Below are 196,018 nucleotides of genomic sequence, written 5' to 3' on the forward strand. Positions count from 1 at the left end.
AAGAACTCGTCTTCGCCATCCGCGAGATGGGCATCGCCGTCCTCGTCATCGAGCACGACATGCGCTTCATCTTCAACCTCTGCGACCGCGTCGCCGTCCTCGTCCAAGGCGAAAAACTCGTCGAAGGCACCAGCGAAACCGTGCAACAGGACGACCGCGTCATCGCCGCATACCTCGGCGAACCCTTCGAGGAGAACAACTCATGACCGCACTCCTTGAGGTCGAGGACCTCCGCGTCGCCTACGGCAAGATCGAAGCCGTCAAAGGCATCTCCTTCAAGGTCGACGCCGGCGAAGTCGTCACCCTCATCGGCACCAACGGCGCGGGCAAAACCACCACTCTGCGCACCATCTCCGGCCTCCTCAAGCCGGTCGGCGGCTCCATCAAATTCAACGGCAAGGCCCTCCGCAAATACCGCGCCGACCAGATCGTCGCACTCGGCCTCGCCCACTCCCCCGAAGGCCGCCACATCTTCCCCCGCATGACCATCGAGAACAATCTCCGCCTCGGCGCCTACCTCCGCTCCGACAAAGCAGGCATCGAAAAAGACATCAACCGCGCATACGAACTCTTCCCCATCCTCGGCGAACGCAAGAAACAAGCCGCCGGCACCCTCTCCGGCGGCGAACAGCAGATGCTCGCCATGGGCCGCGCCCTGATGTCCCAGCCCAAACTCCTCATGCTCGACGAACCCTCCATGGGCCTCTCACCGATCATGATGCAGAAGATCATGGCCACCATTGCCGAGCTGAAGTCCCAGGGCACGACGATCCTCCTCGTCGAACAGAACGCCCAGGCGGCACTCTCCCTCGCCGACCACGGACACGTCATGGAAGTGGGCAGGGTCGTCCTCTCCGGCACCGGCAACGACCTGCTGCACGACGAGTCCGTACGAAAGGCGTACCTCGGCGAGGACTGAGCCGCACGCCACGCCTGTACGCGAGGAGGCCCGCACCCCGGATCGGGGTGCGGGCCTCCTCGTACGTACAGGAGCGGGCACTCAGCCCTTCGACGCCTTCTTCTCCTCGGCGTCCTCGATGACCGCCTCCGCGACCTGCTGCATCGACAGCCTGCGGTCCATCGACGTCTTCTGGATCCACCGGAACGCGGCGGGCTCCGTCAGGCCGTACTCGGTCTGCAGGATCGACTTCGCCCGGTCCACCAGCTTGCGCGTCTCCAGACGCTGCGAGAGGTCCGCGACCTCCTTCTCCAACGTCTTCAGCTCCGTGAAGCGCGAGACCGCCATCTCGATCGCCGGGACGACGTCCGTCTTGCTGAACGGCTTCACGAGGTACGCCATCGCGCCGGCGTCACGGGCACGCTCGACGAGGTCGCGCTGCGAGAACGCGGTGAGCATGAGCACCGGGGCGATGGACTCCTCGGCGATCTTCTCCGCCGCGGAGATGCCGTCGAGGACAGGCATCTTCACGTCCAGGATCACCAGGTCCGGCTTGTGCTCGCGGGCCAGCTCGACGGCCGTCTGCCCGTCACCGGCCTCACCCACGACGCTGTAGCCCTCTTCCTCGAGCATCTCTTTGAGGTCGAGCCGGATCAGGGCCTCGTCCTCGGCGATGACGACGCGGGTCGTCAGCGGAGGCACGTGCGACTTGTCGTCGTCGGACGCGTCGGTGGGCTGGGGCGACTCGGGGGCGGTCACGGGGGCTCCTCGTTCATGGCAGGTGCGCTGCCCCTGCAGCCTACCTAGCTGCGTCGCCGCCCGGTGACCCGGTACACTTCCGGCAGCGCCTGGCCGGGTTGGTGGAACGGTATACACGGAGGTCTCAAACACCTCTGCCTGAGAGGGCTTGCGGGTTCGAATCCCGCACCCGGCACCGCCGTGAAGCGGAGGTCCACATTCGCGTGGATCTCCGCTTTTTGCTACGCGCAGCCACGGCTCGTTGCGCAAAGTGGCCGTATGAACTTTCACGGCACAGAAGTGCGACAGAAGGCACTCACTCTCCTGCGGGGCGGAGCGAAGAACGTCGAGGTCGCGCGTCGGCTAGAGGTTCCGCTCGGCACCATCAGCTACTGGAAGCACCAGGATCGCGCTAAGCGCGGCGAGCCCGTTACCGTTCGACCGTCGCTGCTCTGCCCCCGGTGCGACTGTCGCCCTCTCGAATTAGCCACGTATTCCTACCTGCTCGGCATCTACCTGGGGGACGGCCATATCAGTCACTACGCCAAGCACAGAGTGCCAAGCCTCATGATCACCATGGACGACTCCTGGCCCGGCCTACAGGATCAGGTGGAGGCCGCACTCAGGGCGGTCTTTCCGCACAACGCCACGTGCCGTGTGCGCACCAAGGGCGCCCACAACATCAAGGTCTACTTCAAGCACCTGCCCTGCCTCTTCCCCCAGCACGGCCCCGGCAGAAAGCACGAGCGGAAGATCGTCCTCGAACCCTGGCAGCAGGAGATCGTCGACGCCCACCCGTGGGAGTTCGTCCGCGGGCTCATCCACTCCGACGGCTGCCGCATCACCAACTGGACGACCCGCCTCGTCGGCGGAGAGCGCAAGCGCTACGAATATCCCCGGTACTTCTTCACCAACAAGTCCGACGACATCAGGGACCTCTTCACCCGCACCCTCGACGCCCTCGGCATCGGCTGGACGCACTGCACCCGGCACGGGAACCCGTTCAACATCTCCGTCGCCCGCAAGGCCGACGTGGCCCTGATGGACGTCCACGTCGGCCCGAAACATTGAGTATCCGGTCCGCTACTTCGGGCTGTCGTCCTCGCCGATGTGGTGGATGCGGACGAGGTTGGTGGAGCCGGGGACGCCGGGCGGGGAGCCGGCGGTGATGACGACCGTGTCGCCCCGCTCGCAGTGGCCGCTCTTGAGCAGCAGCTCGTCGACCTGCTCGACCATCGCATCGGTGGAGTCGACGTGCGGTCCGAGGAGGGTCTCGACGCCCCACGTGAGGTTGAGCTGGGAGCGGGTCGCCTTGTCGGGGGTGAAGGCGAGGAGCGGGATGGGTGAGCGGTAGCGGGAGAGGCGGCGGACCGTGTCGCCGGACTGGGTGAAGGCGACGAGGAATTTGGCGCCGAGGAAGTCGCCCATTTCGGCGGCGGCGCGGGCGACGGCGCCGCCTTGGGTGCGGGGTTTGTTGCGTTCGGTGAGCGGGGGCAGGCCCTTCGCGAGGATGTCCTCCTCCGCCGCTTCGACGATGCGGCCCATCGTCTTGACGGTTTCGATGGGGTATTTGCCGACGCTGGTCTCGCCGGAGAGCATGACGGCGTCGGTGCCGTCGATGACGGCGTTGGCGACGTCGGAGGCCTCGGCCCTGGTGGGGCGGGAGTTGTCGATCATCGAGTCGAGCATCTGGGTGGCGACGATGACCGGTTTGGCGTTGCGTTTGGCGAGTTTGATGGCGCGCTTCTGGACGATCGGGACCTGTTCGAGGGGCATTTCGACGCCGAGGTCGCCGCGGGCGACCATGATGCCGTCGAATGCGGCGACGATGTCCTCGATGTTGTCGACGGCCTGGGGTTTTTCGATCTTGGCGATGACGGGGAGTCGTCGGCCTTCTTCGTCCATGATGCGGTGGACGTCTTCGATGTCGCGTCCGCTGCGTACGAAGGAGAGGGCGATGACGTCGAATCCTGAACGCAGGGCCCAGCGGAGGTCGGCCTCGTCCTTGTCGGAGAGGGCGGGGACGGAGACGGCGACGCCGGGGAGGTTGAGGCCCTTGTGGTCGGAGACCATGCCGCCTTCGATGACGGTGGTGGCGACGCGGGGTCCTTGGACGCCGGTGACCTCGAGGGTCACTTTGCCGTCGTCGACGAGGATGCGTTCGCCGGTGGTGACGTCGTCGGCGAGGCCGCTGTAGGTGGTGCCGCAGTGGCGGCGGTCGCCCTCTATGCCGTGTTCGACGGAGATGGTGAAGTCGTCGCCGCGTTCGAGGAGTACGGGTCCTTCGCTGAAGCGGCCGAGGCGGATCTTCGGGCCTTGAAGGTCGGCGAGGATGCCGACGCTGCGGCCGGTCTCCTCGGAGGCCTTTCGCACGCGCTGGTAGCGCTCCTCGTGCTCGGCGTAGGTGCCGTGGCTGAGGTTGAAGCGGGCGACGTCCATTCCGGCTTCGACCAGTGCCTTGATCTGGTCGTACGAGTCGGTGGCGGGTCCCAGGGTGCAGACGATTTTTGCTCGGCGCATGGTTCGAGCGTAGGCCTTACCGGCGGGTAGAGAATTGGTCGGTGGTGACTACTCAACAACCTTTGCGTAAAGGGCTATTGACAAGTGTTGAATTGTGCGGGGAGCCGCTCCGATGAGCGGCTCCCCGGTGTCACCAGCGGGCGATGTCGTCGAGGTGGGTGTCGAGTTCGGCGAGGCCGGGGTGGTCGAGGAGCCGTTCCAGGGTGCGGTGCCGCTGTTCGGTGAGGTAGGCCGCGGTGACTTCGTGTGGTGTCACGCCGAGGGTGCGGGCGAGGGCGTGTTTCTGCTCGTGGGTCAGGCCCGTGTCGAGTGCGACGGCCGCGATGACGACGATGCGGATGTGCGTCTCGATGTCGTCGGTGTCGTGTCCGGCCAGGCGGTACTGGTGGAGGAGCCAGCGGGCGAACCGTCCTCTGTGGTGGGGGTCAGCCATGCTGCTGGAGCCAGCGGGCGGCGAGGCCGGCGAGTCCGGCGCCGAGGCCGTAGCAGGTGCCGCGCAGCAGGTGTGCGGCGGCGTCGCGACGGTGCGTTCTGGCCGGTGGGCGGCTGTTGGTGCGGGTGGGCTTCGGTTTACGCTGCGGCATGGGTGGCCCTTCTGGGGGTGTGCCTGTCGAGGAGCCTGTCGGCGGTCGGTGGCCTAGGAACCGGATGACCGCCGGTCAGGCTCTTTGTTGTGGGTGGGGGGTCAGTGCTGTTGGGCGCAGTGCTGGAGGCGGTCGGCGATTTCTCGTTCGGGGCGGCAGACGAGTACGGCTTCGGTGTCGTCGCGGGCGGCGAGGCGTTCGACTTCGGCGGTGATGCCGGGTTCGCGGGTGCCGTGGGGTGGGTGGGTCGTGAGGGTGTCGTCGGGGTCGTCGTGGCAGTGCTGGAGCTGGTCGAGCCAGTGGGTGGCCTCGGGGTTCTCGCCGCGTCCGAGGTGGTGGAGGTAGAGGCAGTGGGCGGCGGTGCGGTGTCCGGCGCCGGCGGCGAGTTGCCACCAGAATTGGGCGCTTTCGGGGTGGTCGGCGAGGTGGAGCATGCAGGCGAAGACGTGTGCGCCGTCCACGTCGAGGTCTTTGAGTGGTGTGCGGTTGCCGTCGGGTCCGTCCTCGCCGATTTCCTGGGCGAGTCGTTCGATGTGGATGGCTGCGCCGCGCTGGTCGAGTGTTCCGCGTACGACTGCGGAGAGCTGGCGGCGGACTCGTGCGACGGGGGGTACTTCTTTGGTGTGGGGTACGTAGCCGGCGTCTTCGGCGAGGCGGCGGAGTCCGGCCGCTACGTCGAACGGGCGTCGCCGGGTGCGTAGTTCTGTTCCGACTTGTGCCAGTAGTGTCTCCATTTTGGTCATTCCCGGTCCCCCTGGGTCTTGATGTATGAGGCCACGGCGGGCTCCAGCCGTTCCTTCGCCTTGCGGCAGTGGTGGTCGACGGTGCTGGGTGTGACGCCCATGTAGCCGCTGATTCTCTTGGTGTCGTACTGCAGGATGTAGCGCAGGACGATGACGTCGAATTGGCGTGGCGGCAGTTTGCATATGGCCCGGAAGAGGCCGATGTCGCTGGGCAGCAGCGCGAGGCGCTTGCGGAAGGCGTGCAGGGTCTGTGACATGACGGCCCGTCGGAGGATCGCCCACATCTGTTGTTGCAGGTCGGTCTCTTCGATCAGTGCGTCCCAGTGCCGCAGGATTTCCAGGAACGCGCGGTGCACTGCTTCTTCGGCCGGGCCGTTGGCGCCGAGTCGCAGCAACGCGTAGGAGTGAAACGCTTCCTGGTTGGCCAGGTAGAGCGTTTCGAATTCCAGCGGCAGTGGCAGCACGGACTCGGCCACCGGGCTGCTGCCGTCCTCCGCGTGGACATCTTCGGTCATGAGTCCTCTTCATGGAGGGCTTGATGCGAAGGGCGATCGTCAAGGTGCGTCCCGTCGCCCACTGGTGAGGGCTACTCAATCGGGTGAAGTGGGCGAACACGCATGCGCTCTGTGCCGAAAATTACTCAGTGATCATTGAACGCTGCACAACGTCACGGCATACCCGCGGGTAACGGAGTGTGACCATGGGGTTCGCGGAGACCCCTGGTGCGAGGTCTACGCCAATATCGGGCGCCGAGTGACCCAACTCACATCCGCCGCACGCCACTCGGGCCGCCGCTCACGACTCGTACGAGTGAAATAACCCCGAAAACGGCTCAGCCCGGCACGTCCATGCGCTGTGTGCCGATGACCGACAGGAGCCGCAGCGCCTCCTCGGAGGGCGAGCCGGGCGCGGCGGTGTAGATGACGACGCGCTGGTCCCGGTCGGTGATCTCCAGGACGTCGCACCGGGTGGTGACGGGACCGACGAGGGGATGCTCGAAGGTCTTGCACAGGGTGGGCCGGTCGGTCACGTCATGGGCTTCCCACAGCCGGGCGAACTCCTCGCTCCCCGCGAGGAGTTCGCGGACCAGGCCGTTCACCTCCGGGTCGTCGGGGTAGCGGGCCGCGGCGGCGCGCAGGTGGTGGGCCGAGGTGCGGGCGAACTCGTCGGCGTCCGAGACGCTGTACAGGCGCCGGCCGTGCCGGTGGGGGGCGAGGAAGGTGCGGCGGATGAGGTTGCGGTCCTGCCGGGGCAGGGCGGAGAAGTCCTCCATGAGGGCGGCGGCGAGATCGTTCCAGGCGATGACCTCGTAGGTCGCGGACAGGACGATGGCCGCGGCGTCCGGGAGTCTGCGCAGCAGGTCGACGATGCTGGGGCGCACCTCGCGGGAGGGTCCGGGCGGTGGTCCCGGGGGGAGGCCGGCGAGGCGGTGGAGGTGGTCGCGTTCGGCGTCCGACAGGCGCAGGGCGCGGGCGAGCTGGGCGAGGACCTCGCGGGAGGGGTGGGGGGCGCGGGCCTGTTCCAGGCGTGCGTAGTACTCGGGTGAGATGAAGGCGAGCTGTGCCACTTCCTCGCGGCGCAGGCCGGGGGTGCGGCGGCGCGTGCCCGCGGGGAGTCCCACGTCGGCGGGGGTGATGCGGGCGCGTCTGCTGCGCAGGAAGTCGGCCAGGTCTCGTCGTACTCGTCGGTCCACGCATCCAGTGTGTACCGGGTGCCGGGGTGCTCAGCCAGGTACTGGTGGTGCCTGGTTGGGCGGGGGCGGTGGGCGCAGGCTCGTCGGCATGAACGACACATCGATCACGTCCACGGCGACCTCGGGCCTGCTGGCCGGCAAGGTCGCCTTCATCACCGGTGCGGGTCGCGGCATCGGGGCCGCGGCGGCGCGGCTGTTCGCGGAGGAGGGGGCCCGTGTGCTGCTCGCGGCCCGTACGGAGGTTCAGCTGAAGGCGGTGGCAGAGGAGATCAGGGCGGCGGGTGGTACGGCTGAGCATGTGGTGTGCGATCTGGCCGATCCGGTGAGCGTGCGGGCCGCTGTGGGCCGGTGCGTGGAGCTCTTCGGCCGACTGGACGCGGCCTTCAACAATGGTGCGACGGGGCAGCCGCCGGGTCCGCTGGATCAGCTGTCGGAGGCCGATTTCGACCATGTCTACGCGGTCAATGTGAAGGGTCCCTGGCTCGCGATCGGTGCCGAGGTGGCCGCCATGCGGGCGACGGCGGGTCGTGGGGCGATCGTCAACACGTCCAGTGTCGGCGCCCTGATGGCCAATCCGGAGCTGCCGGCGTACGGCGCGGCGAAGCGTGCGTTGAACAGCCTGACGGCGTCGGCCGCCGCCACGTATGGCGCGGAGGGCATTCGTGTGAACGCGGTCGCGCCCGGCACGACGCTCACCGAGTTGCTGCTGGAGTGGGAGGAGCGCTCGCCCGGCACGATCGAGCAGCTCAATGCCCGTACGCCGTTGGGCCGTGCCGCCGAGCCGCGGGAGATCGCGCAGGTGGCCGCGTGGCTGCTGAGCGACCGCGCGTCGTATGTGACGGGGGTGGTGCTGCCGGTCGACGGGGGCATGGTGGCGTGAGCGGCGTCAGGTCAGCCGCGGTGGTGCCATGGTGAAGCGGGCGTTGACCTGGGCGTAGACGTGCTGGCGCTGTGGTTCGAGGTCGAGGGGGGCGGCGTTCTCCTGGTGGTCGGGGGCGCCGCCGTAGGCGATGGAGCTCATGGCTCCGGCGGGGCTTCCGTAGCCGTAGGCGGGGGTGGGGTTGTCGGCGCCGATGTCGGCGAGTTCGACGAGGGCGGCGAGGTGGGTGCCGAGGGCCTCGGCGTATTCGCGGGCGCGTTGCACGGCTTCGCGGACGGCGTGCCGGCGGGCCTGGCGGTGGGTGGGCGAGTCGGGGCGCAGCGCCCACCAGGGGCCTTCGACGCGGGTGAGGTCGAGGTCGGCGAGGCGGGTGGTGAGTTCGCCGAGGGCGGTGAAGTCGGTGAGTTCGGCGGTGGTGTGGACGCGGCCGTGGTAGGCGCGGATGCGTTCGGCGCGGCCGTGGCGGGTGAGTTCGGGGCTGATGGAGAAGGCGCCGGTCTCCACTTTCTCGACGGCTTCGCCGTAGGTTCTGACGAGGTCGAGGACGGTGGCGTTGCGTCGGGTGAGGTCGGCGAGGGCGTCGCGGCGGTCGGTGCCGCGGGCGCTGACGGTGATGCCGATGCGGGCGATCTCGGGGTCGACTTCGAGGTGTGCTTCGCCGCGGACGGCGAGGCGGGGGGCGTCGGGGGTGCCGTAGGGGGTGGGGCTGGTGTCCATGCGGTCACTCTCGCACCGTGTGGGGCGCACCGGACAGTCACCGGATCGAAACCTGGGGGGTCTGTTGCGGGCCGGGTGCCCGGGGACAGAATCTACGCGCGTTACATCGGTCGACTGAGGAGTACGGAAATGCCGCTGAACCGCCGGAAGTTCCTGGGTACGTCTGCCGCCACGGGTGTGGGGGTGGCGGCGGCCGGCGCGGCCGTGGCGCCGGCCGCGGTGGCGGGTGGGTCCAAGGGGGGCGGGCGGCGCCACAAGCGGTACGCGTTCACCGTGCTGGGCACGACGGACCTGCACGGCAACGTCTTCAACTGGGACTACTTCACGGACAAGGAGTTCGACGACAAGGACCACAACGACGTGGGCCTGGCGAAGATCTCCACGCTCGTGGAGGAGGTGCGCGCGGAGAAGGGCCGCCGCAACACCTTGCTGATCGACGCGGGGGACACGATCCAGGGCACCCAGCTGTCGTACTACTACGCCAAGGTCGACCCGATCACCGCCGAGCGGGGTCCCGTGCACCCGATGGCGCAGGCGATGAACGCGATCGGGTACGACGCGGCGGCGCTCGGCAACCACGAGTTCAACTACGGCATTCCGGTGCTGCGCAAGTTCGAGGAGCAGTGCGACTTCCCGCTGCTCGGCGCGAACGCGCTGGACGCGAGGACGGCGAAGCCCGCTTTCCCGCCGTACTTCATGAAGCGGCTGCGCACCCCGCACGGCAGGGACGTGAAGGTGGCGGTGCTGGGTCTGACCAACCCGGGCATCGCGATCTGGGACAAGGCGAACGTGCAGGGGAAGATGACGTTCCCGGGTCTGGAGGAGCAGGCGGCGAAGTGGGTGCCGAGGCTGCGGTCGATGGGCGCGGACGTGGTGATCGTGTCGGCGCACTCGGGTTCCAGCGGCACGTCGTCCTACGGTGACCAGCTGCCGTACGTGGAGAACGCGGCCGCGCTCGTCGCCGAGCAGGTGCCGGGGATCGACGCGATCCTGGTCGGGCACGCGCACACGGAGATCCCCGAGTACTTCGTGGAGAACAAGGCGACCGGGAAGAAGGTCGTGCTGTCCGAGCCGCTGAAGTGGGGGCAGCGCCTCACGCTGTTCGACTTCGAGCTGGTGTGGGCGAAGGGGTGCTGGACGGTGGAGAAGGTGGGTGCGAAGGTCCTCAACTCCAATACGGCGGCCGAGGACCGGAAGATCACGCGGCTCCTCGCCGACGAGCACCGGAAGGTCGTCGCGTACGTCAACCAGGTGATCGGCAGGTCGACGGCGGCGATGAGCACGGCCGAGGGCCCGTACAAGGACGTCCCCATCATCGATCTGATCAGCCTGGTGCAGACGGAGACGGTGGCGCAGGCGCTGAAGGGCGGCGCGTACGGGGCGCTGCCGGTGCTCTCGCAGGCCTCCTGTTTCTCGCGCACGGCGCGGATCCCCGCGGGCGATGTGACGATCAAGGACGCGGCGGGGCTGTACCCGTTCGAGAACACGCTGGAAGCGCGGCTGCTCACGGGTGCCCAGCTCAAGGATTACCTGGAGTTCTCGGCGCGGTACTACGTCCGTACGCCGGCCGGTGGCCCGGTCGATCCCGCGAAGCTCACGAACGCCGAGAACATCCCGGACTACAACTACGACGCGGTGCGGGGCGTGACGTACGAGGTGGACATCGCGGCGCCCGTGGGGTCGCGGATCGTCGGGCTGTCCTTCGAGGGCAAGGCGATCGATCCGAAGGCCGAGTTCGTGCTCGCGGTGAACAACTACCGGGCCAGTGGTGGCGGGAACTTCCCGCACATCGCGGGCGCCAAGCAGCTGTGGGCCAATTCGGAGGAGATCCGGAACACGATCATCGGCTGGGTGAAGGCGAAGGGGACGGTCGACCCGGGCCAGTTCGCGTCGGTGGACTGGAAGCTGACCCGGGACGGCACGCCGGTCTTCTAGGCCTTCTGCGCTGTTACGCCTTCTGGAGCCGCAGGGTGGCCAGGTCGACGGCGTCGGCGAGCGCCCGGGCGCCGGCGTCGTTGACGTGCAGGCCGTCGCCGCTGTCGTAGTCGTCGTGGATCCGGTCGGGGTCGGCCGGGTCCGCGACGGCGGCGGCGAAGTCGGCGTAGGCGTCGAAGGGACTGCTCGCGCCGCGGATCCACTCGTTGACCTCGCGGGCGACGGCGACGCCCTCGGGGGTGGAGTAGCCCTCGAAGACGGTGTCCTTGTAGGGGCCGACGGTGGTGGCGATGGCGGTCAGGCCGGCCTCGTGGAGGCGGTCGGCGAGTGCGGTGAAGCCCGCGATGAGGTCGGCGGCGGTGGGGATGGGCGCCGGGTCGGGGTAGGCCTCCTGGCCGGGGATGCCGAGGTCGTTGAGGCCGAAGTGGACCAGGACGTGGGTGACGCCGGGCACGTCGAGGACGTCGCGCCGCAGGCGGGCCAGGGCGTGTTCGCCGATCTCGTCGGTGAGCAGCCGGTTGGCGGACAGGCCCTGGTTGACCACCCAGCCGCCGCTGCCGGCCTCGCGCAGCCGCTCGTTGAGGAGGTCGGGGAAGCGCTGGTCGGTGTCGGGGGTGGTGCCGGTGCCCTCGAACCAGGAGTCTCCGAAGGCTACGGCGATGGCGGTGCCCGCGGGGGCGAGGACGTCGGCGCCGGTGATGAAGTGGCGGGTGACGAGTTCTTCGAGGCCTTCGGTGCCGTCGAGGGTGGGGGCGGCCAGGGCGTTGCCGGGGACGGCGTAGCCGGTGCGCAGCGGTACGGCGGAGTAGGTGGAGAGGCCGGTGTCCTCGGGGAGCCAGAGGCTGAGGGCGAGTTCGTCGCCGGCGGCCACGGTCTGTTCGACGGGGTCGCTCACGGCCTCTTCGCCGACGGGGAGGGTGAATTCCTCGGCGCCGCCGAAGCGGAGCGGTGTGTCGCTGCCCGCGTCGATGCCGCTTCCTTCGGTGCGTCTGGCGAGGCGGGCGCCTCCGATGTGGAGGGGTTCCTTGCCGTAGCGGTTGCTGAGGCGGACGCGGACGGCGCTGCCGCCGCCGTCGAGGCGGATGATCTGGCGGAGCGTCTGGCCGGCGAAGCCGCGGAGTTCGAAGAGTTCGATGCTCTCGTGAGGGCTGACGACGGCGGAGCGGAAGGCTGCGGTCCAGGAGGCCGTGGAGTCTGTGGTCATGATCGGCTCAACTGCGCGATGCGGGCCGGTATTTCGATTCCCGTCGAATTTCTTGCGGGAATATTCGGCGGCGCCGGGGCGCTTGGGGGCGGACAATTCCGCCATGGATGAGGCACTTGAGGGGGCGCTCGGCCCCGTGTTGCGTGATCTGGCGGCGACGTGCCCGGTGCGGGCGACGGTCCGCGACGAGCCCGATTTCATGGGGCTGGGTGAGGACGTGACCATGGTGTACGCCGATGACGGCTCGGGCCGCGGGGTGAGTGTCGCGGAGCGGCACAGTGCGGCCGAGCGGGTGGCGGAGGTCGCGGACCAGGTGCAGGAATGGGCGGTCGAGGAGTTGTGCGCGCGGTCGCGGCCCGCCGTGTGGCCGGAGTGTCCCGAGCACCCCGACGCGCATCCGCTGGCGGCCGGGGTGGTGCGGGGTGTCGCCGTGTGGTCGTGCCCGCGGACGCGCGCGGTGGTGGCGCCCGTCGGGGAGCTGGTGGCGGGGGACGTCAGCTCTTGAGGCGTACGAGGTTCCCGCGCTGTTCGCCGATGCGGCCCGCGGTGCCCGGGTGCCGTTCGGGGGTCTGGAGGCCGAAGCTGGTGAACGCGGTGCGCTCGGGCAGCGGGTAAGGGGTCTCGCCGGTCAGGGAGTTGAGGATGGTGGCGCTGCGCCAGGCGGCGAGGCCGAGGTCGGGGGCGCCGACGCCGTGGGTGTGGCGTTCGGCGTTCTGGACGTAGACCGAGCCGGTGACGGACGGGTCGAGGACGAGGCGGTACTGCTCGTCGATGCGGGGGCGGGCGGAGGAGTCCTTGCGGATGTAGGGGTCGAGGCCGGCGAGGAGCTGGTCGAGGGGGCGTTCGCGGTAGCCGGTGGCGAGGACGACGGCGTCGGTGGTGAGCCGGGAGCGGGTGCCCTGTTGCAGGTGTTCGAGGTGGAGTTCGACGCGGGTGGTGGCGACGCGGCCCGCGGTGCGCACGCAGACGCCGGGGGTGAGGACGGCGTCGGGCCAGCCGCCGTGCAGGGTGCGCCGGTAGAGCTCGTCGTGGATGGCGGCGATGGTGTCGGCGTCGATGCCCTTGTGGAGCTGCCACTGGTGCGGGACGAGGCCGTCACGGACGGCTTCGGGCAGGGCGTGGAAGTAGCGGGCGTAGTCGGGGGTGAAGTGCTCCAGGCCCAGCTTGGAGTACTCCATGGGGGCGAAGGCCTCGGTGCGGGCGAGCCAGTGGATCTTCTCCCGTCCCGCGGGGCGGGAGCGCAGCAGGTCGAGGAAGACCTCCGCGCCGGACTGGCCCGAGCCGATGACGGTGATGTGGTCGGCGGAGAGCAGCAGGTCGCGGTGGTGGAGGTAGTCGGCGGAGTGGATGACGGGGACGGTGGGGGCCTCGGCGAGGGGTTTGAGGGGTTCGGGGACGTAGGGGGCGGTGCCGATGCCGAGGGCGATGTTGCGCGTGTAGGTGCGGCCCAGCGCCTCGGCCTCGCCGTCGGTGTCGAGCTGGGTGAAGTCGACTTCGAAGAGGGCGCGTTCGGGGTTCCAGCGGACGGCGTCGATCTGGTGGCCGAAGTGGAGTCCGGGGAGGTGCTCGCTGACCCAGCGGCAGTACGCGTCGTATTCGGCGCGCTGGATGTGGAAGCGCTCGGCGAAGTAGAAGGGGAAGAGCCGCTCGCGGGTCTTGAGGTAGCTGAGGAAGGACCAGGGGCTCACGGGGTCGGCGAGGGTGACCAGGTCGGCGAGGAACGGCACTTGGAGGGTGGCGCCGTCGATGAGGAGGCCGGGGTGCCAGTGGAAGGCGGGACGCTGCTCGTAGAAGGCGGTGTCGAGTCCGCCGAGGGGGTGGGCGAGGGCGGCGAGGGAGAGGTTGAACGGGCCGATGCCGATGCCGACCAGGTCGCGGGGGTCGTCGGGGGTGGTGAGCGGCCGGGGGCCGGGGTGGTCGGGTGTGCCGGTCATCGGGGGGTGGTTCCTTCCGGGTGGTCGGGGGGTGTGCGGTCCGCGCCGGGTTCCTCGACGAGCTTGAGGAGTGCGGCGAGGTCGCCGGGCCGGGTGTGGGGGTTGAGGAGGGTGGCCTTGAGCCAGCGGCGGCCGTCGAGGTCGGCGCGGCCGAGCACCGCGGCGCCCTCGGTGAGCAGCCGTCGTCGTACGCGGGCGACGTCCTCGTCGGTGGCGCCCGTGGGGCGGAAGAGGACGGTGCTGATGGCGGGTGTGTCGTAGAGCTCGAAGGCCGGGTGTGCGTCGATGAGGCCTGCGAACTCGCGGGTGCGGTCGCATACTTGGTCGACGAGGGCGCCGAGTCCGGTGCGGCCGAGCGCCTTGAGGGTGACGGCGATCTTGAGGACGTCGGGGCGGCGGGTGGTCCGCAGGGAACGGCCGAGGAGGTCGGGCAGGCCGGCGTCGGTGTCGTCGTCGGCGTTGAGGTAGTCGGCGCGGTGGCTGAGGGCGTCGAGGTCGTGGGGGTCGCGGACGGCGAGGAGGCCCGCGGCGGCGGGCTGCCAGCCGAGTTTGTGCAGGTCGAGGGCGACGGTGTGGGCGCGGTCGAGGCCGTGCAGCTGTCCTTTGCGGGTGGCGCTGAAGAGGAGCCCGCCTCCGTAGGCGGCGTCGATGTGCAGGCGGGCGCCGTGGGCGTCGCACAGGTCGGCGATCTCGTCGAGGGGGTCGATGAGGCCGGCGTCGGTGGTACCCGCGGTGGCGGCGACGAGGAACGTGCCCGGGGGGCCGCCGAGTTCGGTGAGGGCCTCGTCGAGCGCGGCGGGGTCGAGGAGGCCTGCGGGGGCGGGCACGGTGACGGGCTCGGGCAGTCCGAGGAGCCAGGCGGCGCGGGCCAGGGAGTGGTGGGCGTTGGCGCCGACGAGGAGGCGGACGGGGCCGTGGGCGGCGGGGTTCTCGCGGGCCAGGAGCAGGGCGAGCTGGTTGGCCTCGGTGCCGCCGGTGGTGACGAGTCCGTCGCCGCCGTCGTGGATCTCGGCGGTGAGGGCGCGGGTGACGAGCGCTTCGAGTGCGGTCGCCGCGGGTGCCTGGTCCCAGGAGTCCATGGAGGGGTTGAGGGCGGAGGCGGCGAGGTCGGCGGCGGCCGCGACGGCGAGCGGCGGGCAGTGCAGGTGGGCGGCGCACAGCGGGTCGGCGGGGTCGGCGGCGCCTTCGGCGAGGGTGTGGACGAGGGTGCGCAGGGCCGCCTCGGGTCCGGTGCCGCGCTCGGGCAGGACCGGTGCGGTGGCGGCGCGGACGCGGTCGGCGACGGTGCCGGGGCCGCCCGCGGGGAGGGGGCCGCCGCGCGCGGTCGCCCCGGTGTGCAGGGCGTCGAGGGTGGCGGCGAGCAACGGCCGCAGGGCATCGGGTCCTTGGGCGCCCCCGGCGAGGGGCGGCGGGGTGCTCATGGGGCGTGTCCTTCGGGTCCGCGCGTACAGGGGCACCAGCCTGTATGCCGCGGTGGGCGGTGCGCCCCGATACCGGGGGGACGGAACCCGAAAGTGGTACTGCCGTGCGGAGAAAACGTGTGGGAGCGGGGCGGGGTGCTAGGGCCCCGGCGTGCTCCGCCTCATGAGCCGAAGTCGGCCTTGTGGTGGGGTGCGCGTTCCTGGAACTGGAAGGTGCGGTCGGGCCGGGGGCGCAGGCACTTGGGCCTACGCCCCCGGCGCCGGTGTCAGCTCTTGGTGGCTCCCTCGCGTACGCGCAGCGCCCGTGCCAGGTCGTCGAGTTGGTCGACGAGCTTGCGGCGCAGGGCCGGGGTGGGGTCGGCGTCGCGCAGGCACCGTTCGCCGAGGTGGAGCGTCTCGGCGTCCACGAAGGGCAGGGGGAAGGCGTGGCGGCCCGCCGCTTCGGCCATGGCGGGGCCGCGGCGGGCGGCGAGGGCGACGGCGTCCTCGAAGTAGCGGGGGACGTACTCCCGCACCAGGTCGTCCTGGCCGGGCTGCCAGAAGCCCTGCGCGGTGGCGGTGAAGAGGTAGTTGGACAGGTCGTCCGTGGCGAACATGGCCTCCCACGCGGCCCGTTTGGCGTCGGCGTCGGGCAGGGCGGCGCGGCAGCGTGCGGCGCCCTCGCGGCCGGTGGCGCTCGGGTCGCGGGCGAGTTCGGCGGCGATGGTGGCCTCGTCGGCGGCGTCGAGTGCGGCGAGCCTGCCGAGGGCCCGCCAGCGCAGCTCGGGGTCGAGCTCGGGGCCGCCGGGCACGGTGCCCTCGCTCAGCCAGGCCTGGAGGGGTGCTGCCTGGGTGGCGACGTCGATGGCGCCGCGGACCGCGGTGAGGCGCAGGCCGGGGTGGGAGCCGTCCTCGGTGCGGCGGATCAGGTCGCGGCAGAGGTCGCCGAGGAGGGCGAGGGCGGCGGGGCGCTGTGCGGGGGCGGTGTAGCGGTCGGCGATGTGCGTGGTGGCGAAGGTGAGGACGCCCTGGACGAGGGCGAGGTCGGTCTCCGCGGGGAGGTGGGCGCGGGCGGCCTCCAGGTAGGCGGAGGGGGCGAGTTCGCCGTCGCGGACCATGTCGCGCAGGCTGTTCCACAGGACGGCGCGGGTGAGGGCGTCGGGGACGCCGGAGAGGGCGTGCAGGGCGGTTTCCCTGGACGTCTCGTCGAGGCGGATCTTGGCGTAGGTGAGGTCCTGGTCGTTGAGGACGAGGAGGGCGGGGCGGCCGCCGTCGCGGGCGATCTCGCCGGTGGCGGGGACGTCGGTCTCCAGGCGTTCGCGCAGGACGAGGGCGCCGCTGCCGGAGAGGTCGCGGTCGTAGACGCCGACGGCGATGCGGTGGGGGCGGCCGTCTTCCCGGCCCGGGCCGCCGTCGCGGTCGATGGCGAGGGTCCACCGGCGTCCGGTGTGGGTGACCTTCGAGGTGAGGGTGTCGACGCCGGTGGTGCGCAGCCATGCCTCGGCCCAGCCGTGCACGTCGCGGTCGGTGGCGTGGGCGAGGGAGTCGATGAAGTCGGCGAGGGTGGCGTTGGCGAACTTGTGCCGGGCGAAGTGGGTGTTGATGCCCGCGAGGAAATCCTTCTCGCCGAGCCAGGCGACGAGCTGGCGCAGTGCGCCGGCCCCCTTGGCGTAGGAGATGCCGTCGAAGTTGAGCATCGCGGAGGCGGTGTCGGGGACGGCGTCGGGGTCGGGGGCGACGGGGTGGGTGGAGGGCCGCTGGTCGGCGTCGTATCCCCAGGATTTGCGGGCGACGCCGAAGTCGGTCCAGGGGTCGGTGAAGCGGGTGGCCTCGGCGGTGGTCTGGAAGCCCATGTACTCGGCGAAGGACTCGTTGAGCCAGATGTCGTCCCACCAGGTGAGGGTGACGAGGTCGCCGAACCACATGTGGGCCATCTCGTGGGCGATGACCATGGCGCGGGTCTGCCGCTCGGTGTCGGTGACGGCGGAGCGGTAGATGAACTCGTCGCGGAAGGTGACGAGTCCGGGGTTCTCCATGGCGCCCGCGTTGAACTCGGGGACGAACGCCTGGTCGTAGGAGTCGAAGGGGTAGGGCTCGTCGAACTTCTCGTGGTAGCGGTCGTAGCAGGAGCGCGTGATGTCGAGGATCTCCTCGGCGTCGGCGTCCATGAAGGGGGCGAGGGAGCGCCGGCAGTGGATGCCGAAGGGCAGTCCGCGGTGTTCGGTGCGCACGGAGTGCCAGGGGCCGGCGGCGACGGCGATCAGATAGGTGGAGACGGGCGGGGTGGGCGCGGCCCGCCACGTCCCGTCGCCGGTGTGCTCGGTGATGCCGTTGGCGAGGACGGTCCACTCCTCGGGCGCGGTGACGGCCAGTTCGAAGACGGCCTTCAGGTCGGGCTGGTCGAAGGCGGCGAAGACGCGCTGGACGTCCTCCATGAAGAGCTGGGTGTACGCGTACGTCTCGCCGTCGGTGGGGTCGGTGAAGCGGTGCATGCCCTCGCCGGTGCGGGAGTAGCGCATCGTGGCGTCCACACGCAGCTCGTGTTCGCCCGCGGTGAGTGCGTCGAGCGCGAGCCGGTTGTCGATGAGGCCGGCCGGGTCGAGGGGCTGCCCGTCGAGGGTGACGGAGCGCAGTTCGGCGGGTTTGAGCTCGACGAAGGTGGCGCCCTCGGTACGGGCGCTGAACCGGATGACGGTACGGGAGCCGAAGGTGTCGCGGGCGGGATCGGCCGCCCCGCTCAGGTCGAGCTCGATCGAGTACCGGTGAACGTCGATGAGCCGGGCTCGGGTCTGCGCTTCGTCGCGCGTCAGTACGGGCATGGGGGCCATGCTGCCTGATGGGGCGGGGCCGGGTGTAGGGGCCCGGCCCGGGGGCGGGGCGGCCTCCCGGGGCGGCCGTCCCGCGGGGCTCGCGGGCCGGGTGGCGGTTCGGTGTCCTCGCCTGCCCGGAGGTGGTGGTCCGGGCGGCGGAGGCGGTCGGTGGGAGGGGGCCGGGGCGGGGGTCTCCCGTGCCTCTCCGGCCTTTCCCGCCCGTCGCGGATCAGGCTCCGTCGGCCGTGTCCCCGGCCCGGTCGCCGCCGGCGATCACTTCGTGGTGGCGGATGACCTCCGCGATGATGAAGGTGAGCAGTTTCTCGGCGAAGGCCGGGTCGAGCTTGGCGTTCTCGGCGAGTTCGCGCAGGCGGGCGATCTGGCGGGCCTCGCGGGAGGGGTCGGCGGGCGGCAGGTGGTGCTGGGCCTTGAGGTGGCCGACCTGCTGGGTGCACTTGAAGCGCTCGGCGAGCATGTGGACGACGGCGGCGTCGATGTTGTCGATGCTGTCGCGCAGCCGGGACAGCTCGGCGCGCACGGCCTCGTCGGTGCCGGTGGGGCCGGCGTCGGCGGCCGGGACGCTCGCGTCGCGGGCGTAGGGGGCGGCGGCCCCGTTCGCGCTGTTCTCGTCACTGGTGTGGCTGGTGGTCATGGGCCACGAGCCTACGTTGCCGGTCCGGGCCCGCCACCGGCGGAAGAGCGCAGGATCGGCGGGTGGTCGGGGTCGGGTATCTGGTGCGACCAGCCGCCCGGCACGGTCCTGCCCTGCTGGTCGCGGAAGCGTACGGGGGCCATGCCGACCCGGCGGGTGAAGAGGCGGGAGAAGTACGCGGGGTCGTCGTAGCCGACGCGGCGGGCGACGGCGGCGACGGGCAGCTCGGTGGCGGCGAGGAGCTCCTTGGCGCGGCCGAGGCGGATGCCGAGGAGGTAGTCCTTGGGGCTGCACCCCGCGCCGCGCCGCACGGCGGTGCGCAGTTCGGCGGGGGTCATGCCGTGGCGTGCCGCGTGCTCGGCGACGGAGAGCGGCCGGAAGGCGTCGCGGGCCAAGGCCTGGAGGACGGGGTCGCCGTCGGGGGCGATGTCGGCGCGGGCGCGGCGCAGCGCGACGAGGAGTTCGTGGACGGCGGCGCCGGTCTCGACCTCGAGGAGGGGGTTGCCGCGCCGGGCGGCGCGGGCGATGCGGGCGACGGTGGCGCGGGCGCCCGCCGCGTCGGAGAGGGGCACGACGGGCCGGGTCGGTTCGATGTAGCCGAGTTCGGTGTACGTGGCGGTGGCGGGGCCGGTGAAGTCGACGAAGCACTCGTCCCAGCCGGTCTCGGGGTCGGGCCCGTAGTGGTGGCGTACGCCGGGGGTGAGCCAGATCAGGGCGGGTGCCGTCACCGTGGTCCTGCGCCCGTCGGGGCCGAGGAACCAGCCGCCTCCCGAGCTGATGACGACGGCCACGTGGTGGTCGAGGGTGCGCGGGCCCACGGTCGGCAGGAGGCCGTGCTGCAGGCCGACGCCGAGGCAGACGAGGCCGAGCCGGTGGTGGGCCGGGCTGGGGGTGAAATACCGCATCCACGTGTGGTACATCCGCGTGCGTCCCTTCCGGTGCGGGTCGGGCCCCGGCCCGCTCGGTGCGTCGCCGGACACGCCCGGTTCCCTCGCTGCGTCCAACCGGACCCGATCTTTGTCCATGGACCCTGCCGCCCGCCAGGGGGAATCGTGGGCGGGCGGTAGGTGAGCGAGAGGATGCGATGAACGGGTTCAGGGTCGGCGAGGACGATTTCGAGCTGGATGGGCGGCCGGTGCGGCTGCTCTCCGGCGCGCTGCACTACTTCCGTGTGCACGAGGCGCAGTGGGGTCACCGGCTGGCGATGTTGCGGGCGATGGGCCTCAACTGCGTGGAGACGTACGTCCCGTGGAACCTGCACGAGCCGCGCCCTGGCACGTACCGCGACGTCGGGGCGGTCGGCCGTTTCCTGGACGCGGCGCGGGATGCGGGGCTGTGGGCGATCGTGCGGCCGGGCCCCTACATCTGCGCGGAGTGGGAGAACGGCGGACTGCCGCACTGGCTGACGGGGGCGGTGGGGGCCCGCGCGCGGACGCGTGATCCGGAGTACTTGGGCCATGTGGAACGGTGGTTCCGTCATCTGCTGCCGCAGATCGTCTCCCGCGAGTACGGCGGGGAGGGCGGTGGCGGGCCGGTGATCATGGTGCAGGTCGAGAACGAGTACGGCAGCTACGGCTCGGACCAGGTCTACCTGCGTCACCTCGCCGACCTGCTGCGCGACCAGGGCGTCACCGTCCCGCTGTTCACCTCGGACGGGCCCGAGGACCACATGCTGACCGGCGGCTCGATCCCCGGCGTCCTGGCGACGGCCAACTTCGGCTCGGGGGCCCGGGAGGGCTTCGCCGCCCTGCGCCGGCACCGGCCGAAGGGCCCGCTGATGTGCATGGAGTTCTGGTGCGGCTGGTTCGACCACTGGGGCGCGGACCATGTCGAGCGGGACGCCGGTGACGCGACGGCGGCGCTGCGCGAGATCCTGGAGTGCGGGGCGTCGGTGAACCTCTACATGGCGCACGGCGGCACCAGCTTCGCCGGGTGGGCCGGCGCCAACCGCGGCGGCGGCTCCCTGCACGACGGGGAGCTCCAGCCGGACGTCACGTCGTACGACTACGACGCGCCCATCGACGAGTTCGGCCACGCCACGCCCAAGTTCTGGGCCTTCCGCGAGGTCCTCGCGCGGTACGCGGCCACCCCGCCGCCCGAGCCGCCCCCGCCGCTCCCCGCCCTCGGCACCCCCGCGTCGGCGGCGCTCACGGAGTGGGTCGCCCCGGACACGGTCCTGGCCGCCCTGGGCACCCCGGAGTCGGAGCACGCGGTCCCGCCCACCTTCGAGGAGCTGGACGTGGACCGCGGCCTGGTGCGGTACGCCGTCACGGTGCCGGGCCCGCGCGAGCCGTACCCGCTGAGCGTCCGGGGGCTGCGGGACCTGGCCGTGGTGTACGTGGACGGCGAGCGCGCCGGTGTCCTGACGGAGGGCACCCCGACCCTGCCCGACCCGGTCGCCGGGCACGCGCGCGTGGAGCTGTGGGTGGAGTCGTTGGGCAGGGTGAACTACGGCCCCCGCACGGGCGAGCCGAAGGGCGTCACCGGCGGCATCCTCCACGAACGGCAGTACCTGCACGGGGTGCGGGCCCGCGGCCTGCGCCTGGACGCCTTCGACGACGCCGCGACGGTACGACAGCTCCCCGCGACTACCCCCGGCGACGGCCGCCCCGGCCTGTACCGGGGCACGATCGAGGTCACCTCCCCCGGCGACGCGACCCTCGAACTCCCGGGCTGGACAAGGGGCTTCGCATGGATCAACGGCTTCAACCTGGGCCGCTACTGGTCGACGGGCCCCCAGACTTCGCTGTACGTACCCGGCCCGGTGCTGCGGGAGGGGGCGAACGAGGTGTGGGTGCTCGAGGCGGAGGGGGCCGGGGGGCCGGTCGAGTTGGGGTGAGTCGCCGCCCGTGACGACGGAGCCCGTCCCTGGATTCTCAGGGACGGGCTCCGTCGTCACGGGGGCTCCTCAGACCTCCGTGACCTCGAACGTGTCGAGGACGAATTCCGCCTTGCCGTCGTCGCCCGTCTTGCGCAGGCCCACCCAGGCCTCACCTTCGTCGGGGGCCGTGAACTCGTGGGTGAGCGTGGTGGGTTGGGTGGCGGGTGGGAGGTTCTTGCGGTCGGTCTCTTGGGGGGTCGGGGTGTCGACCGCGGTGATCCAGGCGTACTGGCCGGCCTTCTCGTTCTCGTAGCGGAAGGAGACCCGGTAGCGCCTGCCCGGTGTGAAGCGGACGGTGTGCGGGACCGTGCGGTAGACGAGGCCGGGGTTCTCGCCGCGGGACTTCAGGGAGTTGGTGCCGTCGATGACGTCGTCGATCTCCTTGCCGTTCCAGCCCCGCTGGGTGAAGGGGGCGTGGCGCTGGGCGATGTGGGTGCGCGGGTCGGTGATGTCGCCCGCGTCGCCCTTGACGAAGGGGCCCCAGCCCTGCGGCACGTGCTCGAAGTCCTCGTGGACCAGGGTGCCCCGGGGGAGTTCGGCGGGGCGTGAGGTGGCGACGACGCGGACGTTGTCGAAGCGCACGCGCGCGTGGCCCGCCTCGGCGCGCAGCGTCAGCTCGGCCGTGCCGCCGCCCTCGGGGACGGTGAAGTACGTGAACATGCGTTGGAAGCGGGTGCCGTGTTTGCGGTCGGCGGCGACGTAGTTGCCGGCGGTGGAGGTCTCGGTGAAGTTGGTGGCGGTGATGCCGTCGGCGGTGCGCACCTCCAGGGACGCCTTGCGCCGCTCCCCCGGCCGCTCCCCCACCTCGACCTGCACGGAGGCGGCGTACGTCCCGGCCTTCAGGCGGGCGAGGCGCTGGCCGACGGATGCCGCGCCGCCCGCGCCGATGACCAGTTCGTGGTCGCCGAGGGCGCTGAGCCGCACCGCGGCGGGGCCGCTTACCTTCCAGCCCTTCAGGGAGCCGGAGTGGAAACCGGGGTCGTGCAGCGGGGTGCCCTGGCCCCACTTCGGGTCGGGCAGGGCGGCGGCGCGCTCGCGGTAGAGGACGTAGGGCTGCTTCGGTGCGGCGGTGAGGGTGACTTTTCCGCCCGCCACGGAGACGTACGACTCGAAGACCCGCCCCTGGTCGGTGAGCCGGTACAGCGCCACCCGGGAGCGGCGTGCCCACGCGCGCGGGAGCCGCCAGCTGGTGGTGCCGCCCGCCGGGTTGTAGTGGTACAGCTTGGCCGGGTCGTGCGCCGTGCGGGGCTCCCAGGGGAGCAGGTAGCGGCCGTCTTCGTAGACGACGCGTCCCTCGGTGGTGATGCGCCGCTTGCCGGAGGCGTCGGACACAGTCGTGCGCGTCTCGCCGAAGAAGGAGATCTCGTGCTCGTCCCACTTCTTGATGGGGTGGGCCTGGAGGTACTTGGCGGGCAGCGAGTGGGTCCAGATCAGGTCGTAGAAGGCGTGCCAGTCGGTCTTGCCGACCCAGCCCTCGAAGTTGCCCATGCGGGCGACGCCGAGGAGCGTGGGCCACTTGTCGGCGAAGACGTCCTTCTGGTGGTGGCGCACGAAGCGGATCAGCCGGGAGTTGATGCCGCGCGAGGTGTCGCCGCCGTAGTCGGTCTCGGTGGCCCAGTGCGACCAGAGCGAGGAGCGCTCGAACCCGTGGCCCCACTCGGACGTGATGGTCCAGCCCTGCTCGCGGAAGGCCCGCTGGAGACGGTCGGAGGTCCAGCCGGATTCCCGGAACACGTCGATGTAGAGGGCGTTCAGCCCGTCGTCGGTCTGGGCGCGCAGGTCGGCGAAGCGTTTGATGATGTCTCCGGAGACCAGGTCGCGGCGCTGGTCGATGCGGTAGCTCTGGTCGAGCCAGTCCCACTGTTCGTTGTTCTTGTCGACGAGCTTCTCGGAGAAGGCGTGGGCGACGGGGTAGGACTCGGTGGCGTTGACGTGCACGCTGAAGTCGCTGTTCCACTTCTTGCCCTCGCGGACCAGGGTGTTGAGGTCGGCGAGGCCGCCCGCGCGCGTGTTGTAGTTGTCCGCGTAGTCGGGGTGGGCCGAGTCGTGGCCCTCGGACTGGTAGCCCTTGAGGAGCGTGTACTGGCGCAGCCCGTCGGTCGCCAGGTGGATGCGCTTGACGTTGTCGAGGGTGGCGAGGAACGGATTGGTGGCCTGCGAGGCGAAGTTGAACGGGATGTGCGGGACGACCCGCAGATGCTGCTCGTCGGCGCCGCGCGGGTCGACCATGATGTCGCGGAAGGCGATCGCGGCGTCCTGCCAGTCCACCTTGCCGTCGCCGTTGCGGTCACCGGTGATCACGACGGTGGCGTACGGCAGGGGTTCGGTGGCGTGCACGGGCGCGGTCGCGGCGCGGTGCGTCCACTGTCCGGGCGTCAGGCGCACCTCTACGGGGCCGGCGTCCGCGGCTGGCCGCACCGTCTCGCGCCAGAGGCGGCCGTTCTCCCAGGTGGTGCCGTCCGCGCTGGTGGGCTTGTCATAGACGGTGTTCGTCTCGATCGCGCCGCCGAGTCCGTCGTGCGCGACGACGGCGTACGCGCACCCGACGGGCGGCTCGGCGGGGGTGTCCGCGGCCGGCCTGACGAGGGTGTCGCCGCTCTTGGCCTTGTCCAGCTGGATCCTGGCGGCGAGCAGGGCGGCGCCCGGCTGGTCGCTGCGCACGGAGAGCAGGGCGAGTCCGGGGACGCGCAGGGTGCCGACCCGCAGCGCGGCCGTGTCCGCGATCCTCGTGACGCGCCAGTGGACCTGCCGGCCCTCGACCGCGATCTCGACGTCGATGCGGGTGCCGCCGTCGAAGGTGAGGACGTACGCGATCCGGGTTCTGCCCGCCGTGGCGGTGACCTTCGGGGTGTGCTCGACCTCGTCGATCAGGACGGTGGTGACGGGGTCCGGCGTGCCGTGCAGCACGGCGCCGCTGTCGCGGTCCGTGTACGAGACGACGCTCGGGAAGCCGGTGGCGACGCGCACCTCCAGGTCGGCGGAGCGCAGGACGGTCTCGGCCGCCCGGCGTCCGCCGGGGCCGGGCGCGGCGAACGCGCTCCCGCCCGCTCCGAGGGCGACGCCCATCCCGGCGATCGCGCCCGTCGCGACCACGGCTCTGCGGCTCGGTCCGGACGTGTCTGACGGCAGCATGGGGCACCCCTCCATGGGACGGACGTGGGACGGACGTGGGACGGAATTCGTGCCGCTCACGATGCGCCGGGCGGGGTGAACGCGCCCATGGACAAAGAAGAAGCAGGTGTTGGACTAACCGTCGCCCCGGCCCCGAGCCCCGGCGTCCCGTGCCTCCGGTCCCCTCCCCCGCGCCCGGACGCGGAGTGGGGCGCCCGCCGAACGCGGGCGCCCCACCACGGACCGTCGGGCCCCGGAGTATCAGAGTCCAGGACTCAGAGCTCCGAAGCCGCCTTCTCTATGTCCGCCGCGAAGGTCGAGACCTCGGTGTAGACACCGGGGAACTTGGGCCGCGCGCAGCCGTTGCCCCAGCTGACGATGCCGACCTGGACGTACTCGCCGGCCTCGTCCTTGCGGAACATGGGGCCGCCGGAGTCGCCCTGGCAGGTGTCCGTGCCGCCCTCGGCGAGGTTGCCGGCGCACAGCTCCTCGCCCGGCGTGAGGTCATCGCCGTACGCGGCCTGGCAGTCCGCGTCACTGACGAACGGAACGGTCGCCTTGAGAAGGTGACGCTGCTGGGCACCGCCCTCCTTGTCGGCGCCCCACCCGGCGATGGTGAAGTCGCCCTCGTTGTACTTGGTGTCCTTGGCGATCTTCAGGGTGGGCTGGTCGATCGGCCCGGCGAGCTTGATGAGCGCCCAGTCCTTGCCCTTGCCGTTGTAGCCGGGGGCCTGGAGGACCTTGGTGGACTTCACGCTGACCGCGTCGGGGCTCTCCAGGTCCACGACGCCGCCGGTGGCGGTGATGCCGGTGTTCTCACCGGAGCCGTCCACGCAGTGGGCGGCGGTCAGGACGATGTCCTTGGCGTACAGGGCGCCGCCGCAGCCCATGGAGAGACGGACCATGAACGGGAATTCGCCCTGCACGGCCGGGGTGCCGCCGACGACGCGCTCGCCCGGCTTCGGGCCCGGGTGGGGGGCCGCCTGGGCGGCCACGGGCTGCAGGCTGACGGTCGCGAGCGCGATCGCGCCGAGGGTTGCGGCTCTCTTGACTCCACGCAGCGTGGTCTTCAACTGACTTCCCTTCGTGGGGGGGGTCGTGGGGGGTTGTGTGGGGGTGGGGGGGTTGTGGGGGGTGGGGGGTCGCACGCGTGGCGGGCCCCGGCCGTCCCCGCAGGATGCGCGTGGATGGCATGAGCCCGCCAAAGCGTTGTTGCGGATTATGGAGATCGGTGTCCGCTCAGGACAAGGGGCGATTTCCGGCCACGGCGTGTCGCACGGCCCCGCTCCGGTCGCCCCGATCCCCGTACAGTGGAGGCGGGTTGAAGTGCCCGGTGAGTGGCTTCAGGGGGTGCGGACGTGACGGTCGCCGGCGGTCCCGTGGTGCACGGATACCCCCACCTGGAGACCGTGCGGGCCGCGCTGACCGCGCTCTACAAACGCCTCTCGTACGACACCGTCCACACCTTCGAGACCAGCGTCGCCCCCGTCGACGTGGCCTTCGGCGACGAGGACGACCTCCACCTCGGCGTGCAGCGGCTGGCCCGCGAGATGGTGCGGCATCTGCGGCTGCCCGACGCCCGGATGATCGTCTGCTTCCGCGAGATGGAACACGCCGCGTCCGTCGAACTCGCCGCCGGGCCCGAGTACTTCATCGAGCTGAACGACCGCTTCCGCACGCACCGCAGGGACATCGGCGCGGCACTCGCCCACGAGGTCATGCACGTCTATCTGCACCGCCTCGACCTGTCGTTCCCCGGCACGCGCGACAACGAGATCCTCACCGACACCGCGACCACCTACCTGGGCGCGGGCTGGCTGCTGCTCGACGCCTACCGCGAGGACGGCGCCTCCTCGCAGAAGCTCGGCTACCTCACGCCGGAGGAGTTCGGATACGTCCTGGCCAAGCGGGCGCTGGCGTTCGGCGAGGCCCCGGAGACGTGGTTCACCAGCGCGCAGGCGTACACGGCGTACACGAAGGGACTCGCCCAGGCCCGCCGTGACGAACAGCAACCCCCGCTCACGGCGGCCGGCTGGGCGGGACGGCGGCGGTACGCGAAGGACCGCCGCTCCGCGCGTGAGCACGGCGGCGCGGTCGTGTCGGGCGGCGCCTACTCCTTCTCCCTCGACGCGGGCACGCTCCGGGTGGCGTTCCCCTGCCCCACCTGCCACCAGCGGATCAGGGTGCCGGTGCGGGGCCGGGTACGGGCGCGGTGCGCGCTGTGCCGGACGGTGCTGGAGTGCGACACGTAGCGGGGCGGAAGGGGTGGAGGGGGTGGGGTCCGGGCGGGCCGGTTACGAGGGGGTCGACCAGTGGCCGGGGCGGTCGAGCGAGTCGGACAGCTTGGTGTGCTCGTCGCCCCGCGCGGCGTTCACCTGGGACTGGGTGAGGAAGAGCGCGTCGGTGAGGTCGGCGCCGCGCAGGTCCGTGTCGCGGAAGTCCACGCCGATCAGGTCGGCGCCCCGCAGGTCGGCGTCGCGCAGATCCGCGCCGATGAGGTACGCGCCGCGCAGGTCGGCGCCGGTGAGGTCGGCGCCCTTGAGCCGCGCGCCGATGAGGTCGGCGCCCCGGCGGTTCTTCTTGCCACCACCCTTGGCGCCGCCTCTGCCCTTGGCGTTCTTCCCGCCCTTGCTTCCCTTCCCGCTCTTGTCGCTCTTGCCGCCCGCGTCCCGGTACTCGGCGCGTACGAGCTCGCTGGCGCGCAGGAGGAGCCGGTTGACGTCCTGGCGGTGTGCGGCGACGTCGGTCTCGACGATGGCCTGCGGGGTGCCCCGGGTCAGCCGTTCCGTCTCGGTGAGCGCCCGCTCCAGGTCGGCGGCGATCGGCCGGGTCTGCGGGAAGGCGAGCGCCTCGGTGACGTACCAGAGCAGTTCGTGGAGCTGCCGCATCACCGGGAACGCCTCGAACATCTGTCGTGCGCTCGCCGGGTCCTCGCGCCAGTCGCGGCCCTCGAAGGTGCCCTGGGAGATGTGCTGGCCCGCCCCGAAGCAGTCGTAGACGGTGCAGCCCCGGTACCCCTTGCCCCGCAGGTCGCGGTGGATGCCGCAGCGGAAGTCCGTCCGCAGGTTGGCGCAGGGCGTACCCGCGTCCTTGTCGACCGGGAAATCCGACGACTTGGCGAAGGTGAGGGCGACGCAGCACAGCCCGAAACAGCTGCCGCAGTCGGCGCGCAGCCCGGCGCGGTCGTCTTCGAGCAGGGGCAGGGCGACGGGTTCGCGCTCCGGAGTCATCGTGCGGGTTCCTCTGGGGGCCGGGTCGTGCGGGGGTACGTCACGTCATTCTTCCGCCCGCGGCCCCGGGAAGGGACCGCGGGCGGAAGAGTCGCTCCTGCTGGGGCGAGGGAGGGGGATGGGTCACGCCGCGGAGCGGCGGCCTCCCTGCGCCCCGCCGCCGGAGCGACCGCGACGGGAACGACCGCCACCGCCACCGGCGCCGGCGGAACCGCTCCTGGCCTGGCCACCCTGACCCTGGCCACCTTGGCCCTGGGCCTGACGGGGAACCCTGCGCTGACCCTGGCTCTGGCCCTGACCCTGACCGCTCTGACCGCCCTGAGCGGACCCGGCGGCTCCGCCGCCACGCGGGCGTCGGCGTCGCTGCGAACCGCTCCGCGAGGCGGGCTGCTGCTGCGGCTGTGGCGTCTCGATGACCACCGGCACACCCGAGGGCTCGCGCGCCCCGGTGATCCGCACCAGTTCCTCGTCGGAGGAGGAGACCCGTGCCGTGTTCGGGCTGATCTCCGCGTCGGACATGAGGCGCGTCATCTCACGCTTCTCGTCGGGGAGCACGAGGGTGACGACGCTGCCGGACTCCCCCGCCCGCGCGGTGCGGCCGCCGCGGTGGAGGTAGTCCTTGTGGTCGGTGGGCGGGTCGACGTTGACGACGAGGTCGAGGTCGTCGACGTGGATGCCGCGCGCCGCCACGTTCGTCGCGATCAGGGCGGTGACCTGGCCGGTCTTGAACTGGTCCAGCGTGCGGTTGCGCTGCGGCTGCGAGCGGCCGCCGTGCAGGCCGGAGGCGCGTACACCGTTGGCGAGCAGCCGCTTGGTGAAGCGGTCCACCGCGCGCTTGGTGTCCAGGAACATGATCACGCGGCCCTCGCGGGCGGCGATCCGCATGGCGACGGCCTTCTTGTCCGTCTCGTCGGCGACGTAGAGGACGTGGTGCTCCATCGTCGTGACCGCGCCCGCGGACGGGTCGACGGAGTGCACCACGGGGTCGGTGAGGAACATCCGGACGAGCCGGTCGATGTTCTTGTCCAGCGTCGCCGAGAACAGCATCGTCTGGCCGCCCTGCGCGACCTGCTTGAGCAGCGCCGTGACCTGCGGCATGAAGCCCATGTCGGCCATCTGGTCGGCCTCGTCGAGAACCGTCGTACGCACCTGTGACAGGTCGCAGTCGCCGCGCTCGATCAGGTCCTTGAGGCGGCCGGGGGTGGCCACGAGGACCTCGGCGCCGCGGCGCAGCGTCCCGGACTGGCGGGTGATCGACATGCCGCCGACGACCGTGGCCATGCGGAGGTTGACCGAGGTGGCGTACGGCGTGAGCGCGTCCGTCACCTGCTGGGCCAGCTCGCGCGTGGGCACCAGGACCATGGCGAGCGGCGACTTCGACTCGGCGCGCCGCCCGGCCGTACGGGCCAGGAGGGCGAGGCCGAAGGCGAGGGTCTTGCCGGAGCCGGTGCGCCCGCGGCCGAGGATGTCGCGGCCCGCGAGGGAGTTGGGGAGGGTCGCCGCCTGGATCGGGAAGGGCTCCGTGACGCCCTGGGCGGCCAGCGTCTTCAGGAGGGCCTCGGGCATGTCCAGGTCACCGAAGGCCTCGACGGCCGGCAGTGCGGGGGTGATGCTCTCGGGCAGTGCGAACTCGCCGCCCTGGACCGGCTTCGGCTTGCGGCCGCCGGACTTCTTCGCGGAATGCGAGGAATGCGCGGACCCCTTCGCCTGGCCGGTCGGCCTGCCCTTTCCGCCTGCGGCGGCGGGACGCTTGCGGGCGGGGCGCGCCGGACGTTCGGAGCGGTTCATTCAGTGGTGCCTTCCTGGTCGCTGGACTTCCGGACCTCTGAGCCGGTGCGGCTCTGGGCCCGGTCGGGCCCGATGACAGCGCAAGCCGAGGCCCGCACCTTCCGGTGCGGGCCTCGGCTGTGAGGTTCGCGCGCTGCGGCGATCAGGCAGGAACGATGTTCTCGGCCTGCAGGCCCTTCTGGCCCTGGGTGACCTCGAAGGAGACCTTCTGGCCCTCCACGAGCTCACGGAAGCCGGAGGACGCGATGTTCGAGTAGTGGGCGAAGACGTCGGGGCCGCCGCCGTCCTGCTCGATGAAGCCGAAGCCCTTTTCCGAGTTGAACCACTTAACGGTGCCGGTTGCCATGTCAATCTCCTCAACAGGGGCAGTGAATGGAGCATCACCGAATTGCGATACTCCAGCGCTGCAATGACCCCCATACCGGAGAGAACCGGAAAAACAATAATGCGCCCTCGGAGCATTCCCGTCAGGCGCACATAAAGTTCATGGGTACCAAAACTGCAACGCATAACCCTAACACGCTCGCGGGGCCCGTTGTTCCCGTGCCCCGCGAGCGAGCGCGCCGGGCTCACGCCGCAGGGTCCACCGCACGCCGCGGCAGCGCCGGGCACAGCAGCGCGCAGAGCCCGAAACCCGCCACCACCCACGGCATCGCCGCGCCGAGCGCCTCGGTCGGCCCGGCCGATGCATGCCCGAAGAAGACCGTGCCGATGACCGCGGCGCCGAGCGCCCCGCCGAACTGCTGGGCCGTGGAGAAGATCCCCGACGCCCCGCCCGCCAGCTCCGCGGGCACGGCCGACAGGACGATGTTCACCAGCGGTACGACGAGGAAGCCGAGCCCGGCACCGGCCACGACGAGCCCCGGCACCAGCGGCCAGGCCCCGGTGTGCCGTGCCGGGGACCCTTCGACCGCCGCCCAGACCCAGGTGAAGCCGCCCGCCATGAGGAGCGACCCGGCGGCGGGCACGAGCCGCCCGACCCGCACCGCGAGGGCGTCGGCGGCCGGAGCGGTCAGGAAGCCGCCGGCGGAGAAGGCCACGGTGAGGACTCCCGCCTGGAGCGGGGTGTAGCCCTCGCCGCCCTGCAGCCAGAGCGCGAAGACCAGGAAGAAGCCCTGCATGCCGACGGAGAACAGCAGCTGGACGGCGACGCCGACGGAGAACGCGGGGAGCCGGAAGGCGCGGGCGGGCAGCAGCGGCACGGTGGCCGTCGAGCGGCGCCGGCCCTCGACGACGCCGAGCCCCGCGAGACCGAGCACCCCGGCGGCCAGAGAGAGCCAGCCCCACAGCGGCCATCCGTTGGCGCGGCCCTGGACGAGGGGCAGGACGACGGCGACGAGGGAACCGGCGAGGACCAGGCTGCCGAGGACGTCGGGGCGCCCCGCGGAACGCTCACGGGTGGCCGGTACGAGGACGACCGCGGCCGCGAAGGTCACCACCGCCACCGGCAGGTTCACCAGGAACACGGAACGCCACCCCCAGCCGAAGAGGTCGGCGTCGGTCAGGACTCCGCCGAGCAGCAGACCGACGGCCGAGGCGAAACCGGCCACGGCCCCGTACATGCCGAAGGCCGCCCCGCGCTCCTTGCCGTGAAAGAGGGTGCGGAACGAGCCGAGCACCTGCGGCATGAGCAGCGCCGCCGCGACGCCCTGCACGGCGCGCGCCGCGACGAGCTGCCCGGGCGCCTGCGCGACCCCGCACGCCAGGCTCGCGACGCCGAACGCGGCGGTACCGGCGAGGAAGAGGGTCTTGCGGCCGTACCGGTCGCCGAGGTGGCCGGAGACGATCAGCGTCGCGGCGAAACCGAGGAGGTAGGCGGAGACGATCCACTGCAGATCGCTCTCGGAGGCGCCGAGTCCGCGGCCTATGGAGGGGATCGCGACGTTGACGATGGTCACGTCGAGCAGGTCCATGAGGGCGGCGACCATCATGACGGCGGCCGCGGGCCAGCGTCGGGGGTGGGGGGTGGGGGTGGCTGGTGCGGTGCGGGTGGCTGGCGCGGCGTGGGTGGTGGGTGTGGCTGGCGTGGTGGGTGTGGCTGGCGTGGTGGGTGTGGCTGGCGTGGTGGGTTCGGTGGCGGGTGAGTCGGCGCGGCTGGTCATGGACGCTCCAGGGCGGCTGGGAGTGCGGGTACGGGCACGCGGGCGCGGGTTCGGACGCCGCTCCCGATTTATTTCGTTCGGCCGAACGAAAGAGTCGCACCCCGCCCGCAGTGATCGCAAGCCTTTCGTTCGGCCGAACGAAAGAGCCCTCACCCCACCCCCAGCGACCCCAAGTCTTTCGTTCGGCCGAACGAAATGTGAGCTACGGTTACCCCATGAGCAGCACGCGCCCCCGGAAGCAGCACGGAGAGCCGGACGCCCGCGAGGAGTGGCGGCGCGCCGAAGCGATCGAGCGGCTCACCGCCGCCGGCCGCGAGAGCAGCGCGGTCACCGTGATGTTCCACTCGGCGGTCGCGGCCCGGCAGGGGCTCGGGGCGACCGAGACCAAGACCCTCGACCTGCTCCAGCGCGGCGGCCCGCTCACCGCCAAGGAGCTGGCCGAGCGCACCGCCCTCGCGCCCGCCTCGGTGACCGGCCTCGTCGACCGTCTGGAGGCCAAGGGCTTCGTCCGGCGGGTCAAGCACCCCACCGACAAGCGGCGCGTACTCATCGAGATCCGCGAGGAGCAACTCGCGGGCCTGGAGGACATCTTCGAGGACTGGGCCCGCGAAGTCGGCGAGCTCTACGAGGAGTTCACGACCCAGGAGCTGGAGACCGTCACACGCTTCTTGGAGGGCGCGGCCGAGCGCCAGCGGCGCGCCGCGGCACGCCTCTCGGAGTAGGTACGGCCACCCCGCCCGACCCCTCCCCCTCCACCTGTCGCCCCCACTCCCCTTCCCGCTCTACATAATTGACTATTCGTCAGCTTCTCGCGCACGCCCCTTCCTCGCTCGCCGGGGCCTCGCTACCTTCGACCCTCGACCAAACAATCGCTTGGTTGGGCCGAAGAGCGACCCTCCGGCACCGCACACCTGCCGAGCACCATGCCGATGGGAAGGCGGACCGATGCGCATCTCTCGTACCCGCACCAACGCCCGTACCAGCACCAGCACCCGTACTCACACCCGCACCCACACCACGACCGCAGCCCTCATCTCCGCGATCGTCCTGAGCACCCTGCCCGCCTGGACCACCCCCGCCGGAGCCGCCTCGCCCACCACACCCACCGCGTCCGCCCCCGCCCCACTCCGCCACGCGCACACACACGTCCACGCGCCCCGCCCCCTCGCGGACACCATCCACCACGTCCCGCTCCAGGGCGCGGTCAACGTACGGGACGTAGGGGGCTATCGGACGTACGACGGTGAGCGGGTCGCGTACGGGCGGGTCTTCCGTGCCGACGCCCTCAGCAAGCTCACGGACGCGGACCTCGCCACGGTCTCCCGGCTCGGGCTGCGGAAGGTCATCGACTTCCGGGTGCCCGCGGAGGTCCAGTACGACGGCGCGGACCGGCTGCCCGCCGGGGCCGCCGCGGTCTCCCGGCCGGTCACTGACAACGGGCTCTTCGCCCGGCTCCTCACCGCGATCGGTTCCAAGGATCCGGTCAAGCAGGAGGAGATGCTGGGCAACGGCAAGGCGGCCGCGTTCATGCGGGAGGTCTACCGCACCTTCGTCACGGACTCCACCGACCGCGCCCAGTTCGCGGCCACCCTGCGGGACATCGCCGACAGCCGCTCCCCGCTGCTCTACCACTGCACCTCCGGCAAGGACCGCACCGGCTGGACGACGTACCTGCTGCTGCGCCTGGTCGGCGTGCCGGGCGGCACCGCCGTCGACGACTACCTGGCGTCCAACACCTACCGGGCCGCGTACGACAAGCAGGTGCGCGACGCGCTCAAGCAGGGCGGGCTGATGCAGAACCCCGACCTGATCATCCCGCTCCAGGAGGTCCGCACCGACTACCTCGACACGGCGCTCGACGAGGCGACCGCACGGTACGGGAGTCTGCAGGGCTATCTGACCAAGGGGCTCGGGCTCGACGCGGGCACCATCCTCAAGCTGCGCGCACGCTTGGTGGACTAGCGCGAACGCCGCACCCCTCCCGGCTCACCGCTCCCGGCTCACCGCCCCTGGCCCACGATGCCGCCCGCCCGCGCCGCCGCGAGCCATGCCGGGAACTCCCCCACCAACCGGTCGTAGAGCTGTTCGTCCGACAGCGCCAGGGGGTCGTGACCGGCGTGGAAGAAGCCCGCGTTGTCGACCGGGCGCCGGGCGGGGACGGCGAGTTCGTCGAGCTTCCGCAGATAGTCGAACTGCTTGCTTCCCGGATCGCCGAAACCGATGAACTGCCAGAAGAGGGGCAGCTTCGCCGCCTTGCACAGATAGCGCTCGGCGGCGAGCTTGTTGATCGGGCCGCCGTCGGTCTGGAAGACGACGAGGGCGGGCGCGCGGGAGCCGCTGTCCAGGTAGTGGTCGATGACCGCGTCCATCGCCAGGTGGTAGCTGGTCCTGCCCATGTGGCCGAGCCCGGCCACGATCTCGTCGACGCGGCCGCGGTGGTTGCCGAGCGCGATGTCCGTCACCGCGTCGATGTCCGTGGAGAAGAAGACGGTGGGGACGACCCCGTCGTCGTCGAGGTGCGCGGAGAGCCCGAGCACCCGGTCGGCGAGGGCCTGGACGCTGCCGTCCTTGTAGTACGGCAGCATGGAACCGGAGTAGTCGACGACGAGGTAGACCGCCGCTCGCTCCCCCTCCAGGCCGTGTCTGCGCAGCGAGACCCCGGCGCTCTTGTAGAGGTCGACGAGTGCCGGCGCCGACTCCTCCATCTTGCGCAGACTGATCGCAGGCCCCATGCGCGGCTCCATGCGCGACTCCGTTCCTCCGGCGGACCGCCACGGTGCCGGTCCGTCAGCGGCCGAGGGTACGTGGTGTGCGCCGGCGCACCGGCGGCCCGCTCGGCGCACGAGGACCGGTCCGCCGCGGCGGGCGCCCCTGCGTGGCCGCGGTGGCCGCCGGCTTCGCGGACCAGGCCCACTTCGGCCGCTGGTTCCGGCGCGTCTACGGGGTCACGCCGGGCGTCTTTCGCGGCGCCTGAGCCCTTCTTTCTCCCGCATATGACTGCTAGACATATGCCGCTCGGCGGCCCCCGGGCCGCGGTGGACGATCGAGGCGTACTGGAGGCGTGCCATGGGCTCCCGGGAGTTCCCCCGCGGACTGACCGGCAGGACCGTCCTGATCACGGGCGCGGGCCGCGGCCAGGGGGCGGCGGAGGCACGGCTGTTCGCCGGGGCGGGGGCGCGGGTCGTGGTGACGGACGTGCGGGAGGACGAGGGCCGCGAGGTCGCCGCGTCCCTGGGTGACCAGGGGTTGTTCGTACGTCATGACGTCACCGACGCGGAGAGCTGGGCGTCGGCCGTGGCGGCCGCCGTCGGTGCCTTCGGCCGGCTGGACGCGCTGGTGAACAACGCGGCGCTGTGGCGTACGGCGTCCGTGGAGGACGAGACGTACGAGAACTTCGAGGCCCTGGTCCGGGTCAATCTGCTCGGCCCTTTCCTGGGCATCCAGGCGGTGCTGCCCGCGCTGAAGGAGGCGGGCGGCGGGTCGGTGGTGAACGTGTCGTCGACGGCGGGACTCGTCGGCATCCCTGGGCACGCGGCGTACGGGTCGACGAAGTTCGGGCTGCGGGGGCTTACCCGGTCGTCGGCGCTGGATCTGGCGAAGTACCGGGTGCGGGTCAACTCCGTGCATCCCGGGGCGATCGACACCCCGATGATCTCCGCGGCCTCCGCCGGGCGGGACTGGTCGCACCTGCCGCTCGGCAGGATGGGCCGCCCGGAGGAGGTCGGTGAGCTGGTGCTGTTCCTGGCGTCGGACGCGTCGTCGTACATCACGGGGTCGGAGTTCACCGTGGACGGCGGTTCGACGGCAGGGTGAGTGGCCGGCTCAGTGGCGGCCGGTCAGGAAGACCGAGCGGAGCTTGAGGCGCTCCGTGGCGGGGCGGCCGTGCGGGCGCAGGCTCCAGGAGTCGCCGGTGCAGTCCGGATCGGTGAACACCATGACCCACTCGTCGGTTCCGTTGTGCGGGGCGAACGCGGGCGCGGTTGCCTCCGGGTCGGCGACCTGGGGCAGGGGGTGGCAGCCGGGGCTGTGCGGGTGGTGGAGGGTGGCCGACCGGGTCCTGCCGTGGTCGTCGTACTTGTAGGAGAAGTTGCCGGTGGCGGCGGTCGCGGAAGAGGTCGGCAGGGTGACGACGAGGGCGAACGCGCCGAGGGCGGCGGCGAGTGTGTGGCGAACGGGCATGGTCTCTCTGTTTTCCTTCCGGCGCGGGACGTGGGTGGTCCGACGCGCGTGGGGGTGGCCGGACCCGCCCGGGAGTTGACGGGTCCGGCTGCGCCCTCCCCGGCCGGCGGCCGCCGCATGCGTGACGTCACCCCTGCGGGGGGTGCCGCAACGATCCTGCGTACGCCGGGTGGACCACCCCGGGGTGCCCGCCCCCGGGCCGTGCCCCCGCCTACTCCCCGGCCTGCTCCTGGAACGCGGGCAGGGCGAAGATCCGCGTCTTCGCGCCGTCGTCCATCAACTCGACCAGCGGCATCACCAGTTCCCACAGGTCCTGCTTGTCGACCTCGCGGGCGAGCGCGTCCAGGTCGGCGTCGGGCAGCGCCCCCGCGGCGTCGGCGACGACCTTGCGGGACTCCGGCGGCAGCGCCTGGACCAGCGGCAGGAACTCCGCCCACAGGGCCGTGGCCACGACCGCGCGCACGACCTGGCCGAGCACGTCGGCGCCGCGCAGCGAGGGCAGTTCGGCCACCGCGCGCCGCTCCTCGGGGCCGAGCAGGGCGACCAGGGGCAGCAGGGACTCCCACAGGTCCTGTTCGGCGACCGTCACGACCAGGGAGTCCAGGTGGTCCTGCGGCTGGGCGGCGGTGAGCGAGGCGATGCGGCCGCGCTGCTCCCCGGTGACCATGCCGGCGACGGCCAGCGCCTCGGGCCACAGTCCTTCGGCGGCCGCCGTGCCGATGACCGACGCGAGCCGCTCCGGGCCCATCAGGTCGATGAGGGGGCCGAGCCGCGCCGGCTCGTCGATCGCGAAACCCGTCCGCAGCACGGTGGCGTCGTCGACCTGCGGCAGGATCCGGCGCAGGGCGGGCTCGGGCAGCTGGCCGACGAAGCGGCCCATGGTGAGGTGGTCGCCGCGTTCGGCGAGCGCCACGGCGATGCGGACGACGAGGGCTTCGTCGAGGCGGTCGACGATGCCCTTGATGCGGCGCGGGTCGAGGTGGGCGCAGGACTGAGCGGTGAAGGAGACCGGCAGCTTCTCGATGATGTCGGCGGAGCGCGCCGGTTCGAGGCGTCCGGCGACGGCCGCGGCCAGGCGCGGTCCGAGGGCCTTCTGCGAGATGGCGGCGGCGACCCCGGCGGGCACCAGCTTGGTCGCGGACGCGATCCGGTCGAGCATCTCGGGGGCCCGGTCGAAGAGTGCCGCGACGCACTGGGTGCGGAAGCGGCGTACGTCCTCGACGGGCAGGGTCCGAAGGAAGGCGAGCGTGTCCGGTTCGACGTCGAGCAGGTGGGCGATCTTGAGGGTCTCGGCCCGTGCGCGCAGCGTGTCCATGCTGACTCCTCGCTCCTTCGGCTATCGGAAGAGAATCCGGCGCACGGGGCCGCGGGCCAGTGCGGGCACGAGTTTGAGCGCGTCTTCGGCGGCCTCGTTCAGTCCGGCGGCCCGGCTCGCGCGCTGGCGCTCCAGCGCGTCGGCGAGCACCGCAAGCTGTTCGGGCGTCAACCGGCCGAAGGACTCCGGTGGTTCGTCCCGGAGCTGGGCGCCGAGCCGTTCGCGCTGCTGCTGTGTTCCGGTGTCCATGTCGCCTCCCAGGGCGGACCCCCACGGCTGATACGGGTCCCGAGAGTGGCGCCGAATTGACTTTTAGTCAATAGAGCGGGATACGGAAGGCTCGCTACCGGTCATGCCCACGTAATCTTGGCCGCATGAAACGTGCCGGTCTCCTGCTCCTCGTCGCCGTCGCCCCCCTCGCCACCGTGGGCGCCTACCTGCTCGGCGGCGACCCGGAGAGCGGCCACGCCGCGGCCAAGAGGAAGGCTCCCGGCGTCGGCCGCCCGTACGACGAGGGCAAGTCGAAGGCCGAGCTGAAGGCCGATGACGAGCTGATCGCGGACCTGCCGCCCGGCCTCGCCGCGCCCGCAAAGAAGGAACTCGCGCAGCAGCTGGTGTCGAGCGCGGAGAACTCGACGCTGGACTGGCGCGGCCAGTACGGCTACATCGAGGACATCGGCGACGGGCACGGCTACACCGCGGGGATCATCGGCTTCTGCACCGGCACGCACGACCTGCTGCGGCTCGTCGAGCGGTATACGGAGGACCACCCCGACAACGGCCTCGCCCGCTATCTGCCCGCCCTGCGCGAGGTCGACGGCGGCGACTCGCACGAGGGCCTGGACCCGGGGTTCACCGGGGCGTGGCGGGCGGAGGCGGCGAAGCCGGCGTTCCGCAAGGCCCAGGACCGCGCGCGCGACCGCGTCTACTTCGACCCGGCGGTGCGCCTGGCCAAGCTCGACGGACTCGGCACGCTCGGCCAGTTCATCTACTACGACGCGATGGTCCTGCACGGCCCCGGCACCGGCCCCCGCGGCTTCTACGGCCTGCGCGAGGCGGCCCTGAGGGAGGCCGACACCCCCTCCGAGGGCGGCAAGGAGAAGGCGTACCTCGACATCTTCCTGGACATCCGCCGCAAGGCGATGAAGCGGGAGAAGGCCCACCAGGACACCTCGCGGGTGGACACCGCCCAGCGCCAGTTCCTCTACGACGGCAATCTGGCCCTGAAGACGCCGCTGACGTGGAAGGTGTACGGGGAGACGTTCAAGGTTCCGTAGCCCCGTACACCCTCCGCGCGCGCTCAGCCCTTCACGGCGCCCGCCGCCAGGCCCGAGCCGAGCTTGCGGTGCACGATCACGAAGAAGATCATCACCGGCACGGTGACCAGCGTGGAGCTGGCCATGACCGGGCCCCAGGCCGTGGAGTTCTCACCGAAGAACTGGTAGATGCCCACGGCCGCCGTGTACTTGTCGCTGCCCTTCATGAAGGTGTACGCGAAGACGAACTCGTTCCACGCCGTGATGAAGGCGAAGATCGAGGTCGCGACGAGCCCGGGCGCCACCAGCGGAAGCAGCACGGACCGGAACATCCGGAACCAGGACGCCCCGTCGATGTACGCGGCCTCCTCGACCTCCTTGGGGACGGTGGCGACGAAGCCGCGCAGCGTCCAGATGGCGAAGGGGAGTGAAAGCGCGATGTAGACGATGCTCAGCCCGAGCAGGGAGTTGAGCAGGTCGTAGTCGCGCATCTGGATGAAGAGCGGGATGACCAGCGCCTCCAGCGGCACCATCTGCACGATCAGGATCATGATCAGCACGGAGGTGCGGAAGCGGAACTTGAACCGCGCCACCGCGACGGCCGCGAAGAGCGAGAGCAGCGCCGCCGCCACGATCGTGGCGAGGCCGACGACCGCCGAGTTCAGCAGGTACGTGCCGAAGTTGCCCTTGTCGAAGACGAACTCGAAGTGTTCGAGACTGAGACCGCTCGGCAGCACGTCCGAGCCGCGCAGGGCGGCCTTCGGGTCGAGCGCCGTGGAGATCATCCAGTAGACCGGGAAGAGCGTGAAGACGAGGAGCCCGGCGACCGCGGCCGGCACTCCGACGCGCGAGGCGAGCGTGGTGCGGCGGGTCACAGGTCCTCCTCCCCCTGCCGGAACAGCGTGCGGATGTAGACGACGGTGATGATCAGGAGCAGCACGGTCAGCAGCACCGCGGCCGCGGCGCCCGTGCCGTAGTCGTTCTTGGCGAAGGCCTGGATGTAGGAGAAGACGCCGAGGTTGTAGACGTCCTCGTTGGAGCCGTCGCCGCCGGGTTGCAGATAGACCTGGGTGAAGACCTTGAAGTCCCAGATGGTGGAGAGGATGGTCACGACCAGGAAGACCGGCTTGATGGTCGGGACGGTGATGTTCCAGAACCGCTGCCAGGCATTGGCCCCGTCCAGCTCCCCCGCCTCGTACAGCTCCTTGGGGATCGTCATCAGTCCCGCGAGGACGGTGATGGCGACGAAGGGGAAGCCGTGGTGGACGACGTTGAGCGTGGCGATGGCGTAGAACGGGCCGCGCTCGGTGAACCAGTTGGTGGTCTCGGGGTCGATCAGGCCGATCGATCCGGCCAGCTGGCTTGCCATGCCGTCCTGGGGCTGGAAGAGCCAGATCCAGACGTAGGTGCCCGTGACCGCGGGCATCGCCCAGGCGGCGAGGATCGCGATCGAGCAGATCGTCCGCCAGGTGGGGCCGAGGCGGTTGAGCAGCAGCGCCACGAGGGTGCCGAGCGCGACGGTGAGGCCGACGCAGGCGGTGGCGAAGAAGACGGTGTTGGGCAGGACCGTCTTCCACAGCAGGGAGCTGGAGAGCAGATCGCTGTAGTGGTCGAAGCCGGTGAACGTCCCGACGCCGCCGCCGAACTTGACCTTGTAGTCCTGCAGGGAGAGCTTGCCGACCTGGATCAGCGGCCAGAGCAGCAGGCCCGCGAGGACCACGAGCGCGGGGGCGAGGAGGAGCCAGGGACGGGTGAGGGTGATGAGTCTCTTGCGGCGGCGGGCCGCCTCGGCCGCGACGTCCGGCTGCCGGGGAGCGCGGGGGGCCGGGATCTTCGGCCCCCCGCTGACGAGCGTGTCTTTCACGGTAAGTCCTTCACAGTGCGGAACTCGCCTGTTCCTACTCGTCCTTGGCGAAGATCGCGTCCATGTCCTTGGCCGCCTTGTCCGCGGCTTCCTTCACGGACGACTTGCCGGTGAGGATCGACTGGACCATGCCGGGGATGACCTTCGAGGCCTGGATCTCGCCGTACGCCTTGGTCTTGGGGACCGTCGCGCCGGCCTCGAGCATCTGCTTGGCGAACGGCTCGACCAGCGGGTCCTTCTTCGCCGCGATCTTCTTCAGCTCGGAGTTCTGGCCGGGGAAGTAGTTCGTCTGCTCTGCCCACTTGGCGGCGAACTCGCCGGTGGTCAGCATCTTGACGAACTCCCAGGCGAGTTCCTTCTTGTCCGTGTTGAACGTGGACAGGTAGGAGCCGCCGAGGAAGGACTTGCTCATGCCGCCGTTCTCGCCGGGGATCGGCACGGCGCCGAGCTTGCCCTTGAGGTCGGGGTTGTTGTCGACGATGGCCTTCGGGGTCCAGTTGCCGCCGATGGCCATGGCGATCTCACCCTTGTTCCAGGCGTCGCCGACCTCCTTCTCCGTCCAGGTGTTGACCTTGGCCGGGGAGACCTTGTCCTTGGTGGCGAGGCCCGTGTAGAACTCGATGCCCTTGATGGCCTCGGGCGAGTTGATGCCGGACTTCCACTTGCCGCCGGACTCGGTGGCGAGTTCACCGCCCGCGCCCCAGATGAAGGGGGTCGCGAACATCTCCGCGCCGCCCGCCACCGGGAAGGAGACCATCTTCGGCTCCTTCTCCTTCAGCGTCTTCGCGGTGGCCCGCAGCTCCTTCCAGGTGGTCGGGGGCTTCAGGCCGTGCTTCTCGAAGATGTCCTTGCGGTAGACGATGGAGCGCACGCCCGCGTACCAGGGCATGCCGTACTGCTTGCCGTCGAGCGTGCCCGCGTCCTTCAGGCCCTCGACGAGGTCGTCGTTGAGTCCGGACTTCTTCACCTCGTCGGTGACGTCGACGAGCGCGTCGGTCTCGGCGAACTGCGGCACCCAGGTGGTGCCGACCTCGGCCACGTCGGGCACCTGGTCCGCGCCGCCCTCGATGGCGGTCGTGAACTTCTTCTGGGCGCTGGCCCACTGCTGGTACTCGACCTTGATCTTGGCGCCGGTCTTCTTGGTGAAGGCCTTCTCGGCCTCCTCGAAGAACGGCCGGGCGTCGGGGTTGGTCCCCTCCATGATCCATACGGTGAGGGTCTTGCCCTTGCCGTCGGTGGCCTTGCCGCCTTCGTCGTCGTCATCGCCACCGCACGCCGTGGCGGTCAGTCCGAGACTCATGGCGATACAACCAGCGGCGATGACACGTCGATTCATGCCGGCCCCCTCCAGGTTCCGATTGGTGGGAGCGATTGTGGTCACACCTGGGCGAGGCGGTCTAGACCCATTGGTATAAGCGGCCGAACCGTAATGAGGGTTGCGGGTGACGCAACATACGCTCATAGCATTGCGCCCCATGCAACGCTTCCGTCGCATGGGGCGGCTGTTCCGGGTGGATCTGTCCCGACCTGCACGGATCGGGAACCCTCCCCCGCGGTTACGGCATGTCGATCGTGGAGCTCGAGGCCAGGACGGCCTGGTGGAGGTTGTGCACCCAGGGCGAGGTCTCCAGACCGAGGTCCCTTCGCAGGGCCCGGTGCAGCTGCTGCAGCACGTCGAGCGCCTGCACCCGCCGGCCCGACCGGTACAGGGCGAGGGTCAGCTTGGCGTGCAGGTGCTCGCGCGTGGGGTGCTCCACCGCCAAGGCGCTCAGCTCGCCGATGAGTTCGCGGTGCCGGCCCAGGCGCAGGTCGGCGTCGATGCGGTGTTCCTGCGCGGTGACCCGCTCCTCCTCCAGCTGGACGATGTGCGGGCGCAGCACCGGGCCGTGGCGGACGTCCGCGAGGGCGGGGCCGCGCCAGAGGTCCAGGGCCTCGGCCAGCAGCTCGGAGGCGCGGCGGTCGTCCGACTTCAGGAGCTCCTTGCCGGCCCGCGCGAGGGCGGTGAACCTCTCGGTGTCCACATCACCCGGACCGGTGACGAAGAGGTAGCCGCCGTCCCTGGTCTCCAGGATGTTCCGGGCGGCGGGCAGGCTGCCCACGCCGGGCACGCTCTTGAGGGCGTGCCGGAGCTGGAGTATGTGGGACTGGAGCGTGGCGCGGGCCGCGGCCGGCGGGTCCTCGCCCCAGAGCTCCGTCACACAGGTCTGAATGGGAACGACCCTGTTGGAATTGAGCAGAAGCAGGGCGAGCAATTGACGTTGTTTCGGTGCGGTTGGAGTGTAGGACTTACCCCCGTCGTTCATTTCCAGCGATCCGAGAACCTGGAACTGCATCGTCTGAACACCCCTTCGTCAGGCCCACCCCTCATCCCCTAGAGGTGGGACCGTTGCGCCCTGAATCTTGTCAGAGATCAGGTGTTCCGTCAGCAGAAATCCGACTGTGATCCAAGCAGTGGTGGGCCGACGAGGGAGCCCGCACTAATTCCCGACAGGACTTTCACATACGAGTTTCGTGAAACGCCCGCGATGAAAGACGAGCGGATCATTCCGTTCCGCTGCCTCTCCGTTCAGGGTCTCGGCGATGACGAGTTCGTGGTCGCCCGCCGGATGCACGGCCGAGACCCGGCAGTCCAGCCAGGCCAGGGCATCCCCGGGCACCGGGTGGCCGCCCGGGGTCCTGGCCCATTCCCGGCCGGAGAAGCGCTCGGTTCCCGGGGTGCTGAATGACCGGCACAGTTCCTCGTGCTGTTCCCCGAGTATGGATACCGCAAATGCTCTGGACCGCAGGACGGCGGTGAGGGTAGGGGATCCCGTGCGTACGCAGAGGGATATGAGCGGCGGTTCGAGCGAGACCGATGTGAAGGAATTGACGGCCATGCCCATGGGAACACCGCGCGGCGGCTGCAGCGTGAGCAGCACGACCCCCGTCGCGAACCGACCGAGTATGTCGCGGAAAGGATGCTTCTCCAACATCGGCCGCCCTTCCTAACGCTTCGGTGTGTTCGCGCCGAGTTCGGCGGCGAATCCCTCGCGCCAGCTCCCGTACGAGGGCTTCCAGTCGAGCTCGCGGGCGGCCAGGGCGTTGTCGGCGCCCTGGAGTTCGTTCATGAAGGCCACGCCGTACGGGCCGATCATCGGGCGCACCAGCCAGACGGGGACGCGCATCGGGGCCTTCGCGCCGACGACGCGGGCGAGTTCGGGGAGCCAGGTCGAGACGGGCGCGGGCTCGTCGTCCACGATGTTGTAGGTGGCGCCGCGCACCGTCTCCCCCTCCGCCTCCAGGGCCTTGAGGACGGCGGTGGCCGCGTCCCTGGCGTGGACGAAGGAGAAGACGGCGTTCCCCTGGCCGACCAGGGGGAGCATGCGCTTGCGGACCTGCTGGGTGAAGTTCCCGTCGTGGTCGAAGGCGGACCCCGGGCCGTACAGATGACCGAAACGCAGTACGGTGCCGCCCTCGCCGGCGGTGCGCTCCTCCAGCTCCTTGAGCGCCGCGACCACGGGACGGAACTGCTCGGGTCCGTCCGACCACAGCGGCGTCGTCTCGTCCCTGAGGCCGCCGCCGGGCGCGGGCCGGTAGCCGAAGGCGACGCTCTCGCCCACCAGCCGCCGGACGCCCGCCGCCTTGGCGGCCTCGACGAGGTTGCGGGTCCCGCGGGTGCGCAGGAGGTTGGTCGCGGCGAAGTCCCGGTCGAGACGGCGGGAGTCGACCTTCTTCGGGATCGCGGTGAGGAGGTTGACGACCGCCTCGGGCTCGGCCTGGGCGACCGCGGCGGACAGGGCCTTGGCGTCCAGCGCGTCGGCGCGTACCGCCCGCACGCCATCGCCCGAGGCGGCGGCGCGCTCGGGGTTGCGGGCGAGAGCGATCACCTCATGGCCCTTGTCCGCCAGCAGACCGGTCAGCTGCCGGCCGATGACACCAGTGGCCCCGGCGACCAGAACGCGCATGTCTCTCTCCTTGACTTCGATGGCGTGGAGCGCGGGGGAGCGTCACCGCACCCCGAGTGAATCTCCCCCGTACGGGCTGCCGGGCGGGCCCTTGTCGCGACCTTTCGACCCCACCCTCCGAACAGCCCCTCCGATTTGCTTCACAGTAGACAACTCCGGCCCCGGGCACGCAGGTTCGTGACCATGGTTTCAGCCATAGTCCACGCGGGCCCTAGTCAGACTCGAGGAGGCGTTCCCCGGCGGCCGCGAAGGACGGATCAAGGCCCCGACCGGGCGTGATGAGCCGTCAAAAACGGCTTCGGCTTGATCCTTGGGATTGGGCGGCCGGACCCGAACCCCCTGGTTACCAGTCACCGCACGGCCTCGGCGGGCCCGCCGGACCGGTGCGCGAATTGCTCAAGCGATCCTTCAGTGAACGCACAAGCAGTCTGCAGTCGCCCTGGATGTGCGTGGTGCAGCATCTGCACATCCCACGGAGACACGGAGCCCTGGAGGTCGTGTGTCAGCCAAAGACCAAGTGCTGCAGAGCGTGACCGGACACATCGAGGCGATCAGACCGACCCTGCAACGCGAAGCCATCACCCCTGCCGCCTCTCTCGCCGCCGATCTCGGCCTGGACTCCATGGATCTCGTGGAACTCGCCGCGCGCATCGCCGACGAACACCCCGGGTTCGACATGAACGCGTGGCTGTTCGAGGCGAGCGCCCCCGGCAAGGACTCCCTGGGCTCGCTCGTCGCGGCCCTGGCGAGCCAATCCGAGTCCCGACCCGATGCGAAGCAGGTGTGAGAGCCATGACCGCCGGACACGTCCGTTCGAGCGCTGTCGACATCGCACGCGAGCTCGCGCCGTCACTGGCCGACCGCGCCGCGGAGCACGACCGCGACAGCAGCTTCCCGCACGAGAACTTCGACAAGCTGGTCTCCAGCGGTTACACCGCGCTGACCGTTCCCAAGGAACACGGCGGCGGGGGCATCACGCTGGAGGAGCTGTGCCGCGCCCAGGAGATCCTGGCCGGTGCCTGTTCGTCGACCGCCTTCGCCGTGAACATGCACATCCACGGCCTCGCCATGATCGCCGCGATGGACCAGGAGGACCGGCACGCCTGGGCGTACCGGGCCGTGGTCGAGGACGGCGCCGTCATCGCCGGCGGCTTCAGCGAGCCGGGGATCGGCGGCAACTGGTGGCACCCCACCACCGCCGCCACGCCCGTCGAGGGCGGCTACCTGCTCAACGGCCGCAAGGGCTTCTTCACCGGTTTCCCCGCCGCGACGCTCCTCTTCGTCTCCGCGGCCGACAAGGACGACCGGGGCCGCCCCAAGCCCCTCGGTTTCCTCCTGCCGCGCCCCGAGAAGGGCGTGGAGGTCACCGCGGAGTGGGACGCGGCCGGCATGCGCGCCACCGGCAGCCACGCCCTCGAACTGAAGGACCTCTTCGCCGACAGCCGCTATCTGGTCGGTGACGCGGGCCAGTTGCCGCTGATGTTCATGCGCGGCGTGCACTGGGCGTGGTGCAGCTTCGCCTCCGTCTTCCTCGGCACCGCCCAGGCCGCGCTCGACTACGTCACCGCCGCCCAGCGGGAGCGCAAGCTCGCGGTGCTCGACCGCACCATCGCCCATCTGCCGGGCGTGCAGTTCCGCGTGGCGGACATGGCGACGAAGCTCGCCGCGGCCCGTGCGCACCTGTACTCGGCCGTCCGGGCCGACCACTCGGTGGACGTGGACCCGCTGGGCCACTACATCGAGATGAGCGTGATGAAGAACGCCGTCTGCAAGCTGGCCCACGAGGTCGTCACGCTGGCGCTCCAGGTGCAGGGCGGCTCGGCGCTGAGCTCGCGCAACCCGCTGCAGCGCATGTACCGCGACGTGGTGGCCGGGCTCCTGGTGCCGCCCAACGCGGACCTCACCGCGGAGTGGTCGGGCAAGCAGGCCCTCGGTGTGCCGGTCCTCGACGAACCCCGGTGGGGCGGGTGAGCCCGTCGGCGCGGCGCACCCCGGTACGGCCGGCCCTGCCTGCGTCGCTCGCCCGGCTGCGCAATCTGCTCACCTTCGACATCACGCGGATCTACGAGACGCTCGCCGCCGACCACGGCGACCGCCCGCTGCTCGTGCCGCCCACCCCGCTGGAGTATCCGGGGTTCGGCGTCAGCGAACTGACGGGCCGTCACCTTCGGGACCTGGGCCACAAGATGGCCAACGCGCTGCGGGCCGCCGGTGTCACCACCAACACCCGCGTGGTCATCGTCAAGCGGGACCACCCCGACTACCTGCTGTACCTCTACTCGGCGATCGCGGCGGGCGCCGTACCGGTCAGCGTCAGCGCCGGCACGGGCTGGGCGTACGCGAAGGCCGTGGCCGAGCGGGCCGGGGCGCGCTTCCTGCTCTCCGACACGGCGACGCTCGGGGCGTCCGGCGGTGCCGAGCACGTGGGCCGCATGCTGGAGGAGGGCACCACGGTGCTCGCCGTCGGCACGGACGACGGTGCCTGGTGGGCCGGGCGTGAGGGCGTCGTCGACTTCGTCGGCGCCGTCACCGCGGCCCCCGCCACGGCCCCGCCGCGGCGCCGGATCGGCAAGGACACGCCGGTGGCGCTGTTCCACACCTCGGGGACCACCGGGTCGCCGAAGCTGTGCATCTGGAGCCGCCGCAACACGTACCGCATCTGGAAGCCGATGATGCCGGTCCTGCCGGTGACCAGCGGTTCGCGGGCCATGCTCGGCGTGCCCTTCTCGCACCAGATCGCCTTCGCCCTCGGCACGGCCGTGCTGCTGTGCGGGACGCGGGTGAGCACGGCGTCGCTGTACGACCCCCGCGCAGCGCTGCGCAAGATCGAGGAGGAGCGCATCAGCTGCGTCATGGCCTTCCCGCACCTCTACATGCGGATGGCCGGCGAGGACCTGGACGCCTACGACCTCAGCTCCATGAAGGTGTGGGCCGTCGGCGCCGACAAGGCGCACGCCGCGCACATCGCCGCGCTGACCCGGCACGGTTCGCTGCGGCTGCCGGGCCGGCCGCGGGGCTCGGTCTTCCTCGACTCGTACGGCTCCACGGAGATCGGCGCGGGCGGGATCATGCAGGTCTGGCTCCCCGGTGACGTGCCCGAGCCGGGTGTCCAGGGCAAGCCGATGCCCACGCAGTTCGGTGTGCGCATCGTCGACGAGCGGTGGCAGCCGGTGCCGGCCGGCGCGCCGGGACGCATCCTGGTGCGCAGCTCGTCCCACTTCGACGGGTACTGGGACGACCACACCCGGTGGGCCGAGTCCCGTATCGACGGCTGGTGGTGGGGCGGCGACGTCGGCCGCATCGACGGCAAGGGCCGGCTGGTCTTCCTCGACCGGGAGGCGGACTCGGTCCACACCGAGGCGGGCGTCCTGCACACCCTCCCCGTCGAGGAGCGGCTTTTGGCCCACCCCCGCGCCATGGAGGCCGCGGTCTTCTCCGCCGCCACCGACCCGCGGACCGGGATCGGGCGGGCGGAGGCCTGGGTGGCCCCCAAGGGCGTCCTCACCGAGGCCGACCTGGCGGCCCTCGACGCGTCGGACCGGCTCGTCCTGGAGAAGGAACTGCTCGCCCTCGCGGGCGGCACGGGTGACGGACCGGCACTCTCCGCGGTCCGGGTGGTCGCCCTCGAACAGATCCCCATCGGCGTCACCGGCAAGGTCCTCAAGCGCCGGCTGCGCGAGCTCACGTCCACCGAGGACGGGCTCACGTCCACAGAGAAAGGGAACAGCACCGATGACTGAACAGTCGCGCGAGGCGGAGTGGGAGCGGCTGCGCACGGCCGCCCGGGAGCTGGCCGGCACCTTCGAGGAGCGCAGCCTCGCCAACTACGAGAGCGGCTCCTTCGTCGCCGACAACATCAAGGATCTGGTGGCGTCCGGCATCACGGCCATGAACGTCCCCGCCAAGCACGGCGGGTTCGAGGGCACGCTCGCCGAGAACGTGGAGATCCTCAGGACCATCGCCAAGGGGTGCGGCTCGACCGCGTTCACCCTCTCCATCCACGCGGTGCTCACCGGCTCGCTGCGCGGCGAGGTCGACTCCGACGTCAGCGCCCGGCTCAGCGCCGCGCTGCTCGACGGCGCCTTCGTGGTGGGCCCGTTCACCGACGAGAACTCCGGCAGCAACTGGGTGCTGCCCTCGACGACGGCCAAGCGCGACGGCGACGAGTTCCTCATCGACGGGATCAAGCACTTCTCGACCGGGTGCGAGGCCGCCACGCACATGGTGATCACCGCCGGGCTCGACGACGACCACCTGGAGCCGCCGTTCAACCTGGCCGCGTTCCTGGTGCCCACCGCCGACACCGACAAGATCAACGTCAAGTTCCCGTGGACGGGCTTCGCGATGCCGATGACGGGCTCGCACTCCCTCGCCATCGAAGGGGTGCGGGTGTCGCAGGACGACATGCTGCTGCCCGAGGGCCTCACGCCGCTGTACGTCATGTCGCGCCAGCAGTGGGGCAGTTACTGCTTCACCGCCGTCTTCCTCGGACTGGCCCAGCGGGCGTACGAGATCGCCGTGCAGACCACCGTCGGCCGCTCCAACAACGCGGTGGGCGACCTGGCGAAGCTGCCCGGCATCCAGTTCGCCGTCGCCAAGATGCGCTCCTCGCTCGCCACCATGGAGGCGCTCCTCCACGAGTACGCCACCGAGCACGTCGACCCGGGCGACGACCTGCCCGCGTTCGTCGCGGACACCTGTGTGCCGAAGTACTTCATCACCAACGAGGCGGAGCACGTCGTCGCCACCGCCTTCGAGGTCATCGGCGGCAGCGGCATCCGCAAGGGCGGCCGCATCGGGCAGATCTGGCGCGACATCAAGGCCGGCCCGCTGCTGCCGCTCACCAACGACCTGTGCCGCGAGTACATCGGCAAGACGGCCCTCGGCATCGACCCGCTCGCCACGCCGAGGTGGGTGTAAATGGGCGCCGTCACCTCCGCCCCGGTCATCGACAACGAGTACTACGACGAGGTCGGCGAGGCCTGGTGGGACAGTGAGGGACCGTTTCGGGCCCTGCACGAGATGAACCCCGTACGGCTCGGCCACTTCCACGAGACGCTGGGCCGCCACTACCCGGACCGGGCGCCGCGGGAGCTGCGCGTGCTCGACCTCGGCTGCGGCGGCGGGCTCCTCAGCGAGGGCCTCGCCCGCCGCGGGTACCGCGTGACGGGGGTCGACATCTCCGAGCCGTCCCTCGCGGTGGCCAGGGCCCACGCGAAGCGGCACGGCGTGGAGGTCGAATACCGCAGCGGCTCCGCGTACGCGCTGCCGTTCCCGGACGCCTCCTTCGACGCGGTGAGCGCCTCCGACATCTTCGAGCACCTCGACGACCTGGAGCAGGCGCTCACCGAGATCCACCGGGTGCTGCGCCCGGGCGGCACGGTGCTCTTCGACACCATCAACCGCACCGCGCGCAGCTACGTGGTCTCGATCCTGCTGGCGCAGCGCCTGCTGAAGGTGGTGCACCCGGGGACCCACGTCTGGCGGATGTTCATCCGGCCCGCGGCGCTGCGCCGGAAGTTCGAGGCCTGCGGGCTGCGGCCCGCCTCGCTGGCGGGCATGGTGCCGGCGCTGCCGGTGCCGGGCGTGCTGCTGTCGCTGCTGCGCGGCCGCGGGCTCGGCGGCTTCACCATCGGCACCGACCTGTCCAACAGCTACATCGGGCACGCCGTCAAGGCGGGCCCGCTCCACGAGAACCGCACCACAACGGGAGGACACTGATGGTCTGGATACGCGCAGCGAGCAAGCACGGCGACACGGTCCGCGCGGACCTCGGCCGGCTGCGGTCGTTCCTCGCCGACGTCGGCGCGTCGGGGCCGCTGATGCCGAGCGTCGTGAAGCTGGAGGACGAGGGCGAGGGCGTCTTCCGCTACGAGCTCGAGGAGTTCGACAACGGCGCCGTCAGTCTCGCCCCCCGCTACCAGGTCCGCTTCGACGCCTCCGACCCGGCCGAGATCACCTGGGAGCCGTACGGGGAGCACTCCTTCAAGTCCTGGGGCACCTTCCGCACCTCCGCCGGCGTGGACGGGGAGTCCCAGTTGGAGATCGAGACGCGCAGCGAGATCGACGTGCCCGTCGCGCCCGTCATGACCATCCTCGTGGAGCCGTTCGCCCAGTCCTCCATGGACGAGGTGACGGAAGGGTTCCTCGCCGCCCTGAAGCGGCACGCGGAATCCTGGAACGGGCCGGAGGCCGCGTGATGTCCGCCACCGCGGGCGCCCGGATCCTGAACCTGAGCACCGCCCACCCCGGTCTGCCGCTCGCTCAGGACGAGCTGTTCGAGACCTTCTACGCCGACTTCTACCGTGACGTGCCCAACGCCGAGGAAATCTTCAAGGCCACGCAGGTCCGCACCCGGCACATGGCGTGGGACCCCCGGGAGTACTTCGCCGGACCCACCGCGCCGAGCATGTCGGAGCGGATGCGCGGCTGGGAGGAGAACGTCCTGGCCCTCGGCGCCGAGACGGTCGGTTCGGTCCTCAAGGGCGTCGACACCGCCGACGTCGGCTCCTTCACCATGGCCAGCTGCACCGGCTACGCGGGGCCCACCCCGGAGATGCTCCTCGCCAAGGAGTTCGGCCTGCCGGCCAGCCTGCGGCGCACCTTCGTCGGTCACATGGGCTGCTACGCGGCGTTCAACGCCATCAAGGTGGGCCTGGACTCGGTGACGGCGCGCCCCGACGAGCTGGCCGTCGTGAGCTGCTGCGAGGTCTGCTCGCTGCACGTGCGGCCCGAGATGACGAAGGAACAGGTCGTGGTGCACGGCCTGTTCGCCGACGGCGCCGCCGCGATGCTGCTCGGCCCGGACGACGGCAAGGGCCCGGCGATCCTGCGCACCCACACGGAGACGCACTACGCGACCTCCGAGGCGATGACCTGGCGGGTGCAGGACGACGGCTTCCGCATGACGCTGTCGCCCTACGTCCCGGCGATCCTTTCGGGCGCCGTGGAGTCCTTCGTGGAGAACCTGCTGCGGCCCATGGGGCTGACCCGGCAGGACGTCAGGCACTGGGGCGTCCACCCCGGCGGCCCGAAGATCATCGAACTGGTCGGCGCGCGGCTCGGTCTCGGCGAGGCCCAGCTCGCGGCGTCCCGGCACATCCTGGCGAGTCGTGGCAACTGCTCGTCGTCGACCATCCTGCTCATCCTCGAACAGCTGCTGGGCGGGGAGCACGACCGCACGCCGCGGCCCGGCGAGTTCGGCGTCCTGATGGCGTTCGGCCCGGGTCTGACCATGGAGTCGGCCCTGGTGCGCTTCTGAGCGGCGCGGTACCGCCGATCGCCGTTCGCCCGAGCAGATCCCTCTTTACGGAGCCGTACTGATGACAACGCACGCATCCAGCACACCGGCGGGCCTCGAACCGACCCGCGACCTGCCCGCCCTGCACCATGCCATCAAGGACCACTACGACGGTCTGATCGAGCTGTACGAGGACCTGTGGGGCGAGCACATCCACCACGGGTACTGGGCCCAGGGCGAACCCGACCCGGGCCGGCACGTGGCGCAGGACCGCCTCGCCGACGAGCTGATCGCTCTCGCCGACATCCCCCGGGGCGCCCGGGTCCTGGACGCCGGGTGCGGCGTCGGGGCCTCGGCGATCCGGCTCGCCAAGAACCTCGACTGCCGCGTGGACGCCATCACGCTCAGCACCGAGCAGGTCCGCCGCGGCACCGAGAAGGCCGCGGAGGCCGGCGTCGGCGACCTGGTCACGCTGCGCTACATGGACGCCATGAAGACCGAGTACGAGGACGGCACGTTCGACGTCGTCTGGGCGCTCGAGAGCTGTGAACTCATGTACGACAAGAAGGAGTTCCTCCAGGAGTGCAAGCGGGTCCTCAAGCCCGGCGGGCGGCTCGTGGTCGCCACCTGGTGCGCCAGGGACGAGTCCCTGAACCCCGCCGAGGTCCGGCTCCTGCACCGCATCTACCGCGACTTCGCCGTCTCCCACGTCCTGCCGCTGCGCCGCTACGAGCAGCTCTGCGACGAGGTCGGTCTCACCGGCGTCACCTCGGCGGACTGGACGACGGAGGTCCGCGACACCTGGAAGCTGTCGACCGACATCGTCAAGCCCGTGGTCCGCGACCCCTCTTATGTGTGGAAGCTGGTGCGCGCCAAGGGCGTCGACGTCTTCCGCTTCCTCAACTCGGTGCCGCTGATGCGCCAGGCGTACGACCGCGGGGTCATGCGCTACGGCGTCTTCACCGCCACCCGCCCCGCCGATGACACCGTCGCGTCCCGGAAGGACCTGGCATGAGTGCCCCCGCCACCCCCACCGTGCAGGACCTGGTCGCCGATCTGCTCACCCAGTCCTGGGTCGTGGAGCTCTTCACCGAGCTGAGCGAGCGCCAGGCCGAGTCCAGCCGGCTGGTCGAGAAGCTCCGCGCCCGTGACGTCACCAACCACGCCTTCTGGCCCTTCCACGCGCCGCCGATGCCGGTCTCCATGCGCAGGGCCGAGGGCTCCAAGGTCACCGACGCGGACGGCAACACGTACATCGACACGCACCTGGGCTTCGGCGCCCAGGCGCTGCACGGCCACAACCCACCGTCGGTGGTGGAGTTCGTCCGCGACCGGATGGGCACCGGCACGGGCAACGGCTACTTCCAGGCGATCGAGCTCGAACTCATCGAGCTGCTCGGCTCGTTCATGCCGCACATCGAGAAGTACGCCTTCCTCAACTCCGGCACCGACGCCACCGCGGCGGCGATCCGGATGGCCCGGGCGCGCACCGGCAAGCGCATGGTGGCGAAGTTCGAGGGCTCCCTGCACGGCGTGCACGACCTCGCCGCGCACAACACGGCCTTCTGGTACCACGGCCACCCCACCAACCCGCTGCCCGAGGTGGGCCCGGACGGCGTGGGCCGCCAGTCCGCGCTCGCGGGCGTCCACGAGGCCGACCCGCGCGACCTGCTGGTGCTGCCGAACGACCTCGAGGCCGCCACGAAGCTGCTGCACCGCTACCGGGACGACCTGGCGTGCGTCCTCGGCGAGGCCGTCTCCTCCTCGTTCCCCTTCGAGGAGCACACCGTCCCGCTGATCAAGGGGACCGCGGAGGAGGCCCGCAGGCTCGGCATCCCATTCATCCTCGACGAGGTCCTCACGGGCTTCCGCTGCGGTCCCGGCGGCGCCGCCAAGGCGTACGGCATCGAGGCGGACCTGTACTGCTACGGCAAGGTCATCTCCGGTCTCGGTCTGCCGCTCTCCGCGGTGGGCGGCCGGGCCGACCTGCTCGAAACGGTGCAGTCGAGCGGCATGGCCCTCACGGACCTCGGCCGCAAGAGCAGCGTCCAGACCACGCACGCGGGCAACTACCTGTCGCTGTGCGCCTCGTACGCCTCGCTCAGCCTGCTGCGCGACAAGGGCGACGCCTACTACGACCGCACCCGCGCCAAGGTCGGTGTGATCCGCGACCGGCTCGCCGCGCTGCGCGATGAGCACGGGATCCCGCTGCGCCTGCTCGGCTTCGGCGACTTCATCGGCTCCTTCGCCTTCCTCGAGCAGGAGAGCTACCGGGACTACCGGGACTTCACGGCCGCGGTCAACCCGATCGGCCTGTTCCTGCTGACCCTGATGCTGCGCCGGCGGGGCATCTACACGCTCAGCCTGCCGATGCTGTTCACCGGCGACGCCCACAGCGACGAGGACATCGACGCCGTCTGCACGGCGGTCGTCGACAGCGCCCTGGAGCTGAAGGAGCACGACTTCCCCTTCGTCCTGCCGGGCTGACGGCCGCGCCCCGCGAACTGACGGACTCTCACCACGCGTACGCGCGGGGCGCCGGCGCCCCCGGTGCCGGTCACGCCCCGCGCGTACGCGCCGAGAACGGAGACACTGATGGCAAGTCCACCGCTGACCGAGCGGTCGGTGCACCCCGACCGAGCAGACTGGCAGCCGGGCGGCCCGCTCGCCCGGCTCGTCCCCGAGGACACCGTCGGCGCCGCGCTCGCCGGGCGCCGCGAGCGCGAGCCCGACGGCGTCGTCACCTACGTCCACGACCGCAACGGCGTGCTCACCCGGCTGACCGCGGCCGACCTGTGGGACCGGGCCTGCGCCGCCGCCGACGCCCTCCAGGAGCTGGGCGTCACCGCCGGGGACACGGTCGCGCTCTGCGCGGACACCGGCCCCGACCTGATCGCCGCCCTGTTCGGCTCCATGCTGACGGGGGCGGTGCCGTTCATCGTCGAGCCCCCGCTCAACGAGGCGCGCGGCGCCGTGTGGGGCGAGCGCTTCCGGCACATGACCGCGGTGGCCGCACCCCGCGCGCTGGTGTCCGGGCCCGAGACCTCGCCGACGGTGGAGAGCACCTGCGCCGACCTCGGTGTGCCGGTGCTCAAGCCGCCCTACGGCGATGCCGCGGCCGGCGCCGCGGACCGCCGGCCCGCCGCCGTGAGCGCCGACTCCCCCGCGTACCTGCAGTTCACCTCGGGGACCACGGGCGACGCCAAGGCCGTGGTGATCACCCACCGGCAGCTGTACGCCAACGTCTCCGCCATCGCGCGGCACGTGCCGTACCGGCAGAGCGACGTGATGGTCGGCTGGCTGCCCCTGCACCACGACATGGGCCTGGTCGGCACGGTCTTCTCGACCTTCCTGCACCAGATCCCCGTCGTCCTGATGCCGCCCCTCGCCTTCGCCTTCCGTCCGGAGCTGTGGCTCCAGGCGATCAGCCGGTTCCGGGGCACGCTCTCCCCGGCGCCGAACTTCGCCTTCCACCTGTGCGCGGCGCGCGCCAAGGACGAGGGCCTGGCCGGTCTCGACCTGAGCTCCTGGCGGGTGGCGTTCAACGGCGCGGAGGCCGTCAGCTCGGCCACGCTGGAGCTGTGGCAGCGGCGGATGGGCCCGCTCGGCTTCGCCGCCGAGGCCATGCAGCCCTGCTACGGCATGGCGGAGATCGGCATCGCCGTCACCCTGTCCGAGCCGGGTCAGCTCCCCCGCGTGCTGCACATCAGCCGCAGCGCGCTCGCCGAGACGGGCACCGTGGTGGCCGCGGAGCCCGGCGACCCGGACGCCCAGGAGGTGACCGCCGTGGGGCGGCCGCTGCCCGGCTACGGCGTACGGGTGGAGGACGCGGACGGCAACGAGCTGCCCGAGCGGCGCCAGGGCCGGCTGATCATCAGCGGTCCCTCGCTCACCGAGCGGTACCTGACCGCGGACGGCGCCGGCGACCCGTCGCTGCGCGAGGACGGCCTGGACATCGGCGACCTCGGCTTCTACGCCGACGGCGACCTCTTCGTGACCGGCCGCGTCAAGGACCTCATCATCATCGGCGGCCGGAACTACCTGCCGTACTCCCTGGAGGCCGCCGCCGCCGAGGTGCCGGGCATCCGCAGGGGCGGCGTGGCCGCGATCGGCGTGCCCCACCCGGAGAAGGGCACCGAGTCCCTCCTGCTGGTGGCGGAGAGCGCCGCGGCCCACGACCCGGACCGCAGCCGCGCCCTCGCCCTGGACGTCGAGCGCGCGGTGGCCGCGCGTACCGGGCTGCGGCCCGACCGGGTCCACCTGCTGCCGCGCGGCAGGCTGCCCAAGACGCCGAGCGGAAAGCTGCAGCGGGTGCGGATCACCGCGCTCGCGGCGGCCGGCCGGCTGGACCCGGTGTGAGCGCCCGGTCCGGCGCCGCCCACCGCGTCGTGGTGGTGGGCGGCGGCGCGGCCGGGCTCATGGCGGCGTGCGCCGCCGCCCGCGCCGGGTGGCAGGTCACCGTCCTGGAGTCGTCGCAGCACCCCGGCGGCCGGGCCCGCGGCCCGGCGCTCGGGGAGCACCCCGTCACCATGGGGCCGCGCGCCCTGTACAAGGGTCCCGCCTGGCGGATGCTGCGATCTCTCGGGGTGCGCCCGCGGGGCGTCACTCCGGCGATGGGTGAGGCGCTTGCGCTCCGGCAGGGCGACCTCGTCCCCGGATACGCCACCCCTCAGGGGCTGTTGACGACGCCGCTGCTTTCGGTGCGGGAGCGGCTCGCGGTGGTACGGCTGATGGGGCTGGCGCGCGCGACGCCCGCTCTGGCCCCGCTCACCGGTGAGCAGTGGCTGGAGCGGGCCCTGCCGACCGAGCGGGCGGCCGAGACCGTCTTCGCGCTGCTGCGGATGATGTCGTACTCCGGTTCGCCCGCTCTGCTGAGCGCGGACGCGCTTGCGGGCCGGGTGGCCGGGGCGCGCAGCGGCGTGCTCTACGTGGACGGCGGCTGGCAGTCGGTGGTCAACGCCCTGCTCCTGCTGGCCCGTCGGCTGGGGGTGCGGATCCGCACCGGCGTGCGCGCCGTCGCGGTGACGGCCTCGGACCGGGGCCCGCGGGTGCGCTCCGTCGAGGGCGGCGAGGAGAGCGAGGAGACGTGGGACGCCGCGTTCGTGGCGGGCCTGACCCCCTCGGGCACGGCCCGGCTGCTGGGCGCGGCGGAGCCCGCGACGGGCCCCGGCCTCTCCACGGCCTGCCTCGACGTGGTCCTCGACCAACTCCCCGTCCCCGGCGTCTCGTTGGTGTACGGCGTGGACACGCCCGTGTACCTGGGCGCGGAGCCGGCCGGGGCCCGGACCGCCCACCCGCAGGGTGCCGTCCTGCACCTGTCCCGCTTCGACGACGGCACGCCGCGCAGCGCCGCGGACAACCGCAAGGAGCTGGAGCAGCTGCTCGACGTGGCCCAGCCGGGGTGGCGGCGCCATCTGCTGGAGGAGCGCTTCATGCCGCGGATGCGGACCATGGGCGCGCTGCCCCAGCCGTCGACGGGCGGACTGCCGGGCAGACCCGGTCCTGTGACGTCGGTGCCGGGCGTCTTCGTCGCGGGCGACTGGGTCGGTGACGAGGGCATCCTGCTGGACGCCGTCGGGGCGAGCGTGCGGCGGGCGCTGGAGGACTGCCGGTCGTTTCTGCGCACGGGGGCATGAGATCCCGCCCGCTTCCGATCTTCGGCACCCCCGCGGTCGCAGCTTCTCCCAGAATCAGAGGCCACACCAACCTCACCGAATGAAGGGGCCGTTGGCATGTTTGCCGCAATCGCGGGGCTGCACCTCAGGCGCCGGCGCGTGGTGCTTCTGCTCGCGCTGGTCGTCGCCGCGCTGGCCGGGGCCTTCTCGTCCGACGTCACCTCACGGATGTCGAACTCGACGACCATCTACGAGGACGCCGCACGGCCGAGCGTGATCGCGCGCCACACCATCAGCGCGGCGACCGGCGCCGACCCCTCACAGGGGTACGTCATCGAGGTCCGCACCGAGCGGCGCCTCTCCCCCGGCGACCCGGCGCCCGCCGCCGTGGCGAAGGCCCGCGCGGTGCTGCGCGAGCGGCCCGAGACGGTGACCGTCGCCGACTACACGACCCGCGGTCCCGCCCTCATCTCCGACGACGGGCGCGGCACCCTCGTGGTGGCCGCCCTCAAGCCGCTGTCGGAGAAGCAGGCCAAGGACGGCACCGAGGCGGTCCAGGCGGCGATCGACCGTGAACCGGCGCTGCGCGACAGCGCGTTGCTCGGCGGTTCGACGGCCGCCCGCCACCAGGTCGGCGAGTTGTCGTTCTCGGATCTGGCGCGCGCCGAGCTGTTCGCGCTGCCCGTGATGCTTCTCGTCCTGGTGCTCGTCTTCCGGGGTGTGGTGGCAGCGCTGATGCCCCTGGTCGGCGCCGTGTTCACGCTGCTGCTCACCTTCGGCGGGCTCGCGGTGGCGATCCGGGGCATGACGGTGGCCTCCGGGGCGATGAACCTGGCCACCGCCCTCGGGCTCGGGCTCTCCATCGACTTCAGCCTGCTGATGGTGACGCGGTTCCGGGAGGAGCTCGCCCGCGGGCTCGACCCCGGCGCCGCGCTGCGGGTGTGTCTGGGCACCGCCGGGCGCACGGTCCTGTTCAGCGCGCTCACCGTCACGGCGGCGCTCGCGGCGCTGCTCGTCTTCCCGCAGCCCTATCTGCGGTCGATGGGGCTGGCCGGGATCCTCACCACGCTCTCGGCGGCGCTGTTCGCGCTGCTCGTGCTCCCCGGGCTGCTGCTCGCCCTGGGCGCCCGGATCAACGCGCTGCCGCTGCGCAGGTCCCGCGGCGAGGCCGAGGCGGAGGAGGCGTCGGTCCGGCGCTGGCGCCGTCGTACGCAGGCCATCGTGCGCCGGCCCGCCCTGTTCGGGCTCGGGGCGGTGGTGCTCCTGGTGGCGCTGGCCTGGCCGGCCCTCGGGGTGCGCTTCACCGGCGTCGACGGGACGTCGCTGCCGGATTCGGTCTCCTCGGGGCAGGTCGCCGCGTCGATGAAGGAGCACTACCCCCACGTGTCGGCCCAGCCCGTGGTGGCGCTCGCGGAGGCGGACCCGTCCCGCCGAGCCCAGGTCACGGCGTACGGCAAGCGGCTCGCGGAGGTGGACGGGGTGGCCTCGGTCGGCGCCCCGCGCCGGATCGACGCCGCGCACTGGCAGTGGGACATCACCGTCGAGGGCGCCCCGCTCGGCGAGCGGGCCCAGCAGGTCGTCGAGGACCTGGAGGCCGAGAAGGCCGCGTTCCCGGTCTCGTTCACCGGCGGCGCCGCCGACTTCCGCGACCAGCAGCGCAGCATCGGCGACCAGTTGCCGCTGGCACTGGCCCTGCTCGGCGGGACGACCTTCCTGCTGCTGTTCGCGTTCACGGGCTCGGTGGTGCTGCCGGTGAAGACGCTGCTGATGAACGTGTTGAGCACGGGCGCCGCCGTCGGGGTGCTCGTACTGCTCTTCCAGGGGCACGCCTTCGAGGGGGTGCTCGGTTTCACCTCGCAGGGCGCTCTGGAGTCCACCGGTCCCGTACTCCTCGCCGTGCTGGCCTTCGGCCTCTCCACCGACTACGGCGTCTTCCTGCTCGGCCGGGTCATGGAGGCGCGGGCGCAGGGCGGCACCGAGCGGGAGGCGGTCGTCACCGGGCTCTCCCGGTCGGGCCGGATCGTCACGTCGGCGGCGGTGCTGTTCTGCATCCCCGTCGCGGCGCTCGCGCTCTCCCGTGTCGTACTGATCAAGGAGCTCGGCCTGGGCACCGCGTTCGCGGTCTTCCTGGACGCGGCGCTGATCAGGACCGTGCTCGTGCCCTCGCTGATGGCGCTGATGGGTTCCTGGAACTGGTGGGCGCCCGGTCCGCTGCGGCGGCTCCACACGTCGCTGGGGCTCGACCGGCTGCACCGGGCGGAGCTGTCGCCGGACGGTGCCGCCGGGCCCGAGCCCGAGCCGGCGGGCGGACCGGCGGCCGCACGCGGCTGACGAGACATACCGGGGTCCGTGCGCGTGCACGGGCCCCGCACACGCCACGGCGCCCGCTCTCCGGTCGGGGACGAGCGGGCGCCACGGCGAGGCCGTACTCCGTTGTACGGAACGTGTGTCGGTCAGACCGTCAGGGCACGGTCCGTCGGGCGGATCGGGGCCGGAAGATCACTCGCACCGGTGAGGAAGCTGTCCACGCCGCGCGCCGCCGAGCGGCCCTCGGCGATGGCCCAGACGATGAGCGACTGGCCGCGCCCCGCGTCGCCGGCGACGAAGACGCCGGGGACGTTGGTCTGGAACTGCGCGTCCCGCGCGACGTTGCCGCGCTCGTCGAGCTCCAGGCCGAACTGGTCCACCAGGCCGTTCTCGCGGTCCGTGCCGGTGAAGCCCATGGCGAGGGTGACGAGCTGGGCGGGGATCTTCCGCTCGGTGCCCGGCTTCGGGGTCAGCTTGCCCTCGATGAACTCCACCTCGACGAGGTGCAGGAACTGGACGTTGCCGTCCTCGTCGCCCTCGAAGTGGGTGGTGTTGACGGCGTAGACGCGCTCGCCGCCCTCCTCGTGCGCGGAGGTGACCTTGTACAGCATGGGGAAGGTCGGCCACGGCTGGTGCGGCGCGCGGTCCTCGCCCGGCTTCGGCATGATCTCCAGCTGGGTCACGGAGGCCGCGCCCTGGCGGTGGGCGGTGCCCACGCAGTCCGCGCCGGTGTCGCCGCCGCCGATGACGACGACGTGCTTGCCCTCGGCGGAGACCGGCGCGGTGACGTAGTCGCCCTCCTGGACCTTGTTGGCCAGGGGCAGGTACTCCATCGCCTGGTAGATGCCCTTGAGTTCACGGCCGGGCACGGGCAGGTCGCGGGCGGTGGTGGCACCGGCGGCGATGACGACGGCGTCGTAACGCCTGCGCAGCTTCGCCGCGTCGATGTCGCGGCCGATCTCCACGCCGGTGCGGAACTTGGTGCCCTCCGCGCGCATCTGCTCGATGCGGCGGTTGATGTGCCGCTTCTCCATCTTGAACTCGGGGATGCCGTAGCGCAGCAGACCGCCGATGCGGTCGGCCCGCTCGTAGACGGCGACCGTGTGGCCGGCCCGGGTCAGCTGCTGGGCGGCGGCAAGACCGGCCGGACCCGAGCCGATGACCGCGACGGTCTTGCCGGAGAGCCGCTCCGGCGCCTGGGGCGCGACGTCGCCGCGGTCCCAGGCCTGATCGATGATGGAGACCTCGACGTTCTTGATGGTGACGGCCGGCTGGTTGATGCCGAGCACGCACGCCGACTCGCACGGGGCCGGGCAGAGCCGGCCGGTGAACTCCGGGAAGTTGTTGGTGGCGTGCAGCCGCTCCTGCGCGGCCGACCAGTCCTCGCGGTACGCGTAGTCGTTCCACTCCGGGATCAGGTTCCCCAGCGGACAGCCGTTGTGGCAGAAGGGGATGCCGCAGTCCATGCAGCGCGAGGCCTGCTTGGAGATGATCGGCAGGAGCGAACCGGGAACGTAGACCTCGTTCCAGTCGCGGACGCGCTCCTCGACCGGGCGGGTCCGCGCGACCTCACGGCCATGGTTCAGAAAGCCCTTGGGATCAGCCATTGGTCGCCGCCTCCATCATCTTCTCGGTGATCTCGGTCTCGGAGAGACCGGCTCGCTCGGCGGCGTCCTTGGCGGCGAGCACTGCCTTGTAGGTGCTTGGGATGATCCTGCTGAAGCGCTCCACCGCCGTGTCCCACTCGGCGAGCAGCTTCTCGGCGACGGTCGAGCCCGTCTCCTCCTGGTGGCGGCGCACGACGTCGTGCAGCCACTGCTTGTCGGTCTCGTCCAGGGGCTCGACGGCCGCGAGGTTGCCGGCGTTGACGTTGTCGCGGTCGAGGTCGATGACGTACGCGATGCCGCCGGACATGCCGGCCGCGAAGTTGCGGCCCGTCTCGCCGAGGACGACGGCGTGGCCGCCGGTCATGTACTCGCAGCCGTGGTCGCCCACGCCCTCGGAGACCACCGTGGCACCGGAGTTGCGGACGCAGAAGCGCTCGCCGGTGCGGCCCCGCAGGAACAGCTCGCCGCCGGTCGCACCGTACGCGATGGTGTTGCCCGCGATGGTCGAGTACTCGGCGAGGTGGTCGGCGCCGCGGTCCGGGCGGACGATGATGCGCCCGCCGGAGAGGCCCTTGCCGACGTAGTCGTTGGCGTCGCCCTCCAGGCGCAGCGTCACACCGCGCGGCACGAAGGCGCCGAAGGACTGGCCCGCAGAGCCGGTGAAGGTGATGTCGATGGTGTCGTCGGGCAGACCGGCGCCGCCGAACTTCTTCGTCACCTCGTGGCCGAGCATGGTGCCGACCGTGCGGTTGATGTTGCGGATGGCGACCTGCGCGCGGACCGGGTGCGCGTCGGTCGCGCTGTCGGCGGCGAGCGCGTCGGCGGCGAGCTTGATCAGCTCGTTGTCGAGCGCCTTCTCCAGGCCGTGGTCCTGGACCGTGATCTGGTGCCGGACGGCGCCCGCGGGCAGCGCGGGCACGTGGAACAGCGGCGCCAGGTCGAGGCCCTGTGCCTTCCAGTGGGTCACGGCCTTGTCGGTGTCGAGGAGTTCGGCGTGGCCGACGGCCTCCTCGATGGAGCGGAAGCCGAGCTCGGCGAGGAGCTCGCGGACCTCTTCGGCGATGAACTCGAAGAAGTTGACGATGTACTCGGCCTTGCCGGAGAACCGCTCGCGCAGCGCCGGGTTCTGCGTAGCGATGCCGACGGGGCAGGTGTCCAGGTGGCAGACGCGCATCATGACGCAGCCGGAGACGACGAGCGGCGCGGTGGCGAAACCGAACTCCTCTGCGCCGAGCAGCGCGGCGATGACGACGTCGCGGCCGGTCTTCAGCTGGCCGTCGGTCTGGACGACGATGCGGTCGCGCAGACCGTTGAGGAGCAGGGTCTGCTGGGTCTCGGCGAGGCCGAGCTCCCAGGGGCCGCCCGCGTGCTTCAGCGAGGTCAGCGGGGAGGCGCCGGTGCCGCCGTCGTGGCCGGAGATGAGGACGACGTCCGCGTGGGCCTTGGAGACGCCCGCGGCGACCGTGCCGACGCCGACCTCGGAGACCAGCTTGACGTGGATGCGCGCCTCGGGGTTGGCGTTCTTCAGGTCGTGGATGAGCTGGGCGAGGTCCTCGATGGAGTAGATGTCGTGGTGCGGCGGCGGCGAGATGAGGCCGACGCCGGGCGTCGAGTGACGCGTCTTGGCGACCCACGGGTAGACCTTGTGGCCGGGCAGCTGGCCGCCCTCGCCGGGCTTGGCGCCCTGCGCCATCTTGATCTGGATGTCGTCGGCGTTGACGAGGTACTCGCTGGTCACACCGAAGCGGCCGGAGGCGACCTGCTTGATGGAGGAGCGGCGCGCCGGGTCGTACAGGCGCTCCGGGTCCTCGCCGCCCTCACCGGTGTTGGACTTGCCGCCCAGCTGGTTCATGGCGATGGCGAGGGTCTCGTGCGCCTCCTTGGAGATGGAGCCGTACGACATGGCGCCGGTCGAGAACCGCTTGACGATCTCGGAGGCGGGCTCGACCTCGTCGACGGGGATCGAGGGGCGGTCCGACTTGAAGCCGAAGAGTCCGCGCAGCGTCATCAGGCGCTCGGACTGCTCGTTCACGCGGCCCGTGTACTGCTTGAAGATGTCGTAGCGGCGGTTGCGCGTGGAGTGCTGGAGGCGGAAGACCGTCTCGGGGTCGAACAGGTGCGGTTCGCCCTCGCGGCGCCACTGGTACTCGCCGCCGATGTCCAGGGCGCGGTGCGCGGAGGCGACGCCGGAGACCGGGTAGGCCTTGGCGTGCCGGGCGGCGACCTCCTGGGCGATGACGTCGAGTCCGGCGCCACCGATCTTCGTGGTCGTGCCGCTGAAGTACCGCTCCACGAAGGCCTCTTCGAGACCGACGGCCTCGAAGACCTGGGCGCCGCGGTAGGAGGCGACGGTGGAGATGCCCATCTTGGACATGACCTTCAGGACGCCCTTGCCGAGGGCGTGGATCAGGTTGCGGATGGCCTGCTCGGCCTCGATGCCGGGCAGGAAGGTGCCCGCGCGGACGAGGTCCTCGACGGACTCCATCGCCAGGTACGGGTTGACGGCCGCGGCGCCGTAGCCGATGAGGAGGGCCACGTGGTGGACCTCGCGCACGTCGCCCGCCTCGACGAGCAGACCCACCTGGGTGCGCTGCTTGGTGCGGATGAGGTGGTGGTGGACGGCGGAGGTGAGCAGCAGCGAGGGGATCGGCGCGTGCTCGGCGTCGGAGTGCCGGTCGGAGAGCACGATCAGGCGGGCGCCGGCCTCGATGGCGGCGTCGGCCTCGGCGCAGATCTCGTCGATACGGGCGGCGAGGGCGGTGCCGCCCTCGCCGACGCGGTAGAGGCCGGAGAGCGTCGCGGCCTTCATACCGGGCATGTCGCCATCGGCGTTGATGTGGATGAGCTTGGCAAGCTCGTCGTTGTCGATCACCGGGAAGGGCAGGGTGACGCTGCGACAGGAGGCGGCGGTCGGGTCGAGCAGGTTGCCCTGCGGGCCGAGCGAGCTGTGCAGCGAGGTGACGAGCTCTTCGCGGATGGCGTCCAGCGGCGGGTTGGTGACCTGCGCGAACAGCTGCGTGAAGTAGTCGAAGATCAGCCGCGGGCGCTCGGAGAGGGCCGCGATGGGGGTGTCCGTGCCCATGGAGCCGAGGGGCTCGCCGCCGGTCTTGGCCATCGGCGCGAGGATGATGCGCAGCTCTTCCTCGGTGTAGCCGAAGGTCTGCTGGCGGCGCGTGACGGAGGCGTGCGTGTGCACGATGTGCTCGCGCTCGGGCAGGTCGGACAGCTCGATCTCGCCGGCCTCCAGCCACTCCTGGTACGGCTTCTCGGCGGCGAGGCCGGCCTTGATCTCGTCGTCCTCGACGATGCGGTGCTCGGCGGTGTCGACGAGGAACATCTTGCCGGGCTGGAGGCGACCCTTGCGGACCACCTTGGCGGGGTCGATGTCGAGGACACCGACCTCGGAGCCGAGGACGACGAGGCCGTCGTCGGTGACCCAGTAGCGGCCGGGGCGCAGACCGTTGCGGTCGAGGACCGCGCCGACCTGGGTGCCGTCGGTGAAGGTGACGCAGGCCGGGCCGTCCCAGGGCTCCATCATCGTGGAGTGGTACTGGTAGAAGGCGCGCCGGGCCGGCTCCATGGAGGCGTGGTTCTCCCAGGCCTCCGGGATCATCATCAGGACGGAGTGCGGCAGCGAGCGGCCGCCGAGGTGCAGGAGCTCCAGGACCTCGTCGAAGGAGGCCGAGTCGGAGGCGTCGGGGGTGCAGATCGGGAAGATCCGGTCGAGCTTCTCCCCGCCGAAGAGGTCCGAGGCGAGCTGCGACTCGCGGGCGCGCATCCAGTTGCGGTTGCCCTTGACCGTGTTGATCTCGCCGTTGTGCGCGACGAAGCGGTAGGGGTGCGCGAGCGGCCAGCTCGGGAACGTGTTCGTCGAGAAGCGGGAGTGGACGAGCGCGACGGCCGTGGCGAAGCGGCGGTCGGAGAGGTCCGGGAAGAAGGGCTCCAGCTGGCCGGTGGTGAGCATGCCCTTGTAGACGATCGTGCGGGAGGAGAGCGAGGGGAAGTACGTCCCCGCCTCGCGCTCGGCGCGCTTGCGCAGCACGAAGGCCTTGCGGTCGAGCGCCAGGCCCTCGGTGTCGCCGTCGGCGACGAAGATCTGCCGGAAGACGGGCATGGTCGAGCGGGCGGTGGCACCCAGGAGCTCGGGGGCGACGGGCACGTCGCGCCAGCCGAGGACCGTCAGGCCCTCCTCGGAGGCGATCGTCTCGATCTGCGAGACGGCCCCGTCGGTCGTACCGGCGGTGTCCACCGGGAGGAAGGCGATGCCGACGGCGTAGGCACCGGCCGCGGGCAGCTCGAATCCGGCCACCTCACGCAGGAAGGCGTCGGGGACCTGGAGCAGGATGCCCGCACCGTCACCCGAGTCCGGCTCGGAGCCGGTGGCGCCGCGGTGCTCGAGGTTGCGCAGTACGGTCAGCGCCTGTTCGACCAGTTCATGGCTGGCCACACCGGTCAGGGTGGCCACGAATCCGACACCGCAGGCGTCGTGTTCGTTACGGGGGTCGTACATCCCCTGGGGGGCGGGGCGACCGTCCATGGGCGACCAGGCGTGGGTACGCATCGGCACTCCCGTCGTCGTCGAGGCAAGAACAAAGGCGAGGGACGACGTTGGCCCTGGCGAAATTTCGTGCAGGTTACATGATGGAGTGCTTCTCGAAAAGCGGATAGCTCATTCCACCATGTGGACACCGCTCGCTGAGGTGGGGAGCGGTTCGAAGGGGACCTTTGCGGACAGATCCATGGCCGTAGGCCCGAAGCGACACAGGCCTCATTGCCCGCAGCGCTTACGGCTCATGCCCAGTGGTCGGCGACTCGAAACCGCTGGGTTACGGCTACTTATGCAAGGTCCCGTATAGCCCTGCGACGGCTCATCCTACGGCCGTACCGAACAAGCTGCCCAGGGCGTACGTCACACCGGCCGCAGCGCCACCGAGCGCGAGCTGCCGCAGACCGCTGAACCACCAGGACCGCGCCGTCACCTTGGCCACCACCGCACCGCAGGCGAAGAGCCCGATGAGGGCTAGCAGCAGGGCGGGCCACAGCACGGTGGCGCCGAGCAGATACGGCAGTACGGGAAGGAGGGCGCCCAGCGCGAAGGAGCCGAAGGACGACACCGCGGCGACGGCCGGCGAGGGCAGGTCGCCCGGGTCGATGCCGAGCTCCTCGCGGGCGTGGATCTCCAGCGCCTGCTCCGGGTCCCTGGACAGCTGACGGGCGACCTCGCGGGCCAGCTCGGGCTCGACGCCGCGCGAGGCGTACAACTCGGCGAGCTCCCGCTCCTCGTCCGCGGGGTGCTTGCGCAATTCGCGGCGCTCGACGTCCAGTTCGGCCTCGACGAGCTCGCGCTGCGAGGCCACGGAGGTGTACTCGCCGGCCGCCATGGAGAAGGCGCCCGCGGCCAGCCCCGCGAGGCCGGTGATGACGATGGTCTGCTGCGAGACGGAGCCGCCGGCCACACCCGTCATCAGGGCGAGGTTCGAGACGAGGCCGTCCATCGCCCCGAAGACCGCCGGCCGCAGCCAGCCGCCGTTCACGTCGCGGTGGGTGTGGTTGTCCCGGTGCGCCTCGTGCAGAGTCGCTTCGGTCTCGATGATCGCCATGGTGAGCCCCCTCGTGTGTGTCGGACGACCTCGAAAGTACGCGCGAAAAAAATCTTCCGCCAGCAAGGAAGGCCGTACTTACCTGCGAAAACGCGCTCCGGGACCAACCCCTCCACGGCGAGGTCGAGCACGACACGAGGGGGCCACCGGATCCCGTGATCCGGTGGCCCCCTCGGCGTACGACCGACGTGTCAGCCCTTTTCGGCCGGCTTGGCCCCGCTCTTCGCCCCGTCGTCCGAAGCGGCCTCGGCATCGGCCTTCGCGCCAGGCTTCGCGTCGGACACAGGCGCGGACTTGGCCTCCTCGCCCTCATCGGCGGCGCCCGGCTCGACGATCTCCTCCCGGCCCGGACGCATCTGCGTGGACACCACGAGGTAGACGACCGCGAGGACGAACACCACGATGGCGGTCCACACGTTCAGCCGCAGGCCGAGCACGTGGTGCGCGTCGTCGACCCGCATGTACTCGATCCAGCCGCGCCCGGCGCAGTACGAGGCGACGTACAGCGCGAACGCCCGGCCGTGGCCGAGCTTGAAGCGGCGGTCGGCCCAGATGACCAGGAGCGCGACGCCGACGCACCACAGCGACTCGTACAGGAACGTGGGGTGGTACGTGCCGGGGACCCGGCCGTCCTCCGCCGACGTGATCTTCAGCGCCCAGGGCAGGTCGGTCGGCTTGCCGTACAGCTCCTGGTTGAACCAGTTCCCCCAGCGGCCGATGGCCTGGGCGAGGGCGATGCCGGGGGCCAGTGCGTCGGCCCAGGCCGGCAGCGGGATGCCGCGGCGGCGGCAGCCGATCCAGGCGCCGACCGCGCCGAGCGCGATCGCGCCCCAGATGCCGAGGCCGCCCTCCCAGATCTTGAAGGCGTCCACCCAGTCGCGGCCGTCGCTGAAGTACAGCTGGTAGTCCGTGATCACGTGGTAGAGGCGTCCGCCGACGAGGCCGAAGGGGACGGCCCACACGGCGATGTCTGCCACGGTGCCTGGCCGGCCCCCGCGAGCGATCCACCGCTTGTTGCCGAGCCAGACGGCTACGAAGACGCCGACGATGATGCAGAACGCGTAGCCGCGCAACGGGATGGGTCCGAGTTCAACCACACCGCGCGACGGACTGGGAATGAAGGCAAGGTCCATGACGCGTCCGACGCTACCGTGCCGGGCATCGGGTACGGCAACCGGTCCGGCTACGTATCCATAACAGGGGCCCATGACAGGAGGCCCATGACAGGGGGTCCGTGGCAGGGGGCCGTCCCGACGCTCCGGCGCGGAGGGTCAGCTCCTGTTCGCCTCTTCCACCATCTGCTTCAGCTTCTGGGGCGTCACGGGATTCTGCTGGTCGCCGAAGATGTCCTTGCCGTCGAGCCGCACCGTGGGCGTGCCCCGCAGCTTCGCGTCCTGGAACGCCTTGTTGGACTTCTCCACCCAGCTGTCGTGCGTGCCGTCCTCGACGCACTTCTTGAAGGAGTCGGTGACGAGGCCGTCGACCTGGCCGGCCAGCTCGATCAACTTGCCGTTCTTGCCGTAGGCGTCGTCGGTCTCGGCCGGCTGGTTCTTGTAGAGCACGTCGTGGAACGGCGGGAACTTGCCGGCGTCCTGGGCGCACCCCGCGGCGTTGGCGGCGCGCAGCGAGCCGCTGCCGCCGAGATTGCGGTCGATGAGGGTGGCAAGGTGGTACTCGACCTTGAGCTGCCCCTTCTCGGTGAGCTCGTGGATCGTGGAGCGGAAGCCGTCCTCGAACCCCTTGCAGGCCGGGCAGCGGAAGTCCTCCCAGACGGTGAGGGTCGACTTGGCGCCGGCCCTGCCCGCCGGGAGCGCAAGCCGGTCCTTGCCGGTCGCCCCCTTCGGGACGACCACCGGCCCCGCCGAGTCGCTCTTGTCGTCGCCGGAGCCCGCGGCGAGCAGCCCCACCACCGCGGCGAGGCCGAGGACCCCGACCACGGCGGCCCCGACGATCAGCGCCCGGCGCTGCTTGTCGCGGGCCCTCTGCCGCTCTCGCTCTTCCGCCAGCCGCTCGCGGGCCGATCGCTTTCCCTCACGGTTCTTCTCGCTCACACCCCGCCAACGAACCGGGGAGGCACGAGCATGCCTCCCCGGCCCGCAATCCACCCGTACGGGTTACGACCGGCCGCGTACGCCGTTCGCGAGATCACCGGCGAGGGCGCGGACGGCGGCCAGCCCCGCGACCTCGTCCGGCGCGTCGAGCATGCGCTGCACGAACGCGGAGCCGACGATCACGCCGTCGGCGAAGCCCGCGACCTCGGCGGCCTGGCGGGCGTTGGAGACGCCGAGGCCGACGCAGACCGGCAGCGCGGTGGTGGCCTTGGTGCGCCGCACCAGCTCCTGGGCCTGCTCGCCGACGGACTCGCGGGTGCCGGTGACGCCCATCAGCGACGCCGCGTAGACGAAGCCGGAGCCCGCCGCGGTGATGGTGGCGAGCCGCTCGTCCTTGCTGCTCGGCGCGACGACGAAGACCGTCGCGAGGCCGTGTTTCTCGGCGTGCTCCCGCCAGAGGGCGGACTCCTGGACGGGCAGGTCGGGCAGGATGCAGCCGGCGCCGCCCGCCTCGGCGAGCTCGGCGGTGAAGCGCTCCACGCCGTAGCGGTCGATGGGGTTCCAGTACGTCATGACGAGCACCGGCTTGCCGGTCGCCTCGAAGGCCTCGCGGACGGTGCGCATGACGTCACGGATCTTCAGGCCGCCGCGCAGCGCGATGTCGTCGGCGGTCTGGATGACCGGGCCGTCGAGGACCGGGTCGGAGTGCGGCAGGCCGACCTCGACCACATCGGCGCCGCCCTCGAAGACCGCCTTGACGGCCGCGATGCCGCCGTCGACGGTGGGGAAGCCCGCGGGCAGGTAGGCGATGAGGGCGGCGCGGCCCTCGGCCTTCGCGCCCGCCAGGGTGTCGTCCAACAGCCGGATGTTGCCGCTCACTTGGCGTCCCCCTCGATCTCCGCGGTGGCCGCCGCGTCCGCCTCGACGGCGGCGTCCGTGTCGTACAGGCCGAAGTAGCGGGCGGCCGTGTCCATGTCCTTGTCGCCGCGCCCGGAGAGGTTGACGACGATCAGGCCGTCCTTCCCGAGCTCCTTGCCGACCTCCAGCGCGCCGGCGAGTGCGTGGGCGCTCTCGATGGCCGGGATGATGCCCTCGGTGCGCGAGAGGAGGCGCAGGGCCTGCATGGCGGCGTCGTCGGTGACCGCGCGGTACTCGCCGCGGCCGCTGTCCTTGAGGTAGGCGTGCTCGGGGCCGATGCCGGGGTAGTCGAGTCCGGCCGAGATCGAGTAGGGCTCGGTGATCTGGCCCTCCTCGTCCTGGAGGACGTAACTGCGCGAGCCGTGCAGGATGCCGGGCTCGCCCGCGGTCAGGGTGGCCGCGTGCTCGCCGGTCTCCACGCCGTGTCCGGCGGGCTCGCAGCCGATGAGGCGTACGTCCGCGTCGGGGATGAAGGCGTGGAAGAGGCCGATGGCGTTGGAGCCGCCGCCGACGCAGGCGATGGCGGCGTCGGGCAGGCGTCCGGCGCGCTCCAGGATCTGCCGGCGGGCCTCGACACCGATGACGCGGTGGAAGTCGCGGACCATGGCGGGGAAGGGGTGCGGGCCCGCGACGGTGCCGAAGAGGTAGTGGGTGCGGTCGACGTTGGCGACCCAGTCGCGGAACGCCTCGTTGATGGCGTCCTTCAGGGTGCGGCTGCCGGACTTCACGGCGATGACCTCGGCGCCGAGCATCCGCATCCGGGCCACGTTCAGGGCCTGGCGCTGTGTGTCGATCTCGCCCATGTAGATGGTGCATTCGAGGCCGAAGAGCGCGCAGGCGGTGGCCGTGGCGACGCCGTGCTGGCCGGCGCCGGTCTCGGCGATGACGCGGGTCTTGCCCATGCGCTTGGTGAGCAGGGCCTGGCCGAGCACGTTGTTGATCTTGTGCGAGCCGGTGTGGTTCAGGTCCTCGCGCTTGAGGAACACCCGGGCGCCGCCCGCGTGTTCGGCGAAGCGGGGGACCTCGGTGAGGCTGCTGGGGCGGCCGGTGTAGTGGACCAGGAGGTCGTCGAGCTCGCGGGCGAACTCCGGGTCGTTCTTGGCCTTGTCGTACTCGACGGCGACCTCGTCCACGGCGGCGACCAGCGCCTCCGGGATGAACTTGCCGCCGAACGCACCGAAGTACCCTTCGGCGCTGGGGACTTGCCCCTCCGGGTCGGGGATGAAGTACTCGCTGGGCATGCGGGATCCTTGCCAGAGCTGACGATGAGGACGGGGGCTGGGCGCGCCCCTCAGGGGCGCGGGGAACTGCGCGACAAGCCCACGACGGGCCGCGGTCGCGACGAAACCCTGGCCGGCGACGGCGCGGGGTTCTTCAGTTCAGGCGCCGCCGGGCCATCGCATCCCGGGGATCTGGCCCGGCTCCGAACCGATGTGGTACCGCACCCGCCGGCCCCGCACGCGCCGCGCGGGCGCCCGGCAGCCGCGGGGGCGGCAGCCGGGTGCGAGGCGGGCGAAGGCGGTCATCGGGGAGGGTCAGCCCCGTCCGTGTCGCAGGGCGGGGTGCGCGCCCGCGGCGACCAGGTCGGAGACGGCGGCCTTCGGGTTGCCGCCGGTGACGAGGGACTCGCCGACGAGGACGGCGTCGGCGCCCGCGTTCGCGTACGCGATCAGGTCATGCGGGCCGCGCACACCCGACTCGGCGATCTTGACGACGCTGTCCGGCAGCTCGGGCGCGATGCGCTCGAAGACGGAGCGGTCGACCTTGAGGGTCTTCAGGTCGCGGGCGTTGACACCGACGACGCGGGCGCCCGCGTCCACGGCGCGCTCGGCCTCGTCCTCGTCGTGCACCTCGACGATCGGCGTGAGGCCGATCGACTCGGCGCGCTCGATGAGGGACTCCAGGGCGGGCTGGTCCAGGGCGGCCACGATGAGCAGCGCGAGGTCGGCGCCGTACGCCCTGGCCTCCCAGAGCTGGTACGAGGTGACGATGAAGTCCTTGCGGAGCACCGGGACGTCGACCTTGGCCCGGACGGCCTCCAGGTCGGCGAGGGAACCGCCGAAGCGGCGCTCCTCGGTGAGCACGGAGATGACGGCGGCGCCGCCCGCCTCGTAGTCGGCGGCGAGTCCCGCCGGGTCGGCGATGGCGGCGAGCGCGCCCTTGGAGGGGCTGGAGCGCTTCACCTCGCAGATGACCTTGACGCCGTCGCCGCGCAGGGCCGCGGCGCCGTCCTTGGCCGCGGGAGCCTTGGCCGCGCGCTCCTTGAGCTCGTCGAGGCTGACGCGCGCCTGCCGCTCCGCGAGGTCGGCACGGACTCCGTCGATGATCTCGTCGAGCACACTCACGCGAGCGGCCCCCTTCCCTGACGGTTGAGCTGACGTTCAAGCTGGTCACTGCGATGGTATCCGCAGGAGGGCGAAGCCCCCGCATCCGGTTGACGTGCGTCCCACGACCTGGACAGTCACCACCCCCGCGGCCTGCTGTTTCAGGGATGCAGCCATGACCCGAACGGCAGATTGCGTACGAGCGTGAAGAGCGTGACCAGGACGCCGAAGCCCCACAGCTGGACGGGCCCCAACTCGATCCGCATGGGCCGCCCGCGCGCCGCCCTGACCGCCCAGACGGTCCACACCACGGCGAAGAGGCCGTATCCGGCGACGGCGAGCGCGTTGGCGCCGAGGGCCGCCGCGAGGTCGCCGTGGACGAAGGCGTGGGCGCTGCGCAGGCCGCCGCAGCCGGGGCAGTAGATGCCGGTGAGGCGCAGCAGCGGGCAGGCCGGGTAGTGGCCCGGTTCGTTCGGGTCGACGGCACCGACGTAGGCGAAGGCGCCGATGACCGAGGCGAGCACGCCGGCCGGCACGAGCAGGCGGGTCAGGGCGGTGGGCGCGGCGCTCCCGGGTTCGGCACTCACGCGAGCATTGTGCCCCGGGCCCGGGCGCGTCGCCCGGCGGCCCGCCCCGGGGATGCGAAAGAGGCGGCCCCGGCACCTGCCGGACCGCCCCTGTCGTACGGCGAAGGTCAGCTCTCGGCTCGCGCGACCTGGCGCTGCGAACGCTTGACCTGGCCCAGGCCCGCGGCGCGCATGGCGCCGCCCACGAGGCCGCCGATGACGACGAGGGCCATGCCGGCCCAGAAGCCGGGCACGTTGGCCATCACCATGAAGGCGCCCGCGACGCAGAAACCGATGAAGGAGATGATGACACCGGTCCAGGCGGCCGGGGTGTGTCCGTGGCTGCTGCCCGCCATTGATTTGCTCCTCGTTGCTGTGTGCGCGGTGGTGGATGGAAGCCCACCGCGCGTCGGACGCTCGCTGTCATTGTCCCGTACCCGCGCGTATGCCGTGAGCTCGGGGTCCGGCTTGCGGGGCCGTGCCGCGGGGGGCGCGGGTCAGCTCCCGCGTGTCGGGTCCTCGCCGCGGTCGAGGGCCTTCCAGAGCTCCTCGGGGCGCTCGGGGTCGACGGGCCTGCGGGCCTTGCGGGGGGTCGGGGTGCCGTCGCGTTCGTAGCGTCCCGACATCGCGGGCCAGGTGCGGCCGTAGGTGAGGGCGAGCACGCCCGCGAGCAGGATCAGCGCGCCGGCCGCGGCGGCGGCGTAGGGCCAGCCGGTGTGGCTCAGGTCGCCGATGGTGGCGGCCTTGTCACCGGCGGCCGTGGCGGCCTTCTCGTCGAGGGCGCCGCTGTCGTCGGCGCCGAGCAGGGCGGCGGCGACGATGCCCGCGCCGCTGAGCGCGAGCAGCAGGGAGACCAGGACGCGACCGGTGCGGCGGACCGCGAAGACCGCGACGAGGGCGGCGAGACCCACTATGGCGAGGGCCGCGGGGACGCCGGTGACGTCGCTGCCCTTGGCGGTCAGCGGCAGTTCGCCGCCGGCCACCGACGCGGTGCCGTGGGCCCAGTCCTGGCGGGAGGCGAGCAGCGCGAGGGCGGCGCCGACGGCGCCGAGCAGCAGCGCGACGGCGATGCTGCGCCGGCTGCTGCGCTGGGCGCGGCTCTCGACGTCCTCGGTACGGGGCGGTGGTACGGCAGAAGTCACCTGTCCACTATCCCTCACGGGCCAAAGCGCCGTGCAGCCGGTTCGCCGTGTGGATGGCGCGCAGCACGGCCGCGGCCTTGTTCCGGCACTCGGTGTCCTCGGCCACGGGGTCGGAGTCGGCGACGACACCGGCGCCGGCCTGCACGTATGCCGTGCCCTCGCGGAGCAGGGCGGTGCGGATGGCGATGGCGGTGTCGGAGTCGCCCGCGAAGTCGAGGTAGCCGACGCAGCCGCCGTACAGGCCGCGCCGGGACGGTTCCAGCTCGTCGATGATCTGCATGGCGCGCGGCTTGGGGGCGCCGGAGAGGGTGCCGGCCGGGAAGCAGGCGGTGAGCACGTCGAAGGCGGTGCGGTCCGCGGCGACCTGTCCGGTGACCGTCGAGACGATGTGCATGACGTGGGAGTACTTCTCGATGGACATGAAGTCGACGACCTCGACGGAGCCGGGTTCGCAGACCCGGCCCAGGTCGTTGCGGCCCAGGTCGACGAGCATCAGGTGCTCGGCGCGCTCCTTGGGGTCGGCGAGCAGCTCGTCGGCGAGCGCCTGGTCCTCCTGCGGGGTGGCGCCGCGGTGCCGGGTCCCGGCGATGGGGTGCACCATGGCGCGCCCGTCCTCGACCTTGACGAGGGCCTCGGGCGAGGAGCCGACCACGTCGAATCCGTCGAAGCGGAACAGGTACATGTACGGGGACGGGTTGGTGGCCCGCAGCACGCGGTAGACGTCGAGGGCGCTCGCCGTGCAGGGCGTCTCGAAGCGCTGCGAGGGCACGACCTGGAAGGCCTCGCCGGCCCGGATGCGCTCCTTGATGTCCTCGACGGCGTCCTGGTACTGCACGCCGCCCCACAGGGCGGTGTACTCGGGCAGCTCGGAGGGCGGGAGGGCGGCCGGGGGCTGGGAGAGCGGCCTGGAGAGGTCGGCCTCCATGGCGTCGAGGCGGGCGACGGCGTCGGCGTAGGCCTCGTCGACGCCGGTGGCGAGGTCGTTGTGGTTGATCGCGTTGGCGATCAGCAGGACCGAGCCGTCCCAGTGGTCGAGGACGGCGAGGTCGCTGGTGAGGAGCATGGTCAGCTCGGGCAGGCGCAGGTCGTCGCGGTCGCCGGGGCCGATCTTCTCCAGACGGCGCACGATGTCGTAGCCGAGGTAGCCGACCATGCCGCCGGTGAAGGGCGGCAGCTGGTCGGCGCCGCGCACGTCGCGCGGGGTGTGCAGTATGCCGATGGTGGCGCGCAGGGCGGCGAGCGGGTCGCCCGAGGTGGGGACGCCGACCGGCGGGGTGCCCAGCCAGTGGGCCTCGCCGTCGCGGACGGTGAGGGCGGCGGCGCTGCGGACGCCCACGAAGGAGTAGCGGGACCACGACCGGCCGTTCTCCGCGGACTCCAGGAGGAAGGTGCCGGGGCGTTCCGCGGTGAGCTTGCGGTAGAGGCCCACGGGGGTGTCGCCGTCCGCGAGGAGCTTGCGGCTGACGGGGATGACGCGGCGGTCGGCCGCCAGCTTGCGGAAGGTCTCGAGGTCCATGGCAGCAGACCCTACTGACCGGGCGCGGGGGCGCCGGGCACGGGCAGCACGGGCAGCACGTCGGTGTCGAAGCAGGTGCGGGTGCCGGTGTGGCAGGCCGGGCCGATCTGGTCGACCTGGACGAGGACCGTGTCGGCGTCGCAGTCGAGCGCCACTTCCTTGACGTACTGGAAGTGGCCGGAGGTGTCGCCCTTGACCCAGTACTCCTGGCGGCTGCGGGACCAGTAGGTGCAGCGGCCCGTGGTGAGGGTGCGGTGCAGCGCCTCGTCGTCCATCCAGCCGAGCATGAGCACCTCACCGGTGTCGTACTGCTGGGCGATGGCGGGGACGAGGCCGTCGGCGGTGCGCTTGAGACGCGCGGCGATCTCCGGGGCGAGGTTGCTGCTGGGCGGCGGAACGCTGGTCATGGGCCCATTGTGCCGCCGATCCGCGGGTACTTGGCCGTCCGTCCACTGGGCGGACCGGTGGCGCGGTCGTAGGCTGGCTGACATGTCGACCCATGCGAAGCGTGAACGACTTCTCCTCGCCGACCTGTTGGAGGCGGAGGGCCCCGAGGCGCCGACTCTGTGCGAGGGCTGGAAGACCCGGGACCTGGCGGCGCACGTGGTGGTGCGCGAGCGCCGCGCGGACGCGGCGGGCGGCCTGTTGATCAAACAGCTCGCCGGACGTCTCGAACGGGTGCAGGACGAGTTCGCCGCCAAGCCCTACGAGGAACTGATCCAGCTGATCAGGACCGGGCCGCCGCGTTTCTCGCCCTTCTCCCTGAAGCAGATCGACGAGGCGTCGAACGCCGTCGAGTTCTACATCCACACCGAGGACGTGCGCCGCGCGCGGCCCGGCTGGACGCCGCGCGAGCTCGATCCGGTCTTCTCGGAGGCCCTCTGGTCCCGCCTGGAGCGCACGGCCCGCCTGCTGGGCCGCAAGGCGCCGGTGGGTCTGGTGCTGCGGCGCCCGGACGGCCAGACGGTGGTGGCGCACCGGGGCGCCCCGGTGGTGACGGTGACCGGTGAGCCGGCCGAGCTGCTGCTGTTCGCGTTCGGCCGGCAGGAGGTGGCCGACGTGGAGCTGGACGGCGACAAGAACGCGATCGCCGCGCTGCAGGAGACGAAGCGGCTGGGCCTGTGAGGTGCGCCCGCTCAGGGGCGCGGCAGTCGGGCGCGGCGCAGCGGGCGTGAGCTGAGGCCGAGGACGCCGCCGGCGGCGCTGAGCGCGGCGCAGACGACGTAGACCGGCTGGAGCCCCCAGGCGCCGATGGCCGCCCCCGCGACGGGGTAGGTCACCGGCGCCAGGCCCATGGTGAAGAACGTGAAGACGGAGGTGACCCGGCCCAGGTAGGCCGGGTCCGCCACCGTCTGGACCAGGGCCGCGATGACGGCGCCGCCGAGGCCGGTGAGCAGTCCCACGCACAGCCCGGCCACCGTCGCGGTCGCCACCGAGGGGGCGAAGGCGATGGCGCCGAGGGCGACCGAGCCGCAGATCACCGCGGAGGACAGAACGATCCCGGCACACGGCACGCGCCCTCGGCCGTGGCGGCGGAGAGTTTGTCTAGCGGACGGGGTGGCCCGCCTCCCGCAAGGCGCCCTTGACCTCGCCGATCCGGAGATCCCCGAAGTGGAAGACCGACGCCGCGAGCACCGCGTCCGCGCCCGCCGCGACGGCCGGCGGGAAGTGCTCGAGGCGGCCCGCGCCACCGGAGGCGATGACCGGGACGGTGACGTGCTTGCGGACGGCCTCGATCATCTCGATGTCGTAGCCGTCCTTCGTGCCGTCGGCGTCCATCGAGTTGAGCAGGATCTCCCCCGCGCCCAGCTCGGCGGCCCGGTGCGCCCACTCGACGGCGTCGATCCCGGCCGACCTGCGCCCGCCGTGGGTGGTCACCTCGAACGAGCCCGACGGGGTCCGCCGCGCGTCGACCGAGAGCACCAGCACCTGACGGCCGAACCGCTCCGCGATCTCGCGGATCAGCTCCGGGCGCGCGATGGCGGCGGTGTTCACGCCCACCTTGTCCGCGCCCGCCCGCAGCAGCTTGTCGACGTCCTCGGCGGTGCGCACGCCGCCGCCCACCGTGAGCGGGATGAAGACCTGCTCGGCGGTGCGGCGGACCACGTCGTACGTCGTCTCGCGGTCGCCGGAGGAGGCGGTGATGTCGAGGAAGGTCAGCTCGTCGGCGCCCTCGGCGTCGTAGACCTTGGCCATCTCGACGGGGTCGCCCGCGTCGCGCAGGTTCTGGAAGTTGACGCCCTTGACGACCCGGCCGTTGTCGACGTCCAGGCAGGGGATGACGCGTACCGCGAGGGTCATGCGGCACCTCCCCGGTACGCCTCGACCTCGACCTCGACGACCAGGCTCGGGTCGATGAAGCCGGAGACGATCAGCATCGACGCGGCCGGCCGCACGTCGTCGAAGAGCTCCTTGTGGGCGCGGCCCACCTCTTCGACGTCCCGCGCGTGGGTGAGGTACATGCGGGTGCGCACGACGTGCTCGCGGCCGAGGCCGAGCTTCTTCAGCGCGTCGAAGGCGATCCGGAAGGCGTTGACGGTCTGCTCGTACGGCGTGCCCGCGTCGATGACGCCGTTCACCACGGACGTGCAGCCCGAGACCAGGACCAGGCCGTTCGGCAGCTCGACGGCGCGGGAGTAGCCGATGGCCTCCTCCCACGGGCCGCCCGAGCCCACCCGGCGTACGGCGTCGCTCATGACGAGGCCACCGTCGCGAGAGCCTCTTCCAGCGTGAACGCCTCGGCGTACAGCGCCTTGCCGACGATCGCGCCCTCGACGCCGAGCGGGACGAGGCCGGAGAGGGCGCGCAGGTCGTCCAGCGACGAAACGCCGCCGGAGGCGACCACCGGGCGGTCCGTCGCCGCGCAGACGTTGCGCAGGAGCTCCAGGTTGGGGCCCTGCAGCGTGCCGTCCTTGGCGATGTCGGTGACCACGTACCGGGCGCAGCCCTCGGAGTCGAGGCGGGCCAGCGTCTCGTAGAGGTCGCCGCCGTCGCGGGTCCAGCCGCGGCCGCGCAGCGTCGTGCCGCGCACGTCGAGGCCGACCGCGATCTTGTCGCCGTACTCGGCGATGACCTTGGCGACCCACTCCGGGGTCTCCAGGGCGGCCGTGCCGAGGTTGACGCGGGTGCAGCCGGTGGCGAGGGCGGCGGCCAGCGAGGCGTCGTCGCGGATGCCGCCGGACAGCTCGACCTTGATGTCCATGGCGCCGGCGACCTCGGCGATCAGCTCGCGGTTGTCACCGGTGCCGAACGCGGCGTCCAGGTCGACCAGGTGCAGCCACTCGGCGCCCGACCGCTGCCAGGCGAGGGCGGCCTCCAGGGGGGAGCCGTAGGAGGTCTCCGAGCCGGACTCGCCGTGGACGAGGCGTACGGCCTGGCCGTCGCGGACGTCGACGGCGGGAAGGAGTTCGAGGGTGCTCACAGGGTTCCGATCCAGTTGGTGAGGAGCTGGGCGCCGGCGTCGCCGGACTTCTCGGGGTGGAACTGGGTGGCGCTCAGGGGCCCGTTCTCGACGGCCGCCACGAACGGCTCGCCGTGCGTGGACCAGTGCACGTACGGGGCGCGCATCGCGGGGTTGGCCACTTCGAGGGACCAGTCGTGCACGGCGTAGGAGTGCACGAAGTAGAAGCGGGCGTCGTCGTCCAGGCCCTTGAAGAGCGGCGACCCGGCGGAGGCCTGCACGGTGTTCCAGCCCATGTGCGGGACGATCTCGGCCTTCAGCGGCTCGACCGTGCCCGGCCACTCGTCCAGGCCCTCGGTCTCCACGCCGTGCTCGATGCCGCGGGCGAAGAGGATCTGCATGCCGACGCAGATGCCCATGACCGGGCGGCCGCCGGAGAGGCGGCGTCCGACGATCCAGTCGCCGCGCGCCTCCCGCAGGCCGCGCATGCAGGCGGCGAAGGCGCCGACGCCGGGCACGAGCAGGCCGTCGGCGTTCATGGCTGTGTCGTAGTCGCGGGTGATCTCGACGTCGGCCCCCGCGCGCGCGAGGGCGCGCTCGGCGGAGCGGACGTTGCCGAAGCCGTAGTCGAAGACGACGACCTTCTTCGGGGTGCTCATCTGTCGTACGCCTCCCGTCAGTTCCAGTAGTCGAGCCGCATGATGCCGGCGGCCAGGCACATCGCGGCACCGATGGAGAGCAGCGTGATCAGGCTCTTGGGCATGCCCTGCTTGACGAAGGAGATGATGCCGCCGATCAGGAAGAGCCCGACGACGATGAGGATGGTGTTGAGACCGGTCATGGCTTTACAGCGCGCCCTTCGTGGAGGGGAGGATCCCGGCGGCGCGCGGGTCCCGCTCGGACGCGTAACGCAGCGCGCGGGCCAGGGCCTTGAACTGGCACTCCACGATGTGGTGGGCGTTGCGGCCGTACGGCACGTGGACGTGCAGCGCGATCTGGGCCTGCGCGACGAAGGACTCCAGGATGTGCCGGGTCATCGTCGTGTCGTACTCGCCGATCATCGGCGCCATCTTCTCGGGCTCGGTGTGCACGAGGTAGGGGCGGCCGGAGAGGTCGACCGTCACCTGGGCGAGCGACTCGTCCAGCGGGACGGTGCAGTTGCCGAAGCGGTAGATGCCGACCTTGTCGCCGAGGGCCTGCTTGAAGGCGGCGCCCAGCGCGAGCGCGGTGTCCTCGATGGTGTGGTGCGAGTCGATGTGCAGGTCGCCCTCGGTCTTGACCGTGAGGTCGAAGAGGCCGTGGCGGCCGAGCTGGTCGAGCATGTGGTCGTAGAAGCCGACCCCGGTCGACACGTCGACCTTGCCGGTGCCGTCGAGGTCGATCTCGACGACGACCGACGTCTCCTTGGTGGTGCGTTCGACCCGTCCTACGCGGCTCATGCGCGTCGCTCCTTCTTCAGTTCGCGTACCGCATCGAGGAACGCGTCGTTTTCGTCGGGGGTTCCGGTGGACACGCGCAGCCATCCCGGCACGCCGTTGTCCCGCACGAGGACTCCCCGGTCGAGGATCCGCCGCCACACCTCGTGCGCGTCGGCGAACCGCCCGAACTGCACGAAGTTGGCGTCGGAGTCGGTCACCTCGTACCCGGCCGCGCGCAGCTCGGTGACGAGGCGGTCGCGCTCGGCCTTGAGCTGCTCCACGTACTTCAGGAGCGTGTCGGTGTGCTCCAGGGCGGCGAGCGCGGTGGCCTGCGTGACGGCCGACAGGTGGTACGGCAGGCGTACGAGCTGCACGGCGTCGACGACCGCCGGGTCGGCGGCGAGATAGCCGAGGCGCAGGCCGGCCGCGCCGAACGCCTTGGACATGGTGCGCGAGACGACGAGGTGCGGCCGCCCCTGAAGGAGCGGGAGCAGCGAGTCGCCGTGGCTGAACTCGACGTACGCCTCGTCCACCACCACGAGCGACGGCTTGGCGGCCTGCGCCGCCTCGTACAGCGCGCGGACCGCCCCGGCCGGGACGGCGTTGCCCGTGGGGTTGTTGGGGGTGGTGATGAAGACGACGTCGGGCCGGTGCTCGGCGATGGCCCGCGTGGCCGCCGCCACGTCGATGGTGAAGTCGTCGTGGCGCGGGCCGGAGATCCAGCCGGTGCCGGTGCCGCGGGCGATCAGGGCGTGCATCGAGTACGAGGGTTCGAAGCCGATCGCCGTGCGGCCGGGTCCGCCGAAGGTCTGCAGGAGCTGCTGGATCACTTCGTTGGAGCCGTTGGCCGCCCAGACGTTGGCCAGGGTGACCTGGTGGCCGCCGGTGCGGGTGAGGTAGGCCGCCAGCTCGGTGCGCAGCTCGACCGCGTCCCGGTCGGGGTAGCGGTTGAGGTCGCGGGCGGCCTCGCGCACCCGCTCGGCGATGCGCTCGACGAGCTCCTCGGGGAGCGGGTAGGGGTTCTCGTTGGTGTTCAGGCGTACGGGGACGTCGAGCTGGGGCGCGCCGTAGGGGGACTTGCCGCGCAGCTCGTCGCGGATGGGCAGGTCGTCGATGCGTACGGCGCTCACTGGTTCGGCACCTTCCAGCCGAACCGGGCCTTCAGCGCGGCACCGTGCGCGGGCAGGTCCTCGGCCTCGGCGAGGGTGACCACGTGGTGGGTGATCTCGGCGAGGGCGTCCCGGGTGTAGTCGACGATGTGGATGCCGCGCAGGAAGGACTGGACGGAGAGCCCCGAGGAGTGGCAGGCGCAGCCGCCGGTCGGCAGGACGTGGTTGGAGCCCGCCGCGTAGTCGCCGAGGGAGACGGGCGACCAGGGGCCGACGAACACGGCGCCCGCGTTGCGCACCCGCTCGGCCACCTCTGCGGCGTCGCGGGTCTGGATCTCCAGGTGCTCGGCGCCGTAGGCGTTGACCACGGCGAGGCCGTCCTCGACGGAGTCGACGAGGACGATCGCGGACTGCTCGCCGCGCAGGGCGGGCTCGATGCGCTCCTCGCGGTGCCTGGCGACGGCGACCTGGGCGGTCAGCTCCTTCTCGACCGCGGTGGCCAGCTCCGCGGAGTCGGTGACCAGGACGGAGGCGGCCAGCGGGTCGTGCTCGGCCTGGCTGATGAGGTCGGACGCCACGTGCGCGGGGTCGGCGGAGTCGTCGGCGAGGACGGCGATCTCGGTGGGGCCGGCCTCCGCGTCGATGCCGATCTTGCCGGTGAAGTAGCGCTTGGCGGCGGCCACCCAGATGTTGCCGGGGCCCGCCACCATGTTCGCCGGGGCGCAGGACTCGGTGCCGTGCGCGAACATTGCGACGGCGGTGGCGCCGCCGGCCGCGTACACCTCGTCCACGCCGAGGAGCGCGCAGGCGGCGAGGATCGTCGGGTGCGGCAGGCCCCCGAACTCCTTCTGGGCCGGGGAGGCGAGCGCGATGGACGGCACCCCGGCCTCCTGCGCCGGAACCGTGTCCATGATCACGGAGGAGGGGTAGACGGCCCGTCCGCCGGGGGCGTAGAGGCCCACGCGGTCGACCGCGACCCACTTCTCGGTGACGACGCCGCCCGGCGCGACCTCGGTGCGCTCGGTGGTGCGGCGCTGTGCCCGGTGCACGATCCGCGCGCGCCGGATGGACTCCTCAAGGGCGGCCCTGACCTGCGGGTCCAGCTCGTCGAGGGCGCGGGTGAGCGCCGCGGCGGGCACCCGGACCTGGTCCAGGCGTACGCCGTCGAACTTCTCCGCGTACTCGATCAGCGCCGCGTCGCCACGATGATGCACGTCCTCGCAGATGGGCCGCACCTTCTCCAGGGCGGCCGCGACGTCGAAGTCGGCACGGGGCAGCAGGGCGCGAAGGGCGGGCCCCGACGGAAATTCCGTGAGGGCGTCGCCGCGCAGATCGATTCGAGAGATCACATGGCCAATTCTCTCAGACCTTCTTTCGGCACCGGTCGCCCGTATCACTGGCTGATATGAACCCCGGAAGTCGGCGTTCACCACTAGCGTTCAGCCGGTCACGCAGCGGGCATGAAACAGGTGTGCGAGAGGCGTACGCGCAGATCGGAGGGCGACAGCAGTGGTCGACGACGCCGGTACCGGCGACCCGCCGGACGGGCTGACCGCCGCGGAGATCGGCATGTGGCAGGCCTTCCGCAACGGCAGCGTCTACGACCTGCGATCCGGCGATCCCGCCGTGGACGACCCGCACGGCGGCCACCCCTGGGGCCCCGAGCGCAGCGTGCGGGCGCGCATCGTGTGCTGGCTGCTGCTCGACGGACCGCCCGCGCTGGCCGGCCGGGTCTCCGCGCTGAAACTGGCGGGCGTGCAGATCACCGACGTACTCGATCTCGCGGGCGGCACCATCGGCCCGTACACCGAGATGAAGCACTGCCGGTTCGAGAAGGAGGTCCTGCTGCCCGAGGCGCGCTTCGCCACGCTGCGGCTCGTCGACTGCTCCATCCCGCGGATCGAGGCCGCCCGGCTGCACACCGAGGGCGACCTGCACCTGCCCCGCTGCCGGGTGCACAACGGCATCCGCCTCACCGACGCCCACATCGGCACCGACCTGCTGCTGAACCAGGCCGTGGTCTACCGCGACCGGCGCAGCCGCTCCATCACCGGCGACGGCCTCACCGTCGGCCAGGACCTGCAGGCCGAGCTGATGGAGTCGCACGGCGAGCTGAGCCTGCGCGGCGCGAAGATCGGCGTCTCGCTCAGCCTGCGCGGCAGCAAGCTCATCAACCAGTACGGGCGGCACGCCCTCAACGCCCCGCAGCTGACCGTCGAGCGCACCCTGTATCTGACCCCCGCCGCCGTCGGCAATCCGCCGCAGACCAGCGGCACGACGCCCGCCCGCGGCACCCGCGTGCAGCGCTTCGAGTGCGAGGGCGGCATCCGCCTGGACGACGGCCGCTTCGGCGACGCCATCGACCTCGCGCAGGCCCGCTTCACGCTCCAGAACGACCAGGAGCTCTCGCTGCGCCGCGTCCAGACGCCCGAGCTGCGCTTCCTCGGCGAGCCGCCGCTGCGCGGCAAGGTCGTGCTCTCCGGCGTCAAGGTGGTCAACCTCATCGACCGGGCGACGAGCTGGCCGGGCCCCGGCGGCCTCCAGATGGGCGGCTTCACCTACGAGAACCTCGTGCCCGTCGGCAGCTTCCCGCTCGCCCGGCGGCTGAGCTGGGTGGCGGCCGCGACCGCCGAATACAACCCCGAACCGTACGAGAAGCTCGCCGCCGTGCTGCGCGGCAGCGGCGAGGACGCCGACGCCCGCGAGGTCCTCCTCGCCAAGCAGCGCCGGCGCCGCGAGACGCTGCCGCTGGCGGCGAAGCTGTGGGGGTACGCCCAGGACTGGACCGTCGCCTACGGCTACCGGCCGGGGCGCGCGGCGGTCTGGATGGCGGTGCTCTGGGCGGTCAGCGCGGTGATCTTCTCGCGTGCCGACCCGCCGGCGATCAAGGCGGACGAGCACCCGGACTGGGACCCGGCCCTGTTCTCCCTCGACCTGCTGCTGCCCGTCATCAACCTCGGCCAGGACACCTACTGGCAGCTCAGCGGCGGCTGGCAGTGGTTCTCGACCGCCCTGATCCTGCTCGGCTGGGTCCTGGCCACGACGGTCGCGGCGGGCGCCACCCGGCTCCTGCGGCGGAGCTGAACGGCGGCCGTCGGCCGAACCGTTACGCAACGGCGGGCAACCTTCCCCCGCCGCGGACCGTCATCCCTGCGACCAACGAAAGAGCAACCACGACGGTGACCGGCGGGCCCGCGCGAGCGGCGCCGGTTGAGGCGCAAAGGAGGGCACGGTGCTGCGTGCCTTCATCCGTACCGCCCGCATGGTCCGGCACACCCCGCGGCTGGCCGCCGGGCTGCCGCCGGACGACGAGGTGCTCCTCGACGTGCCCGACGAACGGCTCGCCCCCGCACTGGTCGCCGCCGGACGCGGCGACTACGGCCCGGCGGCGAAGCTCCTCGCCACCACCCGCGAGGCCGCCGAGTGGGAGAACCGCGACCGCTACACCACGCGCCTCGCCGCGTTCGCCCGCTCCCGCCCCGAGTGGTTCGACGACTGGCTGAGCGCCTGCCCGCACGACGCCGATGCCCTGCTCGTCAAGGCCGAGCTCGCCGTCGTGCGCGGCTGGGAGTCGCCGGCCCGCGCCGAGCTGCTGCGCGAGGCTGGCCCGCTGCTCACCGCGGCCGCCGAGGCCGACCCGCGCGACCCGGTGCCCTGGCGGATCGCGCTCGACCACGCCCGCGGCACCCACGCCTCGCACACCGTCTTCGAACAGCTGTGGGGGGAGGCCGTGCGCCGCTCCTCGTACCACTACGGCTGCCACGCCTCCGCCCTGCAGTACCTGTCGGCCGCCTGGTACGGCTCGCACCGCGAGTGCTTCGACTTCGCCGAGCGCGCCGCGGCCGACGCGCTGCCCGGCTCGCTGATCCAGGTCCTCCCGGCCCGCGCCGCCTTCGCCTACCTCACCAGCCCCACCCACTCCACGGGGCTGCCGCGCGAGCGCCTGGACGCGGCGGCCGACCTCGCGATCGGGCTCTCCCAGGAGTACGGGGCCGGGGACCCCTGGCCCGCCGAGGTCCGCAACCTCCTCACGTACGTCCTGGTCCGCCTGGAGCGCTGGACGGACGCCCTGGAGCAGCTGCGCCTGATCGGGCCGTACGCGACCTCCTTCCCCTGGGACCGGATGGCCGACGATCCGCTCGGCCAGTTCCTGGAACTGCGCGACGGCGTACGCATCGAAGTGGCCTCGATGACGCCGCTGCGCACTCCGCGCGATCCCGACCGCTCCGGCGAGCATTAGGCTTGCCGGTCGTGACCACCCGGCTTCCGCTCTTTCCGCTCAACTCGGTGCTGTTTCCCGGCCTCGTACTGCCGCTGAACGTCTTCGAGGAGCGATATCGCGCCATGATGCGCGAGCTGCTCAAGACCCCAGAGGAGGAGCAGCGCCAGTTCGCCGTCGTCGCCATCCGCGACGGCCTCGAGGTGGCGCCCAGCGCCCCCGGCCTCCCCGACCCGACGGCGGTGCCCGAGCACGGGCCCACCGCGGGGTTCGGCGACGACCCGCTCAAGGCCTTCCACACCATGGGCTGTGTGGCGGACGCGGCGACCATCAGGGAGCGCGCCGACGGCGGCTTCGAGGTCCTCGCGACCGGCACCACCCGGGTCCGGATCCATGCGGTCGACACCTCCGGGCCCTTCCTCACCGCCGAGGTCGAGGAGGTGCCCGACGAGCCCGGCGACGGCGCGGGCACCCTGGCCGAGGGGGTGCTGCGCGCCTTCCGCTCGTACCAGAAGCGGCTGGCGGGGGCGCGGGAGCGCTCGCTGTCGACGGGGGCCGAGCTGCCCGACGACCCGTCCGTGGTGTCGTATCTGGTCGCCGCGGCGGCCGTCCTGGACACCGGCACCAAGCAGCGGCTCCTGGAGGCCCCGGACACCGCGTCGCGGCTGCGCGACGAGCTGACGCTGCTGCGCTCCGAGACCGCGATCATCCGCAACCTGCCCTCGCTGCCCGCGACGGAACTGACGCGCGGGACCACCAGCCTGAACTGACGGCCGAAACCGACGTAAGGCACGAGCACCTTGGCGAAGAAACAGAAGAAGCAGGCGGGAGGTACGCCCGCGACGGTCGCCCTCACCGCCGCCGGCACGTCCTTCACCGTCCACGCGTACGAGCACGACCCGTCCCACCCCTCGTACGGCGAGGAGGCCGCCGAGGCCATGGGCGTCTCCCCCGACCGGGTCTTCAAGACGCTGGTGGCCGACGTCGACGGCGAGCTGACCGTGGCCGTCGTCCCCGTCGCGGGCTCCCTCGACCTGAAGGCGCTGGCCGCCGCGGTCTCCGGCAAACGCGCCGTGATGGCCGACCCGGCCGCCGCCGAGCGCACCACGGGCTATGTGCGGGGCGGCATCTCCCCGCTCGGCCAGCGCAAGCGGCTGCGCACCGTCCTGGACGACTCGGCGTCGGCGCACGCCACGATCTGCGTCTCGGCGGGCCGCCGCGGCCTGGAGGTCGAGCTGGCGCCGGGCGATCTGGCGGAGCTCACCGGCGCGGTGCTCGCGCCGATCGGCCGCGCCTGAGGCGGGCGGCCCCGCCGGGGACGGCGGACGGCCACGTCGACGTGAAAGCGCCCTCGACACCGGTCCCGCCCGGGACTAGTACCGAGGGCATGTCGAAGAAGACGCGCATGCGCAAGTGGCGGGCGAAGAAGCGCAAGGCCAACCACGGCAGGCGTCCCGCTTAGGGGACGGCCTCAGAAACCCATTCCCTCGGGACGGCCGTCGCCACGGGGCCCCTCGTGGTGCTGTGCGGCATAGGGCGCCGGATACGGCTCCGGGTCCCGCGGACCGAACAGCGCGGTGAGGCCGAGGTGCACGGCGAGCGCGGCCACCGGCCAGGCGAGGAGCGTGCCCTTGGCCTTCAGTTCGAGCGGCGCGCTGAAGACGACGCCCTTGCCGACGGCCTTGGCGTGCGCCACCACGTCCGTGTCCGGGCCGAGAATGATGCCGACCCGCCACGCGAGGAGCGCGCCGAGCAGGCCGCCGAGGCCGAGCCCGACGACGATCGGGACGCCCCCGCGCCTGCGCAGCAGGAAGACGACGATGCCGCTGACGAGCCCGAAGGCGAGCGCCAGCAGGGTGAACGTGCCGTCCACGCCCATGGCCTGCTCACCCTCGGTGTCGTTGAGGTACACCGTGCCGCCGTCGGAGATGAGCGGCACCCGCGGCGCGAGCCCCACCCACAACCCGCCGAGCAGCAGGCCGCTGACGGCGACCACGACCAGGATGACCACGGAGTGCAGCACTTCGGTCTTCATGCCGGGACCGTCCTCCTCGTACCCTCGGGGAGCCGTCGCTCCCCACGGCTGCGCGGGTGCCTGCCAGGGGTCGTGCGGGGGTTGGTGGTGCGGCGGTTGGGAGGGTGTCAGCGGTGCGGTCACCCCCACATCGTGCCAGCACTCCCTGTGCGGCGCGTCATCGGACGGCTGCCCGGCGGAACGCCCAGGTGGCGACGGCGAGCGAGACCACGCCGACGCCGGCGCAGACCGCGAGGTCGAGGGCGACCACACCCCACTCCGGGTCCGGCCCGAACGTACGGGCGAAGGCCTCCACGCCGTACGTCGAGGGCAGCAGGTCGCGGGCCCACTGCAGCACCGCGGGCATCCGGTCGGCCGGCAGCACGCCGAGCAGCAGCGCCGCCGACATGCCCATCTGGCCGAGGAGGGTGGCCAGTTCGGGCCGGGGCGCGAGCAGCCCGAGGGCGGCGCCGAGCCCGGCCAGGGCGGCGCCGGCGAGCGGGATCACCGCGACGAGCACCCAAAGGTGGGTGAAGGGCAGCCCGAAGAGCCCGCAGCCGACGATCGCCGTGACGAAGGTGCCGGGCACCGTGAAGGAGGCGTACGCGGCCGCGGCACCCAGCACCACGGCGGCGGGCGGCACGGGCAGCGTGGCGTAGTGGTCGAGCCCTCCGTCGGAGCGGAGCTGCCCGAAGTACTGCGCGAGGAGGTTGAGCGCGACGAACGCGACGACGAGCACCGAGGAGCCGGCGACGACGGCCCGCGCCTCACCGCCCCCGTCGACGACACCGCGCATCAGGATCATGATCCCGACGGACTGGAAGGTCGCCACGAACAGCAGCGGTATCCGCGCGACCCGGGCCCGGGACAGCTGGGCCCGGTAGACGGCCGAGAGCGCGGGAAAGAGCCGCGCGGCCGGGCCGAGCGGCGCGGGGCCGTCCTCCTCCCGCTCCGCGCGGGCGCCGTCGGCCCGCACAGCGGCTTCCAAGGGAACCGCACTCACCGAACGCCCCTCCTGCTCCGATAGGTCTCTGCCGGCTCGCCGCCCGGCCCGGTCCGGCGGGGCGGGCACGTGGTGCCGCTCATGACTTCACCAGCCCCCGGCCGCTCCCGCCGAGCGCGAGGTAGACGTCCTCCAGGCTGGGCGTGGCCAGCGTGAAGTCGTCCAGCGCGGCGAAGGCGGCTCCGCCCGTGACGGCCGCCACCGCGGCCCGCGCCTCGTCGGGCGCCAGCCGCAGCGACCAGCGCCGTCCCGACTCCACGGCGCTGGAGGCGAGCGCGGCGACCTCGGGGACGTCCATCGGGGCCCGTTCCCGCCACACCAGCTCCACCCGTACCTCGTCGGCGACCTGCTCCTTGAGCCCGGCCGGGGTGTCGCAGGCGATGACCTTGCCCCGGTCGAGCACGGCGACCCGGTCGAGGACGGTCTCGGCCTCGATGACGTTGTGCGTGACCAGGACGACGGTCGCCCCGTGCTCGGCCCTGCGCCGGTCGATGGCCGCCCAGACGGCCCGCCGGGCCACCGGGTCCATGCCGGTGGTCGGCTCGTCCAGGACGAGCAGCTGCCGCTCGGCCACCAGCGCGGTGGCGAAGCAGGCGAGCCGCCGCTGCCCGCCGGACAGTTTCTTCAGCGGCCGCGTGGACAGCTCCGTGAGCCCGAGCTCCTGGAGGACCGCGTCCCGCTCGGCCCGGGCCCGCGGCACGTCGAGCCCGCGCAGCCGCCCGGTCGTCTCGACGGCGAGCGAGACGGTCAGTTCATCGAGAGCGGTGGACTCCTGCCCCAGGTACGCGAGGATGCGGGCGGCCCGCTCGGGGTGACGCACGATGTCGTGACCGAGGATCTCGACGCTCCCGCCGTCGGGCCGCATCAGGCCGGTCAGCTGGCGTACGAGGGTGGATTTGCCGGCGCCGTTGGGTCCGAGCAGGCCGAAGATCTCGCCGCGTCTGACCGTCAGGCTGATCCCGTCGGTGGCGCGCACCTCGGGGGTGGCGGGCCTGCCGCGCCGGGCGCGGGCGGCGGGATAGGTCTTGACCAGGTCGCGCACCGTGCAGACGGCGTCGCTGCCGTGTTCCTTGCGGAGTCCCTGTCGGGCTGCCGGTGCCGGGCGCGTACTCACGAAGGACGAGCCTACGGGGTCGGACGCCGCGTGTGGCGTCCGGGGCGCCCCGTACGTCCGGTGTCAGTCACCGGCGCGGTCGCCCGCGGGCGCGTGCTCGGCGGCCGTCCGTACGTCGATCTCCCGCCAGAAACCCGCCCTGATCGCATACCGGTCGTGCTCGTCGATCTGGTCGTCCTTGTGGGCGAGCAGGCCGAAACGGGCCGCGTAGCGCAGGAGCTCTCCGTCGATGCGGTGCGGGATGCGCGGGTACATCGTCGACAGCTTCTGGAGGTTGTGCTGTTCCGGCAGGCGCGCCATCCAGCGTCGCGCGAACACCTGTCCGACCTCGTAGGGGTCGCCGCCGACGGTGGTGATGTCCTCCTCGCGGTCGGCCCAGCGCTGCTCGGCCGTGGTCAGCTGGGCGAGGGTCGGCAGGGCGGCCGCCTCGGGCCCCTCGGCCGCGCCGCCGGGCCGCTCGACCCAGCCCTTGTCGGAGGACCAGCGCAGCGTGGCGTTGGTGGGGTGCTGCGCGGCCTGGGGGCCGGGGGCGCGCAGGGCCGCCAGGTCCTTGGGGGTGGGCACGCCCTTGGCGGTGGCGATGCGGTGCTCCCCGGCGTGCTCGGTGCCCTGCCGGCCGTTGGCCGCGGGCTCGGCGTGCCGTTCCGGGGACTCCGCCTCGGCGTGCTGGGCCGCGGCGGCGAGCGCGGACTCGGGCAGCGGCGCGGAGAGGATCGCGGCGATCTCGGGGCGCGGGGCGGCCGGCGGCGCGCAGATGCCGGTGAGCTCCCTGGGGCGGACGGCCTTGGTGATCCAGGCCCGGTCGAGCACGCGCCGCTCGTCGGCCTCGGCGACGAGGTCCTCGGACTGGTTGTAGTCCCCGTCGGCGGCCTGCACGGCCCACAGGTGGACGGCGACGCCGTGCTCCTTGGCGGCCATCATGCCGGGCAGCAGGTCGCCGTCGCCGGTGACGAGCACGACGTCGGAACAGGCGCGGTTGCGGGCCAGCTCGGTCAGCTCGGCGTGCATCGCGGCGTCCACGCCCTTCTGGGCCCACCGGCCGTCGCTGCGGGTCAGGGCGCCGAGGCGGACCGTCACGCGGGGCATGACGCGCAGCCGCCGGTGCTCGGGCTGCGGCACGCGGTCGGGGGCGCCGTCGAACCAGTAGATGCGCAGCAGGGGGCGCTCGGTGTCCGCCTCCGCGCGCTCGCGCAGCCCCTGGATCAGGGCGGCGTGATCGACGGTGATCCGGGACCTGGACGGTTCGCCCGCGAGGAGACTCGCGGCGGCACCCAGCAGATACCCGGCGTCCACCAGGACGATGCAGCGATCCACGCGGTCCACCCTCTTTCCCTGGAGGTTCCCTGGCGTGCCTGGAGGTTCCAGGACAGTGCTACGTGCCTGGAGTTTCCCGGACAGTGCCCGGAGGTCTCTGGACGTTCCCTCGAAGTCCCACGAAGACACCCTGTGAGGAGAACGAATCAGGGGTGCGGGTCCGCGTCGGGTTCCCTTCGAGTCTGCCCGACCGGGCGAAGGTTAACGGCCGGAACTCGATCTTCGGCGTGGCGCATCGGAGGATCGCCCGCCGACAGGCCTTATTACGCACGGTAATTCTCCGAAATGCGCACTGTGTCGCCATATGTGAATCTGGTCGCGTCTGGCCCCCAGGTCCCCCTCAGGAGGAAGATCACCATGGCCAAGAACAAAAACCGCAAGCAGGGCAGCCCGCAGGAGCGCGCCTCGCAGGCCGAGCAGGCGCAGGAGCAGGCCAAGTCGGCCGCGACGGAGGCCCAGACGGGCATGCAGTCGCAGGCTCAGGGCAGCCCGGCGGATGTTGCCCGTAAGCACCAGCGTCGCTTCGGCCACAACTGACGCGTATCCAGGCACACCTGAGGGGCGCACCCATGGCGGGTGCGCCCCTTGCGGCGCGCGTCGGACAGAGGCGGGTCAGCCGGCCAGGCAGGACGGGCCGAGCAGCACCTTCAGATCGCCGAAGAGGGCCGGGTCCGGCTTCACGCGGTGCCGGTCGAGCCGCAGCACGGTGGTCTTCTGCGCCCCCTGGAGCTTGATCCGCACCTCGCTGTTGCCCCGGTGGTGGCTGAGCACCTCGCCGAGCCGGTGGACCATCGGCGGGCTCACCTTGACGGTCGGGATGGTGATGATCACCGGGGCGTTGGTGCCCGCGTTCGACAGGTCGGGGACCTGGAGCTCCATGGCGACGAGCCGGGGCACGTCCTCGCGCTTGTCGAGGCGGCCCTTGACGAAGACCACGGCGTCCTCGACCAGTTGGGTCGAGACCAGCTGGTACGTCGCGGGGAAGAACATGCACTCGATCGAACCGGCGAGGTCCTCGACCGTGGCGATCGCCCAGGCGTTGCCCTGCTTGGTCATCTTGCGCTGGAGGCCGGAGATGATGCCGCCGATGGTGACGACCGAGCCGTCGGAGAAGTCACCGCCGGTGAGCTGGCCGATGCCCGCGTCCGCCTTGTCGGAGAGGACGTGCTCCAGGCCGAAGAGCGGGTGGTCGGAGACGTACAGACCGAGCATCTCCCGCTCCTGGGCGAGCAGATACGTCTTCTCCCACTCGTCGGTCGAGAACTCCACGTCGAGCCCGAAGCCCGGCTCGTCGCCCCCGGACTCGTCGCCCATCCCGCCGAAGAGGTCGAACTGTCCCTCGGCCTCCTTGCGCTTGACCGCCACCACGTTGTCGATCATCGGTTCGTACTGCGCGGTCAGGCCCTTGCGGGTGTGCCCCATCGTGTCGAAGGCGCCCGCCTTGATGAGCGATTCCGTGGTGCGCTTGTTGCAGGCGGTGGCCTCGACCTTGTCGAGATAGTCGGGGAAGGAGGTGAACTTCCCCTTGGCCTTGCGCGAGCGGATGATCGACTCCACCACGTTCGTGCCGACGTTGCGGACGGCCTCCAGGCCGAAGAGGATCACGTCGTCGCCCTGGGCGGCGAAGTTGTGGACGGACTCGTTCACGTTCGGCGGGAGGACCTTGATGCCCATGCGCCGGCACTCGTTGAGGTAGACGGCCGACTTGTCCTTGTCGTCCTTGACCGAGGTGAGCAGCGCGGCCATGTACTCGGCCGGGTAGTTCGCCTTCAGGTAGGCGGTCCAGTAGGTGACCAGGCCGTACGCGGAGGAGTGCGCCTTGTTGAAGGCGTAGCCGGCGAAGGGGACCAGGACGTCCCACAGGGCCTGGATCGCGGCGTCCGAGTAGCCGTTCTTCCGGGCGCCCGCCTGGAAGAGGACGAAGTTCTTCTCCAGCTCCTCGGGCTTCTTCTTGCCCATCACGCGGCGCAGGATGTCGGCTTCGCCGAGGGAGTAGCCCGCGACGATCTGGGCGGCCTTCTGCACCTGCTCCTGGTACACGATGAGGCCGTAGGTGAGGCCGAGCGTCTCCTTCAGGGGCTCTTCGAGCTCCGGGTGGATCGGCGTGATCTCCTGGCGGCCGTTCTTGCGCTCGGCGTAGTTCGTGTGCGAGTTCATGCCCATCGGGCCCGGCCGGTACAGGGCCGAGACGGCGGAAATGTCCTCGAAGTTGTCGGGCTGCATCTGGCGCAGCAGCGAGCGCATCGGACCGCCGTCGAACTGGAAGACGCCGAGCGTCTCACCGCGGCAGAGCAGTTCGAAGGTCTTCGGGTCGTCGAGCGGGAGCGAGAGCATCTCCAGGTCGACGCCCTTGTTGGCCCGCACCATCTTGACGGCGTCGTCCATGATGGTGAGGTTGCGCAGGCCCAGGAAGTCCATCTTGAGCAGGCCGAGCGACTCGCACTGGGGGTAGTCCCACTGCGTGATGGTCACGCCGTCGGTGTGCCGCGTCCAGAGCGGGGCGTGGTCCACGATCGGCTCGCTGGACATGATCACGCCGGCCGCGTGCACGCCCATCTGCCGGACCAGGCCCTCCACACCCTTGGCGGTGTCGATGACCTTCTTCACGTCCGGTTCGTTCTCGTACATCCCCCGGATCTCGCCCGCCTCGCTGTAGCGCGGGTGGCTGGGGTTGGTGATGCCGTCGAGGTCGATGCCCTTGCCCAGGACGTCGGCGGGCATGGCCTTGGTGAGGCGGTCGCCCATCGCGTACGGATATCCGAGCACGCGCGCGGAGTCCTTGATTGCGTTCTTCGCCTTGATCTTGCCGTACGTGCCGATCATGGCGACCTTGTCGGCGCCGTACTTCTCGGTCACGTACCTGATCACCTCGACGCGCCTGCGCTCGTCGAAGTCGATGTCGACATCGGGCATGGAGACGCGCTCGGGGTTGAGGAACCGCTCGAAGATCAGGCCGTGCGTGATCGGGTCGAGGTCGGTGATGCCCATGGCGTACGCGACGATCGAGCCGGCCGCGGAGCCTCGGCCGGGGCCGACCGCGATGCCGTTGTTCTTGGCCCACATGATGAAGTCGGCGACGACGAGGAAGTACCCCGGGAACCCCATCTGGATGATGATGTCCATCTCGTACTCGGCCTGCTTCTGCCGGTCCTCGGGGACACCGCCGGGATAGCGGCGCTCCATGCCGCGGCGGACCTCCTCCTGGAACCAGGTGACCTCGGTGAAGCCCTCCGGGATGTCGAACTTCGGCATCAGGTCGCGCTTCTCGAACATCCCCGTGGTGTCGATCTGCTCGGCGACCAGGAGCGTGTTGCGGCAGCCCTCCTGCCAGGCGTCCGAGGAGTCGATCGCGTACATCTCGTCCGTGGACTTCAGGTAGTAGCCGGTGCCGTCGAAGCGGAAGCGGTCCGGGTCCGAGAGGTTCTTGCCGGTCTGGATGCAGAGCAGGGCGTCGTGGGCGGTCGACTCGTGGGCGTACGTGTAGTGCGAGTCGTTGGTCACCAGGGGCGGGATGCCGAGCTTCTTGCCGATCTCCAGGAGGCCGTCACGGACCCGGCGCTCGATCTCGATGCCGTGGTCCATCAGCTCCAGGAAGTACCTGTCCTTGCCGAAGATCTCCTGGTACTCCGCCGCCGACTTCAGGGCCTCGTCGAACTGGCCGAGACGCAGCCGCGTCTGCAGCTCGCCCGAGGGGCAGCCGGTGGAGGCGATCAGCCCCTCCGACCACTGCGAGATGGTCTCCTTGTCCATCCGGGGCCACTTCTGCAGCCAGCCCTCGGCGTAGGCGTCCGAGGAGAGCTTGAAGAGGTTGTGCAGGCCCTTCTGGTTCGCCGCCCAGATCGTTTTGTGGGTGTAACCACCCGAACCCGAGACGTCGTCGCGCTTCTGGTGCGGCTGTCCCCACTGGATCTTCCGCTTGTTCCGCCGCGACTCCGGCGCCACATACGCCTCGATGCCGATGATCGGCGTCACGCCCGCCTTCTGCGCCGAGTGGAAGAAGTCGTACGCACCGTGGAGGTTGCCGTGGTCGGACATCGCGATGTGCGTCATGCCCATCTCATTGCACGCGGCGAACATGTCCTTGAGCCGCGCGGCACCGTCGAGCAGCGAGTACTGGGTGTGCACGTGCAGGTGCGTGAAGGGCGGCTTGGTCACGGTGGAAGGCCTCCGGAGAACGCTGGGCTACAGGCTGCGGACAGTCTGGGGGGACAGCGTGGAAGTCTAATCCGGGGCACTGACAGGCGGCGGGCACTCGGGAGTACGGTCGAGCGTTGAAGGGGCGGAACATCTGTCCCGTCGGGGCGGCGCATCCGTCCGCCCCATGTCACGCACCACCCCGCACCAGGAGGCACCCAGCGATGTCGGTCCCGCAGCCCAGCGCTGAGCAGCGCGGCGAGCAGATCCTCGCCGTCTTCGACACCGCGTTCGGCGAGCTGCTCGCCGCGGACCCCGCGGCGTTCCGGGTGAAGTTCCGGAAGATGGCCGCCTCCGCCTTCGCGTTCTACCGCGGCACGGCCTGCCTCTTCTACGCCGACCAGGAGCGCGAGCAGCACGGCGGTCCCTACCTGGACGACCGCACCGGCCGGGTCTGGATCCACGGCGACCTGCACGCGGAGAACTTCGGCACGTACATGGACGCCCAGGGCCGCCTGATCTTCAACGTGAACGACTTCGACGAGGCGTACGTCGGCCCCTTCACCTGGGACCTGAAGCGCTTCGCCGCCTCCGTCGCCCTGATCGGCTACACCAAGGCCCTCGGCGACGAGCAGATCACCGGCCTGGTCCGCACCTATGCCGCGGCGTACCGCGAGCGCATCCACGACCTGGCGACGGGCGCCAAGAGCGACGAGGTGCCGCCCTTCACGCTGGACACCGCGCAGGGCCCCCTCCTGGACGCGCTGCGCGACGCCCGCTCCCTGACCCGCTTCGGCCTCCTCGACTCGATGACGGAGATCCGTGACTTCGAGCGCCGCTTCGCGCCGGGCGGCGGCTCCATCGAGCTCGACGCCGCCACGCGGTACAAGGTGCTCGCCGCCTTCGACGGCTATCTGGAGACGCTGCCGGAGTCCTCGCTCACCCGCCCCGACTCCTACCGCGTGAAGGACGTCGTCGGCCGTCGCGGCATCGGCATCGGCTCCGCGGGCCTGCCCTCGTACAACATCCTCCTCGAGGGCAACAGCGACGCCCTGGAGAACGACGTCGTGATCTACCTCAAGCAGGCGCAGACCCCCGCGGTCTCGCGGCACATCACGGACCCCGCGGTCCGCGGCTACTTCCAGCACGAGGGCCACCGCACGGTCATCTCGCAGCGCGCCCTCCAGGCGCACGCCGACCCGTGGCTGGGCTGGACCGAGCTGAACGGCACCGGCCAGCTGGTCGCCGAGGTGTCGCCGTACGCGGTGGACCTGGACTGGTCGGACATCGACGACCTGGAGGAGATCACCTCGGTCGTCGCCGACCTGGGCCGCGCCACCGCCACGATGCACGCGGCGGCGGACGACGAGAGCGGCCACTCGGACCTGGTGCCGTTCTCCACCGAGCGCGCCATCGACGCCGCCATCGCGGCGGACGAGGACGGTTTCCCGGAGCTGCTCGTGGACTTCGCGCACAGCTACGGGGCACGCGCGCGTGCGGACCACCAGATCTTCGTCGACCTGTTCCGCAACGGCCGGATCCCCGGCCTGTAGCCGTCCCCGGGGGCCGGTGGGGGCCGGGAGGCTCCCGGCCCCTTGGGGTACCCCTCACAGGAACCCATGGCACACTCCTCGGCGATGGACATATCCGGGACCCAGCTCAGAGCCGTGCGCGCGGCCCTCTTCACGGCGCTCGTCGTGACGCTGTCCGCCGCGTCGCACGTGCTGCTGTCCCATGTCCCCCTGCCGCTGACGACCGTCGCGGGGATCGCCGCCGCCGTCTACGTCATCGCGTACGCGACGGCGGGGCGCGAGCGCGGCTACGGACGCATCGCCGCCCTGCTCATCCCCCTCGAACTGGCCGCGGACACCGTGTTCACCGCGGGCCAGCACGTCTGTTACGGCGAGGCCGGCGGCCCCGTCGCGGGCCCGCTGCGCTCCGTCGGCTTCGACGTGCTCTGCGGCGGGGCGCCGGTCGGGACCCCGCTGGCCCGCATGACCTCCGAGGGGCACGGCGCCGCCGCACTGCTCGCCGACGCGGACCCGGGCGCCGCCTGGCTGCTGCTCGCCGCGCACGTCGGCGTGGGCCTGCTCGCGGCGGCCTGGCTGCGGCGCGGCGAGCGGGCCCTGGCCCAGCTGCTGCGGGCGGTCGCCGCGGCCACCTTCCGGCCGCTGCTGATCGCGGTCGCCGCCGTCGCCACGTCCCGTACGCCGGTACGCCGCCCGCCGCGCCCCGAGCGCCGGGTCCGTACGGCGCGCACGCGGCTGCTCGTGCACTTCGTGGGGCGGCGTGGACCGCCGTGCTCGGCCGTCCTCGCCTGAGCACAGCACCCCCCGCAGACACGTACACGGAGAACGATCATGAGCAAGCGCAACAGCCAGGCCGCCAAGTCCGCCGCCCGCGAGCGGATCCGCGCCCAGCAGGAAGCCGAGCGCAAGCGGGAGAAGCGCAAGCGGGCCGTCATCGTCGGCGTCTCCATCGTCGGCGTCCTCGCGATAGCCGGCGGTGTCGGCTACGCCGTCATGCAGTCCAACAAGCCCGGCTACTGGGAAGAGGCCAAGGACCGCAAGCTGGTCAAGCCCGCCAACACCGAGGGCACGAACGGCACCACGGTCGTCCTCGGCAAGGAGTCCGCGAAGAAGACCCTCAAGGTCTACGAGGACCCGCGCTGCCCGGTCTGCGCGGCGTTCGAGCAGACGGTCGGCCCCACCGTCGAGAAGGACCTGAAGGACGGCAAGTACAAGATCCAGTTCATCGGCGCCACCTTCCTCGACCAGAACATCCCGGGCGAGGGCTCCAGGAACGCCCTCAGCGCGCTCGGCGCGGCCCTGAACGTCAGCGACGACGCCTTCCTCGAGTACAAGAAGGCGCTCTTCTCGGCGAAGATCCACCCCTCGGAGCAGGACGACAAGTTCAAGGAGGACTCCTACCTCCTCAAGGCCGCCGACCAGGTGCCCGAGCTGAAGAAGAACAAGTCCTTCCAGAAGGACGTCAAGTCCGGGACGTACGACCGGTGGGCCCTGGAGATGTCGAAGAAGTTCGACGACAACAAGGACGGCGTCGAGGGCACGCCCTCCTTCGTCATGGACGGCAAGCAGCTGACCGGTCCCGGCTCGAAGAACGCGCCCAGCACGGTCAAGGACTACAAGACCGCGATCGACGCGGCCCTCAAGGGCTGACCCGGACGGACCGGCCGCAAGCGGACGGACCGGCACACAACACCGCGCGCGGACAAGGCGCGTGACGAAAGAGCGGGCGAACTCATCGCGTTCGCCCGCTCTTTGCGATTACCCCTCAGTAAGGTGATCGCCCGTGACCAGTCGATCGAACGCAGAGATATCCGCCGACTCCCTGACGCCGCGCCGCCGTACCGTCGTCAAGGCCGCGGCCGCCACCGCCGCGCTCGCCCCCTTCGCCGCGGTGCCCGCGCACGCCGCCGCGGGCCCCGCCTTCCACCACGGCGTCGCCTCGGGGGACCCGCTGCCCGACGGCGTGCTGCTGTGGACCCGCGTGACGCCCACCCCCGACGCCGTGCCCGGCTCCGGCGCGGGGCCCGACACCGAGGTGACGTGGGAGGTGGCCGAGGACAAGGGGTTCACGCGGATCGTCGCCCGCGGCAGCACCACCGCGCGGGCTGCTTCCGACCACACGGTCAAGGCCGATGTAAGGGGCTTGCGCCAGGCGACCACGTATTACTTCCGCTTCTCGGTGGGAGACGGTTCCCCGGTCCACTCCCCCGTGGGCCGCACCCGCACCGCCCCCGCGCACGACGCGTCCGTGCCGGGCATCCGCTTCGGCGTGGTCTCCTGCGCCAACTGGGAGGCGGGCCACTTCTCCCCCTACCGCCATCTCGCCGCCCGCACCGAGCTCGACGCGGTCCTGCACCTCGGCGACTACATCTACGAGTACAAGAGCGGCGAATACCCCGCCGCCGAGTACGTCGTACGGCCGCACGAGCCGGCCCACGAGATCACCACGCTCGCCGACTACCGCGTCCGGCACGGCGTCCACAAGACCGACCCCGACGCGCAGGCGATGCACGCCGCGCATCCGGTCATCGCGATGTGGGACGACCACGAGTTCGCCGACAACGCCTGGGCCGGCGGCGCCGTGAACCACACGGCGCAGACCGAGGGACCCTGGGCCCGGCGCATGGCGGCGGCCAAACAGGCGTACTTCGAGTGGATGCCAGTGCGCCCCTCCACCGAAGGCACCGTCTACCGCCGGCTGCGCTACGGCAGACTCGCCGATCTGCACCTGCTCGACCTGCGCTCCTTCCGCTCGGAGCAGGCGGGCACCGGCAGCGGCGCGGTGGACGACCCGGACCGCACCATCACCGGCCGGGCCCAGCTCGACTGGCTGAAGTCCGGGCTCGCCTCATCGGACGCGGCCTGGAAGCTGGTCGGCACCTCGGTGATGATCTCGCCGGTCGCCTTCGGCTCCCTGCCGGCCCACCTCCTCAAGCCCCTCGCGAAACTGCTCGGGCTGCCCGAGGAGGGCCTGGCCATCAACACCGACCAGTGGGACGGCTACACGGACGACCGCAAGGAGCTCATCGCCCACCTGCGCGACCAGAAGATCTCCGACACCGTCTTCCTGACCGGTGACATCCACATGGCGTGGGCGAACGACGTGCCGGTGCGGGCCGCCACGTACCCGCTCTCCCCCTCCGCCGCCACCGAGTTCGTGGTCACCTCGGTGAGCTCCGACAACATCGACGACATGCTGCACGTCGCCCCGCACACGGTCTCCCTGGTGGCGGCGGCCGCCATCAAGGCCGCCAACCGCCACGTGAAGTGGCTGGACATGGACTCGCACGGCTACGGGGTCCTCGACGTCACCGCCGAGCGCTCGCAGATGGACTACTACGCCGTCTCCGACCGGCGGGACCCCGGGGCGAGGTCGTCCTGGGTCCGCTCGTACCGCACGCTCAGCGGCACGCAGAAGGTCGAACGGGTGCACGAGCCCGTGCGCTGACGGGCCCGGCCCCCGGCCGCCCGCCCAGAGTCCGCCTAGAGCGTCTCCAGGAAGCCGAGCGCCGTGCGCCAGGTCGCCTCGGCGGCCTCGGCGTCGTAGTCGTCGAGGTCCGGGTCGGTGTAGAGGTGCCCGGCGCCCGCGTAGCGGTACACCTCCACGTCGGCCCCGGCCCGGCCCATCCGCAGGTACCAGGCGCTCAGCCAGTCGTCGGACTCGAACGGGTCGGGCTCGGCGACGTGCAGCTGCACCGGCAGCTCGTCCACCGACGCGTTCTCCGCGATGTCGGAGGTGCCGTGCAGGAGCAGCAGGCCGCGCGCCCTGGCGTCACCGAGGGCGAGGGTCTGGGCCGTCGCGGCGCCGAGCGAGAACCCCGCGTACACCAGGCCCCGCTCCGAGTAGGGCGCGGCGGCGAGGATCGCCCGCTTCAGGAGCTCGTCCTTGCCGAGCTCCTCCTGGAAGGCCCTTCCCTGCTCGACGTCGTCGAAGACGCGTCCCTCGAAGAGGTCGGGGGTCCACACCTCGTGCCCCGCGGCGCGCAGGCGGTCCGCCGCCGCGTGCACCGCGGGCCGCAGCCCGTACGTCGAGTGGAAAAGCATGATGTTCATGGGGCCATCGTGCCATTTGGCCCGTCCCCTACCCTCGGAGGCATGGAGAACGTACTGCGCCCGTTGATCGTGATCGGCGGCTCGGTCGTGCTCACGCTGATCGTCGGCTGGCTGGCCGACATGCTGATGCGCCGGGCCGACGAGCAGCACCACGAGACCCCCCTGTGGGGCCTGCTGCGCCGCAGCCGTGTCCCCTTCCAGGTCGTCCTGTGCACCGCGCTGCTGAGAGGCTCCTACGACCAGGCGGAGCTCACCAAGGACAACTCGGCGCTGATCGGCCGCATCCTCACCCTCGTCCTCATCGGCTCCACCGCCTGGCTGGTGGTGCGGATCGCGGCGGCCATCGTGGAGTCGTCGTACGCCCGCTACGCCGCCATGCACCGGGACCCGGCCCGGGTCCGCAGGGTCCGCACCCAGGTGACCCTCATCCAGCGGGTGGTCACCGCCATCGTCGGCGTCGTGGCCGTCGCCGCGATGCTCCTGACCTTCCCCGCCATGCAGGCCGCGGGCGCCTCGCTGCTCGCCTCCGCCGGCATCCTGGGCATCGTCGCCGGTGTCGCCGCCCAGTCCACCCTCGGCAACCTCTTCGCCGGGCTGCAGATCGCCTTCGGCGACATGGTGCGGCTCGGGGACACCGTGGTGGTGGACGGCGAGTGGGGCACGGTCGACGAGATCACGCTGACCTTCCTGACCGTCCGCACCTGGGACGAGCGCCGGATCACCATGCCCGTGTCGTACTTCACGGCGAAGCCCTTCGAGAACTGGTCGCGCGGCGGCTCCGAGATGACCGGCACCGTCTTCTTCCAGCTGGACCACTCGGCGCCGATCGGGCTGATGCGCGAACGGCTCCACGACATCCTGCGCGACTGCGCGGCGTGGGACGGCAGGGACTGGGGTCTCGCCGTGACGGACACCACGACGAGCACCATCCAGGTCCGCGCCCTGGTCACCGCGAAGGACGCGGACGACATATGGACGGTGCGGGTCACGGTGCGCGAACAGATGATCGGCTGGCTCACCGATCACCATCCCTACGCGCTGCCGCGGGTCACCACCGTCTCCGCCGTCGAGCAGCTGCCCAACGGCCACCGCCCGCGCTACGAACCCTTCTCGCCGGACGTGCCGCGGACCGGCCGGGGGTGAGGGCGGCCGGCTCCCGGCTCACCGCAGGCTGCGGACGTCCAGGTGGTGCAGGACCCGGTCGACGACCTCGGGGTCGGCGCCGGCCTCGCTGCGCGCGGCGAGCACCTCGTGGCGGGCGGCCGACATCATCTCGCGCTGGATGCGCTGGACGGCCTTCAGCCGGTCGACGCGCTTGGCGTACCGGGCGCGCCGTTCGTCGTCGAGGAGGTCGGGGCTGATCCTGGCCCCGATGTCGAGCGCGCCGCGGTGCAGCCGCTCGGAGAGGTCGTCGGGGAGCTCCTCGACGTCCTCGATCTCCTTCAGGCGCCGCTTGGCGGCCTTGGCCGCGCGGAGCGCGAGCGTCCGTTCGAGCTCGCGCTCCGCGTCGGCGTCGGCCCGCACGTTGAGCCTGCGCACCAGCCACGGCAGGGTGAGCCCCTGCACGACGAGGGTCGCCATGATGACGCAGAACGCGACGAAGATGATCTCGTCGCGGGCGGGGAACGGCGACCCGTCGTCCGTCTTGAGCGGGATGGCGAGCGCCAGTGCGACGGAGGCCACCCCCCGCATGCCGGACCACCACATGACGACCGTCTCGCGCCAGGTGGTCGGGATCTCCTCGTCGACGTCGCGCCGCTTGTGCAGCCGCTTGGCCAGCCAGGTCGCGGGCAGCAGCCAGAGCAGCCGTACGCCGACCACGACGGCGACGATCGCGGCGCCCCAGCCGAACATCTGGCCCTGGTGGCCCTCGGTGATCCCGAAGACGTTGTGCAGTTCGAGGCCGATGAGTCCGAAGGCGATGCCGGTGACCAGGGTGTCGACGATCTGCCAGAAGGTCTGCCCGGTGATCCGGCCAAGGACGTCGTCGGCGTCGACGGCGTTCTCCGCGAGGTAGAGCGCGGTGGTGAGGACGGCGAGCACGCCGGAGCCGAGCAGCTCCTCGGCCAGCACGTAGCTGACGAAGGGCACGAGGAGCGTCAGCCCGGTCTGCAGGGTGGCGTCACCCAGCAGCCCCATGAGCTTGTTGGTGAGCCAGCCGAGCACCAGGCCGACGGCGACGGCGACCACGCCGGAGAGCACCAGCAGCCCCACGGCCGAGGGCAGCGAGAAGGTCCCGCTCACCGCCGCCGCGATCGCCACGTGGTAGAGCACGATCGCCGTGACGTCGTTGAAGAGCCCCTCGCCCTCCAGGATCGACACGAGCCTGCGCGGCAGCCCGAGGGAGCCGGCGACCGCGGTGGCGGCGACCGGGTCGGGCGGCGCGACCAGCGCCCCGAGCGCCACGGCCGCGGCGATCGGCAGTCCGGGCACTATGGCGGTGGCCACCGCGGCGACCGCGGCCGTCGTCACGAACACCAGCGCCACGGCGAGCAGGAAGATGGGCCGGATGTTGGCCGTGAACTGCCGCCAGGAGGTGCGCTGCACGGAGGCGTAGAGCAGCGGGGGCAGGACCAGCGGAAGGATGTAGTCGGGCGGGATCTCGACGTTGGGCACGAACGGCAGCAGGGCCATGCCGATCCCCACCAGGGTCATCAGGACCGGCGCGGGCAGCGCAAGGCGGTCCCCCAGGGGCACGGTGAGCACGGCACCGAGCAGCAAGATGAGCACCAGCGCCAGTTGATCCACGGTGTGCCCTCCGGCGGTCGAGACTTGAACAATTCAAGACCTCAACCCTGCCACGCATTCTTCGCCAACCGGGCCAATGCGCGCATAACTTCGCTGACGGCGAGGGGAACGCTACGCGTCCAGCGTCTTGCGCATCGCCCGGTGCGGGATTCCGGCGTCGGGGAATTCCGGGCCGTACGCCTCGTACCCGAGGCGCTCGTAGAAACCGAGGGCCCGCGTCTGGGCGTGCAGGTCCACGGCGGTCAGGCCACGCGCGCGTGCCGCGTCCTCGATGGCCCCGACGAGCGCGGCGCCCACGCCGAGCCCGCGGGCGGCCTTCGTCACCGCGAGGCGGCCGAGCGCGCCCACCGAGGCGTCGCCGCCGTTCTTCGCGGCGGCGGCCTGGCCGGTCAGGAGCCGGCCCGTGCCGAGCGGGACGCCGTCCTCGCGCACCGCGATGACGTGCACCGCCCGGTCGTCGTACGCGTCGAACTCCAGCTCTTCCGGCACTCCCTGCTCGGCCACGAACACGTCCTTGCGGACCGCGAAGCAGGCCTCCAGGTCGCCGGGGCCCTGTGCGGGCCGGACCTGCACTCCGGTCACGAGCTCTCCGCCCGCACCCGGTCGAGCGCCTGCTGGAGGTCGTCGGGGTACTGGCTCTCGAACTCCGCCCACCGGCCGTCGCCCGGGTGCTCGAAGCCGAGCCGGACCGCGTGCAGCCACTGCCGGGTGAGGCCGAGCCGCTTGGCGAGCGTGGGGTCCGCGCCGTACGTCAGGTCGCCTACGCAGGGGTGCCGGTGGGCCGACATGTGCACGCGGATCTGGTGCGTGCGGCCCGTCTCCAGCTTGATGTCGAGCAGGGAGGCGGCGCGGAAGGCCTCGATGAGGTCGTAATGCGTCACGGAGGGCTTGCCCTCTGCCGTGACCGCCCACTTGTAGTCGTGGTTCGGGTGGCGGCCGATCGGGGCGTCGATGGTGCCGCTCATCGGGTCGGGGTGGCCCTGCACCAGCGCGTTGTACCGCTTGTCGACCGTGCGCTCCTTGAACTGGCGCTTCAGCGAGGTGTACGCGCGCTCCGACTTGGCGACCACCATCAGGCCCGAGGTGCCGACGTCCAGGCGGTGCACGATGCCCTGGCGCTCGGCGGCGCCGGAGGTGGAGATGCGGTACCCGGCCGCCGCGAGGCCGCCGATCACCGTCGTGCCGGTCCAGCCGGGGCTCGGGTGCGCGGCCACGCCGACCGGCTTGACGATCACGACGATGTCGTCGTCGTCATGCACGATCTCCATGCCCTCGACGGGCTCGGCGACGATCTGCACCGGAGCGGGTGCCTGCGGCATCTCCACTTCCAGCCAGGCACCGCCGTGCACCCGCTCGGACTTGCCGACCACCGAGCCGTCGACCGCGACCTTCCCCGCCGCGGCGAGCTCGGCGGCCTTCGTACGGGAGAACCCGAACATGCGCGAGATGGCGGCGTCGACGCGCTCGCCCTCCAGGCCGTCCGGCACGGGCAGGGTTCGGATCTCGGGAATCGTGCTCACCCATTGAGTATGCAGGAGCCCACCGACACTCCCGCACCACGGCCCTCGGCGGGGTCGGTGACCTCAGTCCTTGTGGACGGTGCCATCCGGGTCGAGGCCGCGGAAGGAGAGCAGCACGATCAGGATGCCGCCGCAGACGATCGCCGAGTCCGCGAGGTTGAAGACCGCGAACCCCTTCGGGGCGATGAAGTCGACCACCGCGCCCTCGAAGACGCCGGGCGCGCGGAACAGGCGGTCGGTGAGGTTGCCGAGGGCGCCGCCGAGCAGCAGGCCGAGTGCGATCGCCCAGGGCAGGCTGTACAGCTTGCGGGCGAGGCGCGCGATCACCACGATGACCGCCGCGGCGATGCAGGTGAAGATGATGGTGAAGGCCTCGCCGAAGCCGAACGCGGCGCCCGCGTTCCGGATCGCCGACAGGCGCAGCCAGTCCCCGATCAGCTCGATCGGCTCGTGGTGCTCCAGCTTCGCCACCACGAGCATCTTGCTGACCAGGTCCAGCGCGTACGCGAAGGCGGCCACCACAAAGAGCACGGCGATCCTGCGCCTGCCCCTGGCCGGCTGCCCGTCCTGACCTGCCGCGTCACCGGGCCCGCCGGACGTGTCCGGCGCGGCGTCGCCGGGGGTGCCCGCCGCCGTCTCGTCGGAGTCCGGACCGGAGTGCTCCGGCTCGGCCCCGGCCGCCTCAGGGATGTCCGGCGTACCGATGATGCGCTCCGCCTCTGCCACGTGAGTCCCTCAACCTAGGTACCTGACTGGGGACGAGCGTACGGCACACACGTACGGTCCCCGGTGCCCAGGCCGCGCTCAGTAGCGCCGTTCCTCCTTCTGCTTGCACTCCACGCACAGCGTCGCGCGCGGGAAGGCCTGCATGCGCGCCTTGCCGATCGGGTTGCCGCAGTTCTCGCAGAGACCGTAGGTGCCCGCGTCGAGCCGCTCCAGCGCCCGCTCGGTCTGCACGAGCATCTCGCGCGCGTTGGCGGCCAGCGCCATCTCGTGTTCGCGCGTGATGTTCTTCGTGCCGGTGTCCGCGTCGTCGTCACCCGCCCCGTCACCGGAATCCCGCATCAGGCCGGCCAGCGCCTCCTCCGAGGAGGCGATCTCGCTGCTCAGCCGCAGGGCCTCGCTCTGCAGTTCCGTGCGGGCCTCGGCGACCTCCGCCGGGGTCCAGGGGTCCTCACCGGGCCGGACCGCGAGCTCGCCGGGCGCCGCCGCCCGGGCCTTGGGCACCGCTGTCGGCGCCTCGGCTGCTGTCGCCGTGCCCGGAGTCTTCTTCGCAACCACCGTCGTGGCTCCCGTCGTCTCCGCGGCCTCAGCCGCATCTTCGGCCGCGGACGCGGCCGTCTCCTTGACCGTGCTCTTCTTCTTGCCGGTGCTCTTCTTCGCCGTGCTCTTCCCGGCCGCGCGGGGGTGCGCGGCGTGGTCGTGCGCGGTGCTTTCGTGCGCGGTGCTTTGGTGTGCGTCGCTCTCGTCCGGGGTGCTCTCGTGCGCGGTGCTCTCGTGCGGGGTGCTCTTCTTGGCGGCCGCCTTCTTGGCCGCGGTCTTCTTGGCCGGGGTGGTCTTCTTGGCAGCGCTCTCAGAGGCCGTGCCGGCCCCGGAGTGCCCGGTGCCCGCCTCCTTGTCCGCCGCCCCGGCCGGGGCCTCTTCGGGGGTGCTCTTTTCGGCGGCCACCTTCTTGGCTGTCGTCTTCTTCGCCGCCGTCTTCTTGGCGGTGGTCTTCTTGGCCGCTGTCTTCGAAGGCGCGGTTTTCTTGGCCGCAGTCTTCTCGGCGGCGGTCTTCTTGGCGACCGCCTTCTTCGCCACGCTCTTCTTGGCCACCGCCTTTTCCGCGACCGCCTTCTTGGCGACCGCCTTCTTCGCCGCGGCGCCGGGAGCGCCCGGTTCCGCCTGGTCCGACGCCTTCCCGGCGGTCCGCCCGGTCCGCGCGGTCCCCGCCGCGTGCGCCGCCCCGGCCCCGTGGGTGCTCTTCTTGCCGCTCACATCCTTGGACGTCGCCGCGGCCGCGCCGGTGGATCTGCCGGACGCCGACTGCTGTACGGCGGTCTTTTTCGCCACCATGGCCGCGGCCCCTTCACATATTGTGATCTTGCTCGCGAATCGTGCTGGGACGATAAATCGACTCCAGGCCCGCGGCAACGGGGCACGCCGCCCGATCCGCCCGCCCCGCGGGTGCCGCGCGGCGAGTCTGCATGCGTTGTGCCCAACTCCCTGCCGGGTAATCCGCCGGCCGGCGCGCGCCCGCATCCGCTCGCCGGGCATGTCGCCATTCGGGTCACTCGCCCCGTGGATCCCCGCCGCCCCACGGATCCCGGAAAACCGGTCGGCCGCCCCTGTCCGGGCGCCGTACACTGGGCGGCAGCGAAAAGCGTGGATGGGGACGAGTAGCGGCGTACGCAGCCATGAGCGACCCGGGGACGGTGTGAGCCCGGGGGCGAGCGCGACGTGAAGATCACCCCGGAGCCGCCGGAAGAAAGCCGCCGCCCGCGGGCAGCGGCCGGTAGACCCGGTTTCGCGACCCCAATGAGGGGGCTCACCGGCACGGACCCCGTACCGGAGGGCCAAGGAGGGTGGTACCGCGGGAGCGCGCCGTACAGGCGCACACGGCTCTCGTCCCTCCGACGGAAGGCAGCACATCCGCCGGAGGACTCGTTGAATACGCCGCCGCAGTACCGTCAGGTGCCCGCCCAGGTCGACCTGCCCGCCCTCGAGCACGCCGTGCTCGACTTCTGGCGCGAGCAGAAGATCTTCGCCAAGAGCCTCGAACAGTCCGAGGGCCGCCCCGAGTGGGTGTTCTACGAGGGCCCGCCCACCGCCAACGGCATGCCGGGCGCCCACCACATCGAGGCGCGCGTCTTCAAGGACGTCTTCCCGCGCTTTCGGACCATGCGCGGCTACCACGTGGCCCGCAAGGCCGGCTGGGACTGCCACGGCCTGCCCGTGGAGCTCGCGGTCGAGAAGGAGCTCGGCTTCAACGGCAAGAAGGACATCGAGGCGTACGGCATCGCCGAGTTCAACGCCAAGTGCCGCGAGTCCGTGACCCGGCACACCGACGCCTTCGCCGACCTCACGACCCGCATGGGGTACTGGGTCGACCTCGACGACGCGTACCGCACGATGGACCCGGAGTACGTGGACTCGGTCTGGTGGTCCCTGAAGGAGATCTTCAACAAGGACCTGCTCGTCCAGGACCACCGCGTCGCCCCCTGGTGCCCCCGCTGCGGCACGGGCCTCTCCGACCACGAGCTGGCGCAGGGCTACGAGACGGTCGTCGACCCGTCCGTCTACGTCCGTTTCCCCCTCACCTCCGGTCCCCTCGCGGGCGAGGCCGCCCTCCTGGTCTGGACGACGACCCCCTGGACCCTCGTCTCCAACACCGCAGTCGCCGCGCACCCCGACGTCACCTACGTCGTCGCGACGAAGGGTCCCGAGGGCACGGAGAAGCTCGTCGTCGCCCAGCCGCTCGTCGAGAAGGCCCTCGGCGAGGGGTGGGAGACGACCGGCGAGACCTTCACCGGCGCCGAGATGGAGCACTGGAAGTACCAACGCCCCTTCGACCTCGTGGAGTTCCCGGCCGAGGCGCACTACGTCGTCAACGCCGATTACGTCACCACGGAGGACGGCACCGGCCTCGTCCACCAGTCCCCCGCCTTCGGTGAGGACGACCTCAAGGTCTGCCGCGCGTACGGCCTGCCGGTGGTGAACCCGGTCCGCCCCGACGGCACCTTCGAGGAGGACGTGTCGCTCGTGGGCGGCGTCTTCTTCAAGAAGGCCGACGAAACCCTCACCAAGGACCTGGAAGACCGCGGCCTGCTCTACAAGCACATCGCGTACGAGCACAGCTACCCGCACTGCTGGCGCTGCCACACCGCGCTCCTCTACTACGCGCAGCCGTCCTGGTACATCCGCACCACGGCCATCAAGGACCGCCTCCTCCAGGAGAACGAGAAGACCAACTGGTTCCCCGACTCGGTCAAGCACGGCCGCTTCGGCGACTGGCTGACCAACAACGTCGACTGGGCGCTCTCCCGCAACCGCTACTGGGGCACCCCGCTGCCCATCTGGCGCTGCGAGGAGGACCACCTCACCTGCGTCGGCTCGCGCGCCGAGCTCACCGACCTGACCGGCACCGACCAGTCCGGGCTGGACCCGCACCGCCCGTTCATCGACGAGATCACCTTCGCGTGCCCCCAGGAGGGCTGCGGCTCGACGGCCACGCGCGTGCCGGAGGTCATCGACGCCTGGTACGACTCGGGCTCGATGCCGTTCGCGCAGTGGGGCTACCCGTACAAGAACAAGGAGCTCTTCGAGAGCCGCTACCCCGCGCAGTTCATCTCGGAGGCCATCGACCAGACCCGCGGCTGGTTCTACACGCTGATGGCGGTGGGCACCCTCGTCTTCGACAAGTCGTCCTACGAGAACGTGGTCTGCCTCGGCCACATCCTCGCCGAGGACGGCCGCAAGATGTCCAAGCACCTGGGCAACATCCTCCAGCCCATCCCGCTCATGGACCAGCACGGCGCCGACGCGGTGCGCTGGTTCATGGCGGCCGGCGGCTCCCCGTGGGCGGCCCGCCGCGTGGGCCACGGCACCATCCAGGAGGTCGTCCGCAAGACCCTCCTCACGTACTGGAACACGGTCGCCTTCCAGGCGCTCTACGCCCGTACGTCGGCGTGGGCCCCCAGCGAGGCCGACCCGGCGCCCGCCGACCGCCCGATCCTGGACCGCTGGCTGCTCAGCGAGCTGCACGCGCTCACCGACCAGGTCACCCAGGCCCTGGAGAGCTACGACACCCAGCGCGCGGGCAAGCTCCTGTCCGTCTTCGTCGACAACCTCTCGAACTGGTACGTGCGCCGTTCCCGGCGCCGCTTCTGGCAGGGCGACAAGGCGGCCCTGCGCACTCTGCACGATGTCGTGGAGACCGTCACGCGCCTGATGGCCCCGCTGACGCCGTTCATCACGGAGCGTGTCTGGCAGGACCTGATCGTGCCCGTGACCCCGGACGCCCCGGAGTCGGTGCACCTCTCCTCCTGGCCGGAGGCGGACCTCTCCGCCATCGACCCGGAGCTCTCCCGGCAGATGGTCCTCGTCCGCCGTCTCGTGGAGCTCGGCCGCGCCACCCGCGCGGAGTCGGGCGTCAAGACCCGGCAGCCGCTGTCCCGTGCGCTCATCGCGGCGACCGGCTTCGAGGCGCTGGGCCCGGAGCTGCGCGCCCAGATCACCGAGGAGCTCAACGTCTCCTCGCTGGCGACGCTCTCCGAAGTCGGCGGCTCGCTGGTGGACACCACCGCCAAGGCCAACTTCCGGGCCCTCGGCAAGCGTTTCGGCAAGGGCGTCCAGGCGGTGGCCAAGGCCGTCGCCGATGCGGACGCCGCCGCGCTCTCCCTGGCCCTGCGCGAGGGCACGGCCTCGGTCGAGGTCGACGGCGAGAGCATCACGCTCGCCCCGGACGAGGTGATCATCACGGAGACCCCGCGCGAGGGCTGGTCGGTGGCGTCCGAGTCCGGCGCCACGGTCGCCCTGGACCTGGAGATCACCGAGGAGCTGCGCCGGGCCGGCCTGGCCCGTGACGCGATCCGCCTGATCCAGGAGGCCCGCAAGAACAGCGGCCTGGACGTCGCGGACCGGATCGCCCTGCGCTGGACCTCCCCGGACCCGGTGGTCGTCACCGCCCTGTCCGACCACGCCGAGCTGATCGCGGACGAGGTCCTCGCCACGGACTTCGCCGAGGGCGAGGCCGACGACACCTTCGGGGAGCCGTTCACGGACGAGTCCCTGAAGCTGGCGTTCCGCCTCCGCAAGGCGTAAGCGCTCACACAAAGGCCCGGCCCCACGGGGGCCGGGCCTTTCGCGTGCTCCGCGGCCCCACAGCGCGCAAAAAGGGCCGGGCCCCCGGATTTCTCCGGGGGCCCGGCCCTGAACGCTGCCGACGCCTAAGGCGTGGTCACGCCCGTCAGTTGTCGTCCTCGTCGATGAGGAAACCGCGCATCGGCGACGGAGCCTGCTGCATCGGCTGCTGGCCCTGCGGCCGCACCGGCGCCATCGGCTGGGTCATCGCGGGGGACATCTGCTGCTGGCCGCCGTAGGACGGGCCGCCGTTGGGCTGGCTGTTGCCGCCCATCGACTGGTTGCCGCCGTAGGACGGGGCACCCGCGCCGGCCGGAGCCATCGACGGCGCCGGGGACGGCGGCAGCGAGGCGGTAGCCGGAGTGCGCGGCGGGGCCAGCGAGTCGTCGGCCTGGGTCTCCAGCTGGCGCAGCTGCGACTCCAGGTAGGACTTCAGACGCGTGCGGTACTCGCGCTCGAAGCCGCGCAGGTCCTCGACCTTGCGCTCCAGCGTGGCGCGGGCGGACTCCAGGGAGCCCATCGCGACGCGGTGCTTCTCCTGCGCGTCCCGCTCCAGGGCGTCGGCCTTGGCACGGGCGTCACGCTCGAGGCCCTCGGCGCGCGAGCGGGCCTCGCCGACGATCTTGTTGGCCTCGGAACGGGCCTCCGCGATCGCCTGGTCGGCGGTCTGCTGCGCGAGGGAGAGCACCCGGGCGGCGCTGTCGCCACCGGGGCCCTGGCCGGGCTGCGGCATCTGCGGACCGTGTCCGCCCATGGGACCGCCCATCGGGCCGCCCATCGGACCCTGACCCATCGGGCCGGGACCCTGCGGACCACCCTGCGGGTGCCCCTGGCCGTGGCCGCTGGGGCCTGCGGGCAGCTGCGGCGCACCACCGGGCAGCTGCGGCGGGCCGCCCATGGGGCCGCCCATCTGCTGCTGCTGCGGCGGGACCGGCTGCGGACCCGATATTGCGGCGGGGACGGGGGCGCCGGGACCGCGCTGGTCCTGGGGCCCGTCGGGGCCCTTGCGCATGCCGCCCTGCTGCTGGTTCTGCGCGGCGGCACGGGTGGCCGCGGCGAGCTTGGCGCGCAGGTCCTCGTTCTCGCGGAGCAGGCGGGTCAGTTCGGCTTCGACCTCATCGAGGAAGGCATCGACCTCGTCCTCGTCATAGCCTTCTCGGAGGCGGACGGTCGTGAACTGCTTGTTCCGCACGTCCTCGGGGGTCAACGGCATCTCTTCACCTCAACGTAGTCGTCGGCATTCGGCAAGACCGTATCGTTCACAGCTGCCTCACGACGGAGATCAGGATGTAGACGATGATCATCAGTACGAAGAAGGACAGGTCGAGCGCCACGCCCCCGAGACGCAGCGGCGGAATGAACCGCCGCAGAAGCTTGAGCGGTGGATCAGTGACAGTGTAGGTGGCCTCCAGAACGACCACCATCGCCTTGCCGGGTTGCCATGAGCGGGCGAACTGGAAGACGTAGTCCATGACCAACCGGAAGATCAGCACGATGAGGAAACACATCAGCGCGATGTAGAGCACCTGCACGACCACGCCCATGTTCGCGGTTCCCTCTCCCCTGCTCACTCGTACTTCGTCGTTCCGGTACTGCGTCTAGAAGCAACTACTGCATCTACTGCGTCTCAGCTCTGGTTGAAGAACCCGCCCTCTGCGATGCGAGCCTTGTCCTCCGCCGTTACATCGACGTTAGCAGGCGACAACAGGAACACCTTCTGCGTCACTCGCTCAATGCTGCCATGCAGACCGAAGACCAGACCGGCGGCAAAGTCGACAAGTCGCTTCGCGTCGGTGTCGTCCATCTCGGTCAGATTCATGATCACCGGAGTGCCCTCGCGGAAGTGTTCCCCGATGGTACGGGCCTCGTTGTAGGTCCGGGGGTGCAATGTGGTGATGCGGTAGGGCTCCCGCTCGGACACGACCTTGGGCATGATCACCGGTGCGTTCTTCTCCAGGCTCTGGCGTTCAGGTGTGATGGATGCCACGGGGGCGATTCGTGCCGGACGTCCGGATTCCGCGACGGGTGGAGCGGAATGGGGGGCCGACTCGCGCTGGGCGGGCGGCTGCACCACTCGTACCGATTCGTCCCGTTGAGACTGGTGGGACTGGTGCGACTGATGCGACGGTTCGTGCCTTCTGCGGTCGCGCTCGGGTTCCGGCTCGGGTTCGAACTCGTCATCGGGGTCGAACCCCGGACCGTCGTACCCGTCGTCCTCCACGAGGCCGAGGTAGACCGCCATCTTGCGCATCGCGCCGGCCATGCTCTGAGTCCTCCGCTCTGTGGTGGATCGTGTCGCTGCCAATTGCCCGCGATCCACTGGGTCTCCCCGCCCAACAGCGAGAATGACCATATTTTCTGCTGTGGTCCGACTTCTTGGCGACGTTACCCGAGCCCGGGTCGGACTCCGAGTACCGCCGTACCGACGCGCACATGTGTCGCCCCGGCCGCAACGGCCTGCTCGAGGTCCGCACTCATCCCTGCCGACACCATGTTCGCAGCAGGATGAGCCGCGCGCAGGAGGGTTGAGAATTCCATCAACCGCTCGAACGCCGCCTGTTGCCTCCCCGCGTACGGACCGGTGAGCGGTGCGACGGTCATCAGACCGTCGAGCCGCAGCCCCGGCGCCCCGGCCACGAGGTCGGCCAACTCTTCGATTCCGCCGGGGCCGACGCCCCCGCGCTCCCCCCGGCCGTTCTCCCCGGCGTCGAGCGCGACCTGGATCAGGCAGCCGAGCTCACGCTCCGCGCGGACCGCGGCCGCCGAGAGGGCCGTGACGAGCCTGGCACGGTCCACGGACTGCACCAGATCGGCATAACCGACCACGGAACGTACCTTGTTGGTCTGCAACTGACCGACGAAGTGCCAGGTGAGGGGCAGGTCCGCGCACTCGGCCGCCTTCGGCGCCGCGTCCTGGTCACGGTTCTCCGCGACGTGCCGCACACCGAGTTCGGACAGGATCCGTACGTCGCTCGCGGGGTAGGTCTTCGTGACCACGATGAGGGTCACTTCCTCCCGCTTGCGCCCGGCCGCCGCGCACGCCGCGGCGATGCGCTCCTCGACCTGCGCCAGATTCTCCGCGAGTTGAGCCTTGCGTTCCGTCATGCCCTATCAGTCCAGCCAGACATAGCCCGCGAGACGACCGGTGGTGCGGTCGCGGCGGTACGAGAAGTGGTCAGCGGATTCCAGGGTGCACACCGGCGACTGCTCCCGGTCGCGCACCCCGAGCCGCTCGAGCTGGGCGTGCACACCGGCGCTCACGTCGACCGCGGGCGTGCCCCAGCTCGTTTCGGCGTACGCCGTCGGCTCCACGGCGGCGGCATCCGCGCGCATCGCCTCGGGCACTTCGTAGCACCGCCCGCAGACCGTGGGCCCGGTGCGGGCGATGATGCGGCCGGGGTCCGCGCCGAGTGCCACCATCGCCTCGACGGCGGCGGGGACGACGCCCGCCAGCATGCCGGGCCGGCCCGCGTGCGCGGCGGCCGCCACCCCGGCGACCGGGTCGGCGAGCAGGACCGGCGTGCAGTCGGCGGTGAGAACGGCGAGGGCGAGGCCCGCGCAGGCGGTCACCACCGCGTCGACGGCCGGGACGTCCGCGCCGGCGCCCCAGGGCCCGTCGACCACCGCGACGTCCCGCCCGTGCACCTGGTTCATCCAGACCACCCGGTCAGGGTCGACGCCGAGGAACTTGGCGGCCAGCGCGCGGTTGGTGCGCACGGCTTCGGGGTCGTCGCCGACCGCGCCACCGAGGTTGAGCTCTTCGTACGGAACGGCGCTCACCCCGCCCCACCTGTCGGTGAAGGCGAAGTGCGCGCCGCTCACGGTGCTGTGCTCGCTTATCACTTCAAGAAGTCCGGCACGTCCAGCTCTTCGGCCTGGCTGTCCTGGTAGGGACGGGCCGGCGGGACCTGCGGCGGGGCCGAGGGCGCGGAGGGCGCCTCGCTCGCCGGGGCCGGCTCGGCCGGCTCCGGGGTCGAGGGCTCGTCGCGCGAGGTGACGCTGCCGAGGCCGCCGAAGGACGGGCGGGACGATTCAGCGGGCCGGGTGGGCGCCGGGGACGGCGCCGCCGGCTCCTCGCGCTTGGCGGAGCCGGATGCCGAGCCGAGGACGGTGTCCCGCTTGGACGGTGGCTGCCCGCCGTCGAAGCCCGCCGCGATGACGGTGACCCGCACCTCGTCGCCGAGCGCGTCGTCGATGACCGCGCCGAAGATGATGTTGGCCTCGGGGTGCGCGGCCTCGCTGACCAGCTGGGCCGCTTCGTTGATCTCGAAGAGACCGAGGTCCGAGCCGCCGGAGATGGAGAGCAGCACGCCGCGGGCGCCGTCGATGGACGCCTCGAGGAGCGGCGAGGAGATCGCCATCTCGGCCGCGGCCACCGCGCGGTCGTCGCCGCGGGCCGAGCCGATGCCCATGAGCGCCGAACCGGCCTCGGACATGACCGACTTGACGTCGGCGAAGTCGAGGTTGATCAGGCCGGGCGTGGTGATGAGGTCGGTGATGCCCTGGACACCGGAGAGCAGGACCTGGTCCGCCGACTTGAAGGCGTCGAGGACGGAGACCTGGCGGTCCGAGATGGACAGGAGCCGGTCGTTGGGGATGACGATGAGGGTGTCGACCTCTTCGCGCAGCTCCGCGATGCCGTCCTCGGCCTGGTTGGCGCGGCGACGGCCCTCGAAGGTGAACGGCCGGGTGACCACACCGATGGTGAGGGCGCCGAGCGAGCGCGCGATGTTGGCGACGACGGGTGCGCCGCCGGTGCCGGTGCCACCGCCTTCGCCGGCGGTGACGAAGACCATGTCGGCCCCCTTGAGGACCTCCTCGATCTCCTCGCGGTGGTCCTCTGCGGCCTTGCGGCCGACGGCCGGGTTGGCGCCGGCGCCGAGTCCGCGCGTGAGTTCACGGCCGACGTCGAGCTTGACGTCGGCGTCGCTCATCAACAGGGCTTGCGCGTCGGTGTTGATGGCGATGAACTCGACGCCCTTGAGACCGACCTCGATCATCCGGTTGATGGCATTGACACCACCGCCGCCGACACCGATGACTTTGATGACTGCGAGGTAGTTCTGCGGTGCTGCCACGTCGAAGGCCTCTCGCCTCGAGTTACGTGTCGCCGTGTCGCATCGATGCGATGCGGCGACTGATGCCGATGGGACGGTCCGAACGCCGACCCGAACCCTAACGCTGAAGTTTAGGGTTACCAGTGTGTCTGTTCCCTGGACTCTTCCGAACAGGACACTAAGTCGACAAGTGGCGCACGTTCAACGAACACGCCGAACCTCCCGTTTTTCTTTTCACCCTATGTGATCAGCCGTAGCGCTGCCGAACCAGGGTGCTGGCCTGCGACGATATGCGTCAACTCCCTGATGACGCGGGGGCGGTGGGGACACTCACATCGAAGTGCCGTGCCTTGGGTGCCGCTTTCATCAGCGCGGTGAGTGTCCTGGCCTTTGTACGCCCTCGCTCGCCGCTGCCCCAGTCGACGGTCCGGGCGCCGCTCAACTCCAGCGAGATGGAGTCAAATGAGCGGACCTTGACGTTCCGGGTGGCGTGGGCCACCGCTTCGGGCAGGTCACCCGCGACCCGTACGGCCTCGCGCAGCAGCCGGTCGGTGCCGAACCGGCGCAGGCTCGCCGCCCCGCTCTCCCGGTCCGGGGCCAGTTCGAGCCGCGGCACGCCCTCGGGCGCGCGTCCGACCGTGGCGAATCGCACTCCCTTGGCGTCCACTTCGACGAACTTTCCGCCCTTTTCGATGAGGAGAACCGGCTTCCGCTCGGTCACTTCGAGTCCGATTCCGTGTGGCCAGGACCGGGTGACCTCAACCGAGTCGATGCGGGGCAGTTTTGAGCGCAGCCGGTCCTCGATGGCATCCGTGTCGACCGAAATCAGCGGGGTCCCGACGGGCGCGTCCGCCGCCTCGAGGACCTCTCGGGGCGTCAGGACCCGGGTGCCCGACGTCGTCACGCGCTCCAGGCGGAGCCACTGTGAGCCGTAGAACAGCCAGCCGCCGCCGGATCCGACCAGTACGACGAGCACCAAGATGACAATCAGGGTGCGCGAACGGGGGAATTTGAGGCGGCGGACGCGCTGCGGGCGGGGCGGGCCGGACTTCTTCTGCTGCCGTACGGCGGTGGTCGGTCCGGCCACGGTCCCCTGCCTTCTCACGCGTTGCGGCGTGACGCAATCGCCTCGTACACCATGCCGACGAGCAGCTCGTCGGCGTCCCTGCGGCCGAACTCCGAGGCGGCGCGGGACATCTCGTACAGCCGGTGCGGATCCGCCAGCACGGGCAGGACGTTGCCCTGGACCCACTCGGGCGTCAGTTCCGCGTCGTCGACAAGCAGTCCACCGCCCGCCTTGACCACCGGCTGGGCGTTGAGCCGCTGTTCGCCGTTGCCGATCGGCAGCGGGACGTAGGCGGCGGGCAGCCCGACGGCGGAGAGTTCGGCGACGGTCATCGCGCCCGCGCGGCAGAGCATCATGTCGGCCGCGGCGTACGCGAGGTCCATCCGGTCCACGTACGGTACCGGGATGTACGGGGGCATCCCCGGCATCTGCTGCACCTGCGGCAATTCGTTCTTCGGGCCGACCGCGTGCAGGATCTGGATGCCCGCGCGCTGGAGCACCGGAGCGATCTGCTGGACGACCTCGTTGAGCCGCCGGGCGCCCTGGGAGCCGCCGGAGACCAGCAGCGTCGGCAGGTTGGGGTCGAGGCCGAAGGCGGCGCGCGCCTCCGGGCGGACCCTGGCCCGGTCGAGCGTGGCGATGGTGTGCCGCAACGGGATGCCGATGTAGCGGGAGTTGCGCAGCTTGCTGTCGGGGGTGGCGACGGCCACCCCGTGGGCGTACCGCGAACCGATCTTGTTGGCGAGGCCGGGGCGCGCGTTGGCCTCGTGCACGACGATCGGCGTCCCCGTCCGCTTGGCCGCGAGGTAGCCCGGCAGGGCCACGTAGCCGCCGAAGCCGACCACGCAGTCCGCCTTGGTGCGCTCCAGGATCTGCTCGGCCGCCTTGATGGTGCCGCGCAGCCTGCCCGGAACGGTGATGAGCTCAGGGGTGGGCTTGCGCGGCAGGGGTACGGCCGGGATCAGCGCCAGTTCGTAGCCCCGCTCGGGTACGAGTCGGGTCTCGAGTCCACGCTCCGTGCCCAGGGCCGTGATGCCCACGGTCGGGTCCTGCCTCCGCAGGGCGTCCGCGAGGGCGAGCGCGGGCTCGATGTGGCCGGCGGTCCCCCCACCGGCGAGTACGACATGCACCGAAATTCACCGCTCTCCGGACGAACGCGCCTTGACGCGCCGTCTCATCGTGTTCCATCTCACCCGAGGTTGCCGCATGGCCAGGGCCGCCTTCGCCGCGGGGTCCGATCGCGCGAAGGCGATGAGCAGTCCGATGGCGAACATGGTCGGCAGCAGGGCCGAACCCCCGTAGGAGAACAGCGGGAGCGGGACACCGGCGATCGGCAGCAGACCGAGCACCGCACCGACATTGATCACGGCCTGGGCCGTGATCCAGGTGGTCACGCCTCCCGCGGCATACCTCACGAAGGGGTCCTCCGTGCGTCCGGCCACGCGGATACCCGCATAGCCTAGAGCCGCGAAGAGGGCGAGCACCGACAGTGTCCCTGCCAGGCCGAGTTCCTCCCCCGTGATGGCGAAGATGAAGTCGGTGTGCGGTTCGGGCAGTTGACCCCATTTTTCCACACTCGCGCCGAGACCGGAACCGAAGAATCCGCCGGAGGCGAGGGCGTAGATGCCGTGCACGGCCTGCCAGCACTGGTCTCCGGGGCCGGGGTCCGTGGCGCCGATGCAGGCGAGCCTGGCCATGCGGTTGGGGCTGGTCTTGATGAGAATCACACCGAGCACGGCCGCGATGCTCAGCACGCCGGCGAAGAGCCGGGTGGGGGCGCCCGCCAGCCACAGCAGTCCGAAGAGGATCGCCGTGAGAATGATCGCCGTGCCCATGTCGCCGCCGAGCATGATGAGTCCGAGCAGCATGAAGGCGACCGGCACGAGCGGCACCAGCATGTGTTTCCACTGGGTCAGCAGCCGTTTGTCGTGTTTACGTGCGAGCAGGTCGGCGCCCCACAGGACCAGCGCGAGCTTGCCGAACTCGCTGGGCTGGAGCTGGAAGGGGCCGCCCAGGTAGATCCAGTTCTGGTTGCCGTTGACGCTGCGCCCTATCCCCGGGATCTGCACGAGGACCATCAGGAAGACGGTGACCGCGAGGATCGGGTACGCGAGCGCCCGGTGCAGCTTGACGGGCATCCGCATGGCGATCAGGAGCAGGATGGTGCCGAGCACGGCCGCCACGAACTGCTTGCGGAAGAAGTACGAGGCGGGCAGGTTCAGCTGCAGCGCCTGGATCATCGAGGCCGAGTAGACCATCACCAGACCGAGCACCGTGATCAGCAGGCTGCTGCCGAAGATCAGGTAGTACGCGGTGAGCGGCCGGTCCCACGCCCTGCGGACCCGGTTGACCAGCCCCCGGGGGCCGCTCTCGCCCGCGGGGTGGGAGGCGCCTCTGGCGCGTACCGGAGCCGGTCGTTTGGCGACCCGCACGGATGACCTGGCCACGTTCCCCTCCCAAGGGTGTGCCCGGCGCCCCGCCGGGCGGTCGGCCCGGTCAGGCGCGCGTGGCGCCGAGTTCGCGGACGGCGTCCGCGAACGCTTCACCACGCTTGTTGTAGTTGGTGAACATGTCCATCGACGCACAGGCCGGAGCCATCAGCACGGTGTCCCCCGGCTGAGCCAGCTCCGCCGCCCGCCGTACCGCCTCGGACATCGCCCCAGTGTCGGTCCGGTCGAGGTCGACGACCGGGACCTCGGGCGCGTGTCGCGCGAGGGCTTCGCGGATCAGCGCGCGGTCGGCGCCGATGAGGACGGCGGCCCGCAGCCGCTTGGCCGCCTGGGTGACGAGCCCGTCGAAGGTGGCCCCCTTGGCGAGGCCGCCCGCGATCCAGACGATCGACTCGTACGAGGCCAACGAGGCCTCGGCCGCGTGGGTGTTGGTGGCCTTGGAGTCGTCGACGTAGGCGACGCCTTCGACGTCGGCGACGTGCTCGATGCGGTGGGCGTCCGGGCGGAAGGCGCGCAGCCCGTCACGGACGGCGGTGGCCTCGACGCCGAAGGCGCGGGCGAGGGCCGCCGCGGCCAGCGCGTTGGCGATGTTGTGCGGCGCGGGCGGCTGGACGTCGGAGATCTCGGCGAGCTCCTGGGCCTGCTTCTGGCGGTCCGGCACGAAGGCACGGTCGACCAGGATGCCGTCGACGACGCCGAGTTGCGAGGGCGCGGGCGCGTTCAGCGTGAAACCGATGGCGCGGCAGCCCTCTTCGACGTCGGCCTCGCGGACCAGGTCCTCGGTGGACGGCTTGTCGCGGGCGTCCGCGTTGTAGACGCAGGCGACCTGGTTCCCCTCGTAGACGCGGCCCTTGTCGGCGGCGTACGCCTCCATGGAGCCGTGCCAGTCGAGGTGGTCGGGCGCGAGGTTCAGGACGGCGGCGGAGTGGGCGCGCAGGGAGGGCGCCCAGTGCAGCTGGTACGAGGAGAGCTCGACGGCGAACACGTCGTACGCGTCGTCGCCTTCCAGGACGACGTCCACGATCGGGGTGCCGATGTTGCCGACCGCCGCCGTGCGCAGCCCCGCCGCCGTCAGGATCGAGGCGAGCATCCGCGTGGTCGTGGTCTTGCCGTTGGTGCCCGTGACGGCGAGCCAGGGGGCCGCGCCGGGGCCGCGCAGCCGCCAGGCGACCTCGACGTCGCCGATGACGTCCACGCCCGCCTCCGCGGCCGCCGCGAAGAGCGGCGAGGAGGGCTTCCAGCCCGGCGAGGTGACCACCAGGTCGGTGCCCGCGGGGAGCGTCTCGGCGTCGCCCAGACGTACGGAGACGCCCTCGGCCCGCAGGGCGGCGGCGCGCTCCTCGTGCGCCGCTCCCGAGCCGCCGTCCACGACGGTCACCGACGCGCCGAGGCCGGCCAGGGCGCGGGCGGCGCTGATGCCGCTCACGCCGAGACCGGCGACGGTGATGTTCTTGCCCTGCCAGTCGGACGCAGTGGTCACTTTTCGGCTGCCCATCCCGCGTAGAAGAGACCCAGGCCGACGATCACGCACATGCCCTGGATGATCCAGAAGCGGACCACCACAAGGACTTCGGACCACCCCTTGAGTTCGAAGTGGTGCTGGAGCGGCGCCATGCGGAAGACGCGCTTACCGGTCATCCGGAACGAGCCGACCTGGATGACGACCGACATGGTGATCAGGACGAAGAGGCCGCCGAGCAGCGCGAGGAGCAGCTCCGTGCGGGAGCAGATCGCGAGGCCCGCGAGCGCGCCGCCGAGGGCGAGCGAGCCGGTGTCGCCCATGAAGATCTTGGCGGGCGAGGTGTTCCACCACAGGAAGCCGAAGCAGGCGCCCATCAGGGCGGAGGCCACGACCGCGAGGTCGAGCGGGTCCCTGACCTCGAAGCAGGCCTGCGGGTTGGTCAGCGTCGTCGCGTTGGCGCAGGACTCCTGGTACTGCCAGACGCCGATGAAGGTGTAGGCGCCGAAGACCATCACGGAGGCGCCGGTGGCGAGGCCGTCAAGACCGTCGGTGAGGTTCACGCCGTTCGACATCGCGAGGATCATGAACAGCGCCCAGACCACGAACAGGACCGGGCCGATCGACCAGCCGAAGTCCGTGACGAACGACAGCTTGGTGGAGGCCGGGGTCTGGTTGCGGTTGTCCGGCCAGTTCAGCGCGAGCACGGCGAAGCCGATGCCGACGATCAGCTGGCCGGCCATCTTCGCCTTGGCGCGCAGACCGAGCGAGCGCTGCTTGACGATCTTGATGTAGTCGTCGAGGAAGCCGACGAGGCCCATGCCCGCCATCAGGAAGAGCACCAGGAGGCCGGAGAGCGTGGTCTCCGTACCGGTGATGATCTTCGTGAGGAAGTACGCGATGAGCGTCGCCAGGATGAAGGCGATACCACCCATGGTCGGCGTACCGCGCTTGCTGTGGTGCTCGCGCGGGCCGTCGTCCCGGATGAACTGGCCATAGCCCTTGCGGGCCAGGAGCTTGATCAGCAGCGGGGTGCCGACCAGGGTCAGGAAGAGCCCGATCACACCCGCGAAGAGGATCTGCCTCATCGGCCGGAGACCTGCCCCTCAGAAGACATCGCGGCGCCGTCGAGCAGCGCCGTGGCGACCTGCTCGAGACCGACCGACCTGGACGCCTTCACCAGCACGACGTCTCCCGGGCGCAGCTCGCTGCGCAGCAGGTCGATCGCCGCCTGTGCGTCGGACACGTGCACCGACTCCTCACCCCACGAACCCTCGTTGTATGCGCCCAGTTGGAGCCAGGACGCTTCCCTGCCCCCGACTGCCACGAGCTTGCTCACGTTGAGCCGGACGGCAAGGCGTCCGACCGCGTCGTGCTCGGCGAGACCGTCGTCCCCGAGCTCGGCCATCTGACCGAGCACCGCCCACGTACGACGTCCCTTGCCCATGGCCACGAGCGCGCGCAGCGCCGCTCGCATGGACTCGGGGTTCGCGTTGTAGGCGTCGTTGACGACCGTCACGCCGTCCGGGCGCTCGGTGACCTCCATCCGCCAGCGGGACAGCGTGCCCGCCTCGGAGAGCGCGAGGGCGATCTCGTCGACGGACATGCCCAGCTCATGGGCGACGGCGGCCGCGGCAAGCGCGTTCGACACGTGGTGCTCACCGTACAGCCGCAAGGTCACGTCGCTGCACCCGGAGGGTGTGTGCAGCGTAAAAGCGGGCTGTCCGTTCTCCGTGAGCCGGACATTCTCCGCGCGTACGTCGGCGTCCTCGGCCTCTCCGAAGAGGATCACGCGGGCCTTCGTACGGGAGGCCATCGCGCGGACCAGGGGGTCGTCGGCGTTGAGGACCGCGGCGCCGTCCTCGGGCAGCGACTCGACCAGCTCGCCCTTCGCTTGTGCGATCTGCTCGCGGCCGCCGAACTCGCCGATGTGGGCGGTGCCGACGTTCAGGACGAGGCCGATCTTGGGCGGGGTGAGCTCGGTGAGGTAGCGGATGTGGCCGATTTTGCGCGCCCCCATCTCCAGGACGAGGAAACGCGTCTCGTCCGTGGCGCTGAGCGCGGTGAGCGGCAGACCGATCTCGTTGTTCAGCGAGCCCGGCGTGAAGACCGTCGGTGCCTTGCGCCGCAGCACCTGCGCGAGCAGGTCCTTGGAGCTGGTCTTGCCGACGGAGCCGGTCAGCGCCACCAGTGTCGCGCCGAGCCGCCTCACGACGTGGCGCGCGAGGGCGCCGAGGGCCGCCTGGACGTCGTCGACGACGACGGCGGGCACGCCGACGGGCCGCGAGGCCAGTACGGCGACCGCGCCCGCGGCGACCACGTCGGCCGCGTAGTCGTGGCCGTCGACGCGCTCGCCGACGAAGGCGACGAAGAGGCTGCCGGGCTCCACCTCACGGGAGTCCCGGACGACGGGTCCGGTGACCTGGACGGCCGGATCCGGTATGTCGTACGTCTGCCCGCCGACGACGCTGGCGATCTCGGCGAGGGAGAGGGCGATCACAACTTCATCCCTGGGTTTGCTGGATAGCTTCGCGAAGCACCTGGCGGTCGTCGAAGGGACGCACCACCCCGGCGATGTCCTGTCCCTGCTCGTGTCCCTTGCCCGCGACGAGGACGGTGTCGCCCGGTCGCGCGCGCACGACGGCCGCGCGGATGGCGGCGGCCCGGTCCTCGAACACGGCGACGTCGCCGCGCTCGTGGGCCGGCACCTCGGCGGCGCCGGCGAGCATCGTGGCGAGGATCGCGAGGGGGTCCTCGCCACGGGGGTTGTCGGAGGTCAGTACGGCGGTGTCGGCGAGGCGGGCCGCGGCCGCGCCCATCGGCATCCGCTTGGTCTTGTCGCGGTCGCCGCCGCAGCCGAGCACGATGTGCAGCTTGCCCTCGGTGACCTTGCGCAGGGCGCGCAGGACCGATTCGACGGCGTCCGTCTTGTGCGCGTAGTCGACGACGGCGAGGTAGGGCTGGCCCGCGTCGACGCGCTCCAGGCGGCCCGGCACGCCGGGTACCGCGGCGACGCCGTCGGCGGCCTGCTGCGGGTCGATGCCGGCGACGGCCAGCGCGACGATGGCGGCGAGGGTGTTGGCGACGTTGAAGGGGCCGGCCAGCGGCGACCGCGCGGTGATCCGCTCGCCCTTGGGGCCGACCGCGACGAAGGTCGAGTCGAGCGGCCCGACCTCGACGTCCTCGGCACGCCAGTCGGCGTCGGGGTGGCCCTCGGCGGAGAAGGTGGTGACGGGCACCTCGGACTCGGTGATGAGCCGGCGCCCGTACTCGTCGTCGAAGTTGACCACTCCGACGCGCGAGCGGAGCTTGGTGAACAGCTGCGCCTTGGCCTGGAAGTAGTCCTCCATGCCGGAGTGGAACTCCATGTGCTCCGGGCTGAGGTTGTTGAAGACGGCGACGTCGAAGACGCAGCCGTCCACCCGCCCGAGCACCAGCGCGTGGCTGGAGACCTCCATGGCGACGGCCTCGACGCCGCGCTCGCGCATCACCGCGAACAGCGCCTGGAGGTCGGTGGCTTCGGGGGTGGTGCGCTCCGACTTGATGCGCTCGTCGCCGATGCGCATCTCGACCGTGCCGATGAGACCGGTCGAGCGGATGCCCTTGAGGCCGCCCTCGATCAGGTACGCGGTGGTGGTCTTGCCGGAGGTGCCGGTGATGCCGATCTGCAGCAGGTCGCGGCCCGGGTGGCCGTAGACGGTCGCGGCCAGCTCACCCATGCGGGCGCGCGGGCTGTCGACGACCAGGACCGGCAGGCCGGTCGCGGCGGCGCGTTCGGCGCCGGTCGGATCGGTGAGGATCGCCGCGGCGCCGAGGTCGGCGGCCTGCGCGACGAAGTCGGCGCCGTGCATCCGGGCGCCGGGCAGCGCGGCGTAGATGTCGCCGGGGCGCACCGCGCGGGAGTCGTGCGTGATGCCCGTGATCTCCGCGCTCCCGGCGCCTGTCGCGACCGCGACGCCCAGCTGGTCCGCGAGTTCCGTCAGTGAGGCCGCGGAGACCTGCACGGGCCGCGGCGGTCCCGGGTATGTCACGGGAGCGCCCTTCTGGGTGGTTTGGGACTGATCAGCGTGTGGCACGGCGGTGAGCGTACCGGGCGCACCCGGCTCAGGGCGAAGTGAGGGGCGTGGCGCGGGGCGGTTCCCCGGGTCCGGGGTGATCGTTGTCACGGGTGGTTCCTGGTCGGTCTCGGGGGTCGCCGGTCGGTCTCAGGGCTTGAAGGTCACCGGGAGGCGGGCCGGCTTGCTGCCGGTGGGCGGGACTTGGAGCGTCTTGAGGGCGAACTCCATGACTTCCTTGTAGATGGGTCCGCAGATCTGGCCGCCGAAGTAGCTGCCCCTGGTGGCATTCTGGATCGCGCAGTAGACCGTGACGCGGGGCTTGTCGGCGGGCGCGAAGCCGGCGAAGGACGAGGTGTAGCCCTTGTAGCGGCCGGTGGCCGGATCGACCCGGTTGGCCGTACCGGTCTTGCCGGCGACGCGGTAGCCGGGGATGCGGGCCTTGGCGCCGGTGCCCTCTTCGTCGTCGACGACGGATTCGAGCATCTGCGAGAGGGTCCTGGCGGTCTTGTCGCTGACCACCCGGGTCTTCTTGGGCCTCGGGGCGGGCGTGAAGCGGCCGTCCGGGCCCTTGGCGCCGCGCACCAGCGTGGGCTCGACGCGTACGCCGCCGTTGGCGATGGTCGAGTAGACCGAGGTCGCCTGCATGGCGTTGATCGAGAAGCCCTGGCCGAAGGGGATCGTGAACTGCTGCGAGGTGGACCACTTGGCGGCGGGCGCGAAGATGCCGGGGGTCTCGCCGGGGAAGCCGAGGCCGGTCTCCCTGCCGATGCCGAACTTGCGCAGATACGAGTAGAGGACCTGGTTGGTCTCCTTCTGCGTCTTGCCCAGCTCTCCGGTGGCGAGGATCGTGCCGATGTTGGAGGACTTGGCGAGCACGCCGTTGAGCGTCAGCTGCCAGGTCGGGTGGTCGATGTCGTCCTGGAAGAGCCGGTCGCCGCGGTGCAGCCGGTTGGGGACGGTCACGTGGGTGCCGGGCGTGGCCGCGTTCTCCTCCAGGACGGCGGCCATCGACATGACCTTGGCGGTGGAGCCCGGCTCGAAGGCGTCCTGGAGGGAGGCGTTGCCGAGCGCGGCGCCGTTGGCCTGCGAGAGGTCGTTCGGGTCGAAGCCGGGGGCGTTGGCCATCGCGAGGACCTCGCCGGTCCGGGTGTCCTGCACTATCACGTAACCGCGGTCCGCCTTGGACTTCCTGACCTGCTCGCTGATGGCGTTCTGCGCGGCCCACTGGATGTCGCGGTCGATGGTGAGCTCGATGTCGGAGCCGGGCACGGCGGGCGTCTCCGTGGAGCCCGCGGTGGGTACCCTGCGGCCGCCGGACTGGGCGTACTTGATCTTGCCGTCCTCGCCCGCGAGCTGCTTGTCGAGCTGCTGCTCCAGGCCGCCCGCGCCCTTGCCGTCGGCGTTGACCCAGCCCAGTATCCCGGCGGCCAGTTCGTCGTTCGGGTAGACCCGCTTGCTGCTCGGGTCGGCGAGGACGCCGGCCAGCACGTTCGGGGAGTCCGGGTCCAGGGCCGCCCGCTCGCCGAGCGCGCCGCGCAGGTCCTTGATCTGCTTCCACACCTGGGGGGTCTGGCGGCGGGCGAGGAGGACGTACCGGGTGTCCGGGGTCTTCAGCTTCTTCGTCAGCTCGTCGACGGGCTTGCCGAGGATCGGGCCGAGGAGCGCGGCCGCCTGTTCGGGTGCGTCCTTGGTCTTCATCTCCTTCGGCGTGAACAGCGTGGGGTCGGCGGTGATGTCGTACGCGTCCACGCTGGCGGCCAGTTCGACGCCGCCGCGGTCGGTGATGCGCCCGCGCTCGGCGGCCAGCGTGTGGGTGAAGTAGCGGTTCTTCTCGGCCTTGGCGGCGTACGCGCTGGCGTCGACGGCCTGCACCTGCAGCAGCCGTACGACGAAGGCCAGCATCACCAGCGTCAGGCCGAGGCTGACCATGCGCAGCCGGGGCCGGGGGCTGCCCAGGCGGATGGTGCGGCCCTTGCCCTTGGCGGCGGGGCGGCGGGTGGCGGGGCGGCGGGGGGTGCCTGCGCGGCCGGGCCTCGCGGGTCCTGGCACCCGGCGCCGCGGGGGTTCCCTGTCGGACACTTGTGTCACCTGCCGGAGGTCGTCGTGGGGCCGGGGGTCGTGGGTGCGGGGGTGGCGGGGCCGGGGGCGCCGCCGGACGGCCGCGCCGCGGGGGCCGGGGCGGATGGGGCGGGGGCCGGCGGCAAGGGCGGGGGCGTGACCGGGATGGAGACGGTGGCCGCCGGGGACGCCACCTCCTGGGGGCGCGGGGCGGGATAGCGCATCGAGGAGGGGCGGGTCGCGGCGCCGGGCACGCCACGCACGGTGCCGTCGGGGTCGAGGAAGGCCGGATCGCCGCCGGGGACCATGCCGAGCTCGCGGGCGCGGCGCTGGAGGGCGTCGGGGGCCGCGTAGCCGTCCACGTCCCGCTGGAGTTCCTGCTTCTCCTCGGTGAGGTCCTTGGTCTCCTTCTTCAACTCGCTCACCTGGAACGAGCCTTCGTTGAGGGAAGAGTTCAGGATGAGCAGTCCGATCAGGCCACCCCCCAGGAGCAGGACGACGAGGAGGACGAAGGGGGTGCGCGCGGCCTGGTTGTCGGGGCCCTGCGGCAGCAGTCGCGCGAGGCGGGCGGCCCTCCCCCGCAGCTGGGGCTTCTTGCTCATGGGAGCCTCCTCGCGGACTCTGATCAGCGGGTTGTGCCCGGCGGACGGTGTCCGGGCCGGTCGGGCGGGCCCTACCCGACGTCCTCACGGATGCGCAGTGCGCCGCGCAGCCGCGCCGGGGCCGCCCTGCGGTTCTCGGCGATCTCCTCCTCGGTGGGGAGTTCGGCACCGCGCGTCAGGAGCTTGAGCCGCGGTTGGTAGCGCTCGGGGACGACGGGCAGTCCGGGCGGCGCGGTCGTCGCGGCGCCGGCCGCGAAGACCTGCTTGACCAGCCGGTCCTCCAGGGACTGGTACGACAGGACGGCGATGCGGCCGCCGACGGCGAGCGCCCGCACCGCGGCGGGCACCGCGCGTTCGAGGACGCTCAGCTCGCCGTTGACCTCGATGCGCAGGGCCTGGAAGGTGCGCTTGGCGGGGTTGCCGCCGGTGCGCTTGGCGGCCTGCGGCAGCGCGTCGCGGATGAGCTCGACGAGCCGCGCGCTGTTGCTGAACGGCTCCTTCTCGCGCTCGCGGACGATGGCGCTCACGATGCGCTTGGCCTGCTTCTCCTCGCCGTACGCCCGCAGGATCCGCACCAGTTCGCCGGGCGCGTAGGTGTTGAGGACCTCGGCGGCGCTGATGCCGGTCGTCTGGTCCATGCGCATGTCCAGGGGGGCGTCCTGGGCGTAGGCGAAGCCGCGGTCGGCCTCGTCCAGTTGCATGGAGGAGACGCCGAGGTCGAAGAGGACGCCCTGCACGCGCGGGACGTCGAGGCGGTCAAGGACGTCGGGGAGTTCGTCGTAGACGGCGTGCACCAGGGTGGCCCGGTCGCCGTAGGGGGCGAGCCGCTCGCCGGAGAGGCGCAGCGCCTCCTTGTCGCGGTCCAGGGCGATGAGGCGGGCGGACGGGAAGGTGGCGAGGAGGGCCTCGCTGTGTCCGCCGAGGCCGAGGGTGCAGTCGACGACGACGGCGCCCGGCTCGGCGAGCGCGGGGGCCAACATGTCCAGGCACCGCTGGAGCATCACCGGGACGTGTCGGCTGTTGTCGCTCAAGGGGCCCTCTCAGGTCCGGCGCGGCGGGCACGTACCGCCGGGTCCCCGCCCGCTCCGTGAAGGGGAATGGACTGCTGGCGCCGGGGAAGTGGCGTCAGCCGACCGGGAGCGGGAGGAGGCCGAGCCGTACGTACGCGCCGCGCACGTGGGGGGATTCAGGAAATCCCCGGGATGTGCGGTCCAGCAGGGAGCAGGTCACGTCTCCCGCTTCGCGTCACTTTAGTCCACGGTGTCGCCCGGTCAATCAACCGGCCTGCGCGTCGCGGGCCGGTCCCGCGCGGGGGCACGAAAGCGGCTTCGTCACCCGTTCGGCGCAGTCCCGACACGTCTGTGGGTTAGCTCACAACAAGAGTCTTTGACGTTCTTTGTCCCTTCTCACAGCGGGCCCCGGCGGAATCAGGCCATTAACGTCATGCGTATGTCGACTACCGCAGCCTCCTCGGACCCCACCACCGCAGAGCCGACCGGTGACATAGCCGTCGGTTCGGTCACCGACCGCCTCGTCGATGCGAACGAGAAGTACGCCTCGGCCTTCACCGACCCCGGAATGGACGCCCGCCCCGTCCTGCGGGTCGCCGTCGTCGCCTGCATGGACGCCCGCATCGACCTGCACCGGGCTCTCGGCCTCGAACTCGGTGACTGTCACACCATCCGCAACGCGGGCGGCGTCGTCACCGACGACGTGATCCGTTCGCTCACCATCAGCCAGCGCGCGCTCGGCACCCGCAGCGTCGTGCTGATCCACCACACCAACTGCGGCCTGGAGTCCCTCACCGAGGACTTCCGGCACGACCTGGAGATGGAGGTCGGCCAGCGTCCCTCCTGGGCGGTGGAGTCCTTCAGCGACGTCGAGCAGGACGTGCGGCAGTCGATGCAGCGCGTGCGGACCTCGCCGTTCCTGCCGCACACCGACGACGTCCGCGGCTTCGTGTTCGACGTGACCTCCGGCCTGCTCAGGGAGATCGACCCTGCGTGACTGACATAAAGGCGTAAGACCCGACAAATCGGCGCCAGTTATCCACAGGCGAGTGACACGACCCGGTATGCCCAACAACAATGCGGGGGTGACATCGCGCGGAAGCATTCACGCGTGATGTCCGTGAATTCGGGGTGTACCGGGTCGCGCGCACGAGTGGCGGCCCGGAAATGGGTATTCCCTGCTCCTCAAGAGCGTGGGGAAGGGCCGAGGAGGGCCGGGTGACGACCTATGACGATCGAGCGAGCCTCACAGATCTGACCGCCACTGCGGAGCGTGTGCGCAGGTCGGTGGAGGGTGTGATCGAGGGCAAGCCAGAGGTCGTACGGCTTTCGCTGACCGTGCTCCTGGCGGAGGGGCACCTGCTCATCGAGGATGTGCCGGGCGTGGGCAAGACCATGCTCGCCAAGGCGCTCGCGCGCTCCATCGACTGCTCCGTGCGACGGATCCAGTTCACACCGGATCTGCTGCCGTCGGACATCACCGGTGTCTCGATCTTCGACCAGCAGCGCAGGGACTTCGAGTTCAAACCGGGCGCGATCTTCGCCCAGATCGTGATCGGCGACGAGATCAACCGCGCGTCTCCGAAGACGCAGTCCGCGCTCCTGGAGTCCATGGAGGAGCGCCAGGTCACCATCGACGGGCAGACCTACGAACTGCCCAGCCCCTTCATGGTGGTGGCGACCCAGAACCCCGTCGAGATGGAGGGCACCTATCCGCTGCCCGAGGCGCAGCGCGACCGCTTCATGGCCCGGGTCTCGATCGGCTATCCGGGCCCGGAGGCCGAGCTGCAGATGCTCGACATCCACGGCGGCGTCTCGCCCCTGGACGACCTCCAGCCGGTGGCGCACGCGCACGAGATCGTGAAGCTCATCGACGCGGTGCGCACGGTCCACGTGGCCGAACCCATCCGGAGGTACGCGGTGGACCTGGTCGCCGCCACCCGCCAGCACCCCGACCTCAGACTCGGGGCCTCCCCGCGCGCCACCCTGCACCTGCTGCGCGCCGCCAAGGCCTCCGCCGCGCTCAGCGGCCGGGAGTTCGCCCTCCCCGACGACGTGCAGGCACTCGCCGTCGCGGTCCTCGCGCACCGGCTGCTGCCCACGGCGCAGGCCCAGTTGAACCGCCGTACGGCCGAATCCGTCGTCCTGGAGATCCTGCAGCACACCCCAGTGCCCGCCGCGGCGCAGCCCGGCCACGGCGCCTACTTCAACCAGCAGCCGCCCGGCGCCCGGAGGATCTGATGACGGCCGGGGGGCCGCCGGCGGGCCCCGCCGAGGACGACCGAGGCGGGCTGCGCACGGCACTCGCGGGACTGACCACCCGCGGGCGTTCCTTTCTCGCGGCGGGTGTCGCCGCCGCCATCTGCGCCTATGTCCTGGGCCAGAGCGATCTGCTGCGCGTCGGGCTGCTGCTCGCCGTGCTGCCTCTGGTCTGCGCCACCGTGCTGTTCCGCACCCGCTACCGCGTCGCGGGCAGCCGCAGGCTCTCCCCCTCGCGGGTGCCGGCCGGTTCGGAGGCCCGCGTCCACCTGCGGATGGACAACGTCTCGCGGCTGCCCACCGGGCTGCTCATGCTCCAGGACCGGGTGCCCTACGTGCTCGGTCCGCGGCCCCGGTTCGTGCTCGACCGGGTCGAGGCGGGCGGGCGGCGCGAGGTGTCCTACCGGGTCCGCTCCGACCTGCGCGGGCGCTATCCGCTGGGGCCGCTGCAGCTCCGTCTCACGGACCCGTTCGGGATGTGCGAACTGACGCGTTCCTTCTCGACGTACGACACCCTGACCGTCATCCCGCGCGTGGAGGCGCTGCCGCCGGTGCGGCTCACCGGCGAGGCCAAGGGGTACGGCGACGGGCGCAACCGCTCGCTGGCGCTGGCCGGTGAGGACGACGTCATCCCGCGCGGGTACCGCCACGGCGACGACCTGCGCCGGGTCCACTGGCGCTCCACCGCCCGCTACGGCGAGCTGATGGTGCGCCGCGAGGAGCAGCCGCAGCGGGCACGCTGCACGGTGCTCCTGGACACCCGGGGCATCGGCTTCCGCGGCGCGGGACCGGACTCGGCCTTCGAGTGGGCGGTGTCGGGCACGGCCTCCGCCCTGGTGCACATGCTCGAACGAGGCTTCTCGGTACGCCTGTTGACCGACACCGGCACCTCCGTGCCGGGCGAGGGATCGGACGGCTTCGCGGGCGCGAGCCAGGAGTCCGCGGACGCCGCCGGGCTGATGATGGACACCCTCGCGGTGATCGACCACTCGGACGGCGCCGGTCTCTCCCGCGCCTACGACGTGCTGCGCGGCGGCAACGAAGGCCTCCTCGTCGCCTTCCTCGGCGACTTGGCGGAGGAGCAGGCGGCGGTGGTCGCCAAGATGCGTCAGCGCAGCGGCTCCGCGGTCGCCTTCGTGCTGGACAGCGCGGCCTGGGCGCAGGGCCCGGGGGGCGGGCCCGTCGGCAGCGGGGCGGCGCGGGTGCGGATGCTCCGCGAGGCGGGCTGGACGGCGCTCGAGGTGCTGCCGGGGGCGCGTCTCGAGGAGCTGTGGCGGCAGGCGGACCACGCCCGCACGAGCGCGGGCCCGGCGCCCGCCGCGGGCACGACGACCGGGGGATGGGCATGAGGACCGGGGTACGGGCATGAAGGCCGGGGTACGGGCATGAGCGGACGCGCACGGCTCGCGGTGTGTGCCACCGCGGCCACTCTCATGGCGTCGGGGTCGCTGCTGCCGCTCGTCGAGCCGGCGACGTGGTTCCTGCAGGCGGTGATCCTGCTCCTGCTGCAGAGCGGGGCGGGGGCGCTCGCCCGGTGGCTGCCGCTGCCCAGGCCGCTCACCGTGGCGGCGCAGGCACTGGTCTCGCTGTTCCTGCTGACCCTGGTCTTCGCCCGCGAGCAGGCCCTCGCGGGGGTGCTTCCCGGGCCCGAGGTGTTCCACCGGTTCGGCGTGCTCCTTGAGGCGGGCGGCAACGACGTCAGCCGGTACATGATCCCGGCCCCGCTGAGCGACGGCATCCGGCTGATGCTGGTCGGCGGCGTCCTGATCGTCGGCCTCGCCGTGGACGCGCTCGCGGTGACGTTCCGTACGGCGGCCCCGGCCGGGCTGCCGCTGCTCGCCCTGTACTCGGTCGCGGCCGGGCTCTCCGAGGGCGGCGCGGGCTGGCTGTGGTTCCTGCTGGCCGCCGCCGGGTATCTGCTGCTGGTCCTGGCGGAGGGGAGGGACCGGCTCTCCCAGTGGGGCCGGGTGTTCGGCGGCGCCGCGCGTGCGCCGGGCCGGGTCTCCGGCGGGCTCGAGAGCAGTACGGGGGTGGTCGCCCCGGTGCGCACCGGGCGCCGCATCGGCGCGGTGGCCCTGGGCATCGCCCTGGTGGTGCCGCTGGCGCTGCCCGCCCTGGACGGCGGCCTCCTCGGCGGCTCCGGCGGTCCCGGCGGCGAGGGTCCGGGCGGCGGCGGCACGATCTCCGCGGTGAACCCGCTGGTCGCGCTCCAGGACAGCCTCAACCAGCCGGAGGACCGCGAGGTCATCTCGTACCGCACGAACGCCACGGGCACCGACGACCTGTACCTGCGGATCGTCTCGCTCGACCAGTTCGACGGCACGACGTGGAAGACGACGGTCCGGCGCATCAAGGACGTGCCGTCGCCGCTGCCGACCCCCCTGGGGCTCAGCCCCGAGGTGCGCAGGACCGAGATCCAGACGAACCTCTCGGCCGCCGAGAACTACGCGCAGAACTGGCTGCCGATGCCGTTCCCCGCCAGCCAGGTGAAGATCGGCGGCCGCTGGCGGTACGAGCCGGTCGGCCGCGCCCTGGTCGGCGACCGGGGCCAGACCACGCGGGGCGCGCGGTACCAGGTCAAGAGCCTGGTCGTGGAGCCCACGGCCGAGCAGCTCGCGGCCGCGCCCGCGCCGCCGGAGAGTCTGCGGCGCGAGTTCACCAAGGTGCCCGACTCGCTGCCCGCCATGGTCGGCGCCACGGCCCGCCGGGTCACCAAGGGCGCCGCGAACCCGTACGAGCAGGCGGTCAAGCTCCAGGATTACTTCATCTCGGACGGCGGCTTCTCGTACAACACGCGGGTCCGCGCGGGCAGCGGGCCCTCGGCGATCGAGCGGTTCCTCAAGCAGAAGGAGGGCTTCTGCGTCCACTTCTCCTTCGCGATGGCCTCCATGGCGCGGACGCTGGGGATACCGGCCCGGGTCGCGGTCGGTTTCACGCCGGGCACCGCGCAGGCGGACGGCTCGATGTCGGTGGGCCTGCGGGACGCGCACGCCTGGCCCGAGCTGTACTTCGAGGGGGTGGGCTGGACCCGCTTCGAGCCGACCCCGAGCCGTGGGACGGCGCCCGAGTACACGAGCTCGGACATTCCCCCCGGTGACGTGAGCGATCCGGACGCGCCGGAGCCGGCCACCTCGTCCGAGCCGTCCGCGGCGCCGTCCGCTTCGGACACCTGCCCGCCCGACCTGAAGAAGCAGGGCGGCTGCCAGAGCGCCGCACCGCAGGTCACGGTGGGTTCGGGCGGTGACGGCCCGCCCATCGGGATGATCGTCGGCCTCTCGCTCGGGGCGCTGCTCGTCCTCGCGTTGCCGCTGCTGCCCCTGCTCTGGCGGACCCGGGCGCGGGCGGTACGCCTTGCGCCCGGCGGGCACAACGGGGCGGATCCGGCGGCCCGGACGCTGGCGGCCTGGCTGGAGGCGACCGATACGGCCTGGGACCACGGCATCGTGCCGGACGAGTCGCTGACCCCGCGGAAGGCGGCCGCGCGGATCGTCCGCGTCGGGCAGCTGACGGCGGGGCCCGCGGCGGCCGTCCACCGGCTCGCGGCTGCGGTGGAGCAGGCGCTCTACGCCCCGCACCCGCACCCCGCGACGGGCCTCGCCGACGACGTGGGGCTGGTACGGGATGGCCTGAACGCCTCCGTCGGGCGCGCGGCCAGGCTCCGGGCGCTGCTGGCGCCGCGTTCGGCCGCGCGGGTGGTCTGGACGGTCTCGGACCGCTGGGCCGCGTTCACCGCGCGCTGGCGCGACCGGGGCGTGAAGCGGTGGACGACCCTCACCCGCAGGCTGCCGCGGCGGGCCGGGTAGGGGGCTGAGGCGGCCGGGCCGTCTCGCCTCCGGGCTGGCCGGCCTCGCCTCCAGCCCGGCCGGCCCGGCCCTCCGTACGCATCGGCCTCCGTAGGCGGACCTCCGTACGCGTGGGTCTCCGCGGTGCCCGGGAGCTTCGACCAGCGCTCCACCGGGTCCCGACCGGTCCTTCAGCCGACCGGCTGCCGCCGCGTCGTCCGCAGACGCGTGTGGGGTGATCACCCGACCGGGCGATCACCCCACACGTGCATACGTTTGTTCGGTCAGTCGTGAGCCGCTGCGCTCACTGACCGCCCTGCTGTTCGTCGCGGCGGCGCTGCCACCGCTGCTCGATGCGGTCCATGACGGAGCGGCGCTGCCTCGCCTGCCGACGGGTCGGCGCCCCACCCGGCGCGGCGGCCGCGCCCGCGGGCTGTTCGCCCGGCTTCGGGGCCTTGCGCCAACCGGTGACGGCGAGCACCGCGCAGCCCAGCATGACGAGGAACCCCACCACGCTGATCCAGATCTGCTGGGCGACCATTCCGGCCATGAGAAGGGCGATGCCCACCAGGAAGCCCGCGACCGCTTGGTAGACCCGCTTCCGGGTGTACGTACGCAGCCCGCTTCCCTCAAGCGCTGTCGCGAACTTGGGATCTTCGGCGTACAGCGCTCGCTCCATCTGCTCGAGCATGCGCTGCTCGTGCTCCGAGAGCGGCACGGAGTCCTCCTCATCGTGCAGTCGCCGGGGCGACCGGGGGTCCCCTTCAGGATAGGCAGGGAATCGCCCCCGTGAAACCCGCCCCTCTACGCCAACTTCGCCAAACCGGACCTTCACGCCGCCCCGGCTCACTGGCGTGCATTCCCCAGCGGCCGATCCGTCATGCAGAACGGTGTCCCTCGATCATACGGCGCCCGTAGCCCGTTCGGGGGCCTGTGGCGTACTCCATGTGCTGCTGCGTCCCTGATCAGCAAGTGGGACGCGGCAGTCCCTCAGGCCGCTCCGGCGCCCCGTACCTCACCGAGCACATGCAGCTGGGTGGCCACCGAGTGGAAGGCGGGCAGCTCCGCCGCGGCCGCCTCCAGCTTGAGGAGGGCCTCCATGGCGCCCGGCTCGGTGTCCACGAGGACCCCGGGGACCAGGTCGGCGAAGACCCGGACGCCGTGCACCGCGTCGACCCGCACGCCCGCCGACTCGACCAGCGCGGTGAGCTGCTCGGCGGTGAACCGGCGCGGCACGGGGTCACCCGCGCCCCAGCGGCCCGCCGGGTCGCTGAGCGCCGCCTGGGCCTCCTTGAAGTGCCCGGCGAGGGCCCGCGCGAGCACCGCTCCGCCGAGTCCGGCGCCGAGCAGGCTGAGGATGCCGGAGGGGCGCAGCGCGTCGACGGCGAGGCGCACGCCCTCGGCCGGGTCGTCCACGTACTCCAGGACGCCGTGGCACAGGACCGCGTCGAAGCCGCCGCGCTCCACGACGTCGAAGAGGCCGAGCACGTCGCCCTGGACACCGCGCACCCGCTCGGCGACGCCTGCCTCGGCGGCCCGGCGCTCCAGGGCGAAGAGGGCGTTCGGGCTGGGGTCGACGACGGTGACGCGGTGGCCGAGCTGGGCGACCGGTACCGCGAAGTTGCCGCTGCCGCCGCCGGTGTCGAGCACGTCGAGCTCGCCGCGCGACTCCTGGCCCGCGGCCTGGGCGCGGCGGTCGAGGGCCTCCTTGAGGACGTCCCAGACCACGGCGGTGCGCAGGGAGGCGCGCGGACGAGGCGAGTCGGAGCGCTGCGACGCCGGCTGAGTGTGGTGGTGGGAGGCGGGCGGGCGCATCGGGTCCGACACGGCAGTTGACTCCTCGGCGCATGGGGTTGCGGATCACCCCCACCTTATTGCCTGGCGTCCGGTGCCCGGGTCACCCGTCCCGCGGCGTGATACGCCGGTCAGCCCGCCTCCGGCGGCTCCTCTCCGGCCCCGTCCCGCTCCTGCCTCGGCTGGGGCAGGACGGGCTGGAGGACCAGCATCCGCTCGACGATGCGCAGGAACATGGCCACGTCGCGGAGCAGGTCGTCGGCATCGCGGGTGGTGGCGGCGTCCTTGATGCCCGCCTCGGCGCGGGCCCGGCGGGCGGCGCCGGATGCGAACAGGGCGCTCCACTCGGTCAGTTCGGGGGCTATCTCAGGGAGGACTTCCCAGGCGCTGCGGATGCGCTGCCTGCGGCGCGGGGTCGTCTCGGGGCGGCCGCGCGCGGCGAGGACGGCGGCGGCGGTGCGCAGGGCGGCAAGGTGGGCGGTGGCATAGCGCTCGTTGGCCGCGTCCAGGTGGGCGGCCTCGTCGATTCCGGCGCGGGCCTGGGCGAGCAGTTCGAGGGCGGCCGGCGGGGCCGTGGCGCGGCGCAGGACGGGGTGGACATCGCTCGCCGGGCCGGTCAGTGAGGGAGCAGGGCCGACGGCGCGGTGCCGACGGGCGGCTGCTGCGGAAGTGCTGGCCATGACGAACCTCCTGTCGTCGTGTGACGGCGCAGTGGCCGTATGTGCCCATCGTGGAGTACGCCACTGACAATCGGCTCTGACCTGGGGCTTTGCCTCGATCGCGGGTTCGGGCTTACTTTTGTACTGACCAGTCAGTTCAAAAGGAGGGGGAGGGGGGACTGTGAACGGTCCGACCGACGGCGTGCGCGGAGCCGCCGTCACCGCCGAGGGCTTCGGTCTCGAGGGGCCGCGGGGCTGGGCGTTCCGCTCCATCGGTTTCGAGGCGGAGCCCGGATCACTGATCGCGATCGAGGGCCCGTCGGGGACCGGCCGTACCTGCCTCCTGCTCGCTCTGACGGGACGTATGCGCGCCACCGAGGGCCAGGCCACGGTCGGCCACTTCCGGCTGCCCGGACAGCTCGCCGCGGTGCGCCGGATCAGCGGGCTCGGCCCGGTGCCCGGCGTGACCGATCTCGATCCGGCCCTGACCGTGGCCGAGCACCTGCACGAACGAGCGCTCCTTGAGCGCCGGTTCGGCGGCCCGCTGCGCGGACTGCTCAGGCCGCGCGAGGAGCGGCGGAACGAGATGCGGCTGCGCGTCGACGCCGCGCTGGCCGCCGCCGGACTCGACCCCGAAACGCTGCCCAAGGGCCGCCGTACCGCCGTGCGCGATCTGGAGCGGCTCGAAGTCCTGCGGCTCTCCGTGGCGCTGGCCCTGATCGGCCGCCCGCGCGTGCTGGGCGTCGACGACACCGACCTGAAGCTCTCGGACGCCGAACGGGCCGAGGCCTGGCGGATGCTGGCGTCCCTCACGGACGACGGGACGACCGTCCTCGCGGTGTGCAGCGAGGCTCCCGAGGGCGCGGTCGTGGTCCGCACCGGCACCCGCACGCTCGCGCAGGACACCGAACCGCACTCGGACGGCACCGACGACGACAAGGAGACGGCGGATGCGCTCGCCGAAGCTCGCCGCGCTTGAGCTCAGGCGCTTCGGCAGGGGGAAGCTGCCGCGCGCCGCGCTCGTCGCGCTCCTGCTGCTGCCCCTGCTGTACGGCGCCCTGTACCTGTGGTCCTTCTGGGACCCCTACGGCCATCTCGACCGCATCCCCGTGGCGCTCGTCAACGACGACAAGGGAGCGACCGCGCAGGGCAAGAAGCTCGCGGCGGGCGACAACATCGTCGAGAAGCTGCGGGACAGCAAGACCTTCGAATGGCACGAGGTGAGCGACGCCGAGGCGCGCAAGGGCGTCGAGGACGGCACGTACTACCTGTCCCTGACGATGCCCGCGGACTTCAGCAAGCGCATCGCGTCGAGTTCGGGGTCGTCTCCGGAGACGGGCGCCCTGCGCGTCAGGACGAACGACGCCAACAACTACATCGTCGGGCAGATCTCGCGGACGGTCTTCTCCGAGGTGCGCTCGGCGGCGTCCACGAAGGCGTCGCGCTCCTTCCTCGACAAGATCTTCATCTCGTTCTCCGACATCCACGGGAAGACGCAGAAGGCCGCCGACGGCGCCGACAAGCTGGACAGCGGCATCGGCAAGGCGAAGAAGGGCTCCAAGGACCTCGCCGACGGCCTGAAGAAGGCCAAGAAGGGCAGCGGTGACCTCGCCGGGGGCGTCAAGAAGCTGCACACCGGCGCGGGCGAGCTCAAGGACGGCTCGAAGAAGGTCGCGGACGGCACGCAGAAGCTGGCCGACAAGGTCAACGGCACGGCGGACGAGGTGCGGCCGTTCCTGAGGGACAACGGCAAGAGCATCGGGGACACCGCGCAGCTCGTGGCGGACTCCTCCAAGGCGCTCCGCCGTCACCTGAGCACGTGGGTCAAGCTCGCGCCCGGCGCCGCCAAGGGCGCCGAGGAGGGCTCCCGGGCGATCGGCGCCTTCTACACGGAGCGCTGCGTGAAGGCCCCGGTCCCCGAGCCGTACTGCCCGAAGATCAAGGAGGCCAAGAAGTCCGCCGAGAGCGTGTCGACGATCGCCGACGACATGAACACCGTGATCAAGGACCAGAATGGTGACGTGGCCAAGCTCGACAAGCAGCTGGCCACCCTGCAGAAGAAGTCGCAGGCCCTCGCCGACCGCGCCCCGCACCTCGACGAGGACCTGGAGACGGCCGTCTCCCGGATCAACGAGCTGAACAAGGGCGCAGGCAAGGTCGCCAAGGGGGCCAAGAAGCTCCACACGGGGCTCGGCACGGCCGAGACGGGCGCGAACGACCTGGACGCGGGCATCGGCAAGCTGGAGACGGGCGCGGGCGACCTCAAGGGCGGTCTGTTCAAGCTGGCCGACGGCTCCGCGAAGCTGTCCGGCGGGCTGCACGACGGAGTCAAGAAGATCCCGGACTACGACAAGAAGGACCGCGACGAGCGCACCGGGGTCATGGCGGACCCCGTACAGCTCGCCTCCCGGTCGCTGCACGAGGCGCCCAACTACGGCACGGGCTTCGCGCCGTACTTCATCCCGCTCTCCCTGTGGGTCGGCGCGATGGTGGCGTACATGCTGATCCAGCCGCTCAACCGGCGCGCGCTCGCCGCGGGCGCCTCCGCGTGGCGCATCGCGCTCGCCGGCTGGCTGCCGGTGGCCGCCGTGGGCGTGCTCCAGACCGCGGCGCTGCTGTCGGTGCTGCACTGGGGCATCGGTCTGCAGATGGCCAGGGCGGCCGGCACGGTGGGCTTCCTCTGCCTGGTCACGGCGTGCTTCGCGGCGATCGTGCAGTGGCTCAACGCCCGCTTCGGGGCGGCCGGGCGGATCCTCGTCCTCGCCGCGCTGATGCTCCAGCTGACGTCGGCGGGCGGCACGTACCCCGTCCAGACGAGCCCCGGATTCTTCAGCGCGATCCACCCCTTCCTGCCGATGAGTTACGTCGTCGAGGCGCTCCGGAGACTGATCACGGGCGGCGGCCTCGGCCCCGTCTGGCAGGGCTGCGCGGTCCTGACCGCCTTCACCCTGGGCGCCCTCGCCCTCACCGCGCTCTCCGCGCGCCGCAAGCAGGTGTGGACCCTCGACCGGCTGCATCCGGAGCTGACCCTGTGAGGGCGGCGGGTCCGGGCCGGGCGGCGGAACCTGTGAGAATCAGGGCCATGGACAGCAGTGCAGGCAGCACCCGTCGCGAGGCCACCCGGCAGAAGCTCTACGAGGCCGCGGTCACCCTCATCGCGGAACAGGGCTTCTCGGCCACGACGGTCGACGAGATCGCCGAACGGGCCGGGGTCGCGAAGGGCACCGTCTACTACAACTTCGCGAGCAAATCGGTCCTCTTCGAAGAGCTGCTGCGGCACGGTGTCGGCCTGCTCACCGCCTCCCTGAAGGAAGCGGCCGAGGAGACCGACGGCAAGGGCGGCAGCAAGGTCGACGCCCTCGACGCGATGATCAGGGCCGGACTGGTCTTCATCAACCGCTACCCGGCCTTCACCCAGCTGTACGTCGCCGAACTGTGGCGGACCAACCGGGCCTGGCAGTCGACCCTGCTCGTGGTCAGGCAGCAGGCCGTCGCGGTCGTCGAGGACGTGCTGCGGGCCGGTGTGGCGGGCGGCGAGCTGAGCGACGAGATCGACATCCCGCTGACGGCCGCAGCCCTCGTCGGCATGGTCCTGGTGGCCGCCCTCGACTGGCAGGCCTTCCAGCCGGAGCGTTCGCTCGACGACGTGCACGCGGCGCTGTCGCGGCTGCTGCAGGGCCGGGTCAGCGGCACGCGCGCGTAGCGGCCGACCGGACAACAGCCGACCGGAGCACATACGGACCACGGACAGCGCCGGACCGGTGCGCCCTGGTCAAAGGCGCACCGATCCGGCGCTTCTCCGTGTCCCCCCGTAACCCCCCGTACGACCCCCGTGTGGTCGTCCCCCGAGTCACCCCCGTGTCTCGCTCCCGCCGCTCGGCGGCGGGAGGAGCGGCCAAGGGCGCTGCACCGTTCCGCCGCCCCGTGTCGGCGGTACCGGCGCCGCGCCCTTCTCCGTGCCCCACACTCTTCCGTCTTCGCAGGTGGGGCCCCATCCGCGCGCGTACTCATCTCTGCCACTAGGTACGGATACTCAGGCGTGCGCGCTCAACCCCGGGCCGCCGGGGTCCGCAATGGTTACGATCACGTCCGTGTCCGTACTCCCCCTGGTGTTCACCAGCGGCTGGGCGAGCGGGATCAACGCGTACGCCGTTGTCCTGCTGCTCGGCGTCTTCGGGGCGACCGGTGTCAGCGACGAGGTCCCCGAGGCCCTCCAGCGGCCCGACGTCCTGATCGTGGCCGGCGTGCTCTTCGTGTGCGAGGCCGTGGCCGACAAGATCCCGTACGTGGACTCGGTCTGGGACACGGCGCACACCGTGATCCGGCCGGTGTCGGGTGCCGTGGTGGGCGCGCTGCTCGCGGGGCAGAGCGGCTCGCTCCCCGATCTGGCCGCCGGCGCGGTGGGCGGGTCGACGGCCCTGGCCAGCCATGCGGTGAAGGCCGGGACGAGGATGGCGGTCAACACCTCGCCGGAGCCGTTCAGCAACTTCGTGCTGAGCACGGCCGAGGATCTCGGGGTCGCCGGCGTCATCAGCTTCGCGATGTTCCACCCGGCGGCCGCCGCCGTCATCGCGGCCGTGCTCCTGCTGATCGGCCTCGTCCTGCTCTTCTTCCTCGTCTCACGGATCCGGCGGTTCCTGCGGCGCAGGGCGCAGCGGCGCGAGGAGAAGCGGCTCGCGGGCCGGACCGGGCCACCGCCCGACTGACTGTCGGTGGCGGCCGATAAAGTCCCCGGCATGGCACGGATTGTGGTGATCGGCGCCGGGATGGGCGCGATGACGGCGGCCGCCCGGCTGGCCGTCGCGGGCCACCGGGTGGTGGTGTACGAACGCGGGGAGACGTACGGCGGCGCGCTCGGCCGCGTCGAGCGGGACGGTTTCGCCTTCGACACCGGACCGACGCTGCTCCACCTCCCCGCGGTCTACCGCGACTTGTTCGTCAAGACGGGCAAGGAGCCCCTGGAGAAGTGCGTCGAGCTCTCCCAGGTGGAGCCCGCGGTGCGCCATGTCTTCGCGGACGGCACCACGGCCGACCTGCCGAACGCCTCGCGCGCGGGCGTTGGCGAGGCCCTGGACACCGCCCTCGGCGACGGCGCGGGCGCGCGCTGGGCGGCGTTCATGAACCGCGCGCGGGAGGCCTGGGACCGCACCCGCCGCCCTCTGCTGGAAGAGCCCCTGTGGCCCAACTGGGAGGTGCTCGCCGCGCGCGAGCCCTACCCCTCGGTGCCGCACAAGCGCCTGCTGCGCCGTGAGCGGCGCGCGAGCACCCTCAGCGAGGTCGGCGAGCTCGAACTGGGCGGCGATCCGCGTCTGGTGGCGCTCCTGGAGCAGTTCGCGCTCGCGCAGGGCCTGGATCCCCGTACGACACCGGCGAGCGCGGCCGTCCTGCCCTATCTGGAGCAGACGTTCGGCACCTGGTCGGTGCGGGGCGGCATGCGCGCCCTGGCCCGCGCGGTGTACGAGCGGTGCCTGGCCCGGCGGGTCGAGTTCGTGTTCGGAGCGGCGGTGACGCGGATCGTCGAGAAGGACGGGCGGGCGGCCGGAGTGGAGCTCGCGGACGCCACCACGACCGACGCGGAGTTCGTCGTCGCCGGCGTCGCTCCCGCCGCCCTGGCGGGCATGCTCCCGGGGGTGGCCGTGCGCGCGGGGGACGCCCCTCGGAGCCCCGCCATGCCCAGCCGCCTCACGGTCCTGCTCGCGCTGCGCGGCGCCCGGCCCGCCGACGCCCCGCTCCGGACCGTGGTGCACGCGCCGGACCGGACGCGGGAGCTGGACGCCCTCTTCGGCGGCGCCCCCGCCCTGGCGGCGCCCCCCACGGTCACGGTGACGCGCCCGGACGACGCCTCGTCGGTGCCGGACGGGGAGCACGAGGCGATCACGCTGACCGCCACGGTGCCGGCGCGGGCGTCCGGCGCGGCCTCCCGTGAGGACTTCGCGGCGCACGCGGAGAGCCTGATCACCCGCGCCGAGCGGGCGGTGCCCGGGCTGCGGGAGCGCCTCCTGTGGCACGAGGTCCGCACCCCGGCCGACATCGCGGAGGCCACCGGCGCCGAGGGCGGCGCGGTCCCGGCCCCGGCGCTCGCCGCGGCCGGTGGAAAGCTGCTGCACCCGGCCAACACCACGGGCCTGCCGGGGCTCTTCGCGGTCGGCGGCTGGGCGCATCCGGGCGGCGGCCTGCCGCACGCGGGCATGTCCGGCGCACTGGCCGCGGGGCTGATCGTGGAGGGCCCTCAGTTCCGCGGTTCGCAGTGACCGCCGCGGCGGGCCCCGCCCTGGCTCAGTAGCGGTACTGCTGTTCGTTGTGGCCCGAGCCGTCGGGGCCGCCGCCGTTCCCGCCCTGGTAGGGGTAGGGCTGCTCCGGCGGGAGTTCACCGGCGTGCGGCGCCTCGGTGGTGCGCTGGTGCGGCACCCAGACGCCGCCGGGCGGGGTGTCGTTGTACGTCCCGCCGAGTCCGCCGCTGTAGGTGTCGCCGCCGTACGGGGCGTACTGCTGCTGGTCGCCGTAGGCGTCGTAGCTCTGCGCGCCGTAGGTCTGCGTGCCGATGTACGGGTCGGAGTAGGCGGCGTACTGCTGGCGGCCCGTCTCGTCGTATCCGTAGTTCTGCTGTTCGTAGCCGGTGAAGGCCGCCGCGTCGTAGCCGTGGCCCTCGCCGGGGTGGGCGGCGTCGCCCGCGGCGGGCGGGGCGTACGCGGCGTCGCTGTACACGCCGTACTGGCCGGTGTCGTCGGGCAGCGGCTCGGGCTCGTAGACCCCGTCCCCGGGGACGTCCGGGCCGTGCGCGGGCGGCGGCGGGACCTGCTCGTACTCCAGGTCGGAGACCTGGAGCGTCGGTTCCTGCGCCGCGGCGGCCTGCGCGGGCCTCCTGCGGCGCCTGCTCAGGCCCGGCCGCCCGCCGAGCGCCCAGCCGGTGGAGAAACCCCGGCGGAACGACAGCGTCACGTAGGTCTGGCCCGTGGCGAACGCGATGGCGCCGAGCCCGATGATCCACACCGACGGGATCAGTACGCCGACGACGACCCCGAGGAAGCCCCCGAAGGCCAGCAGCCGCCAGCGCAGCCTGGCCTTGTACTGCAGCAGCACCTCGCCGAGCAGCCACAGCGCGACGAATCCGAACGCGATGTAGAGGACCGTCCAGCCCATGTACGCCCCTCTCCCCTACGGCCGCCGCCCCAGGGGTACGACCGTTCAGGCCTGCTGGTGCAGGCCCAGATTCTCGTAGATTTCCAGCGTCGCCGTGGAGTTGTTGAGCGTGATGAAGTGCAGCCCCGGCACACCTTCGGCCAGCAACCGCGCGCAGAACTCCGTCGCGAACTCGATGCCAATGGAGCGTACAGCGGCGGGATCGTCTTTGGCCGAGAGCATCCGTTCTTTCAGCTCCGCGGGGAAGACGGCGTTGCTGAGCTGGGGCAGCCGGTCGAGCTGGCGGACGTTGGTGACCGGCATCATCTCGGGGATGATCGGGGTGTCGCAGCCCGCCTCCTCGACGCGGTCGCGCAGCCGCAGGTACTCCTCGGGGTCGAAGAACATCTGCGTGATCGCGTAGTCCGCGCCGGCCCGGCACTTGTCGATGAAGTGGCGGGTGTCGGACTCCCAGTCGGGCGAGCGCGGGTGCATCGCGGGGAAGGCGGCCACGCCCACGCAGAAGTCCCCGGACTCCTTGATGAGCTCGACCAGTTCCGAGGCGTAGGTGAGGCCCTCGGGGTGGGCGACCCACTCGCCGAGCGGGTCGCCGGGCGGGTCGCCGCGGACCGCGAGCATGTTCCTGATCCCCGCGTCCGCGTACTGCCCGATGATGTTGCGCAGCTCGGCCACGGAGTGGTCGACCGCGGTCAGGTGGGCGACGGGCGTGAGGGTGGTGTCGGCGACGATCTGCTGGGTCTCCCTGACCGTGCCGGTGCGCGTCGAGCCGCCCGCGCCGTAGGTCACGGAGATGAAGTCCGGGGCGACCGCCTCGACCCGCCGCAGCGCGTTCCAGAGGTTCCGCTCGCCCTTGGGGGTCTTGGGGGCGGAGAACTCGAACGAGAACGTCGTCTTACCGGTCGCGAGCATGTCGCGCACCGTGCGCGCACGGTCAGTCCTGGTCGAAGCTGTGCCTAGGGCCATATGGGCAGGTTAGCCAGGCCGGGACGGTCCCCCAACCAGAGTGGGGAGAATTGGCCGGTTTGCCGGGTTGTTGTCCACGGATCGGACACTCCCGGGCTGTTGCTCACACAGCTGTACGCAGCCGCTTCGCCAGGTCGGCCGCGGCCGCGCCCGGGTCGTCGGCCTCGGTGATCGCCCGCACGACGACGACACGGCGGGCACCCGCCTCCAGGACCTCGTCGAGGTTGCCCGCGTCGATGCCGCCGATGGCGAACCACGGGCGGTCGGTGCCGAGCGAGGCCGTGTGGCGGACGAGGCCGAGGCCGGGGGCGTGGCGGCCCGGCTTGGTGGGCGTGGGCCAGCACGGGCCCGTGCAGAAGTAGTCCACGCCGGCCTGGACGGCGGCCGCGGCGGCCTCGGTCCCGGAGTGCGTGGAGCGGCCGATCAGGACGTCCTCGCCGAGGACGGCACGGGCCGCGGGGACGGGCAGGTCGCCCTGGCCGAGGTGGAGCACGTCGGCGCCGATCGCGTGGGCGACGTCCGCGCGGTCGTTCACCGCGAGGAGCTTGCCGTGCCGCCGTGCGGCGTCCGCGAAGATCTGGAGGTGCTCCAGCTCCTCCGCGGCCTCCATGCCCTTGTCGCGCAGCTGCACGATGTCGACGCCGCCCGCGAGGACGGCGTCGAGGAACTCCGGAAGGTCCCCCTGGCGCCTGCGGGCGTCCACGCACAGGTAGAGCCGGGCGTCGGCGAGCTGGGCACGGTGATCGGCGGCGGCAGCCATGGAGTAGTCCCCCCGTTGTCGGTGGCGTGCGGGAGCGTCGGGCGTACGGGCGCGTGCGGGCGCGTATGGCGCCGCTCCGGCTCCCGCTCCCGTACGCCGGACGGTGTGTTCAGGTCAGACGGCCGAGCACCTGCTCAGACGGCGAGCGCCTGGGCGCGGCGCTTCACCTCCGTGCCGCGATTCTCGCTCAGTGCCTGCGCGGGGGTGCCGGGCAGGGTCGGGTCGGGGGTGAAGAGCCACTCGAGCATCTCTTCGTCGGAGAAACCGTCGTCCCTCAGGAGCGTCAGGGTGCCGGCGAGGCCCTTGACGACCTTGTCGCCGTCGATGAAGGCGGCCGGCACCTGCAGCGCGCGGTTCTCGCCACGGCGTACGGCGATCAGCGTGCCCTCCCTGACCAGCTGGCGCACGCGGGTCACCTCGACATCGAGCATTTCCGCGATGTCGGGGAGGTGCAGCCAGGCGGGGACGAGAGCATCGGTCTTTGCGTCAATCTCGGTCACCTCCCCAGCGTATCTCTGGCCGGGGGGCCTGGGGTGGGGGGTGAGGTGGCTGGGGGTGCGGTTGTTGATCGTCTGCGGGCCGTGGGGGCTTGGCGCGCAGTTCCCCGCGCCCATGGGCGGCGACTGCCTTGCCCGGCGCCGGGAGGTCGAGGGTGGGGTTACAGGGTTGCTTTTTTTAGGGGGATTGCGGGGTTTGCCGTCAGGGTGGGGTTCAGGGGGGTGGCCGATTCGATGAGTTTGCGGCCCTGGGCCAGGTCGCGGGGGCGGCCCACCGCCAGGACGGCCACCAGGGCGCCGTCGCGGAGCCAGCAGACCGACCAGGCCACGCCCGTCGGGTCGCCGCGCCACACCAGCCGGTCGGCGCCCGCGTGGTGGCCCGCGTACTGGACGAAGCGGCCGAACTGCTCCGACCAGAAGTACGGCACGGGGTCGTACGGCGCCGGAGTCTCGCCGATGATGTTCGCCGCGACCGTGCGCGGGCCCTGGAGGGCGTTGTCCCAGTGGTGGACGAGGAGGCGCTCGCCGTACCGCCCGGAGGGGAAGGAGGCGCAGTCGCCGACCGCGTACACGTCGGGCGCCGAGGTGCGCAGCCGGTCGTCGGTCACGACCTCCCGGTGCGCGCCCAGCTCGATGCCCGAGGTGGTCAGCCACTCGGTCGCCGGGCGTGCGCCGATGCCGACGACGACGGCGCCCGCGGCCAGCCGGGTCCCGTCGGAGAGGAACACGGCGCCCGGCTCGACGCGCTCCACGCGCGCGTGGGTGCGCAGCACCGCTCCGGAGTCGGCGTACCAGCCGGCCATGGGCGCCGCGACCTCCTCGGGCAGCGCCCCCGCGAGCGGCCGCGCCGCGGCCTCCACGACCGTCACGGAGCAGCCCGCCTCGCGCGCCGCCGTCGCGAACTCCGCGCCGATCCAGCCCGCCCCGACGACCACGACGTCGTGCTGCTCGGCGAGGACCGGACGGAGCCGTTCGGCGTCGTCCAGGGTGCGCAGGAGGTGGACCCCCCGCACCCCCTCGGTGCCGGGCAGGCCGATCGGCTCGGCGCCGGTCGCGATGACCAGGACGTCGTAGGCGAGGGGGCCCGCCTCGGTGTCGAGGAGGTGGTCGGCGGGGCGCACCCCGGTGACCGCACGGCCCAGGTTCAGCTCGATGCCGAGCGCCTCGAAGTCGATGTCGAAGGCCGAGCCCTCCGCCTTGCCGAGGAGCACCGCCTTGGACAGCGGCGGCCTGTCGTACGGCTGGTGGGGCTCGGCCCCGACCACGGTGACCGCACCGGCGAAGCCCTGCTCGCGCAGTGCCACCGCGGTCTGCACCCCGGCCATCCCCGCGCCGACGATGACGACGTGCCGCTCCGCCTGCCGCTCTTTCCCGGTCTGCTTCCGCTGCTCGCTCACCCGATCACTGTAGGGCGGCGGGCCGGGGCGCCCTCAGACGGACGGGAGGAGATCTCTGACACACCGTCACTGTACGTATCCGGACACCTCCCCCGGCCCGCCCCCGGGCGGCTCCCCTACTGCCGCGCGGGGCGACGGGCTAGGGTGGCCGGTGCAGAGCACTCGCGGGAGCCCGGACGCACCGGGCTGAGAGGGAGGCTGGGACGGCCTCCGACCGTACGAACCTGATCCGGGTCATGCCGGCGAAGGGAGGGGCTGGACGCCCATGCATCCACGTACACCGACCAGCACCACGACGAGCGCGTCCCCAGGCACCACGGCGGACGTCGTCGTCGTCGGGGGCGGCATCATCGGCCTGGTCACGGCGTGGCGGACCGCGCAGCGCGGGCTCTCCGTCACCGTCGTCGACCCCGAGCCGGGCGGCGGCGCCGCCCAGGTCGCGGCGGGCATGCTGGCCGCCGTCACCGAACTGCACTACGGCGAGCAGACGCTGCTCGGCATCAACCTCGAATCCGCCCGCCGCTATCCGGACTTCGCCGTGGAGCTGACCGAGGCGAGCGGGCGCGACCTCGGCTACCGCGCGTGCGGCACGCTCGCCGTCGCGCTCGACTCCGACGACCGCGCCCACCTGCGCGAGCTGCACGCCCTGCAGCAGCGTTCGGGGCTGACGTCCCAGTGGCTGAGCGGCCGCGAGTGCCGCCGCCTGGAGCCGATGCTCGCGCCGGGCGTACGGGGCGGGCTGCGGGTCGACGGCGATCACCAGGTCGACCCGCGCAGGCTGGCGGCGGCGCTCCTGGTGGCGTGCGAGCGGGCCGGCGTCGTCCTCCACCGGACGCGGGCCGAGCGCCTGACCGTCGCGGGGGGCCGGGCGCGCGGAGTCGTCCTCGCGGACGGCACCGCGCTGTCCGCGGCACAGACCGTGCTCGCGGCGGGCAGCCTCAGCGGCCGGTTCGCGGGCGTCCCCGACGACGTCCTGCCGCCCGTGCGCCCCGTCAAGGGGCAGGTTCTGCGGCTTACGGTGCCGACGCCGTACGCGCCGTTCCTGAGCCGCACCGTGCGGGCCGTGGTGCGCGGCGGCCACCTCTACCTCGTGCCGCGCGAGAACGGCGAGCTGGTCGTCGGCGCGACCAGCGAGGAGCTCGGCTGGGACACCACGGTCACCGCGGGCGGCGTCTACGAGCTGCTGCGGGACGCGCACGAGCTGGTGCCCGGCATCACCGAGCTGCCGCTGACCGAGACCCGCGCGGGGCTGCGCCCCGGCTCGCCCGACAACGCGCCGCTGCTCGGCCCGACCCGGCTCCCCGGACTCCAGCTGGCCACCGGCCACTACCGCAACGGCGTCCTCCTGACGCCCCTCACCGGCGACGTCATGGCGCACGCCCTGACCACCGGTGAACTGCCGGACGAGGCACGCCCGTTCACCCCGTGCCGCTTCGAGGGCGCCTCCGGTGCGGCGGCCCCCTCCCTCTCTGCCCGCACGCAGTCCTTCACGGAGCAGCCCGTATGAGCACGTCCCTCGCCGTTTCCGTCAATGGAGAAGAACGCGCCGTGGCACCGGGCACCACGCTCGACGCCCTCGTGACCACCCTCTCCACGGCGCACTCCGGTGTCGCCGCCGCCGTCAACGAAACCGTCGTCCCGCGCGCGCAGTGGTCCACCACGGCGCTGGCCGAGGGCGACCGCGTCGAAGTACTCACCGCCGTACAGGGAGGCTGAACACCATGGCAGACGACCCCTTCGTCATCGGCGGGCTCACCCTCTCCTCGCGCCTGATCATGGGCACGGGCGGTGCGCCCAGCCTCGACGTCCTCGAACGCTCCCTGGTGGCCTCCGGCACGGAGCTGACCACCGTCGCGATGCGCCGGCTCGACCCGGGGGTGCAGGGCTCGGTGCTCTCGGTCCTCGACCGGCTCGGCATCCGGGTGCTGCCCAACACCGCGGGCTGCTTCACGGCGGGCGAGGCGGTCCTCACCGCCCGTCTCGCGCGGGAGGCGCTCGGCACGGACCTGGTGAAGCTGGAGGTGATCGCCGACGAGCGCACCCTGCTGCCCGATCCGGTCGAGCTCCTGGACGCCGCCGAGGTCCTGGTCGACGACGGCTTCACGGTCCTGCCGTACACCAACGACGATCCGGTGCTCGCGCGGAAGCTGGAGGACGTCGGCTGTGCGGCGATCATGCCGCTCGGTTCGCCCATCGGCTCGGGGCTCGGCATCCGCAACCCGCACAACTTCCAGCTGATCGTGGAGCACGCGCGCGTGCCGGTGATCCTCGACGCGGGCGCGGGCACGGCGTCCGACGCGGCGATCGCGATGGAGCTGGGGTGCGCGGGCGTGATGCTCGCCTCCGCCGTGACGCGGGCGCAGGAGCCGGTCCTGATGGCGGAGGCGATGCGGCACGGCGTCGAGGCCGGGCGCCTCGCGCACCGCGCCGGACGCATCCCGCGGCGGCACTTCGCCGAGGCGTCCTCGCCCGTGGCCGGCATGGCCAGGCTCGATCCGGAGCGGCCGGCGTTCTGAGCGGCGGGGAGCGTCACAGCTCGGCTGCAGTCCCGCCCCGAATCCGACCGGACGGGCAGAGGTGTCGGCGGTGCCTCGTAGACTCCCCTGCGTGGACACGACCCTTCAGGACCCGCTCGTCGGGCAGCTGCTCGACGGCCGTTACCGGATCGACGGGCGCATCGCTGTCGGCGGGATGGCCACGGTCTACCGGGCCGTGGACACCCGCCTCGACCGCGTGCTCGCGCTCAAGGTGATGCACCCGACACTGGCGGCCGACGCCTCCTTCGTCGAGCGCTTCATCCGCGAGGCCAAGTCGGTCGCCCGCCTCTCCCATCCGAACGTGGTGGGCGTCTTCGACCAGGGCACCGACGGTTCGTACGTCTATCTGGCGATGGAGTACATCGCGGGCTGCACCCTGCGCGACGTCCTGCGCGAGCGCGGTGCGCTGCAGCCGCGGGCCGCGCTCGACATCCTGGAGCCGGTCCTCGCCGCGCTCGGCGCCGCGCACCGGGCCGGCTTCGTGCACCGCGACATGAAGCCGGAGAACGTCCTCATAGGGGACGACGGCCGGGTGAAGGTCGCCGACTTCGGACTCGTCCGCGCGGTGGACACCGTGACGAACACGACGGGCACCGTCCTCGGCACCGTCTCGTACCTCGCCCCCGAGCAGATCGAGCACGGCACGGCGGACACCCGTGTGGACGTGTACGCCAGCGGGGTCGTGCTCTACGAGATGCTGACCGGCGCCAAGCCGCACTCCGGTGACTCCCCCGCCCAGGTCCTCTACCAGCACCTCAACGAGGACGTGCCGCCCCCGTCGGCCCTCGTCCCGGGTCTCGCCTTCGCGCTCGACGAGGTGGTCGCCTCGGCCACCGCGCGCAACCCCGACATCCGTCCGTACGACGCGGTGGCGCTCCTCGCCCAGCTCAGGGACGCGCGGGCCGCCCTCACCGAGGAGCAGCTCGACGCGGTGCCGCCACAGGCGCACCCGGCGGACCACGACGGCTCCGAGGACCGCACCAGCGTGATCCCGCGCGCGGCACGCCCCGTACAGCTCCCGCTGCCCGCCGAGGACGGCGGGCCCGCGCGGGACGGCCAGGACGCGCTGAACCGCACCAGCGTCCTCGCGACGCCGCCGCCCGGCCCGCCGGCGGCCGCGCCGGCCTCGCGGCGGCGGTTCGACCCGCGCCGCCGCATGATCGCGGTCATAGCCGGCGTCCTGCTCGTCCTGGGCCTCGGCACCGGCATCTGGTACATCAACTCCGGCCAGTTCACCGAGGTCCCGCCGGTCCTCACCAAGACCGAGGCGCAGGCCAAGAAGCGGCTCGACGAGGCCGGCCTCGACGTGAAGGACGTCAAGCGCAAGTACAGCGACACGGACAAGCGCGGCACGGTCATGGCCAGCGACCCCGCGGCCGGCGAGCGCATCCGGCAGAACGGCGACGTGACGCTGACCGTCTCCCTCGGCCCGGAGACCGTCAAGGTCCCGGACGTGAAGGGCATCCCCCTGGCCGCCGCGAAGAAGGAGCTCAAGAACTCCGGACTCGCGCCCGGCATGGTCACCAAGAGTTTCAGCGAGGACGTCAAGAAGGGCTCCGTGATCAGCACGGACCCGCGGACCGGCTTCACCCGCAAGGCGGGCTCGGCGGTCGCGCTGGTCGTCAGCAAGGGCCGGCCGGTCGAGATCCCTGACGTGGTGGGCGACTCCCAGGCCGACGCCACCGCCGATCTCCGGGACGCCGGGCTCGAGGTCGAGGTGGTCGAGGAGCGGGTCAACTCCGACGAGGACAAGGGAGACGTCGCCCGGCAGTCGCCCGCGGCGGACAAGACCGTCGCCGAGGGCGACACCGTCAAGCTGACGATCTCCAAGGGCCCGCCGCTGGTCGAGGTCCCCGACGTGACCGGCATGAGCGTCGACGAGGCCAAGGACCGGCTGGAGGGCGCGGGCTTCGAGGTGGACGAGGACCGCGGCCTGCTGGGGCTCTTCGGCGACACCGTGAAGAAGCAGTCGGTGGACGGCGGCGACAAGGCCCCGAAGAACTCGACGATCACGATCACCATCCGCTGAGCGGCACCCCCGGGGCCCGGCGCCACCCGCCGCGCCCCGGGACCGCCGCTTGGGACCGCTGTTCGGGACCGCTGCCCGCGCATCGCCCCGCGCGTGCCACCCTTGACGGCGTGAGCAGCAACAAGTCCCCCTTCTCCGCGTCCCGCAACCCCGTCGGCGCCCATGTCCCCGTGGCCGGCGGTCTCGCCACCGTCGGCCTGTCGTACGCCCGTGATCTCGGCGCCGAGGCCGTCCAGGTCTTCGTCGCCAACCCGCGCGGCTGGGCGACCCCACCCGGCAACCCGAAGCAGGACGAGGCCTTCCGCGCGGCCTGCGCGGCGGAGGGCATCCCCGCCTACGTCCACGCGCCGTACCTGATCAACTTCGGCTCGCACACCGAGGCGACCGTCGAGAAGTCCGTGGAGTCCCTGCGCCACTCGCTGCGCAGAGGCCGGGAGATCGGCGCGCTCGGCGTCGTCGTGCACACGGGCTCGGCGACCGGCGGCCGGGAGCGCGCGGTCGCCCTCGCCCAGGTGCGGGAGCGCATGCTGCCGCTGCTCGACGAGCTGACCCATGAGGACGACCCGTTCCTGCTCCTGGAGTCCACCGCGGGGCAGGGCGCCTCGCTCTGCTCCCGCACCTGGGACTTCGGCCCGTACTTCGAGGCGCTGGACTCCCACCCCAAGCTGGGCATCTGCCTGGACACCTGCCACATCTTCGCGGCGGGCCACGACCTGACGGGGCCGAGCGGCATGAAGCAGACCCTGGACCTCCTCGTGGACACGGTCGGTGAGGGCCGCCTCAAGCTCGTGCACGCCAACGACTCCAAGGACGTCACCGGGGCCCACAAGGACCGCCACGAGAACATCGGCACCGGCCACATCGGCGAGGAGCCCTTCCGCGAGCTGATGCTGCATCCCGCCACGGAGGGCGTGCCGCTGGTCATCGAGACGCCCGGCGGCAAGGAGGGGCACGTGGCGGACGTGGCGCGCCTGAAGGAGCTCAGGACGGTCTGAAAACCCTTGAGGAATACCCCTAGGGGGTATACGGTTCCTGTCAGAGGCGGCAGGAACCGTTATCCGACGTTGGGGGATTCTCATGCAGCACGACACGCATGCCGAGCACACCGAGCACGCGCACCACGCCGAAGGCCACGACCACGGCGGGCACCACGGCCACGACCACGCCCAGCACCAGGCCGGGCACCACGGTCACGGCCACCACCACGGTCACGGTGACGGCAAGGTCAGCTGGAGCATGGCGGCGCAGGCCACCCTCCACTGCCTCACCGGATGCGCCATCGGCGAGGTGCTCGGCATGATCATCGGCACCGCGCTCGGCTGGGGCAACATGCCGACGATGATCCTCGCGATCGTCCTGGCCTTCGGCTTCGGTTACGCGCTGACGCTGCGCGGCATCCTCAAGGCCGGCGTCGACTTCAAGACGGCGTTCCGGGTCGCGCTCGCCGCCGACACCCTCTCGATCGCGGTCATGGAGCTGATCGACAACGGCGTGATCACGCTGTGGCCGGGCGCCATGGACGCGCACCTGTCGGACGCCATGTTCTGGTGGGTCCTGGCCATCGCCCTGGCGCTCGCGTTCGTGGTCACCACACCGGTGAACAAGTGGATGATCGGCCGCGGCAAGGGCCACGCGGTGGTGCACCAGTACCACTGACCGCCACCGCAGGGGGGATCAGAGCTCGGGGCCGTCCCCGGGCTCTTCCTGGTAGGAGTAGCGCTGCTCACGCCACGGGTCGCCGACGTTGTGGTAGCCGCGCTCCTCCCAGAAACCGCGGCGGTCGGCGGTCATGTACTCGATGCCGCGGACCCACTTGGGGCCCTTCCAGGCGTACAGGTGGGGCACCACGAGCCGGAGCGGGAAACCGTGCTCGGCGGTGAGCAGTTCGCCGCCCTTGTGGGTGGCGAAAATCGTGCGGTCGGAGGCGAAGTCCGCCATGCGCAGGTTCGAACTGAAGCCGTACTCGGCCCAGACCATCACATGGGTGGCGTTCGGTGCGGGCGGCGCGATCTCCAGGAGCGTGCGGGCCGGCACCCCGCCCCACTCGGCGCCCAGCATGCTGAACTTCGTGACGCAGTGCAGGTCGGCGACGACCGTGTCGTACGGGAGGGCGGAGAACTCCTCGTGCGTCCAGCAGTGCTTCTCACCGTCGGCGGTGGCGCCGAAGACCCTGAACTCCCAGCGCTCCGGCCGGAACTTCGGCACCGGGCCGTAGTGCGTGACCGGCCAGCCGCGCTGCAGCCGCTGACCCGGCGGAAGCTCCGGCTCCGCTGCCTGTCGAGATGCGCGTTCCGCCGGCTGACCCATGACTCCATCCTGACAGACCCGGGGCGGTGGACGTGACCAGCCGCAGCCCCGGGGCGCTGATTGGGGCAACTCCTACTAAGCGTGCACTTACTGGACGGCCTCCGAACACCGGTGCAAGGATGCGCGTCACCTGCCCAGTAACCCGTGTGGAAGGAGCCTCTGCGATGCAGGGCGACCCCGAGGTCATCGAATTTCTCAACGAGCAGCTGACCGCCGAACTCACGGCGATCAACCAGTACTTTCTCCACGCCAAGATGCAGGAAAACTTCGGCTGGACGAAGCTCGCGAAGTACACCAGGTCCGAGTCGTTCGACGAGATGAAGCACGCGGAGGTGCTGACCGACCGGATTCTGTTCCTCGACGGTCTGCCCAACTACCAGCGGCTCTTCCACGTCCGGGTCGGCCAGACGGTCACCGAGATGTTCCAGGCCGACCGGCAGGTCGAGGTGGAGGCGATCGACCGTCTCCGGCGCGGCATCGAGGTGATGCGGGCCAAGGGCGACATCACGTCCGCGAACATCTTCGAGTCGATCCTCGAGGACGAGGAGCACCACATCGACTATCTGGACACCCAGCTCGAGCTGGTCGAGAAGCTGGGTGAGGCGCTCTACATCGCGCAGCTCATCGAGCAGCCGGAGAGCTAGGCGGCTTCGGGAAGCGCCGCGTCGGCCGCCAGTGCCACGGCGGGTTCTCCCTGGTCCACCAGCTCACGGCGGGGGCACGCGCCCCGGCCGAGCAGTGCCTGGATGCGTCGTACGCACGAACCACAGTCCGTGCCGGCCTTGCAGGCAGACGCTATCTGGCGGGGGGTGCAGGCACCGTCCGCCGCGTGCTTCTTCACCTGCGCTTCGGTGACCCCGAAACAGTTGCAGACGTACACGCGGTTCACCTCCCGGAGTGGATTCATCGGCAGCGCCGTCCCGATTAATCGGTGAGGCTAACCTAACCTTACCCATGGCTCCGAGTCCACAAAAGCCCCTGATACGCCGGTGGGGCGCGGATCACATGGATCCGCGCCCCACTCGTGCGTACGGCCAAGGACTACTGGTCGCGGTACATCTCGGCGACCAGGAACGCCAGGTCGAGCGACTGGCTGCGGTTGAGCCGCGGGTCGCAGGCCGTCTCGTAGCGCTGGTGCAGGTCGTCGACGAAGATCTCGTCGCCGCCGCCCACGCACTCGGTGACGTCGTCACCGGTGAGCTCGACGTGGATGCCGCCCGGGTGCGTGCCGAGGGCCTTGTGGACCTCGAAGAAGCCCTTGACCTCGTCGAGCACGTCGTCGAAGCGGCGGGTCTTGTGACCGGACGCCGCCTCGTAGGTGTTGCCGTGCATCGGGTCGGTGATCCAGGCGACGGTCGCGCCGGAGGCGGTGACCTTCTCGACCAGCTCGGGCAGCTTGTCGCGGACCTTGTCGGCGCCCATGCGGACGATGAAGGTCAGCCGGCCGGGCTCGCGGTCGGGGTCGAGGCGCTCGATGTACTGCAGCGCCTCCTCGGCCGTGGTGGTCGGGCCGAGCTTGACGCCGATGGGGTTGCGCACCTGGGAGGCGAACTCGATGTGCGCGTGGTCCAGTTGGCGGGTGCGCTCACCGATCCAGACCATGTGGCCCGAGGTGTCGTAGAGCCGGCCGGTGCGCGAGTCGACGCGGGTGAGCGCCGACTCGTAGTCGAGCAGCAGCGCCTCGTGGGAGGCGTAGAACTCGACGGTCTTGAACTCCTCCGGGTCGGTGCCGCAGGCCCGCATGAAGTTGAGCGCGTTGTCGATCTCGCGGGCCAGCTGCTCGTACCGCTGGCCGGACGGGGACGACTTCACGAAGTCCTGGTTCCAGGCGTGCACCTGGCGCAGGTCGGCGTAACCGCCGGTGGTGAAGGCGCGCACCAGGTTGAGCGTGGAGGCGGAGGCGTTGTACATCCGCTTCAGGCGCTCGGGGTCCGGGATGCGGGCGGCCTCGGTGAAGTCGAAGCCGTTGACGGAGTCGCCCCGGTAGGTCGGGAGCGTCACGCCGTCGCGGGTCTCGGTCGGCTTGGAGCGCGGCTTGGAGTACTGCCCCGCGATGCGGCCCACCTTCACGACGGGCACGGACGCCGCGTACGTGAGGACGGCGCCCATCTGGAGCAGGGTCTTCAGCTTGTTCCGGATGTGATCGGCGGAGACGGCGTCGAAGGCCTCGGCGCAGTCGCCGCCCTGGAGCAGGAACGCCTCTCCCTTGGCGACGGAGGCCAGTCGGGCGCGCAGCTGGTCGCACTCGCCCGCGAAGACGAGGGGCGGATACGACTCGAGGTCCGCGATCACATCGCGCAGAGCCTCGGCATCGGGGTACTCGGGCTGCTGCGCCGCGGGCAGGTTTCGCCAGGTGTTGCCACCGGTTGCGGTGGTCTTAGCGTTCACGGTCACCTCGTCAACATTACGTGGTGCAGGGCGCCGTCCATTCACCCGCTCACCAAGTGAGACGGAGCAGACACCGTGGAGTGATCGCCTTCCCGCGCCCGGTCGCCGGCGTGCGGGGCGGCGAGGGCGAGCCCGCGGTGGGCGCGCCGCAGTGCCATGCGGGCCATGAAGGGGTGCACGGGCCGCACGGCGGCCCAGTAGAGCCGGGCGCGCCAGGTGTCGGCCCGCACGGCCGTGCTGAGGGTGACGTGCCGCTCGTCGACCAGGATCGAGGCGCGGGCGGTCAGCCCTGCCGTGCTCACGTCCATGAGCAGCTCACCGCCGTCGCGGGCGATCACCGGGAAGGCGTCGCGCAGGACGCGGGTCCACGCGCCGGGGTCGCTGGGCAGTCCGGCGCGCATCTCCATGCGGTAGGCGTCCCGGTAGCCGGGCCGGTCCACGGAGGCCCGCAGCAGCCGGGCCCCCCGCGGCACCGGCACCGTCTCCGGCCTTGGCCACCGGAGCCGGTCGATAAGGCGGTGCCGCACCTCCAGGACGTGCCGCACCAGGCAGCGCCCCTCCCCCAGCGGCTCGACCGTGACCTCGTGGAAGCCTTCGCCGGCCGGGGCCTCGACGACCCGATGGTGTTCGTCGCGCACGACTCCCATGCCGTACCTCCATACGCTGGCGTATGGTGAACCGTACGGTAGCGTATGGACATGGCGCAACGGCAGCAGAAGAAGGCCCCCGCGAAGCCCCGGCTGACCGCCGACGACTGGGCGGACGCCGCACTGAACGCGATCGGCGAGGGCGGCATCGCGGCCGTCGCCGTCGAGCCCCTCGCGGTCCGCCTCGGCACCACCAAGGGGAGCTTCTACTGGCACTTCGCGGGCCGCGACGCCCTCGTCGAGGCGGCCCTTGCGCGGTGGGCGCAGCTCCACACGGAGGGGATGATCAGCCACGTCGAGACCGAGCCGGACCCCCGCAGGCGGATCCGGCTGCTCTTCGCCGAGGCGATCACCGCCGCCGCCTCGGGCCCCCTCGAGGTCTCCCTCCTGGCGACCGCCGAGCACCCGCAGGTGGCGGCCGCCCTGCGGAAGGTGACCGAGCGCCGCCTCGCGTACGTCGCCGAGCTCTTCGCCGGCCTCGGCTTCCCGGAGGCGGAGGCGCGCCGGCGCGGCCTCCTCGCGTACAGCGTCTACCTGGGCCACACCCAGCTCGGCCACGCGGTGCCCTCGGTCGTGCCGTCCGGCGCGGAACTCGGCACGTACCTCGACGAGAGTCTCGATCTCCTGATGGTGCGCTAAGGTGCGGGACATGCACGCGCAGACGACGACCCGAAACTGGTGGTGGCCCGCTCATCCGGCGGCCCACTGACTCTGCGCGCACACAGACTCGCGAAGGCCGCCCGAGGGGCGGCCTTCAGTGTTTTCCGGGTTCTCCGGGACCAGCCGGGCCGTTCCTCTCCGAGTGAGAAGGAACCGAACCGATGCACCTCACCGACCTCCTGTCCGACGACCGCCCCTTCGCCCTGCTGCGCCGCCGCACCCCGGGCCACGACCACGACACCGTCGAGGTCCTGATCGGCCCGACGGGCACGTACGAACGGCTCGCCGACCTCCCCGAGGGACTCGCCCTCGTGCCCTTCCGGCAGATCAGAGAGCGCGGCTTCGACGTCCGTGACGACGGCACGCCGCTGACCGTCCTCACCCCCGAGGAGCGGCACGAACTCCCGCTCGCCGAGGCCCTGTCGGCGCTGCCCGCGCACGAGGTGCGGGTCGAGGGCGGGGCCTTCGACGTGACCGACGCCGCGTACGCGGACACCGTGGGGCGGGTCCTGCGCGAGGAGATCGGCCGGGGCGAGGGCGCCAACTTCGTCATCCGCCGTACGTACGAGGGTGAGATCCCCGGCTTCGACCGGGCCGACGCCCTCGCGCTCTTCAGGCGGCTGCTCGTGGGCGAGCGGGGCGCGTACTGGACGTACGTCGTGCACACGGGAGAGCGCACGCTGGTCGGGGCGAGCCCCGAGGTGCACGTGCGGATGTCCGGCGGGACCGTCGTCATGAACCCCATCAGCGGGACCTACCGCTACCCGGCCGCCGGGCCCACCGCCGACGACCTGCTCGCCTTCCTCTCCGACGGCAAGGAGATCGAGGAGCTGTCGATGGTCGTCGACGAGGAGCTCAAGATGATGTGCACCGTCGGCGACATGGGCGGTGTCGTGATCGGGCCGCGGCTGAAGGAGATGGCCCACCTCGCGCACACCGAGTACGAGTTGCGGGGCAAGTCGTCGCTGGACGTGCGGGAGGTCCTGAAGGAGACCATGTTCGCGGCGACCGTCACCGGCTCGCCCGTGCAGAACGCCTGCCGGGTCATCGAGCGGTACGAGACCGGCGGCCGGGGCTACTACGCGGGCGCCCTCGCCCTCATCGGCCGGGACGCGGGCGGCGCGCAGACCCTGGACTCGCCCATCCTGATCCGCACCGCCGACATCTCCGCGGCCGGGCGGCTGCGGGTGCCGGTCGGCGCCACCCTGGTGCGCGGCTCGGACCCGCTGGGCGAGGTCGCCGAGACCCACGCCAAGGCCGCGGGGGTACTGGCCGCCCTCGGCGTGCGTCCCGGCCGCCCCCGCGAGGAGAGCGCCGGGCCCGCCCTCGCCGACGACCCGCGGGTGCGGGCGGCACTGGACGGCCGGCGCGCGTCGCTCGCACCGTTCTGGCTGCGGATGCAGGAGCCGCGGGCGGAGCTGAGCGGGCACGCGCTCGTCGTGGACGGCGAGGACACCTTCACCGCGATGCTCGCCCACGTGCTGCGCTCGCTGGGCCTGGAGGTGTCGGTGCTCGGTCACGGCACGGCGGGACTGCGCGAGGCGGTGCTCGCGCACCGGGGGCCCGTCGTGCTCGGCCCCGGGCCGGGCGACCCCCGCGACCTCGCCGATCCCAAGATGCGGTTCCTGCGCTCCCTCGCCGCGGAGGTGATCCGCAGCCATGAGTACGGCGTGCTCGGGGTCTGCCTGGGGCACGAGCTGATCGCGGCCGAGCTGGGCCTCGAGATCGTCGCGAAGGACGTGCCGTACCAGGGCGCGCAGACCGCCGTCGACCTGTTCGGGCGGACCGAGACCGTCGGCTTCTACAACAGCTTCGTGGCGCGCTGCGACGACGACGCGGCGCTGGAGCTGGCCGCGCACTCCGTGGCGGTCAGCAGGGACGCGGCCAGCGGTGAGGTGCACGCGGTGCGCGGGGCGTCCTTCGCCGGCGTGCAGTTCCACCCGGAGTCGGTGCTCACGCTGCGCGGGACCGGCATCGTGCGGGAGCTGCTCGGTCAGCTCCTGGCCGCCGCGGGGACCAGGACGTTCTCGGAGCGGCGGCCCGCCCGGTAGTCCAGGACGTTGCGCACCGTGGTGTCGATGATCTGGCCGACCGCGTCCGCGGTGTAGTACGCCTGGTGGGACGTGACCACGACGTTGGGGAAGGTGACGAGGCGGGCCAGGGTGTCGTCCGCGACGACCTCGAGGGACTTGTCGAGGAAGAAGAGGCCCGCCTCCGCCTCGTACACGTCGAGGCCCACGCCCGCGAAGCGGCCGGCCCGCAACTCGCCGACCAGGGCCTCGGTGTCGATCAGGCCGCCCCGGCTTGAGTTCACCAGGATGGCGTCGTCCTTCATCCTGCGCAGGGCGGCGGCGCCGATGAGGTGCTGGGTGGACGGGAGCAGCGGGACGTGCAGGCTGACGAGGTCGGCCTCGGCGAGGAGTTCGTCCTTCTCGACGTACTTCATGCCGAGCTCGACGCAGGCGGGGTTCTCGGCGACGTCCCAGCCGAGCAGCCGCATCCCGAAGCCGTGCGCGATGCGGGTGAAGGCCTCGCCGATCTTGCCGGTACCGAGCACGCCGACCGTGCGGCCGCGCAGGTCGCGGCCCATGAGCCCGTCGAGGCGGAAGTCGAAGTCGCGGGTGCGGTTGCTCGCGCGGACGATGCGGCGGTTGACGGCCATGGCGAGGGTCCAGGCGAACTCGGCCACGGAGTAGGGCGAGTAGTACGAGACGCGCGCGACGGTGAGGCCGAGGCGCTCGGCGACCTGCAGGTCGATGTTGTTGAAGCCGGTGGAGCGCTGGGCGATCATCTGCGTCCCGCCGGCGGCGAGGGTCTGCAGGACGTGGTTGTTCAGCGTGGCGTTGACGCTGGAGGAGATGATCTCGTAGCCGGCGGCGATCGGGGCGGTGTCCTCGGTGAGGAAGACGTCGAGGCAGCGGACCTCGCAGTGCCCCTCGAAGGCCTTCTCGATCAGCGGCTTCTCGTCGGACTGCACGCCGAACGCGAGGATCTCCATGGGCGTGAGTCTATGTACCGCCTCCCGGGACGGCACCCGGAGCCGGGGCCGTCCCGGGGGGGGGAACCGGCGAGGTCAGCCGAAGAAGACGCCGACCTCCGCGTAGAGCGCGGGGTCCACCGTCTTCAGCTTCGCCGTGGCCTGCGCGATCGGGACCCGCACCACGTCCGTGCCCTGTAGCGCGACCATCTTGCCGAAGTCGCCGTCCCGCACCGCCTCGATCGCGTGCAGACCGAACCGGGTGGCGAGCCAGCGGTCGAAGGCGCTCGGGGTGCCGCCGCGCTGGACGTGCCCGAGGACCGTGGTGCGCGCCTCCTTGCCGGTGCGCCCCTCGATCTCCTTGGCCAGCCACTCGCCGACGCCGGAGAGGCGGACGTGCCCGAAGGAGTCCTGCGAGCCGTCCTTGAGGACCATCTCGCCGTCCTTGGGCATGGCGCCCTCGGCGACGACCACGATCGGCGCGTACGACGCCTTGAAGCGCGAGGTCACCCAGGCGCAGACCTGGTCGACGTCGAAGCGCTGCTCGGGGATGAGGATGACGTTGGCGCCGCCCGCGAGGCCCGAGTGCAGCGCGATCCAGCCGGCGTGGCGGCCCATGACCTCGACGACGAGGACGCGCATGTGGGACTCGGCGGTGGTGTGCAGCCGGTCGATCGCCTCGGTGGCGATGCCGACGGCGGTGTCGAAACCGAAGGTGTAGTCGGTGGCGGAGAGGTCGTTGTCGATGGTCTTCGGGACGCCGACGACCGGGACGCCGTACTCGTCGGTGAGGCGCGCGGCCACCCCCAGCGTGTCCTCGCCGCCGATCGCGATCAGGGAGTCGACCTCGTGCTTGGCGAGGTTCTCCTTGATGCGGCGCACGCCGTTCTCCGCCTTGAACGGGTTGGTGCGCGACGAGCCGAGGATGGTGCCGCCGCGCGGCAGGATGCCGCGGACGGCGGGGATGTCGAGCGGGACGGTGTCGCCCTCCAGCGGACCGCGCCAGCCGTCCCGGAAGCCGACGAAGTCATAGCCGTACTCCTGCACGCCCTTGCGGACGACGCCCCGGATGACGGCGTTGAGCCCGGGGCAGTCGCCGCCGCCGGTCAGTACGCCGATTTTCTTGGCCCCCATAGGAAAAGTCCCTTCGCGTCAGTGACCTGATGCGCGTCACGCTAATGGTGATGCAGGTCACTCCGGGACGGGGTGAACGGTCAATTCCTGTGCTGTTCCGGGGAGTTGATCACGCGCTTTCACTCGTACGAGGGGCACGCGTCGGCGGCTTCGCGCCGGTCACGCGTCGTCGAGACCCCGCTCGATGGCGTACCGGACGAGCTCCACCCTGTTGTGCAGCTGGAGCTTGCCGAGGGTGTTCTGGACGTGGTTCTGCACGGTGCGGTGCGAGATGACGAGGCGTTCGGCTATCTGCTTGTAGCTCAGGCCCTTGGCGACCAGGCGCAGGACCTCCGTCTCGCGGTCGGTGAGCCGCGGGGCCTTCGGGTCGTCCGGGGTGCCGGTGGCGGGCTCGGTGGCCAGGCGGCGGTACTCGCCGAGGACGAGGCCGGCCAGGCCCGGCGTGAAGACCGCGTCGCCGACGGCCGTGCGGCGCACCGCGTCGATCAGCTCCTCGGTGGACGCCGACTTCAGGAGGTAGCCGGTGGCGCCGGACTTCACGGCCTCCAGGACGTCGGCGTGCTCGCCGCTGGCGGAGAGGACGAGGACGCGCAGCGCCGGGTTGGCGGCGACGAGTTCCTTGCAGACCTGCACGCCCGGCTTGAGCGGGAGGTTCAGGTCGAGGACGAGGACGTCGGGGGCAGCCGCCTGGGCGCGCCGGACCGCCTGCTCGCCGTCGCCCGCGGTGGCGACCACGTCGAGGCCCGCCTCGGCGAGGTCGCGGGCGACCGCGTCACGCCACATGGGGTGGTCGTCGACGACCATGACCTTGATCGGGGCGGCCGCTTCCGTGGGCCCTGCCGTCTCTGTGCCCGCTGCTGTCACCGTGGGCCCTGCCGTCTCTGTGGCCGCTGCTGTCACCGTGGAACCTGCCGTCTCTGTGGCCGCTGCTGTCACCGTGGAACCTGCCGTCTCGGTGGCCGCTGCTGTCGCCGTGGCCGCCTCCGTCGCCGTGGACCCTGCTGTCGCCGTGGCCTCTGCCGTCGCCGTGGCCGCGTCGGTCCCGGTGGCCGGTTCCTGTCCCTGCCGGCCGTTCATCGCGTACTCGCTCATCGTGCCTTTTCCGCCTTCCCCCGTGTCTCCCGCGCCCTTTCGCGCGGCACTCTCAGTTCCACTTCCGTGCCCTGGCCCGGCACCGAGATCAGCTCGGCGGTGCCCCCGATGTCCCGCAGCCGCCCCCGGATCGACAGGGCCACCCCGAGGCGCCCCTCCCCCTCGGCCTCGGCGAGCCGGCCCTCCGGGATGCCGGGCCCGTCGTCCCTGACCGACACGATGACGCTCTCCGGCTCGTCCTCGACCAGGATCCAGGCGCGGGCGCCGGCGCCCGCGTGCCTGCGGACGTTGTCCAGGGCGGCGCCGACGGCGGCGGCCAGTTCCCGCGCTGCGCCGGGCGGCAGCAGCACCGGCGCCCCGGGCTCGGAGAGCGTCACCTGCGAGCCCGCGTGGGCGGCGAGCAGCGACCGCAGATCGCACGGCGCGCTCTCGTCCGGCTCGTCGTCCGGCACCTCGACGGCCCGTACGACGGCGCCCTGCGAGGCGTCCTCCGAGGCGCGCGAGGCGGGCACCATCCCCCCGGCGACCAGGGCGCGCAGCGCGACCTCCTGTTCGCCGGCGAGGCGGCCGAGCTCCGCGGCCTCGCCGCCGATGGCGGTGCCGCGCCGCTGCACCATGGCGAGGACCTGCAGGACGCTGTCGTGGATGTCGCGGGCGAGCCGTTCGCGCTCGCGGGTCGCCGCCTCTATCTCCAGGGCCCTGGCCAGGGTGCGCTCGGAGGCACGGGCCAGCTCCACGACGTATCCGATGGCGATGGAGGCGATGCAGACCAGCAGGACGTTGTGGAGGGTGTCGCGGCTGAACGCGCCGCGCTGCACCACATTGGCGACGCCGACCAGGAGGGAGGCCGAGGCCGCCCACCGCCAACCGCCCTTGATCGCGAAGGCGAGGACCGAGCCGGCCGTCCATATGGAGGGCAGCGTCGGTCCGCCGTCGACGATCCGCTGCTGGGAGTCGGCGAGCGGGGTGAGCAGGATGCCCACGATCGCGACGGTCAGGTCGGCGACGAGGAACCGCCTGGTGCAGCTCGCCGCGTTGGCGACGCGGGGCAGGGTGGCCAGGGTCCAGGGGGCGAGCACCGCGTAGTAGGCGACGGCGAGCCAGGGGCGGTCCAGCTTCTCGTGCGCCGCCACGAAGAGCCCGATCGCGTACAGCAGGGTCAGCACGCGGTAGGCGGTGAGCGCGCGCCACAGCGGCTGCTCGACCGACATCCTCATGACTTTCTCGCGCTTGGCCATGTCCCCCCGTCCCCCGCCGTGCTCCCGCCCCTGAACGGACGCGGCTAGGAGCCGGAACGTTCCTTGTCCGCCGCCTTGTCCGCCGCGTCCTTCTCCGCCGCCTTGGCGGCCTTCGCCGCCTCGCTGATCTGACGCTTCGCCGCCGTCGCGTACATGTCGACGTACTCCTGGCCGGAGAGCTTCATGATCTCGTACATGACCTCGTCGGTCAGCGCGCGCAGCACGAAGCGGTCCTGCTCCATGCCCTGGTAGCGCCTGAAGTCGAGCGGCTTGCCGATCCGGATGCCGGGCCGCATCAGCTTCGGCAGGACCTTGCCGGGCGGCTGGATCTTCTCCGTGTCGATCATCGCGACGGGGAGCACGGGGGCGCCGGTGGCGAGCGCCACGCGCGCGAGGCCGCCCGGCTTGCCGCGGTAGAGGCGGCCGTCGGGCGAACGGGTGCCCTCGGGGTAGATGCCGAAGAGCTCGCCGCGCTCCAGGACCTCGATGCCGCTCTTGATGGCCGCCTCGCCCGCGCCGCGCCCGCCGGAGCGGTCCACGGGCAGCTGGCCCACGCCCTTGAAGAAGGCCGCGGTGAGCTTGCCCTTCACGCCCGGCGAGGTGAAGTACTCCGCCTTGGCGATGAACGTGACCTTGCGGTCGAGGACCGCGGGGAGGAAGAACGAGTCGGAGAACGAGAGGTGGTTGCTCGCCAGAATCGCGGGGCCCTCGGCGGGAACGTTCTCAAGGCCCTCCACCCAGGGCCTGAAGCCGAGCTTCAGCGGCCCTCCGATGGCAACCTTCATTGCGCCGTAGATCAAACCGAGTGCCTCCTGTTTCTGTGGATCAGACCTTAACCCGGGGTACCGCCAATGGGCCCGACGACCCTGGTCGGTGTCAGTCCGGTCGCGTACGGTGAAGTACTCCTCGCATCCCCCCGCAGCCCGTTGCCACCCCTGCCACCTCTCACGAAGGAGACCGAAGGTGCCGGTCCTCCCCGGAGCCGAGCCGTACCGCCACGAAGGCGGCGAGGTCGGCGTCCTCCTCTGCCACGGCTTCACCGGATCCCCGCAGTCGCTGCGCCCCTGGGCCGAGTACCTGGCGGAGCGCGGCCTGACCGTCTCGCTGCCGCTGCTGCCCGGGCACGGCACCCGCTGGGAGGACATGCAGATCACCGGCTGGCAGGACTGGTACGCGGAGGTGGAGCGCGAGCTGCGCGGCCTCCTCGACCGGTGCGAGCGGGTCTTCGTCTTCGGGCTCTCCATGGGCGGGGCGCTCGCGCTGCGCCTGGCCGCCAAGCACGGGGACGCGATCAGCGGCCTCGTCCTCGTCAACCCGGGGAACAAGGTGCACGGCGCGGCGGCCCACGCCCTGCCCCTCGCGCGCCACTTCGTGCCCAGCACCAAGGGCATCGTCAGCGACATCGCCAAGCCCGGCTCCGAGGAGATCGGCTACCACCGCATCCCGCTGCACGCCGCGCACTCCCTGCGCCGCTTCTTCCGCATCGTCGACGCCGAGCTGCCGCAGGTGACCCAGCCGCTCGTGGTGCTGCACAGCCCCCGCGACCACGTGGTACCGCCCGCCGACTCGGCCAGGATCCTCGGCCGCGTCTCCTCCAGGGACGTCACGGAGATCCTGCTGGAACAGAGCTACCACGTCGCGACGTTGGACTACGACGCGGACCGGATCTTCGAGGAGAGCCACGCGTTCATCGGCCGGCTCGCCCCCAGCTTCGGCAAGGAAGGGACGGCCACCGGTGGCTGAGCACCACGCGGACCGCGAAGAGAGCCGCGAGCCCGAGAAGAGAGACGAACCCCTGGAGGGGCTGCCCCTGGAGGGCCTGCCCGTGGACGAGGACGCCGCCTGGCAGGCGATCGTCGCGGGGTACGGCGAGGAGCCCGCGGACCCGCCGGGCGCCAAGCCCTTCAAGTCCGTCGAGGACCTGGCCCTTTTGGAGACGGAGACCAACGGCCCCGCGGGCGGCCCGGCGAAGGACCCCGGCGACGCGGGCGCCGGGGACAAGCCGGGCACCGGCAAGCCGCTCGGCAGCTCCGTCTCGTTCGCGCCCGGCGTCGGCGGCCCGCGCGACCACAGCCTCGCGGAGCCCTCCGAGAGCGACTTCGACGCCGACGACGAGGGTCATTTCGTGCCGCCCGAGCCGCCGCCGCTGCCCGAGGCCGACGTGACGGCCAAGTTCGCCTGGCTCGCCGTGCTCGGCGGCCCGCTGCTGATCCTGCTCGCGGTGCTGTTCGGCTGGCAGATGACGTGGTGGCTGACGACGCTCGGCATCGGCGGTTTCCTCGGCGGCTTCGCCACCCTGGTGATGCGGATGAACGGCGGGGACGACGAGGAGGACGACGACCCGGGACGCGGCGCGGTCGTCTGAGTCCCGCACGGCGCGAGGGGCCCGCCCGGATTTCTCCGGGCGGGCCTTTCGTGTGCCCGCACCCCGGATGGAACCCGATCCCGGCCGGCGGCGAAGAAGGGGTGAACCACCGGACGAGCCCAAGCCTTCGAGGCGTTCGGACGAACGAAAGGAGCCCCGATGACCGTCGATCCCGGCGTCCCCCTCGGTGCGCACCACCCCGAGGCCCGCGCCGGTCGGCACGTGCTCCACAGGGGAGAGCACGTGCCGCCGCCCGGGCAGCCCGAGCCGAGTGACGCCCGGTCCATCGAACGGTCCCGGGACGAGCCCGAGCAGTTCGCCGTCCTCTACGACCGGCACGCCGACTCCGTATACCGGTACGCGGCACGCCGGCTCGGCCCCGAGGCGGCGGAGGATCTGATGGCCGACACCTTCATCACCGCCTTCCGGCAGCGCCACCGGTACGACCCGGCGCGGGCCGACGCCCGCGCCTGGCTGTTCGGCATCGCGACCAACCTCATCGGCCGGCACCGCAGGGCCGAGGCCCGCCGCTTCAGGGCGCTGGCGCGGGTGCCCTCGCCGGTGCCGCACGAGGAGCCGGTCGCCGACCGCGCGGTGGCCCGAGCGGGCGCCGCGGGGCTCCGCACGGACCTGGCGGCGGCGCTGGCCGGGCTCTCCGCCCGCCACCGCGACGTGGTCCTCCTCGTGGCGTGGGCCGACCTCAGCTACGAGGAGGCGGCGCAGGCGTTGGGGGTGCCCGTCGGCACCGTCAGATCACGGCTGCACCGGGCTCGCAGCGCGTTGCGCGAAGCACTGGGCGGGTCCGATCCGACAGCTTTCCAGGAGGCACACGCCCATGAATGAACTCGATGAACTGCGCGGCTGGGAGGCGGGGGCTCCCCCGCTGGACGACGACACCCGCCATCGGGGGCGGGTGCGGCTGTTCGCCGCGATGAACGAACGTCCCGCAGCGGTACGGCCGTCGCGGCGCCGCCCCGTGCTGCGCATCGCCCTCACCGGCCTGGTGACGGCCGCGGTGGCGGCGACCCTTCTGGTCACCGGCGACGGTACGAACGATGGGCAGCGGGCGAAGCCGCCCGCCGTCGGCTCACCGAACGCGGCCACCGTCGCCGCCGCGAAGGTGCTCGGCGGCGCGGCGGCCCGGGAGCGCAGGCACGAGAAGCGGACCGTGGTGCCCCGCGACGACCAGTTCCTCTACTCCAAACGGGTCATCAAGGAAACGGAGCAGAAGACCGGCGAGGTCAGGACCTACACCGATGAGATGTGGGACTCGGTGGACGGCTCCAAGCGCTCCCTGTCCATGGAGCTCGGCAAGGTCATGTGGGAGGAGCCCATGGGCAAGGGCGAGGGGGTGTGGCCGCCCCGCCGGTGGGCCGAGCTGAAGAAGCTGCCCACCGACCCCGAGAAGCTCGTCCCGGCCATCGTGTCCATGGGCAGCGGCGACACCCCGATCAGCGCACTCACCGAGGACGACCGGGCGCAGGCCTACTTCCTGCTCGGCGAGCTCCTGAAGGCTCCGACGCTGCCCGAAGGACTGCGCGCCGCGGCCTACGAAGGACTGGCGCTCGTGCCCGGCGTCAAGACGGTCGAAGGGGTCGAGGACTCCGCCGGGCGTCCCGGTGTGGGGATCGCCTACCCCTCCCGGTTCAAGGGCAGGTACCTCATCTTCGACCCGAAGTCCTATGCGTTCCTGGGCTTCCGTGATGAGCGGGTCTCGCGCGACGGGAAGAAGACGTACACGCAGCTGTCACACACCGTCGAGTGGGCGGTCGTCGACAAGGTGAGGCAGCGGCCGTAGACCTCACCGCGCCTCGTCACCCCGACGGGACGCGGGAACCCTGAGGGCGGCCAGGACCGGCAGGTGGTCCGTGGCCGCCCGCAGGTCTTCCTCGCTCACCCCGGGCAGCCCCAACGGCACGCCGCAGCCGAGGACTTCGATGCCCGGCGTGGCGAAGAGGGCGTCGATGCGCTGGTGCGGGTCGGCCGGCGTCGAGGTGTTCTCGCTCCCCCACGGCTTCGCCGCCCAGCAGTCCGTCAGCGCCGCGGCGAGCCTGCGGAAGGTCCGTCCGTCGGGCCGCTCGTTGAGGTCGCCGCCGGCGACCGCATGCTCCACGCCCATCCCGGCGAGCCGGTCGAGGAGCATGCCGCCCTGCTCGTACCGCTCGTCGCCCTGGAGGCTCAGGTGGCAGCTGAGGACACCGAGCCGGGCGCCGCCGAAGCGGACGACGGCGGTGGCGAAGCCGCGCCGGTGCAGGCCGGGGGTGAGCGGGAGCAGGACGTCCTCGGTGCGTTCGACGGTGGCGCGCAGGGAGCAGAGGAGCGCGGGTCCGGCCGCGCTGCCGCCGCCGGAGAGGATCACCAGGTCGGCCGCGTGGGCGAGGCGGGCCAGCTTCTTGCGCCAGCGGAAGAAGCGCGGGGCCTCCTGGATCAGGACGAGGTCGGGGGCGCAGGCGGAGATGATCCGGGCGAGCGCGGCGGTGTCGTCGCGCATCGAGCGGATGTTGTAGCTGAGCACCCGGACGACGGCCGAACCGTCGGTTTCGGTGCGGGAGTTGGGGAGCAGGTCGCTGGCCATGGCGATCAAGATACGACAGTGCCCGCCGCTCCCCGAGGGGACGCGGCGGGCACCGGGCAGACCGTGCCGGGCGGTCTCACATGACCGGGTCGGGCTCCCGCGCCAGGTCGGCCGCGCCGACCAGGCCCGCCTTGTTGCCCAGCTGGGCGGCGATGACCTGGGCCTCGGGGCGCCAGGCGGCACCGACGAGCCACCGCTTGAAGGACTTGCGGATCGGGTCGAGGACCAGCTCGCCCTCGTCCGAGAGGCCGCCGCCGACGATGAACGCGGACGGGTCGAAGAGCGACGCCAGGTCGGCGAGGCCGGCGCCGGCCCAGCGGGCCAGCTCGCGGTAGGAGTCGATCGCGACGGCGTCGCCCTGACGGGCGGCCATCGAGATGTGCTTGCCCTCGATGCCCTCGGGGGTGCCGTCGCCCAGCGAGAGCAGGTACTCCGCGTTCTCCGGGGTGGCGTTGGCGCGCTGCTTGGCGTACCGCACGAGGGCGCGCCCCGAGGCGTACTGCTCCCAGCAGCCCTGGCTGCCGCAGCCGCAGAGCAGGCCGTCCGGCACCATCCGGATGTGGCCGAACTCGGCGGCCACGCCGAAGTGGCCGCGGCGCAGCTTGTTGCCGATGATGATGCCGCCGCCGAGGCCGGTGCCGAGCGTGATGCAGATGACGTTGCGGTGGCCCTTGCCACCGCCGAAGCGGTACTCGCCCCAGGCCGCGGCGTTGGCGTCGTTCTCCACGACGACCGGCAGGCCGACGCGCTTCTCGACCTCTTCCTTCAGCGGCTCCTGCCGCCAGTCGATGTTCGGCGCGAAGTAGACCGTGGAGCGCTGGCGGTTGACGTATCCGGCGGCGCCGATGCCGACGCCGACGATCTCGTGTCCGGCCCGCGCGCCCGCGACGGCGGAGGCGATCGCGTCGACGATGGCCTCGGAAGTACCAGGGGTCGGCACCTTGAAGGTCGAGAGGATGTTGCCGTCCTCGTCGACCACTCCGGCCGCGATCTTGGTGCCGCCGATGTCGACGCCGATGGTGAGTCCCATGAATCCCTCAGTTCGATCGAGCCCCGCTACGGCCCACCGTACCCGAGGGGGGTCAGTCCAGATCGATGTGTTCCCCGGCCGCGGGGCCCTCGTCACGGCGGTCCGGGCCGTCCGCGGTCTCCTTCGTGCCGGCCGCGGGAGTGTCGCCGCGGGTCCACCTGCCCTCCTGGCCGCGGGCGGCGGAGCGGTAGGCGGCGAGCAGCTCGGAACCGGCCGCCGCAAGGTGGTCGAAGACGTCGGGATTGCGCTCAATGACCGGCTCGACGACGGCCTTCGCCTCCCGGACGACCTGCTTGATGGTCTGCTCGACGGCGCCCTGCGCGACCGCGCCGAGCAGGGGCGTCTGCAGCCCGGAGAGCTTCTCGGAGACGGCGTCGACGAGCTTGCGCAGCTCCTCGGCGGCCGACCCGGTCGGGGCGCCGTACTCCGCGCGGCGGCGGGCCCGCTCGGCCGCGAGATCCTCGGCGCACGCCTGCTCCCAGGCGTCGGCGTCGGCTTCGGGGGCTTCGCGCTCGGTGGCATCGCTCATGGCACTCGACGTTACCCGAATGGCGGTCACGCGTTCACCGTCCGTGCGGCGGCGGGGTTCAGTCGCCGCGCGGCCACAGCTGCGGGTCGGGCGCGAACCGCACCCGCAGCTCGCCCTCGCGCAGCCCGGCCCCGGCGACGGTGCAGCGGCGCAGCGCGGACGGCAGGGTGACGATGCGGCGCAAGGGGCCCGCGGTGACGACGAGCTCGTCGCCGCGCCGGATCAGCCCGAGCTCCTCGCGGGTGACGCCGGGGAGCGGGATGTGCCAGACGTACGTGTGGCTCCCGTCGGCGTCGGCAGGGGCCTCGGTGACGGGCCAGGCGACGGGGGCGGGGGCGGGGGCGGGCGCGGTCAGGCCGAGGGCGGCGAGATCGTCGGCGCCCCGCGGATCACGCCCCAGATGCGGAACGCGGACGAGCCGCTCGTAAGCGCCCCCCGCCCCGGCCTCCCACTCTCCGAGGGTCTTGTGCTGCTGGGCGCAGAGCCCGGCGAGCCAGGTGTCGGCGCCGGCGTCCGGGAGGACCCGGTTGGCGATCAGGAGATCGGCGCGCAGCCCCTGCAGGGCCAGGCCGGTGACGGCGGCGCGCACGGCGTCGTCGCCCGCCGGTCCCGGCTCGGCGACCAGCCGCACGGTGGTGGTGGGAGCCTCGATGACGCGCTGGACGGCGGCGAGCTCGTCCTCCAGCCGGGCCGCGCTCTCGTACAGCCAGGCAGCGGGCATGGGGACGCCGGCGAGGCGGCCGAGCATGGGGCGCAGGGCGCGGGCCGCCTGCCGCTCGGGCGGGAGCAGCCGGCGCAGGTAGCGGCGGAGCTGCTCGGGGAGGGCGAGGGTGGCCAGGGCCCTGGGGGCGGGCGGCAGGTCGACGACCAGGGTGTCGTACGCGTCGTCGCGGGCGGCGTCGCGCAGGGCGCGCAGCAGGGCGAGCTCCTCGGCCCCGGGCAACGGGGTCAGCTCCTCGCCGTCGAGCCGCTCGGCGCCGAGCAGGTCGAGGGCGGGGGCGGCACGTTCCTGCAGGGCGAGCAGATCGTCCCGGAAGCGGGCGTCGGGGGCGAGCCGCAGGGTGGTGAGGCCGGGGTGCGCGTCGGGGGCGCCGAGGGTGTCGGCACGGTCGGAACCGAGCAGGAGGACCCGCTGCCCGGCCCGCGCCGCGGCAAGCGCGGTGGCCGCGGCAACGGTGCTCCGCCCGGCCCCGCCGGACCCGGTCACGAGAAGGGTGCGCATAAGAGTGAACGGTACGTCAGCCGTCGTCCGACCCTGGCCGGGGCGTCAAGGGGGCGGACCGGATGCCCGCGCGACGTCCCGGGCGGGCATCGGACCGACCCAACGGCTCACGCCAGGCCGGTCGGTTCACGTCGGACAGACCGAGCACGCCAGACCGGACACCACCCACCAGACCGGATGACCGAAGGCCCCGCGGCAGGCCGGGCGGCCTGTCTCGGGGCGACCTCAGGGTCAGGGGCACGCCACCGGCCGGAGCGCTTGCCTCAGGGGCAGGGGCACGCCATCGGCCGGGCCGCCTGCCTCAGGCCTGTGGTCCGCTCCTGGCCGGGCGGCCTACGCCTCGCCTGATTCCACTCGCTTCTTCAGGCCCGCGAGTGCGCGGTCGATGATGACCTTTTCCGCCTTGCGCTTGATCATGCCGAGCATCGGGATCTTGACGTCGACGGTGAGCCGGTAGGTGACCTCCGTGCCGGTGCCCACCGGCTTCAGGAGGTACGAGCCGTCCAGGGAGCGCAGCATCTGGGACTTGACGAGGGTCCAGCTCACCTCGTCGTCACCGGTCCAGGTGTAGCCCAGCGTCTGGTCGTCCTTGATCGCGCCGGCGTCCATGACGAGGCGGACCTGCTTGGCGCGGCCCTGCTCGTCGGTGGCGAGGACCTCCGCCTCCTTCACCTCTCCCGTCCAGTCCGGATAGCGGGCGAAGTCGGCGATCACTCCCATCACCTCGGCCGGTGCCGCCTCGATCGTGATGCTCGAGCTGGTGTGTTCGGCCATCGCTGTGGCTCCTCCAGAAGCGGTCCGCTTGGGTCTCCCCTGCTCGTGCGCAGCCGAGGGCTTGGGGAAGGGGTGGTGTGTACCGCGTGAAGGCTACCGCGCGGGGCAGACTCACCACTCCAGGGCCCAGGGCCTGGACGACCCCGCGAAGTGCCCGACGTTCACGCACTCCGTCGCGCCGAGGCGCACGCGCCGGACCAGGGGCTGGTGGACGTGGCCGAAGAGCGCGTACCTCGGACGGGTCCTGCGGATCGCGTCGAGGAGTGCCCGGCTGCCCCGCTCGAAGCGGCGCGCCACCGTGTCGTAGAGGAGCTCGGGTACGTCCGGCGGAATGTGCGTGCACAGGACGTCGACCTCGCCGACGGCCTCGATCTTGGCGGCGTACTCCTCGTCGCTGATCTCGTAGGGAGTACGCATGGGGGTGCGCAGGCCGCCGCCGACGAACCCGAAGACGCGGCCGCCGATCTCGATCCGTTCGCCGTCGAGGACGGTGGTGCCCGGCCCGGCGTACTCGGGCCAGAGGGAGGGGATGTCGACGTTGCCGTAGGTGGCGTAGGTCGGAGTGGGGAAGGCGGCGAACAGTTCGGCGTACTGCTTGCGGACCGCCCGCTCGATCGCCGCGTTCCGGTCCATGCCCGCCCACAGCTGCCTGCCGAACTCCCGGGCCTCCTCGAAGCGGCGGGCGGTGCGCAGCTCCACCAGCCTGCTGGCGTTCTCGGCGCCGAAGAGGTCGGGGAAGATGCCGCGCGAGTGGTCGGCGTAGTCGAGGAAGAGCACCAGGTCGCCGAGGCAGACGAGCGCGTCCGCGCCGTCCCCCGCGCGGGCGAGACCCTCGGCGTTGCCGTGCACGTCACTGACCACATTGACCCGGAAAGCTGGCATGCGGATCACCCTAGGACGGCGGCCCCGCGGAGGGTAGGGGCCCCCGGGCACCGGCCGGACCTGCGGTTACTTCCGAGTCGGGAAGACGGTGGCGTACTGTGCGATTCAGACCACAGCGACGTGTGACGCACCGAACATCTGGCCCTGCCCCCCTACCGAACAAGCCATACCGATGGGTAACGTCCGGGCAGTCCAGTAGTGCTCGGCCCCCCATCCCGACTGAGCACCTGCCCGATCTTGGACCGCACCGTCGCAGCACACAACGTCGTGGCGCCGGCGCCCTATGTAGGAGCAGCAGTCTTGCGCGAGTTCAGCCTTCCGGCCCTGTACGAGGTCCCTGCGGACGGCAATCTGACCGACATCGTCCGCAGAAATGCCGCGCAGCACCCGGATGTCGCCGTCATCGGCCGCAAGGTCGACGGCCGCTGGCAGGACGTCACCGCCAAGGCCTTCCTCGCCGAGGTGCGCGCCACCGCCAAGGGGCTGATCGCCGCGGGCGTGGGCCCCGGCGACCGCGTCGGCCTGATGTCCCGCACCCGCTACGAGTGGACGCTCCTCGACTTCGCCATCTGGAGCGCGGGCGCGGTCACCGTACCGGTGTACGAGACGAGTTCGGCCGAGCAGATCCAGTGGATCCTCGGCGACTCCGGCGCCGTGGCCTGCGTCGTCGAACTGGACGCGCACGCCGCCGCCGTCGAGTCCGTCCGCGAGGGGCTGCCCGCGCTCGCCACCGTCTGGCAGATCGACAAGGGCGGCGTCGAGGAGCTGCGCCGCACCGGCGCCGACGTCCCCGACGAGACCGTCGACGAGCGCAGCGCGGTGGCCGGCGCGGACGACCCGGCGACCATCGTCTACACCTCGGGCACCACGGGCCGCCCCAAGGGCTGCGTGCTCACCCACCGCAGCTTCTTCGCCGAGTGCGGCAACGTCGTGGAGCGGCTCAAGCCCCTCTTCCGTACGGGCGAGTGCTCGGTCCTGCTCTTCCTGCCCGTCGCACACGTCTTCGGACGGCTCGTCGAGGTCGCCGCGCTGATGGCGCCGATCAAACTCGGCCACGCGCCCGACATCAAGCACCTCACGGACGAGCTGGCCTCGTTCCGGCCGACCATGGTCCTCGGTGTGCCGCGCGTCTTCGAGAAGGTCTACAACTCGGCGCGCGCCAAGGCGCAGGCCGACGGCAAGGGCAAGATCTTCGACAGGGCCGCGGACACGGCGATCGCCTACAGCCGCGCGCTCGACACCCCGTCGGGCCCGTCCCTCGGCCTGCGGATCAAGCACAAGATCTTCGACAAGCTGGTCTTCAGCAAGCTGCGCGCCGTCCTCGGCGGCCGCGGCGAGTACGCGATCTCCGGCGGCGCGCCGCTCGGCGAGCGGCTCGGCCACTTCTTCCGCGGCATCGGCTTCACGGTCCTGGAGGGGTACGGCCTCACCGAGTCCTGCGCGGCCACCGCCTTCAACCCGTGGGACCGCCAGAAGATCGGCACGGTCGGCCAGCCGCTGCCGGGCTCCGTCGTCCGCATCGCCGACGACGGCGAGGTCCTCCTCCACGGGGAGCACCTCTTCTCCCACTACTGGAACAACGAGGGCGCCACCGAAGAGGCGCTCGCCGACGGCTGGTTCCACACCGGCGACATCGGCACCCTCGACGAGGACGGCTACCTGCGCATCACCGGCCGCAAGAAGGAGATCATCGTCACCGCGGGCGGCAAGAACGTCGCCCCCGCCGTGATCGAGGACCGCATCCGCGCGCACGCGCTGATCGCCGAGTGCATGGTCGTCGGCGACGGCCGCCCCTTCGTGGGCGCGCTGGTCACGGTCGACGACGAGTTCCTCGGCCGGTGGGCCGCGGAACACGGCAAGCCCGCCGGGTCGACGGCGCTCTCCCTCCGTGACGACGCGGACCTGCTCGCGGCGATCCAGAGCGCGGTGGACGACGGCAACGCGGCGGTCTCCAAGGCGGAATCGGTACGGAAGTTCCGGGTGCTCGGCTCGCAGTTCACGGAGGAGTCGGGGCATCTGACGCCGTCGCTGAAGCTGAAGCGGAATGTGGTGGCGAAGGATTACGCGGACGAAATCGAAGCGATCTACCACGCGTAGCGCAACCGGCCCGCCCACTGCCCGTGGGGGGGTGCGCGTCGCTCGCGGCTGCCGCTCTCGGGAGTTGTCATCCCACTTGCCCGTGGGGTGTGCTCTTCGCTCGCGGCTGCTGCTCTCGCCGGGTTGCTCACGCCCACTCGCCGTGGGGCGGCTGTTTGTTTGCGGGGCCGGGGTTCGTCGTGGTTGCTCGCGCAGTTCCCCGCGCCCCTAAGCGGGGGCTTCGCCCCGCTTCCCCGACCCCCGAGCCCCTGACGCGGCGCAGCCGCGGCCCAGGGGCGCGAGGAACTGCGCGAGCCCAAGGGGCGTCCAGGGGCGCGGGGAACTGCGCGCGCAACCACCACACATCCGCAGCCTCCGACGAAGCAACCCCGGCACGTCCTGGGGCGTTCAGGGGCGCGGGGAACGGCGCGAGCAACCCACAACGACCCGGCAGCCGCCAACAAAGCACCCGGGGCAACCCCTCGGGCGTTCAGGGGCGCGGGGAACTGCGCGAGCGGCCCACAATCACCCGCAGCCGCCGACGAAGCCTCCCCGCACGGGGAACCGTGCGACAGGGCCAGGGCAAGTTACAGGAGTTCTCGGAGGCGTTCGGCCAGGAGGTCCCAGCGCCACCGTTCCTCCACCCAGGACCGGCCCCGCGCCCCCATCCGCCCCCGCAACTCCGCATCGCCCAGCAACGCGCCGATCCGCTCCGCCGCCTCCTCCGGCGCCCCGCCCCGGACGACCCAGCCCGTCTCGCCGTCGAGCACCGCGTCCGGCGCCCCGCCGGAGTCGCCGGCGACCACCGGCAGGCCCGTCGCGGACGCCTCCAGGTAGACGATGCCGAGGCCCTCGACGTCGAGGCCGCCGCGGCGCGTACGGCAGGGCATGGCGAAGACGTCGCCCGCGCCGTAGTGCGCGGGCAGCTCCTCCCACGGCACGGCCCCCGTGAAGCGCACGGAGTCCGCCACCCCGGTCTCCGCCGCGAGTTTGCGCAGGCTCTCCTCGTACGGCCCGCCGCCTACGATCAGCAGCACCGCGTCGGGCGCCCCCGCCAGGATCCGCGGCATGGCGAGGATCAGCGTGTCCTGTCCCTTGCGCGGCACCAGCCGGGAGACGCACACGACCACGGGCCGGTCGGTCAGCCCGAGCCGCGCCCGCACCTCGGCCCCGCCGGAGCCGGGGTGGAAGGTCTTCTCGTCCACGCCAGGCGGGAGTTGGACCATGCGGCCGGCCGCCGCGGGGGTCAGCGCGGCGGCGATCCGCGAGCGCGTGTACTCGCCGAGGTAGGTGATCGTGTCCGTCGACTCGCCGATCCGGCGCAGCAGCCCGCGGGAGGCGGGCAGTTGGGCCCAGCCCGCCTCGTGGCCGTGGGTCGTGGCGACGAGGCGGGTCGCCCCGGCCCTGCGCAGCGCGGGGGCCATGAGCCCCAGCGGCGCGGCGGCCCCGAACCACACCGACGTACAGCCGTGTTCGCGCAGGAGTGAGACCGCGCGGCGGGTGACGCGGGGGGTGGGCAGCAGCATCGTGGTGCGGTCGCGTACGACCTGGAAGGGCTGCTCGGCGTCGAAGGCGGCGGTGGCCTCGGCGCCCTCGCGGCCGCGCTTCCAGGTGGAGGCGTAGACGACGATCCGGTCGGGGTCCAGGCGCAGCGCCATGTTGTGCAGGAACGCCTGGATGCCACCGGGCCTGGGCGGGAAGTCGTTCGTGACGATCAGGGTCTTGTGCATCGCGCACGACAGTACCCAACGGCCCAGCCTCTTCGCCCTCGCCCGGCCCCGCCCGGCATCATGGCTCCACGAATCACAATGAAGTATGAGAAAAGGGGCGAGGCGCGCATGGGACGCATCCTGACCGTCTGGGTCCTGACCAGAACCGTTCTGCTGCTCTGCGTCTGCCGGGTGCTCACGGTCCCGGGCCCGGACGTGACCAGCGACGTCTCCGTCATCTACCAGGGCTGGTACGGGGTGCTGCGCACCGGCACCTTCCCGCTCGACGACGTCACCTGGCAGTACCCGCCCGCCGCCGCCCTCGCCGTCCTCTCCCCCGCCCTGCTGCCCTTCCTCGGCTACGCGACGGCCTTCTTCGTCCTTGCCCTCCTCTGCGACGCGGCGGTGTGCGGGCTGCTCCTGTACGCGGGGCGACGGCCCGGCAAGTCGCCGCGGGGCGCCTGGGTGTGGGTGGTGGGCGCGGCCCTGCTCGGGCCCATCGTGTACGCCCGGTACGACGTGATGGTGGTGGCCGTCGCGGTCGCCGCGCTGCTCGCCGGAGCGCGGCATCCGCGCACGATGGGGGCGCTCGCCGGGTTCGGGGCGCTGCTCAAGGTGTGGCCGGTGCTGCTGCTCGTCGGCGCCCCGCGCGGGCGGGCGACGCGGCGGTCCTGGACGGCGGCCGCGGGGACGGCCCTCGTGCTGACCATGGCCTGTGTGGTGTCGGTGCCGGGCGCGCTCGCCTTCCTCACCTTCCAGCGCGACCGCGGCACGGAGGTGGAGTCGCTCGGCGCGCTCGTCTTCCACGTGGGGCGGCACCTGGGTTGGCGGGGCGAAGTGCGGCTGAATTACGGCTCGGTGGAGTTCCTCGGCCCGTACGTGCCGATGGTGAGCTCGGCGGCGCAGGTCCTTACGGTGGTGGCGTTCTGCTGGCTCCTGGCGTGGCGGCTGCGGGCCAGGGTCTGGGCGGCGAGCACGCCCGCGGACGCGGCCTTCGTCGCCGTGCTGCTCTTCACCGCCACGAGCCGGGTGATCAGCCCGCAGTACCTGCTCTGGCTGGTCGGCACCGCCGCCGTCTGCCTCGCCTTCGGCGCGAGCCGCATGGAGGTCCCGGCGCGGCTGGTCCTCGTGGCGGCGTTCGTGACGTTCCTCGAGTTCCCCGTCTGGTTCTCGCACGTGGTGGCGGGGGATCCGCTGGGGGTCTGCCTGCTCCTGGTGCGCAACGGCCTGCTGGTCGCCGCGGCGCTGCTGGCGGGCCGGAACCTGTGGCGGCAGACGGTCTCCGAACCGCGCCGCGCGGAGCGGCAGCCGGTACCGGAGCAGGTCAGCCAAGCTCCGCGCGCAGATACGTACGCCAGCGCGCCGTGAACGCACCGGGCGTGGTGCCGAGGACGTCCCGCAGCGCGGCGCCGACCGCGCCCGCCCGTCCCTCGTGGGCGCCCACGGCCCGGTAGAAGTCCGTCAGTTTCCGCTCGCCCCACTGCTCCGCGATCATCCGGCAGGCCAGCCACGCGCCTTCGTAGGCGCCCGCGAGCCGCCCGGCGTCCCCGCCGAAGCCGAAGTCGTCGTCCCCGGGCAGCGCGTTCGGCAGCTCGCCGCGCCGCACCGCGCGCCGCAGCTCGGGGGCGGCCTGCTCCGCGGTGCGCCCGGTGCCGCGGTAGCCCACCCAGTCCGCGAACCCCTCGGAGAGCCAGAGCGGGGTGGCGGCCGAGGTCTGCGCGCGGGTCGCGACGTGGGTCGCCTCGTGGGTGAGGACGACCTGTTTGCCGAAGTCGCCGAGGACGCCGTACGCCTCGGGGTTGAGGATGACGCGGTCGGCCGGCGCCCGTCCCGAGCCGCCCGTCTCGCCCGTGGTGACCGCCGCGATCCCCCGGTACCCGGAGGCGGGCGCCGCGAGCAGTCCCGCCATGCCGTCCAGGGAACGGGGCACCAGGACGACGACGCGGCCCGGCCACTTCTGCGGCCAGGCGTCCCGGACGGCGGGCACCGCCCGGTCGGCGAGCTCGCGGTGGGCGCGCAGTTCGGCGGCGCTCCGCCCGACGCCGAGGACGAGGCTGTGCGCGCCGCGTTCGACCCTGACCCGGCCCTGGTCCCAGAGCTGCTCCCCGGCATCCTTGGCGGGGCGTTCGGCGGTGACGTACCACTGTCCGCCGTGCCGCTTCAGGGAGAGCGTGCGTTCCGCGGTGACCGGCGCGCGGTCGTACCCCTTGATGCGGTAGTGGAGTTCGGCGTCGGCGGTGGCTTCGGCGCCGGAGCGGTCGAGGCGGGTCAGCCGGTACTCCCAGGAGTCGAGCGGGACGTCGTCGATCCTCTCGAAGAGGTCGGCGGCGCCCTTCGCGGGCCGCTCGGTGCCGTCGTACGCCTTCTCGTCGTCGTCGAGGACGGCCTGCGCGCGCCGCTCCAGGAGCCTGCGCACATCACCGGCGGCGGCATCCGGGACCGGGTCGCCGCCGCATCCGGCGAGCAGGGCGAGGCAGAGCGCGAAGCACAGCGCCACCACCCACGACCCACGTCTGTGACCAGCCACGTTCCCGATCGTACGGGGCCGGTCCGGTCCCCCGCCGGTCAGATCCGCGTCACGGACGAGACCGGCATCATGCCGACGGGGTCGTAGCGGACCACCGCGCCGGGGTACGGCGCGTGCACGACCTGGCCGTTGCCCACGTACATCCCGACGTGGCTGGCGTCGTCGCGGTAGACGACGAGGTCACCGGGTTGCGCCTGGGAGAGGGGCACCTGGCGTCCGGCGTACCGCTGGGCCTGTGAGGTGCGCGGCAGTCCGACGCCGGCCTGGGCGTACGACCACTGGGTGAGGCCCGAACAGTCGAAGCCGGAGGGCCCGTTGGCACCCCAGACGTAGGGGCGGCCGACCGCGGAGCGCGCGGCGGCGATGGCCGCGGCCGCCCGGGACGAGGCGGGGGCGCCGCCGAGTGCGGGCAGTTCGGGGCGGTCGCCGCCGCGCGAGGATCTTTCGTACGCCTCGCGCTCGTCGCTCGGCAGCGAGTTGAGCAGCCGTCTGGCCATGGCCAGCTTGTGCTCGACGACCCGCTTGTGGCGGGCGACGGCGGTGCGGCTCTTCTCCAGCTCGGCAAGTTTGCGGCCCGCCTCGGTGCGCTGCTGGGCGAGGCCGCGCTGGGCCCGCTGCAGATCGGCCAGTTCACCCGCCTGGCGGGCGGTGACGCGGTCCAGGACCGAGGCCCGCTCCAGGTAGCCGTCCGGGTCGGAGGAGAGCATCAGGGCCAGCGAGGGGTCGATGCCGCCGGCGCGGTACTGGGCCCCGGCGAGCGCGCCGAGTGCGCCGCGCATCCGGTTGATGCGCTCCTGGCCGCGCGCGACGCTGTCCTTGGCCCGCTCGACCTGGGCGCGCAGCTTGTCGGTGCGCTCATCGGCCTTGTTGTACAGCTCGGTCGCCTGCTCGGCCTGTTCGTACAGCCGGTCCACCTTGGCCCGGGTGTCGGACGGCTTGTCCTGCGGCGCGGCACCGGCGGGGACGGCAGCGAGGGCCGCCGCCGCGGTGGCCGCTGCCGCTGAAAGGACGGTCACACGTGCGCTCCGGTCGAGACCGGGCTGTGCGGGACGGCGATGGAACCCCACGAGACGCCGCTCTCCCTTCCGCTGACGGACCCCCCGGTTGCCGGAGGGAATGCGCGCCGACAGTAGCCGTGCGGACACGGAGCGGCCAAAGACCCGGCGGGGTGCGGAAGGGTGCGGACAGCCCTGCGCCCCGCCTCAGACGCAGGTCATCAACGGGGCGCGGGGTCAGCGGGAGTTGCCGGAATTCGCCCGTTTGGGCGGTGTCGGCACGGCGTTGACGTCAGCGGCGCGGTGGCCGCGGTCAGATGCGGACGCCGAACTGGAAGGTGCCCAGGTAGGACATCGACTCGTAGCGCACCGAGGCGCCGGGGTGCGGGGCGTGCAGCACCTGGCCGTTGCCCGCGTAGAAGCCGACGTGCGCGAGGTTGTTGAAGAACACCAGGTCGCCCGGCTTGAGCTCGCTGCGGCCGATCTTCGTGCCGTCGTTCTGCTGGGTGTACGTGGTGCGGCTGATGTGGACGCCGGCCTGGGCGAACGCCCACTGCGTGAGGCCGGAGCAGTCGTAGGAGTTGGGGCCGGTGCCGCCGGAGACGTAGGGCTTGCCTATCTGGGTGGCGGCGGCGCTCAGGGCGGCGGCGCCGCGGCCCGACGCGGGCTTCTCGTCGCCGAGGTCGGTGCGGTCGCCGGCGGAACGGCTGGCGCGCTTCTGCTCCTTGGCGGCGAGCGCCGCCTTCTCCTTGGCGGTCAGCGTGTTGAGGAGCTTCTGCGCCTCGCCGAGCTTGCCCTGGACTTCCTTCTTCTTCTTGCCGAGCTCCTCGCGGGTGTCCGCGAGGTCGTCGAGCTTGCCCGCGGCCTCCTTGCGCTGCTGCGCGAGGTCCCGCTGCTTCTTCTGGATCTTCTTGAGCGCCTCGACCTGCTGGCTGCTCAGCTGGTCGAGGGTGGACGCCTTGTCGAGGTAGTCGTCCGGGTCGGAGGAGAGGAAGAGCTGCAGGGAGGGGTCGATGCCACCGGAGCGGTACTGGGCGCTGGCCATCGAACCGAGGCCGTCGCGCAGGTCGTTGAGCTCCTCCTGGCCGCGGGCGACCTTGTCCTGGAGGTCGCCGATCTGCTTCTCCAGCTTCTCCTGCTTCTCCTTGGCCCCGTTGTACTTGTCGGTGGCCCGCTCCGCGTCCTCGTAGAGCTTGTCGACCTTGGACTTGACCTCTTCCTTGCTCGGCTTCGGCGCGGCCTGGGCGGCGCCTTGCGAGGTGAGGGCCACGGCAGCGGCGGCGGTCGCGGTGAGCACGGTCACGCGGGTGCGGCTCGGCTGCTTGGGTCGACGGTGGGACGCCACGCGGGCGGCTCCTTCTTCCTCCGGCCGCCTACCGGGACGCGGCGGGCGGGTACCACCGCCGCCACCCCGGATGGGTGATCAACCGAGCGGGGGTTCGAGGGCTGACCCTAGTGACCTTCTTGTGATCAGTTCAAATCACACCAGCAAAAAATCGGTCGCGGACAACATTCTTTACCGATGACGCACAGCCCGTAATGATCTTCTGACGCTACGTCGCACACGACGGGTCCTCAATCCGGGCATAGGGCCCAGCAGTTGCCGAGTACCCCTTTAGCCCCGCGAAAGCCGCTTCAGCAGCACCGCCGAAGCCACCGGCCGCGCCCCGGCCTTGGCGATCCCATCGGCCACCTCACGGTCGGTGGAGACGACGACCACGGGCCGCCCCGGCGGCTCCGCGCGCACCAGCTGGCGGATCAACTCGTCAGCGGTGACACCGGGCTTGGAGAAGAGCACGCGCACCCCGCGCGGCGGCGCGAGCAGCACCGGCGCGGCCAGCTCCGCGCCGTCGAAGACACAGGTGACCTCGGCGCCCGACTGGAGGGCCAGCTGCGAGAGCGAGCCGAGCAGCCGCAGCCGCTGCTTGTCCAGCGGCATGGTCGGATAGCCCGTCTTGGTGACGTTGTAGCCGTCGACGACCAGATGCGCCTGCGGCAGCGCGAGCAACTGGTCGAGGATGGCCGGGTCGCTCTCGGACAGCGCGCGGGCGGCGATGTCCTTGGGCGACATGCGCCCCGGCTCGACGGCGTCCACGGTCTCGGCCGGCCGTACGGAGACGGGCGGCAGGGCCAGTTCGCGCCGCAGCCCCTGGGCCGCGTCCAGAACCGTGTCGAGCAGCAGCCGCAGCCGCATGTCCTCCACGCTGCGCCCCTCGCGCGCCGCCCTGCGGCTGGCCTCGAGGGCGGCCTCCGTCTCACCGAGCCGCGCCTTGAGCCGCCGCGCCTCGCTCTCGGCGGCGGACACCTGGGCCTGGCCCTCGGCGCGCACGGCCTCGGTCTCGGCGGCCGCCTTGCGCAGCGCCGCCTCGCCGCGCTTGACGTCGCTGAGCGCGCCCCGCAGCTTGCGATGCATCGATTCGGCTTCCCTGCGTGCCGCTTCCAGTTCGGCGCGCAGCCGCTCGGTCTCCGCCTTGGTCTGCCCGCGGGCCGCGGCCAGTTCCTCGCGCAGCCGCTCCAGCTCGGCCCGGGTCTCGTCGTCGGCGCGCTCGGCGTCGGCCCGCTGGGCCTCCTCCCCCGCGGCGGTGACCAGCTTCACCCAGCCCGTGGGGCGCAGCACATAGGCCGCGGCGGCCACGTCCAGGGGGTCCGCGGCGGGCGGCGGCGTGCCGGCGTCCAGGGCGGCGGCGAGCTCGCTCTGGGCCTCTCTGAGGCGTTCGCCGATGCGCTGGCGGAAGAGGGTGTCGCTCTCGACCGCCGCGGCCATGGCGTTGGCCGCGAACTTGGCGCGCCGGGTCGGCGTGAAGCGCGCGTACTGCCGCAGCTGGGCGGGCAATTCGGCCAGGGTGAGGCCGCCGAAGCCGTCCGAGACGATCTGGACGACCCGCCGGCGCACCCCGTCGGGCAGCGGACGGTCGAGCACCTCAGCGGCGCCGTCGTCCGGCTCGCCGCCTGCGCTCTCCACCATCCGTCACCCCACTACCTGTGCGGGCCCGCTCCCTCAGGAAGCGGCGCCCGGCCTGTCCACGAGTTCGACCTGATCCACGGCGTTGCACCAGCGGCAGCGCACGGACTCGATGGTCTCACTGACCACCTCGCGTTCCTCGACGCTGGACTCTCCGGCCAGGTCGAGATGGACATACTCGACCACCTTCGAGCTGCGGGTCACATCGAAACGCGTGAGATTGCCGCAGAGCGTGCAGCGCCACCGGGTGGTGGCGGTCGGCAGGGGAACCGTCATCGTTGCTGTTCGCTTTCTTCGGTGACTCGTCCGGCGACGTCTTCGGCGACCGTGGGGCCTACGCGGCTTTCCGTGTGCGTATTGCCCGTAACCCTAAGGCCTGTAAGGGGCGCCGTGCGGCGGCCCACGGAGCGGCATGGCGCTCTGGGCAGGTAGCGCCCGTTACGTCATGCTCTGTCCATGATCCGAACATGGGGTACGAAGGCGGGCCGGCTGCTCAGGGGGCATCCCGCCCCGGTGACGTACGGACTGATCGCCGTCTGCTGCGCGGTCTTCCTGGTCTCCCCGGTGTCCGGCTTCAACCCCGCCTACGGCCGCGGCGACGAGCTGATCGGGGCGCAGCAGGCCTACTTCGAGCGGTGGGGGGTGGTGCCCGTCGAACTGTTCAGCGGTGACCCGGGCGCCGCGCTCGGCCCGTTCACCGCCCTGTTCGTGCACGGAAGCTGGCTTCATCTGCTCGGGAACATGCTGTTCCTGTACGTCTTCGGGGTCATGGTCGAGGAGCGGATGGGGCACCTCCTGTACGCGTGCTTCTACGTCTGCTGCGGATATCTCGCCCTGCTCGCCTACGCGGCCGCGCACGCGGGGTCCGACCAGACGCTCGTCGGGGCGTCCGGCGCCATCTCCGCCGTCCTCGGCGCCTGCCTGTATCTCTTCCCCAGGGCGCGCGTCACCAGCCTCTTCCCGTTCCTCTTCTTCCTGCCGCTGCGCTTTCCCGCATGGGTGGTGCTGCCGTTCTGGGTGACGCTGCAGTGGCTGGCGGCGGGGCGGGGCGGCCAGGGCACGGGGGTCGCCTATCTGGCGCACCTGGTGGGGTTCACGCTCGGCTTCCTGTACGCGTGGGGATGGTGGGCGCGCAGGCAGCGGAGGGGGGCGCGGAGCACGTCCGCACGGCGGCCGGGGCCCGAGACGGGAGGGCTAGAGTGAAAGGCACAGCACCGGCCACCGAGGGAGACAGCCAGCCGTGATCACCGCGATCGTGCTCATCAAGACCAGCGTGGACCGGATTCCGGAGATCGCCGAGTCGATCGCCGCGCTCGACTCCGTCAGCGAGGTCTTCTCCGTCACCGGCACGTACGACCTGATCGCGATGGTGCGGGTGCCGCGCCACGACGACCTCGCGGACGTCATCCCGGGCCGGATCAGCAAGATCCCCGGTGTCGAGGCGACCGACACGCACGTGGCGTTCCGCACGTACTCGCAGCACGACCTGGAGGCCGCGTTCGCGATCGGCCTCGACTCCTAGGGCCTCTCCCTCCGGCGCACGCGGACCCCGCGCCGCCCGGTCAGGCGGCGACGCCGGTGTCCGGCACGCAACGCCCGTCCTCGGTGCGGTAGTTCCATCGCGCGCCGTCGGCCACCAGCTCCTTGACGGCGCGCACGAAACGCTCGACGTGCTCGTCGGGGGTGCCCGCGCCGAAGCTCACCCGGATGGCGTTCAGCGACTTCTCGCCGGGCGCCGCCTCGGGGGCGCCGCACTCGCCGGGCTCGTCGGCCTCGCTGCCGAGCAGGGTGCGCACCAGCGGGTGGGCGCAGAACAGGCCGTCCCGTACGCCGATGCCGTACTCGGCGGAGAGCGCGGCGGCGAAGTGCGAGCTGTTCCAGCCGTTCACGACGAAGGAGATGACGCCCACGCGCGGCGCGTCGTCCCCGAAGAGCGAGAGGACCCGCACCTGCGGCACCTCGGCGAGGCCCTCGCGGACCGTGCGGATCAGGTGCTGCTCACGGGCGACCAGCGCGTCGAAGCCCGCCTCGGTCAGCGCCTTGCAGGCGGAGGCGATGGAGTACACGCCGATGACGTTGGGCGAGCCGGCCTCGTGCCGCGCCGCCGTGTCGTGCCACTCGACGTCGACGCCGCCGTCGGCGCGCCGGGCCACCTTCCGCGAGGCCCCGCCGCCCGCGAGGTAGGGCTCGGCGGCGCGCAGCCAGTCGGAGCGGCCTGCGAGGACGCCCGCGCCGAAGGGCGCGTACAGCTTGTGGCCGGAGAAGGCGACCCAGTCGACGTCCAGCTCGTCGACGGAGACGGGGTGGTGGGGCGCGAGCTGGGCGGCGTCGAGCACGATGCGGGCACCGTGCGCGTGAGCGGCCGCCGCCAGCTCGCGCACCGGCCAGAGCTCACCGGTGACGTTGGAGGCACCGGTGACGCAGACCAGCGCCGGGCCGTAGGGGTCGCGGTCGGCGAGCGCGCGCTCCAGCGTCTGCACGGCCTCGTCCGGGGTGCGCGGGGCGTTGAGGTACGTGACGCGGGCGTCCCGCCACGGCAGCAGCGAGGCGTGGTGCTCGGTCTCGAAGACGAAGACCTCGCAGCCGGCGGGGAGGGCCTTGGCGAGCAGGTTGAGCGAGTCGGTGGTGGAGCGGGTGAAGACGACCTGGTCGCCCTCGCGGCAGCCGAGGAACTCGGCGACGGCGGCCCGGCTGTTCTCGAACAGGTCGGTGGAGAGCTGCGAGAGGTATCCGGCGCCGCGGTGCACGCTGCCGTAGTACGGCGCGTACGCGGCCACGTCGTCCCACACCCGCTGCAGCGCGGGAGCGCTCGCCGCGTAGTCGAGCGCGGCGTAGGTCACCTCGCCGCCGGTGACCAGCGGAACGGTGACGTCCCGGCCGAGGACGGCGAGCGGGGCACAGACGGACGAGTCGGCGGCGACGGCGGAAACAGACATGGCGAACTCCCGTAAGAGGCAAGTGAGTTCACTGCGCGCGCGCACGGAGGACAGAGGGGTGCGGCGGTGCAGTGATGAAGAAAGAAGGGTGCGCGGAAAAGGGGCCGAAGGCCCTAGCACATTCGCTTGCTCACGAGACTGCTCCCTTGAGGACCAGGACCCCAGGGGCGGACATTCACCGATGTCCAGGGGTCCGCGCTTGCCATACGCCTTGCTGCGTACGACCTGGTCTTCACCCGGGGCACCCCGCCACGGACGGAGGGTTGCCGGACAGCGGGCCGGGGCCGTAGTCGCTGTCACTCATGACCTGTGCAGCATCTTGCCACACGATCTTCGACGCGCAAGGCGCAGTCCGGGATTCGGACTGCGCCCTGCGTCACATCGGGGGAACCTCAGCGGTTGCTGGCCGCCACCCAGCGCTCCAGGGCCCGCTTGGCGGCGCCCGAGTCGATCGCCTGCGCCGCCTGCGCCATGCCGGCGCGGATCTGGTCCACCAGCGGCTCGTCGGTCGGCGTGAGGGCGCACAGCGCCGCAGCGGAGTTCAGCAGCACCGCGTCCCGCACCGGACCGCGCTCGCCGTCGAGGAGACGCAGCGCCACCTCGGCGTTGTACGACGCGTCGGCGCCGCGCAGCGCCTCGACCGGCACCAGGTCGATGCCGACGTCCCGCGGGTCGAAGGCCTCCTCGCGCACCGCGCCGTCCCGTACCACCCAGACCCGCGAGGTCGACGTCGTCGTCAGCTCGTCGAGCCCGTCGTCGCCGCGGAAGACCAGGGAGGAGTGCCCGCGCTCGGCGAAGACCCCGGCGACCACGGGGGCCATCCGGGGGTCGGCGACCCCGACCGCCTGGGCGCGGACCTTGGCCGGGTTGGTGAGCGGGCCGAGGAGGTTGAAGACGGTCCTGATCCCCAACTGGCTCCGCGCGCCGCCCGCGTACCGCAGCGCGGGGTGGAACTTCACGGCGAAGCAGAAGGTGATGCCGGCCTCGTCGGCGACCTCGACCACCCGTTCGGGGGTCAGGTCCAGGTTGACGCCGAGCTTCTCCAGGACGTCGGAGGCCCCGGAGGCGCTGGAGGCGGCGCGGTTGCCGTGCTTGACGACCTTCGCGCCCGCGCCCGCGACGACGATCGCGGACATGGTCGAGATGTTGACGGTCTTGGCCCCGTCGCCGCCCGTGCCCACGATGTCCACGCTCGGGCCGGGTACGTCGATGACGTTGGCGTGCGCGTACATGGCGCGGACCAGGCCGGAGATCTCCTCGACCGTCTCGCCCTTGGCCCGCAGCGCCACGACGAAGCCCGCGATCTGCGCGTCGGTGGCCTCGCCGCGCATGATGCGGTCCATCGCCCACGCGGTGTCGTCGGCGCTCTGGTTCCGTCCGTCGAGCAGGCCGTTCAGCACGTCCGGCCAGGAACGGGCCGCCGCGGTGTCGCCTCCTGCGGGGGTCACAGCGCTCATAGCCGCTCCTGGTCTTCGTCTGCGTATGAAGGAATCACCCCTGCGCGCAGGGGTGGCACCACCCTATCCAGCCGCCGGGACGGCAAAGAGCCCCGTCCATGAACTGGACGGGGCTCTCGCCGTGGCGACGCTCAGGTCGATCAGTGGTGGCCGTGGCCGCTGGTGATCTCCTTGTACTCGTCGACGGTGGGCTTGGGGATCTGGCTCTCTTCCCCGTAGTAGCCCTTGGAGAGCTTGGCCCGGAGCTTCTGCGTACCGGACACCTTGCGCTCGACACCGTTCTCGTCGACCGTCGGGCCGATCTCGACCGGCTTGTACTGCTCGTGCGCGGTGAGCGTGTGCAGCTTGTCCTGGCTGAGCGGCTCGTGGACCTCGATGAACTCACCGTGCGGCAGGCGCTTGATGATGCCCGACTCGCGGCCGTGCAGCACCTTGTCCCTGTCGCGCCGCTGCAGACCCAGGCAGATCCGCTTGGTGACGATGAAGGCGATGACCGGCCCGACGAAGAAGGCGATCCGGACGAACCAGGTGATCGCGTTCAGCGACAGGTGGAAGTGGGTCGCCCACAGGTCGTTGCCGCCACCGACGAGCATGACCATGTACGCCGTGATCCACGCGACACCGAAGGCCGTACGGGTCGGGGCGTTGCGCGGGCGGTCCAGGATGTGGTGCTCGCGCTTGTCGCCGGTGACCCAGGACTCGATGAACGGGTAGACCGCGATGGCCACGAGGACCAGCGGGAAGAGCACCAGCGGGATGAACACGCCCAGGACGAGCGTGTGGCCCCAGAGGTTGATCTCCCAGCCCGGCATCACACGGATGAGACCCTCGGCGAAGCCCATGTACCAGTCGGGCTGGGCGCCGGTGGACACCTGGTCGGGACGGTACGGGCCGATGGCCCAGATCGGGTTGATCGAGGCGATCGCCGCGATGACCGCGATGACACCGAAGACCAGGAAGAAGAAGCCTCCGGCCTTGGCCATGTAGACCGGCAGCAGCGGCATGCCGACGACGTTCTTGTTGCTCTTGCCGGGGCCCGCGAACTGCGTGTGCTTGTGGTAGAAGACCAGGATCAGGTGGGCCACCACGAGGCCGAGCATGATGCCCGGCAGCAGCAGGATGTGCACCGAGTAGAAGCGCGCCACGAAGTCGCCGCCGGGGAACTCCCCGCCGAACAGGAACATCGACAGGTATGTGCCGATGACCGGCACTCCCAGGATGGCGCCCTGCATGAAGCGGACACCGGTGCCGGAGAGCAGGTCGTCCGGGAGCGAGTAACCGGTGAAGCCGGTGAACATGCCCAGGAAGAACAGCAGGAAGCCGAAGAGCCAGTTGATCTCACGCGGCTTGCGGAACGCACCCGTGAAGAAGACGCGCATCATGTGCACGAACATGCCGGCGAGGAAGATCAGCGCCGCCCAGTGGTGGATCTGCCGGATCAGCAGACCACCGCGCACATCGAAGCTGATGTGCATGGTCGAGTTGAACGCCTCGGACATCAGCTGTCCCTGCAGCGGGATGTAGCTGCCGTGGTACTCCACCTCGTTCATCGACGGGTGGAAGAACAGCGTCAGGTACACACCCGTGAGGATGATGATGATGAAGCTGTAGAGGCAGACCTCGCCGAGCATGAAGGACCAGTGGTCCGGAAAGATCTTCCGCATGTTGGCCTTGGCCAGGGAGTAGATCCCCAGCCGGCCGTCGGCCCAGTCGGCGACCCGCTCGCCCGCGGGCGCCTGACGACGCTTGTCGTTCGAAGCATTGGTGCTCATCCGCGCTCCCAGAAGGCAGGACCGACGGGCTCTTCGAAGTCGCCGAGCGCCTCGAGGTAGCCCTTTTCGTTCACGCCGATGCGCAGCTGCGGCAGGGCGTGACCAGCCGGGCCGAAGATCACTCGGGCACCGTCGGAGAGATCGAAGGTGGACTGGTGGCACGGGCAGAGGACGTGGTGCGTCTGCTGCTCGTACAGGGAGATCGGGCAGCCCACGTGGGTGCAGATCTTGGAGTAGGCCACGATGCCTTCGTGCGACCAGGCCAGCTCGCGCTTGTCCTTGATGTTCTCCGGCTGGATCCGGACGATCATCAGGGCGGCCTTGGCGATCTGCGTCTGGAAGTCGTGGTCGTGCTCCGACATGCCCTCGGGCATGGCGAAGGTCAGCGAACCGACCTGCACGTCGGCGGGGCGCAGCGGCTCGTTCGTGTTCATGTTCACGAGCATCTTGCCCTTGGCCCACTTGGTGTGCCGGAGCTTGTCCTCGGGCAGCGGACCGAGGTCACGCAGCAGGACGACGCCGGAGAGCGGGACCAGGGCCAGCGCGCCGAACATCGTGTTGCGGATCAGCTTGCGCCGTCCGAAACCCGACTCCGCGGCACCCTGCTTGAAGTCCGCCATGACCTTGGCCCGGACCTCGGGCTCGGCGGCGATCGGGTGCCGCTCGTCGGTCATCTCCACGTCGGACATGAGGGTGCGGGCCCAGTGGACCGCGCCCGCGCCGATGCAGAACAGCGCCACGCCGAGGGTGGTGCCCAGGGCGAAGTTGAGTCCGCTGATGTGACCGAGCGGCCAGATGAAGACGCTCTTGTCCGCCGGGATCGCCACGTACGAGGCGATGAAGCCGACCGTCGCGATCATCGAGAGGGTGAACAGGAACGCCACGGCGCGCTCGGAGCGCTTCGCGGCCCGCTCGTCGATGTCCTGGACGCGGTGCTCGTGGGGCGGCAGCCCCGGGTCGGCGAACGGGTTCTCTTCCGTCACCGCCACCGAGCCGTGCTCGGTCTCCTGCGTGCTGGGCAGGTTCTCTTCTGGAATCTCTTGGCTACTCATGACTTCTTGGCCTTTGCGGTCCGAGCGGCGACCCACACGGCGACCGCGATCAGCGAACCGAGACCGAAGATCCAGCCGAAGAGGCCTTCACTGACCGGACCCAGACCGCCCAGCTTGAGACCGCCAGGGCTCTCGGTCTTCTCACCGTTGACCGCGTCGAGGTACGCGATGATGTCCTTCTTGTTCTTCTCCGGCATCGTGGTGTCGGGGAAGGACGGCATGTTCTGCGGGCCGGTCTGCATGGCCTCGTAGATGTGCTTCGGGGAGACACCCTCCAGCGAAGGCGCGAACTTGCCGTGCGTCAACGCGCCACCTTCACCGGTGAAGTTGTGGCACTGGGCACAGTTGGTGCGGAACAGCTCGCCGCCCTTGGCGATGTCCGCCCCGTCCGGGCTGTACTGCTTCTCGGTCGGGACCGAAGGACCGGCGCCCAGCGACGAGATGTACGCCGCGAGCTGGTCGATCTGGGCCTGGTTGTAGATGACCTTCTTCTTGGGCGCCTGGGCACCCTGCTGCTGGAGCGGCATACGCCCGGTGCCGACCTGGAAGTCGACGGCGGCGGCGCCGACGCCGACCAGGCTCGGACCGTCGGAGGAGCCCTGACCGCCGGTTCCGTGGCAGCTGGAGCAGCCCACGGCGTAGAGCTTCTTGCCCTCGTCGATGGCGAGGGACTGGGCGGTGTCTTCGGCCTGCGCCTTGTCCGCCGGCGCGAACGCGGCGTACAGCCCCCCGGTGGCCGCCAGCGCGAGGAGTAGGACGACGACCGCCGCCAGCGGATGGCGTCGTCGTGCGGAGAGCTTTTTCACGGATTACCCCGGTGTCAGGATCTTCTGCGTCGATGCTTCAGGAATATGTCGGATGTCGCGTGAGCGACCTGCCGCTTACTTGATCATGTAGATCGTGGCGAAGAGGCCGATCCAGACCACATCGACGAAGTGCCAGTAGTAGGACACGACGATGGCTGCGGTCGCCTGTTCGTGGGTGAACCTCCTGGCCGCATAGGTGCGTCCCAGGACCAGCAGGAAGGCGATCAGGCCGCCCGTCACGTGCAGTCCGTGGAAGCCGGTGGTCAGGTAGAAGACCGAGCCGTACGGGTCGGACGAGAGCGAGAGGCCCTCGTGCTTGACCAGCTCGGTGTACTCGTACACCTGACCGCCGATGAAGATCGCACCCATGATGAAGGTGACGATGAACCACATCCGGAGCTTCTTCACGTCACCGCGTTCAGCCGCGAACACGCCGAGCTGACACGTGAGGGAGGAGAGCACCAGGATCGTGGTGTTCGTCGCCGAGAACGGGAAGTTAAGGGCCGAGGCCATTTCCTTCCAGTGATCAGGACCTGTCACCGATCGCAGGGTGAAGTACATCGCGAAGAGGGCCGCGAAGAACATCAGCTCGGAACTCAACCAGATGATGGTTCCGACGCTGGTGAGGTTCGGTCGATTGACCGGCGGGTGCGCGTGCCCGGTATCTACTGTCGTTGCTGTCGCCACGACCGACATTATGTCGGTCGCTTATCCCGCCCTCACCCCGGGGGGTGCCGTTCGGAGTGTCTACGGGGTGTGTCCTGCCCGGATGGCCCATCGGAGGCCTGTCCGAAGCGCTGTTGACGGGGTGTCGGGAGGAGTAGCATCCGCGCATCGGTTCCCGATCCCATGACGGCACAGCTCGACGCAACAGCTCGACGTATCGGAGGAACAATGCAGCCGACCGCCACGGTGCTGGTCTACAGCGACAACGCGAGCACCCGCGAGCAAGTCCGGTTGGCCACCGGCCGCAGGCCGGCGACGGATGTTCCCGAGGTCCGGTTCGTCGAGTGCGCGACGGTGCACGCGGTCATGAAGGAGCTGGACCAGGGCGGCATCGACGTCTGTGTGCTGGACGGCGAGTCGGCGCCGGGCGGGATGGGTGTCTGCCGCCAGATCAAGGACGAGATCTTCCAGGCGCCGCCCGTCCTGCTGCTGATGGGGCGCCCGCAGGACGCCTGGCTCGCGACCTGGAGCCGCGCGGAGGCCGCGGTGACCCTGCCGGTCGACCCGGTGGAGTTCGCGGCCGCCCTGGCCGGTCTGCTGCGCAGCAAGACGGCCGTGGAGGCCTGACCTCACCCGGCACCGCGGAAGGGCCCACGCCGCGGCGTGGGCCCTTCCGTGCGTCCGCGGGCGGCCCTTGCCGGACCCATCGCCGGGCGGGCCTCTGAGCGGCTCTCTGCCGGGCCGCTAGACCCTCGGCCGCAGCCTGGCCGCGTCGGCCGCCGTGGGGCCTTCCTTGGTGCCGGAGAGCAGCGCGCTGCCCTTGCGCCACTTCTTCCAGCTCATGTTCCAGTCGCCGAGGCCGTTGCCGAAGGCCGGCATGTCCTCGCCGTAGCTGTTGATGACCTTCACCAGGTCGCCCTGGCGGACGGTCTCGTAGAACCAGGCGGCGTCCCCGGTGCTCATGCCGGTGCAGCCGTGGCTGGTGTTGGCGTACCCCTGCGAACCCACCGACCAGGGCGCGGCGTGCACGTACTCGCCGGAGTCGGTGACCCGCGTCGCGTAGTACACCTGCTTGTCGTAGAAGTCGGACGCGCCGATGCTGGCACTGGTCATGCGTACGGAGTACTCCTTGCCCAGCACGACCTTGACGCCGTTGCGCGTGGAGTAGCCGGGCTTGCCGGTGGTGACCGGCATGGAGTTGATCTCCTCGCCGTTGCGGTAGACCGTCATGTAGTGGGAACCGGCATCCGTGACGGCCTCGACCCGGTCGCCGATGGTGAGCCTCAGCGGCTTGGTCTCGGCGCCCCACAGCTTGTCGTCGACCTTCAGACCCCGCAGGTTGCTGGAGACGTCGACGGTCGCTCCCGCGGGCCAGTACTCCTTCGGGCGGTAGTGCAGCGTCTCGCTGTCCACCCAGTACCAGGAGCCCTCTGTGGCGGGAGTCGAGCGGACCTTGAGCGCGCGTTCGACGGTCGCCCTGGCCTCCTTGCCCTTCACCGGGGCGCTGAGCTTGGCCGTGACGGGCTGTCCGACGCCGTACTTTCCCGCCTCGGGGCCGAAGGTGACCTTCAGCTGCTTCTTCTCGGCGGGGGCGCCGGTGTCGAAGGTCAGGACCTTGCGGCCCGGCGCGCCGTCCTCGTCCTCGGCGCTCACCCGCACGGTGTAGTGGGCGCCCGCCGCCAGCGGGGCGGTGCTGTGCCACCGTTCGCCGTCGGCGGAGAGTTCGCCCGCCACGTACCGGCCCATCGCGTCGGTGGCCGTCACGTCGGTGATGCGCGCCTCGTCCCCCTGGGCCGTGACCTCCAGGGGTTTGTCCGGGTCCGCCTTCTGGCTGCCCACAGGGCCGTTGAAGGCGATCTGGCCGGCCGCGTCGTACGGCTTCGCCGAGAGCGGGTGGCCGTCGGAGCTGCAGGCGCCGGCCCCCGCACCGAGGGCGGCCACCAGCATCGTGCAGCTCAGTACCGTGCGAATTCGCGGTGAGTGGCTCATGAACACACGGTATGGAGCTTCATCCTGTCCGGCGCGGTGAGTGACCCGTCCGGGGGTCAAGCCCGACACGCCGAAGGGCCCGGTCACTCCTGAAGGAGTGTCCGGGCCCTCCGGGCCGAGCGGGAACTACCGGCTCACTGCGTCTGGTTCTCGCCGCGGTAGTACTCGAAGACCCAGCCCCACAGGCCGATCAGGATGATCGGGGCCGAGAAGTACAGCAGCCACCAGCCGAAGACGACGCCCATGAAGGCGAGCGCCCCACCGACGGCCAGCGAGAGCGGCTGCCAGCTGTGCGGGCTGAAGAAGCCCACCTCGCCGGCCTCGTCCGCGACGTCGGCCTCCTTGTTGTCCTGTGCGGAGGCGTCGACCCGCCGGGCCGTGAAGGCCAGGTAGTAGCCGATCATGATGCACAGGCCGAAGGCCAGGAAGAGCGCCGTGGTACCGGCCGGCTCCTTCGACCACACGCCATAGACGATCGCCATGGCGAGGACGAAGACGCTCAGCCAGATGAACATCTTGCCCTGGATCTTCACTTCGCGGCCTCCTTGTCGCCGCCGAACAGCGCGGTGTCCTTCTGCCCGTCGTTCTCGATGTGGCCGAGAGCCGCGATCTCAGGGTGGTGCAGGTCGAACGCCGGCGATTCCGAGCGGATGCGCGGCAGGGTGAGGAAGTTGTGCCGCGGCGGCGGGCAGGAGGTCGCCCACTCCAGCGAACGGCCGTAACCCCACGGGTCGTCGACCTCGACCTTCTTGCCGTACTTGGCCGTCTTCCAGATGTTGTAGAAGAACGGCAGGATCGACAGACCGAGGAGGAACGAGCAGATCGTCGAGATCGTGTTCAGCGCGGTGAAGCCGTCGGCGTCGAGGTAGTCCGCGTAACGGCGCGGCATGCCCTCGGCACCCAGCCAGTGCTGGACGAGGAAGGTGCCGTGGAAGCCGATGAAGAGCGTCCAGAAGGTGATCTTGCCCAGGCGCTCGTCGAGCATCTTGCCGGT

181 protein-coding genes, 1 tRNA gene, 2 pseudogenes and 2 riboswitches (1 of these 186 only partly in view) are annotated in these 196,018 nt (G+C 71.5%); of the genes and pseudogenes, 66 read left to right on the forward strand and 118 right to left on the reverse strand.

Annotated features, from left to right (window positions below):
* Both ACZ7DY_RS31845 and ACZ7DY_RS31850 read left to right on the forward strand, forming a co-directional pair.
* A pseudogene (locus ACZ7DY_RS31845) lies at positions 1–194 on the forward strand (ABC transporter ATP-binding protein); its annotated part reaches 619 nt to the left of the window's first position; the annotation flags it as partial.
* A gap of 8 nt (positions 195–202) precedes the next feature.
* Entirely contained in the window at positions 203–919 is a 717-nt protein-coding gene (locus ACZ7DY_RS31850; RefSeq protein ID WP_471141520.1) for an ABC transporter ATP-binding protein, read from the forward strand.
* Positions 920–1,000: 81 nt separating this feature from the next.
* Here ACZ7DY_RS31850 and ACZ7DY_RS31855 read toward each other — a convergent pair whose 3' ends face one another.
* Positions 1,001–1,657, reverse strand: coding sequence for an ANTAR domain-containing response regulator (locus ACZ7DY_RS31855; RefSeq protein WP_471141522.1), 657 nt, complete (start codon positions 1,655–1,657; stop codon positions 1,001–1,003).
* Between the two features lie 92 nt (positions 1,658–1,749).
* Here ACZ7DY_RS31855 and ACZ7DY_RS31860 point away from each other — a divergent pair.
* A tRNA-Leu gene (locus ACZ7DY_RS31860) sits at positions 1,750–1,832 on the forward strand.
* 83 nt (positions 1,833–1,915) lie between these two features.
* Complete coding sequence (locus ACZ7DY_RS31865; RefSeq protein WP_471141524.1) at positions 1,916–2,707, forward strand: helix-turn-helix domain-containing protein; 792 nt, start codon at positions 1,916–1,918, stop codon at positions 2,705–2,707.
* Positions 2,708–2,719: 12 nt separating this feature from the next.
* Here ACZ7DY_RS31865 and pyk read toward each other — a convergent pair whose 3' ends face one another.
* From pyk to ACZ7DY_RS31895, 6 genes are all read right to left on the reverse strand, one after another.
* On the reverse strand, positions 2,720–4,156 hold the full coding sequence (pyk, locus tag ACZ7DY_RS31870) for a pyruvate kinase (RefSeq protein WP_471141525.1): 1,437 nt from the start codon (positions 4,154–4,156) through the stop codon (positions 2,720–2,722).
* A gap of 130 nt (positions 4,157–4,286) precedes the next feature.
* Positions 4,287–4,589, reverse strand: a complete 303-nt coding sequence (locus tag ACZ7DY_RS31875) for a hypothetical protein (protein ID WP_471141527.1) — start codon at positions 4,587–4,589, stop codon at positions 4,287–4,289.
* Complete coding sequence (locus tag ACZ7DY_RS31880; protein WP_471141529.1) at positions 4,582–4,740, reverse strand: hypothetical protein; 159 nt, start codon at positions 4,738–4,740, stop codon at positions 4,582–4,584. The genes ACZ7DY_RS31875 and ACZ7DY_RS31880 overlap by 8 nt, the downstream gene beginning before the upstream one ends.
* Positions 4,741–4,841: 101 nt before the next feature.
* Positions 4,842–5,474 (reverse strand): hypothetical protein, encoded by a 633-nt coding sequence (locus ACZ7DY_RS31885; RefSeq protein WP_471141530.1) that lies wholly within the window; start codon positions 5,472–5,474, stop codon positions 4,842–4,844.
* A gap of 5 nt (positions 5,475–5,479) precedes the next feature.
* Entirely contained in the window at positions 5,480–5,998 is a 519-nt protein-coding gene (locus ACZ7DY_RS31890) for an RNA polymerase sigma factor (RefSeq protein WP_471141533.1), read from the reverse strand.
* 317 nt (positions 5,999–6,315) lie between these two features.
* On the reverse strand, positions 6,316–7,176 hold the full coding sequence (locus ACZ7DY_RS31895; protein ID WP_471141536.1) for a helix-turn-helix transcriptional regulator: 861 nt from the start codon (positions 7,174–7,176) through the stop codon (positions 6,316–6,318).
* Positions 7,177–7,264: 88 nt separating this feature from the next.
* Here ACZ7DY_RS31895 and ACZ7DY_RS31900 point away from each other — a divergent pair, with 88 nt between their 5' ends.
* Positions 7,265–8,056 carry an SDR family NAD(P)-dependent oxidoreductase gene (locus ACZ7DY_RS31900; RefSeq protein ID WP_471141538.1) on the forward strand — a complete coding sequence of 264 codons (792 nt, stop codon included), beginning with the start codon at positions 7,265–7,267 and terminating at the stop codon, positions 8,054–8,056.
* 6 nt (positions 8,057–8,062) lie between these two features.
* Here ACZ7DY_RS31900 and ACZ7DY_RS31905 read toward each other — a convergent pair whose 3' ends face one another.
* Entirely contained in the window at positions 8,063–8,773 is a 711-nt protein-coding gene (locus tag ACZ7DY_RS31905) for an SIMPL domain-containing protein (protein WP_471141541.1), read from the reverse strand.
* Positions 8,774–8,902: 129 nt separating this feature from the next.
* Here ACZ7DY_RS31905 and ACZ7DY_RS31910 point away from each other — a divergent pair, with 129 nt between their 5' ends.
* On the forward strand, positions 8,903–10,708 hold the full coding sequence (locus ACZ7DY_RS31910) for a bifunctional metallophosphatase/5'-nucleotidase (RefSeq protein ID WP_471141542.1): 1,806 nt from the start codon (positions 8,903–8,905) through the stop codon (positions 10,706–10,708).
* A gap of 13 nt (positions 10,709–10,721) precedes the next feature.
* Here ACZ7DY_RS31910 and ACZ7DY_RS31915 read toward each other — a convergent pair whose 3' ends face one another.
* Entirely contained in the window at positions 10,722–11,912 is a 1,191-nt protein-coding gene (locus ACZ7DY_RS31915; protein WP_471141545.1) for a GDSL-type esterase/lipase family protein, read from the reverse strand.
* Positions 11,913–12,015: 103 nt separating this feature from the next.
* Between ACZ7DY_RS31915 and ACZ7DY_RS31920 the strand changes: the two genes are divergently transcribed.
* Positions 12,016–12,417 carry a hypothetical protein gene (locus tag ACZ7DY_RS31920; RefSeq protein WP_471141548.1) on the forward strand — a complete coding sequence of 134 codons (402 nt, stop codon included), beginning with the start codon at positions 12,016–12,018 and terminating at the stop codon, positions 12,415–12,417.
* On the opposite strand, the gene ACZ7DY_RS31925 is transcribed toward ACZ7DY_RS31920, so the two are convergent.
* The 5 genes from ACZ7DY_RS31925 to ACZ7DY_RS31945 all read right to left on the reverse strand — a co-directional run bounded on the left by ACZ7DY_RS31925 (position 12,407) and on the right by ACZ7DY_RS31945 (position 19,628).
* Positions 12,407–13,846, reverse strand: coding sequence for a lysine N(6)-hydroxylase/L-ornithine N(5)-oxygenase family protein (locus ACZ7DY_RS31925; RefSeq protein WP_471141551.1), 1,440 nt, complete (start codon positions 13,844–13,846; stop codon positions 12,407–12,409). The two genes, ACZ7DY_RS31920 and ACZ7DY_RS31925, sit on opposite strands and share 11 nt — an antisense overlap.
* Complete coding sequence (locus ACZ7DY_RS31930) at positions 13,843–15,267, reverse strand: pyridoxal phosphate-dependent decarboxylase family protein (RefSeq protein WP_471141552.1); 1,425 nt, start codon at positions 15,265–15,267, stop codon at positions 13,843–13,845. The genes ACZ7DY_RS31925 and ACZ7DY_RS31930 overlap by 4 nt, the downstream gene beginning before the upstream one ends.
* Before the next feature lie 266 nt (positions 15,268–15,533).
* Positions 15,534–18,074, reverse strand: coding sequence for an aminopeptidase N (pepN, locus tag ACZ7DY_RS31935; RefSeq protein WP_471141555.1), 2,541 nt, complete (start codon positions 18,072–18,074; stop codon positions 15,534–15,536).
* Positions 18,075–18,285: 211 nt separating this feature from the next.
* Positions 18,286–18,708: a chorismate mutase gene (locus ACZ7DY_RS31940; protein WP_471141556.1), complete on the reverse strand. Its 423-nt coding sequence runs from the start codon at positions 18,706–18,708 to the stop codon at positions 18,286–18,288.
* An 11-nt stretch (positions 18,709–18,719) separates the two neighbouring features.
* Complete coding sequence (locus tag ACZ7DY_RS31945) at positions 18,720–19,628, reverse strand: helix-turn-helix domain-containing protein (RefSeq protein WP_471141931.1); 909 nt, start codon at positions 19,626–19,628, stop codon at positions 18,720–18,722.
* 164 nt (positions 19,629–19,792) lie between these two features.
* Here ACZ7DY_RS31945 and ACZ7DY_RS31950 point away from each other — a divergent pair, with 164 nt between their 5' ends.
* A complete protein-coding gene (locus ACZ7DY_RS31950) occupies positions 19,793–21,547 on the forward strand; it encodes a glycoside hydrolase family 35 protein (protein WP_471141558.1) in 1,755 nt (584 codons plus the stop codon).
* A gap of 69 nt (positions 21,548–21,616) precedes the next feature.
* Here ACZ7DY_RS31950 and ACZ7DY_RS31955 read toward each other — a convergent pair whose 3' ends face one another.
* Positions 21,617–24,721: an endo-alpha-N-acetylgalactosaminidase family protein gene (locus ACZ7DY_RS31955; RefSeq protein WP_471141561.1), complete on the reverse strand. Its 3,105-nt coding sequence runs from the start codon at positions 24,719–24,721 to the stop codon at positions 21,617–21,619.
* Positions 24,722–24,975: 254 nt separating this feature from the next.
* The gene (locus ACZ7DY_RS31960; RefSeq protein ID WP_471141564.1) at positions 24,976–25,773 is read right to left on the reverse strand and encodes a S1 family peptidase; all 798 of its coding nucleotides are present in this window, start codon (positions 25,771–25,773) and stop codon (positions 24,976–24,978) included.
* A 285-nt stretch (positions 25,774–26,058) separates the two neighbouring features.
* Here ACZ7DY_RS31960 and ACZ7DY_RS31965 point away from each other — a divergent pair, with 285 nt between their 5' ends.
* Positions 26,059–26,952, forward strand: coding sequence for a hypothetical protein (locus tag ACZ7DY_RS31965; RefSeq protein WP_471141566.1), 894 nt, complete (start codon positions 26,059–26,061; stop codon positions 26,950–26,952).
* 42 nt (positions 26,953–26,994) lie between these two features.
* Here the strand turns inward: ACZ7DY_RS31965 and ACZ7DY_RS31970 are convergent, their stop codons facing one another.
* The 4 genes from ACZ7DY_RS31970 to ACZ7DY_RS31985 form a co-directional block, all read right to left on the reverse strand.
* A complete protein-coding gene (locus ACZ7DY_RS31970; protein ID WP_471141567.1) occupies positions 26,995–27,930 on the reverse strand; it encodes a pentapeptide repeat-containing protein in 936 nt (311 codons plus the stop codon).
* A 123-nt stretch (positions 27,931–28,053) separates the two neighbouring features.
* The gene (locus ACZ7DY_RS31975) at positions 28,054–29,718 is read right to left on the reverse strand and encodes a DEAD/DEAH box helicase (RefSeq protein ID WP_471141570.1); all 1,665 of its coding nucleotides are present in this window, start codon (positions 29,716–29,718) and stop codon (positions 28,054–28,056) included.
* A 142-nt stretch (positions 29,719–29,860) separates the two neighbouring features.
* Entirely contained in the window at positions 29,861–30,064 is a 204-nt protein-coding gene (locus ACZ7DY_RS31980; RefSeq protein WP_055556530.1) for a cold-shock protein, read from the reverse strand.
* Between the two features lie 223 nt (positions 30,065–30,287).
* Entirely contained in the window at positions 30,288–31,820 is a 1,533-nt protein-coding gene (locus ACZ7DY_RS31985; protein ID WP_471141571.1) for an MFS transporter, read from the reverse strand.
* 215 nt (positions 31,821–32,035) lie between these two features.
* Between ACZ7DY_RS31985 and ACZ7DY_RS31990 the strand changes: the two genes are divergently transcribed.
* Together ACZ7DY_RS31990 and ACZ7DY_RS31995 are read left to right on the forward strand one after the other, a co-directional pair.
* Positions 32,036–32,542 (forward strand): MarR family winged helix-turn-helix transcriptional regulator, encoded by a 507-nt coding sequence (locus tag ACZ7DY_RS31990; protein ID WP_471141573.1) that lies wholly within the window; start codon positions 32,036–32,038, stop codon positions 32,540–32,542.
* Between the two features lie 223 nt (positions 32,543–32,765).
* Positions 32,766–33,782, forward strand: a complete 1,017-nt coding sequence (locus ACZ7DY_RS31995) for a tyrosine-protein phosphatase (RefSeq protein ID WP_471141575.1) — start codon at positions 32,766–32,768, stop codon at positions 33,780–33,782.
* Positions 33,783–33,820: 38 nt separating this feature from the next.
* Here ACZ7DY_RS31995 and ACZ7DY_RS32000 read toward each other — a convergent pair whose 3' ends face one another.
* Entirely contained in the window at positions 33,821–34,552 is a 732-nt protein-coding gene (locus tag ACZ7DY_RS32000; protein WP_471141577.1) for a vWA domain-containing protein, read from the reverse strand.
* A 77-nt stretch (positions 34,553–34,629) separates the two neighbouring features.
* Here ACZ7DY_RS32000 and ACZ7DY_RS32005 point away from each other — a divergent pair, with 77 nt between their 5' ends.
* Positions 34,630–34,794: a helix-turn-helix domain-containing protein gene (locus tag ACZ7DY_RS32005; RefSeq protein ID WP_471141579.1), complete on the forward strand. Its 165-nt coding sequence runs from the start codon at positions 34,630–34,632 to the stop codon at positions 34,792–34,794.
* 92 nt (positions 34,795–34,886) lie between these two features.
* Entirely contained in the window at positions 34,887–35,633 is a 747-nt protein-coding gene (locus ACZ7DY_RS32010; RefSeq protein WP_471141580.1) for an SDR family NAD(P)-dependent oxidoreductase, read from the forward strand.
* Positions 35,634–35,642: 9 nt separating this feature from the next.
* Here the strand turns inward: ACZ7DY_RS32010 and ACZ7DY_RS32015 are convergent, their stop codons facing one another.
* The 3 genes from ACZ7DY_RS32015 to ACZ7DY_RS32025 form a co-directional block, all read right to left on the reverse strand.
* A complete protein-coding gene (locus ACZ7DY_RS32015) occupies positions 35,643–35,999 on the reverse strand; it encodes a hypothetical protein (protein WP_471141581.1) in 357 nt (118 codons plus the stop codon).
* Between the two features lie 211 nt (positions 36,000–36,210).
* A complete protein-coding gene (locus tag ACZ7DY_RS32020) occupies positions 36,211–37,314 on the reverse strand; it encodes a hypothetical protein (protein ID WP_471141583.1) in 1,104 nt (367 codons plus the stop codon).
* 21 nt (positions 37,315–37,335) lie between these two features.
* Positions 37,336–37,563 carry a hypothetical protein gene (locus ACZ7DY_RS32025; protein ID WP_471141585.1) on the reverse strand — a complete coding sequence of 76 codons (228 nt, stop codon included), beginning with the start codon at positions 37,561–37,563 and terminating at the stop codon, positions 37,336–37,338.
* Positions 37,564–37,688: 125 nt separating this feature from the next.
* On the opposite strand from ACZ7DY_RS32025, the gene ACZ7DY_RS32030 reads away from it, so the two are divergent.
* Positions 37,689–38,591 (forward strand): chitosanase, encoded by a 903-nt coding sequence (locus ACZ7DY_RS32030; protein WP_471141588.1) that lies wholly within the window; start codon positions 37,689–37,691, stop codon positions 38,589–38,591.
* A 23-nt stretch (positions 38,592–38,614) separates the two neighbouring features.
* Here ACZ7DY_RS32030 and ACZ7DY_RS32035 read toward each other — a convergent pair whose 3' ends face one another.
* The 6 genes from ACZ7DY_RS32035 to ACZ7DY_RS32060 all read right to left on the reverse strand — a co-directional run bounded on the left by ACZ7DY_RS32035 (position 38,615) and on the right by ACZ7DY_RS32060 (position 44,378).
* Positions 38,615–39,445, reverse strand: coding sequence for a carbohydrate ABC transporter permease (locus ACZ7DY_RS32035; protein WP_471141590.1), 831 nt, complete (start codon positions 39,443–39,445; stop codon positions 38,615–38,617).
* Complete coding sequence (locus ACZ7DY_RS32040; RefSeq protein WP_471141934.1) at positions 39,442–40,401, reverse strand: carbohydrate ABC transporter permease; 960 nt, start codon at positions 40,399–40,401, stop codon at positions 39,442–39,444. The genes ACZ7DY_RS32035 and ACZ7DY_RS32040 overlap by 4 nt, the downstream gene beginning before the upstream one ends.
* 67 nt (positions 40,402–40,468) lie before the next feature.
* A complete protein-coding gene (locus tag ACZ7DY_RS32045) occupies positions 40,469–41,734 on the reverse strand; it encodes a sugar ABC transporter substrate-binding protein (protein ID WP_471141592.1) in 1,266 nt (421 codons plus the stop codon).
* A gap of 256 nt (positions 41,735–41,990) precedes the next feature.
* Entirely contained in the window at positions 41,991–42,767 is a 777-nt protein-coding gene (locus ACZ7DY_RS32050) for an AfsR/SARP family transcriptional regulator (protein WP_471141594.1), read from the reverse strand.
* Positions 42,768–42,911: 144 nt separating this feature from the next.
* The gene (locus ACZ7DY_RS32055; protein ID WP_471141597.1) at positions 42,912–43,406 is read right to left on the reverse strand and encodes a flavin reductase family protein; all 495 of its coding nucleotides are present in this window, start codon (positions 43,404–43,406) and stop codon (positions 42,912–42,914) included.
* Positions 43,407–43,418: 12 nt separating this feature from the next.
* Positions 43,419–44,378 (reverse strand): NAD-dependent epimerase/dehydratase family protein, encoded by a 960-nt coding sequence (locus ACZ7DY_RS32060; protein WP_471141599.1) that lies wholly within the window; start codon positions 44,376–44,378, stop codon positions 43,419–43,421.
* 499 nt (positions 44,379–44,877) lie between these two features.
* Between ACZ7DY_RS32060 and ACZ7DY_RS32065 the strand changes: the two genes are divergently transcribed.
* The 12 genes from ACZ7DY_RS32065 to ACZ7DY_RS32120 all read left to right on the forward strand — a co-directional run bounded on the left by ACZ7DY_RS32065 (position 44,878) and on the right by ACZ7DY_RS32120 (position 59,564).
* Positions 44,878–45,165 (forward strand): acyl carrier protein, encoded by a 288-nt coding sequence (locus tag ACZ7DY_RS32065; protein ID WP_471141601.1) that lies wholly within the window; start codon positions 44,878–44,880, stop codon positions 45,163–45,165.
* Between the two features lie 5 nt (positions 45,166–45,170).
* Complete coding sequence (locus tag ACZ7DY_RS32070; RefSeq protein ID WP_471141603.1) at positions 45,171–46,349, forward strand: acyl-CoA dehydrogenase family protein; 1,179 nt, start codon at positions 45,171–45,173, stop codon at positions 46,347–46,349.
* Positions 46,346–48,118 (forward strand): class I adenylate-forming enzyme family protein, encoded by a 1,773-nt coding sequence (locus ACZ7DY_RS32075; RefSeq protein ID WP_471141606.1) that lies wholly within the window; start codon positions 46,346–46,348, stop codon positions 48,116–48,118. The genes ACZ7DY_RS32070 and ACZ7DY_RS32075 overlap by 4 nt, the downstream gene beginning before the upstream one ends.
* Positions 48,111–49,298, forward strand: coding sequence for an acyl-CoA dehydrogenase family protein (locus ACZ7DY_RS32080; RefSeq protein WP_471141609.1), 1,188 nt, complete (start codon positions 48,111–48,113; stop codon positions 49,296–49,298). Before ACZ7DY_RS32075 ends, ACZ7DY_RS32080 begins: the two co-directional genes overlap by 8 nt.
* Complete coding sequence (gene ubiG, locus ACZ7DY_RS32085; RefSeq protein WP_471141611.1) at positions 49,299–50,099, forward strand: bifunctional 2-polyprenyl-6-hydroxyphenol methylase/3-demethylubiquinol 3-O-methyltransferase UbiG; 801 nt, start codon at positions 49,299–49,301, stop codon at positions 50,097–50,099. It begins immediately after the preceding gene.
* On the forward strand, positions 50,099–50,578 hold the full coding sequence (locus ACZ7DY_RS32090; protein ID WP_471141614.1) for an SRPBCC family protein: 480 nt from the start codon (positions 50,099–50,101) through the stop codon (positions 50,576–50,578). The genes ubiG and ACZ7DY_RS32090 overlap by 1 nt, the downstream gene beginning before the upstream one ends.
* Positions 50,578–51,639 carry a type III polyketide synthase gene (locus ACZ7DY_RS32095; protein ID WP_471141617.1) on the forward strand — a complete coding sequence of 354 codons (1,062 nt, stop codon included), beginning with the start codon at positions 50,578–50,580 and terminating at the stop codon, positions 51,637–51,639. The genes ACZ7DY_RS32090 and ACZ7DY_RS32095 overlap by 1 nt, the downstream gene beginning before the upstream one ends.
* Before the next feature lie 61 nt (positions 51,640–51,700).
* Positions 51,701–52,633, forward strand: a complete 933-nt coding sequence (locus ACZ7DY_RS32100; RefSeq protein ID WP_471141620.1) for a methyltransferase domain-containing protein — start codon at positions 51,701–51,703, stop codon at positions 52,631–52,633.
* On the forward strand, positions 52,630–54,105 hold the full coding sequence (locus ACZ7DY_RS32105) for an aminotransferase class III-fold pyridoxal phosphate-dependent enzyme (protein WP_471141622.1): 1,476 nt from the start codon (positions 52,630–52,632) through the stop codon (positions 54,103–54,105). The genes ACZ7DY_RS32100 and ACZ7DY_RS32105 overlap by 4 nt, the downstream gene beginning before the upstream one ends.
* A gap of 108 nt (positions 54,106–54,213) precedes the next feature.
* Positions 54,214–55,977: an AMP-binding protein gene (locus ACZ7DY_RS32110; RefSeq protein ID WP_471141624.1), complete on the forward strand. Its 1,764-nt coding sequence runs from the start codon at positions 54,214–54,216 to the stop codon at positions 55,975–55,977.
* Entirely contained in the window at positions 55,974–57,254 is a 1,281-nt protein-coding gene (locus tag ACZ7DY_RS32115) for an FAD-dependent oxidoreductase (protein ID WP_471141627.1), read from the forward strand. Before ACZ7DY_RS32110 ends, ACZ7DY_RS32115 begins: the two co-directional genes overlap by 4 nt.
* 96 nt (positions 57,255–57,350) lie before the next feature.
* On the forward strand, positions 57,351–59,564 hold the full coding sequence (locus ACZ7DY_RS32120; protein WP_471141630.1) for an MMPL family transporter: 2,214 nt from the start codon (positions 57,351–57,353) through the stop codon (positions 59,562–59,564).
* Positions 59,565–59,686: 122 nt separating this feature from the next.
* Here the strand turns inward: ACZ7DY_RS32120 and ACZ7DY_RS32125 are convergent, their stop codons facing one another.
* The 14 genes from ACZ7DY_RS32125 to hisI form a co-directional block, all read right to left on the reverse strand.
* Complete coding sequence (locus ACZ7DY_RS32125) at positions 59,687–61,147, reverse strand: glutamate synthase subunit beta (RefSeq protein WP_471141633.1); 1,461 nt, start codon at positions 61,145–61,147, stop codon at positions 59,687–59,689.
* The gene (gltB, locus tag ACZ7DY_RS32130; protein ID WP_471141936.1) at positions 61,140–65,657 is read right to left on the reverse strand and encodes a glutamate synthase large subunit; all 4,518 of its coding nucleotides are present in this window, start codon (positions 65,655–65,657) and stop codon (positions 61,140–61,142) included. The genes ACZ7DY_RS32125 and gltB overlap by 8 nt, the downstream gene beginning before the upstream one ends.
* A gap of 358 nt (positions 65,658–66,015) precedes the next feature.
* A complete protein-coding gene (locus ACZ7DY_RS32135; RefSeq protein WP_471141635.1) occupies positions 66,016–66,747 on the reverse strand; it encodes a VIT1/CCC1 transporter family protein in 732 nt (243 codons plus the stop codon).
* A 191-nt stretch (positions 66,748–66,938) separates the two neighbouring features.
* On the reverse strand, positions 66,939–67,880 hold the full coding sequence (lgt, locus tag ACZ7DY_RS32140; protein ID WP_471141638.1) for a prolipoprotein diacylglyceryl transferase: 942 nt from the start codon (positions 67,878–67,880) through the stop codon (positions 66,939–66,941).
* A 138-nt stretch (positions 67,881–68,018) separates the two neighbouring features.
* The gene (locus ACZ7DY_RS32145; protein ID WP_471141641.1) at positions 68,019–68,798 is read right to left on the reverse strand and encodes a DsbA family protein; all 780 of its coding nucleotides are present in this window, start codon (positions 68,796–68,798) and stop codon (positions 68,019–68,021) included.
* A gap of 63 nt (positions 68,799–68,861) precedes the next feature.
* Entirely contained in the window at positions 68,862–69,677 is an 816-nt protein-coding gene (trpA, locus tag ACZ7DY_RS32150; RefSeq protein ID WP_471141642.1) for a tryptophan synthase subunit alpha, read from the reverse strand.
* Positions 69,674–70,957, reverse strand: a complete 1,284-nt coding sequence (gene trpB / locus ACZ7DY_RS32155) for a tryptophan synthase subunit beta (RefSeq protein WP_471141645.1) — start codon at positions 70,955–70,957, stop codon at positions 69,674–69,676. Before trpB ends, trpA begins: the two co-directional genes overlap by 4 nt.
* A gap of 138 nt (positions 70,958–71,095) precedes the next feature.
* A complete protein-coding gene (gene trpM / locus ACZ7DY_RS32160; RefSeq protein WP_471141647.1) occupies positions 71,096–71,242 on the reverse strand; it encodes a tryptophan biosynthesis modulator TrpM in 147 nt (48 codons plus the stop codon).
* A gap of 9 nt (positions 71,243–71,251) precedes the next feature.
* The gene (gene trpC / locus ACZ7DY_RS32165) at positions 71,252–72,061 is read right to left on the reverse strand and encodes an indole-3-glycerol phosphate synthase TrpC (RefSeq protein WP_471141650.1); all 810 of its coding nucleotides are present in this window, start codon (positions 72,059–72,061) and stop codon (positions 71,252–71,254) included.
* A 140-nt stretch (positions 72,062–72,201) separates the two neighbouring features.
* Positions 72,202–72,627 (reverse strand): DUF2752 domain-containing protein, encoded by a 426-nt coding sequence (locus tag ACZ7DY_RS32170; RefSeq protein ID WP_471141652.1) that lies wholly within the window; start codon positions 72,625–72,627, stop codon positions 72,202–72,204.
* A gap of 107 nt (positions 72,628–72,734) precedes the next feature.
* A complete protein-coding gene (locus ACZ7DY_RS32175; RefSeq protein WP_471141655.1) occupies positions 72,735–72,962 on the reverse strand; it encodes an HGxxPAAW family protein in 228 nt (75 codons plus the stop codon).
* Between the two features lie 141 nt (positions 72,963–73,103).
* Positions 73,104–73,748: a TIGR02234 family membrane protein gene (locus tag ACZ7DY_RS32180; RefSeq protein WP_471141656.1), complete on the reverse strand. Its 645-nt coding sequence runs from the start codon at positions 73,746–73,748 to the stop codon at positions 73,104–73,106.
* Positions 73,749–73,755: 7 nt separating this feature from the next.
* Positions 73,756–75,264 (reverse strand): anthranilate synthase component I, encoded by a 1,509-nt coding sequence (locus ACZ7DY_RS32185; RefSeq protein ID WP_471141659.1) that lies wholly within the window; start codon positions 75,262–75,264, stop codon positions 73,756–73,758.
* A gap of 11 nt (positions 75,265–75,275) precedes the next feature.
* Positions 75,276–75,671 (reverse strand): phosphoribosyl-AMP cyclohydrolase, encoded by a 396-nt coding sequence (gene hisI / locus ACZ7DY_RS32190; RefSeq protein WP_471141662.1) that lies wholly within the window; start codon positions 75,669–75,671, stop codon positions 75,276–75,278.
* 82 nt (positions 75,672–75,753) lie between these two features.
* On the opposite strand from hisI, the gene ACZ7DY_RS32195 reads away from it, so the two are divergent.
* Entirely contained in the window at positions 75,754–76,389 is a 636-nt protein-coding gene (locus ACZ7DY_RS32195; protein WP_471141664.1) for a TIGR03085 family metal-binding protein, read from the forward strand.
* Positions 76,390–76,400: 11 nt separating this feature from the next.
* Here ACZ7DY_RS32195 and ACZ7DY_RS32200 read toward each other — a convergent pair whose 3' ends face one another.
* Genes ACZ7DY_RS32200 through hisD form a run of 9 tightly spaced genes read right to left on the reverse strand, consistent with a single transcriptional unit; the run spans position 76,401 to position 82,540 of the window.
* Entirely contained in the window at positions 76,401–76,778 is a 378-nt protein-coding gene (locus ACZ7DY_RS32200; RefSeq protein ID WP_471141666.1) for a hypothetical protein, read from the reverse strand.
* Positions 76,779–76,809: 31 nt separating this feature from the next.
* Positions 76,810–77,565, reverse strand: coding sequence for an imidazole glycerol phosphate synthase subunit HisF (gene hisF, locus ACZ7DY_RS32205; RefSeq protein WP_471141669.1), 756 nt, complete (start codon positions 77,563–77,565; stop codon positions 76,810–76,812).
* A complete protein-coding gene (locus ACZ7DY_RS32210) occupies positions 77,562–77,960 on the reverse strand; it encodes a RidA family protein (RefSeq protein ID WP_471141671.1) in 399 nt (132 codons plus the stop codon). The genes hisF and ACZ7DY_RS32210 overlap by 4 nt, the downstream gene beginning before the upstream one ends.
* Positions 77,957–78,685 carry a bifunctional 1-(5-phosphoribosyl)-5-((5-phosphoribosylamino)methylideneamino)imidazole-4-carboxamide isomerase/phosphoribosylanthranilate isomerase PriA gene (gene priA, locus ACZ7DY_RS32215; protein WP_471141674.1) on the reverse strand — a complete coding sequence of 243 codons (729 nt, stop codon included), beginning with the start codon at positions 78,683–78,685 and terminating at the stop codon, positions 77,957–77,959. The genes ACZ7DY_RS32210 and priA overlap by 4 nt, the downstream gene beginning before the upstream one ends.
* Positions 78,682–79,323 (reverse strand): imidazole glycerol phosphate synthase subunit HisH, encoded by a 642-nt coding sequence (hisH, locus tag ACZ7DY_RS32220; RefSeq protein ID WP_471141675.1) that lies wholly within the window; start codon positions 79,321–79,323, stop codon positions 78,682–78,684. The genes priA and hisH overlap by 4 nt, the downstream gene beginning before the upstream one ends.
* Positions 79,324–79,340: 17 nt before the next feature.
* A complete protein-coding gene (locus ACZ7DY_RS32225; RefSeq protein WP_384255852.1) occupies positions 79,341–79,505 on the reverse strand; it encodes a hypothetical protein in 165 nt (54 codons plus the stop codon).
* A 4-nt stretch (positions 79,506–79,509) separates the two neighbouring features.
* On the reverse strand, positions 79,510–80,103 hold the full coding sequence (hisB, locus tag ACZ7DY_RS32230; protein ID WP_030783956.1) for an imidazoleglycerol-phosphate dehydratase HisB: 594 nt from the start codon (positions 80,101–80,103) through the stop codon (positions 79,510–79,512).
* On the reverse strand, positions 80,100–81,212 hold the full coding sequence (locus tag ACZ7DY_RS32235) for a histidinol-phosphate transaminase (protein ID WP_471141679.1): 1,113 nt from the start codon (positions 81,210–81,212) through the stop codon (positions 80,100–80,102). Before ACZ7DY_RS32235 ends, hisB begins: the two co-directional genes overlap by 4 nt.
* Positions 81,209–82,540 (reverse strand): histidinol dehydrogenase, encoded by a 1,332-nt coding sequence (gene hisD / locus ACZ7DY_RS32240; protein WP_471141681.1) that lies wholly within the window; start codon positions 82,538–82,540, stop codon positions 81,209–81,211. Before hisD ends, ACZ7DY_RS32235 begins: the two co-directional genes overlap by 4 nt.
* A 220-nt stretch (positions 82,541–82,760) precedes the next feature.
* Between hisD and ACZ7DY_RS32245 the strand changes: the two genes are divergently transcribed.
* The 4 genes from ACZ7DY_RS32245 to ybaK all read left to right on the forward strand — a co-directional run bounded on the left by ACZ7DY_RS32245 (position 82,761) and on the right by ybaK (position 86,708).
* Positions 82,761–84,275, forward strand: a complete 1,515-nt coding sequence (locus ACZ7DY_RS32245; protein WP_471141938.1) for an oxidoreductase — start codon at positions 82,761–82,763, stop codon at positions 84,273–84,275.
* Positions 84,276–84,453: 178 nt separating this feature from the next.
* A complete protein-coding gene (locus ACZ7DY_RS32250) occupies positions 84,454–85,431 on the forward strand; it encodes a hypothetical protein (protein ID WP_471141940.1) in 978 nt (325 codons plus the stop codon).
* Positions 85,432–85,433: 2 nt separating this feature from the next.
* A complete protein-coding gene (locus ACZ7DY_RS32255) occupies positions 85,434–86,180 on the forward strand; it encodes an LON peptidase substrate-binding domain-containing protein (protein WP_471141683.1) in 747 nt (248 codons plus the stop codon).
* A 30-nt stretch (positions 86,181–86,210) separates the two neighbouring features.
* On the forward strand, positions 86,211–86,708 hold the full coding sequence (ybaK, locus tag ACZ7DY_RS32260) for a Cys-tRNA(Pro) deacylase (RefSeq protein WP_471141686.1): 498 nt from the start codon (positions 86,211–86,213) through the stop codon (positions 86,706–86,708).
* A gap of 173 nt (positions 86,709–86,881) precedes the next feature.
* On the opposite strand, the gene ACZ7DY_RS32265 is transcribed toward ybaK, so the two are convergent.
* The 4 genes and pseudogenes from ACZ7DY_RS32265 to ACZ7DY_RS32280 all read right to left on the reverse strand — a co-directional run bounded on the left by ACZ7DY_RS32265 (position 86,882) and on the right by ACZ7DY_RS32280 (position 90,855).
* Positions 86,882–87,568, reverse strand: a complete 687-nt coding sequence (locus tag ACZ7DY_RS32265; protein ID WP_471141688.1) for a DUF2567 domain-containing protein — start codon at positions 87,566–87,568, stop codon at positions 86,882–86,884.
* 34 nt (positions 87,569–87,602) lie between these two features.
* On the reverse strand, positions 87,603–88,427 hold the full coding sequence (locus tag ACZ7DY_RS32270; protein ID WP_471141691.1) for an ABC transporter permease: 825 nt from the start codon (positions 88,425–88,427) through the stop codon (positions 87,603–87,605).
* A gap of 79 nt (positions 88,428–88,506) precedes the next feature.
* Positions 88,507–89,382 (reverse strand): annotated as a pseudogene (locus tag ACZ7DY_RS32275) (ABC transporter ATP-binding protein); the annotation flags it as partial.
* Between the two features lie 222 nt (positions 89,383–89,604).
* Positions 89,605–90,855, reverse strand: coding sequence for an NYN domain-containing protein (locus ACZ7DY_RS32280; RefSeq protein ID WP_471141694.1), 1,251 nt, complete (start codon positions 90,853–90,855; stop codon positions 89,605–89,607).
* A gap of 357 nt (positions 90,856–91,212) precedes the next feature.
* Here ACZ7DY_RS32280 and ACZ7DY_RS32285 point away from each other — a divergent pair, with 357 nt between their 5' ends.
* Positions 91,213–91,392, forward strand: coding sequence for a hypothetical protein (locus ACZ7DY_RS32285; protein WP_471141697.1), 180 nt, complete (start codon positions 91,213–91,215; stop codon positions 91,390–91,392).
* A gap of 75 nt (positions 91,393–91,467) precedes the next feature.
* Here ACZ7DY_RS32285 and dnaE read toward each other — a convergent pair whose 3' ends face one another.
* Positions 91,468–95,010 carry a DNA polymerase III subunit alpha gene (dnaE, locus tag ACZ7DY_RS32290; RefSeq protein WP_471141699.1) on the reverse strand — a complete coding sequence of 1,181 codons (3,543 nt, stop codon included), beginning with the start codon at positions 95,008–95,010 and terminating at the stop codon, positions 91,468–91,470.
* Positions 95,011–95,213: 203 nt separating this feature from the next.
* On the opposite strand from dnaE, the gene ACZ7DY_RS32295 reads away from it, so the two are divergent.
* The 4 genes from ACZ7DY_RS32295 to ACZ7DY_RS32310 all read left to right on the forward strand — a co-directional run bounded on the left by ACZ7DY_RS32295 (position 95,214) and on the right by ACZ7DY_RS32310 (position 99,966).
* Complete coding sequence (locus tag ACZ7DY_RS32295) at positions 95,214–96,542, forward strand: DUF2252 domain-containing protein (protein WP_471141702.1); 1,329 nt, start codon at positions 95,214–95,216, stop codon at positions 96,540–96,542.
* 84 nt (positions 96,543–96,626) lie between these two features.
* A complete protein-coding gene (locus tag ACZ7DY_RS32300; protein WP_471141942.1) occupies positions 96,627–97,310 on the forward strand; it encodes a hypothetical protein in 684 nt (227 codons plus the stop codon).
* 39 nt (positions 97,311–97,349) lie between these two features.
* Complete coding sequence (locus ACZ7DY_RS32305; RefSeq protein ID WP_471141705.1) at positions 97,350–98,168, forward strand: thioredoxin domain-containing protein; 819 nt, start codon at positions 97,350–97,352, stop codon at positions 98,166–98,168.
* Positions 98,169–98,301: 133 nt separating this feature from the next.
* Complete coding sequence (locus ACZ7DY_RS32310; RefSeq protein WP_471141707.1) at positions 98,302–99,966, forward strand: alkaline phosphatase D family protein; 1,665 nt, start codon at positions 98,302–98,304, stop codon at positions 99,964–99,966.
* 35 nt (positions 99,967–100,001) lie between these two features.
* On the opposite strand, the gene ACZ7DY_RS32315 is transcribed toward ACZ7DY_RS32310, so the two are convergent.
* Complete coding sequence (locus ACZ7DY_RS32315; RefSeq protein WP_471141710.1) at positions 100,002–100,571, reverse strand: dienelactone hydrolase family protein; 570 nt, start codon at positions 100,569–100,571, stop codon at positions 100,002–100,004.
* A gap of 42 nt (positions 100,572–100,613) precedes the next feature.
* On the opposite strand from ACZ7DY_RS32315, the gene ACZ7DY_RS32320 reads away from it, so the two are divergent.
* A complete protein-coding gene (locus tag ACZ7DY_RS32320; RefSeq protein ID WP_471141713.1) occupies positions 100,614–101,714 on the forward strand; it encodes a mechanosensitive ion channel family protein in 1,101 nt (366 codons plus the stop codon).
* Positions 101,715–101,732: 18 nt separating this feature from the next.
* Here ACZ7DY_RS32320 and ACZ7DY_RS32325 read toward each other — a convergent pair whose 3' ends face one another.
* The 5 genes from ACZ7DY_RS32325 to ACZ7DY_RS32345 form a co-directional block, all read right to left on the reverse strand.
* Positions 101,733–103,319 carry a Na+/H+ antiporter gene (locus ACZ7DY_RS32325; protein ID WP_471141715.1) on the reverse strand — a complete coding sequence of 529 codons (1,587 nt, stop codon included), beginning with the start codon at positions 103,317–103,319 and terminating at the stop codon, positions 101,733–101,735.
* A 111-nt stretch (positions 103,320–103,430) separates the two neighbouring features.
* On the reverse strand, positions 103,431–103,901 hold the full coding sequence (locus ACZ7DY_RS32330; RefSeq protein ID WP_471141717.1) for a GNAT family N-acetyltransferase: 471 nt from the start codon (positions 103,899–103,901) through the stop codon (positions 103,431–103,433).
* On the reverse strand, positions 103,898–104,839 hold the full coding sequence (locus ACZ7DY_RS32335) for an RluA family pseudouridine synthase (protein WP_471141719.1): 942 nt from the start codon (positions 104,837–104,839) through the stop codon (positions 103,898–103,900). Before ACZ7DY_RS32335 ends, ACZ7DY_RS32330 begins: the two co-directional genes overlap by 4 nt.
* A gap of 63 nt (positions 104,840–104,902) precedes the next feature.
* Entirely contained in the window at positions 104,903–105,565 is a 663-nt protein-coding gene (gene lspA, locus ACZ7DY_RS32340) for a signal peptidase II (protein WP_471141721.1), read from the reverse strand.
* 78 nt (positions 105,566–105,643) lie between these two features.
* Positions 105,644–106,894 carry a TraR/DksA family transcriptional regulator gene (locus ACZ7DY_RS32345; protein WP_471141723.1) on the reverse strand — a complete coding sequence of 417 codons (1,251 nt, stop codon included), beginning with the start codon at positions 106,892–106,894 and terminating at the stop codon, positions 105,644–105,646.
* A gap of 591 nt (positions 106,895–107,485) precedes the next feature.
* Between ACZ7DY_RS32345 and ileS the strand changes: the two genes are divergently transcribed.
* Positions 107,486–110,641 carry an isoleucine--tRNA ligase gene (gene ileS, locus ACZ7DY_RS32350; RefSeq protein WP_471141726.1) on the forward strand — a complete coding sequence of 1,052 codons (3,156 nt, stop codon included), beginning with the start codon at positions 107,486–107,488 and terminating at the stop codon, positions 110,639–110,641.
* Positions 110,642–110,786: 145 nt separating this feature from the next.
* Here the strand turns inward: ileS and ACZ7DY_RS32355 are convergent, their stop codons facing one another.
* The 16 genes from ACZ7DY_RS32355 to rsmH form a co-directional block, all read right to left on the reverse strand.
* Positions 110,787–111,893, reverse strand: a complete 1,107-nt coding sequence (locus tag ACZ7DY_RS32355) for a DivIVA domain-containing protein (RefSeq protein ID WP_471141729.1) — start codon at positions 111,891–111,893, stop codon at positions 110,787–110,789.
* 46 nt (positions 111,894–111,939) lie between these two features.
* Complete coding sequence (locus ACZ7DY_RS32360; protein ID WP_471141731.1) at positions 111,940–112,224, reverse strand: YggT family protein; 285 nt, start codon at positions 112,222–112,224, stop codon at positions 111,940–111,942.
* Between the two features lie 83 nt (positions 112,225–112,307).
* Positions 112,308–112,943 carry a cell division protein SepF gene (locus ACZ7DY_RS32365; protein WP_471141734.1) on the reverse strand — a complete coding sequence of 212 codons (636 nt, stop codon included), beginning with the start codon at positions 112,941–112,943 and terminating at the stop codon, positions 112,308–112,310.
* A gap of 122 nt (positions 112,944–113,065) precedes the next feature.
* Positions 113,066–113,785 carry a YggS family pyridoxal phosphate-dependent enzyme gene (locus ACZ7DY_RS32370; RefSeq protein ID WP_471141736.1) on the reverse strand — a complete coding sequence of 240 codons (720 nt, stop codon included), beginning with the start codon at positions 113,783–113,785 and terminating at the stop codon, positions 113,066–113,068.
* 6 nt (positions 113,786–113,791) lie between these two features.
* Positions 113,792–114,502 (reverse strand): peptidoglycan editing factor PgeF, encoded by a 711-nt coding sequence (gene pgeF / locus ACZ7DY_RS32375; RefSeq protein WP_471141738.1) that lies wholly within the window; start codon positions 114,500–114,502, stop codon positions 113,792–113,794.
* Between the two features lie 17 nt (positions 114,503–114,519).
* A complete protein-coding gene (ftsZ, locus tag ACZ7DY_RS32380; RefSeq protein ID WP_471141740.1) occupies positions 114,520–115,758 on the reverse strand; it encodes a cell division protein FtsZ in 1,239 nt (412 codons plus the stop codon).
* Positions 115,759–116,032: 274 nt separating this feature from the next.
* A complete protein-coding gene (locus tag ACZ7DY_RS32385) occupies positions 116,033–116,824 on the reverse strand; it encodes a cell division protein FtsQ/DivIB (RefSeq protein WP_471141742.1) in 792 nt (263 codons plus the stop codon).
* Between the two features lie 14 nt (positions 116,825–116,838).
* Entirely contained in the window at positions 116,839–117,933 is a 1,095-nt protein-coding gene (gene murG, locus ACZ7DY_RS32390; protein WP_384263063.1) for an undecaprenyldiphospho-muramoylpentapeptide beta-N-acetylglucosaminyltransferase, read from the reverse strand.
* Between the two features lie 6 nt (positions 117,934–117,939).
* Positions 117,940–119,250, reverse strand: a complete 1,311-nt coding sequence (gene ftsW / locus ACZ7DY_RS32395; RefSeq protein ID WP_471141746.1) for a putative lipid II flippase FtsW — start codon at positions 119,248–119,250, stop codon at positions 117,940–117,942.
* Between the two features lie 49 nt (positions 119,251–119,299).
* Positions 119,300–120,733: a UDP-N-acetylmuramoyl-L-alanine--D-glutamate ligase gene (murD, locus tag ACZ7DY_RS32400; protein ID WP_471141747.1), complete on the reverse strand. Its 1,434-nt coding sequence runs from the start codon at positions 120,731–120,733 to the stop codon at positions 119,300–119,302.
* Positions 120,730–121,800 (reverse strand): phospho-N-acetylmuramoyl-pentapeptide-transferase, encoded by a 1,071-nt coding sequence (mraY, locus tag ACZ7DY_RS32405; protein ID WP_219688556.1) that lies wholly within the window; start codon positions 121,798–121,800, stop codon positions 120,730–120,732. Before mraY ends, murD begins: the two co-directional genes overlap by 4 nt.
* Complete coding sequence (locus ACZ7DY_RS32410) at positions 121,797–123,212, reverse strand: UDP-N-acetylmuramoyl-tripeptide--D-alanyl-D-alanine ligase (protein ID WP_471141750.1); 1,416 nt, start codon at positions 123,210–123,212, stop codon at positions 121,797–121,799. Before ACZ7DY_RS32410 ends, mraY begins: the two co-directional genes overlap by 4 nt.
* A 4-nt stretch (positions 123,213–123,216) precedes the next feature.
* On the reverse strand, positions 123,217–124,878 hold the full coding sequence (locus tag ACZ7DY_RS32415; protein WP_471141752.1) for a UDP-N-acetylmuramoyl-L-alanyl-D-glutamate--2,6-diaminopimelate ligase: 1,662 nt from the start codon (positions 124,876–124,878) through the stop codon (positions 123,217–123,219).
* 39 nt (positions 124,879–124,917) lie between these two features.
* The gene (locus ACZ7DY_RS32420) at positions 124,918–126,849 is read right to left on the reverse strand and encodes a peptidoglycan D,D-transpeptidase FtsI family protein (RefSeq protein ID WP_471141754.1); all 1,932 of its coding nucleotides are present in this window, start codon (positions 126,847–126,849) and stop codon (positions 124,918–124,920) included.
* A 5-nt stretch (positions 126,850–126,854) separates the two neighbouring features.
* Positions 126,855–127,430 (reverse strand): cell division protein FtsL, encoded by a 576-nt coding sequence (gene ftsL / locus ACZ7DY_RS32425; RefSeq protein WP_471141757.1) that lies wholly within the window; start codon positions 127,428–127,430, stop codon positions 126,855–126,857.
* Positions 127,431–127,501: 71 nt separating this feature from the next.
* Positions 127,502–128,461 (reverse strand): 16S rRNA (cytosine(1402)-N(4))-methyltransferase RsmH, encoded by a 960-nt coding sequence (rsmH, locus tag ACZ7DY_RS32430; protein ID WP_471141760.1) that lies wholly within the window; start codon positions 128,459–128,461, stop codon positions 127,502–127,504.
* 355 nt (positions 128,462–128,816) lie between these two features.
* Between rsmH and ACZ7DY_RS32435 the strand changes: the two genes are divergently transcribed.
* From ACZ7DY_RS32435 to ACZ7DY_RS32450, 4 genes are all read left to right on the forward strand, one after another.
* Positions 128,817–129,437 carry a beta-class carbonic anhydrase gene (locus ACZ7DY_RS32435; protein WP_471141762.1) on the forward strand — a complete coding sequence of 207 codons (621 nt, stop codon included), beginning with the start codon at positions 128,817–128,819 and terminating at the stop codon, positions 129,435–129,437.
* Positions 129,438–129,658: 221 nt separating this feature from the next.
* Positions 129,659–130,681, forward strand: coding sequence for an AAA family ATPase (locus ACZ7DY_RS32440; protein ID WP_471141763.1), 1,023 nt, complete (start codon positions 129,659–129,661; stop codon positions 130,679–130,681).
* On the forward strand, positions 130,681–132,048 hold the full coding sequence (locus tag ACZ7DY_RS32445; protein ID WP_471141766.1) for a DUF58 domain-containing protein: 1,368 nt from the start codon (positions 130,681–130,683) through the stop codon (positions 132,046–132,048). The genes ACZ7DY_RS32440 and ACZ7DY_RS32445 overlap by 1 nt, the downstream gene beginning before the upstream one ends.
* Positions 132,049–132,084: 36 nt before the next feature.
* Complete coding sequence (locus ACZ7DY_RS32450) at positions 132,085–134,502, forward strand: transglutaminase TgpA family protein (protein ID WP_471141768.1); 2,418 nt, start codon at positions 132,085–132,087, stop codon at positions 134,500–134,502.
* Between the two features lie 283 nt (positions 134,503–134,785).
* Here the strand turns inward: ACZ7DY_RS32450 and ACZ7DY_RS32455 are convergent, their stop codons facing one another.
* The 3 genes from ACZ7DY_RS32455 to ACZ7DY_RS32465 all read right to left on the reverse strand — a co-directional run bounded on the left by ACZ7DY_RS32455 (position 134,786) and on the right by ACZ7DY_RS32465 (position 136,955).
* On the reverse strand, positions 134,786–135,199 hold the full coding sequence (locus ACZ7DY_RS32455) for a DUF3040 domain-containing protein (protein WP_471141771.1): 414 nt from the start codon (positions 135,197–135,199) through the stop codon (positions 134,786–134,788).
* Between the two features lie 272 nt (positions 135,200–135,471).
* Positions 135,472–136,308 (reverse strand): class I SAM-dependent methyltransferase, encoded by an 837-nt coding sequence (locus ACZ7DY_RS32460; protein WP_471141773.1) that lies wholly within the window; start codon positions 136,306–136,308, stop codon positions 135,472–135,474.
* A gap of 98 nt (positions 136,309–136,406) precedes the next feature.
* Positions 136,407–136,955, reverse strand: a complete 549-nt coding sequence (locus ACZ7DY_RS32465) for an SAV_6107 family HEPN domain-containing protein (protein ID WP_471141776.1) — start codon at positions 136,953–136,955, stop codon at positions 136,407–136,409.
* Positions 136,956–137,115: 160 nt separating this feature from the next.
* Between ACZ7DY_RS32465 and ACZ7DY_RS32470 the strand changes: the two genes are divergently transcribed.
* The 5 genes from ACZ7DY_RS32470 to ACZ7DY_RS32490 all read left to right on the forward strand — a co-directional run bounded on the left by ACZ7DY_RS32470 (position 137,116) and on the right by ACZ7DY_RS32490 (position 143,185).
* Positions 137,116–137,913, forward strand: coding sequence for an ATP-binding cassette domain-containing protein (locus tag ACZ7DY_RS32470; RefSeq protein ID WP_471141779.1), 798 nt, complete (start codon positions 137,116–137,118; stop codon positions 137,911–137,913).
* Positions 137,885–139,969, forward strand: a complete 2,085-nt coding sequence (locus tag ACZ7DY_RS32475) for a YhgE/Pip family protein (protein ID WP_471141782.1) — start codon at positions 137,885–137,887, stop codon at positions 139,967–139,969. The genes ACZ7DY_RS32470 and ACZ7DY_RS32475 overlap by 29 nt, the downstream gene beginning before the upstream one ends.
* Positions 139,970–140,016: 47 nt before the next feature.
* Positions 140,017–140,637 carry a TetR/AcrR family transcriptional regulator gene (locus ACZ7DY_RS32480; RefSeq protein ID WP_471141784.1) on the forward strand — a complete coding sequence of 207 codons (621 nt, stop codon included), beginning with the start codon at positions 140,017–140,019 and terminating at the stop codon, positions 140,635–140,637.
* Between the two features lie 388 nt (positions 140,638–141,025).
* The gene (locus ACZ7DY_RS32485; RefSeq protein ID WP_471141787.1) at positions 141,026–141,640 is read left to right on the forward strand and encodes a DUF4126 domain-containing protein; all 615 of its coding nucleotides are present in this window, start codon (positions 141,026–141,028) and stop codon (positions 141,638–141,640) included.
* Between the two features lie 30 nt (positions 141,641–141,670).
* Positions 141,671–143,185, forward strand: a complete 1,515-nt coding sequence (locus ACZ7DY_RS32490; RefSeq protein WP_471141788.1) for a phytoene desaturase family protein — start codon at positions 141,671–141,673, stop codon at positions 143,183–143,185.
* A gap of 25 nt (positions 143,186–143,210) precedes the next feature.
* On the opposite strand, the gene ACZ7DY_RS32495 is transcribed toward ACZ7DY_RS32490, so the two are convergent.
* From ACZ7DY_RS32495 to ACZ7DY_RS32515, 5 genes are all read right to left on the reverse strand, one after another.
* The gene (locus ACZ7DY_RS32495) at positions 143,211–144,074 is read right to left on the reverse strand and encodes a hypothetical protein (RefSeq protein WP_471141789.1); all 864 of its coding nucleotides are present in this window, start codon (positions 144,072–144,074) and stop codon (positions 143,211–143,213) included.
* 45 nt (positions 144,075–144,119) lie between these two features.
* Positions 144,120–145,037: a methylenetetrahydrofolate reductase [NAD(P)H] gene (metF, locus tag ACZ7DY_RS32500; RefSeq protein WP_471141792.1), complete on the reverse strand. Its 918-nt coding sequence runs from the start codon at positions 145,035–145,037 to the stop codon at positions 144,120–144,122.
* 103 nt (positions 145,038–145,140) lie between these two features.
* On the reverse strand, positions 145,141–145,797 hold the full coding sequence (gene thiE, locus ACZ7DY_RS32505) for a thiamine phosphate synthase (protein ID WP_471141794.1): 657 nt from the start codon (positions 145,795–145,797) through the stop codon (positions 145,141–145,143).
* 134 nt (positions 145,798–145,931) lie between these two features.
* Positions 145,932–146,297 (reverse strand): Rv2175c family DNA-binding protein, encoded by a 366-nt coding sequence (locus ACZ7DY_RS32510; RefSeq protein ID WP_471141796.1) that lies wholly within the window; start codon positions 146,295–146,297, stop codon positions 145,932–145,934.
* Between the two features lie 158 nt (positions 146,298–146,455).
* Positions 146,456–147,691, reverse strand: a complete 1,236-nt coding sequence (locus tag ACZ7DY_RS32515) for an NAD(P)/FAD-dependent oxidoreductase (protein WP_471141799.1) — start codon at positions 147,689–147,691, stop codon at positions 146,456–146,458.
* Between the two features lie 154 nt (positions 147,692–147,845).
* Positions 147,846–147,959: riboswitch (TPP riboswitch) on the forward strand.
* On the opposite strand from ACZ7DY_RS32515, the gene thiO reads away from it, so the two are divergent.
* The 6 genes from thiO (at position 147,957) to ACZ7DY_RS32545 (ending at position 153,913) form a co-directional block, all read left to right on the forward strand.
* On the forward strand, positions 147,957–149,198 hold the full coding sequence (thiO, locus tag ACZ7DY_RS32520; RefSeq protein WP_471141802.1) for a glycine oxidase ThiO: 1,242 nt from the start codon (positions 147,957–147,959) through the stop codon (positions 149,196–149,198). It overlaps the preceding riboswitch by 3 nt.
* Positions 149,195–149,407 (forward strand): sulfur carrier protein ThiS, encoded by a 213-nt coding sequence (gene thiS, locus ACZ7DY_RS32525; RefSeq protein WP_471141804.1) that lies wholly within the window; start codon positions 149,195–149,197, stop codon positions 149,405–149,407. The genes thiO and thiS overlap by 4 nt, the downstream gene beginning before the upstream one ends.
* A 5-nt stretch (positions 149,408–149,412) precedes the next feature.
* Complete coding sequence (locus ACZ7DY_RS32530) at positions 149,413–150,207, forward strand: thiazole synthase (protein WP_471141806.1); 795 nt, start codon at positions 149,413–149,415, stop codon at positions 150,205–150,207.
* A 91-nt stretch (positions 150,208–150,298) separates the two neighbouring features.
* Positions 150,299–152,257 carry a Stk1 family PASTA domain-containing Ser/Thr kinase gene (gene pknB, locus ACZ7DY_RS32535; RefSeq protein WP_471141808.1) on the forward strand — a complete coding sequence of 653 codons (1,959 nt, stop codon included), beginning with the start codon at positions 150,299–150,301 and terminating at the stop codon, positions 152,255–152,257.
* Between the two features lie 110 nt (positions 152,258–152,367).
* The gene (locus ACZ7DY_RS32540) at positions 152,368–153,252 is read left to right on the forward strand and encodes a deoxyribonuclease IV (RefSeq protein ID WP_471141811.1); all 885 of its coding nucleotides are present in this window, start codon (positions 152,368–152,370) and stop codon (positions 153,250–153,252) included.
* 82 nt (positions 153,253–153,334) lie between these two features.
* Positions 153,335–153,913: a DUF4396 domain-containing protein gene (locus ACZ7DY_RS32545; protein ID WP_471141812.1), complete on the forward strand. Its 579-nt coding sequence runs from the start codon at positions 153,335–153,337 to the stop codon at positions 153,911–153,913.
* Positions 153,914–153,931: 18 nt separating this feature from the next.
* On the opposite strand, the gene ACZ7DY_RS32550 is transcribed toward ACZ7DY_RS32545, so the two are convergent.
* Entirely contained in the window at positions 153,932–154,564 is a 633-nt protein-coding gene (locus tag ACZ7DY_RS32550) for a sulfite oxidase-like oxidoreductase (RefSeq protein WP_471141815.1), read from the reverse strand.
* Positions 154,565–154,728: 164 nt separating this feature from the next.
* Between ACZ7DY_RS32550 and bfr the strand changes: the two genes are divergently transcribed.
* Positions 154,729–155,208, forward strand: coding sequence for a bacterioferritin (gene bfr / locus ACZ7DY_RS32555; RefSeq protein ID WP_457476112.1), 480 nt, complete (start codon positions 154,729–154,731; stop codon positions 155,206–155,208).
* Here the strand turns inward: bfr and ACZ7DY_RS32560 are convergent.
* The 3 genes from ACZ7DY_RS32560 to ACZ7DY_RS32570 all read right to left on the reverse strand — a co-directional run bounded on the left by ACZ7DY_RS32560 (position 155,205) and on the right by ACZ7DY_RS32570 (position 157,599).
* The gene (locus ACZ7DY_RS32560) at positions 155,205–155,453 is read right to left on the reverse strand and encodes a (2Fe-2S)-binding protein (protein ID WP_471141817.1); all 249 of its coding nucleotides are present in this window, start codon (positions 155,451–155,453) and stop codon (positions 155,205–155,207) included. The genes bfr and ACZ7DY_RS32560 overlap by 4 nt on opposite strands.
* 152 nt (positions 155,454–155,605) lie before the next feature.
* Positions 155,606–156,958, reverse strand: a complete 1,353-nt coding sequence (locus ACZ7DY_RS32565) for a class II 3-deoxy-7-phosphoheptulonate synthase (RefSeq protein WP_471141818.1) — start codon at positions 156,956–156,958, stop codon at positions 155,606–155,608.
* 35 nt (positions 156,959–156,993) lie between these two features.
* Positions 156,994–157,599: a DUF2867 domain-containing protein gene (locus tag ACZ7DY_RS32570; RefSeq protein WP_471141821.1), complete on the reverse strand. Its 606-nt coding sequence runs from the start codon at positions 157,597–157,599 to the stop codon at positions 156,994–156,996.
* Between the two features lie 45 nt (positions 157,600–157,644).
* On the opposite strand from ACZ7DY_RS32570, the gene ACZ7DY_RS32575 reads away from it, so the two are divergent.
* The 3 genes from ACZ7DY_RS32575 (at position 157,645) to ACZ7DY_RS32585 (ending at position 160,310) form a co-directional block, all read left to right on the forward strand.
* Complete coding sequence (locus ACZ7DY_RS32575; RefSeq protein WP_471141824.1) at positions 157,645–158,238, forward strand: TetR/AcrR family transcriptional regulator; 594 nt, start codon at positions 157,645–157,647, stop codon at positions 158,236–158,238.
* A gap of 10 nt (positions 158,239–158,248) precedes the next feature.
* The gene (locus tag ACZ7DY_RS32580) at positions 158,249–158,308 is read left to right on the forward strand and encodes a trp operon leader peptide (RefSeq protein WP_106977022.1); all 60 of its coding nucleotides are present in this window, start codon (positions 158,249–158,251) and stop codon (positions 158,306–158,308) included.
* 112 nt (positions 158,309–158,420) lie between these two features.
* On the forward strand, positions 158,421–160,310 hold the full coding sequence (locus tag ACZ7DY_RS32585; protein ID WP_471141827.1) for an anthranilate synthase family protein: 1,890 nt from the start codon (positions 158,421–158,423) through the stop codon (positions 160,308–160,310).
* Here the strand turns inward: ACZ7DY_RS32585 and ACZ7DY_RS32590 are convergent.
* The 5 genes from ACZ7DY_RS32590 to ACZ7DY_RS32610 form a co-directional block, all read right to left on the reverse strand.
* On the reverse strand, positions 160,253–161,257 hold the full coding sequence (locus ACZ7DY_RS32590) for a 2-hydroxyacid dehydrogenase (RefSeq protein WP_471141830.1): 1,005 nt from the start codon (positions 161,255–161,257) through the stop codon (positions 160,253–160,255). The two genes, ACZ7DY_RS32585 and ACZ7DY_RS32590, sit on opposite strands and share 58 nt — an antisense overlap.
* A 75-nt stretch (positions 161,258–161,332) precedes the next feature.
* Positions 161,333–162,370, reverse strand: coding sequence for a 6-phosphofructokinase (locus tag ACZ7DY_RS32595; protein ID WP_471141832.1), 1,038 nt, complete (start codon positions 162,368–162,370; stop codon positions 161,333–161,335).
* Positions 162,371–162,529: 159 nt separating this feature from the next.
* Positions 162,530–163,174, reverse strand: coding sequence for a response regulator (locus tag ACZ7DY_RS32600; RefSeq protein ID WP_471141943.1), 645 nt, complete (start codon positions 163,172–163,174; stop codon positions 162,530–162,532).
* A 284-nt stretch (positions 163,175–163,458) separates the two neighbouring features.
* Positions 163,459–164,700, reverse strand: a complete 1,242-nt coding sequence (macS, locus tag ACZ7DY_RS32605; RefSeq protein ID WP_471141834.1) for a MacS family sensor histidine kinase — start codon at positions 164,698–164,700, stop codon at positions 163,459–163,461.
* Between the two features lie 44 nt (positions 164,701–164,744).
* Positions 164,745–165,485 carry a lysophospholipid acyltransferase family protein gene (locus tag ACZ7DY_RS32610; protein WP_471141837.1) on the reverse strand — a complete coding sequence of 247 codons (741 nt, stop codon included), beginning with the start codon at positions 165,483–165,485 and terminating at the stop codon, positions 164,745–164,747.
* A gap of 178 nt (positions 165,486–165,663) precedes the next feature.
* Between ACZ7DY_RS32610 and ACZ7DY_RS32615 the strand changes: the two genes are divergently transcribed.
* The 4 genes from ACZ7DY_RS32615 to ACZ7DY_RS32630 all read left to right on the forward strand — a co-directional run bounded on the left by ACZ7DY_RS32615 (position 165,664) and on the right by ACZ7DY_RS32630 (position 168,863).
* Positions 165,664–166,443 (forward strand): alpha/beta hydrolase, encoded by a 780-nt coding sequence (locus tag ACZ7DY_RS32615; protein ID WP_471141839.1) that lies wholly within the window; start codon positions 165,664–165,666, stop codon positions 166,441–166,443.
* Complete coding sequence (locus tag ACZ7DY_RS32620) at positions 166,436–167,065, forward strand: hypothetical protein (protein WP_471141842.1); 630 nt, start codon at positions 166,436–166,438, stop codon at positions 167,063–167,065. The genes ACZ7DY_RS32615 and ACZ7DY_RS32620 overlap by 8 nt, the downstream gene beginning before the upstream one ends.
* Positions 167,066–167,224: 159 nt before the next feature.
* Entirely contained in the window at positions 167,225–167,908 is a 684-nt protein-coding gene (locus tag ACZ7DY_RS32625) for an RNA polymerase sigma factor (protein ID WP_471141844.1), read from the forward strand.
* A complete protein-coding gene (locus ACZ7DY_RS32630; RefSeq protein ID WP_471141846.1) occupies positions 167,901–168,863 on the forward strand; it encodes a CU044_5270 family protein in 963 nt (320 codons plus the stop codon). The genes ACZ7DY_RS32625 and ACZ7DY_RS32630 overlap by 8 nt, the downstream gene beginning before the upstream one ends.
* A 3-nt stretch (positions 168,864–168,866) precedes the next feature.
* Here ACZ7DY_RS32630 and ACZ7DY_RS32635 read toward each other — a convergent pair whose 3' ends face one another.
* From ACZ7DY_RS32635 to ACZ7DY_RS32660, 6 genes are all read right to left on the reverse strand, one after another.
* Positions 168,867–169,640, reverse strand: coding sequence for an endonuclease/exonuclease/phosphatase family protein (locus ACZ7DY_RS32635; RefSeq protein WP_471141848.1), 774 nt, complete (start codon positions 169,638–169,640; stop codon positions 168,867–168,869).
* A 76-nt stretch (positions 169,641–169,716) separates the two neighbouring features.
* Positions 169,717–170,670, reverse strand: coding sequence for an ROK family glucokinase (locus ACZ7DY_RS32640; protein ID WP_471141851.1), 954 nt, complete (start codon positions 170,668–170,670; stop codon positions 169,717–169,719).
* Positions 170,671–170,722: 52 nt separating this feature from the next.
* Positions 170,723–171,199: a DUF5304 domain-containing protein gene (locus ACZ7DY_RS32645; RefSeq protein ID WP_471141854.1), complete on the reverse strand. Its 477-nt coding sequence runs from the start codon at positions 171,197–171,199 to the stop codon at positions 170,723–170,725.
* 58 nt (positions 171,200–171,257) lie between these two features.
* Positions 171,258–172,421 (reverse strand): ArsA family ATPase, encoded by a 1,164-nt coding sequence (locus tag ACZ7DY_RS32650; RefSeq protein ID WP_471141856.1) that lies wholly within the window; start codon positions 172,419–172,421, stop codon positions 171,258–171,260.
* Between the two features lie 333 nt (positions 172,422–172,754).
* Positions 172,755–173,195 carry an SRPBCC family protein gene (locus tag ACZ7DY_RS32655; RefSeq protein WP_471141857.1) on the reverse strand — a complete coding sequence of 147 codons (441 nt, stop codon included), beginning with the start codon at positions 173,193–173,195 and terminating at the stop codon, positions 172,755–172,757.
* Between the two features lie 111 nt (positions 173,196–173,306).
* Positions 173,307–174,077 (reverse strand): metallophosphoesterase family protein, encoded by a 771-nt coding sequence (locus ACZ7DY_RS32660; protein ID WP_471141860.1) that lies wholly within the window; start codon positions 174,075–174,077, stop codon positions 173,307–173,309.
* Positions 174,078–174,377: 300 nt separating this feature from the next.
* Between ACZ7DY_RS32660 and ACZ7DY_RS32665 the strand changes: the two genes are divergently transcribed.
* Positions 174,378–176,174 carry an AMP-dependent synthetase/ligase gene (locus tag ACZ7DY_RS32665; RefSeq protein ID WP_471141862.1) on the forward strand — a complete coding sequence of 599 codons (1,797 nt, stop codon included), beginning with the start codon at positions 174,378–174,380 and terminating at the stop codon, positions 176,172–176,174.
* A gap of 566 nt (positions 176,175–176,740) precedes the next feature.
* On the opposite strand, the gene ACZ7DY_RS32670 is transcribed toward ACZ7DY_RS32665, so the two are convergent.
* Entirely contained in the window at positions 176,741–177,883 is a 1,143-nt protein-coding gene (locus ACZ7DY_RS32670) for a glycosyltransferase family 4 protein (RefSeq protein WP_471141865.1), read from the reverse strand.
* Positions 177,884–177,991: 108 nt separating this feature from the next.
* Here ACZ7DY_RS32670 and ACZ7DY_RS32675 point away from each other — a divergent pair, with 108 nt between their 5' ends.
* Complete coding sequence (locus tag ACZ7DY_RS32675) at positions 177,992–179,230, forward strand: glycosyltransferase 87 family protein (RefSeq protein WP_471141866.1); 1,239 nt, start codon at positions 177,992–177,994, stop codon at positions 179,228–179,230.
* Here ACZ7DY_RS32675 and ACZ7DY_RS32680 read toward each other — a convergent pair.
* The 5 genes from ACZ7DY_RS32680 to ACZ7DY_RS32700 all read right to left on the reverse strand — a co-directional run bounded on the left by ACZ7DY_RS32680 (position 179,187) and on the right by ACZ7DY_RS32700 (position 184,622).
* Positions 179,187–180,389: a hypothetical protein gene (locus ACZ7DY_RS32680; RefSeq protein WP_471141868.1), complete on the reverse strand. Its 1,203-nt coding sequence runs from the start codon at positions 180,387–180,389 to the stop codon at positions 179,187–179,189. The two genes, ACZ7DY_RS32675 and ACZ7DY_RS32680, sit on opposite strands and share 44 nt — an antisense overlap.
* Positions 180,390–180,427: 38 nt before the next feature.
* Positions 180,428–181,456 carry a C40 family peptidase gene (locus tag ACZ7DY_RS32685; protein WP_471141871.1) on the reverse strand — a complete coding sequence of 343 codons (1,029 nt, stop codon included), beginning with the start codon at positions 181,454–181,456 and terminating at the stop codon, positions 180,428–180,430.
* A gap of 241 nt (positions 181,457–181,697) precedes the next feature.
* Entirely contained in the window at positions 181,698–182,729 is a 1,032-nt protein-coding gene (locus tag ACZ7DY_RS32690; protein WP_471141873.1) for a C40 family peptidase, read from the reverse strand.
* Positions 182,730–182,999: 270 nt separating this feature from the next.
* Positions 183,000–184,349, reverse strand: a complete 1,350-nt coding sequence (locus ACZ7DY_RS32695; protein WP_471141876.1) for an NYN domain-containing protein — start codon at positions 184,347–184,349, stop codon at positions 183,000–183,002.
* A gap of 33 nt (positions 184,350–184,382) precedes the next feature.
* Positions 184,383–184,622: a hypothetical protein gene (locus tag ACZ7DY_RS32700; protein ID WP_471141878.1), complete on the reverse strand. Its 240-nt coding sequence runs from the start codon at positions 184,620–184,622 to the stop codon at positions 184,383–184,385.
* A 180-nt stretch (positions 184,623–184,802) separates the two neighbouring features.
* Between ACZ7DY_RS32700 and ACZ7DY_RS32705 the strand changes: the two genes are divergently transcribed.
* Together ACZ7DY_RS32705 and ACZ7DY_RS32710 are read left to right on the forward strand one after the other, a co-directional pair.
* The gene (locus ACZ7DY_RS32705; protein WP_471141880.1) at positions 184,803–185,549 is read left to right on the forward strand and encodes a rhomboid family intramembrane serine protease; all 747 of its coding nucleotides are present in this window, start codon (positions 184,803–184,805) and stop codon (positions 185,547–185,549) included.
* A gap of 37 nt (positions 185,550–185,586) precedes the next feature.
* Positions 185,587–185,868: an Lrp/AsnC family transcriptional regulator gene (locus ACZ7DY_RS32710; RefSeq protein WP_125512351.1), complete on the forward strand. Its 282-nt coding sequence runs from the start codon at positions 185,587–185,589 to the stop codon at positions 185,866–185,868.
* Positions 185,869–185,908: 40 nt separating this feature from the next.
* Here ACZ7DY_RS32710 and ACZ7DY_RS32715 read toward each other — a convergent pair whose 3' ends face one another.
* The 6 genes from ACZ7DY_RS32715 to ctaE form a co-directional block, all read right to left on the reverse strand.
* The gene (locus ACZ7DY_RS32715) at positions 185,909–187,282 is read right to left on the reverse strand and encodes an aminotransferase class V-fold PLP-dependent enzyme (RefSeq protein WP_471141883.1); all 1,374 of its coding nucleotides are present in this window, start codon (positions 187,280–187,282) and stop codon (positions 185,909–185,911) included.
* A gap of 190 nt (positions 187,283–187,472) precedes the next feature.
* A riboswitch (SAM riboswitch) is annotated at positions 187,473–187,590 on the reverse strand.
* Positions 187,591–187,674: 84 nt separating this feature from the next.
* A complete protein-coding gene (gene trpD / locus ACZ7DY_RS32720; protein WP_471141885.1) occupies positions 187,675–188,739 on the reverse strand; it encodes an anthranilate phosphoribosyltransferase in 1,065 nt (354 codons plus the stop codon).
* A gap of 140 nt (positions 188,740–188,879) precedes the next feature.
* Positions 188,880–190,511 carry a cytochrome bc1 complex cytochrome b subunit gene (gene qcrB / locus ACZ7DY_RS32725; protein ID WP_471141887.1) on the reverse strand — a complete coding sequence of 544 codons (1,632 nt, stop codon included), beginning with the start codon at positions 190,509–190,511 and terminating at the stop codon, positions 188,880–188,882.
* Positions 190,508–191,563, reverse strand: coding sequence for a cytochrome bc1 complex Rieske iron-sulfur subunit (qcrA, locus tag ACZ7DY_RS32730; protein WP_471141889.1), 1,056 nt, complete (start codon positions 191,561–191,563; stop codon positions 190,508–190,510). The genes qcrB and qcrA overlap by 4 nt, the downstream gene beginning before the upstream one ends.
* The gene (gene qcrC / locus ACZ7DY_RS32735; protein WP_471141892.1) at positions 191,560–192,369 is read right to left on the reverse strand and encodes a cytochrome bc1 complex diheme cytochrome c subunit; all 810 of its coding nucleotides are present in this window, start codon (positions 192,367–192,369) and stop codon (positions 191,560–191,562) included. The genes qcrA and qcrC overlap by 4 nt, the downstream gene beginning before the upstream one ends.
* A 75-nt stretch (positions 192,370–192,444) precedes the next feature.
* Complete coding sequence (gene ctaE / locus ACZ7DY_RS32740) at positions 192,445–193,065, reverse strand: aa3-type cytochrome oxidase subunit III (protein WP_055566234.1); 621 nt, start codon at positions 193,063–193,065, stop codon at positions 192,445–192,447.
* Between the two features lie 198 nt (positions 193,066–193,263).
* On the opposite strand from ctaE, the gene ACZ7DY_RS32745 reads away from it, so the two are divergent.
* Positions 193,264–193,662, forward strand: coding sequence for a hypothetical protein (locus ACZ7DY_RS32745; protein ID WP_471141894.1), 399 nt, complete (start codon positions 193,264–193,266; stop codon positions 193,660–193,662).
* Between the two features lie 117 nt (positions 193,663–193,779).
* Here ACZ7DY_RS32745 and ACZ7DY_RS32750 read toward each other — a convergent pair whose 3' ends face one another.
* The 3 genes from ACZ7DY_RS32750 to ACZ7DY_RS32760 all read right to left on the reverse strand — a co-directional run.
* Positions 193,780–195,024 (reverse strand): L,D-transpeptidase, encoded by a 1,245-nt coding sequence (locus ACZ7DY_RS32750; RefSeq protein ID WP_471141896.1) that lies wholly within the window; start codon positions 195,022–195,024, stop codon positions 193,780–193,782.
* A 134-nt stretch (positions 195,025–195,158) separates the two neighbouring features.
* Positions 195,159–195,557, reverse strand: coding sequence for a cytochrome c oxidase subunit 4 (locus tag ACZ7DY_RS32755; RefSeq protein ID WP_055566237.1), 399 nt, complete (start codon positions 195,555–195,557; stop codon positions 195,159–195,161).
* Positions 195,554–196,018: cbb3-type cytochrome c oxidase subunit I (locus ACZ7DY_RS32760; RefSeq protein WP_471141899.1), on the reverse strand; the 465-nt coding region annotated here is incomplete at its 5' end. The genes ACZ7DY_RS32760 and ACZ7DY_RS32755, both read right to left, overlap by 4 nt.

The organism is Streptomyces sp. NPDC037013 (genome assembly GCF_055607265.1).

Excerpts from the sequence above, each read along its gene's own strand:
- ACZ7DY_RS32320 (WP_471141713.1), top strand. The coding sequence starts at position 100,614 with ATGGAGAACGTACTGCGCCCGTTGATCGTGATCGGCGGCTCGGTCGTG.
- hisF (WP_471141669.1), bottom strand. The coding sequence starts at position 77,565 with ATGACCCTCGCGGTACGCGTCATCCCCTGCCTGGACGTCGACAACGGC.
- ACZ7DY_RS32175 (WP_471141655.1), bottom strand. The coding sequence starts at position 72,962 with ATGGCGGGCAGCAGCCACGGACACACCCCGGCCGCCTGGACCGGTGTC.
- ACZ7DY_RS32010 (WP_471141580.1), top strand. The coding sequence starts at position 34,887 with ATGGGCTCCCGGGAGTTCCCCCGCGGACTGACCGGCAGGACCGTCCTG.
- ACZ7DY_RS32105 (WP_471141622.1), top strand. The coding sequence starts at position 52,630 with ATGAGTGCCCCCGCCACCCCCACCGTGCAGGACCTGGTCGCCGATCTG.
- ACZ7DY_RS32285 (WP_471141697.1), top strand. The coding sequence starts at position 91,213 with ATGGCCAAGAACAAAAACCGCAAGCAGGGCAGCCCGCAGGAGCGCGCC.
- bfr (WP_457476112.1), top strand. The coding sequence starts at position 154,729 with ATGCAGGGCGACCCCGAGGTCATCGAATTTCTCAACGAGCAGCTGACC.
- ACZ7DY_RS32660 (WP_471141860.1), bottom strand. The coding sequence starts at position 174,077 with ATGCCAGCTTTCCGGGTCAATGTGGTCAGTGACGTGCACGGCAACGCC.
- ACZ7DY_RS32095 (WP_471141617.1), top strand. The coding sequence starts at position 50,578 with ATGTCCGCCACCGCGGGCGCCCGGATCCTGAACCTGAGCACCGCCCAC.
- ACZ7DY_RS31885 (WP_471141530.1), bottom strand. The coding sequence starts at position 5,474 with ATGGAGACACTACTGGCACAAGTCGGAACAGAACTACGCACCCGGCGA.
- ACZ7DY_RS31940 (WP_471141556.1), bottom strand. The coding sequence starts at position 18,708 with ATGACCACCAGCCACACCAGTGACGAGAACAGCGCGAACGGGGCCGCC.
- ACZ7DY_RS32080 (WP_471141609.1), top strand. The coding sequence starts at position 48,111 with ATGACTGAACAGTCGCGCGAGGCGGAGTGGGAGCGGCTGCGCACGGCC.
- qcrA (WP_471141889.1), bottom strand. The coding sequence starts at position 191,563 with ATGAGTAGCCAAGAGATTCCAGAAGAGAACCTGCCCAGCACGCAGGAG.
- ACZ7DY_RS32650 (WP_471141856.1), bottom strand. The coding sequence starts at position 172,421 with ATGCGCACCCTTCTCGTGACCGGGTCCGGCGGGGCCGGGCGGAGCACC.
- ACZ7DY_RS31875 (WP_471141527.1), bottom strand. The coding sequence starts at position 4,589 with ATGGCTGACCCCCACCACAGAGGACGGTTCGCCCGCTGGCTCCTCCAC.
- pepN (WP_471141555.1), bottom strand. The coding sequence starts at position 18,074 with ATGGCCCCCATGCCCGTACTGACGCGCGACGAAGCGCAGACCCGAGCC.
- ACZ7DY_RS32370 (WP_471141736.1), bottom strand. The coding sequence starts at position 113,785 with ATGACGGAACGCAAGGCTCAACTCGCGGAGAATCTGGCGCAGGTCGAG.
- ftsL (WP_471141757.1), bottom strand. The coding sequence starts at position 127,430 with ATGAGCAAGAAGCCCCAGCTGCGGGGGAGGGCCGCCCGCCTCGCGCGA.
- ACZ7DY_RS32590 (WP_471141830.1), bottom strand. The coding sequence starts at position 161,257 with ATGGAGATCCTCGCGTTCGGCGTGCAGTCCGACGAGAAGCCGCTGATC.
- ACZ7DY_RS32305 (WP_471141705.1), top strand. The coding sequence starts at position 97,350 with ATGAGCAAGCGCAACAGCCAGGCCGCCAAGTCCGCCGCCCGCGAGCGG.
- ACZ7DY_RS32490 (WP_471141788.1), top strand. The coding sequence starts at position 141,671 with ATGGCACGGATTGTGGTGATCGGCGCCGGGATGGGCGCGATGACGGCG.
- ACZ7DY_RS31970 (WP_471141567.1), bottom strand. The coding sequence starts at position 27,930 with ATGACTCCGGAGCGCGAACCCGTCGCCCTGCCCCTGCTCGAAGACGAC.
- ACZ7DY_RS32695 (WP_471141876.1), bottom strand. The coding sequence starts at position 184,349 with ATGGTGGAGAGCGCAGGCGGCGAGCCGGACGACGGCGCCGCTGAGGTG.
- ACZ7DY_RS32125 (WP_471141633.1), bottom strand. The coding sequence starts at position 61,147 with ATGGCTGATCCCAAGGGCTTTCTGAACCATGGCCGTGAGGTCGCGCGG.
- ACZ7DY_RS32600 (WP_471141943.1), bottom strand. The coding sequence starts at position 163,174 with ATGGTCGTCGACGACCACCCCATGTGGCGTGACGCGGTCGCCCGCGAC.
- ACZ7DY_RS32050 (WP_471141594.1), bottom strand. The coding sequence starts at position 42,767 with ATGCAGTTCCAGGTTCTCGGATCGCTGGAAATGAACGACGGGGGTAAG.
- ACZ7DY_RS32110 (WP_471141624.1), top strand. The coding sequence starts at position 54,214 with ATGGCAAGTCCACCGCTGACCGAGCGGTCGGTGCACCCCGACCGAGCA.
- ACZ7DY_RS32575 (WP_471141824.1), top strand. The coding sequence starts at position 157,645 with ATGGACATGGCGCAACGGCAGCAGAAGAAGGCCCCCGCGAAGCCCCGG.
- ACZ7DY_RS32360 (WP_471141731.1), bottom strand. The coding sequence starts at position 112,224 with ATGGGCGTGGTCGTGCAGGTGCTCTACATCGCGCTGATGTGTTTCCTC.
- ACZ7DY_RS31990 (WP_471141573.1), top strand. The coding sequence starts at position 32,036 with ATGAGCAGCACGCGCCCCCGGAAGCAGCACGGAGAGCCGGACGCCCGC.
- thiO (WP_471141802.1), top strand. The coding sequence starts at position 147,957 with ATGCATCCACGTACACCGACCAGCACCACGACGAGCGCGTCCCCAGGC.
- ACZ7DY_RS31985 (WP_471141571.1), bottom strand. The coding sequence starts at position 31,820 with ATGACCAGCCGCGCCGACTCACCCGCCACCGAACCCACCACGCCAGCC.
- ACZ7DY_RS32715 (WP_471141883.1), bottom strand. The coding sequence starts at position 187,282 with ATGTCTGTTTCCGCCGTCGCCGCCGACTCGTCCGTCTGTGCCCCGCTC.
- ACZ7DY_RS32465 (WP_471141776.1), bottom strand. The coding sequence starts at position 136,955 with ATGGCCAGCACTTCCGCAGCAGCCGCCCGTCGGCACCGCGCCGTCGGC.
- ACZ7DY_RS32495 (WP_471141789.1), bottom strand. The coding sequence starts at position 144,074 with ATGGGCTGGACGGTCCTCTACATCGCGTTCGGATTCGTCGCGCTGTGG.
- ctaE (WP_055566234.1), bottom strand. The coding sequence starts at position 193,065 with ATGTCGGTCGTGGCGACAGCAACGACAGTAGATACCGGGCACGCGCAC.
- ACZ7DY_RS31945 (WP_471141931.1), bottom strand. The coding sequence starts at position 19,628 with ATGTACCACACGTGGATGCGGTATTTCACCCCCAGCCCGGCCCACCAC.
- ACZ7DY_RS32060 (WP_471141599.1), bottom strand. The coding sequence starts at position 44,378 with ATGCGCGTTCTGGTCGCCGGGGCCACTGGTGTCATCGGCCGGCAGCTG.
- pyk (WP_471141525.1), bottom strand. The coding sequence starts at position 4,156 with ATGCGCCGAGCAAAAATCGTCTGCACCCTGGGACCCGCCACCGACTCG.
- ACZ7DY_RS32545 (WP_471141812.1), top strand. The coding sequence starts at position 153,335 with ATGCAGCACGACACGCATGCCGAGCACACCGAGCACGCGCACCACGCC.
- ACZ7DY_RS32295 (WP_471141702.1), top strand. The coding sequence starts at position 95,214 with ATGTCGGTCCCGCAGCCCAGCGCTGAGCAGCGCGGCGAGCAGATCCTC.
- ACZ7DY_RS32245 (WP_471141938.1), top strand. The coding sequence starts at position 82,761 with ATGTGGCAGGCCTTCCGCAACGGCAGCGTCTACGACCTGCGATCCGGC.
- ACZ7DY_RS32100 (WP_471141620.1), top strand. The coding sequence starts at position 51,701 with ATGACAACGCACGCATCCAGCACACCGGCGGGCCTCGAACCGACCCGC.
- ACZ7DY_RS31905 (WP_471141541.1), bottom strand. The coding sequence starts at position 8,773 with ATGGACACCAGCCCCACCCCCTACGGCACCCCCGACGCCCCCCGCCTC.
- ACZ7DY_RS32700 (WP_471141878.1), bottom strand. The coding sequence starts at position 184,622 with ATGACGGTTCCCCTGCCGACCGCCACCACCCGGTGGCGCTGCACGCTC.
- macS (WP_471141834.1), bottom strand. The coding sequence starts at position 164,700 with ATGGCCAAGCGCGAGAAAGTCATGAGGATGTCGGTCGAGCAGCCGCTG.
- hisH (WP_471141675.1), bottom strand. The coding sequence starts at position 79,323 with ATGAGCACCCCGAAGAAGGTCGTCGTCTTCGACTACGGCTTCGGCAAC.
- ACZ7DY_RS31865 (WP_471141524.1), top strand. The coding sequence starts at position 1,916 with ATGAACTTTCACGGCACAGAAGTGCGACAGAAGGCACTCACTCTCCTG.
- mraY (WP_219688556.1), bottom strand. The coding sequence starts at position 121,800 with ATGAGGCAGATCCTCTTCGCGGGTGTGATCGGGCTCTTCCTGACCCTG.
- ACZ7DY_RS32445 (WP_471141766.1), top strand. The coding sequence starts at position 130,681 with ATGACGGCCGGGGGGCCGCCGGCGGGCCCCGCCGAGGACGACCGAGGC.
- trpD (WP_471141885.1), bottom strand. The coding sequence starts at position 188,739 with ATGAGCGCTGTGACCCCCGCAGGAGGCGACACCGCGGCGGCCCGTTCC.
- ACZ7DY_RS31980 (WP_055556530.1), bottom strand. The coding sequence starts at position 30,064 with ATGGCAACCGGCACCGTTAAGTGGTTCAACTCGGAAAAGGGCTTCGGC.
- ACZ7DY_RS32635 (WP_471141848.1), bottom strand. The coding sequence starts at position 169,640 with ATGGCCAGCGACCTGCTCCCCAACTCCCGCACCGAAACCGACGGTTCG.
- ACZ7DY_RS32135 (WP_471141635.1), bottom strand. The coding sequence starts at position 66,747 with ATGGCGATCATCGAGACCGAAGCGACTCTGCACGAGGCGCACCGGGAC.
- ACZ7DY_RS32225 (WP_384255852.1), bottom strand. The coding sequence starts at position 79,505 with ATGACCGGTCTCAACACCATCCTCATCGTCGTCGGGCTCTTCCTGATC.
- ACZ7DY_RS32570 (WP_471141821.1), bottom strand. The coding sequence starts at position 157,599 with ATGGGAGTCGTGCGCGACGAACACCATCGGGTCGTCGAGGCCCCGGCC.
- ACZ7DY_RS31975 (WP_471141570.1), bottom strand. The coding sequence starts at position 29,718 with ATGAACCGCTCCGAACGTCCGGCGCGCCCCGCCCGCAAGCGTCCCGCC.
- ACZ7DY_RS31955 (WP_471141561.1), bottom strand. The coding sequence starts at position 24,721 with ATGCTGCCGTCAGACACGTCCGGACCGAGCCGCAGAGCCGTGGTCGCG.
- hisI (WP_471141662.1), bottom strand. The coding sequence starts at position 75,671 with ATGACCAGCGTTCCGCCGCCCAGCAGCAACCTCGCCCCGGAGATCGCC.
- ACZ7DY_RS31920 (WP_471141548.1), top strand. The coding sequence starts at position 12,016 with ATGGATGAGGCACTTGAGGGGGCGCTCGGCCCCGTGTTGCGTGATCTG.
- ACZ7DY_RS31925 (WP_471141551.1), bottom strand. The coding sequence starts at position 13,846 with ATGACCGGCACACCCGACCACCCCGGCCCCCGGCCGCTCACCACCCCC.
- ACZ7DY_RS32090 (WP_471141614.1), top strand. The coding sequence starts at position 50,099 with ATGGTCTGGATACGCGCAGCGAGCAAGCACGGCGACACGGTCCGCGCG.
- ACZ7DY_RS32300 (WP_471141942.1), top strand. The coding sequence starts at position 96,627 with ATGGACATATCCGGGACCCAGCTCAGAGCCGTGCGCGCGGCCCTCTTC.
- ACZ7DY_RS31910 (WP_471141542.1), top strand. The coding sequence starts at position 8,903 with ATGCCGCTGAACCGCCGGAAGTTCCTGGGTACGTCTGCCGCCACGGGT.
- ACZ7DY_RS32250 (WP_471141940.1), top strand. The coding sequence starts at position 84,454 with ATGGTCCGGCACACCCCGCGGCTGGCCGCCGGGCTGCCGCCGGACGAC.
- ACZ7DY_RS32585 (WP_471141827.1), top strand. The coding sequence starts at position 158,421 with ATGCACCTCACCGACCTCCTGTCCGACGACCGCCCCTTCGCCCTGCTG.
- ACZ7DY_RS32000 (WP_471141577.1), bottom strand. The coding sequence starts at position 34,552 with ATGGGGCCTGCGATCAGTCTGCGCAAGATGGAGGAGTCGGCGCCGGCA.
- ACZ7DY_RS32025 (WP_471141585.1), bottom strand. The coding sequence starts at position 37,563 with ATGGACACCGGAACACAGCAGCAGCGCGAACGGCTCGGCGCCCAGCTC.
- ACZ7DY_RS31890 (WP_471141533.1), bottom strand. The coding sequence starts at position 5,998 with ATGACCGAAGATGTCCACGCGGAGGACGGCAGCAGCCCGGTGGCCGAG.
- ACZ7DY_RS32365 (WP_471141734.1), bottom strand. The coding sequence starts at position 112,943 with ATGGCCGGCGCGATGCGCAAGATGGCGGTCTACCTCGGCCTCGTGGAG.
- ACZ7DY_RS31880 (WP_471141529.1), bottom strand. The coding sequence starts at position 4,740 with ATGCCGCAGCGTAAACCGAAGCCCACCCGCACCAACAGCCGCCCACCG.
- ACZ7DY_RS32045 (WP_471141592.1), bottom strand. The coding sequence starts at position 41,734 with ATGAGTCTCGGACTGACCGCCACGGCGTGCGGTGGCGATGACGACGAC.
- qcrB (WP_471141887.1), bottom strand. The coding sequence starts at position 190,511 with ATGAGCACCAATGCTTCGAACGACAAGCGTCGTCAGGCGCCCGCGGGC.
- ACZ7DY_RS32020 (WP_471141583.1), bottom strand. The coding sequence starts at position 37,314 with ATGGACACGCTGCGCGCACGGGCCGAGACCCTCAAGATCGCCCACCTG.
- ACZ7DY_RS31915 (WP_471141545.1), bottom strand. The coding sequence starts at position 11,912 with ATGACCACAGACTCCACGGCCTCCTGGACCGCAGCCTTCCGCTCCGCC.
- lgt (WP_471141638.1), bottom strand. The coding sequence starts at position 67,880 with ATGGACCTTGCCTTCATTCCCAGTCCGTCGCGCGGTGTGGTTGAACTC.
- gltB (WP_471141936.1), bottom strand. The coding sequence starts at position 65,657 with ATGTACGACCCCCGTAACGAACACGACGCCTGCGGTGTCGGATTCGTG.
- ACZ7DY_RS32345 (WP_471141723.1), bottom strand. The coding sequence starts at position 106,894 with ATGGTGGCGAAAAAGACCGCCGTACAGCAGTCGGCGTCCGGCAGATCC.
- ACZ7DY_RS32015 (WP_471141581.1), bottom strand. The coding sequence starts at position 35,999 with ATGCCCGTTCGCCACACACTCGCCGCCGCCCTCGGCGCGTTCGCCCTC.
- ACZ7DY_RS32070 (WP_471141603.1), top strand. The coding sequence starts at position 45,171 with ATGACCGCCGGACACGTCCGTTCGAGCGCTGTCGACATCGCACGCGAG.
- ACZ7DY_RS31850 (WP_471141520.1), top strand. The coding sequence starts at position 203 with ATGACCGCACTCCTTGAGGTCGAGGACCTCCGCGTCGCCTACGGCAAG.
- ACZ7DY_RS32315 (WP_471141710.1), bottom strand. The coding sequence starts at position 100,571 with ATGAACATCATGCTTTTCCACTCGACGTACGGGCTGCGGCCCGCGGTG.
- ACZ7DY_RS32675 (WP_471141866.1), top strand. The coding sequence starts at position 177,992 with ATGGGACGCATCCTGACCGTCTGGGTCCTGACCAGAACCGTTCTGCTG.
- metF (WP_471141792.1), bottom strand. The coding sequence starts at position 145,037 with ATGGCCCTAGGCACAGCTTCGACCAGGACTGACCGTGCGCGCACGGTG.
- ACZ7DY_RS32185 (WP_471141659.1), bottom strand. The coding sequence starts at position 75,264 with ATGGACCTCGAGACCTTCCGCAAGCTGGCGGCCGACCGCCGCGTCATC.
- ACZ7DY_RS32610 (WP_471141837.1), bottom strand. The coding sequence starts at position 165,485 with ATGAAGGTTGCCATCGGAGGGCCGCTGAAGCTCGGCTTCAGGCCCTGG.
- ACZ7DY_RS31900 (WP_471141538.1), top strand. The coding sequence starts at position 7,265 with ATGAACGACACATCGATCACGTCCACGGCGACCTCGGGCCTGCTGGCC.
- ACZ7DY_RS32655 (WP_471141857.1), bottom strand. The coding sequence starts at position 173,195 with ATGGCCGAACACACCAGCTCGAGCATCACGATCGAGGCGGCACCGGCC.
- ACZ7DY_RS32120 (WP_471141630.1), top strand. The coding sequence starts at position 57,351 with ATGTTTGCCGCAATCGCGGGGCTGCACCTCAGGCGCCGGCGCGTGGTG.
- ACZ7DY_RS32480 (WP_471141784.1), top strand. The coding sequence starts at position 140,017 with ATGGACAGCAGTGCAGGCAGCACCCGTCGCGAGGCCACCCGGCAGAAG.
- hisB (WP_030783956.1), bottom strand. The coding sequence starts at position 80,103 with ATGAGCCGCGTAGGACGGGTCGAACGCACCACCAAGGAGACGTCGGTC.
- ACZ7DY_RS32530 (WP_471141806.1), top strand. The coding sequence starts at position 149,413 with ATGGCAGACGACCCCTTCGTCATCGGCGGGCTCACCCTCTCCTCGCGC.
- ACZ7DY_RS32745 (WP_471141894.1), top strand. The coding sequence starts at position 193,264 with ATGCAGCCGACCGCCACGGTGCTGGTCTACAGCGACAACGCGAGCACC.
- trpM (WP_471141647.1), bottom strand. The coding sequence starts at position 71,242 with ATGACCGCCTTCGCCCGCCTCGCACCCGGCTGCCGCCCCCGCGGCTGC.
- ACZ7DY_RS32705 (WP_471141880.1), top strand. The coding sequence starts at position 184,803 with ATGATCCGAACATGGGGTACGAAGGCGGGCCGGCTGCTCAGGGGGCAT.
- ACZ7DY_RS32670 (WP_471141865.1), bottom strand. The coding sequence starts at position 177,883 with ATGCACAAGACCCTGATCGTCACGAACGACTTCCCGCCCAGGCCCGGT.
- ACZ7DY_RS32355 (WP_471141729.1), bottom strand. The coding sequence starts at position 111,893 with ATGCCGTTGACCCCCGAGGACGTGCGGAACAAGCAGTTCACGACCGTC.
- ACZ7DY_RS32195 (WP_471141664.1), top strand. The coding sequence starts at position 75,754 with ATGTCGACCCATGCGAAGCGTGAACGACTTCTCCTCGCCGACCTGTTG.
- ACZ7DY_RS32750 (WP_471141896.1), bottom strand. The coding sequence starts at position 195,024 with ATGAGCCACTCACCGCGAATTCGCACGGTACTGAGCTGCACGATGCTG.
- ACZ7DY_RS32055 (WP_471141597.1), bottom strand. The coding sequence starts at position 43,406 with ATGTTGGAGAAGCATCCTTTCCGCGACATACTCGGTCGGTTCGCGACG.
- ACZ7DY_RS32625 (WP_471141844.1), top strand. The coding sequence starts at position 167,225 with ATGACCGTCGATCCCGGCGTCCCCCTCGGTGCGCACCACCCCGAGGCC.
- ubiG (WP_471141611.1), top strand. The coding sequence starts at position 49,299 with ATGGGCGCCGTCACCTCCGCCCCGGTCATCGACAACGAGTACTACGAC.
- ACZ7DY_RS31995 (WP_471141575.1), top strand. The coding sequence starts at position 32,766 with ATGCGCATCTCTCGTACCCGCACCAACGCCCGTACCAGCACCAGCACC.
- trpB (WP_471141645.1), bottom strand. The coding sequence starts at position 70,957 with ATGCCCAGCGAGTACTTCATCCCCGACCCGGAGGGGCAAGTCCCCAGC.
- ACZ7DY_RS32210 (WP_471141671.1), bottom strand. The coding sequence starts at position 77,960 with ATGAGCGACGCCGTACGCCGGGTGGGCTCGGGCGGCCCGTGGGAGGAG.
- ACZ7DY_RS32475 (WP_471141782.1), top strand. The coding sequence starts at position 137,885 with ATGCGCTCGCCGAAGCTCGCCGCGCTTGAGCTCAGGCGCTTCGGCAGG.
- ACZ7DY_RS31930 (WP_471141552.1), bottom strand. The coding sequence starts at position 15,267 with ATGAGCACCCCGCCGCCCCTCGCCGGGGGCGCCCAAGGACCCGATGCC.
- ACZ7DY_RS32640 (WP_471141851.1), bottom strand. The coding sequence starts at position 170,670 with ATGGGACTCACCATCGGCGTCGACATCGGCGGCACCAAGATCGCGGCC.
- ACZ7DY_RS32550 (WP_471141815.1), bottom strand. The coding sequence starts at position 154,564 with ATGGGTCAGCCGGCGGAACGCGCATCTCGACAGGCAGCGGAGCCGGAG.
- thiS (WP_471141804.1), top strand. The coding sequence starts at position 149,195 with ATGAGCACGTCCCTCGCCGTTTCCGTCAATGGAGAAGAACGCGCCGTG.
- ACZ7DY_RS32450 (WP_471141768.1), top strand. The coding sequence starts at position 132,085 with ATGAGCGGACGCGCACGGCTCGCGGTGTGTGCCACCGCGGCCACTCTC.
- ACZ7DY_RS32645 (WP_471141854.1), bottom strand. The coding sequence starts at position 171,199 with ATGAGCGATGCCACCGAGCGCGAAGCCCCCGAAGCCGACGCCGACGCC.
- ACZ7DY_RS32630 (WP_471141846.1), top strand. The coding sequence starts at position 167,901 with ATGAATGAACTCGATGAACTGCGCGGCTGGGAGGCGGGGGCTCCCCCG.
- ACZ7DY_RS32595 (WP_471141832.1), bottom strand. The coding sequence starts at position 162,370 with ATGGGGGCCAAGAAAATCGGCGTACTGACCGGCGGCGGCGACTGCCCC.
- ACZ7DY_RS32030 (WP_471141588.1), top strand. The coding sequence starts at position 37,689 with ATGAAACGTGCCGGTCTCCTGCTCCTCGTCGCCGTCGCCCCCCTCGCC.
- thiE (WP_471141794.1), bottom strand. The coding sequence starts at position 145,797 with ATGGCTGCCGCCGCCGATCACCGTGCCCAGCTCGCCGACGCCCGGCTC.
- ACZ7DY_RS31950 (WP_471141558.1), top strand. The coding sequence starts at position 19,793 with ATGAACGGGTTCAGGGTCGGCGAGGACGATTTCGAGCTGGATGGGCGG.